At 35.6% G+C, this 230,686-nt stretch carries 218 protein-coding genes, 2 tRNA genes and 1 riboswitch (2 of these 221 only partly in view); of the genes, 155 read left to right on the plus strand and 65 right to left on the minus strand.

Going from position 1 to position 230,686, the window contains the following annotated elements:
• Window positions 1–3,430, minus strand: partial view of a hypothetical protein gene (locus M0214_RS07815; protein ID WP_248724912.1) — the 5' portion only. The gene continues 71 nt to the left of window position 1, outside the view; the window shows 3,430 of its 3,501 coding nt (coding positions 1–3,430); it begins with the start codon at window positions 3,428–3,430; its stop codon lies beyond the left edge, outside the window.
• Window positions 3,431–3,761: 331 nt separating this feature from the next.
• Between M0214_RS07815 and M0214_RS07820 the strand changes: the two genes are divergently transcribed.
• Complete coding sequence (locus M0214_RS07820) at window positions 3,762–4,118, plus strand: hypothetical protein (RefSeq protein WP_248724913.1); 357 nt, start codon at window positions 3,762–3,764, stop codon at window positions 4,116–4,118.
• 40 nt (window positions 4,119–4,158) lie between these two features.
• Window positions 4,159–4,389 carry a hypothetical protein gene (locus tag M0214_RS07825; RefSeq protein ID WP_248724914.1) on the plus strand — a complete coding sequence of 77 codons (231 nt, stop codon included), beginning with the start codon at window positions 4,159–4,161 and terminating at the stop codon, window positions 4,387–4,389.
• 5 nt (window positions 4,390–4,394) lie between these two features.
• On the opposite strand, the gene M0214_RS07830 is transcribed toward M0214_RS07825, so the two are convergent.
• Window positions 4,395–5,573, minus strand: coding sequence for an acyl-CoA dehydrogenase family protein (locus M0214_RS07830; protein WP_248724915.1), 1,179 nt, complete (start codon window positions 5,571–5,573; stop codon window positions 4,395–4,397).
• 200 nt (window positions 5,574–5,773) lie between these two features.
• Window positions 5,774–6,490, minus strand: coding sequence for a tRNA1(Val) (adenine(37)-N6)-methyltransferase (locus tag M0214_RS07835; protein ID WP_248722015.1), 717 nt, complete (start codon window positions 6,488–6,490; stop codon window positions 5,774–5,776).
• 131 nt (window positions 6,491–6,621) lie between these two features.
• On the opposite strand from M0214_RS07835, the gene M0214_RS07840 reads away from it, so the two are divergent.
• Window positions 6,622–7,071, plus strand: a complete 450-nt coding sequence (locus M0214_RS07840; protein WP_248722016.1) for a DUF2383 domain-containing protein — start codon at window positions 6,622–6,624, stop codon at window positions 7,069–7,071.
• 22 nt (window positions 7,072–7,093) lie between these two features.
• On the opposite strand, the gene rimM is transcribed toward M0214_RS07840, so the two are convergent.
• Window positions 7,094–7,618 carry a ribosome maturation factor RimM gene (gene rimM / locus M0214_RS07845; protein WP_248722017.1) on the minus strand — a complete coding sequence of 175 codons (525 nt, stop codon included), beginning with the start codon at window positions 7,616–7,618 and terminating at the stop codon, window positions 7,094–7,096.
• Between the two features lie 150 nt (window positions 7,619–7,768).
• On the minus strand, window positions 7,769–8,326 hold the full coding sequence (locus tag M0214_RS07850; protein ID WP_248722018.1) for a 30S ribosomal protein S16: 558 nt from the start codon (window positions 8,324–8,326) through the stop codon (window positions 7,769–7,771).
• 232 nt (window positions 8,327–8,558) lie between these two features.
• On the opposite strand from M0214_RS07850, the gene dnaE reads away from it, so the two are divergent.
• The 4 genes from dnaE to M0214_RS07870 all read left to right on the plus strand — a co-directional run bounded on the left by dnaE (window position 8,559) and on the right by M0214_RS07870 (window position 15,312).
• A complete protein-coding gene (gene dnaE / locus M0214_RS07855; RefSeq protein WP_248722019.1) occupies window positions 8,559–12,941 on the plus strand; it encodes a DNA polymerase III subunit alpha in 4,383 nt (1,460 codons plus the stop codon).
• Between the two features lies 1 nt (window position 12,942).
• On the plus strand, window positions 12,943–14,088 hold the full coding sequence (locus M0214_RS07860) for a serine hydrolase (RefSeq protein WP_248722020.1): 1,146 nt from the start codon (window positions 12,943–12,945) through the stop codon (window positions 14,086–14,088).
• A gap of 40 nt (window positions 14,089–14,128) precedes the next feature.
• Complete coding sequence (locus tag M0214_RS07865) at window positions 14,129–14,338, plus strand: hypothetical protein (RefSeq protein ID WP_248722021.1); 210 nt, start codon at window positions 14,129–14,131, stop codon at window positions 14,336–14,338.
• Between the two features lie 107 nt (window positions 14,339–14,445).
• Window positions 14,446–15,312 (plus strand): hypothetical protein, encoded by an 867-nt coding sequence (locus M0214_RS07870; protein WP_248722022.1) that lies wholly within the window; start codon window positions 14,446–14,448, stop codon window positions 15,310–15,312.
• 55 nt (window positions 15,313–15,367) lie between these two features.
• Here M0214_RS07870 and M0214_RS07875 read toward each other — a convergent pair whose 3' ends face one another.
• From M0214_RS07875 to M0214_RS07885, 3 genes are read right to left on the minus strand one after another with little or no spacing between them, the layout of a single operon-like run.
• A complete protein-coding gene (locus tag M0214_RS07875; protein ID WP_248722023.1) occupies window positions 15,368–15,781 on the minus strand; it encodes an SRPBCC domain-containing protein in 414 nt (137 codons plus the stop codon).
• Window positions 15,781–16,107: a helix-turn-helix transcriptional regulator gene (locus M0214_RS07880; protein ID WP_248722024.1), complete on the minus strand. Its 327-nt coding sequence runs from the start codon at window positions 16,105–16,107 to the stop codon at window positions 15,781–15,783. The genes M0214_RS07875 and M0214_RS07880 overlap by 1 nt, the downstream gene beginning before the upstream one ends.
• Window positions 16,097–16,522, minus strand: coding sequence for an SRPBCC domain-containing protein (locus M0214_RS07885; RefSeq protein ID WP_248722025.1), 426 nt, complete (start codon window positions 16,520–16,522; stop codon window positions 16,097–16,099). The genes M0214_RS07880 and M0214_RS07885 overlap by 11 nt, the downstream gene beginning before the upstream one ends.
• 278 nt (window positions 16,523–16,800) lie before the next feature.
• Between M0214_RS07885 and trxA (M0214_RS07890) the strand changes: the two genes are divergently transcribed.
• From trxA (M0214_RS07890) to M0214_RS07910, 5 genes are all read left to right on the plus strand, one after another.
• Window positions 16,801–17,118, plus strand: a complete 318-nt coding sequence (gene trxA / locus M0214_RS07890; RefSeq protein WP_248722026.1) for a thioredoxin — start codon at window positions 16,801–16,803, stop codon at window positions 17,116–17,118.
• Between the two features lie 92 nt (window positions 17,119–17,210).
• Window positions 17,211–17,759 carry a ClpP family protease gene (locus M0214_RS07895; protein ID WP_248722027.1) on the plus strand — a complete coding sequence of 183 codons (549 nt, stop codon included), beginning with the start codon at window positions 17,211–17,213 and terminating at the stop codon, window positions 17,757–17,759.
• Between the two features lie 141 nt (window positions 17,760–17,900).
• Entirely contained in the window at window positions 17,901–18,830 is a 930-nt protein-coding gene (locus M0214_RS07900; RefSeq protein ID WP_248722028.1) for a DUF58 domain-containing protein, read from the plus strand.
• A 120-nt stretch (window positions 18,831–18,950) separates the two neighbouring features.
• Window positions 18,951–19,024, plus strand: a tRNA-Asp gene (locus M0214_RS07905).
• 332 nt (window positions 19,025–19,356) lie between these two features.
• On the plus strand, window positions 19,357–19,812 hold the full coding sequence (locus M0214_RS07910; protein WP_248722029.1) for a hypothetical protein: 456 nt from the start codon (window positions 19,357–19,359) through the stop codon (window positions 19,810–19,812).
• A gap of 178 nt (window positions 19,813–19,990) precedes the next feature.
• Here the strand turns inward: M0214_RS07910 and M0214_RS07915 are convergent, their stop codons facing one another.
• On the minus strand, window positions 19,991–20,167 hold the full coding sequence (locus M0214_RS07915; RefSeq protein WP_256467963.1) for a PspC domain-containing protein: 177 nt from the start codon (window positions 20,165–20,167) through the stop codon (window positions 19,991–19,993).
• 116 nt (window positions 20,168–20,283) lie between these two features.
• Between M0214_RS07915 and M0214_RS07920 the strand changes: the two genes are divergently transcribed.
• Both M0214_RS07920 and M0214_RS07925 read left to right on the plus strand, forming a co-directional pair.
• Entirely contained in the window at window positions 20,284–22,533 is a 2,250-nt protein-coding gene (locus M0214_RS07920; protein ID WP_248722031.1) for an RND family transporter, read from the plus strand.
• A 115-nt stretch (window positions 22,534–22,648) separates the two neighbouring features.
• A complete protein-coding gene (locus M0214_RS07925) occupies window positions 22,649–23,371 on the plus strand; it encodes a DNA/RNA non-specific endonuclease (RefSeq protein WP_248722032.1) in 723 nt (240 codons plus the stop codon).
• A gap of 29 nt (window positions 23,372–23,400) precedes the next feature.
• Here the strand turns inward: M0214_RS07925 and M0214_RS07930 are convergent, their stop codons facing one another.
• Both M0214_RS07930 and M0214_RS07935 read right to left on the minus strand, forming a co-directional pair.
• The gene (locus tag M0214_RS07930) at window positions 23,401–24,204 is read right to left on the minus strand and encodes an HAD family hydrolase (RefSeq protein ID WP_248722033.1); all 804 of its coding nucleotides are present in this window, start codon (window positions 24,202–24,204) and stop codon (window positions 23,401–23,403) included.
• Window positions 24,205–24,220: 16 nt separating this feature from the next.
• Window positions 24,221–26,800 (minus strand): TonB-dependent receptor, encoded by a 2,580-nt coding sequence (locus M0214_RS07935; protein WP_248722034.1) that lies wholly within the window; start codon window positions 26,798–26,800, stop codon window positions 24,221–24,223.
• Between the two features lie 182 nt (window positions 26,801–26,982).
• Here M0214_RS07935 and M0214_RS07940 point away from each other — a divergent pair, with 182 nt between their 5' ends.
• The 4 genes from M0214_RS07940 to M0214_RS07955 all read left to right on the plus strand — a co-directional run bounded on the left by M0214_RS07940 (window position 26,983) and on the right by M0214_RS07955 (window position 31,180).
• Window positions 26,983–27,990: a LacI family DNA-binding transcriptional regulator gene (locus M0214_RS07940; protein WP_248722035.1), complete on the plus strand. Its 1,008-nt coding sequence runs from the start codon at window positions 26,983–26,985 to the stop codon at window positions 27,988–27,990.
• Between the two features lie 407 nt (window positions 27,991–28,397).
• Complete coding sequence (locus M0214_RS07945) at window positions 28,398–28,544, plus strand: hypothetical protein (RefSeq protein WP_248722036.1); 147 nt, start codon at window positions 28,398–28,400, stop codon at window positions 28,542–28,544.
• A gap of 115 nt (window positions 28,545–28,659) precedes the next feature.
• The gene (locus tag M0214_RS07950) at window positions 28,660–30,495 is read left to right on the plus strand and encodes a sensor histidine kinase (protein ID WP_248722037.1); all 1,836 of its coding nucleotides are present in this window, start codon (window positions 28,660–28,662) and stop codon (window positions 30,493–30,495) included.
• A 10-nt stretch (window positions 30,496–30,505) separates the two neighbouring features.
• The gene (locus M0214_RS07955) at window positions 30,506–31,180 is read left to right on the plus strand and encodes a response regulator (RefSeq protein ID WP_248722038.1); all 675 of its coding nucleotides are present in this window, start codon (window positions 30,506–30,508) and stop codon (window positions 31,178–31,180) included.
• A 260-nt stretch (window positions 31,181–31,440) separates the two neighbouring features.
• On the opposite strand, the gene M0214_RS07960 is transcribed toward M0214_RS07955, so the two are convergent.
• Window positions 31,441–31,944 carry a DUF456 domain-containing protein gene (locus tag M0214_RS07960; protein ID WP_248722039.1) on the minus strand — a complete coding sequence of 168 codons (504 nt, stop codon included), beginning with the start codon at window positions 31,942–31,944 and terminating at the stop codon, window positions 31,441–31,443.
• Window positions 31,945–32,122: 178 nt separating this feature from the next.
• On the opposite strand from M0214_RS07960, the gene M0214_RS07965 reads away from it, so the two are divergent.
• Window positions 32,123–32,539: a hypothetical protein gene (locus M0214_RS07965; RefSeq protein WP_248722040.1), complete on the plus strand. Its 417-nt coding sequence runs from the start codon at window positions 32,123–32,125 to the stop codon at window positions 32,537–32,539.
• Between the two features lie 9 nt (window positions 32,540–32,548).
• Here M0214_RS07965 and M0214_RS07970 read toward each other — a convergent pair whose 3' ends face one another.
• Both M0214_RS07970 and M0214_RS07975 read right to left on the minus strand, forming a co-directional pair.
• Window positions 32,549–33,706, minus strand: a complete 1,158-nt coding sequence (locus M0214_RS07970) for a glycosyltransferase (protein ID WP_248722041.1) — start codon at window positions 33,704–33,706, stop codon at window positions 32,549–32,551.
• A gap of 3 nt (window positions 33,707–33,709) precedes the next feature.
• Entirely contained in the window at window positions 33,710–34,675 is a 966-nt protein-coding gene (locus M0214_RS07975; protein ID WP_248722042.1) for a lysylphosphatidylglycerol synthase domain-containing protein, read from the minus strand.
• A gap of 27 nt (window positions 34,676–34,702) precedes the next feature.
• Here M0214_RS07975 and M0214_RS07980 point away from each other — a divergent pair, with 27 nt between their 5' ends.
• The 7 genes from M0214_RS07980 to M0214_RS08010 all read left to right on the plus strand — a co-directional run bounded on the left by M0214_RS07980 (window position 34,703) and on the right by M0214_RS08010 (window position 39,861).
• The gene (locus M0214_RS07980; RefSeq protein ID WP_248722043.1) at window positions 34,703–35,344 is read left to right on the plus strand and encodes a cell envelope biogenesis protein OmpA; all 642 of its coding nucleotides are present in this window, start codon (window positions 34,703–34,705) and stop codon (window positions 35,342–35,344) included.
• Between the two features lies 1 nt (window position 35,345).
• The gene (gene ruvC, locus M0214_RS07985) at window positions 35,346–35,948 is read left to right on the plus strand and encodes a crossover junction endodeoxyribonuclease RuvC (RefSeq protein WP_248722044.1); all 603 of its coding nucleotides are present in this window, start codon (window positions 35,346–35,348) and stop codon (window positions 35,946–35,948) included.
• A gap of 78 nt (window positions 35,949–36,026) precedes the next feature.
• Window positions 36,027–37,151, plus strand: a complete 1,125-nt coding sequence (hemW, locus tag M0214_RS07990; protein ID WP_248724943.1) for a radical SAM family heme chaperone HemW — start codon at window positions 36,027–36,029, stop codon at window positions 37,149–37,151.
• Window positions 37,152–37,163: 12 nt separating this feature from the next.
• Window positions 37,164–37,910 carry a cyclase family protein gene (locus M0214_RS07995; protein WP_248722045.1) on the plus strand — a complete coding sequence of 249 codons (747 nt, stop codon included), beginning with the start codon at window positions 37,164–37,166 and terminating at the stop codon, window positions 37,908–37,910.
• Between the two features lie 4 nt (window positions 37,911–37,914).
• The gene (locus M0214_RS08000) at window positions 37,915–38,526 is read left to right on the plus strand and encodes a DUF4230 domain-containing protein (RefSeq protein WP_248722046.1); all 612 of its coding nucleotides are present in this window, start codon (window positions 37,915–37,917) and stop codon (window positions 38,524–38,526) included.
• 370 nt (window positions 38,527–38,896) lie between these two features.
• Window positions 38,897–39,256: an MmcQ/YjbR family DNA-binding protein gene (locus M0214_RS08005; protein ID WP_248722047.1), complete on the plus strand. Its 360-nt coding sequence runs from the start codon at window positions 38,897–38,899 to the stop codon at window positions 39,254–39,256.
• A gap of 26 nt (window positions 39,257–39,282) precedes the next feature.
• A complete protein-coding gene (locus tag M0214_RS08010; protein WP_248722048.1) occupies window positions 39,283–39,861 on the plus strand; it encodes an alkylphosphonate utilization protein in 579 nt (192 codons plus the stop codon).
• A gap of 155 nt (window positions 39,862–40,016) precedes the next feature.
• On the opposite strand, the gene M0214_RS08015 is transcribed toward M0214_RS08010, so the two are convergent.
• On the minus strand, window positions 40,017–40,454 hold the full coding sequence (locus M0214_RS08015; protein WP_248722049.1) for a DUF4440 domain-containing protein: 438 nt from the start codon (window positions 40,452–40,454) through the stop codon (window positions 40,017–40,019).
• A gap of 219 nt (window positions 40,455–40,673) precedes the next feature.
• Between M0214_RS08015 and M0214_RS08020 the strand changes: the two genes are divergently transcribed.
• Window positions 40,674–40,952, plus strand: coding sequence for a hypothetical protein (locus tag M0214_RS08020; protein ID WP_248722050.1), 279 nt, complete (start codon window positions 40,674–40,676; stop codon window positions 40,950–40,952).
• Window positions 40,953–41,113: 161 nt separating this feature from the next.
• Window positions 41,114–41,395, plus strand: a complete 282-nt coding sequence (locus M0214_RS08025) for an STAS domain-containing protein (RefSeq protein WP_248722051.1) — start codon at window positions 41,114–41,116, stop codon at window positions 41,393–41,395.
• Between the two features lie 4 nt (window positions 41,396–41,399).
• Here M0214_RS08025 and M0214_RS08030 read toward each other — a convergent pair whose 3' ends face one another.
• The 3 genes from M0214_RS08030 to M0214_RS08040 form a co-directional block, all read right to left on the minus strand.
• On the minus strand, window positions 41,400–42,500 hold the full coding sequence (locus M0214_RS08030; RefSeq protein ID WP_248722052.1) for a DUF4407 domain-containing protein: 1,101 nt from the start codon (window positions 42,498–42,500) through the stop codon (window positions 41,400–41,402).
• Window positions 42,501–42,575: 75 nt separating this feature from the next.
• The gene (locus M0214_RS08035; protein ID WP_248722053.1) at window positions 42,576–43,436 is read right to left on the minus strand and encodes a DMT family transporter; all 861 of its coding nucleotides are present in this window, start codon (window positions 43,434–43,436) and stop codon (window positions 42,576–42,578) included.
• A 150-nt stretch (window positions 43,437–43,586) separates the two neighbouring features.
• Complete coding sequence (locus tag M0214_RS08040; RefSeq protein ID WP_248722054.1) at window positions 43,587–44,975, minus strand: dipeptidase; 1,389 nt, start codon at window positions 44,973–44,975, stop codon at window positions 43,587–43,589.
• Between the two features lie 96 nt (window positions 44,976–45,071).
• Between M0214_RS08040 and M0214_RS08045 the strand changes: the two genes are divergently transcribed.
• The 3 genes from M0214_RS08045 to fsa all read left to right on the plus strand — a co-directional run bounded on the left by M0214_RS08045 (window position 45,072) and on the right by fsa (window position 48,057).
• A tRNA-Leu gene (locus M0214_RS08045) sits at window positions 45,072–45,156 on the plus strand.
• Between the two features lie 189 nt (window positions 45,157–45,345).
• Window positions 45,346–47,391, plus strand: a complete 2,046-nt coding sequence (locus M0214_RS08050; RefSeq protein WP_248722055.1) for a transketolase — start codon at window positions 45,346–45,348, stop codon at window positions 47,389–47,391.
• 12 nt (window positions 47,392–47,403) lie between these two features.
• Window positions 47,404–48,057, plus strand: coding sequence for a fructose-6-phosphate aldolase (gene fsa / locus M0214_RS08055; RefSeq protein WP_248722056.1), 654 nt, complete (start codon window positions 47,404–47,406; stop codon window positions 48,055–48,057).
• A gap of 68 nt (window positions 48,058–48,125) precedes the next feature.
• On the opposite strand, the gene M0214_RS08060 is transcribed toward fsa, so the two are convergent.
• The gene (locus M0214_RS08060) at window positions 48,126–48,599 is read right to left on the minus strand and encodes an Hsp20/alpha crystallin family protein (protein WP_248722057.1); all 474 of its coding nucleotides are present in this window, start codon (window positions 48,597–48,599) and stop codon (window positions 48,126–48,128) included.
• Window positions 48,600–48,895: 296 nt separating this feature from the next.
• Between M0214_RS08060 and M0214_RS08065 the strand changes: the two genes are divergently transcribed.
• Entirely contained in the window at window positions 48,896–49,078 is a 183-nt protein-coding gene (locus tag M0214_RS08065) for a hypothetical protein (RefSeq protein ID WP_248722058.1), read from the plus strand.
• A 152-nt stretch (window positions 49,079–49,230) separates the two neighbouring features.
• On the opposite strand, the gene M0214_RS08070 is transcribed toward M0214_RS08065, so the two are convergent.
• The 6 genes from M0214_RS08070 to M0214_RS08095 are packed head-to-tail and all read right to left on the minus strand — an operon-like array spanning window position 49,231 to window position 60,713.
• The gene (locus M0214_RS08070; protein WP_248722059.1) at window positions 49,231–49,956 is read right to left on the minus strand and encodes a hypothetical protein; all 726 of its coding nucleotides are present in this window, start codon (window positions 49,954–49,956) and stop codon (window positions 49,231–49,233) included.
• Window positions 49,956–53,276 carry an alpha-amylase family glycosyl hydrolase gene (locus M0214_RS08075; protein ID WP_248722060.1) on the minus strand — a complete coding sequence of 1,107 codons (3,321 nt, stop codon included), beginning with the start codon at window positions 53,274–53,276 and terminating at the stop codon, window positions 49,956–49,958. Before M0214_RS08075 ends, M0214_RS08070 begins: the two co-directional genes overlap by 1 nt.
• A 58-nt stretch (window positions 53,277–53,334) precedes the next feature.
• Window positions 53,335–55,011: a SusE domain-containing protein gene (locus M0214_RS08080; RefSeq protein WP_248722061.1), complete on the minus strand. Its 1,677-nt coding sequence runs from the start codon at window positions 55,009–55,011 to the stop codon at window positions 53,335–53,337.
• Window positions 55,012–55,033: 22 nt separating this feature from the next.
• Window positions 55,034–56,137: a SusE domain-containing protein gene (locus M0214_RS08085; RefSeq protein ID WP_248722062.1), complete on the minus strand. Its 1,104-nt coding sequence runs from the start codon at window positions 56,135–56,137 to the stop codon at window positions 55,034–55,036.
• 18 nt (window positions 56,138–56,155) lie between these two features.
• Entirely contained in the window at window positions 56,156–57,757 is a 1,602-nt protein-coding gene (locus M0214_RS08090) for a RagB/SusD family nutrient uptake outer membrane protein (RefSeq protein ID WP_248722063.1), read from the minus strand.
• Window positions 57,758–57,767: 10 nt separating this feature from the next.
• Entirely contained in the window at window positions 57,768–60,713 is a 2,946-nt protein-coding gene (locus M0214_RS08095) for a SusC/RagA family TonB-linked outer membrane protein (protein ID WP_248722064.1), read from the minus strand.
• A 246-nt stretch (window positions 60,714–60,959) separates the two neighbouring features.
• Here M0214_RS08095 and M0214_RS08100 point away from each other — a divergent pair, with 246 nt between their 5' ends.
• The 10 genes from M0214_RS08100 (at window position 60,960) to M0214_RS08145 (ending at window position 78,106) form a co-directional block, all read left to right on the plus strand.
• Window positions 60,960–62,033: a LacI family DNA-binding transcriptional regulator gene (locus M0214_RS08100; RefSeq protein ID WP_248722065.1), complete on the plus strand. Its 1,074-nt coding sequence runs from the start codon at window positions 60,960–60,962 to the stop codon at window positions 62,031–62,033.
• A 382-nt stretch (window positions 62,034–62,415) separates the two neighbouring features.
• Window positions 62,416–63,756: an MFS transporter gene (locus M0214_RS08105; RefSeq protein WP_248722066.1), complete on the plus strand. Its 1,341-nt coding sequence runs from the start codon at window positions 62,416–62,418 to the stop codon at window positions 63,754–63,756.
• Window positions 63,757–63,759: 3 nt separating this feature from the next.
• Window positions 63,760–64,419, plus strand: a complete 660-nt coding sequence (gene pgmB / locus M0214_RS08110) for a beta-phosphoglucomutase (protein WP_248722067.1) — start codon at window positions 63,760–63,762, stop codon at window positions 64,417–64,419.
• A gap of 7 nt (window positions 64,420–64,426) precedes the next feature.
• Window positions 64,427–66,733 (plus strand): glycoside hydrolase family 65 protein, encoded by a 2,307-nt coding sequence (locus M0214_RS08115; protein ID WP_248722068.1) that lies wholly within the window; start codon window positions 64,427–64,429, stop codon window positions 66,731–66,733.
• Between the two features lie 18 nt (window positions 66,734–66,751).
• Window positions 66,752–68,695 carry a glycoside hydrolase family 13 protein gene (locus M0214_RS08120; protein WP_248722069.1) on the plus strand — a complete coding sequence of 648 codons (1,944 nt, stop codon included), beginning with the start codon at window positions 66,752–66,754 and terminating at the stop codon, window positions 68,693–68,695.
• 2 nt (window positions 68,696–68,697) lie between these two features.
• Entirely contained in the window at window positions 68,698–69,609 is a 912-nt protein-coding gene (locus M0214_RS08125; protein ID WP_248722070.1) for an alpha/beta hydrolase, read from the plus strand.
• A 48-nt stretch (window positions 69,610–69,657) separates the two neighbouring features.
• Window positions 69,658–72,090, plus strand: coding sequence for a TIM-barrel domain-containing protein (locus tag M0214_RS08130; RefSeq protein ID WP_248722071.1), 2,433 nt, complete (start codon window positions 69,658–69,660; stop codon window positions 72,088–72,090).
• A 4-nt stretch (window positions 72,091–72,094) separates the two neighbouring features.
• On the plus strand, window positions 72,095–73,969 hold the full coding sequence (locus tag M0214_RS08135) for an alpha-amylase family glycosyl hydrolase (RefSeq protein WP_248722072.1): 1,875 nt from the start codon (window positions 72,095–72,097) through the stop codon (window positions 73,967–73,969).
• A 1-nt stretch (window position 73,970) separates the two neighbouring features.
• Complete coding sequence (locus M0214_RS08140; protein ID WP_248722073.1) at window positions 73,971–75,614, plus strand: alpha-amylase family glycosyl hydrolase; 1,644 nt, start codon at window positions 73,971–73,973, stop codon at window positions 75,612–75,614.
• 116 nt (window positions 75,615–75,730) lie between these two features.
• Window positions 75,731–78,106 carry a GAF domain-containing protein gene (locus tag M0214_RS08145; RefSeq protein WP_248722074.1) on the plus strand — a complete coding sequence of 792 codons (2,376 nt, stop codon included), beginning with the start codon at window positions 75,731–75,733 and terminating at the stop codon, window positions 78,104–78,106.
• Between the two features lie 8 nt (window positions 78,107–78,114).
• Here M0214_RS08145 and M0214_RS08150 read toward each other — a convergent pair whose 3' ends face one another.
• On the minus strand, window positions 78,115–79,317 hold the full coding sequence (locus M0214_RS08150) for a Pycsar system effector family protein (protein WP_248722075.1): 1,203 nt from the start codon (window positions 79,315–79,317) through the stop codon (window positions 78,115–78,117).
• A 183-nt stretch (window positions 79,318–79,500) separates the two neighbouring features.
• Here M0214_RS08150 and msrB point away from each other — a divergent pair, with 183 nt between their 5' ends.
• From msrB to trxA (M0214_RS08195), 9 genes are all read left to right on the plus strand, one after another.
• Entirely contained in the window at window positions 79,501–79,953 is a 453-nt protein-coding gene (msrB, locus tag M0214_RS08155) for a peptide-methionine (R)-S-oxide reductase MsrB (protein ID WP_248722076.1), read from the plus strand.
• Window positions 79,953–80,492, plus strand: coding sequence for a peptide-methionine (S)-S-oxide reductase MsrA (gene msrA / locus M0214_RS08160; RefSeq protein ID WP_248722077.1), 540 nt, complete (start codon window positions 79,953–79,955; stop codon window positions 80,490–80,492). Before msrB ends, msrA begins: the two co-directional genes overlap by 1 nt.
• On the plus strand, window positions 80,492–80,734 hold the full coding sequence (locus tag M0214_RS08165; protein ID WP_248722078.1) for a glutaredoxin domain-containing protein: 243 nt from the start codon (window positions 80,492–80,494) through the stop codon (window positions 80,732–80,734). Before msrA ends, M0214_RS08165 begins: the two co-directional genes overlap by 1 nt.
• Window positions 80,731–82,287: a YdiU family protein gene (locus M0214_RS08170; RefSeq protein WP_248722079.1), complete on the plus strand. Its 1,557-nt coding sequence runs from the start codon at window positions 80,731–80,733 to the stop codon at window positions 82,285–82,287. The genes M0214_RS08165 and M0214_RS08170 overlap by 4 nt, the downstream gene beginning before the upstream one ends.
• Window positions 82,288–82,326: 39 nt before the next feature.
• Window positions 82,327–83,271 (plus strand): aldo/keto reductase, encoded by a 945-nt coding sequence (locus M0214_RS08175; RefSeq protein WP_248722080.1) that lies wholly within the window; start codon window positions 82,327–82,329, stop codon window positions 83,269–83,271.
• Window positions 83,268–83,810, plus strand: a complete 543-nt coding sequence (locus M0214_RS08180) for a peptide-methionine (S)-S-oxide reductase (RefSeq protein ID WP_248724944.1) — start codon at window positions 83,268–83,270, stop codon at window positions 83,808–83,810. The genes M0214_RS08175 and M0214_RS08180 overlap by 4 nt, the downstream gene beginning before the upstream one ends.
• Complete coding sequence (locus M0214_RS08185) at window positions 83,779–85,002, plus strand: bifunctional alpha/beta hydrolase/OsmC family protein (RefSeq protein WP_248722081.1); 1,224 nt, start codon at window positions 83,779–83,781, stop codon at window positions 85,000–85,002. The genes M0214_RS08180 and M0214_RS08185 overlap by 32 nt, the downstream gene beginning before the upstream one ends.
• Window positions 85,003–85,043: 41 nt before the next feature.
• Entirely contained in the window at window positions 85,044–88,751 is a 3,708-nt protein-coding gene (locus M0214_RS08190) for a metallophosphoesterase (protein WP_248722082.1), read from the plus strand.
• A gap of 97 nt (window positions 88,752–88,848) precedes the next feature.
• On the plus strand, window positions 88,849–89,160 hold the full coding sequence (gene trxA, locus M0214_RS08195) for a thioredoxin (protein WP_248722083.1): 312 nt from the start codon (window positions 88,849–88,851) through the stop codon (window positions 89,158–89,160).
• Here the strand turns inward: trxA (M0214_RS08195) and M0214_RS08200 are convergent.
• A complete protein-coding gene (locus tag M0214_RS08200; protein ID WP_248722084.1) occupies window positions 89,129–90,004 on the minus strand; it encodes a hypothetical protein in 876 nt (291 codons plus the stop codon). The two genes, trxA (M0214_RS08195) and M0214_RS08200, sit on opposite strands and share 32 nt — an antisense overlap.
• Before the next feature lie 42 nt (window positions 90,005–90,046).
• Here M0214_RS08200 and M0214_RS08205 point away from each other — a divergent pair, with 42 nt between their 5' ends.
• The 9 genes from M0214_RS08205 (at window position 90,047) to M0214_RS08245 (ending at window position 97,147) form a co-directional block, all read left to right on the plus strand.
• Window positions 90,047–91,261, plus strand: coding sequence for an NAD(P)/FAD-dependent oxidoreductase (locus M0214_RS08205; RefSeq protein ID WP_248722085.1), 1,215 nt, complete (start codon window positions 90,047–90,049; stop codon window positions 91,259–91,261).
• Window positions 91,262–91,266: 5 nt separating this feature from the next.
• Window positions 91,267–91,671 (plus strand): DUF4174 domain-containing protein, encoded by a 405-nt coding sequence (locus M0214_RS08210; RefSeq protein WP_248722086.1) that lies wholly within the window; start codon window positions 91,267–91,269, stop codon window positions 91,669–91,671.
• A 1-nt stretch (window position 91,672) separates the two neighbouring features.
• Window positions 91,673–92,206 carry a DUF1697 domain-containing protein gene (locus M0214_RS08215; protein ID WP_248722087.1) on the plus strand — a complete coding sequence of 178 codons (534 nt, stop codon included), beginning with the start codon at window positions 91,673–91,675 and terminating at the stop codon, window positions 92,204–92,206.
• Between the two features lie 5 nt (window positions 92,207–92,211).
• Window positions 92,212–93,321: a diphosphomevalonate/mevalonate 3,5-bisphosphate decarboxylase family protein gene (locus M0214_RS08220; protein WP_248722088.1), complete on the plus strand. Its 1,110-nt coding sequence runs from the start codon at window positions 92,212–92,214 to the stop codon at window positions 93,319–93,321.
• 77 nt (window positions 93,322–93,398) lie between these two features.
• Window positions 93,399–94,328: a mevalonate kinase gene (locus tag M0214_RS08225; protein ID WP_248722089.1), complete on the plus strand. Its 930-nt coding sequence runs from the start codon at window positions 93,399–93,401 to the stop codon at window positions 94,326–94,328.
• A 38-nt stretch (window positions 94,329–94,366) separates the two neighbouring features.
• Window positions 94,367–95,269: a geranylgeranylglycerol-phosphate geranylgeranyltransferase gene (locus tag M0214_RS08230; RefSeq protein ID WP_248722090.1), complete on the plus strand. Its 903-nt coding sequence runs from the start codon at window positions 94,367–94,369 to the stop codon at window positions 95,267–95,269.
• Between the two features lie 305 nt (window positions 95,270–95,574).
• Window positions 95,575–96,381 (plus strand): pseudouridine synthase, encoded by an 807-nt coding sequence (locus tag M0214_RS08235; RefSeq protein ID WP_248722091.1) that lies wholly within the window; start codon window positions 95,575–95,577, stop codon window positions 96,379–96,381.
• A gap of 221 nt (window positions 96,382–96,602) precedes the next feature.
• The gene (locus M0214_RS08240) at window positions 96,603–96,881 is read left to right on the plus strand and encodes a hypothetical protein (protein ID WP_248722092.1); all 279 of its coding nucleotides are present in this window, start codon (window positions 96,603–96,605) and stop codon (window positions 96,879–96,881) included.
• A gap of 23 nt (window positions 96,882–96,904) precedes the next feature.
• Window positions 96,905–97,147 (plus strand): hypothetical protein, encoded by a 243-nt coding sequence (locus tag M0214_RS08245; protein ID WP_248722093.1) that lies wholly within the window; start codon window positions 96,905–96,907, stop codon window positions 97,145–97,147.
• Here M0214_RS08245 and M0214_RS08250 read toward each other — a convergent pair.
• Window positions 97,119–98,576 (minus strand): mannosyltransferase, encoded by a 1,458-nt coding sequence (locus M0214_RS08250; protein ID WP_248722094.1) that lies wholly within the window; start codon window positions 98,574–98,576, stop codon window positions 97,119–97,121. The two genes, M0214_RS08245 and M0214_RS08250, sit on opposite strands and share 29 nt — an antisense overlap.
• A 174-nt stretch (window positions 98,577–98,750) precedes the next feature.
• Here M0214_RS08250 and M0214_RS08255 point away from each other — a divergent pair, with 174 nt between their 5' ends.
• Complete coding sequence (locus tag M0214_RS08255; RefSeq protein ID WP_248722095.1) at window positions 98,751–99,227, plus strand: hypothetical protein; 477 nt, start codon at window positions 98,751–98,753, stop codon at window positions 99,225–99,227.
• A gap of 186 nt (window positions 99,228–99,413) precedes the next feature.
• Here the strand turns inward: M0214_RS08255 and M0214_RS08260 are convergent, their stop codons facing one another.
• The 6 genes from M0214_RS08260 to M0214_RS08285 form a co-directional block, all read right to left on the minus strand.
• Complete coding sequence (locus M0214_RS08260) at window positions 99,414–100,244, minus strand: NAD(P)H-binding protein (protein WP_248722096.1); 831 nt, start codon at window positions 100,242–100,244, stop codon at window positions 99,414–99,416.
• A 17-nt stretch (window positions 100,245–100,261) separates the two neighbouring features.
• Window positions 100,262–100,768, minus strand: a complete 507-nt coding sequence (locus M0214_RS08265; RefSeq protein WP_248722097.1) for a DUF1772 domain-containing protein — start codon at window positions 100,766–100,768, stop codon at window positions 100,262–100,264.
• Between the two features lie 48 nt (window positions 100,769–100,816).
• Entirely contained in the window at window positions 100,817–101,146 is a 330-nt protein-coding gene (locus M0214_RS08270) for a hypothetical protein (RefSeq protein WP_248722098.1), read from the minus strand.
• A gap of 95 nt (window positions 101,147–101,241) precedes the next feature.
• Window positions 101,242–102,096, minus strand: coding sequence for an AraC family transcriptional regulator (locus tag M0214_RS08275; protein ID WP_248722099.1), 855 nt, complete (start codon window positions 102,094–102,096; stop codon window positions 101,242–101,244).
• A 136-nt stretch (window positions 102,097–102,232) separates the two neighbouring features.
• A complete protein-coding gene (gene leuB, locus M0214_RS08280; protein WP_248722100.1) occupies window positions 102,233–103,345 on the minus strand; it encodes a 3-isopropylmalate dehydrogenase in 1,113 nt (370 codons plus the stop codon).
• 17 nt (window positions 103,346–103,362) lie between these two features.
• Window positions 103,363–104,538, minus strand: coding sequence for a 2-isopropylmalate synthase (locus M0214_RS08285; protein WP_248722101.1), 1,176 nt, complete (start codon window positions 104,536–104,538; stop codon window positions 103,363–103,365).
• A 149-nt stretch (window positions 104,539–104,687) separates the two neighbouring features.
• On the opposite strand from M0214_RS08285, the gene M0214_RS08290 reads away from it, so the two are divergent.
• Window positions 104,688–106,238: a hypothetical protein gene (locus M0214_RS08290; RefSeq protein ID WP_248722102.1), complete on the plus strand. Its 1,551-nt coding sequence runs from the start codon at window positions 104,688–104,690 to the stop codon at window positions 106,236–106,238.
• 340 nt (window positions 106,239–106,578) lie between these two features.
• Here M0214_RS08290 and M0214_RS08295 read toward each other — a convergent pair whose 3' ends face one another.
• Entirely contained in the window at window positions 106,579–107,430 is an 852-nt protein-coding gene (locus M0214_RS08295; protein WP_248722103.1) for an AbiJ-NTD4 domain-containing protein, read from the minus strand.
• A gap of 244 nt (window positions 107,431–107,674) precedes the next feature.
• Window positions 107,675–107,801: riboswitch (SAM riboswitch) on the plus strand.
• Between the two features lie 226 nt (window positions 107,802–108,027).
• On the opposite strand from M0214_RS08295, the gene M0214_RS08300 reads away from it, so the two are divergent.
• From M0214_RS08300 to M0214_RS08400, 21 genes are all read left to right on the plus strand, one after another.
• The gene (locus M0214_RS08300; RefSeq protein ID WP_248722104.1) at window positions 108,028–109,302 is read left to right on the plus strand and encodes an O-acetylhomoserine aminocarboxypropyltransferase/cysteine synthase family protein; all 1,275 of its coding nucleotides are present in this window, start codon (window positions 108,028–108,030) and stop codon (window positions 109,300–109,302) included.
• A gap of 54 nt (window positions 109,303–109,356) precedes the next feature.
• On the plus strand, window positions 109,357–112,755 hold the full coding sequence (thrA, locus tag M0214_RS08305; RefSeq protein WP_248722105.1) for a bifunctional aspartate kinase/homoserine dehydrogenase I: 3,399 nt from the start codon (window positions 109,357–109,359) through the stop codon (window positions 112,753–112,755).
• A gap of 152 nt (window positions 112,756–112,907) precedes the next feature.
• Entirely contained in the window at window positions 112,908–114,080 is a 1,173-nt protein-coding gene (locus tag M0214_RS08310; RefSeq protein WP_248722106.1) for a PLP-dependent aspartate aminotransferase family protein, read from the plus strand.
• Between the two features lies 1 nt (window position 114,081).
• Window positions 114,082–114,870, plus strand: coding sequence for a PhzF family phenazine biosynthesis protein (locus tag M0214_RS08315; RefSeq protein WP_248722107.1), 789 nt, complete (start codon window positions 114,082–114,084; stop codon window positions 114,868–114,870).
• 75 nt (window positions 114,871–114,945) lie between these two features.
• Window positions 114,946–116,244, plus strand: coding sequence for an outer membrane protein assembly factor (locus M0214_RS08320; RefSeq protein WP_248722108.1), 1,299 nt, complete (start codon window positions 114,946–114,948; stop codon window positions 116,242–116,244).
• Window positions 116,245–116,301: 57 nt separating this feature from the next.
• Window positions 116,302–116,721 (plus strand): Rrf2 family transcriptional regulator, encoded by a 420-nt coding sequence (locus M0214_RS08325; RefSeq protein ID WP_248722109.1) that lies wholly within the window; start codon window positions 116,302–116,304, stop codon window positions 116,719–116,721.
• Between the two features lie 162 nt (window positions 116,722–116,883).
• The gene (locus M0214_RS08330) at window positions 116,884–117,129 is read left to right on the plus strand and encodes a DUF2061 domain-containing protein (protein ID WP_371873470.1); all 246 of its coding nucleotides are present in this window, start codon (window positions 116,884–116,886) and stop codon (window positions 117,127–117,129) included.
• A gap of 14 nt (window positions 117,130–117,143) precedes the next feature.
• Complete coding sequence (locus M0214_RS08335; protein WP_248722111.1) at window positions 117,144–117,764, plus strand: phosphoadenosine phosphosulfate reductase family protein; 621 nt, start codon at window positions 117,144–117,146, stop codon at window positions 117,762–117,764.
• Between the two features lie 120 nt (window positions 117,765–117,884).
• Window positions 117,885–118,790, plus strand: coding sequence for a sulfate adenylyltransferase subunit CysD (gene cysD / locus M0214_RS08340; RefSeq protein WP_248722112.1), 906 nt, complete (start codon window positions 117,885–117,887; stop codon window positions 118,788–118,790).
• Between the two features lie 115 nt (window positions 118,791–118,905).
• On the plus strand, window positions 118,906–120,153 hold the full coding sequence (locus M0214_RS08345) for a sulfate adenylyltransferase subunit 1 (protein ID WP_248722113.1): 1,248 nt from the start codon (window positions 118,906–118,908) through the stop codon (window positions 120,151–120,153).
• Window positions 120,154–120,213: 60 nt separating this feature from the next.
• Window positions 120,214–122,307, plus strand: a complete 2,094-nt coding sequence (locus M0214_RS08350; protein WP_248722114.1) for a HEPN domain-containing protein — start codon at window positions 120,214–120,216, stop codon at window positions 122,305–122,307.
• A 13-nt stretch (window positions 122,308–122,320) separates the two neighbouring features.
• Window positions 122,321–123,082: a uroporphyrinogen-III C-methyltransferase gene (cobA, locus tag M0214_RS08355; RefSeq protein ID WP_248722115.1), complete on the plus strand. Its 762-nt coding sequence runs from the start codon at window positions 122,321–122,323 to the stop codon at window positions 123,080–123,082.
• A 3-nt stretch (window positions 123,083–123,085) separates the two neighbouring features.
• A complete protein-coding gene (locus M0214_RS08360) occupies window positions 123,086–123,670 on the plus strand; it encodes a bifunctional precorrin-2 dehydrogenase/sirohydrochlorin ferrochelatase (protein WP_248722116.1) in 585 nt (194 codons plus the stop codon).
• A 2-nt stretch (window positions 123,671–123,672) separates the two neighbouring features.
• Window positions 123,673–124,728 (plus strand): NAD(P)/FAD-dependent oxidoreductase, encoded by a 1,056-nt coding sequence (locus M0214_RS08365; protein ID WP_248722117.1) that lies wholly within the window; start codon window positions 123,673–123,675, stop codon window positions 124,726–124,728.
• Window positions 124,729–124,856: 128 nt separating this feature from the next.
• Entirely contained in the window at window positions 124,857–125,597 is a 741-nt protein-coding gene (epsC, locus tag M0214_RS08370; RefSeq protein WP_248722118.1) for a serine O-acetyltransferase EpsC, read from the plus strand.
• Window positions 125,584–126,474 (plus strand): cysteine synthase CysM, encoded by an 891-nt coding sequence (cysM, locus tag M0214_RS08375; RefSeq protein WP_248722119.1) that lies wholly within the window; start codon window positions 125,584–125,586, stop codon window positions 126,472–126,474. Before epsC ends, cysM begins: the two co-directional genes overlap by 14 nt.
• Window positions 126,475–126,737: 263 nt before the next feature.
• The gene (locus M0214_RS08380) at window positions 126,738–127,745 is read left to right on the plus strand and encodes a homocysteine S-methyltransferase family protein (protein ID WP_248722120.1); all 1,008 of its coding nucleotides are present in this window, start codon (window positions 126,738–126,740) and stop codon (window positions 127,743–127,745) included.
• A 14-nt stretch (window positions 127,746–127,759) separates the two neighbouring features.
• A complete protein-coding gene (gene metH, locus M0214_RS08385; RefSeq protein ID WP_248722121.1) occupies window positions 127,760–130,432 on the plus strand; it encodes a methionine synthase in 2,673 nt (890 codons plus the stop codon).
• A gap of 226 nt (window positions 130,433–130,658) precedes the next feature.
• Complete coding sequence (locus tag M0214_RS08390; protein WP_248722122.1) at window positions 130,659–131,612, plus strand: methylenetetrahydrofolate reductase; 954 nt, start codon at window positions 130,659–130,661, stop codon at window positions 131,610–131,612.
• Between the two features lie 34 nt (window positions 131,613–131,646).
• On the plus strand, window positions 131,647–132,744 hold the full coding sequence (locus M0214_RS08395; protein WP_248722123.1) for an acyloxyacyl hydrolase: 1,098 nt from the start codon (window positions 131,647–131,649) through the stop codon (window positions 132,742–132,744).
• Entirely contained in the window at window positions 132,741–133,487 is a 747-nt protein-coding gene (locus M0214_RS08400) for a head GIN domain-containing protein (protein ID WP_248722124.1), read from the plus strand. Before M0214_RS08395 ends, M0214_RS08400 begins: the two co-directional genes overlap by 4 nt.
• Here M0214_RS08400 and M0214_RS08405 read toward each other — a convergent pair.
• The 3 genes from M0214_RS08405 to gldA all read right to left on the minus strand — a co-directional run bounded on the left by M0214_RS08405 (window position 133,458) and on the right by gldA (window position 137,861).
• Window positions 133,458–134,660, minus strand: a complete 1,203-nt coding sequence (locus M0214_RS08405) for an acetate/propionate family kinase (protein ID WP_248722125.1) — start codon at window positions 134,658–134,660, stop codon at window positions 133,458–133,460. The two genes, M0214_RS08400 and M0214_RS08405, sit on opposite strands and share 30 nt — an antisense overlap.
• Window positions 134,661–134,664: 4 nt before the next feature.
• Entirely contained in the window at window positions 134,665–136,755 is a 2,091-nt protein-coding gene (gene pta, locus M0214_RS08410; protein ID WP_248722126.1) for a phosphate acetyltransferase, read from the minus strand.
• Window positions 136,756–136,964: 209 nt separating this feature from the next.
• On the minus strand, window positions 136,965–137,861 hold the full coding sequence (gene gldA / locus M0214_RS08415; protein ID WP_248722127.1) for a gliding motility-associated ABC transporter ATP-binding subunit GldA: 897 nt from the start codon (window positions 137,859–137,861) through the stop codon (window positions 136,965–136,967).
• Between the two features lie 282 nt (window positions 137,862–138,143).
• On the opposite strand from gldA, the gene M0214_RS08420 reads away from it, so the two are divergent.
• From M0214_RS08420 to M0214_RS08435, 4 genes are all read left to right on the plus strand, one after another.
• The gene (locus M0214_RS08420) at window positions 138,144–138,971 is read left to right on the plus strand and encodes a prephenate dehydratase (RefSeq protein ID WP_248722128.1); all 828 of its coding nucleotides are present in this window, start codon (window positions 138,144–138,146) and stop codon (window positions 138,969–138,971) included.
• On the plus strand, window positions 138,968–140,113 hold the full coding sequence (locus M0214_RS08425) for a pyridoxal phosphate-dependent aminotransferase (RefSeq protein WP_248722129.1): 1,146 nt from the start codon (window positions 138,968–138,970) through the stop codon (window positions 140,111–140,113). Before M0214_RS08420 ends, M0214_RS08425 begins: the two co-directional genes overlap by 4 nt.
• Window positions 140,114–140,212: 99 nt before the next feature.
• Window positions 140,213–141,064: a prephenate dehydrogenase gene (locus M0214_RS08430; RefSeq protein WP_248722130.1), complete on the plus strand. Its 852-nt coding sequence runs from the start codon at window positions 140,213–140,215 to the stop codon at window positions 141,062–141,064.
• Window positions 141,065–141,128: 64 nt separating this feature from the next.
• Window positions 141,129–142,211 (plus strand): bifunctional 3-deoxy-7-phosphoheptulonate synthase/chorismate mutase type II, encoded by a 1,083-nt coding sequence (locus M0214_RS08435; RefSeq protein ID WP_248722131.1) that lies wholly within the window; start codon window positions 141,129–141,131, stop codon window positions 142,209–142,211.
• A gap of 40 nt (window positions 142,212–142,251) precedes the next feature.
• Here M0214_RS08435 and M0214_RS08440 read toward each other — a convergent pair whose 3' ends face one another.
• Window positions 142,252–142,698 (minus strand): hypothetical protein, encoded by a 447-nt coding sequence (locus tag M0214_RS08440; protein ID WP_248722132.1) that lies wholly within the window; start codon window positions 142,696–142,698, stop codon window positions 142,252–142,254.
• 90 nt (window positions 142,699–142,788) lie between these two features.
• Between M0214_RS08440 and rsgA the strand changes: the two genes are divergently transcribed.
• The 10 genes from rsgA (at window position 142,789) to M0214_RS08490 (ending at window position 155,608) form a co-directional block, all read left to right on the plus strand.
• Window positions 142,789–143,739, plus strand: coding sequence for a ribosome small subunit-dependent GTPase A (rsgA, locus tag M0214_RS08445; RefSeq protein ID WP_248722133.1), 951 nt, complete (start codon window positions 142,789–142,791; stop codon window positions 143,737–143,739).
• Window positions 143,736–144,188: a D-aminoacyl-tRNA deacylase gene (gene dtd / locus M0214_RS08450; RefSeq protein ID WP_248722134.1), complete on the plus strand. Its 453-nt coding sequence runs from the start codon at window positions 143,736–143,738 to the stop codon at window positions 144,186–144,188. The genes rsgA and dtd overlap by 4 nt, the downstream gene beginning before the upstream one ends.
• Before the next feature lie 197 nt (window positions 144,189–144,385).
• Complete coding sequence (locus M0214_RS08455) at window positions 144,386–146,293, plus strand: DUF3857 domain-containing protein (protein WP_248722135.1); 1,908 nt, start codon at window positions 144,386–144,388, stop codon at window positions 146,291–146,293.
• A 6-nt stretch (window positions 146,294–146,299) separates the two neighbouring features.
• Window positions 146,300–148,297: a DUF3857 domain-containing protein gene (locus M0214_RS08460; protein WP_248722136.1), complete on the plus strand. Its 1,998-nt coding sequence runs from the start codon at window positions 146,300–146,302 to the stop codon at window positions 148,295–148,297.
• Window positions 148,298–150,313, plus strand: a complete 2,016-nt coding sequence (locus tag M0214_RS08465; RefSeq protein ID WP_248722137.1) for a DUF3857 domain-containing protein — start codon at window positions 148,298–148,300, stop codon at window positions 150,311–150,313.
• Window positions 150,313–150,639, plus strand: coding sequence for a nucleotide pyrophosphohydrolase (locus M0214_RS08470; RefSeq protein ID WP_248722138.1), 327 nt, complete (start codon window positions 150,313–150,315; stop codon window positions 150,637–150,639). Before M0214_RS08465 ends, M0214_RS08470 begins: the two co-directional genes overlap by 1 nt.
• Window positions 150,640–150,763: 124 nt before the next feature.
• Window positions 150,764–151,987, plus strand: coding sequence for a 3-phosphoshikimate 1-carboxyvinyltransferase (locus M0214_RS08475; protein ID WP_248722139.1), 1,224 nt, complete (start codon window positions 150,764–150,766; stop codon window positions 151,985–151,987).
• A gap of 130 nt (window positions 151,988–152,117) precedes the next feature.
• Window positions 152,118–153,167, plus strand: a complete 1,050-nt coding sequence (gene queA, locus M0214_RS08480) for a tRNA preQ1(34) S-adenosylmethionine ribosyltransferase-isomerase QueA (protein ID WP_248722140.1) — start codon at window positions 152,118–152,120, stop codon at window positions 153,165–153,167.
• Window positions 153,168–153,502: 335 nt separating this feature from the next.
• Window positions 153,503–154,543 (plus strand): 23S rRNA (adenine(2503)-C(2))-methyltransferase RlmN, encoded by a 1,041-nt coding sequence (gene rlmN, locus M0214_RS08485; RefSeq protein WP_248722141.1) that lies wholly within the window; start codon window positions 153,503–153,505, stop codon window positions 154,541–154,543.
• Window positions 154,544–154,630: 87 nt separating this feature from the next.
• A complete protein-coding gene (locus tag M0214_RS08490; RefSeq protein ID WP_248722142.1) occupies window positions 154,631–155,608 on the plus strand; it encodes a polyprenyl synthetase family protein in 978 nt (325 codons plus the stop codon).
• Between the two features lie 179 nt (window positions 155,609–155,787).
• On the opposite strand, the gene M0214_RS08495 is transcribed toward M0214_RS08490, so the two are convergent.
• Window positions 155,788–156,696, minus strand: a complete 909-nt coding sequence (locus M0214_RS08495) for a hypothetical protein (protein ID WP_248722143.1) — start codon at window positions 156,694–156,696, stop codon at window positions 155,788–155,790.
• Window positions 156,697–156,767: 71 nt separating this feature from the next.
• Between M0214_RS08495 and M0214_RS08500 the strand changes: the two genes are divergently transcribed.
• Entirely contained in the window at window positions 156,768–157,031 is a 264-nt protein-coding gene (locus M0214_RS08500) for a hypothetical protein (RefSeq protein WP_248722144.1), read from the plus strand.
• Between the two features lie 133 nt (window positions 157,032–157,164).
• Here M0214_RS08500 and M0214_RS08505 read toward each other — a convergent pair whose 3' ends face one another.
• Together M0214_RS08505 and M0214_RS08510 are read right to left on the minus strand one after the other, a co-directional pair.
• Entirely contained in the window at window positions 157,165–157,464 is a 300-nt protein-coding gene (locus M0214_RS08505; protein WP_248722145.1) for a type II toxin-antitoxin system RelE/ParE family toxin, read from the minus strand.
• Window positions 157,457–157,708, minus strand: a complete 252-nt coding sequence (locus tag M0214_RS08510) for a type II toxin-antitoxin system ParD family antitoxin (RefSeq protein ID WP_248722146.1) — start codon at window positions 157,706–157,708, stop codon at window positions 157,457–157,459. The genes M0214_RS08505 and M0214_RS08510 overlap by 8 nt, the downstream gene beginning before the upstream one ends.
• 142 nt (window positions 157,709–157,850) lie before the next feature.
• Between M0214_RS08510 and M0214_RS08515 the strand changes: the two genes are divergently transcribed.
• The 3 genes from M0214_RS08515 to M0214_RS08525 all read left to right on the plus strand — a co-directional run bounded on the left by M0214_RS08515 (window position 157,851) and on the right by M0214_RS08525 (window position 161,184).
• A complete protein-coding gene (locus M0214_RS08515; protein ID WP_248722147.1) occupies window positions 157,851–158,462 on the plus strand; it encodes a SprT-like domain-containing protein in 612 nt (203 codons plus the stop codon).
• A complete protein-coding gene (locus tag M0214_RS08520) occupies window positions 158,452–159,525 on the plus strand; it encodes a mannose-1-phosphate guanylyltransferase (protein WP_248722148.1) in 1,074 nt (357 codons plus the stop codon). Before M0214_RS08515 ends, M0214_RS08520 begins: the two co-directional genes overlap by 11 nt.
• A gap of 195 nt (window positions 159,526–159,720) precedes the next feature.
• Window positions 159,721–161,184, plus strand: a complete 1,464-nt coding sequence (locus M0214_RS08525) for a DUF389 domain-containing protein (RefSeq protein WP_248722149.1) — start codon at window positions 159,721–159,723, stop codon at window positions 161,182–161,184.
• A 224-nt stretch (window positions 161,185–161,408) separates the two neighbouring features.
• Here the strand turns inward: M0214_RS08525 and M0214_RS08530 are convergent, their stop codons facing one another.
• Together M0214_RS08530 and M0214_RS08535 are read right to left on the minus strand one after the other, a co-directional pair.
• Window positions 161,409–162,176 (minus strand): ABC transporter ATP-binding protein, encoded by a 768-nt coding sequence (locus M0214_RS08530; protein ID WP_248722150.1) that lies wholly within the window; start codon window positions 162,174–162,176, stop codon window positions 161,409–161,411.
• Complete coding sequence (locus M0214_RS08535; RefSeq protein WP_248722151.1) at window positions 162,176–162,913, minus strand: ABC transporter permease; 738 nt, start codon at window positions 162,911–162,913, stop codon at window positions 162,176–162,178. Before M0214_RS08535 ends, M0214_RS08530 begins: the two co-directional genes overlap by 1 nt.
• 299 nt (window positions 162,914–163,212) lie before the next feature.
• Here M0214_RS08535 and M0214_RS08540 point away from each other — a divergent pair, with 299 nt between their 5' ends.
• Entirely contained in the window at window positions 163,213–166,617 is a 3,405-nt protein-coding gene (locus M0214_RS08540; RefSeq protein WP_248722152.1) for a T9SS type A sorting domain-containing protein, read from the plus strand.
• A gap of 103 nt (window positions 166,618–166,720) precedes the next feature.
• Here M0214_RS08540 and M0214_RS08545 read toward each other — a convergent pair whose 3' ends face one another.
• The 6 genes from M0214_RS08545 to gcvP all read right to left on the minus strand — a co-directional run bounded on the left by M0214_RS08545 (window position 166,721) and on the right by gcvP (window position 174,137).
• Entirely contained in the window at window positions 166,721–167,689 is a 969-nt protein-coding gene (locus tag M0214_RS08545; RefSeq protein WP_248722153.1) for a Gfo/Idh/MocA family oxidoreductase, read from the minus strand.
• A gap of 2 nt (window positions 167,690–167,691) precedes the next feature.
• On the minus strand, window positions 167,692–168,273 hold the full coding sequence (locus tag M0214_RS08550) for an acyltransferase (RefSeq protein ID WP_248722154.1): 582 nt from the start codon (window positions 168,271–168,273) through the stop codon (window positions 167,692–167,694).
• A gap of 82 nt (window positions 168,274–168,355) precedes the next feature.
• A complete protein-coding gene (locus tag M0214_RS08555; RefSeq protein WP_248722155.1) occupies window positions 168,356–169,543 on the minus strand; it encodes a glycosyltransferase in 1,188 nt (395 codons plus the stop codon).
• A gap of 52 nt (window positions 169,544–169,595) precedes the next feature.
• On the minus strand, window positions 169,596–170,120 hold the full coding sequence (locus tag M0214_RS08560) for a class I SAM-dependent methyltransferase (RefSeq protein ID WP_248722156.1): 525 nt from the start codon (window positions 170,118–170,120) through the stop codon (window positions 169,596–169,598).
• Between the two features lie 2 nt (window positions 170,121–170,122).
• Entirely contained in the window at window positions 170,123–171,181 is a 1,059-nt protein-coding gene (locus tag M0214_RS08565) for a 3-oxoacyl-ACP synthase III family protein (RefSeq protein ID WP_248722157.1), read from the minus strand.
• Window positions 171,182–171,287: 106 nt separating this feature from the next.
• A complete protein-coding gene (gene gcvP, locus M0214_RS08570) occupies window positions 171,288–174,137 on the minus strand; it encodes an aminomethyl-transferring glycine dehydrogenase (protein ID WP_248722158.1) in 2,850 nt (949 codons plus the stop codon).
• A gap of 118 nt (window positions 174,138–174,255) precedes the next feature.
• On the opposite strand from gcvP, the gene M0214_RS08575 reads away from it, so the two are divergent.
• Complete coding sequence (locus tag M0214_RS08575; RefSeq protein WP_248722159.1) at window positions 174,256–175,089, plus strand: hypothetical protein; 834 nt, start codon at window positions 174,256–174,258, stop codon at window positions 175,087–175,089.
• On the opposite strand, the gene M0214_RS08580 is transcribed toward M0214_RS08575, so the two are convergent.
• The 5 genes from M0214_RS08580 to M0214_RS08600 all read right to left on the minus strand — a co-directional run bounded on the left by M0214_RS08580 (window position 175,075) and on the right by M0214_RS08600 (window position 180,008).
• Complete coding sequence (locus M0214_RS08580; protein WP_248722160.1) at window positions 175,075–175,329, minus strand: hypothetical protein; 255 nt, start codon at window positions 175,327–175,329, stop codon at window positions 175,075–175,077. The two genes, M0214_RS08575 and M0214_RS08580, sit on opposite strands and share 15 nt — an antisense overlap.
• A gap of 2 nt (window positions 175,330–175,331) precedes the next feature.
• Window positions 175,332–175,883, minus strand: coding sequence for a sigma-70 family RNA polymerase sigma factor (locus M0214_RS08585; RefSeq protein ID WP_248722161.1), 552 nt, complete (start codon window positions 175,881–175,883; stop codon window positions 175,332–175,334).
• A 212-nt stretch (window positions 175,884–176,095) separates the two neighbouring features.
• The gene (locus M0214_RS08590; RefSeq protein WP_248722162.1) at window positions 176,096–178,135 is read right to left on the minus strand and encodes a M3 family metallopeptidase; all 2,040 of its coding nucleotides are present in this window, start codon (window positions 178,133–178,135) and stop codon (window positions 176,096–176,098) included.
• A gap of 147 nt (window positions 178,136–178,282) precedes the next feature.
• Window positions 178,283–178,765, minus strand: coding sequence for a 5-(carboxyamino)imidazole ribonucleotide mutase (gene purE / locus M0214_RS08595; RefSeq protein ID WP_248722163.1), 483 nt, complete (start codon window positions 178,763–178,765; stop codon window positions 178,283–178,285).
• A gap of 88 nt (window positions 178,766–178,853) precedes the next feature.
• The gene (locus M0214_RS08600) at window positions 178,854–180,008 is read right to left on the minus strand and encodes a 5-(carboxyamino)imidazole ribonucleotide synthase (protein ID WP_248722164.1); all 1,155 of its coding nucleotides are present in this window, start codon (window positions 180,006–180,008) and stop codon (window positions 178,854–178,856) included.
• A 130-nt stretch (window positions 180,009–180,138) separates the two neighbouring features.
• On the opposite strand from M0214_RS08600, the gene M0214_RS08605 reads away from it, so the two are divergent.
• The 5 genes from M0214_RS08605 (at window position 180,139) to murC (ending at window position 185,417) form a co-directional block, all read left to right on the plus strand.
• Window positions 180,139–181,248, plus strand: a complete 1,110-nt coding sequence (locus tag M0214_RS08605) for an adenylate kinase (protein WP_248722165.1) — start codon at window positions 180,139–180,141, stop codon at window positions 181,246–181,248.
• Window positions 181,249–181,308: 60 nt separating this feature from the next.
• Complete coding sequence (gene obgE, locus M0214_RS08610; protein WP_248722166.1) at window positions 181,309–182,307, plus strand: GTPase ObgE; 999 nt, start codon at window positions 181,309–181,311, stop codon at window positions 182,305–182,307.
• A 61-nt stretch (window positions 182,308–182,368) separates the two neighbouring features.
• Window positions 182,369–182,890: a DUF4136 domain-containing protein gene (locus M0214_RS08615; protein WP_248722167.1), complete on the plus strand. Its 522-nt coding sequence runs from the start codon at window positions 182,369–182,371 to the stop codon at window positions 182,888–182,890.
• A gap of 102 nt (window positions 182,891–182,992) precedes the next feature.
• Window positions 182,993–183,949, plus strand: coding sequence for a lipopolysaccharide assembly protein LapB (locus tag M0214_RS08620; protein WP_248722168.1), 957 nt, complete (start codon window positions 182,993–182,995; stop codon window positions 183,947–183,949).
• 115 nt (window positions 183,950–184,064) lie between these two features.
• Window positions 184,065–185,417, plus strand: coding sequence for a UDP-N-acetylmuramate--L-alanine ligase (gene murC / locus M0214_RS08625; RefSeq protein ID WP_248722169.1), 1,353 nt, complete (start codon window positions 184,065–184,067; stop codon window positions 185,415–185,417).
• A gap of 5 nt (window positions 185,418–185,422) precedes the next feature.
• Here murC and M0214_RS08630 read toward each other — a convergent pair whose 3' ends face one another.
• Window positions 185,423–185,875, minus strand: coding sequence for a DUF1569 domain-containing protein (locus M0214_RS08630; RefSeq protein WP_248722170.1), 453 nt, complete (start codon window positions 185,873–185,875; stop codon window positions 185,423–185,425).
• Window positions 185,876–186,099: 224 nt separating this feature from the next.
• On the opposite strand from M0214_RS08630, the gene M0214_RS08635 reads away from it, so the two are divergent.
• The 9 genes from M0214_RS08635 (at window position 186,100) to M0214_RS08675 (ending at window position 195,201) form a co-directional block, all read left to right on the plus strand.
• Window positions 186,100–187,227: an FIST signal transduction protein gene (locus M0214_RS08635; protein WP_248722171.1), complete on the plus strand. Its 1,128-nt coding sequence runs from the start codon at window positions 186,100–186,102 to the stop codon at window positions 187,225–187,227.
• On the plus strand, window positions 187,221–188,966 hold the full coding sequence (locus M0214_RS08640; RefSeq protein WP_248722172.1) for a response regulator: 1,746 nt from the start codon (window positions 187,221–187,223) through the stop codon (window positions 188,964–188,966). Before M0214_RS08635 ends, M0214_RS08640 begins: the two co-directional genes overlap by 7 nt.
• Window positions 188,967–189,045: 79 nt before the next feature.
• The gene (radC, locus tag M0214_RS08645; RefSeq protein WP_248722173.1) at window positions 189,046–189,744 is read left to right on the plus strand and encodes a DNA repair protein RadC; all 699 of its coding nucleotides are present in this window, start codon (window positions 189,046–189,048) and stop codon (window positions 189,742–189,744) included.
• The gene (locus M0214_RS08650; RefSeq protein WP_248722174.1) at window positions 189,745–191,046 is read left to right on the plus strand and encodes a polysaccharide deacetylase family protein; all 1,302 of its coding nucleotides are present in this window, start codon (window positions 189,745–189,747) and stop codon (window positions 191,044–191,046) included.
• Complete coding sequence (locus M0214_RS08655; RefSeq protein WP_248722175.1) at window positions 191,036–191,722, plus strand: YjjG family noncanonical pyrimidine nucleotidase; 687 nt, start codon at window positions 191,036–191,038, stop codon at window positions 191,720–191,722. The genes M0214_RS08650 and M0214_RS08655 overlap by 11 nt, the downstream gene beginning before the upstream one ends.
• Before the next feature lie 50 nt (window positions 191,723–191,772).
• Window positions 191,773–192,300, plus strand: coding sequence for a hypothetical protein (locus tag M0214_RS08660; RefSeq protein WP_248722176.1), 528 nt, complete (start codon window positions 191,773–191,775; stop codon window positions 192,298–192,300).
• Between the two features lies 1 nt (window position 192,301).
• Window positions 192,302–193,720 (plus strand): DUF5723 family protein, encoded by a 1,419-nt coding sequence (locus M0214_RS08665; protein WP_248722177.1) that lies wholly within the window; start codon window positions 192,302–192,304, stop codon window positions 193,718–193,720.
• On the plus strand, window positions 193,710–194,528 hold the full coding sequence (locus tag M0214_RS08670) for a hypothetical protein (protein WP_248722178.1): 819 nt from the start codon (window positions 193,710–193,712) through the stop codon (window positions 194,526–194,528). The genes M0214_RS08665 and M0214_RS08670 overlap by 11 nt, the downstream gene beginning before the upstream one ends.
• A gap of 43 nt (window positions 194,529–194,571) precedes the next feature.
• Complete coding sequence (locus M0214_RS08675; protein ID WP_248722179.1) at window positions 194,572–195,201, plus strand: hypothetical protein; 630 nt, start codon at window positions 194,572–194,574, stop codon at window positions 195,199–195,201.
• A gap of 124 nt (window positions 195,202–195,325) precedes the next feature.
• On the opposite strand, the gene M0214_RS08680 is transcribed toward M0214_RS08675, so the two are convergent.
• A complete protein-coding gene (locus M0214_RS08680; RefSeq protein ID WP_248722180.1) occupies window positions 195,326–196,603 on the minus strand; it encodes a replication-associated recombination protein A in 1,278 nt (425 codons plus the stop codon).
• A gap of 97 nt (window positions 196,604–196,700) precedes the next feature.
• On the opposite strand from M0214_RS08680, the gene M0214_RS08685 reads away from it, so the two are divergent.
• Complete coding sequence (locus M0214_RS08685) at window positions 196,701–197,423, plus strand: rhomboid family intramembrane serine protease (protein WP_248722181.1); 723 nt, start codon at window positions 196,701–196,703, stop codon at window positions 197,421–197,423.
• Window positions 197,424–197,435: 12 nt separating this feature from the next.
• Here the strand turns inward: M0214_RS08685 and rlmB are convergent, their stop codons facing one another.
• The 5 genes from rlmB to M0214_RS08710 all read right to left on the minus strand — a co-directional run bounded on the left by rlmB (window position 197,436) and on the right by M0214_RS08710 (window position 205,509).
• On the minus strand, window positions 197,436–198,182 hold the full coding sequence (gene rlmB / locus M0214_RS08690; RefSeq protein WP_248722182.1) for a 23S rRNA (guanosine(2251)-2'-O)-methyltransferase RlmB: 747 nt from the start codon (window positions 198,180–198,182) through the stop codon (window positions 197,436–197,438).
• Window positions 198,183–198,250: 68 nt separating this feature from the next.
• Window positions 198,251–198,985, minus strand: coding sequence for a hypothetical protein (locus M0214_RS08695; protein WP_248722183.1), 735 nt, complete (start codon window positions 198,983–198,985; stop codon window positions 198,251–198,253).
• 14 nt (window positions 198,986–198,999) lie between these two features.
• Window positions 199,000–200,478 carry a RagB/SusD family nutrient uptake outer membrane protein gene (locus M0214_RS08700; protein ID WP_248722184.1) on the minus strand — a complete coding sequence of 493 codons (1,479 nt, stop codon included), beginning with the start codon at window positions 200,476–200,478 and terminating at the stop codon, window positions 199,000–199,002.
• Between the two features lie 6 nt (window positions 200,479–200,484).
• The gene (locus M0214_RS08705; protein ID WP_248722185.1) at window positions 200,485–203,667 is read right to left on the minus strand and encodes a TonB-dependent receptor; all 3,183 of its coding nucleotides are present in this window, start codon (window positions 203,665–203,667) and stop codon (window positions 200,485–200,487) included.
• Window positions 203,668–203,814: 147 nt separating this feature from the next.
• Window positions 203,815–205,509, minus strand: coding sequence for a POTRA domain-containing protein (locus M0214_RS08710; protein WP_248722186.1), 1,695 nt, complete (start codon window positions 205,507–205,509; stop codon window positions 203,815–203,817).
• Between the two features lie 231 nt (window positions 205,510–205,740).
• Between M0214_RS08710 and rpsL the strand changes: the two genes are divergently transcribed.
• From rpsL to M0214_RS08890, 36 genes are all read left to right on the plus strand, one after another.
• Window positions 205,741–206,115 (plus strand): 30S ribosomal protein S12, encoded by a 375-nt coding sequence (gene rpsL, locus M0214_RS08715; protein ID WP_133357246.1) that lies wholly within the window; start codon window positions 205,741–205,743, stop codon window positions 206,113–206,115.
• Window positions 206,116–206,139: 24 nt separating this feature from the next.
• Entirely contained in the window at window positions 206,140–206,616 is a 477-nt protein-coding gene (rpsG, locus tag M0214_RS08720) for a 30S ribosomal protein S7 (RefSeq protein WP_248722187.1), read from the plus strand.
• 3 nt (window positions 206,617–206,619) lie between these two features.
• Window positions 206,620–208,746, plus strand: a complete 2,127-nt coding sequence (fusA, locus tag M0214_RS08725; RefSeq protein ID WP_248722188.1) for an elongation factor G — start codon at window positions 206,620–206,622, stop codon at window positions 208,744–208,746.
• Between the two features lie 11 nt (window positions 208,747–208,757).
• Window positions 208,758–209,063 carry a 30S ribosomal protein S10 gene (gene rpsJ / locus M0214_RS08730; RefSeq protein ID WP_007650482.1) on the plus strand — a complete coding sequence of 102 codons (306 nt, stop codon included), beginning with the start codon at window positions 208,758–208,760 and terminating at the stop codon, window positions 209,061–209,063.
• Between the two features lie 139 nt (window positions 209,064–209,202).
• Entirely contained in the window at window positions 209,203–209,820 is a 618-nt protein-coding gene (rplC, locus tag M0214_RS08735; protein WP_248722189.1) for a 50S ribosomal protein L3, read from the plus strand.
• Window positions 209,820–210,449 carry a 50S ribosomal protein L4 gene (rplD, locus tag M0214_RS08740; protein WP_248722190.1) on the plus strand — a complete coding sequence of 210 codons (630 nt, stop codon included), beginning with the start codon at window positions 209,820–209,822 and terminating at the stop codon, window positions 210,447–210,449. The genes rplC and rplD overlap by 1 nt, the downstream gene beginning before the upstream one ends.
• 8 nt (window positions 210,450–210,457) lie before the next feature.
• Window positions 210,458–210,748: a 50S ribosomal protein L23 gene (rplW, locus tag M0214_RS08745; RefSeq protein WP_248722191.1), complete on the plus strand. Its 291-nt coding sequence runs from the start codon at window positions 210,458–210,460 to the stop codon at window positions 210,746–210,748.
• A 10-nt stretch (window positions 210,749–210,758) separates the two neighbouring features.
• Window positions 210,759–211,586: a 50S ribosomal protein L2 gene (gene rplB / locus M0214_RS08750; protein ID WP_248722192.1), complete on the plus strand. Its 828-nt coding sequence runs from the start codon at window positions 210,759–210,761 to the stop codon at window positions 211,584–211,586.
• Window positions 211,587–211,589: 3 nt separating this feature from the next.
• A complete protein-coding gene (rpsS, locus tag M0214_RS08755) occupies window positions 211,590–211,868 on the plus strand; it encodes a 30S ribosomal protein S19 (RefSeq protein ID WP_013869040.1) in 279 nt (92 codons plus the stop codon).
• 5 nt (window positions 211,869–211,873) lie between these two features.
• Window positions 211,874–212,281, plus strand: coding sequence for a 50S ribosomal protein L22 (gene rplV / locus M0214_RS08760; RefSeq protein ID WP_248722193.1), 408 nt, complete (start codon window positions 211,874–211,876; stop codon window positions 212,279–212,281).
• A 7-nt stretch (window positions 212,282–212,288) separates the two neighbouring features.
• A complete protein-coding gene (rpsC, locus tag M0214_RS08765) occupies window positions 212,289–213,002 on the plus strand; it encodes a 30S ribosomal protein S3 (protein ID WP_248722194.1) in 714 nt (237 codons plus the stop codon).
• 19 nt (window positions 213,003–213,021) lie between these two features.
• Complete coding sequence (gene rplP / locus M0214_RS08770; protein WP_248722195.1) at window positions 213,022–213,441, plus strand: 50S ribosomal protein L16; 420 nt, start codon at window positions 213,022–213,024, stop codon at window positions 213,439–213,441.
• Between the two features lie 12 nt (window positions 213,442–213,453).
• The gene (gene rpmC, locus M0214_RS08775; RefSeq protein ID WP_248722196.1) at window positions 213,454–213,645 is read left to right on the plus strand and encodes a 50S ribosomal protein L29; all 192 of its coding nucleotides are present in this window, start codon (window positions 213,454–213,456) and stop codon (window positions 213,643–213,645) included.
• 12 nt (window positions 213,646–213,657) lie between these two features.
• Window positions 213,658–213,915, plus strand: a complete 258-nt coding sequence (gene rpsQ, locus M0214_RS08780; protein ID WP_139001948.1) for a 30S ribosomal protein S17 — start codon at window positions 213,658–213,660, stop codon at window positions 213,913–213,915.
• 2 nt (window positions 213,916–213,917) lie between these two features.
• Window positions 213,918–214,286, plus strand: coding sequence for a 50S ribosomal protein L14 (gene rplN / locus M0214_RS08785; protein ID WP_147135335.1), 369 nt, complete (start codon window positions 213,918–213,920; stop codon window positions 214,284–214,286).
• A gap of 13 nt (window positions 214,287–214,299) precedes the next feature.
• On the plus strand, window positions 214,300–214,611 hold the full coding sequence (rplX, locus tag M0214_RS08790) for a 50S ribosomal protein L24 (protein ID WP_248722197.1): 312 nt from the start codon (window positions 214,300–214,302) through the stop codon (window positions 214,609–214,611).
• 2 nt (window positions 214,612–214,613) lie between these two features.
• Window positions 214,614–215,165, plus strand: coding sequence for a 50S ribosomal protein L5 (rplE, locus tag M0214_RS08795; protein ID WP_248722198.1), 552 nt, complete (start codon window positions 214,614–214,616; stop codon window positions 215,163–215,165).
• 3 nt (window positions 215,166–215,168) lie between these two features.
• A complete protein-coding gene (gene rpsN / locus M0214_RS08800) occupies window positions 215,169–215,438 on the plus strand; it encodes a 30S ribosomal protein S14 (protein ID WP_248722199.1) in 270 nt (89 codons plus the stop codon).
• Window positions 215,439–215,510: 72 nt separating this feature from the next.
• A complete protein-coding gene (gene rpsH / locus M0214_RS08805) occupies window positions 215,511–215,909 on the plus strand; it encodes a 30S ribosomal protein S8 (RefSeq protein ID WP_248722200.1) in 399 nt (132 codons plus the stop codon).
• A 15-nt stretch (window positions 215,910–215,924) separates the two neighbouring features.
• Window positions 215,925–216,467, plus strand: coding sequence for a 50S ribosomal protein L6 (rplF, locus tag M0214_RS08810; protein WP_248722201.1), 543 nt, complete (start codon window positions 215,925–215,927; stop codon window positions 216,465–216,467).
• A gap of 10 nt (window positions 216,468–216,477) precedes the next feature.
• A complete protein-coding gene (gene rplR / locus M0214_RS08815) occupies window positions 216,478–216,834 on the plus strand; it encodes a 50S ribosomal protein L18 (RefSeq protein WP_248722202.1) in 357 nt (118 codons plus the stop codon).
• Between the two features lie 6 nt (window positions 216,835–216,840).
• Window positions 216,841–217,365, plus strand: coding sequence for a 30S ribosomal protein S5 (gene rpsE, locus M0214_RS08820; protein ID WP_248722203.1), 525 nt, complete (start codon window positions 216,841–216,843; stop codon window positions 217,363–217,365).
• A gap of 11 nt (window positions 217,366–217,376) precedes the next feature.
• Window positions 217,377–217,556 (plus strand): 50S ribosomal protein L30, encoded by a 180-nt coding sequence (gene rpmD, locus M0214_RS08825; protein ID WP_042245241.1) that lies wholly within the window; start codon window positions 217,377–217,379, stop codon window positions 217,554–217,556.
• Window positions 217,557–217,573: 17 nt separating this feature from the next.
• Window positions 217,574–218,026 carry a 50S ribosomal protein L15 gene (rplO, locus tag M0214_RS08830; protein ID WP_248722204.1) on the plus strand — a complete coding sequence of 151 codons (453 nt, stop codon included), beginning with the start codon at window positions 217,574–217,576 and terminating at the stop codon, window positions 218,024–218,026.
• Window positions 218,027–218,041: 15 nt separating this feature from the next.
• A complete protein-coding gene (gene secY / locus M0214_RS08835) occupies window positions 218,042–219,388 on the plus strand; it encodes a preprotein translocase subunit SecY (RefSeq protein ID WP_248722205.1) in 1,347 nt (448 codons plus the stop codon).
• Between the two features lie 10 nt (window positions 219,389–219,398).
• Complete coding sequence (gene infA, locus M0214_RS08840; RefSeq protein WP_007094967.1) at window positions 219,399–219,614, plus strand: translation initiation factor IF-1; 216 nt, start codon at window positions 219,399–219,401, stop codon at window positions 219,612–219,614.
• Between the two features lie 4 nt (window positions 219,615–219,618).
• Window positions 219,619–219,735, plus strand: a complete 117-nt coding sequence (gene ykgO, locus M0214_RS08845; protein ID WP_013305171.1) for a type B 50S ribosomal protein L36 — start codon at window positions 219,619–219,621, stop codon at window positions 219,733–219,735.
• 101 nt (window positions 219,736–219,836) lie between these two features.
• Window positions 219,837–220,205 carry a 30S ribosomal protein S13 gene (gene rpsM, locus M0214_RS08850; protein ID WP_248722206.1) on the plus strand — a complete coding sequence of 123 codons (369 nt, stop codon included), beginning with the start codon at window positions 219,837–219,839 and terminating at the stop codon, window positions 220,203–220,205.
• A gap of 6 nt (window positions 220,206–220,211) precedes the next feature.
• Window positions 220,212–220,595 carry a 30S ribosomal protein S11 gene (gene rpsK, locus M0214_RS08855; protein ID WP_248722207.1) on the plus strand — a complete coding sequence of 128 codons (384 nt, stop codon included), beginning with the start codon at window positions 220,212–220,214 and terminating at the stop codon, window positions 220,593–220,595.
• Between the two features lie 183 nt (window positions 220,596–220,778).
• Window positions 220,779–221,384, plus strand: coding sequence for a 30S ribosomal protein S4 (gene rpsD / locus M0214_RS08860; RefSeq protein WP_248722208.1), 606 nt, complete (start codon window positions 220,779–220,781; stop codon window positions 221,382–221,384).
• Between the two features lie 98 nt (window positions 221,385–221,482).
• Window positions 221,483–222,475 (plus strand): DNA-directed RNA polymerase subunit alpha, encoded by a 993-nt coding sequence (locus M0214_RS08865; RefSeq protein ID WP_248722209.1) that lies wholly within the window; start codon window positions 221,483–221,485, stop codon window positions 222,473–222,475.
• A 79-nt stretch (window positions 222,476–222,554) separates the two neighbouring features.
• Entirely contained in the window at window positions 222,555–223,028 is a 474-nt protein-coding gene (gene rplQ / locus M0214_RS08870) for a 50S ribosomal protein L17 (protein WP_248722210.1), read from the plus strand.
• Window positions 223,029–223,142: 114 nt separating this feature from the next.
• Window positions 223,143–224,246, plus strand: a complete 1,104-nt coding sequence (carA, locus tag M0214_RS08875; RefSeq protein WP_248722211.1) for a glutamine-hydrolyzing carbamoyl-phosphate synthase small subunit — start codon at window positions 223,143–223,145, stop codon at window positions 224,244–224,246.
• A 158-nt stretch (window positions 224,247–224,404) separates the two neighbouring features.
• Window positions 224,405–225,697, plus strand: coding sequence for a phosphopyruvate hydratase (eno, locus tag M0214_RS08880; protein ID WP_248722212.1), 1,293 nt, complete (start codon window positions 224,405–224,407; stop codon window positions 225,695–225,697).
• Between the two features lie 179 nt (window positions 225,698–225,876).
• Window positions 225,877–227,160, plus strand: a complete 1,284-nt coding sequence (locus tag M0214_RS08885; RefSeq protein WP_248722213.1) for a citrate synthase — start codon at window positions 225,877–225,879, stop codon at window positions 227,158–227,160.
• A 138-nt stretch (window positions 227,161–227,298) separates the two neighbouring features.
• Window positions 227,299–228,210, plus strand: coding sequence for a dimethylarginine dimethylaminohydrolase family protein (locus tag M0214_RS08890; protein ID WP_248722214.1), 912 nt, complete (start codon window positions 227,299–227,301; stop codon window positions 228,208–228,210).
• Here M0214_RS08890 and M0214_RS08895 read toward each other — a convergent pair.
• Both M0214_RS08895 and M0214_RS08900 read right to left on the minus strand, forming a co-directional pair.
• Window positions 228,200–228,589 carry a hypothetical protein gene (locus M0214_RS08895; protein ID WP_371873556.1) on the minus strand — a complete coding sequence of 130 codons (390 nt, stop codon included), beginning with the start codon at window positions 228,587–228,589 and terminating at the stop codon, window positions 228,200–228,202. The genes M0214_RS08890 and M0214_RS08895 overlap by 11 nt on opposite strands.
• Complete coding sequence (locus M0214_RS08900) at window positions 228,580–229,563, minus strand: carboxypeptidase-like regulatory domain-containing protein (RefSeq protein ID WP_248722215.1); 984 nt, start codon at window positions 229,561–229,563, stop codon at window positions 228,580–228,582. The genes M0214_RS08895 and M0214_RS08900 overlap by 10 nt, the downstream gene beginning before the upstream one ends.
• Window positions 229,564–229,702: 139 nt before the next feature.
• On the opposite strand from M0214_RS08900, the gene ctlX reads away from it, so the two are divergent.
• Complete coding sequence (gene ctlX / locus M0214_RS08905; protein WP_248722216.1) at window positions 229,703–230,641, plus strand: citrulline utilization hydrolase CtlX; 939 nt, start codon at window positions 229,703–229,705, stop codon at window positions 230,639–230,641.
• On the opposite strand, the gene M0214_RS08910 is transcribed toward ctlX, so the two are convergent.
• Window positions 230,638–230,686 carry the end of an ATP-binding protein gene (locus M0214_RS08910; protein ID WP_248722217.1) on the minus strand. 2,021 nt of this gene lie beyond the right edge of the window, so 49 of the gene's 2,070 nt are visible here — the last part of the coding sequence; its start codon lies beyond the right edge, outside the window; it ends in the stop codon at window positions 230,638–230,640. The genes ctlX and M0214_RS08910 overlap by 4 nt on opposite strands.

Consider the following 230,686-nt stretch of genomic DNA (forward strand, 5'->3'; position numbering starts at 1 on the left):
CACCAATAGTGCCTACCAAACTCGTAAGGTATGTTTCAGACTTAGCATCTTCATATAATACTTTTACATTATTAAGCCTATCTTGAATGTTTAATTCAGAAACTAAATTTATGTTATCTGGATTATTAATAAAGTCTTCTAAATAGTTTATTTGAGAACTATAGAAAAGTATGTCTTTTTGCTGCTTTAATCTCAATCGTTCTTTGTACCAATCGCTATTTAAGACGTAATCTCTATCAAAATACTTACGCAACTCTGGGTCGCTAATGTCTTTACCTTCGTATTCGCCATATGCCATGATATGTAATAGTATTTTTAATGGCGGAATTGCAGCTTCAACACTACCATCGGCAAAGTAGTTAAGGGCTACTTTTTGTTGGGCTTCCACAATATTATTAATACCATCAACATAATCTTCCATACCTTGTAATTCTGGTTTTAACATGCGTTTGTTGAAAACAGCTGTAGGCTCGTCGAACAATCGGTTTAAGCATAATAATGCAAACGTTTTGGTGATTCTGTACCCTAGTCTACTTGCTAAAACTTTTTGACCTTCGTATTCAAAATCCTCAAGTTTTTCCAAAGAACCATTGGCGATAAGGTTTTTGGGGTCGCGGTCTTCAGGAGCCATTCTTGCCCAAATTTCTGGAATTAATAAACTTACGTCGTGGTCGATTTTATTCTCGGCACCAACATAACCAGCTGCCGTGCTAAATCCATTAGATTCTGTTAAAATATGGGATAATAAAGCATTATTAAGATCTGTAGTTGGTGTAAGCATATTAAATGGTGCTTTTGTTAAAGCGCCCTCAGAACCAGCTCCTGTGGTAGATGGAGACTTACCTGTTAAACTACAAACAAAATCCATAAACAACTCTGGGGTTTCTTGATAATGAATTGGGTTGTAAACAGCTAATGGTCTAATCCCAGCCTTCTTGTCAACCGGATTATTTCTTCTTCCAGGTAACACCGCATTTACGGTATGAATTACAGGGTCTTGTAGCTTTATTTTTCTTTTTAAACGTACACCCATATCTGAAATGTAGGAGGCTTCGGTTTCATTATAAAATCTGTTTGGCTCCAAATAACGTGGGTTTTTAGTTGGCAAACCATCTTCTATAATTCTTGGGTGAGATGGTAAAACAAATTGAATATCGTCTTCGCCGCTATCTATAATTTCTTTTATAAAGTCTTGAACAGGTTGCGTGTACTTGTCGTAATTAATGGTGTCTTCATAAATTTCAATAGCATCCTTTTTGGTCAACATTTCATAGTTGGTTAAAAATCTGCCGTTTGAAATAATATCTAATTCAGCCCCTTTATCATAACCTCTTACAATCGCTTCATCTGGTCTTTGGAAAAGATGGGCCTCACAGTTTATCAACACTTTTACACTCTCATTGGTGTATTCTGGGTTTAGATCTTTGAACTGATTTCTGGGAAGCGTTACAGAAGCCGAAATATCATCTTCAGTTTGAATTTTTTCACTGGCAGCAAAATCAGAACGCAATTTATTAAGCATCCAATTGCCTTGTTGGTTAAACCCAATACGTACATAGCTACCTACTACAGGAGTATTGTTGTATAACAATGAAGTGCCTTTAACACCATTGATTATATCTACAGACATCATGTCTTTCCAATTAAGGTTCGCACCATGGGCTTGTCTAAATAAACGTTTTACAAAAAGCACTAACGAGCGAATATGTACTGGGATGTTTTCTAGCCAAGTGTTGAATTCATCTGAGTTTTCAGGTGAAGGCGTTAATAGTTTTACCACCGAACCTAAGGTTCTTTTTTCACTTAAGAACGACCTTGATTTTGGTCTGTTTGGGTCTTTAACTTTCCATCTTGTGGAATAATCAAATTCAATGATTTCATCTGCTTTTTTAAAGTCTTCTTCAATATTATGAATATTGAACCTGCCATAGGTAATGGCATTTTGCATAGACTTTGAAATTTCAGATTTACCACCACCGGATACGGTACAAGGTTTATGACAAAATACACCTTCTGGATAGGTTTCTACAATGCGCCATAAATCGATAGACTTGTGCTTTTCCAATCTTAATTTATTACCAGAAGGGTGTATGTAGGTTTTAAAAGGCGATAGTTTTAGTTTTTGCTCTTTTCCTTTGTAATTCCAAGTAATACTATTGGTGTTTGTATTGAAATATGACGATTCTGGGATGTATAAAATATTTGGGTATTTGTTGTCTACAGCATAATTCTCTGGTTTCACCGTTATGCGGTCTCCTAATAGGGTTTTTACATCTTCAAACGTATGGTCTAAACCATAGAATTGGTTATAGTCGTTACAGTTTACGGTATCTCCCATTACACGTCTTGCATAGGCGATAGCACCTCCAGCATGTTCTTCTTCTAGCATACCAAACAGGTTGGCAGAGTAGCTAATTTGGGTTTTAATTTCCTTTTTAGAGTACCCGTAATAGTTGTCTGCAATTAGCGTTACTACTACGCCGCTTTCATCTCTACACGTAATTTTAAAAGCACCGCCATCGTTATAGAGTTCGTTTTCCTCTATCCAGCACATGCCGTCTTTTTTCTGGCGGTCTGTAGCGTCATCAAAATGAGGTAAACCAACATCTTTCTTTTTTAGTTTTAATAATTGTGGTGCAAGAATGATACATCCGGTATGACCAGTCCAATGTTCTGGGTCTAAGGCGGCGTCGTTGTGCGCTAGATTAGGATTACCGGCATTACCAAATATGTTTTCCACAAAATCCAGGTTACTCACTAAAGAGCCTGGAGCAAAAAAGCGCACTTCCAGTCGTTTTTCTGAAATAACACCTTTTACCTCTGGGCATACCACAGGTCTTAAGAGCATAGAAACCATAGTTTTGGCTTGCTCTTCTTGATTTGAAGTGAATGGTAAAGTGTTTAATTCATCTGAAGGTTTAAAGGCCTCATTAATAAAATGGGCTAATACCACTTTAGGAACTTCTTTTTTATCTAACGGCACCGGCAGTGGGCCTTCAACAATATGAAACGTACCTTTGGTCGTTCTCTTGTCGTGTAACGGGTTGTTTAAAATTCCTTGTTTAAGGCGTTTAGAGTTTACCAAATCGCTTTCAAAAGAATTGCCATCGGGTGGTAAGCTGGCCTCTCTGGCCTGTCCCTTTTTAGAAAGGATTAATGTATTGTTAGGGAGCTTATAGGATTTATCGACCGATACGTCCTTTAAATACGCGTCTATGAAATTTTGGATTCTAGCGTCAGCAGGAGCTAAGTGGTCTGCTAAAAGCCTCGATTTTTCTCTAAGGCTCATTATTAGAGGACGTGTGGTTTTTTCAAATTCGGGATCACAAAATTTTTCCGTACTACCTTCTTTGTCTTTAAAGGTAGGTTGTCCAATAGATGCCAATTGCGTGTTTATAAACTGGACAATGTCTTTTCTTGATTCTTCCATGGTTGTTTTAACTTTAATTGTCTGTATATCATATAAATGATGAACAACAAAGTTAGCACCCGACTTTCGCCTAAAAACTGTCAAATGTCATGTTTAGGGTTTATTTTTTACGATAACGATGTAGTATGATAAAACAGAACTAAGCTAATTTGAATGAAAAAAATATGAGATGTAAATTATTGGACTTACCTTTAATTCCAGATGGATAGAAATAATTGTTTATTCTGGTCTGCTTTTTTTAAATCCATTAGATTTTCAGTATTGGCTTGCTTTCAGAATTAAGTTTTAGCCAATACCAATATAAACAGATGAGGCCTTTTCTGTAAAAAAAATGATAATAGGGTATTTTGATTACATCGTTATTGGATTTTTAATATTCTTGAATATTAGATTCTGGAAAAAGAAAACTGAGATGAAAACCGGATGTATTCTTGGTGGTGTTTTTTTTGGGTTCATTTTACCACTCATTTCTATGATCATTGAACTCCAAAGAGTAAAAATGACAATAGGAATTATTGATAATTTTGAAGTTCTTTATACTTATTTGAGATTTCCTAGTTATTGGGGAATTGGAATTATTCAAGCAATAGTTGTTAGTGTTAAACGAAACAATATAAAAGTTGGCCGAGAAGACGAAATTGATCAAATAGGGAATGATGAAGATAATAAACCAGCTGAAGTTGATTAAATCAGTTGAATTTAACTAAATCACTAAAATAACTGATGTTATGAAAGCAAAGTATTTTTTATACATATTAATTGCATTTTGGGTAATAAAAATATGTCTTAGGGTGTTTCAAGCCTTTATTGTGGAGTACTTTATTTTAGATTTAGGTATCGAACCTTTTGATTTAGGGCTTTTTGCTGGTGTTCTTGATTTTTTGTTCTATATATCGCTAATAGGTCTTTTGATTAAAATAGCTCTTTACAAGAACCGGTCAGATTTTTTAAACTCCTAGTAATTTTATTTAAAAGCATTTAACCCCGTAACATCTAGTCCTGTAATTAATAAATGGATATCATGAGTGCCTTCGTAAGTGATTACACTTTCTAGGTTCATCATGTGGCGCATAATGGAGTAGTCGCCGGTTATGCCCATGCCGCCCAGTATTTGTCTGGCCTCACGAGCAATATTAAGCGCCATGTCTACATTGTTGCGTTTGGCCATAGAGATTTGTGCAGAGGTAGCTTTACCTTCGTTTTTTAAAACACCTAAACGCCAAGCTAATAATTGGGCTTTGGTGATTTCAGTAATCATTTCAGCCAGCTTTTTTTGTTGCAGTTGAAATTGCCCAATGGGTTTGTCAAATTGTATACGTTCTTTACTATACCTTAAAGCGGTGTCGTAGCAGTCCATGGCTGCACCAATAGCACCCCATGCAATACCGTAGCGAGCAGAATCCAAACAGCCCAGGGGAGCACCTAATCCCGATTTGTTGGGTAATAAATTTTCTTTGGGGACTTTCACATTATCAAAAATAAGCTCGCCCGTGGCCGAGGCACGTAAAGACCATTTGTTGTGGGTTTCTGGAGTTGAAAATCCTTCCATGCCACGCTCTACAATGAGTCCATGAATACGACCTTCTTCATTTTTAGCCCATACCACAGCAATTTGTGCAAAAGGGGCATTACTGATCCACATTTTAGCACCATTTAAAAGATAGTGGTCGCCCATATCTTTAAAATTAGTAACCATACCGCTAGGGTTGCTGCCATGGTCGGGTTCGGTAAGGCCAAAACAGCCCATCCATTCGCCAGAGGCCAGTTTGGGTAAATTTTTTTGCCGTTGTGCTTCGGTACCGTATTTATAAATAGGATACATTACTAAAGATGATTGTACCGAAGCTGTAGAACGAATACCAGAATCACCTCGCTCTATTTCTTGCATTATTAAACCGTAGCTTATTTGGTCTAAGCCAGCGCCGCCATATTTTGCCGGTATATAAGGGCCAAAAGCACCAATATCTGCAAGCCCCTTTATAATTTGAGTGGGAAATTCGGCTTTTTGTGCATAATCTTCAATAATAGGAGATACGTCGCGTTTTACCCATTCTCTGCAGGCATTTCTAACTAATTTATGTTCTTGGGAAAGAAGGTCGTCTAAGTTGTAATAATCTGGTGCTTCGAATAAATCTGGCTTCATGAATTTAAGATTATTCAGGTTTACAGCTAATTTATTGAAAATTTACGATTGATTTGTTCTATGCTTAAGGATTTTTAATTTTTAAGGCCCAAGACTTTTAGAAGTGGGCAGTCTTCACTTAGTGTGTAGTACGGAATTGTGAATATGGTTTTTAGAATTTGATTATTCTTTGCGCCTTTGCGAGAGATTTTATTTAAAATTTACATTTTCAAATAAAAATCTTTGGTGAGGTTGATATAGTCCTCGGTATATTTATGCCTATCGATTTCAATAATCAATTCTTCTTTTTGAATTTCGCTTTTACGAAAAGAGAATTCTATAAGACTTCGTTTAATTTCTGAAGTAGGATTGCCTTTTATATGCAGTATATTATTTGGGTAGAGGTTTACTTGTGAAGCAAGTTCAATGAAATGAGGTTCTTCTTTAAAAGGAATAACCACGCAAAATGTTCCGTTTTTAGAAAGTAGTTTAGAAACACTTTCAACTAAATGGTCAAAAGGCATGGCATCTTGAAATCGGGCTAAATCCCTTGAATTGTTGTCGCTTTTGTAGTCTTCAGAATAAAAAGGAGGGTTTGACACAATTAAATCATATTTATCGTCAATTTCATCTACAAATTCTTCAAGTGAAGCATGGTAGCAAAAAAGACGGTCGCCCCAATCAGATTGTTCGAAATTATCTACACATTGCTCATAGGCACTGTCGTCTATTTCTATACCATCTATAAGTTGGGCGAAACTTCGCTGTGCCAACATTAAAGCAATTACCCCAGTACCAGCTCCAATGTCTAATATTGAAAACGGATTAAGATCTATGGGTGTCCATGCACCGAGTAAAACGGCATCTGTACCGATTTTCATGGCACATTTATCTTGATTTATTGTAAATTGCTTGAAAACAAAAGGTTTTTTAGACATGCGTGAGTTTTAATATGCCGCAATAGTAAAAAATTAAAGGCAATTGTTGAAAATATTGTTAAAACTTTATAATGACCAAGTCTTAAAAGTCTTCTAATTACGTATATTGGTAGAGTAAAAAGTTGATTATTGTGAAACAAATTGAACCCATTATTGAGAAGTTAAATGATTTACTTGTATTGAATGAAGAGGTAGAAAGTACCTATAAAAAAGCAAGTGAAAAGCTTAAATTTGCAGATAATATTGCTTATTCTAAACAAAGAAGTTTAGAAAGAGCTCAATTTGTAAAGTCCTTAAAAATAGAATTGGCTAAACTCGAAGATAAAGTAGAAAATGCCATTGTTTTTAAAAGAAGACTTCAACTGGTTCGTTCTAATTTAAAAACGCAACTAAAGATTGGAGACGATTTAGAATTTGTTAGCAAGGTTTATGAAATTGAAGTGTTGTCTTCCAATAAATATGACGAATTGTTATCTCAAATAAACTTACCGCTATCGCTGTGTAGAATGTTACTTAAACAACGTGATAGTATCGAAGCTAGGTTGCGTATCTTAGATAGAGGTGAAGGCGTTATTGTCTAGATTTCTCTTCCCCCTCCCTTTTTTATAAATACAAGTCGATTAAGCCTTCTGGGGTTTCTACTACAATTGTTTTATTGGCTCGGTTTACTTCAACAATGAATTCATCATTCATTGGGATTAATATTTCAACACCATTTCGGTCAATTTCAAAAAGCGCCTGGGCTGTTGAGTCGTTAATTGAGGTTATGGTTCCTACTTTCCCAAAGTTTTTGTCTGTGATGGTAAATCCAATAACCTCATGGAAATAAAATTTGTCACCTTCTAATTTAGGCAGTAATTCCAAAGGAAGATACAGTTCGGTTTTTATAAGCATATCTGCATCTGCTTCAGTATCGACATCTTCAAATTTTATTCTGAGAAGGTCCGATTTATGAAGTTGTGATTTTTCAATAAAAAAAGGTACTAAGTTGTTTTTCAATTCTATAAATATGGCATCAAGATTGTCATATAGGTCGGGTTGGTCTGTATCCAGTTTGGCCAGAACCTCTCCTTTAAAGCTATATTTCTTTACAATTTTGCCTAAGTAAAAATAGTCGTCTTTTTTCATGACAAATCAATTTATTATTTGTCACCCTGAACTTGTTTCAGGGTCTTGTTTTTAAATTTAACAGATGCTGAAACAAGTTCAGCATGACACGGGTTTGTTTAAATAAAAAATCCCGCCAATGGCGGGATTAAAAGTATAAAAATTTAATTTTTATGCTTCTTCTTCGTTTTGCTCTGGAGCAGCTTCCTCTGCAGGAGCTTCTTCAGTAGCCTCAGCTGTTACTTCTTCAGCAACTTCTTCCTCTGCAGCTTCTTCTTCAATAGGAGCAGCAGCAGCGATTCTAGCTTCGTTAACTGCTTTTTCAGCAGCTAATGCTTCAGCCTTAGCTTTAGCTTCAGCTTCAGATAAACCGTCAGCTTTAGCTTGTACTTTTGCAGCTTTTTCTTCTAACCAAGCATTAAATTTTTCTTCAGCTTGCTCTTCAGTTAAAGCACCTTTTTTTACACCACCTGCTAAATGATTCTTTAATAAAGCACCTTTATAAGATAATAATGCTTTAGCAGTATCAGTTGGTTGTGCACCATTTTGTAACCACTTTACAGAACCGTCAACATCTAATTCAACAGTTGCAGGGTTAGTGTTTGGATTGTAAACACCTAATTTTTCTAAGTATCTACCATCTCTTTTTGAGCGCGAATCCGCAGCTACAATCCAGTAAAAAGGTTTCCCTTTTTTACCATGTCTTTGTAATCTAATCTTTACTGGCATAATAATTAATTATTTGAGGTTCCCGACCTCTGTTATTAATGAGGGCGCAAATATACTGTAATATTTTTAATAATCAGTGCTTTAGTTGTTTAAAAATACTATTTATGTGATTGAGGATAGGCCTGTTTAAAACTCATGATAACTTCAGCTTAAAATATCAAGATTGATATGTATTTTTATATACTTCGTTTTTTTCAAAACGATTAAACAAATCAACGAATAAACTTTAAGCATGTACTTAATCTTTGATACCGAAACTACCGGATTGCCCAAGCGATGGGATGCGCCAATTACAGATGTAGATAATTGGCCAAGGTGTATTCAAATTGCTTGGCAGCTTCATGATGCTATGGGAAATTGTATAGAGCATCAAGATTATTTAGTACAACCTGAAGGGTTTAATATCCCCTATGATGCTGAGAAAATACATGGTATATCTACCGAGTTGGCAGAAGAGCAAGGTGTGCCATTGGCAGAGGTTTTAGAAAAATTCAATGTAGTATTAGAAAAATCTAAATTCATTGTCGGGCAGAACGTTAAGTTCGATTTGAATATTATGGGAGCTGAGTTTGTAAGAGGCGATGTAGCAAACCAATTACAAGAACTCCCGGTTTTAGATACCTGTACCGAGCATACGGCCAATTTATGTCAGATTCCTGGTGGTCGTGGTGGACGATTCAAGTTGCCAACCTTAACGGAATTACACGAATATTTATTCGATACACCTTTTGCGGAAGCGCATAACGCAACAGCCGATGTAGAGGCTACCACGCGCTGTTTTCTAGAATTGGTACGTTTAAAGCAATACTCTCAAGACCAACTTGATGTTGCAGATGATTACTTCGAAAAGTTTACTGAAGTCAATCCGCAGCCTTTCCAATTAATAGGGTTAAAACACATTAACCTTAAGAAGGAAAGTGCTAAAATTCGGCAGCGTCTTCAAAAATTAGAACAATCAAAAAATATTGGAGATGAGGTTGTTTCTGATATCGATTTAACCGATGTTGATTTTGTGCATTTACACAATCACTCACAGTTTTCGGTATTACAATCTACTATGAGTATCTCTGATGTTGTTGCGGCAGCGGCTTCTCATAACATGCCAGCTGTAGCATTGACCGACCACGGGAATATGATGGGCGCTTTCCATTTTATAAATGCGGTTAATAAACAAAATAGTGGGATAAAAGCTGCTATTGAAGAGGCCGAAGAAAAAGGAGAGACTACCAACAAAAAAATAATAAAGCCTATTATTGGTTGTGAGTTTTTTGTTTGTGAAGACCATAAAGATAAATCCAGAAAAGATAACGGTTACCAAATCGTATTGTTGGCCAAGAACAAAAACGGATACCATAATTTAGCAAAGTTATCGTCACATGCCTTTGTAGATGGGTTTTACTACGTGCCAAGGATTGATAAAAAATTAATTCAACAGTACAAAGAAGATGTTATTGTGCTTACTGGGAATCTTTACGGAGAGGTGCCGAGTAAGGTTTTAAATATTGGAGAGAATCAGGCCGAAGAAGCTTTGATTTGGTGGAAAAATGAATTTGGCGACGATTTGTATATGGAGCTTATGCGCCATAATCAAGAAGATGAAAATCGGGTGAATGATACATTGGTGAAATTGGCTAGAAAGCATGATGTAAAGCTGATTGCTACCAATAATACCTACTATCAAAAACAGGAAGATGCCAATGCGCATGATATTTTATTGTGTGTAAAAGATGGAGAAAAACAAGCAACGCCAATTGGAAGAGGTCGAGGATATCGATATGGTTTACCAAATCAGGAGTACTATTTTAAGTCTTCTGATGAAATGAAGGCACTTTTTAAGGACCTACCGGAAGCTATCTTAAACACACAAGAAGTTGTTGAAAAAATTGAAGGGTTTCAGTTGGCTCGAGACGTATTATTACCTGCTTTTGATATTCCAGAAGAGTTTAGGCATGAAGAAGATTTAGTTGATGGTGGTAAGCGAGGAGAAAACGCCTATTTAAAACATTTAGTTTATGAAGGCGCCAAAAAACGTTATGGAGAACCATTAACTGAAGAGGTTGAAGAACGCTTGGATTTTGAGCTTAATGTAATTGAAAACACAGGGTATCCAGGATATTTCTTGATTGTAGAAGATTTTATTCGCGAAGCAAGGAATATGGATGTGTCTGTTGGGCCGGGTCGTGGATCGGCCGCTGGTTCTGTAGCAGCCTATTGCCTTTGGATTACCAATATAGACCCTATGAAGTACGATTTGCTTTTTGAGCGTTTCTTAAATCCAGACCGTATTAGTATGCCCGATATAGATATTGACTTTGATGATGAAGGCCGAAGCCGGGTAATGGACTATGTTATTGAAAAGTATGGAGCCAATCAGGTGGCACAGATCATAACTTACGGTACTATGGCAGCTAAGTCGTCTATACGTGATACCGCTCGTGTATTGGATTTGCCGCTTTTTGATGCTGATAGAATTGCCAAGCTAATACCTAATATGTCTAAACTGAACAAGATTTTTGGTTTAGATGAAAAAGGCTTGGCTAGCAAGTTTAGAGCAGAGGAATTAGAAAAAGTAAATCAGCTTTTAAATATTTCCGAAGGAAGTGATTTAGAAGCCGAAACCGTAAATACCGCAAGAGCTTTAGAAGGTTCGGTAAGAAATACGGGAATCCATGCCTGTGGGGTGATTATCACACCAGATGATATAACCAAATTCGTTCCGGTTTCTGTGGCCAAAGATTCCGATTTATATGTCACTCAGTTTGATAACTCTGTGGTAGAATCGGCAGGTCTTTTAAAAATGGACTTCCTTGGGTTAAAGACATTAACTCTCATTAAGGATACTGTAAAAATTGTAAAAGCCAAGCACGGGATTCAGTTAGATCCTGAAAGTTTTCCGCTGGATGATGAAAAAACGTATGCGCTATTCCAAAGAGGTGAAACCGTAGGGGTGTTCCAATACGAATCTCCCGGAATGCAGAAACACCTCCGTGATTTAAAGCCTACGGTGTTTGAAGATCTTATTGCCATGAACGCCTTGTATCGTCCTGGACCAATGGAATATATTCCTAGCTTCGTTAGGCGTAAGCATGGCGATGAAGAGATTACCTATGATTTACCAGCCATGGAAGAGTATCTTAAGGAAACCTATGGAATTACGGTTTATCAAGAGCAGGTGATGTTACTGTCTCAGAGTTTGGCTGATTTTACCAAAGGTGAAGCCGATGTACTTAGAAAGGCGATGGGTAAAAAGCAGATTGCCGTACTGGATAAAATGAAACCTAAGTTTATCGAGCAAGCCAGCGCCAATGGTCATGATGCTAAGATTCTTGAAAAGGTTTGGAAAGACTGGGAAGCCTTTGCAAGTTACGCCTTTAATAAATCGCACTCAACGTGTTATGCTTGGATTGCTTATCAAACAGCCTACCTAAAAGCACACTATCCAGCCGAATATATGGCCGCGGTACTATCTAATAACATGAACGATATAAAGTCGGTTACGTTTTTTATGGAGGAATGTAAGCGTATGAAGTTAAACGTTCTTGGACCAGATATTAACGAGAGCTATTATAAATTTTCTGTAAATAAAGACAACGCTGTTCGCTTTGGAATGGGAGCTATTAAAGGTGTGGGGCATGGTGCTGTAATGACTATTGTAGATAACAGAAAAGAAGGAGGTCCATACAAGTCTATTTTCGATTTCGCCAAGCGTATCGACCTCAGAGCCGCCAATAAAAAAGCGTTTGAAAATTTAGCTTTAGCAGGTGGTTTCGATTGTTTTGATCAAACACACCGAGCGCAATATTTCCACAAAGAAGGGGATGCTACTTTCCTTGAAATGGTTATTAAGTATGCGCAAAAACACAAAGAAAACGAGAGCTCTGCTCAAGTAAGTTTGTTTGGGGAGTCTAGTGAGGTACAAATTGCAGAGCCTGCTGTTCCGCCATGTGAGGATTGGGGTACCATGGAAAAGCTTTCTAAGGAACGAGAAGTAGTAGGTATCTATATTTCAGGGCATCCGTTAGATGATTTTAAAACCGAAATGAAGACCTTCTGCAATGCCACCGTTGGTGTGTTTAATGATTTGCATCCGTATGTAAACAGGGAATTAGTTTTTGGTGGTGTAGTAACAGATGTACAGCATCGTGTAAGTAAACAAGGAAAAGGTTGGGCGTTATTCACTGTAGAAGATTATACAGATAGTTATGAGTTCAGAATTTTTGGCGAGGAGTACCTCAAGTTCAGGCACTTTTTAATGATCAATAATTTCGTGTTTGTTAAAGCCTTTGTAAGAGAAGGTTGGGTCAATAAAGACACTGGTAAGAAGAGTGATCCAAGACTTCAGTTTAACAACTTTCAATTGTTACAGGATGTGATGGAACAGTATACCAAGAAACTATCACTACAATTAAATATTAATGATTTAAAGGAAAATAAGATTCTTGAGATAAAAGATTTATTGAACATGCACCCAGGTAATCAAGCCTTGAATTTCGTGGTTTATGACACCAAAGAGAAAGTAAAACTCAATATGCCCAGTAGAAAACAAAAGGTAAAAGTATCCCAAGAGCTACTGAATGAATTGGAAGAACAACATATTCACTATAAGTTGAATTAACATGATTTCTAAGGTTAGAGTTTTATGGTTTTATGTTTTTGTTTTTTTGATAGCTGTAGGGTGCAAGAATCAAAAGGATGTCCCTAGGATAAAATCAAATGAAGAGCTTTTCCAATCTGTATTAGATTCTATATACAATCTCAATAAAGATGCTGTTGGATTAATGGCTCATGTAGAATTCCCGGATAAAAATATTTCTTGGAGTGGTGCGGCTGGATTTTCTAAAAGGGACACTGAGGCTATTTTAGAGAAAGACCATCCTGTTTTAATTGCAAGCAATACTAAAACCTACGTTGCTGTAACCATATTGCGATTAGTAGAACAAGGAAAAATCAAGTTAGATAGTAAGATTAATGGCTTTATATCTCCAAATTCTAAACGTTTGTTAGAAGAAAATGGATATATACTAAATACTATTTCAGTTAAGCATTTGCTTACTCATACCAGCGGCATATTTGATTATGCAGGTTGTGATAAGTTTTTTGAATTTATTATTTCAGAACCAAATAAAAGATGGACTCGAGATGAACAAATTCAATTAGCCATGTCTGAAGGGAGACCGCTGGGCAAAGCGGGAGAGGTGTTTTCTTATTCTGATACAAATTATCTTTTGGCAACCGAAATTATTGAAACTTTAACTGGTCAGGATTTTTATAAGGCCTTGCGGGAATTGTTAGGTTTTGATAGTTTAAATTTAGACGCCACTTGGTTTTCTAGTCTTGAAGACTATCCTAAACACCTTAAACCGCTGGCATATCAATATTCCACTCAAGAAGGTGTTAATAGCTATACTCTAGATCATTCTTTTGATTTATTTGGTGGAGGGGGATTAGCGGCTACTACTAAAGACTTAGCGCTGTTCATACAAAATGTTTTTAATAATAAAGTTTTTGAAAATCCAAATACTCAAGAGCTTCTACTCACTACAGTAGAAACCAAGCAACCCAAAGAATGGGAGTGTTTCTTGGGTGTTTCACCAATCGAAATTCACGGTATAAAGGGATATGGTCATAATGGATATTGGGGTACCATTGTTACTTATTTTCCAGAGCTTAATGCTACAATTTCAGTTTTTGTACTTGAAAGGGATAAAAAATATTTAAGAGTTGATACAAGTAATGCATTTTTGGGAATTTTAACCAAATAAAAAGACCTCAGTTCAGCAATTATATATTGTTTAAGGGTAGATGGCCCATTATGCCAAGAAGCTACTACTTCAATTAGATTTTAATGATTTAAAGGAAAATAGTATTCTTGACATTAAATATTTATTGAAGTTGAATCCAAGAATTTATGTCCTTAATTTCTCGGTTTATTATGATGCTGTGGAAAAAGTAAAATCTAGCATGCCTTTTAGAAAACTAAAAGTAAAAATATCTCAGGAATTAAAGGATTAACATATTCATTATAAGTTGAATTAAAATTTTTCAGGTTTTCAGGGTAGGAATATTTAAAAGTCAATTGTTTTATTACTGAATTGATTAAATTAAATAAAAACATTACCATGAAAAAAATCTTAAGCTTAACATTTGTTTTATCACTTTTTTTAGTTGCTTGTGATAAAGAAGACACCACCACACAAAATGATTTAAACCTAGAGGCTGCATCGTCTATTGAAACCGAAGTTGCTCTAGAGGAAACCGAAGAGGTTTTGGATAATATCGCTTTCTACTCTGAAAGTTCTTTTGGTATCTCAACATCTAAGGAGACCGATGATACAAAAGAAGAACGCCCTGATAAAAATGGTCGTTCAGGATTTTTTAAAGACTGTGCAGACATTACAAAAGAGGAAACCGATAGTACAATTACTACTACCATAGTGTTTACTGGGGAATGCGAAGATAAAGATGGGAATGTTATTACAGGAACCATTACGCGAGTAAGAGAGAAAACCGACGACAGCAGAACCAAAACGGTTACGTTTACCGATGTTACTATAAACGGACGTGTGGTTAACGGAACAAAACAATATGTGTTTGATCAAGAAAATGCAAACGGTAACCCACAAATGACAGGTTCGGTAGATATTACTGTAGAGACTGAAAAAGGAACAGTAACGAAAGTAGGTACAAGAACTGTTGAAATTACTGCTGGAGGCGATACTTATTTTTGGTATGACGATGAAAAAACGATTACAGGGTCTAGTACTTATACTAATGCCGAAGGAAACACATTAACAGTAACTATAACAACACCTTTAGTTAAGCCAGCAGATTGTAGGTTTATTGCCTCTGGAGTTAAGGAATACAACAGAAATGGAGAAGTTTCTACTCTAGATTATGGTGATGGAACATGTGATAGAAAAGCTGTGAAAACATTACCAGATGGGACCGTTAAAGAAATTACAATTGGAAAAAGAAAAAAGAGCTAATGTTAATTAAGTCCCCATTTAGAAGAGCCATCAATACTTTTTGATGGCTCTTTTTTTATTGGCTTAAGTATGTTTTTAGGTTTTCCTCAAGAAACCTTTTCCAGGTCGAAGAGCAAACCTCATAGCAATGTAAATGAGGTGCTAAACCTATTTGTTGAAATTTAATTAAGATTTTAGAATCTTGTTTTGTAATCTTCCAATGAAGAGTATGATTAATCCATTCTTTGTTAAATTCGGGTTCTCCAGCTATACATTTCCATACAAGTTCACGGTAAGGTTGGTATTTCTCAATTTTAAAGGTCCACCAGTAACCATTCTCAAAAGTGATTGTGAATTGTCCGTTGGTTGAAAAGTCAGCTTCACTAATTTCACCCCACCAAGAACTCAAACCTTCATTTAGAGCTTTAAATGTTTTTTCTATGCTAGTCTCTACTTCAATTTGAGTTGAAAAATCAGATAAAGGTTTCATTACGAGTTTTTTGTGTTTAAGAAATCTTCTAAAGCGTTTAATTTGTCATCCCAGAATTGAGAATAGAATTTAAGCCATTTTTCAACTTCTTTTAAAGGTTTGGTGTTGGCGTTACAAAACCGTTCACGGCCTAGGGTATTAATATGAACCAAACCGGCATCTTCCAGAGTCTTAATGTGTTTGGTTACACCTTGGCGGGTCATATCAAACTGATTAGAGATTTGTGTAATAGATAAAGCAGAAGTAGCGATGACCAGAGCGTGAAAAATATCACGTCTTGTTGGATCTGCAATAGCTTTAAAAAGTTTAGTGATTTTATCCTGCATTTACTAACTCTTTTAGGTAGTTTGTTAATAGATTGATGCAATTAGACCATCCACCACTAAAGTTTTCAAACATTACTATGGCAGTTTCGCCTTCATAATTCGAAATGCCAGAATGTTCAAGGTATAGCTTTGTGCCGTTTTCGATACTTTCCAATTGCCAAGTTACTGTAGTTACGGTCTTAGTACCGGTAACGATCCAGGTGTAGACTAATTTATACGGATTGGCTTCTTTAACTTCGCCAAAAATAGGTTCGCAGTGTTCGGATTCCGATGTAAAGGTGTATTGGTAGCCTACTTCCGGTTTAAAATCGGCAGAAAGAAACCAAGTAGAGATTTCCTCTGCATTTGTGATGGCCTTCCATACCTTATCTATGGAGTGATTGAATGTGTGCTCTTTTTGGATTACGTCTTTCATAATTATTCGGTTTTTGATTAAAATGCAACTATATGGTTGCTAAATTAAAATAAATAGTTGAGTTACGCAACTTTTTGGTTGCTTATAGAGAATTGGATCCAGAGCGGAGTATAGGGTTGTAGATTCAAATTATAATAAGCCGAGAGGGTGCATTAAAAATTAAATAAGGCGAAATGATAACGTTATAAGTAAAACAAATTGTTAGTTTGTAAGCTTTGGTCTTTTTTTTGACTAATTTTGTGTTAGTAAAATAAGTTAAGAACAATAAACAAAATATTATGGCATTAGAAATAACAGATGCAACGTTTGAAGAAACGGTTTTAAACAGCGATAAACCGGTATTGGTAGATTTTTGGGCAGCTTGGTGTGGGCCATGTAGAATGGTAGGGCCTATCATTGAAGAGATAAGTGGAGAATACGAAGGAAAAGCTGTTGTTGGTAAGGTAGATGTAGATAACAATCAAGAGTTTGCCGCTAAGTATGGCGTTAGAAATATTCCTACTGTTTTAGTATTTAAAAATGGTGAAATAGTAGATAGAAAAGTAGGTGTTGCTCCTAAGAACTCTTACACAGAAGCTATAGACGCTCTATTATAAAATATTTAGAAAAAGAAAATGGATAAGGTTTGCTGTAATGGCAAACCTTTTTTTATTTTAGAGGTTACTTAAACAAGACAAATTACAATTAAATGAGTAAAAAAGGAAAAGTACAAGATGCTATAGAAGCTAAGCAACTAGAAGAACGAAAAGTGTTTTTATGGGGACAGGTTGATGATCATTCTGCCAAGCATGTTATAGATCGTTTAATGTACCTAGACGCTATAGAACAGTCTGATATTCAATTATATATTAATAGTCCAGGAGGATACGTAACCTCTGGTTTTGCGATTTACGATTGTATTAAATCCCTAAAGAGCGATGTGTCTACCATTTGTACAGGTTTTGCCGCTTCTATGGGGTCTATTATTCTGTCTGTAGGAGCAAAAGGAAAGCGCTTTATTCAACCGCATGCTCGTGTAATGATTCACCAGCCAAGTGGCGGAGCAAGAGGGCAAGCAAGTGATATAGAAATCACGGCTAAAGAAATTCTTTTAACCAAAGAGTTAAGTGCTCAAATTTTAGCTGATAATTGTGGCCAAACTTTCGAAAAGGTAATGAAAGATTTTAATAGAGATCATTGGATGGGTGCCGATGAGTCTGTTGAATATGGCATTGTTGACGGAGTATTAGCCCCTTAACCCCTAAAGTGGGAACCGTTACTCATACTTTATATTTGGTATGATAATAAAACTTAAAAAATATTATTCAATAACGTTTTCTTGTTTTAATGAGGCAAGAGTAGAATTCCTCCCCTATGGGGAGGTTAGGAGGGGCTTCTCATGGATTTAAGACAGGAACTCAATAAAACTGAAGGATTTAATAATTTAGGGCTACTAGCAAAGCAGGTGGTCGAAGGTTTCATTGCAGGAATGCATAAGAGTCCGTTTCATGGGTTTTCATCAGAATTTGCAGAGCATAAAATATACAATCGAGGAGAAAGCACACGACATATAGATTGGAAGTTGTTTGCCAAAACCGATAAGCTATATACAAAACGGTATGATGATGAAACCAACTTACGTTGTCATATTATTATTGATAATAGTAGCTCAATGCATTATCCGGTAATTAAGGATTTCTCGATAAATCATCTTAACAAAATTGCATTTTCAGCTCTGGCAACTGCCGCACTTATGCAAATGCTAAAAAGGCAACGTGATGCCGTAGGCTTGAGTATTTACAGTGACTCTTACGACTTTTATGCGATGGAAAAGGGTAGTGAGCGGCATCATCAAATGTTGTTGAAAGCGTTGAGTGAAACAGTCATTTCTAAACCTAAAAACAAGAAAACAGAAACGTATACCTATTTGCATGAAATTGCCGAAAAGATTCATAAGCGTTCCATGATTTTCCTGTTTACCGATATGTTTCAAACCAATGAAGACGATTCAAAGCTTTTTGAAGCGCTTCGCCATTTAAAATACAATAAACATGAGGTTATTCTTTTTCATGTTATTGACAAGGAAAAGGAATATCATTTTGATTTTGATAACACGCCAAAACGGTTTGTTGATGTAGAAACAGGAGCGTATATTAATTTGTATGCCGATACCATAAAAGAAAATTACAGTAAACAGGTTGATACCTATTTCACAGCACTAAAATTAAAATGTGCCCAGTATAAAATTAAATATGTAGAAGCAGATATAAACAATAGCTTTAATGACATATTAACGACGTATATGGTAGAGCGCCAGAAGTTTGCGTAAAGTAACAATCTCGTGTTTTAAGTTAAGCTGAATTAAAAGATAATTCTAATTCTAAAAAACTTAAAAAAAGATTTGACATATTAAAAAAGGCGTGTATATTTGCATCCGCAATCATGCAACGGTCTGGTAGTTCAGTTGGTTAGAATATCTGCCTGTCACGCAGGGGGTCGCGGGTTCGAGTCCCGTCCAGACCGCAAGAATTGCTAAAAGCCTTAACAACCTTAAGGCTTTTTTTGGCACTTTAAAGAAGTTGTGTTGTTTTTATCTCAATGTAAATTGAGGTAAAAAAGGTTGAAAAGCTGAACGTGTTCAGCATTAAACCAATGGAAAGCTTTCCTTTTTTCTGTAAAGAAAATTGGGATGCTTTTTTGTTTTAGGATGGTTTCTTATTACAAAGAATCCGGCTGTAATTTTATTCTTATCTTGAAGTATGTTAATATTGCATTTCAACGAAAAGCCTAAGGAGTTACGTGTTTAGTCGTTTAAATCATGTATTTTAGCGATGAAATACTGAAAACCTGCAATTATGTTACGTATAAAATTTATTCAAAACTTATTTCTTGTAGCTACTGTGTTTACTCTTCTAACCTTAACTGGGTGTAGTAGCGATGATGATAATTTAACTGTACAGGTAACGGTTAATGGAACTGTATTATTTGATGATGGTGATGACTTTAATGGCGATGTTGATGGAGACTTTACTGGAACAGGAGGAAATGCTACTAGAGTTTTTGAATGGCAAAACAATTTAAGTAGAGCAGATTATAATGCTGATATTACCGCTACTGCTGAAGGCTCATTTAGAATTGTTGTAAAAGATGCTGATGGAAGTGTCGTATTGGACAAGTCAATAAGTGGAGCTGTTGAACCCGATTCTATCGATGGAGTAACTTCTATTGGTACTCCTGGCATTTGGACAGTCACCATAACTTTAACATCTTTTAAAGGTGATGGTAGTTTCTCTTTGAGTGCAGGAACCTAATAAAGGTTGAAAAATTTATATTTTCATGGAAGTCCGGCAGCAATGTTGGACTTTATTAATTTAAGAATAAACCAAGGCAAGTATATTAATGATATTGGTTTAGGTTAAAGAGGGAAATTGGGATGCTTTTTTGTTTTAATGACCAATCGTTTAAAATTATATAAGTTGTAACACCAAATTACTTAGACAACAACTTCACTATCCATAGGATTAGGTATAGTCCAACACCAAAACCAAAAAGTAGCACAGAAACTACAAAGGCTATACGAATGTGGGATGCTTTCCACCCTAATTTAGTACTTACCCATTCCGAAACTCCTAAAATCATATTTGTTTTATTTTTCTTAAAATTAATAAATCTAACCCGAAACCCCTATAAACTATGCAGTTTTTATGAAATTAAAATCATGAAGCATTTTTGTGTTTCAATGTATTGGTTTCATCTTATTGCGTAAATTTAAAGGGTAGAATATGATCAATTATTTGATAAAATATAGGTTAGTGACTCTGGCCATCGTCCTTGGGCTTTTGTTTTTATCACTAAAGCAGATTAGCTCAATACAAATAAACGCCGATATTTCTCATTTTTTTCCTACCGAAGACCCAGATTATGCGTTTTATGAAAATGTAAACTCAAAGTTGCAAAACGATGAGTACCTGTTGTTGTTAGGTATTAACAATAAAGATTCTGTTTTAAGTACCAATTTTCTAAAAAATGTTCGAGACTTATCCGATAGTATAGCACAATTAAGCCATGTGAAAAAAGTAACAGGATTACACAATATATCCTATCCTGAAAAAACCTTATTTGGTATTATGCGCCTGCCTTACGTAGATTTTAGTGATCCTAATGATATAAGATTCAATAAGATTAGAGCCCTGAAAAACTATGAAATCACCCAAAATTTCATGACTCGAAATTTGGGAGCCTTATTTCTTTGGGTGGAGATTAACGATGAGATAAATGAAGCCGATTTAGAGGAACTGATTGCCAAAATCAATACAACAAAAGAAGCGTATCATGATTTAGAAATATATAGCTGGGGTAGAAAATTTATTGATTTAACATTTAAAGAGTTCCTTGAAAAGGAAATTGAAGTGCTTGGTGTTTGGATGCTGGTTTTTTTGGTGATTTCTTTATTGCTTATTTTTAGAAAACCATTGGCCCTTGTATTTCCTGTTTTTTTAATCCTCTCGGTGTTACTGCTTTTTGTTGGAGGTATGGCTTTTATGGAGAGACCACTGGGAACCCTATCAAATGTCTTTCCTACCATAATTCTAATAGTTGGTATTTCAGATGTAATACACATGTGTATACGGTATAATTTAGAAACAGGTGTTAAACAAGAGCCATCTAAAAAAGCGATAAAGATTACACTTAAAGAAATTGGATGGACAACTTTTGTAACCTCGTTGACCACGGCTTTAGGGTTCTTCATTTTAGGGATTTCTCCCATGCGAGCTTTAAAGAGCTTTGGTATAGAATCGGGGTTTGTTGTTTTGCTCACTTACATCCTAACAATTGTTTTGTTGCCCAGTTTCTTTTTAATGTTCAAGAATAGAGAGCTCTTCGAAATAAGACCTGTCTACAATAAGTTATGGTCTTATACCTATGATGGTGTAATGACATTAATACGTCGACCAAAAGCTGTAATTATTACGTATGCTATTTTATTAGTATTTGCTATTGTGGGTATTCTTAATATTAATACTAACAGTAGCCAATATGCCATTCCTCAAAATAGCAGTCTTTACGAAGATTATGCTTTTTTTGATAAACATTTTGGAGGATCTAGAACCTTTGAGCTTATTCTTACTTCGACCGGAGAAGAGCGCTTAGGAGAAATCAACAACTTGGTACTGTTAAATAGAGTTCATGACTATTTTAGTAACAATGAGTACCTTAATTCTGTAAAATCCCCTATCACTTATTACAGGGCAGCCCTGAAAGCCATGGGGACAAGGGAATATTCAAATTTTGAAACTGCACTTACCGATAAAAAGCTCAGAAAAATAGAAAAGCAATTCAAGGCTACGGGGGTTAATACCTTTTTATTCGATACCGAAAGGACAATTTTTAAATTTAATACACAGATCAAAGATGTAGGAAGGAATGAAATTAATGAGATTAATAATACCGTATTGCAAGATGTAAATGAGATTATTGGTGACGCGCCAATAGCGGCAAGAATATCTGGATTGGACCATTTGCTTGATAGGTCTCAAGAACTAAGTATAGCAAATATGATTATTGGCCTACTAATCGCAATTTTGATGGTTGGATTTATTATGGGTGTGATTTTTAAAAGTTTAAGGTTAACTTTTTTAGCTTTAATATTGAATGTTATCCCATTAGTTTTATCTGCAGGAATTTTAGGTTTTACCAATTTGGAATTACGGGGAGAAATCACTTTAATGTTTACCGTTGGATTTGTTATTGCAGTAGATGACACCATACACTTTTTAAGTAAGTTTCAAGTTGAGAGAAAAAAGGGAAATGGTTTGAGAAGTTCAATAGAGAACGCGCTCTCAGAGTCGGGTAAGGCTATCTTAGCAACGAGCATTGTATTGATAGGAGGCTTTTTTATTTTGCTCAATTCAAATTCAATCGAAATTTTTACTTTAGGTCTCATCGTTGGGTTAATGTGCTTAATAACCTTAACGGTGGATCTTGTGCTTGCCCCTGTGTTAATACTTAGTTGGTTTAAAAAACATCTTTAATATTATCGTCCTACTAATGGCGAAAAATAAAAATACGTGACGGTACGTATTTTATGTTCTATAAAAAGTCACTAAATTTTGAGTTTCTAAGAACCATTGAATAAGATACTTTAAAATGAACCACCCAAATTTAAAACGGGAAACCAGATATGGTTTGCCAGAAGCAGACCAAATTCTTTATAATAGGCATTATGTTTTAGGCTACTCTTACTATTTTAGACAGGCTAAGTGGGCACTCGAAATTGTAGATCCAGACTTTACTAATGTCGCAAGGAAAGACCATTTTCGCTCAGATTATAGGATACCAGAGAAGTTTAGGGCCGATAAGGAAGTCTATGTTAATTCTGGTTTTGATAGAGGGCATTTAGTGGCTAGTGCCAATCAAATTGAAACTAAAATTCAGAATAGTGAAACTTTTTTACTCTCTAATATGTGTCCGCAAGTTCCTGAGTTTAATAGCGGTGTTTGGAAGCGCCTCGAGGAAGCTGTAAGGCATTTAGATAGTGATGAAAAGGTGTTTGAAACGTATGTGATTTCTGGACCATTGTTCTACTTCGACCAAGAGGTTATTATGATGGGTGATGACGATCCCAATATTAAAGTATCGCTTCCCATTCCACATGCTTTTTTTAAGTCGGTGCTTACAGAGCGAAATACAGGAACTATTTATATGTGGTCGTTTATTATTCCCAACGAAAAGACTAATGCACCGCTTGAAGACTTTTTAGTAGAGACCTCTAAAGTCGAAAAAGTCTCAGGTTTATTTTTATGGGAAACCCTAAAGGGAACTAAAATTATGGGTAAAAAGAATAAAATTAAAAAGATGTGGAAGCTATAATTTCCAAACTACTAAAATCTAGGAAACAATTATTTCTGGTAGATTAACTCATCTAAAATAACTTCCACACCATCTTCATTATTACTTTTAGTTACAAAGCGGGCCGTTTGTTTAACGTTAGGGTGTGCATTTTCCATGGCATAGCTAAAGTCTGCCAATTGTAACATTTCAATATCGTTATTGTAATCGCCAAAGACTAAAGTTTCTTCTTTTGTAACACCCATCTTCTTTTGAAGTTTTTTTAAGGCATAGCCTTTATTTGCTTCAGGATGAGAGATGTCCAGCCAATTTTGTGAAGATACCGTGAGTTCTAGTTCATTTGCTAGATGTTTAGTGTGTGGAAAAATAAATTTTTCTGAAGACTCTGCATGATAAACAGCAATTTTTAAAATATCATCATCTTCAATTGTTGTTAAGTCATCCACAATTTTATAGGCATTGTAATATTCCTTGAACTTATCAATAAAAAAAGCATCTTTCGTTTCAATGTAAGCAGACTTGGCACCGCATAAAACAGTATAACAGTTCTCGACTGTTCTTAAGGTTTCAACAGACTTTAAAACGTTTTGTCTAGAGAGTTTAAGTAAAACATCAATTTGATTATTACACTGCATAATACCGCCATTTTCGGCAATTATGGAGATTTGGTCTTTTATGGGGTTTAGTTTATTGGCAATACTTTGAAATTGTCTGCCACTAGCAGCAACAAAGTGAACGTTTAATGCTTTCAGTTTTGGAAATTGATTAAAAAATTTAGAGCTCACTATGCCTTGGTCATTTAGCAAGGTGCCGTCCATATCTGTAACTACTAATTTTACTTTTGAAAAATCCATGTTATGAAATGTGCTATTATTTGAAGTGTTTGTTGCCTTGAAAATCTTTAGTTTTTCTCTTTTTTTGGTTTGTGTTTAAAGCGTAGGTAACCCCAAGTTCAAATACTGGTCCGTTTCTTTCGTATAAGGTTTCTTGATAGAAAATCTGTTGGTTGGCGGCATTAAAAGCATTGGTGTCTAAACCTTGATTGTTTTGCGCAAAAATATCTAATCCTCTAATGGCGATATCCCAAGCAGTATTTGGTTGATAACTCAATGCAATATTAGAAACCGAAAAAGCATCGTTCTGTCCTTGTGAGGTAACCGTATTAGAAATTCTACTGAAATCATAATTGAACCTTAGCTTATCTGAAATCGTAAAATTCGCATTGCCTTTTAACGACCAGTTGGTGCTGTTTTGGTCTACATTAAAGCCGAAAACTTCCCCCTTTATTTGGTAGTTGTACAAAGAACCACCAATAAATAATTTAGCCCAAGAGCTAGGAATTATGTTAATGTTTAACTCTCCTCCTAATGACGTTGAATTCCCAGCATTGGTGTAGGAACGGATAAGAACGTCTTCCTGTAAGATAGCATTTAACTCTGGGTTTTCAATAGCTGTGGTAACAGTATTTACCCTAAACACGGTATTATCGGTACCTCTATAAAAACCCGTTAAGCTTATGGTGTTTTTGCCTAGAGAGGTGTCGTATGTTACTTCTACATTATTTAAATATTCAGACTCTAATTCTGGGTCGCCTACCACATAGACCTCGAAATGCCTGCGATATAAAAAAGGCGCAAGTTTAGTCACAGAGGCTCTGTTTATTCTTCTACTTCCAGCCATAGTCAACTTATTGGAATCGTTAAATGCGTAGCTAAAATGAGCTGAAGGGAATAGGTCTAATTGCTTTTGTGTATAGTTCTTTTGCAAATCAGTTCCAAAAATGGGCACATAATCTGTTGTGCCATTTTCTAAGGTTTGGTCACCGTATTCTGCTCTCAAGCCCAGTATATAGCTTAATTTACCTATTTGGGCAGAATAATCTATGTAGCCAGCGTAAACCGTTCTTGTTAAATCGATAGTATTGTCTAAATTCTTTGTAACTAGCGTATTGTTAAAATCAAAAGCACCTTCAATATTTGTATACTGAATTTGTGTTCCGGCACCAAAAGCGCTAAAGTCATCAATTTCTTTTTCGTAATCGGCGTTAAAGCGTAAGCCTTTTAAAGGTGTATTATCAGAAAGCGAATAGTCATCGGCCTGGAACGCATTCGTGTAATTGTTGGCAATGTCGTTATCAACCGCCTCTCTGGAATTGTAAAAGAAGTTTTTATTATTCAATGCCCTGCTTAGTTTAGAGCTCTCATAGGCACCAGCAATTTTAAAATTGGCATTATTTTCTAGCTGTACCGAATAGTCCAGGTTTAGTGTGTTATACTCCCCATATCTATTATCTATATTAGGGTTATACATGAAAAGTTCTGAACTTAAATCTTTATTATCTTGGTTTGCATCTGCAAAGAAGGTGTTGTAAATGTAATAAGCAGCTCTTCCTTCGTTTCTTTTACCATAGAAATAGGAGAGCGATAGCTTTTTGTTTTTCGATAAATCAATATCTAGTCCAGCGTTAGAGGTATAGTTTTCGTACCACTCGGGGCGTTGCCCGTTTTTAGCATTCATATGAAAAAAGTCACCCTCTGGGGCATCAACAAAAACACGAGCTTCTCCAGAGCGTTTACCATTTACATTTCTCATGTTATAATTAAAACCCCCATAAACAGTTAGGTTTTTTTTACCGTAGGATATATTAAAACCTCCACCGTATCTATCATCTTTTAATTTATGGCCGCTGTAGGTATCTGTAAGGTTAGCCCAAGGTGCACCTCCAAATAATCCGTTAACTGATACTGAAAAACCTTGGTTTATATTTTTTTTCGTGGTTAAGTTTATGATTCCTCCTTTACCTTGTGCATCATATCTAGCCGTGGGAACCGTAATGACATCTACTTTGCTTATATCGTTCGATTGAATTTGAGCTAACAAAACCGATGGGTTGATATTTGTAGGTTTTCCATTGAGGTATACCATGAAATCTTGAGTGCCTCTTACCGATATATTTCCGCTAGGATCTACTGTAATAGAAGGTAGTTTATTGAGTAAATCGGCTGCATTTCCACCTTTGGCAGTTTCAAAGTCACTAGCATTGTAAATCTTTCTATCGATTTTTGTTACAGATGTTTTGGTTTGTGCCTTAACAGTAACAGCATCTAAGGCTTCGCTTTGAGCTTTAATAGAAACCTTCCCAACATTTACATTAAGATTTTCTTTTGAAATAATGATGTCTTTTATTTTGGTAGTTTGAAAGCCAATAAAGGAAACCTCAAGCCTATAACTTCCGTTCGGTAAGCCTTTTACCAAAAAGTCTCCGCTTTCAGAGGAGATTGAACCATATATGCCGCTCGCGCCTTTTAAGCTGCTCTTTACTATTACAGTTGCATAAGGTATAGGTTCACCAGTCTCATAATCTGTTATATTCCCACCAATGCTTCCCTTTTGAGCATAGGCAATTAGGTTTAGTAATAAAACTGTAAGAAGTGAAAGCTTGATTTTCATTTAATCTGTCTTGTGATTTTAACTTTAAAGCCAACAAATGTAAGGTATAGTTTAAGATTAAAGTGTCTTATCTAAACAATTTATAAAGACGTCATTGAAAATTAACAATAAGTGGCAATAGATTATTATTTACAGACCAACTAATTTTGTAAATTGCGTTTCAGGATAAACAGGTATAAAATATGGTTACACTTAAACAGTTGGCTAAAGAATTAAATGTCTCGATTTCTACGGTTTCTAAAGCTTTGAACAATAGTGAGGAAATTGGTGAAGAAACAGTAAGGCGTGTTAAGGAATTGGCTCAACTTTATAACTATAAACCTAATAAAGTAGCACTTAGTTTAAAACAGAATAAAACTAAAACTATAGGGGTTATTATACCTAATATTCTAAATCACTTTTTAGCAAAAGTTCTTTTTGGAATAGAACGTGAAGCCGCTAAGTTGGGCTATAACATAATAACATGTATTTCTAATGAATCTCTAGAGAAGGAAAAAGAAAGTCTACAAATTTTGGACAATGGTAGTGTAGATGGCTTTATTCTCTCTGTAGCCGAAGAAACCCAAGAAAAAAATGAAGTTGATCATTTTCGTCAAACTATTAATAAAGGTTTGCCAATTGTAATGTTCGATAGAGTTGCTCATGATGTAATGTGCGATAAAGTAATTGTGGATGATTTCGATGCAACCTATAACGCCACACAAAGACTTATGGCAGAAAACCGTAAAAAAATTGCTTTCGTAAGTAGTATTCACGGATTGAGTGTAGGTAAACTTAGAGAACGTGGGTATACAAAGGCCATTTTAGAAGCAAAAAAACAGGAACCATTGGTTCTTGAAATTAAAAAAAAAGACGATCACCAAAAGAAAATCAAGTCTTTTCTAAAAAAGAATAAAGATATCGATGGGTTGATTTCGGCAGATAGTTCTGCCATAATAGCCATAAATGTTGCTGTAAATTTAGGTAAAAAAGTGCCAAGAGATTTATCTGTTGTGGGTTTTGCCAGTAGAGGGGATGCTGGTCATGCGGTTCCAAGACTAACTACTATAAGGCAACATGCAAAAGTTATTGGGGCTAATGCTGCCGCTATGCTTATTCGTAGATTAGAAAATATGCACTTAAACGAAGATGTAAAGACTAAGATTATAAAAACAAGTTTAATAAAATCTAAGTCAACTTTAGAGAAGTAAGCTGTTAAAATCTTACATACTAATAAGTAAGAATAAACTTTCTAAAATTACTCTATATTCTACATATTTTCATGTTATGCAGTTTAACGATGTGTTTTATCGTTAAAAAATGTATTTCATCGATTTTTTTGTTTTTCAATTGGATGTTCAAACTACTTTGGTCAGGAGCTTAATGAGCACATTTAATTTTCCCCTCAGCACGTTAAGCCAATTAATCCATTTTTAGACCATTTAAACTGGTCATTCCCTCAAAATTTATAAAAATCTGTTTGCTTTCGCGCATTCGATTTTGAAGTTAATTATTCCATTTTCCCTCAACAAGGATTTTGTCTTGACAGAATCTTAGTTAAGAATTTTATTGAAAAAATTAAATAGAGAAAATAGTATAACCTTAAATCGAAAATGATATGAAAGCCTTAAAAATTACTTTACTTGTAGCCGTATTTTTTGCAGCATTAACATCTTGTACAAAACAAGACTTAAACGAAGATGATGTACTAACTGATGTTCCTACAACAGTAACCCGTTTTACCGGAGGTGGTATTCAAGATTAATTCTTAATTCCATAACATTTATATACAAAGGCTCCTTGCTAATAGCAAGGAGCTTTTTGTTTTTAATTATTTAAAAAATTATAAATATTTTTGATAAATCGTAATTTTTTATTTTTTGAAATTTATACTCTCATCCATTTTCATTTTCCTATTCATTAATTTATCCCAAGCTCAGAGGATAAATGATTTAGAAAAAGTAGATTCTATTCAAAGAATAATTGCTGATACTTCTATAAAAGATTCTACTTTGTTGGCAGATGCCCATTATAAAGTTGGTGAAATTTACAGGTATAATTTTTTAGGCGATAGTGCATACTACCATTACCAAAAAGCTGAAAAACTATACAAAGGCACAAGAGATAAATTTAAGACAGCAATTACACTTTATGGAATAGCCGTAATTCAATGTAATGAAAAAGATTTTACAGGTTGTGAGGTTACTTCTATTGAAGCTATATCATTACTCGAATCACTAAAGGAAACTAATGAGGTGCAAAAGTATAAATCGTTTATATACAATAACCTTGGATTAGCTTTCGGTCAGCTGGAACAATATGAAGAATCAGTTGAATATTACGAGAAGGCTATAGAGTTAAAGAAAAAGCTAAGAGGAAATAATAAAGCTACGCTCGTTAACTCAAAAAATAATTTGGCATTATCCTATAAGAAATCTGGTAGATATGATTTAGCTCTTGAGGAATATAGTGAAATATTAGGAGATAAGAACTTACTTGTAGATAGACCAGAAGTATATGCACTAGTTTTAGATAATTATGCACATACTTTGTATCTCTCTAACCAAAGGGAACAGTTGCCCGATTTATATTTAAACGCCCTTAGAATTACAGATAGCATAAGTCCAAAGGGATACAATTCTATTATTATAAATCAACATTTAGCAGAGTATTATAATGATGTTGGTATGAAAGATTCGGCTAAGTTTTATGCTTATTCTGCAAAAGATATAGCTCAAAACTATCATAATGATGATTACCTGATTTCACTTTTTTTACTGTCTAAAATAGAAGAAGGAGATATTGCCGCAAAGCATTTGAAGGATTATGTAAAACTGAGCGATAGTTTACTCAAAGTTGAACGAAGGGTAAGAAATAAGTTTGCTAGAATTAGATATGAAACGGATCAAATTGAACAAGAAAATATAAGGATTTCCAAAGAGCGAATGTGGTTGCTTATAATTTCTGTTGTTGTGATTATGACATCATTTTTGTTGTATTTGGTAATTATGCAGAGAAATAAAAACAAAGAGTTGAAATTTATTCAAAAGCAACAAGAGGCCAATGAGGAAATTTATAACCTTATGTTATCTCAAAATGAAAGTATAGAAGAAGCAAGAACACTAGAAAAGAAAAGAATATCAGAAGAATTGCATGATGGTGTATTGGGACGATTATTTGGTACCCGATTAAGTTTAGATAGTTTAAATTTCAACAATTCTGAAGAAGCCATTAAAACCCGCGGACAGTACATTGAACAGCTCAAGGATATAGAGCAGGATATTAGAAAGGTTTCCCACGAATTAAATACCGATTTTGTTTCTGGTGCAGGGTTTATTGACATTATAAAAACTTTACTCGATACACAAACACAGGTTTATGGACTTAAAAGTTTATTGCAATACGATGAATCTATAATATGGGAGGATTTATCCAATAAAAAGAAAATTCACATCTACAGAATTATACAGGAAACACTCCATAACATACACAAGCATGCTAATGCTTCTAACGTAGACATTAGTTTTAAATTAAAAAATAACGTAATTTGGTTAATTATCATCGATGATGGTTCTGGCTTTAATGTTAATAAGACAAGATCTGGCATAGGTTTAAAAAATATTAACTCAAGAATCAATGAAATAAACGGAACTCTCGCTATATCATCTCAGATAAATGTTGGTACAACGGTTACAATTGAAGTGCCAATACCCTAACGATAAATAAATGACTGAAAAGATTAGAATTTTAATGATTGATGACCATCCAATGATAATTGAAGGTTATCAAAATACGCTTTTATTTACCAAAAAAGAGCATCAAGAGTTGTTGATTAACATAGCTAATAACTGCGATGAGGCCGTAAAGTTTATGGAAAAATCCATCAACGAAGAGCGACCGTACGATATGCTTTTTGTTGATATTAGTTTGCCCCCTTCTAAAGATGGAAGAATGAATTCTGGTGAAGATTTAGCAGAATATGCCAGGAAAATATTGCCTAATTCTAAAATAGTGGTTCTAACCATGTTTAACGAGCCCTTTAGAATACATAATATTATTAAAAGTATAAATCCTGAAGGCTTTCTAATAAAAAGTGATTTAACGTCCAGTGAGCTTGCCAGTGCATTTCAGGCTGTTTTGAATAATCCGCCTTTTTACAGCGGTACTGTCAATAGTTTTATTAGAAAAACGATAACTAGTGATATTGTTATCGATGAGAAAAACCGAAAGATTCTACATCTACTATCACAAGGCGTAAAAACTAAGAATTTAGCCACACATTTAGGGATTTCACTTAGTGCTGTAGAAAAAAGAAAAAAGCAACTCAAAGAGATTTTTTCAGTTGAAGATGGTCAAGACGAAACTTTACTTAGCGAAGCCCGTAAAAGAGGCTTTGTATAGGGATTACTACTTTTTTTGAGATTTGAATTTTTTTTTGAAAAAAAACTAACTTTTTAGGAGTCTGAAAAGGGGCATGTTTGCTTAAAAGTATAGTAAAACCGTAAAAATTTTACGGTTTTTCCGCAGTAAAAATAGAAATGATTTGATTATATTTGAGTGTCAACACTTCAAAAAAATTAATTAATCCCTCAATTTTTTTTTGTTGATAATAGCAATTTATAGCCCTGTGGAGGTGAGAGACCCACAGGGCTCTTCTTTTTTTAAAAAGTAAAGATTGTGTCTTTATAGGTCCATAATATATCTAGGAACAGTCCAAAATAAATTAAAGCCACTATAAATTTTAAAAGGGTAGAGGTAACAAAACCAATAAAAGATCCAAAGGCTGCTTTCATGGCAGTTTTAGAATCATTCTTATTTATAAGCTCACCCAAATAGGCGCCTATAAACGGACCTATAATTATCCCAAAAGGGATAGGTGCAATAAGTCCTACTATTAGACCTATAGATGTTCCTATCATACCGTATTTAGATCCCCCAAAGCGTTTGGTGCCAATAGCAGGGATGATATAGTCTAAGAGCCAAATTAAAATAGCAACAACCAGAGTAATTGCTAAAAAGGTTTTATCCATGGGAACCGATTTCGATAAATGTAAAGTTAATAGGCCTATCCAACTGGTTAAAGGGCCTGGAAGTACTGGTAAAAAACTACCAATAATTCCTAAAACCATTAGTAGCACTGAAATAATAATTAAAAATATATCCATAGTAAGTCATTTCTTTTTTCTACTCATTAGACCCCAAAACGATGGAAATGTTACTTAAAGAATATAAAGGCAAATTAAACCCGCAAAAAATCGTACTTTTCGGGTACAGATTTAGTCCATGAAATACCCTCTCATTTTGTTAATGCTTTTTTTGTGCACCTCATGTCAATTTTTTGAGGTGAAAAAAACCACTTCAGAGGCTATTTTAAACGAGGAACTAAAAACTTTCGATTGGAACGATGTCGATACTTATCCGTCATTTTCGGCATGCGATTCCCTGATTTCCAAGAGTGAAAAGAAGCAGTGTTTTGAACACTATTTGTCTTCGCACATACTTAAGTCTTTGGAAAGTGAATTGATTGTTGTAACTCAAGATATTCACGACACCTTAGAGTTGTATTTTAATGTTTCGGAAAAAGGAGACCTAACTTTATTGAACACCAAGATTGGTAGCCTAACGATTTCAGAGATACCGAATATAAACGCATTGATAAGTGAAAGTTTAGATTCCCTTCCTGAGGTTTTTCCAGCTAATAAGTGGTCTATTCCGGTAAAAACAGCGTTTAAATTGCCTTTAGTGATTAACGTGGAATAGATTCTTAGATTATTTTCTAAAGTTCCTGTTTTTCCACTTGTAGGTCTTGAACATGGATAATAAAGCAACATAGACACTAAAAAAAGGATATACTAAAAAAGCGCTTAAGTAACTTAACAGAGCTTCTTTTTTGTTGAAGAATATAGCCGATTTATAAATTAGTATAGCATCTATCACGAATTTCATCATCAAAAAATAAAATAGGATTTTAAACTCGAATAAGTCTAACCCACAGAGCAGTCCTAATACTAAAATTAAAGCGTTAGCCATTAAAACAATCAATCCTGTTAATTTGCCAAATGTGTTTTTATAGCCACTTGCTTTAGAAGCCCATCTTATTCGCTGTTGTATTAATGAACTCCAAGTAGGTTGAGGTTTTGTGACTACTACAGCTTGTTCGCATTTTAGGTAATTTAAATCTTTTGGGTACGTAGTTGCTACTTTTTCTAAAAAGAAAACGTCATCACCACTCGCTATATTCGAGTTGCCGTCAAAGCCATTGAGTGCTTTAAAAAGCGATTTTTGGTATGCAAAATTAGCACCATTACACATAAAAGGTTTTTTGAGTCCGAATCCACCAATAGTAGCCCCTTGAAGACTAAGAAAATCCAATAGCTGAAATTTTTCAAAAAAAGTACGGGCTGATTGATAAGTAACTGGGCCAGCAATACATTTAGGGTGTTTTTTTTGAATGAATGCATCGAAACTATTCAACCAGAATTCAGGTAATATACAATCGGCATCGGTGGTCATTATCCATTCATTCTTGGCTTGTTTCACGGCCGTGGTAATAGCATCCTTTTTTGGGGAATTAGATGTTCTTTCATTTTTAATCACCCTGACGTCAGGTTGAGTGCAGTCGAAATCTTTTGTGTTATCATCCCGAAATTTTAAAAAGAATCTTTCAATGATTTCAGTAGAACCATCATTAGAATCGTCATCAACAAAAATAATTTCGAATTTATGTTTGGGATATTTTAATTTTGAAATCGACTCGAGCAAGCCTGGTAAATTTTCGGCTTCATTTCTAAAAGGAATAACTACAGAAAAGCTAGTTTTAGGAGGAGATTCCGCTAGTTTAAAAACGTTGACTTTGTCAAATCCCCATACAAAGCTTCCTATTAAAAGGGAGTAAGCCAAGACTACTATAGCGCTCAATAACAGCATGTTTTAGACGGCTTTTGGTAGTTTGAAATTAAGAACGTAGTAACTGCCAAACAAACTGGGGATCACAAAATTGAAAATCCACATAAGCGTAGTAATGCTTAAAATTGTCAGCCCCTCTACATTAGCAAATGAAAAGAGAAATAGGGCCACACTTCCTTTTATAACCACATCAAAAATGGTAATAGACGGGATTACCGAAGCTAGTAAGTACATTGAGGAAATTATGGTCATGGCATTTAAATAACCCATTTCTACATTGAAAATATGTAGAAAAAAATAGAATTGAAATGAGAAGATTACATAACGTAAAATAGACAATAAAAGCGTTTTAAGGAGTACCTTTTTAGATAAGTTTATTAGTGAGTGTCTAATCTTTTCCATTGAAAACCCTTTAACGGTAAACTTACTTTTTTTAATACCAAAACCAATAATAGCAATAATTAGAAGTGTAATGACTAAAACTTTATAAAATGTAGTGTAGTCAAGATTAATGTTATAGTTGGAAATGAACAGAGATAAACCAATAACACCAAAAATAATAGTAGCCAACATTTGCGATAGGTTACCTACTAGGTTGAGGAGCATAATTCGTTTTCTTGAACCTTTTGGGTAAAAAATAGCTTTTGCACCGTATTCGCCAATTCTGTTGGGTGTTATTATCGATGCAGTTAAAGCCCCTAAACTTTGCGCCATAGCATTTTTGAATCTTATTTTTTCCACAACCGAAGCTAATATTTGCCATTTTAAAATCTCTAAAAACCAATTTGCAATACTTAAGAGGAGTAATAAGCAGCCGTTTTTTAAGAAAAAAATATTCTTTTTAGATAAATAATTAATGAAATCCGAAAAACGTAATTCAGAGTTGTTGGCTAGTTTATTTATTATAAAGTAAAATGCCCATACAACAATACTTAACTTAATAAGCACAAAAAAGAATTGCTTAGATTTGTAAGAGTTCGAGCGGTTCATTGTGCAAATTAAACCATTATTTAACTTATGGTATTAGGTTTTAGAATTTATAAAGCATTATTTGGTTTATTATGTTCTTTAATGTTTGTAAATAATGTTCTGTCTCAAGAAGGGACTAGTATGATTAAAGCCCAATTCGCTTTGGGTATTAATAACCCGTCCAGTAATGGGTTTGTGGGGAGTTTTGAGGGAAAACCTGTAAATTTTCCAACTGTAGATTTAGGTGTGCAGTATATGTTCAAGCCAAAGTTAGGAGCTAAATTAAGTTATAGTTTCAGCCGGATAAAAAATGCAACGAATACAGAGCGTTTTAAATTAAATTACTCAAGGGTTAATGCCTTATTTGTTGTTGATGCCAATAATGTTTTAAGTTTTTTACCACCCAGAATGGGCGTTTTTTTGCATTTAGGACCTGGATACACTATGGTAAAGCCTCTTGACAACTATACCCAAAATAAAGTGTCTTTTATTAACTTGTTGTTAGGAGCACAGTTGCATTACGGGCTTTCGGATACCTTATCGGTTTTCACGGATATATCTTATACAAGTGGTTTTGGAAAAGACTTTAGTCCTGTAGAAAGCGGGTTTGGGTCATTCAATGGGAACGTTTTATCTATTACCTTTGGTGCTTCCGTTTCACTAAGTGGATGTTATTTTTGCAATCAATAATATGGCAGAGGAAAAAATTATATTAGGGATAGATCCAGGAACTACCATTATGGGCTTTGGCCTTATAAAAGTGGTTGGTAAGCGTATGGAGTTCCTTCAATTAAATGAATTGGACTTAAAGAAATATAACGACCACTATTTAAAACTGAAATACATTTTTGAGCGTACCATTCAACTTATAGATACCTACAATCCAGATGAAATTGCTATTGAGGCGCCATTTTACGGTAAGAATGTTCAAAGTATGCTCAAATTGGGTAGGGCTCAAGGCGTTGCCATGGCTGCTGGTTTAAGCCGGGAGATACCCATTACGGAATATTTACCCAAAAAAATTAAAATGGCAATTACAGGAAACGGTAATGCCAGTAAAGAACAGGTGGCCAAGATGCTTCAAGGGCTTTTAGGATTAAAAACTTTACCGAAAAATTTAGATGCTACCGATGGTTTGGCTGCGGCAGTCTGCCACTTTTACAACTCTGGAAAAGTTACCATAGGAAAGAGCTATTCTGGTTGGGATGCTTTTGTGAAACAGAATAGCCCCCAAACCCCCAAAGGGGGCTCTAAGGGGACACAAGTCATAGACCTTCGAAAGAATAAAAAGTAACTTTTCGTGAAAGGAGTTAGTCAAGAAAGTGAGTTTTCCTCTCCTTCGGGGAGGCTAGGAGGGGCAACTTCGGCAGGCATCTACATACATATCCCATTTTGTAAGCAGGCGTGCCATTATTGCGATTTTCATTTTTCAACATCATTAAAAAAGAAAGATGAACTTATTCGTGCTTTGGTCACCGAAATAGAACTTCGAAAAGATGAGTTGTTGGGAAAAACCATTGAGACCATTTACTTTGGTGGAGGAACCCCTTCATTATTAAAGACTGATGAACTACAGTTGTTGATTGATACAGTTTGCCACAATATTGAAGTCATTGATAATCCTGAAATTACTCTTGAAGCCAACCCAGATGATTTAACTTCAGAAAAAATACTTCAATTATCGACATCTCCAATTAATCGATTAAGTATTGGAGTTCAATCATTTTTTGAAGACGATTTAAAAATGATGAATAGGGCACATAACGCCTACGAAGCCAAGAGATGCTTGCAAGAAGCATCGCAATATTTTGAAAATATAACAATCGATTTGATCTACGGTATTCCAGAGATGTCCCTTAAAAAATGGGATGAAAATTTGGATATGACTTTTAATTTTGGAGTAAATCATATTTCTAGTTATGCTTTAACCGTTGAGCCTAAAACAGCTTTAGATAACTTTATTAAAAAAGGTAAGTATCCTGTTTTAGATGAGGCTTTAGCGTTACAGCATTTTAATCACCTGGTCGAAAGAACAGAAGCGGAAGGGTTTGTGCAATATGAAATATCAAACTTCGGCAAACCAAATTACTTCTCAAAACACAATACCAGCTATTGGCAAGGGAAGTGGTATTTGGGTATTGGGCCATCTGCACATTCATTTATGGGTGACCAACGTAGCTGGAATGTGTCTAATAATATGAAGTATATTAAAGCTATTCGAAACAAAGAATTGCCTATTGTCATTGAAAAACTTTCTGATCAGGATAGATTTAATGAGTATGTTATGACAGGTTTAAGAACCATTTGGGGGGTGTCTTTTAGTAAAGTTGAAACAGATTTTGGAGCGTTTTTTCTTGAGCATCTTACAACGGTATCCAAAAAGTTTATTGATGAAGGTTTACTCGCCTTGAATACAAATAATGAAAAAGTGTTGGTTGCAACCCCAAAAGGTAAGTTTTTAGTAGACGGAATAGCTTCAGAACTATTCATGATTTAGTTATATTTGAATATGATTGCTACTATACAATACAACTCAAGAAAAATACAGATAGACGTCTCAAAACCTTTAGATATTTCGATAGCCATAGATATGTCTAAAAAAAACATAAACGCTTGGTATGTAGGTGACCCAAAGATTTTTCCAGAGCGAATTGATGGTGAGCCTGTCAAAGTTTCCGAAGGTGCAGTGGTTAATTTTAATAACATTCAGTTTAATCCGCATGCACATATTACGCATACCGAATGTGTGGGGCATATAACCGAGGAAGCGTATTCGGTAAACAAAAACTTAAAACATCATTTTTTTGTTGCCGAAGTAGTCACCGTTGCACCTGAAAAGGAAGGCGATGATTTTTTTATTTCGGCGAAACAATTAAAAACTGCACTAAGAAATAAAAAAAGAGATGCGATAGTTATTAGAACATCGCCTAATCTAATAGAGAAAAAGAGTAAGCACTATTCAAATACCAATCCGCCTTTTTTGTTAGAAGAGGCTGCACAATATTTAAAAGAAAAAGGGATTAAGCATTTGTTGATAGATTTGCCATCGGTCGATAAAGAAAAAGACGAAGGGAAACTATTGGCCCACAATGCGTTTTGGAATACCAACGGGAAGCTGCGCTTAGATGCCACTATAACAGAGTTTATTTATGTGCCTAACTCTATAAAAGACGGTGAATATTTACTTAATCTCATGATTGCGCCTTTCGAAAACGATGCCACTCCTAGTAAGCCTATTTTGTATCAAATAATGTAGTAGCATGGAAACTTTTTTTATCATAATAATTAGTGTTCTAGTCACCTTGGGTCTAGTAACTGTTTTTAAGGCTTTTAAGAAAAAGCAGTTGGTTAATGCGCAATCTGTTATTCTTTTAGATAAGATAAAAAAGGTGTGTAAATTTATTACGGTTGAAGGCGATTTTGCCGAAATATACCATTACGAGGATGTAAAGGAGAAGTTTTTAAAACTAATAACGAGTAAAAAAAAGGCCTTAGTTGTAATTAATGCCAAGGCTCATGTGGGGTACGATTTATCCAAAATTCATCTAAGATCTGATACGGGTTCTAAAACCATTGTATTAGAACACTTTCCTGAACCAGAGGTTTTATCGATAGAAACTAATTTAAATTATTATGATAAATCTGATGGGTTGTTCAATAAATTCGAAGCTGCAGATTTAACAGATTTACATAAAGAAGCAAAACAGCACATAGAAGACAAAATCCCTGATAGCGGACTCATACAGATTGCGCAAACCGAAGTGAGAGAGACCATTCATTTAATTGAAACTATTGTAGGAACTATAGGTTGGAAATTAGATTATTCTACATTGAAGGTGTTCGGGAATGATTCGAAAAGACTCAAGAAATGATTGAAGTATTAAAGGAAAAATAAGTCTAAGGTTAGACTAACTCAATTGTTTTTAAAATCTTTATGAACCAAAGAAAAATTACAAAAAGTTTGAAGGGGATTTCCAAATATGATTTAGTCAAAATAGTAATATACTTACTGGGCTTTATTTTTTCTGTTTATTCAATATTAAAACATGGATTAATAGATAGTCATACTCCTCCAGTTGGTTTCGTTGTTCCATTTTTATTAATGTTGATTGCGATTATATGGTATATTGTGGATTTGATACTAATTAAATTTTTAGAATACCTTAAAATTAGTAAAGCAGTCAATTTGTGTGGACTCATGATTAATTTTTTAATTGTTTTTTTAATCTTAATAGGGAAATTGTGAACATAGAGGAGATAAGAGCCTGTTGCCTGAGTAAGAAAGCAACAACTGAAGATTTTCCGTTCGATGAAGACACGCTTGTGTTTAAAGTCTTAGGTAAAATGTTTGCTTTGGTTTCTCTAAAATGGTGGGAGCGTGGTGAGGCTGCTATAAATTTAAAGTGTAATCCAGATTATGCCGAGGAGTTAAGATCCGAATACAATAGCATTCGTCCTGGATATCATATGAACAAAAAACATTGGAATACTGTTTATCTTCATGAAGGTGAATTGGATTTTCAGTTTTTAAAACAACTCATAAATCATTCTTATGAAATGGTTGTAAAAGGGATGCCAAAAAAGCTAAGAGATAGCTTGTGAATTCCCGAATTATTTAAAAAATAAAAATGAGCATACTACAAACTTTAATAGAGAGAAGTGGAAATACATGTGAATTATGTGGAGCAACACATCATTTAAAACAATATACAATACCACCAGCCTTAAACGAAAATGTAGATAATGATGTATTGATTTGTGATACTTGTACATCTCAAATAGAAGGCGATGCAGAAATGAATCCCAACCATTGGCGGTGTTTGAATGATAGTATGTGGAGTGAGCATATCGCTGTTCAAATTATGGCTTGGAGAATGCTTCAAAGATTAAGAGAAGAAGGTTGGCCTAAAGATTTGCTTGATATGATGTATTTAAGCGATGAAGCATTGGCTTTTGCAAGAGCAACAGGTGAAGATAAGGATTCGAGTGAGAAAATAATTCATCGCGATGTAAATGGTGCCGAGCTTAAAGTTGGCGACTCTGTGGTTTTAATAAAAGATTTAAAAGTAAAAGGCACTAGTATGGTTGCTAAACAAGGAACTACCGTTAGAAATATTAGGTTAGATCATGAAAATGCTAAACACATAGAGGGTAAAGTTGGAAGCCAACTCATAGTTATCGTAACAGATTATATTAAAAGGTGTTAGGGTTTCTTGTTTTTGTTTTTTGTAAACCAGTTAAAACTGAAGGGAATTAATAGAAACAGGAAAAAATATTTGCCAGTGATTATGCCAAAGGCTGTGATGATAAGTGATATTATTAAAATAAGGTTGAGCTGGCTATTCTTCAAATGAAAACTGTTTTAAGTAGACATGTCTGCTATTATTTTCCACTCACCCTTTATCTTTTTAAAGACAAGCATGAAATTACCATCGGCATTACCAACTTCTCTTTTAATGTGGTACTCACCTAAAACATAATAAGCGTCTTCGGCTATTTTTGTAACAGCGTTAATTCTAAAGTTTAGTTTGCCTGTATGTTCTTTTGTTGGATAGGCCTTTTTGTACCGCTCTAAAGTGTTATCCCAGCCTTGAACAATACCATTGCTGCCATAAAAAACCAAGGAATCACTTTTCCAATAGCCTTCCATGTATTTTTCAATGTTGTCTTTAGACCAGGCTATTCTTTGGGATTTTAGTACAGCTTGGATGTCTTTTATGTTTTTTTCATCATCGTTTTGAGCTATGGCAATGTTAAATGACACTGTGCATAATAAAAAAAGGAGTAGAATTTTTTTCATAAGTAAATAAGTCTTGAGTTCGGTAAAAATAGCGAAAACTAATTTTAAAGAAACCGCTTGTCGATAAAATTGACATGTATTTATTTTTTATCTAAAGTTGTGCCAAATTCATCGAATAAATAGTGGTCTGCCTTAAAGTATATTTATTTTTACATCGCAGTGATAACGCTACACTGCTCTCCCTCAAATTTATTGTTAATTATAAAAAATAAACTAGCTATGAACTTACGAATTACCAACTGTAACAATTTTTTCAAAATTAAAGGAATTTTAAACAAAGAGAGTATTGCCCTTTTTGAAGAAAAATTCGATAATATTTTCGATAAGACGGATATATTAAAAGTAAGTATTGAGGGTATTGAAAGTATGGATCGTTACGGTATTAGTGCAATTACTAACCTACATAATGAAGCCAAGAATAGAAATAAAAATCTGTCGATTATAGGTTACGGCTGTAATGATTTATACAGTTATTTTAAGACAACCGCTGCTGCTTAATAGTTTTTATATTTAGGAAATTTCAATCAAAAAAATGTATTTCATCGATAAAATTTGTTTTTTAAAGAAATAAATGTATATATTTGATACTGTTGTGTAAGAAATTATTTTATAATCTTCCAACTTCCCTAAATCTATTATTTAACTTAATACCAACTATTATGGGTTTAATAATTAACAGTTCAAGTAATTTTTTTGAATTAGCCGGTGTGTTAAATCAAGAAAACGTAGTAGACTTACAAAGAGTTATCCGAAAAGGTCTAAAGAAGTACGATCAACTTACCATCAGTATCGAAGCTGTAGAGAGTATAGACCGTTACGGCGTTAAAGCTATAGCAGAACTTCATGACGAAGCGCTGAATAATGACAAAAGATTGTCTATAGTAGGTTACGGCTGTAAAGATTTATACAATCATTTTAAGTCTACCGACGCCGCTGCCTAAAATACTAAAGGAATTTTTTTTGGTTTTTAAAAAACGCATCTGCTTGTAATTGCATGAGTTCTCTTGCTTTTTTCCGCTTATATGTGTAGAGCTCTTCTTCTTGCTCTATGTCTGAATAAATGCGGTCGTTAATCAAGTTGTCTGTTTTTAGTAGGTGCCCCCTTTGATTTTTATTTTGAAGTACATCTGTTTTTATAGCAGTTTCTTGGTCTTCAAGTTTAAAATCGTAGGCTCCTCTTGGTGATAATAGTTTGGCAAAAATTGGAGAAGTTTCTATGGCTAAGAATAGCAGAAAAATAAAGAACGACGGAAGCCAAGGTAACTCACCTAGGGCATTGACTCTTGCCATTAGTCCGTCAAAATTGTTTATGATAGGTTGTGAGTAAGCTACCTGTGTTTCGTAGTCAGTCTTGAGTTTTGCAATTTGAGCTTCGGCATCTTTGATTTTTATTTTGTTATCGGTTTTTAGCGCTTGCAACTCGGTTAAAAGAGCATCATGTTTCTCTCTTTTTTCTTTGTATACAGGTCCTTTTCCAACTCGTTTAGTACCTGATGTTCCTTCGGCCTCGGCAATATATTTGTCGTATAACTGGTTCACTTCAGCCTCTTTGGTGTCTATTTCTAGGCGTAAAGACTCTATGGTATTATTTAAATCTGTTATTGATGGGGCATACTGTTCGGCAATTTGGGTTTTATTATCAAGTGTTAGTTTGTTTTTCTGTTCTAGCAAGACTTGGTCGATTTCCTTTTGGAAAATTTTCAGCTCAAGAGGTTTAGATATAACAATTGCAATAATTACAGCCAATATAAGTCTTGGAGTGGCCTGAATAAGTTCATCGGTAATATTGCCGGTTTTTTTAATTGTTGAAACGATATAGCGGTCCAGATTGAAGATTAGAAGCCCCCAAACCAATCCGAAGACAATAGCAGCAAATAAGTTATCGAATACCGTGTAAAGTGCATAGCTTGCAGCGATTGATGCCATTAAGGCCGTAAAGAAAACTGTAGCGCCTATACCAACATATTTGTTTTGTTCGCCCTTAGAACATTGGTTTAAAATATCTGTATCGGCACCCGAGCAGATGATAAAAAATTGCTTTAACATAATAGATTCGTTTTTCTGATTGATTGACTATTAGAACGTTAAAGCAGTGTTTTTGTTACACGTTTTTAAGAAAAGTTAAGATTTTTTAGACCGAATACTTTCTATAATGACTGTGCCCAAAATGAGGGCACCACCTATAAAAGTATTTATGGTTGGGATTTCATTTAGGAAGATGAAGGCTATTATGATTCCGCAAATGGGTTGTGCACTACCAATAATACTTGCTGTGCTTACAGAGAAATACTTTAAGCTAGTAATGAATAAAGAGTGACCTATGGCAGTGGTGACTAAACCTAAAATAAGTAAATAGGGAATTTGTGTTTGTAAATTACTAATGTCCATTTTAAACAAAACAGGAATTAAAATAATACTTACTATTAGAGACTGCATCATCATAATTACCGTGCCGTTATAATTGTCTACATGGCGTTTTAGAATAAGGTTTCTAATGGCGTAACAAAATGCTGAAAACACCCCAAAGAGAATACCTTTTAAATGATCGCTCTCAAAGTTAAATTCTGGTGCAAGTATGTAAATGCCCAATAGTACTACTAAAGCAAGTATAATATGTGTTGGGTTGAATTTGGACTTTGTAAAAAAGGGCTCAAGTAAGGCAGTGATTACAGGAAATGTAAACATAGAAAGCATACCAATGGCTACATTCGATAGTTTTAGAGCATAAAAATAAGTTACCCAATGCCCACCCAATAACAGGGAACTTATTAGCAAGGTTGGAATGTCTTTTTTTGAATGTATTTTAATGCTTAGTTTTCTAATGCGGCAAAAAACAAACAAGAATATAGCTGCTAAAGCACTTCTAAACCAAATGGTTACAGGGGTAGGGAGGTCTATAAATTTACCTAAAGTGCCAGAGGTGCTTATTAAAATGGTTGCAAGCCCTAATAAAAGTAAATGATTGTTATGTTGGTTTTTCATGGTATTTAAGTGTCTGCTTTGCGTTAGGGATTGCAGTGGAAATCCTTTTTGAGAGGTGCGAACAAAAAGATTGCAACGTAAAGCCCGACCCTAGTGCTAATCTGCATGCCGGCAGGCAGGCGCACAAATTATATTTTGCAAAAGTAGCTTTTATCTTGAAAGCTCGGTAAAATGTTTGTAAAAATAAGGGATGGTTTCTATGCCTTTTAAATAATTCCACATACCAAAATGTTCGTTTGGAGAATGGATGGCGTCGCTATCTAATCCAAAGCCCATCAAGATGGTTTTGCTTTTAAGTTCTTCTTCAAATAAAGCTACGATTGGAATACTACCACCGCTTCGTTGCGGAATTGGTGTTTTGCCAAAAGTTTCGGCATACGCTTTTGAGGCGGCTTGGTAACCAATACTGTTAAGTGGTGTTACATAGCCATTACCGCCATGATGAGGTCTTACCACCACTTTTACACCTTTTGGGGCAATACTTTCGAAATGAGATTCGAATAATTCAGTGATTTCTGACCAGTCTTGATTCGGCACTAAACGCATGGAGATTTTAGCAAAAGCTTTACTTGGGATTACGGTTTTGGCACCTTCGCCAATATAACCGCCCCAGATACCATTAACATCTAGAGTGGGTCTAACGGAATTTCTTTCGTTAGTAGAATAGCCTTGCTCGCCATAAACAGACTCAATGTTTAATGCGTCTTGGTAATCTTGTAAAGAGAAAGGCGCTTTAGCCATTTCGGCTCGTTCTTCACTGGAGAGTTCTTCTACCTTATCATAGAACCCGGGAATAGTAATGCGGTTATTGTTGTCGTGAAGCGAGGCAATCATCTTGGTTAGAATATTTATTGGGTTAGCAACAGCGCCACCATATAGTCCAGAATGTAAATCGCGGTTAGGTCCCGTAACTTCAACTTCTACATAGCTAAGTCCTCTTATGCCAGTGGTTATGGATGGTGTATCGTTAGCAATCATGCCAGTGTCAGATATCAAGATAACATCGTTTTTTAGCCGTTCTCGATTCTCTTTTACAAAGGTTCCTAAACTTTTACTGCCTACTTCCTCTTCACCCTCTATCATAAACTTTACGTTACAGGGTAATTGATTGGTAGAAATCATATACTCTACGGCTTTTACGTGCATAAATAGTTGCCCTTTGTCGTCGCAAGCACCTCGGGCAAAAATAGCGCCGTCGGGATGTTTTTTAGTGTTTTTTATAACAGGCTCAAAAGGTGGTGAATCCCAAAGCTCTATGGGGTCTGGTGGCTGTACATCATAATGTCCGTAAACCAAAACTGTAGGTAAATCTTTGTTTATTATTTTTTCGCCATAAACTATGGGGTAACCTTTGGTTTCGCAAACTTCCACAAAATCGCATCCTGCTTTTTCCAAATTCGTTTTAATGACTTCGGCGGTTTTTAGGACGTCGTTTTTATAAGCCGAATCGGCACTTATAGAAGGTATTTTAATAAGTTCAAAAAGTTCGTCTAAAAAACGTTGTTTATTGGCTTTTATATAAGATGTAATGGTATCCATAGAAATTGTGTTAGTCTACCAAAAGTATAAAAAAGAATGTTTTTTATAGGTAGAAGTTTGCAATTTAAAAGTATTGATTATATTTGCAGTCCTTTAGCGGATGTGGTGGAATTGGTAGACACGCTAGACTTAGGATCTAGTGCCGCGAGGCGTGGGGGTTCGACTCCCTTCATCCGCACCAATTTTTTGAAGAGCTTCTCAATTTTGAGAGGCTTTTTTATTTCCTGAAATTCAACTTAAACGGTTTCGTACATTTTCATTAAAATGTTGGGTTTTTGCCCCTTCAACTCATTAAAGATTATATATTTGCAAAAAATATTTTCCCACCAATATTTCGGGATTGGAACAACAAAAATAACTTTACATTAAAATGAACAAACAAATAGATCAGCAGGCAGCAGATAATATCAGAGCTTTGGCTGTAGCCATGGTAGAGAAGGCGAATTCTGGGCACCCAGGAGGACCTATGGGAGGTGCAGATTTTATGCATATTCTTTATTCGGAATTCTTTAATTACGATCCTGCCGATATGACCTGGCCATTTAGAGACAGGTTTTTTATGGATGCTGGTCACTTGTCTACTTTAATGTATGCTCAGTATTACCTTTTGGGCAACTATAAGAAAGAAGATGTTGCTAACTTCCGCCAGTGGGGTTCTATAACTCCTGGTCATCCAGAAGTTGATTTTGAAAGAGGTATAGAAAATACATCTGGTCCATTAGGTCAAGGGCACACTATGGGTGTTGGAGCAGCTATTGCTGCGAAATTTCTTGAAGCTAGATTTGGGGATTGGGTAAACCACAAAATTTATGGATTTATTTCAGATGGTGGTGTGCAAGAAGAGATTTCGCAAGGAGCAGGTAGAATTGCCGGTCACTTGGGGTTAAGTAACTTCATCATGTTCTTCGATTCTAACGATATTCAGTTGTCAACTTCAACTGATGAGGTGACTACTGAAGATACAGCAATGAAATACGAAGCTTGGGGTTGGAAAGTTGTCACTATCGATGGCCACGACCATGACCAAATTAGAAAGGCTTTAACCGATGCTAATAACGAAACCGAAAAACCAACACTTATTATTGGTAAAACCATTATGGGTAAAGGTTGTGTTGCTGCCGATGGAAGCATGTACGAAGGCCATTGTGAGCTTCATGGTAAACCAATAGGTGCAACTGGTGCAGATTACGAAAAGACTTTATTGAATTTGGGTGCAGACGTAAATAACCCATTCGATATTTACAGTGATGTAGAAGCTTTCTACAAAAATATAGTTGAAGAGAAAAAAGTCGCCGCTGCTAAAAAGAAAGCAGAGATTGAAGCTTGGAGGCAAAACAACGAAGCTTTAGCAAATAAGTTAGATCATTTCTTCTCTGGAGAACTTCCAGAATTAGATTTTGAATCTATAGAGCATAAGGGTGGATTGGCAACAAGAGCAGCTTCTGCAAATGTATTGGCTTATTTAGCCGATAACGTGGAGAATATGATTGTGTCTTCTGCAGATTTATCAAACTCTGATAAAACCGACGGCTTCTTAAATAAAACTACCGCACTTCAAAAAGGAGATTTTAGTGGTTCGTTCTTACAAGCTGGTGTAGCAGAATTAACAATGGCATGTATTGCCAATGGTATAGCATTACACGGCGGTATTATTCCAGTAGTGGCCACGTTCTTCGTATTTTCAGATTATATGAAACCTGCAATTAGGTTAAGTGCTATACAAGAATTACCTGTTAAATATGTATGGACACACGATGCCTTTAGAGTTGGAGAAGATGGTCCTACACATCAACCTATAGAGCAAGAAGCTCAAATTCGATTATTGGAGAAACTTAAAAATCATAGTGGTGATCAAAGTTTCTTAGCATTGCGTCCTGCAGATTCAGCTGAGACTTCAGTGGCTTGGAAAATGGCACTAGAAAATGATAAAACGCCTTCTGGTTTAATTTTATCAAGACAAGGCATTAAGGATGTGCCGGCTATTAATACCTCAAGATATGATGAAGCCTTAGGAGCTGAAAAAGGTGGTTACCTTGTTAAATCCGTTGAGAATCCAGATGTTGTTTTAGTAGCAAATGGATCGGAAGTTTCAACATTGGTTGCTGCAGCTGAGATTTTAGAATCTGAAAAAGGACTTAAGGTAAGTATAGCTTCTGTGATTTCAGAAGGTTTGTTTAGACAGCAATCCAAAGCATACCAAGAAAGTGTAATACCAACAGATAAGCCATTGTTTGGATTGACAGCCGGATTACCAGTTAACTTAGAGACCTTAGTTGGACCAAATGGAAAAGTATTTGGATTAGATCACTTTGGGTACTCTGCGCCTGCAGGTGTACTTGACGAGAAATTCGGTTTTACAGGTGAACAAGCCAGTAAAAATATATTAGAGTATTTAGAAACTGTTTTAGTAAAATAATAAATAAACGACATGAAATTTTTTATCGATACAGCCAACCTAGAAGATATAGCTGAAGCACAAGCGTTAGGGGTTTTAGATGGTGTAACAACAAACCCTTCGTTAATGGCGAAAGAAGGCATTACAGGAGAGGAAAATATCTTAAACCATTACAAAAAGATTTGTGAAATTGTTGAAGGTGATGTTAGTGCAGAGGTAATTTCTACCGATTTTGAAGGTATGGTTAAAGAAGGTGAAGCCCTAGCAGCTTTGCACCCTCAAATTGTAGTTAAGCTACCTTTAATTGCTGATGGTATCAAAGCATGTAAATATTTTTCTGATAAAGGCATAAGAACAAACGTAACTCTAGTGTTCTCAGCGGGACAAGCCTTGTTAGCCGCAAAAGCAGGAGCAACTTATGTATCGCCATTTCTAGGAAGGTTAGATGATATTTCTACAGACGGACTAAATCTTATTGCTGAAATTCGTCAGATTTATGATAATTACGGTTTCGGAACTGAAATTTTAGCAGCTTCAATCCGTCACACCATGCACGTTATTGATTGTGCTAAATTAGGGTCTGATGTTATGACAGGTCCGTTATCATCTATCACTGGATTATTGAAACATCCGTTAACAGATATTGGTTTAGCTAAGTTCTTAGCAGATTATAAAAAAGGAAACTAATTCATCTAGTTAGTTATAAAGAACAAAAAGCTCCTCTTTATCGAGGAGCTTTTTGTTTTTTAAAGCCTTTAGGATATTTTTATTGTTCTAGGTGGCTTTTGCTTAGCTTCTTCACGTTTAGGAATTTCTATACCTAAAATACCTTCTTTGTATGTAGCCTTGATTTTGTCGCTTTCAACCGTATCCGGTAATGTAAAAGTACGTTTGAAAGAAGAGTAGCCAAACTCTTTTCTTGTATAAGTTTCTTCCACATGTTCGTTTTCTTGTTTTGTTTCGGCAGAAATAGATAAAACGTCATTATCCAAATCGATTGTAAAATCAGATTTTTGCATTCCAGGAATTGCCATATCCAAAAAATAAGCATCTGGTGTTTCACGGATATTTACTTGTGGTAATAATGCTCCTTTACTAAAATTTGAAGGTGAAAATGATGGAAAATCTTTGAAAAACCAATCGTCTAAAGACGAAAATATTGGGGAATTTGACATTTTATTCTTGTTTGTCAAACTTCCATTTCTAGATGTTGTTACTAAATTACTCATAACATTAAATTTTTAGTTTCGACAATTATTTTAATTACTTCACTCACTTATGGACAATTTTAATACCAATCGAAAATTTGTCATTCATATGTTAATTTTTTAAGAATCACTGACTTTTTATTCAGTAGAAAGTGTTTTGTTATTGACAAAATATCAGTTAGGCAGTGTTTTTGTTGTCATTTTGTCATTAATTATGCGTGATAGTGATAATTATACTACTTAAAGTAATTGGAATGAAATTTGAAATATCGACATCGGTAATTTTTTTATGGTTTAACATTTAAAATTTTTAGATTATGAAGAGAAAACCTGTTAAAGTGAAACTCATAGGTAGAAAGGGTAAGGCCTATCAAATTAAGTTTCCAAATTTAAAGATTCCTGTTACAGTTGATGAATATCTTTACAATAAGATGCTACACAGTGCTGAGTATCAATTTTGCAATTCTGGGTCGGCTGTAAAGAAAACTTATTCGGCGTGAGTTAAAAGGGCTTAAACATCTGGGCATCTCTAAATTAGTTGTCTCTTGAAATGCGCGCCAATAAAAAAAGCTCCTTGATTATTAGGAGCTTTTTTTGTTTAAACTAAACAAACTACAAAAAAACTAAACTATTTTTTTAATACTTATTAAACCTATGGTTCTACAGAGAATTTAAATATTTGTGATTCTGAATTATTATTGTTCTCGTCGTGAGTTATAATTTGCCAAAAGTATGTGTTCCCAGAGTTTACATTCACCATATAACTATTAGCTGTGGTGGTTGATACTTTTGTTGTGGGTGGATTGGACATACCAAAAAATACATCATATTCTTTAATATCGTTATCAACGTCAGAGCCTTTCCATTGAAGCATAGTACTTGTGGTGTTCTTTAATGTTTCCGATAAAGCTGGAGCAACCAACTCTGCAGGAAATGGAGCGTAAGAGGTTGTGGCTTCTCCGGCATTATAAAATTTCCAAGTAGAACTTTGAGCAGTCGTTGTTCCTGAGTTCTTTGATACAACGTACCAAGAATATGGGGTGCCTCTTAAAATCGTAACCTGTTTTTCAGAAATATTACTAGTGTAATTTAGTGTGCTCAGCGTATTAAGGTTTTTTACAAACAATTGATATGATGTTGCATTACTGGCATCATTCCAGTTAAAAGTTATAGTACTTTCGGTACTTGTTAGATTAGATCCTGTTGTACATTCAGAGTTTTGCTCTGGAAATACCAAACTAGCAGCACCAGGTGGGTCTATTGTAATTGGATCTGGGTCTGGATCTGGCATTTCATTTCCTCCTCCGCCACTACTACAATTAAAAAGTAAAATCGAGAAAATGAAACTTCCTAAAAGATATGTATTTAACTTTTTCATTATTTCTTGACTATTTTAAAGCTTTTGTGATTTCCGTTTCTGTTAACTCTTAAAATATAGATTCCTCTGGAAAGTTCCGAAGTATCCAAGCTAACCATATTCTTATTTGAATTACTTTGAATAAGTACTTTATTACCTAAAACCGAATAGAGTTCTACTTTAACATTGGCTGCAGTAGTGTTAACAGTGCCCAAATATATGTTAAGTCTATTGGTTATGGGATTAGGGAAAGCCTTGATTTCGTCTCCAAAGAAAATGGTTTCTTTATAGATACCTTGACAGTCCTTGTCTGTTTTAATGATAATTTTGTTTTGGCCCTTCTCGAGTGGTAATTCTACAAAAGAGGCACTGGTATTTGTTACAACGCCATTAATATTTATGGTGTAGGCAAGACCGCCCTCAAGGTTTAGGGAAACAGAGCCTTTATCATCTAAAACTTTTGAAAGTACCGATAAGTCTTGTGGTTCTGTGATGGTAACGTTAAAACATTGCTCGTAATCTGCTTGCCCTTCAACGGTTATGCATATACGATACTCTCCTGCTGATAGGTCAGATTTAATATATGAAGTAGTGAATGTTTCTGAGTTATTTAGACCATTACCAGTTATCGTTGCAGTGTAATTTAGATTTTTTATGGCCAAAATATCAATAATGCCATTGTTGCTATTTCTACAGGTTTCATTGGCAGCCTGTAGTCTGAAATTATCTGCTGGTAGCGTAAATACTTCACAACCTGTAGCATCTACGGTAGCACCTAATGGTGTGTTTGCACATGAGTCTTGGTTGTTAGGAATACCGTCGCTATCTAAATCATCAGGATCTATAACAGGTTGGGTTCCATAAACACGATACTCTCCTGGCGCTAGAGATATAGACGAAGTTGTGTTCGATACCTCTAGAGGGGTATTATTGTTCATTATACTGTACCAAGTTCCTGTCTTAGGGAAATTGGGGTTTATGGATTTATTTACCAAATCAAAATTGGCGATGACAACCACATCGAAATTACCAGAATTATCGTTAAGGTTTATGCGTTTTACTAAGCCATCTAAACTATATGAAAAATTGGTAGTATTAAATGTGGAGGGATAATCTGTTTTTAGTTGTATCATTTTAGCAGTGGCGTCATACAATTTTAAGCGACTTTCATCTTTATCGTAATTTAACGACCAGGCCACAGGTTTTCTGTCTAGTCTACAACTTCCATTTTCAATATTGTTTTCACAATTAATGCTTTTATCGTAACCAAGCTCTCCAAATTGCCATAACATTTTTGGCCCCGGAATACTGTAGAATATTGCCGTGGCTGCTTCGATTCTATCTAATGCAGTTTGAAAGTCTTTAGTGTCGTGCTCCTCGTTGGCATTTCCATTGTTTATGTTTCTTACCATAAGTCGCTCTTCGTCATGACTTTCCATATATCCCACCACACCTGGTTTTGTCCAATTACGCTCGGTATAAGACAGCCATGATACATTAGCATCAGATGAAAAACCCATAGTGTTTTGATTAAAACTGTGGTTAAGATTGCCCCAGAGCATAAAACCATAATCTGCAAGTTCCTTTTCTTCGCTATTATCGGCAAAATGTTCTAGAATAAGGTAGGCGTCAGAAGACACGTTGTTCCAAATATAGCTACCGTAATCTTGGAGAATAGCTATTCTTGAAGCATCACGATTTCCCCAAGCTCCAACGTTATCTGGATTGTTTGTTTGTGTAAAACCTTTAGATAGGTCGAATCTAAATCCATCAACTTTAAATTCTTCAACCCAATATTTAAGCGTTTGTTTTACATAGGTTTTTGTATAACTGCTTTCATGGTTGAAGTCATAACCTACATTAAAAGGATGTTTAGCATCTGGGTTTAGCCACGGATTTTCAGCAGTGGGTTTAAAGTTTGCACTGTCCCAATAGAGTTGTGCTAACGGGCTCTGGCTAAATGCATGATTATATACAACATCAATAATAACTGCTATACCTCTTTGATGACATGAGTCTACAAATTCTTTAAAATGGTTTTGAGTGCCGTAATATTTGTCTAAAGCTCCATGAAAAGAAGGGTTGTATCCCCAACTATCATTGCCTTCAAATTCACTAATCGGCATTAATTCAATGGCATTAATACCTAGATTTTCTAAATAATCTAGATGGGTCATTGCGGCTAAAAAGGAATCCTCCTCGGTAAAGTCTCGAATTAACATTTCATAGACAATAAGGTTTTCTTTGTTAGGTTTAGAGAAATTATCAATTTGCCAATTATATGCTGTTTCATTTATTTGAAAAGTAGAAGCTATACCTGTAGCGCCACTTGGGTAATCCATTAGGTTGGGATAGGTGGTCTCTGATATAAAATTGTCATTGCTAGGGTCTAAAACTTTTTTGGAATAGGGGTCAGCAACGGTTAAGCTGTAATCTACATGGTATTGATAGGCATATTCAATGTCTGGGTCTAATCCGTTAACTGTTAACCAAAACGTATCATTATCCTTTTTCATTTGGTATGCAGGATTAAGTTCCCAATTATTAAAACTACCTATTAGGAAAACATCATTTTTTAAAGGTGCTTGAAGCACAAAGGTCACAGAGCCATCATTGTTTTTATTGAGGCCATTTTCAAGTCCAGTTGGTAGCGTCTCGTTTGTAGTGGGTGTCTTAACATAAACGGATATGCTTTCGTTTTTAGACTCCGAGTTTTGACTTGCTGAAGCATTAATAGTAAAAAGTCCGGTACTGGTAAAAGTGTAGGGTGCGGTAATAGTTGTTGTGCTAGTACTTGTACCAATAGAATTGTTATTAACCTTTAATTCTAGATCTGCTAGTGTACTAGATTCTGCTGTAATTGTGATATTGTCGTTTAAGTCGAAAACATCATTATCTGAAGGATTTGTAATAGTAACATTTAAACCGGCTTCAAAAATTTTAATAAAAATGTCTGGACTGGTTTGAGACGTACCCGAACTATTTCTAAAAACTACAGCTATATCTGTGATAATATCATTTCCCGAGCCATAAAAAGTAGCAATATCAGGAGTAATTATAAGCTGATAAGTGTTGGCTCCCAAACGAGTAAGCTTTGGCTGTGTGGCATTGTTTCCCCATGAGCCAATAACATGTTTCCAGTCTGATTGTCCAGAAGAATTAGTTGTTAGTACGCCAGTATGAGCATAAACATCTCCTGTTTCGCCTTCAAGACCTGTGCCAGTAGCGTTAAATGTTATTGTTATAACATCTGAAGCTGTTGGAATAGCCGGCGATGTAGACACCTGGCCATAACTAACATATATACACAGGAAAGCTATTAAACTTAGAAGCTTTTTCATTAGTTCTTAGTTTTGGTAAAAAAGGCTATTCATAGAGAATAGCCTTTAATCACTATAATTAATTCTTAGTATAAGTCGGGTTTGCTGGATCTGAGAAATCTAAAACAAAAGAGAATGTTCCAGCTGTAGTTACTAAATTAGCACCACCAGCATCGAGAACACCATCTGCGCCATCATCACCATAATTAACTCCCCAATCGTTATTAGCTCTAAACTTATATTCTCCATCGATTAAAGTAACATCGTTTAAAACCCAAATATCGTCGAATGGACGAGACCAATCTCTCGTAAATTGAGCATCAGGAGTAGCGCCCCAGTCATTGTAAGCTCCACCAACTAAGCCCCAAACGTAATCGATTGGCTCTAGCGTGTATGTATTGTCGTTTAGGTTAACGGTTGCTATATAAATTCCTGCGGTTACAACTATATTAGCACCACCAGCATCAAGTGTTCCATCGTTACCATCATCTCCCCAATTGGTTCCCCAATCGTTATTCATTCTAAATTTCATTTCACCATCAATTAAAGTAACAATACCTCTAAATACATCTGAGTATTGATCGTACTGAAGCATGAAATCTGGAGTGGCTCCCCAATCATTGTAAGCACCTCCTACTATACCTAAAGAAAATGCTTCAATAGTATAGGTAAGGTCGTTCAAGTTCATAGTGATTTTGTAATCACCCTCGGTAACTGCAATATTTGCACCTCCAGCCTCTAGGCTTCCGTCAGCACCATTATCACCGTAATTGTTTGCCCAATCGTTGTTTTCTCTAAACTTTATCTCGCCATCAATTAAATGTGCGTAAGCTACAAGAACACCGTCTGTATCTGTAGACCAGAATGGTAAATCTGGAGTAGCTCCCCAATCATTGGCTCCAGAGCCAACAATACCCCAAGTTGTAGATAAGTCTAAGGCTGTAGCATAAGTTGTTACAGTTACAGTAACAGGGTCTGTTATTCTTTCAAGAACGCTACCCGTAGCAGTATCGGTAATTGTTGCAACGATTCGTAGCTCAATATCTCCAGAAGTATCTGCTTCTATGCCACTTTGAATAGCTGCAGCATTTAGTTGTGCATTTGTTAAGCTAATACTACTGGAATTGGTTGAACTTGCTACCTCTACCGGATTTGCAAAGTTTGTTCCTGCTAGTGCAGCCTCAAGAACATATTCTACCTGAAGCCCTAAAGATGATTCTAAAATAGGGTCATCCCATTCAAAGACCATAGCAATGGCGTCGTTATTGTCAATAGATAATTCGAAAGTATCTCCGTCTTGTACGCTGGTTACCTCAGGTTCATTTACTGGGTAGGTAGTGGCAAGCATTAATATACTGTTGCTTATCTGACCTCCTCCTAGTACTCTCATGTAAACTGGAATATCTCTAAATTGATTTGTTACAGCAGAAGTTAAAACTTCATTAAATTCCATAACGCTCATAGAGAAATTACTGTTATCTGTTGTTCCTAGTACAATAGGAGCAGTAAATTCTGCATCTTGAGACATTTCTACTGTATAAGATGAACTTCCAGTAATCTCATCTTCCCAAGAAATTGTAAACGCTGGGTTGTCTGGCAATGAGAAATTCAGAAATACCGTGCTAATACCCGGCGTGTTTAAAACAAACGCCGCATCGGGAGTTGTGATTTCAAGTGTTTCTTCTGTTTCACATGAAGTAAAAATCAAAGTGAAGGCGAGAAGACACACGCTTAGTTTATTTATAATTGATTTCATTGTCTTATTGTTTTTGTAGTTCTTATAAGTTTAATGGAATAAGTATATAACGACCAGTTAAATCGTTAAACCAGATATCGTAGTCATCTTCCACTAAAACGGGAATGGAACCGCCATTTTCTGTGGCAACACCAGAAAAACTTGTAGGGCCTCCCCAAGAAGCGCCAGCTCCTGTTTTAAAGTTTACCTCTCCTGGTGTTAATCTTACATTGTTAACATGCCATATATGACCATCGAAGGTTAATGGTGTCAGACTTTGTGAAGATGCTACACTGGAGCCTTCTACAGATAAAGATGCCGGACTTGAAACGCCTGAGGCATTAAATGGTTCGAAAGTAAAAGTGTTACTGGAAAAGTTTATCGTAAAGGTGTAGAATCCTTCAGGTATACCATCTCCGCCACCATATGGGAATCTTTCAGGGTCTGAACCTCCACCTGGATTATTTCCTACTGTAGCACCATCATCTGTTCCCCACTGTGGTTGCCACAGTCCTTTTGTTTGTAATACCTTAAAGTGACCGTTCTCTGCAAATTTTCCGGTGTAATAAAATACACTTGGATTATTTTCGTCTCTAAATAAAGGTGGATTATTGTTATTGTTGTTCCACCCTGGTGCTGTGGCATCTCCAACTAAGTAATAGTCGTTAAACACATAATTGAAGAAAGGGTATACTTCAAATTGGATAGTGTTTGAAGTAATCGATTCACTTTGTTGAGTACCTAAAGACGCAACTACGCGTGTGTATAATGGTGCCCATTCAAAAGGATTCAATCCTGCATTACCAGCTGCAGAATTTATTTCTCCTATAGAAAGTGAAATTGAAGTTCGTCCTGTTACGCTTGTTGCTGTAACGGGAGCAGAGAAAGCTTCATCCATAGAAAACTGAACGGCATAATTTACTGCTGTTTGCTGACCGTAATCAGACTCGGTCCAGTTTAAGGATACCGCAGGGTTATTAGTATTTACGGCATCTAATTCAATCTTTTTGATTGCTACGTCTGCTAATGCCGGAGCATTAGGTGCGGTTATTGCAAATAATTCAGAATCGTCATCGCATGAACCTAGGCATAGAACAAGTAATCCAATCATGCAAAGCGCTGAAATTTGTTTTATTGTTTTCATCATTTTGTTCTTATTTAGTTATTAATACCCTGGGTTTTGAGTTAAATTAGGGTTGGCTGCCATACTTCCAACGGGTATTGGAAATAGGTTAAAGTGTTCTGGTAAAGCAATACCGTTACTACCGTTGCCCTTCCAAGCCCAATTGTAACTACCGCCAGTGTATCTTCCGTAGCGTACTAAGTCTTGTCTACGGTGTGCTTCCCAATGTAACTCTCTAGATCTTTCATCGAGAATAAAATCTAATGTTAAATCTCCAGAGGAAATTAAATTAGGGTTGTTAGCTCGCGTTCTAAGGTCGTTTACATAACCAACAGCAGTAGATAAACTACCACCACCACCTCTAAGATGTGCTTCACCATACATTAAGTATACATCAGCAAGTCTGTACAATGGAAAATCTGTATCAACAAATGTCTTGTCCATACCAAAGCCACCAGTTGAGGTTGCATTAGAATATTTTTGTATGATGAAACCAGAGTCTTTATCTGATATATCTGATATATCAATAGGTCTATCAGCAGAGATGATCGTGTTTCTGTCGTCATCAGCAAAGGCCGGCCCGAATAATTCGGCAAATTGTTTTCTTACGCGTAGTGCGCCTCCCCAGCCTTCTTTACCAACACCAACTTCTTCACCATTCTTTTCTAAGCTACCAACTGATCCGTTGATCATTACGGTAGTTGGACCATAGTTTTGCGTTGTTACACCGTCTGAAACAATAGGGAAGATAATTTCGTTGGTTGCCGAATTTGTATTATTGTCGGCCATGAAATTATGCAGATAACTATCAGCTAAACTGTAACCGCTAGCTATAATTTGTTCACAATAGTTTATACATTCAGTATACTTTGCCTCACCTATATAAACCTCGGCATTCAAGTAGATTTTAGCTAGAATCATTTGAGCTACACCTCTGTCTGCACGTCCATAATCGTTCTGTCTCGCAGGTACTAAAAGCGGTTCGATTTCTTTAAGCTCCTCTTCAATGAAAGCGAATAAAAGGCCTCTGTCGTAAACCTCAGGTTGCGCGTTTATTGGAGTGGTTTCATCTGCAAAATTAGCCTTTCCAAATAAATCCATTAAATAGTAATAAGCCATTGCTCTCATTAATCTTGCCTCGGCTCGATAAGTAGCGATTTCATTTTTAGTGGCTTCAGATACGTTTCTGGCATTTAATTTTTCATCTGTAGTTTCGCGTAAAAAGTTGTTAGCGAGTGCCACAGTTAAATGAGCTCTACTAAACATACCTAAAAGTAGCGGGTTTTGGGAGGTCCAGATATTTCTTTGTAATTCTCTGGTTCCAGGGTCGTTCTCGTAAGACCAAATCATCTCATCGGCCGCTAATGTTTGGGTGTATAGTAAAACACGCCCAAATTGACTTGTTCCAGCATCTATATTTTTTAAGTTGGAACTCTCAGGGCCGTCTGTGCCTGTTAGGGCAAGATTTGCGTAAATACCAGCTAAAACTTGTACATACGCTTGCTCGTTCGCGAAAAGGTTCTCGCTTAGAACAGTTTGGTCATCGTTCGGAGTAATATTCAAATCATCGGTACATGATGTAAGTGAAACGATAAAAAGACATATTATTCCAATTGTTTTGTGCATTTTTAATCTTGTCTTCATAGTTGTTTTTTTAAAATTTAATGTTAGCTCCGGCCAAGATGGTTCTTGGTCTTGGGTATACTACATTATCAATACCTAAGGTTAAAGTAAGGTCTGAGTCGTTGTCTGTTACTTCTGGATCTAAGCCGCTGTAGTTTGTAATGGTAAATACATTTTGTACGCCACCCCAAACTCTTATGCTTTTCAATACTTTGGAAACATCATTAAAAGTATATCCTAAAGTAATATTATCCATTCTTAAGAAAGACGCGTTTTCAACAAAAATATCAGAAGTTATAACGTCTGCAGTTCTCTGGAAATTCGTCTCTAATACGCTAGTTGGGATATTTCCTAGTACAGCATTATCCAATAATAGTTCATATTGTGATCTTGAAGATCTTACGTTGTTGTAAACATAGTTTCCAAGATTTGCTCTTAAGTTAAAAGCAAAGTCGAAATTCTTGTAAAGTATGTTAGACTGAAAACCAAAGATAGCATTTGCTCCAGGGTTTTCTTTAACGTAGCGATCGTTATCATTGATAACATTGTCGCCATTAAGGTCTGCGTAAGCACCTTCTATTGGATTTCCGTTATTGTCGTATAATTGTTTAAATACATAAAATGAATTAGGTGCTTCTCCTTCTCTGTGGATTTGGATATTACTTCCAGTACCACCGCTAATACCACCTGTTCTTACATCTTGGCCAAGTGCTAATTCTTTTACCTCTCTGTCTAAAAATGTTGCATTGAAGTTAAAATCAATACTTAAATCATCATTTTTCACAACGTCTGTGTTCACAGAAAATTCTAACCCTTGAATTTGAAGCTCTCCAATATTTTGAATGATACTGTTAGAGAAGTTCGCTCCATCTGGAACAGCAGCAGTAAAAAGAAGATCGGTTGAGTTCTTTTGGAAAAAGTTTAAAGATCCAGAAACTTTATTGTTAAATAAACCGTAGTCTACACCAACTTCTAGTGTAGTTGTTTCTTCCCATTTTAAATTTGGGTTAATCTCTGAAGCTATCAAAGATTGAATCACTTGATTGTTGAATTGAAATTGAGAATCGGTTCTTCCGCCTCTATATCTGTTCAAGAAAATATCTTTTTCGCTAATAGATTGTTGACCCGTAATACCATATCCCAAACGTAGTTTTAAGTTAGAGAATACTTCCGATTCTTTCATAAAATCTTCATTGCTTATTGTCCAAGCAAAGGCAGCCGCTGGGAAATTACCCCATTGATTTTCTTTGCTAAAGCGCGATGTTCCATCTCTTCTAAAGGTAAATGTTAGTGCGTATTTATCGTCTAGTGCAACATTTGCTCTACCAAAGAAACCTATTAAAACCACATCAGGATCTAGATAGATGTCGTCTACACTTAATGGGTCTGTTATGTTTCTACCATTTTTTCCTTGATTTGTAAATTTTTGATAAGAATAACCCGCTGTTAAATCCAATCCAACATTATTAAAGTCCTTTTTATAGTTTAAGTAACCGTCAAAAAGTTCGTTTGTTCGTTCTTGGGTGTTTCTTCTTAGTTCTCCTTTGAATAAGATATCCTGGTCTGTAGTCGCCTGTAATACATCTCTACTATCAGAACCTCTAGCTTCAGTTTTATCATATCCTAAGTTTATTACAGCTCTTAATTCTGGAAGGAAGTGAAATTTATAGTCGAAATTTAAATTCCCGTAAAATCTATTGGCATCTCCCAAATCTGTTCTTTGTAATAACTTTGCTACTGGATTTGTTGTTCCGTTAGCAACTTGGTCACCAGTTCTGTGTTGGTAAAAACCACCAAAAGGAGAGCTTGGGTCGAAAACAGGTTTTGTAGGGTCATAGCGCATAGCTGCACCAATTTGTCCAGCATCGGCAAATCTGTTGTCCTCATAAGCTAAATTCGCATTCAAGCTAATTTTTAAATGGTCATCGAAAAGTTTTGGGTTTAAAGCCAAACTTAAGTTTCGTCTTTCAAACTTTGAAGTTTGAAGCGCACCCTCTTGATCAACTACACTGAAAGAGAACCTAGCAGGCAAGGCTTTAAATAGAGACCCCTGCATGGAAATATTGTGTTGTGACGATACCGTGTTTCTAAAAATCTCATCTTGCCAGTTTGTGCTCGCGGTGCCTAGAAGACTTTCGTCTAATGTAGTACCATTAATTGGTTGCGATGTTACAAGATTTCTATATTCATCTCCCGAAAAAACATCTATGGTGTTTGTAACTTCTCCAAAACTATACTGTGTGTCATAGGTAGCGCTAAATGTAGACTTACCCTTTTTTGTTACAATAATAATTACACCATTAGAAGCTCGAGAACCGTAAATTGCTGTTGCTGAAGCATCCTTTAAAACAGAAAACGAATCAATGTCGTTAGGGTTAATAGAGGCTAAAACACCTCTAGATCCCGTAACACCGTCGTTAGAAATAGGAAGACCATCTATTATAATGAGCGGATCGTTCGAACCATTAATGGATGCTCCGCCACGAATTCTAATTTGTGAACCCGAACCTGGTGCCCCACTGGTATTAATACTAACCCCAGCTATTCTACCATTAAGTAAATTTTCGGGAGTAACGATATTTCCTTTTGTAAAATCCTCAGAAGTTATGGCTTCTACAGAACCTGTAGCATCTTTTTTAGTGGTGGTACCATAACCTATAATAACGATTTCATCTAATTTTGATGCGTCTTCAGAAAGTTGCACATCTAATGTTGGTTGCCCCGAATAAGTGATTTCAAGAGCTTGATAACCTACATATGTAAATACAATAACGTCTCCGTTGTTAACTTCGATTTGGAAATTTCCATCAAAGTCTGTAGCTGTACCTGTTGTTGTTCCTTTTACAACTACATTTACCCCTGGAAGAGGAATTGAAGTTGATTTCTCTGTTACCGTCCCTTTAATTGTTGTTTGGGCAAATAATCCTATAGGTACAAAGAATAAAAGAAAAAGTAACTTATTCTTAATTGTTTTCATACAATAACTTTTAAAATTAATGTCTTAGTTAGTCAATATATTTTCACTTCTCGTTGGTAAAGCTATGTAAAGAAATTGTTAAGAGATAATTTTAAATTACGAAATTCTTAGCGAAAACGTTTTCGTGTTAACAAGTTCTTATTTTTTTGGTCTAAAAATGAATATACCGTATCTTTGAAGAATATGTTGATAATGGTTATCTTTATTGTTGTTAATGTATTTTCTTACTGAAACTGTAACTCGCTCATGAAGAGAAAGATAACTTTAAAACAAATTGCAAAAGAACTAGATGTTTCTGTATCTACAGTTTCCAAAGCCTTAAGTGGAAGCAAGGAGATAAGTGAAGATACCACCCAAAAAATACAGGCTTTTGCAAAACTCTATAACTACCGCCCTAATAATATTGCACTTAGTTTAAAGAACAGGAAGACTAAAACCATTGGCATTTTAATACCTGAGATTGTTCATCACTTTTTTTCTACTGTAATCCGTGGTATAGAAAGGGTTGCCAATCGGCGTGGCTATAATGTTATAGTTGGTTTGTCTAATGAGTCTTTTACAAAAGAAGTGATCAATATGGAACTTCTAGCGGGAGGAAGTATAGACGGTTTTATTCTTTCCATTTCTAAAGAAACCTTACTTAAACAAGACTACCATCATTTTAATGCTACAATGGATCAGGGTATGCCTATTGTTATGTTCGATCGCGTTGTTCCAGACGTAAAATGCGATAAGGTTATTGTAGACGATACGAAAGGAGCAATAAAAGCTGTAGATATGCTTGTTGAAAAGGGTTGTAAAAATATAGGCCTGATTACCACAATGGATTATGTAAGCGTAGGTAGATTAAGAACTCAAGGATATTTAGAGGCTTTGAGCAATCATAAAATTGAAGCAGATCCAGATTATATTTTAAAAATAGACGATAGTTTAGATGTTGAAAATCATTTAGAAGTTTTAGAAAATGAAATAGAAACGTTCTTTAGAATGAACAAAACTATTGATGGTCTTTTTGCTGTTAACGAACTTTATGCCGTAACAGCAATGAAAGTTGCAAGAAAGTTAGGCTTAAGTATTCCTGATGATATTCAAGTTATAGGATTCACAGATGGGGTGCTTTCTAAGCATGCCACGCCTAGGCTAACTACGGTGAGTCAGCATGGACAGAAAATCGGCGAACAGTCTGCAAACTTGTTAATTGACAGGCTAGAGGCAGAGGATGCCAAACAGGATTCTTATTTAGTTAGTGGTGATGTGAAAAGGGACTTTATTAAGATGGTTATTGAGACCGATATTATTGAAAGAGAATCTACCAAATAGCGGCTTCCCTTATTCTCTCTAAAAAAAGAGATACACTCAAAATGAATAGAGCGAAAATATGATTGCTTAATCATTTTCAACCTCCAAGGATTTGCTTGTGCTGAGTGAAGATTTAGTCACCGCCTTGTAGATTTTCAGTTATTTAATAGCTTATAAGTTGAGTGTAGAGTATTTGTATAAGCTATTGGTTTTTAAGGTGTTTTTGGTGTTTTCTGCTTTTACAATTTGTTGCGCCAAAATTGTGTTTAATAATTTTTTTAGGATAATATAAAATCTTTTATATATCTTTGATGCGAAATCAAAACTTATATTTTCACTTCTCACGTAAGTTTTGATAAGTAAATATCGCTTATCAAATAGTATTAATTAAACATACTATTTAATGGAAAAGCGTAGATTAAGTTTCTTGGAAATCTGGAACATGAGTTTCGGTTTTTTGGGAATCCAAATGGGTTTCGCCCTTCAAAATGCAAACGCAAGTAGAATTCTTCAAATCTTTGGTGCAGATGTTCATCATTTGTCATGGTTTTGGATTATAGCGCCTTTAATGGGCTTGATTGTTCAGCCAATTATTGGGCATTATTCTGATAAAACTTGGAATAGATTTGGAAGACGTAAGCCTTACTTTTTGGTAGGAGCTATTTTAGCTTCTGTAGGTCTAATCTTGATGCCTCAAGCAGACATTTTTATTGCATTCCTTCCAGCACTTTGGGTTGGAGCGGGAATGTTAATGATTATGGATGCTTCGTTTAATATAGCAATGGAGCCATTCCGAGCCTTGGTTGGAGATAACCTAAGGACAGATCAGAGAACAGCTGGGTTTAGTGTTCAGACTGCTTTGATTGGTTTTGGAGCTGTAATAGGATCTTGGTTGCCTTACGCGCTAACTAATTGGTTTGGTGTTTCTAACGAAGCGACTGAAGGTACTGTGCCTTTCAATTTGATACTTTCATTCATCATTGGAGCTGTAATTTTAATTGGTTCAATTTTAGTTACAGTAACCACTACTAAGGAATACACTCCAGAGGAACTAGCTAGTTTTGACAATGAAAATACTGATGAAACTCTAGAAGGAGAATCTAGCTTGATGGATATTTTTGAAGACTTCAAAAAGATGCCTGAAACGATGAGGCAGTTAAGTTGGGTGCAATTCTTTTCTTGGTTTGGGCTATTTGGTATGTGGGTTTTTGCAACTCCTGCAATAGCTCAACATGTTTACGGATTATCCCATACAGACAGTAGTAGTACGGCTTTTCAAGATGCCGGAGATTGGGTAGGGATTCTATTTGGAGTTTACAATTTAGTATCTGCGTTTTATGCTTTTGCATTACCTCGTATTGCCAAAAAAGTAGGTAGAAAGAAAACACATGCTATTTCACTAATCATAGGTGGAATAGGGATGTTGTCAATTTATATCATGCCAGATAAAAATTGGTTAATTCTTTCTATGATTGGTGTTGGTATTGCTTGGGCAAGTATTTTGGCTATGCCCTATGCAATTCTTGCAGGATCTATTTCTCCAAGAAAAATGGGTGTATACATGGGGATTTTTAATTTCTTCATTGTGATACCTCAGATAATCAATGCTTTAATTGGAGGTCCATTAGTAAAGTATGTTTACGGTAATCAAGCAATTTTCGCTTTAGTTATGAGTGGTGTCAGCTTTTTAATTGCTGCTGCATTAGTTTCTAAAGTGAAAGATGTAGATGATGTAATTCAATAAGACATGAACAAAATAGGAGTCATATTCGATTTAGATGGTGTTATAGTAGACACGGCCAAATATCACTTTTTGGCATGGAAAAAATTAGCTGATGACCTCGGTTTTGAGTTCACAGAAGAACATAACGAACTCTTAAAAGGTGTTAGCAGGGTAAGGTCTTTGGAGATATTACTGGATATTGGTAAGGTGACGGTTTCCGAAGAAAGGAAGCAAGAGTTTTTGGTGAGTAAAAACGAAGATTACTTGAGCTATATTACCAAAATGGAAGCCGATGAAATTCTTCCAGGCGCTTCAGAATTATTAGATGCTTTAGATGAGGCAGGTATTAAATACGTACTTGGTTCTGCTAGTAAAAATGCACCATTGATTTTAAAACAAATTGGTTTGTATGATAGGTTTGCTGGTATTGTTGATGGCAACAGTGTGTCTAAGGCAAAGCCAGACCCTGAAGTGTTTTTAATAGGCGCCAATAAACTTGGGCTTGAGCCTAGCCAATGTGTCGTTTTTGAGGATGCTATTGCAGGTATAGAAGCGGCAAAAAATGCGAATATGGTTGCGGTAGGTATAGGGGACGAAAAAACCCTAAGCGAAGCAGATTACAATTTCAACAACTTGACAGAGGTTCCAGGGAACTTTTTTACCGAGTTAACGACATTAAATTGAGAGAACAATGAATCAAGATTATATAAAACCAGACAACTGGTCTATCATAGAAGAAGGGTTTGACCCGGCCAGAGTAGAGTCTTCAGAAAGTTTGTTCAGTATTGGGAACGGAGCCATGGGGCAACGTGCCAATTTTGAAGAAGCTTATTCAGGAGAAACCTTTCAAGGAAGTTATATTGCAGGGGTTTACTATCCTGATAAAACCCGTGTGGGCTGGTGGAAAAATGGTTATCCCGAGTATTTCGCAAAGGTGTTAAATGCACCAAATTGGATTGGGATAGATGTTTCTGTGAATGGAGAGCAGTTAGACTTAGACACTTGTAAAAAAATAGCAGATTTTAGACGCGAATTGAATATGCAGGAAGGTTGGCTCTCTAGGTCATTTAAAGCGACACTTTCAAATGGAGTAGAAGTTCAAGTGGAGTCGAAACGTTTCTTGAGCTTAGATATAGATGAGCTTGGGGTTATTCAATATAGCGTAACGCCAATGAACGGTGATGCAGAAATAGTGCTTCGTCCATACATTGACAACGCTATAACAAACAAGGATACTAACTGGGATGATAAATTCTGGGATGTCCTTAATGTGAGCAATCAAGGGCAAAAAGCATTTATTGAAGCAAGAACGATGAAAACCGATTTTCATGTGTGTACATACATGGAGTCTAAGGTTTCAGTAAATGGAAAAGCGGTTAATGTTGAACCGACCATGCAGTCTAATGACCATTATATTTCGTTTGAATATAAACAAAATGTGAAGGCAGGAGATACCTATGCCATTACAAAAATGGGTGGTTATACGGTAGACCGAAACCATCATAAAATTCAATTGGTTAATGCTGCTACAAAAGTTTTAGAGACAGCTTTTGAGCTAGGCTTTGACCAGTTATTAGAAAAACAAAAAGAGGCTTGGGCCAGTATTTGGGAACGTGCCGATATTACCATTGAAGGTGATGTAAAAGCACAGCAAGGTATTCGTTTCAATATTTTCCAATTGAATCAAACTTATTTGGGTAAAGATTCAAGATTGAATATAGGTCCGAAAGGATTTACAGGAGAGAAATATGGCGGAAGTACCTATTGGGATACTGAAGCGTATTGTATTCCATTTTATATGGCTACCAAAGATCAAAGCGTAGCTAAAACACTTCTGGAATACCGATACAACCATTTAGATAGGGCCATTGAAAATGCTGGAAAATTAGGGTTTACCAATGGTGCAGCTTTATACCCAATGGTTACTATGAATGGCGAAGAATGCCATAATGAATGGGAGATTACCTTTGAAGAAATTCATAGAAACGGCGCCATTGCATTTGCTATATATAACTACTATCGTTACACGGGAGATTATAGTTATATTCCAGAAAAAGGACTAGAGGTATTAATTGGTATTGCCAGATTTTGGCAGCAAAGAGCCAATTTTTCAAAAGATAAAAACAAATATGTTATTCTTGGGGTTACCGGGCCTAATGAATATGAGAATAACGTAGATAACAACTGGTATACAAACTACTTAGCGCAATGGTGTATTAATTATGCCTTAGAAAATATCGAGAAAGTAGACAATGAATACCAAGATGATTTTATACGAATTGCTGAAAAGCTGAAATTAACTAAATCTGAAATTGCGCTTTGGAAAGCCGTTGCAGATAATATGTATTTCCCTTATTCACAGAAGCATCACGTTTACTTACAGCAAGACGGATTCTTGGACAAAGAACTGATTACAGTTGATGAACTGGACCAGACACAACGTCCAATTAATCAGCATTGGTCTTGGGATAGAATACTGCGTTCACCATACATAAAACAAGCGGACATACTTCAGGGCTTCTACTTCTTTGAAGATCAGTTTACTACTGAAGAGTTAGCACGTCACTTTGATTTTTACGAGCCATTTACAGTTCATGAAAGTTCATTGTCACCTTGTGTTCACAGTATCCAGGCTGCTAAATTAGGTAGAATGGAACAAGCCTATACGTTCTATTTACGTACGTCAAGGTTAGATTTAGACGATTATAACCATGAGGTTCATGAAGGTTTACATATTACATCAATGGCAGGAACCTGGATGAGTATTGTAGAAGGATTCGGCGGTATGCGTGTTAAGGATAATATATTGTCTTTTACGCCTCAAATTCCAAAACAATGGGAGGGGTATTCGTTTAAAGTGAATTTTAGAGATGCAATAATTAAAGTAAATGTTACGCAAAGCGAAACAAACTTTGAATTAGAAGCTGATCACGAATTGCAAATTCTGGTTAATGATAATCCAGTAATTATTACACCAAATAATTTGGTAACTGTATAATTATTAAACTCAAAAGAGATGAAATCGGTAGTTAAACTTTTAGCATTATCGCTCTTGATTATAGGGTTTTCTTGTAAAAAAGTTAACGAACAGGGTAGTGATAATTCTTCAGCTGAACCTGCTATTGAAACCTATGATATTGAGCGTATAGAGCCATTAAATTGGTGGGTTGGTTTTAAAAGTCAAGAGTTACAATTATTGGTTAAACACCCCAATATTTCAAAGGCCACTCCAAAGATTAATTATACCGGAGTTACTATTGATAAGGTGCATAAAGCCGATAGCCCTAACTATTTATTCATCGATTTAATTATTTCTGAAACTGCAAAAGCAGGAAAGTTTAATATCACATTCACTTTTGAAAACGGAGATAAAAAACAACACACATATGAGCTGAAAGGCAGAGTAAAGTCTTCCGATGATTTCATAGGTTTTGATAGCTCTGATGCTATTTTCTTAATCACTCCAGACCGATTTGCTAATGGAAACCCTGATAATGATATTGTTGATTCTATGAACGAAACAACAATAGATAGGACAGATGGTTATAGCCGTCACGGTGGAGACATTCAAGGAATTATAAATCATTTAGATTATATATACGACCTTGGTTATACGTCAATTTGGCCGTGTCCGTTATTGACTAATGATATGCCTAGAGGCTCTTATCATGGTTATGCTATGACCAACTATTATGAAATTGACCCACGTTTTGGAACCATGGAAGAGTATTTAGAATTATCTTCTAAAATGTCTGAAAAGGGTATGAAACTAGTTATGGATCAAGTAGCTAATCATTGTGGGTTAGAACATTGGTGGATGAAAGATTTACCATTCAAGGACTGGGTAAATTACCAGCCGCACTATGAGGAAAACAAAGAAGATTGGTCTCGTAAAACAGTAAAAAGGTCTAACCATAAAAGAACTTCAAATCAAGATATTTATGCTTCTCAGTCTGATAAAGAAGGTATGGCTGATGGTTGGTTTGTTTCTGGAATGCCAGATTTGAATCAACGTAATCCGTTTATTGCCAAATACATTATTCAAAATAGTATTTGGTGGATAGAAATAGCAAATCTAGGTGGTATTCGTCAAGATACCTATCCGTATCCAGATAAAAATTTTATGAGTGATTGGGCAGGTGCAATCATGAGAGAATACCCTAATTTCAGTATCGTTGGTGAAGAGTGGAGTTACAATCCGTTGCTTATTGGGTACTGGCAAGATGGAGCAAAAAATAATGATGGTTACGATTCTAATTTAAAGTCTCCAATGGATTTTGCGATGCAGCAAAATATTGTAAATGCTTTAAATGAAGAAGAAGCCTGGGACAAGGGATTAGTAAAAATGTATGAAGGTTTGGCCAATGATTTTCATTATGTAAAACCAAAAGATATCATGGTTTTTCCAGATAACCACGATATGAGTCGCATCTTTACACAATTAGGAGGTGATAAAACGAATACAAAAATGGCCTTAAGTTATTTGCTCACATTACCTCGAATTCCGCAGGTGTATTATGGTACTGAAATCTTTATGGACGATTTTGCTAAGCCTGGTGATCACGGACTTATTAGAACAGATTTTCCGGGAGGTTGGGAAGGTGACACTGTTAATGCATTTACAGGTGAAGGCTTAACAGCCGATCAAAAAGATATGCAAACTTTCATGGCTAAAGTCCTTAATTACAGAAAAGGTAGTAAGGCTATTCATGATGGTAAAACCATCCATTTTGCACCACAAAATGGTATTTATGTACTTTTTAGGATTCATGAAGAAGAAACTGTTGTACATATTATAAATAAGAATGAAGGTGAAACGAGTATAGATTTGTCAAGGTTTGGTGAAATAGGCCTTAACGGAAAAACCTTAAGGAATATAGTCACTAATGAAAGTTTAGTTTGGAATAATGTATTGGAATTAACTGGAAAAGGAAGCATGATTTTAACAACCAAGTTATAATTATGAATAGATTAATAGCGGTCTGCTTCCTTTTACTTTTTTTGTCTTGTAAATCAGAAATAGCTCCAGTTCGTATTACCGAGAATATAGTTGGGCTTTTAGATCGATATGAGCAGTTCCCTTCTGTAAACATCGAACCTAGAATGGTTGATGTTTGGTTTCCGCAGGATTATTCTGAAGATAAAAAATATGCGGTGCTCTATATGCACGACGGACAAATGCTTTTTGATGCCAAAACAACTTGGAATAAACAAGAATGGCAGGTTGATGAGTGGGCTACAAAATTGATGAGGCAAGGTAAAACCAAAGACTTTATTGTTGTTGGTGTTCATAACATTAGGGAGCTGAGGAATTCAAATTACTTCCCGCAAAAGGTTTATGAAGCATTAATGCAAAAAGACAAGGATTCCTTGAAGGCAATGACCGATAAACAAAATGCCAAATCATTAATAAATTCAGATAGCTATCTTAAATTTTTGGTGAATGAGCTAAAACCATTTGTAGATGCCAATTACGCCGTAAAAACAGATAAAGACAACACATTTGTAATGGGTTCCAGTAGAGGGGGATTGATTTCAATGTATGCCATTAGTGAATATCCAGAAGTTTTTGGAGGGGCAGCCTGTCTTTCCACGCATTGGACAGGTACTTATGATAATATTGATAACGATATTCCCGATGCTTTTTTCGATTATATGAAGATGTATCTTCCTAATAGTGAAAATCACAAGTTGTATTTTGATTATGGAGACAAAACCTTGGATGAAAAATATTTACCTTATCAGAACAAAGCCGATAGGGTTATTGTCAGTAAAGGTCATGCAAAGAGTATTAAGTTTACGGGAGCAGATCATTCTGAGGTTTCTTGGGGCGCTAGATTAGATATTCCATTAACCTTTTTATTAGGTAATTAAATTAAACAGTCAGATTTTTAAAATCAGATTGGCCTGAAACATATAATAATGTATAGTTTGAAACAACTTATTCTATTTCTTTTCATTTCAGCAATAACCTTTGCTCAGAATGGCAACAGACTTTTTAAATCGGTAATTGAGAAGGAAAATCAAATTATTGTAGAAGTAAGCGATGGAGAATATCATGTTCAATTCTATTCATCAGAAATTGTTGAGACTTCCTTCATTCCAAAAGGAGAAAATTTGAATAACGCATCACATGCTGTTATTCTTGATGTACCAAATCTAAACGCTGAAATTCAAGAAAGTGATTCATTGATTACCATAGCTACTGCAGGTATCAAGGTTGAAATAGCTAAAAAACCATTTCAGATTTCTTATGCTTATAAAGGGGAATCTATAATTTCAGAAAAGCGAGGCTTTTACCATTCTGCTCATGAACCAATGGATTTGGTAAGTGGTAATATCAAAACTAAGAGCACCGATAAAATTGAATTCAATGTAACGCCCAATGAAGTGCTGTATGGCGGTGGAGCAAGAGCGCTCGGGATGAACAGAAGAGGCTATAGGTTGCCACTTTATAATAGGGCCCATTACGGTTATGAAACTAAGAGTGAATTGATGAACTATACCATGCCAATTGTGGTGAGTTCAAAACAATATATGATTCATTTTGATAATGCGCCAATTGGCTATTTAGACCTTGATAGCAAAGGTGATAATAGCTTAACCTATGAAACTATTTCGGGAAGAAAAACCTATCAAATCATTGTAGGTGACTCGTGGTATGATTTACTAGATAATTATACCGATTTAACTGGAAAACAACCCATGTTGCCTCGTTGGGCTTTGGGAAATTTTTCCAGTAGGTTCGGTTACCATTCCCAAGTCGAAACAGAAGCCACTATTACAAAATTTCAAGAAGAAGAAATTCCAGTAGATGCCGTTATTTTAGATTTATATTGGTTTGGGAAAGCGGTTAAAGGAACCATGGGGAATCTGGAGTTTTTAAAAGATTCATTCCCAAACCCTAAACAGATGATTAAGAATCTTCAAGATAAAAATGTAGAGACGATATTAATTACAGAGCCTTTTGTGCTGACCACTTCAAAAAGATGGGATGAAGCCGTAAGCAAAGCTATTTTAGCTAAAGATTCATTAGGTAATCCTTTTACATTCGATTTCTATTTCGGGAATACAGGATTGATCGATATTTATAATTCGAAAGGAAAAAGTTGGTTCAAAAATATTTATAAAGACTTGTCGAAAATGGGCGTGACCGGATTTTGGGGGGATTTAGGAGAGCCAGAAGTGCATCCAAACGGCTTGTTACATGCCATGGGTACAGCCAATGAAATGCATAATATTTACGGGCATCATTGGGCAGAATTAGTTTTTGATGCGAATAAGGAAATGAATCCTAGTCAAAGACCATTTATTTTGATGCGAGCTGGTTATTCTGGCTCACAACGTTTTGGTATGGTGCCTTGGTCTGGAGATGTTAATAGAACTTGGGGTGGACTAAACAGACAACCAGAAATTGCTTTACAAATGGGACTGCAAGGATTGGCGTTTATGCATTCAGATTTAGGAGGCTTTGCAGGGGCTAATTTAGATGACGAACTATATGTGCGTTGGTTGCAATATGGAGTTTTTCAACCAATTTACAGACCCCATGCACAAGAAGAGGTGCCCAGTGAACCCGTTTTTAGAAGTGAAAAAGCTAAAAAATTAGCAAAAGAAGCTATAGAATTACGTTATCAATTATTGCCATATAACTATAATTTGGTATTTGAAAATAACCAATTTGGAAAGCCTTTAATGCGTCCGTTGTTTTTTGAAGAAGACGATAATCCAGAACTCTTAAATTATTCGGCAACCTATTTATGGGGAAATGACTTTTTAGTATCTCCGGTATTATATCAAGGGCAAAAAGAACAGGAGGTTTACTTCCCGGCAACTTCCAACTGGTTCAATTTTTATACAGATGAATATGTGGAGGGCGGACAGGTCAAAACCGTTACTTTAAATGAAAATAGTATTCCAACCTATGTTCGCGCAGGAGCGTTTATTCCCATGGCAAAATCAATGCAATCCACAAAGGAATACGATTCCAACAATTTAGATGTTCATTATTATTTCGAAGAGTCTAACGAAGAAAACGAGCAAGAATTTTATAATGACGACGGGAAAACAGCCGAAGCTTTTGAAAAAGGCGCCTATGAGATTTTGGAGTTTGAAGCCGAATTTAAAAAGTCTTGTTTAGAAATTGAATTAGATGCAGAAATAGGAAGCAACTTTAAACCGCAATCCAAAAATATCCATTTGGTTATTCATAACATAGAAAAGCAACCAAAACGTATTAATATTAATGGGAAAAAGGTAGCGGTTAATTGGAATGAAAAAACAAAAACATTAAGTGTTCCAGTAAATTGGAATACTGAAGATGAAACTGAAGTAAAAATAAAACTAAATAAATAACATTATGAACAGAACCTTTATTCTAAGCTGTTTTATGGTATTTGCTATAATGTTAAGTTGTAAAGAGGACGTGGAAAAACCACAGCGAGAAGTGAAGACATCCTTAAAGAAAAAGCAAGTAGTTTATCAGGTTTTTACACGCCTTTTTGGGAATACAAATACAAATAACAAACCTTGGGGAACTATAGAAGAAAATGGAGTAGGTAAGTTTAACGACTTTACTGATAAGGCTCTAAGAGAGATTAAGGATTTAGGTGTTACTCACATTTGGTATACTGGAGTACCACACCACGATGTTATTACAGATTACACAGTTTATGGTGTCTCTAATGATGACCCAGATGTGGTGAAAGGTAGGGCAGGTTCACCATATGCAGTTAAAGATTATTATAACGTAAACCCAGATTTAGCAGTTAATGTTGAGAATCGTTTAGAGGAATTTAAGGCATTAATCAATCGTTCTCACAAGGCAGGGTTAAAGGTGATTATTGATATTGTGCCTAACCATGTTGCTAGGAATTATCAAAGTTTAACCAATCCTGAGGGGGTTGAAGATTTTGGCACTTCAGATGATACATCCAAAACGTATGACGTGAATAATAACTTTTATTATAATCCAGAAGAGACTTTTAAAGTGCCTAAATGGGAAAATGGATATTCACCGTTGGGAGATGAAACACACCCTTTAGAAGATGGGTTTTTTGATGAGAATCCTGCAAAATGGACGGGTAATGGGTCTCGATTATCACAACCTCATATGGGGGATTGGTACGAAACCGTAAAAGTAAATTATGGTATAGCTCCAGATGGTACTAAACACTTTGATGAGCTTCCAGAGGGATATGATAATGAAGATTACAAAAAACACTTTGAGTTTTGGCAGGGTAAAACTGTTCCTAACTCTTGGGATAAGTTTAAGGATATTGCCCTGTATTGGTTAGAAATAGGTGTAGATGGTTTCCGTTTTGATATGGCAGAAATGGTACCGGTAGAGTTCTGGAGTTACATGAATTCAAATATAAAAACTAAAAACCCAGAGGCCTTTTTACTAGCGGAAGTTTATAATCCAAGTCTTTACAGGGATTATATTAAAAAAGGGAAAATGGATTATCTGTACGACAAGGTAGAGCTTTACGATACCCTAAAACATGTCATGCAAGGCCATGGTAAAACAGATAATATTCCACCAATCCAGGAAGGGTTAAAAGACATAGAACACCATATGCTTCACTTTTTAGAAAATCATGATGAGCAGCGTATTGCAAGCCCTGAGTTTGCCGGAAGTGCAGAAAAAGGAAAGCCCGCCATGGTGGTTTCGGCTACCATTAGTACATCACCAACCATGATTTATTTTGGGCAAGAACTTGGTGAGCCTGGAGCAGAAGATGGTGGGTTTGGAGACCCTTCAAGAACCTCAATTTTTGATTATGTGGGAGTACCACATTTACAGCGTTGGGTAAATGATAAACAGTTTGATGGTGGTCAATCTTCAGAAGATGAAAAAGCCTTACGCGATTTTTATAAGCGTTTGTTAAACTTTACAATAAATAGTTCTGCATTGGCGGGGAATTATCAAGATATCCACTTGTACAATAGGGCGCATACAGAAAATTATACGGATAAAGTATTATCATTTGTTAGATGGAGTGATGATGAAAAACTAATTGTAGTTTCTAATTTTGACGATAGTAAGATGTATGGATTCGATTTAAAGATTCCGAAAGATATCATTGAAATATGGGCTTTGGAATCTAGTAATTATGATGTGGGCGATGTGCTTTACAATGAATTTGTAACGAGCTTAGAGGTTGAAAATGGTATCGGCACTATGAATATTGAAATTGCGCCTTTGGAATCCCTAATATTAAAACTTAAGTAAGATGAAAAAACTAATCATCATATTATTGATATCAGCCTTGCTATCAAATTGTCAAGGAAAAAAGGAGGTTGTAGAAGTTAAACCGGAAACCCCATTTGTTTGGGAAGGTGCCAATATTTATTTTTTACTTACCGATAGGTTTAACAATGCAGATTCATCCAACGATGTTAATTTCAATAGAACAAAAGAGAGCGCTATACTTCGTGGTTTTAAAGGTGGTGACTTAAAAGGAGTTACTCAAAAAATAAATGAGGGGTATTTTACAGATTTGGGAATAAACGCTATATGGATGACGCCTATTGTAGAGCAAATCCACGGGAGTACGGATGAAGGTACTGGAGTGACCTACGGTTTTCATGGTTATTGGACAAAAGATTGGACCGCAATTGATCCAAATTATGGGACAAAAGAAGATTTGCATCAATTGGTAGAAGCTGCCCACAGCAAGGGAATCCGGATTTTATTAGATGCCGTGATTAACCACACAGGGCCTGTTACCGAAAAGGATCCTGTGTGGCCAGAGGAATGGGTGAGGACAAGTCCAACCTGTAAGCATAATTCATATGAATCTACCATTTCGTGTACCTTGGTAGATAACTTGCCAGATGTAAAAACCGAATCTGATGAAGCTGTTGAGTTGCCACCACAATTAGTAGCTAAATGGAAGGAGGAAGGGAGTTATGAACAAGAACTAGCTGAGTTGGATGCGTTTTTTGAAAGAACAGGATATCCAAGAGCGCCAAGATTTTATATCATTAAATGGTTAACGGATTACATTACTGAATTTGGAATAGACGGTTACCGTTGTGATACCGTAAAGCACACCGAAGAATATGTTTGGGAAGCGTTTAAAACCGAGTGTGATTTTGCATTTACTGAGTACAAAAAAATAAACCCTGATAAGGTTTTAGATAATAACGATTTCTATTTGGTAGGTGAGGTTTACAACTATGGCATCAGCGGAGGAAAGTATTTCGATTTTGGTGATAAAAAAGTAAATTATTATGATAATAGGTTTACGAGTCAAATCAATTTTGAATTCAAATGGAATGCAAAACAAATGTCTATACAAGATATGTTTGCCAAGTATAATAGTGCTTTACAAAATGAGTTGAAAGGTTTTGGGGTATTAAATTATTTAAGTTCCCATGATGACCACGACCCTTTTGATAACATGCGAGATAAACCATTTGAAACCGCAAATAAATTATTGTTGTCCCCAGGGACATCGCAGGTGTATTATGGAGATGAGCTAGCCAGAGTTTTACATGTTGAAGGCGCCAGCGGAGATGCTCACCTAAGGTCGCTCATGAATTGGGATGATTTAGAGAGCAACAAAGCTATTTTAGAGCATTGGCAAAAATTAGGAAAATTTAGAATAAATCATCCAGCGGTTGGTGCTGGAATTCACAAGGAGATTTCAAAAACACCATTCATTTTTAGTAGAAACTATACGCGAGATAATTATGAAGATATTGTAGTTATTGGTCTTGATTTGCCTATCGGTATTAAAGCAATTGACGTGTCTACGGTTTTCGAAAACGGGCAAAATCTTAGTGATGCCTACTCCGGACAAAAAGTAGAGGTGAGTAATGGGAAAGTAGTTATAGAATCAAATTATAATATCGTTTTACTTCAGAAATAGACAAGTAGTTTGGTTCAATATTTTTTGTGAATTCTTGTAACATTTTAAGTGTTATGGAGTCTTGTTTTTAACGACTAACTCAATAATTTGTAAATTTGTATTACAAGACTACACAGATGACCGACATAAATGAAAATATAGAATCCCCGCTTATTCTAAAAGTGAGTTTCAACAAGCTTCTTGAACATTATGAGCATTTGGCTAATGATGAAGATGAGTTTATAGCGGCAAGAGCTAAACGTGTGTTGAAAACTGCAGAGGCGTACCCTGAACTAAAACAAGGGTTTACAAGTACTCAGGTTTTAGAGGATAGGAGTCATGAAATTGGAATTATCCTAAGGGATTCATTTAGTCCAATTCTAACAAAAAATGAAATTAAAACCGCCTCGGTTCCTTTTCACAACCTTATTTTTAATAAGTCTGAACGCTTTGAAAGTATCATAAAAACCGCTGGAGAAGGTTTTGAACTTCAAATAAAAAACATGCCAGAGGAGTACAGGTATATTATAGCCTGTACAATTATTTTAAACTTCTGCTACGGATACAATCTGAATTTTAAACGTCCGTTTTATTACGAAATTCCAGACGCTAACGGTGTAATGCATTATTATAAGATTATGTATAATGCCGATTTTTGCGAAATATTACCAACAGCACATGCGCCCAAAATTACGCAAGAAGATTACGATGAGCTTCTGGATAATTTTGAGAATTTAAGTCTTTGGAAAGAGAAGTTTCCTCCCAATAGTTACGAGTTTAAAGGTTTTGTAATCTCAAATATTTTTGATGTAACCGACGACCAATCCATATCCAATATAAAGTCAACGCTAATAGGCGAGGATAAAAGAAAAGATGAAACCTTTATGGAAGGATTTCATGATATTTTCAGGTCGCTTCTAGGTATAAATGACATAAAAGTAGGTTTTTCCATTTTTAACGAAGAGGACCACATGTTCGAACGTGTTTACGGAGTGGGAATGAATAGTTACCTGTTGGGAGAATCTGAAAAAGAATCATGCAATAATGTATTATGCAATTGGTCATATAACAGGATGCTCAATGAGCATGAATATTTTTCTATTTCAGATGTAAAAGGGATTTACAAGAAAACAAAAGGTAAGGTGCCGCATATAAAAGTGTTGTATCAACAAGGCATTGGAAGTGCTATTTTCGCGCCAATAGCCAATGATGATGGTGTTATGGGTATATTGGAAATAGTATCCAATAGAGCAAAAGTGCTTAACAGTATCAACGCCAATAAATTGGTGGATATTATGCCTTATATAGTTTCTGCAGTAGAGCGTTCTAAAACAGAAGAAGAAAACCTTATTGAAGCCATAATACAAAAAGAATGTACCTCGATTCATCCAAGTGTGCATTGGCGATTTGCCAAAGAAGCCAAGGAGTTTATTAAAAACGAAATGAGCGGTGAAAAAGCGAGGTTTAAAAAGGTGGTTTTTGATGAAGTTTATCCTCTTTTTGGTCAGATAGATATAAAGGGGTCTTCCGAAGCTAGGAATACAGCAACCCGACAAGATTTAACATTGCAGCTAAATGCGGTGAAACATATTTTTACTAAGGCAAAAGACCAGGAGCCGCTCCCAATTTATGATCAGTATGTTTATCAAGTAGATAACTATCTCAAGGGATTAAGTGAGCATTTTCAGGTAGATAGTGAGCAGCAGATTTCAGATTTCTTTAAAAGCGAAGTTGAGCCTGTTTTAAAACATTTATCCGGAGTTGATATTTTAAAAGATGACATTGAAGCTTACTATGGAAGCATAGACGATAAAGTTGAGGTACTATATAAACATAGAAAAGACTATGATGAAACGATTGCGAGAATCAATCAAGATATGGCATCGTTACTAGATGAAAAACAGGCCGAAGCTCAAGCCATGTATCCGCACTTTTTTGAGAGATTTAAGACCGATGGCGTTGAGCACAATATGTATATTGGTGAGTCTATTACTAAAGAAGATAATTTCAATCTGATTTATTTGTATAATTTAAGGTTGTGGCAGCTTCAGGTTATGTGCGAAATGGAAAATGCATATTATCAAATGCAATCTGAGTTCCCAATTTCCCTAGATGTGGCCTCTATGATTTTAGTTTTCAATCAGCCTTTATCGATAAGTTTCAGAATGGATGAAAAGCAGTTTGATGTAGATGGTACCTACAATGCACGTTATGAAATCGTGAAAAAACGCGTAGATAAAGCTTTTATTAAGGGTACCAACGAACGCGTTACTCAAAAAGGTAAAATCAGCATCGTGTATTCACAAAAACAAGATGAGGTTGAGTATATGCGTTATATTAAGTTTTTACAAGATAAAAACTATTTAGATGATGATGTAGAAATCGTGGAGCTTCAAGATTTACAGGCTGTAACTGGTCTCAAGGCTATTCGTGTTAGCGTGCTGTATCACAAGGATGAAAATGATAAATCTTTCTACACGTACGATGATTTAATGAAAGAGATTAAAGCTTAAGGGTAATCTTATCCCGCCGCCCCAGACTTCTGGAAGGCCACAGCAAACGCAATAACACTTATAATAATACCTATCATAAATACACTATAAGTAAGGCGTAAGATTTTATACTTTCTGTCTAATACCAGTCCTAAGAAGTATAAGTCTTTTTTCATAGATGAGTAGAGATACTCACGGTCTTGCATCATCTCGCCCATAGCCCATTCAAAGTCTTTCAAGCTCATTTTATGAAAGTTTCCAAAGAATAATAGGTTTACTTTTTTGTTTGCAACGTCCTCTTTGGTGAATTTTCCACTTGTAACGTTGGGCCTTGTGGCAAGCACAGATAGAATAATGGAAGCTACAGTTACCAAAACAAAAATAATAGTGGGTATAATGAGGTGACTGTTGGAAGGGTTGTCCAGTTTAGGTATTAAATTCGCCAGTACCAAAGAAACAATTATAGCATTAACAGAAAGCAAAATATTCGCTTTGGTGTCGGCAATATTACTTAAGGTAATATGGTTTTTAAGGGTAACCCGAAACATGGTTTCTATACCGCGTTCAGGTAATTCAATTTTATTCTTTTTGAATTTTAGTTCTTCTTTCTTTTGATTCAGTTTTTTGTTGTCTGCGTCTAATTTCTTTTTGGTTCTAAGTAGTTCAGCAAGGTTTTTGCCCTTTCGCTTCTCCCACAGAGAAGCAGCTTCGGGCGAATGAAAGCTGTGTTTAGTAGTGAGGAAGCCAACATTTTCCTCGAGCCATTCACTTTCAGAAAACTGCTTGTTGCAAAGTAGCTCCCATTCCTTTCGTAGTAACTCCGAAATTTCAAAATAATTTTTACTTCCAATATGGGAGCAGTCGGCGTCTTTAATGATTTTTTCTAGTTGTGTTATCGGGCTATACCCCACATGAGTAGCCATAATTAATGCGCAAACAGCATCAATGTTGTCAGTGCTATAACTTTGGGAACTCAAAAAATCCTTTGCTATAACAGTGCTGGATTCCTCATGGTTCTCGATTGCTTTAGTATAGCCTGTGTCATGCAGCCAACAGCTTATAATTAGAATTTCTTTTTCAGAATCTGTAAGTTCAGCCAGTTCGCCTAATTCTTTAGCTTTTTCTACTACCCTTTGGGTGTGCGCTAAATTATGGTACAAAAAAGCATTGTCTAATTTTTCGCTTAAAAGCTTAGTGGCGAATTTCTCGGTAGCAGTAACTATGTCGTTCATAAATTAAACGGTTTATCGTAAAAATACTAAACTTTAGTAAAACTAAAGTATTGTATAGAGTCGCAATAATTTGTCGTAAATTTATCAATAACTTATCAGGGCATCTTTGTTTTGATAAAGTGTAAGAATAAAGGTCTAAAAACGACCAAATTCTATTAAAAATAATGCTAAAAGGAAAAGACTATGCTTACATGGAAAGATGTTATCCGTTTTTCTGTAAACGGAAATTTAGAGCCAGATTCTCGTGTTGAAAAAACAGAGCAAGAATGGCGAAATCAACTAACTAGCGACCAGTACAGAATTACAAGGCAAAAAGGAACAGAAAGGCCCCATAGCGGAGCACTATGTTCCAGTTACGAATCTGGAAAATATAATTGTATTTGTTGTGGCACTCCCTTATTCGATTCTGGAATAAAATTCAATTCAGGGACAGGTTGGCCTAGTTTTACACAGCCAATAAAAGATAATGCCATTAAATACGAAAGAGATGATTCCTTTGGTATGGTACGCGTAGAGGTGATGTGCAATACTTGCGATGCTCATTTAGGACATGTATTTCCCGATGGGCCGGAACCTAGTGGTTTACGTTACTGTATAAATTCTGAATCGTTACAATTAGAAAAAGAAAACAATTGATGGAAAATAAAAATTTGCAATTGGCCACTTTTGGAGGTGGCTGTTTTTGGTGTACAGAGGCTATTTTTAGAGAATTGAAAGGTGTTGAAAAAGTGGTGTCTGGATATTCGGGTGGGAATGCGCCCGGAAAGCCAACATACAGAGAAGTCTGTTCGGGTTTAACGGGACATGCAGAAGTGGTACAGGTTACTTTTGATGCTAGTGTTATTTCTTTGGAGGAGGTTTTAATTATTTTCATGACCACCCACGACCCAACAACATTAAATAGACAAGGTGCCGATGTTGGGACACAATATCGTTCGGTGATTTACTATCACAACGACCATCAAAAAGAAGTTGCCGAAACTATAACCAAGGAAGTAGCCAAGTATTTCGATAACCCTATTGTGACTGAAATTACACCTTTAGAGATTTTCTATGATGCTGAAGATTACCATCAAGATTATTACAGAAACAATACCGAACAAGGCTATTGCAATGCTGTTATATCACCAAAGTTAGCTAAGTTTAGGAAGCTATATACCGAAAAATTAAGGTAATGGAAATTAAATTATATGGTACCGAAAGATGTCATAAAAGTCAATATTACAAGAGGTTTTTGGAAGATTTAAATTTGGATTTTAAATTTTTGGATGTTGAATTGCATACTGAACATGCAGAGTCTCTCAAAGAGCTATACGAAAACAGAAAACTCAATTTTCCAACACTTACAATTGGAGATAAAAAACTAAGAAATCCATCGGATAAGGATTTAAGAAAGTGGATTGAAAAATTATTATGAAGCTACACATAAAAGATAAGTTTAATGTTGAGTTGCCCGCAGATACCATTCTTGAAAATTCAAGACGACAAGTGTCTAAGGCCTGTTTCTCTTTTGTTATTCCTAAAAAAACAGCCAATCCCGAATTACTTCATGTATCACCAGAGATACTCGATAATTTAGGCTTGTCTCAAGATGATGCCAAAAGCGAAATGTTCTTAAACGTTTTTACGGGGAATGACATACTACCTAATACGAAACCTTATGCGATGTGTTATGGCGGTCATCAATTTGGGCATTGGGCAGGGCAGTTAGGCGACGGACGTGCCATTAATTTGTGCGAAGTTGAGCATAATGGCAAAAATTGGGCATTACAGCTAAAAGGTGCTGGAGAGACACCATACTCTAGATCTGCAGATGGATTAGCTGTTTTACGCTCATCAGTTCGAGAATATTTGTGTAGCGAAGCCATGTTTCATCTGGGTTTGCCAACCACCAGAGCTTTATCTTTAGCTTTATCTGGAGACCAAGTATTACGCGATGTTATGTACGATGGTAATCCGGCCTATGAAAAAGGGGCGATTGTATGTAGAACTGCAGCATCTTTTTTGCGTTTCGGAAACTATCAGATTTTTGCTGCCCGCCAGGATTACGATAACTTGAAGGTGTTAGTTGATTATACCATAAAACATCATTTTGCATATTTAGGTCAACCAAGTAAAGACGTATATATTGAGTTTTTTAGGGAGGTAACCAACCGTACCCTAGATATGATTATCCATTGGCAGCGTGTTGGTTTTGTGCATGGTGTTATGAATACCGATAATATGTCCATTCTTGGTTTAACAATAGATTATGGTCCTTATGGATGGCTAGAAGGCTACGATTATGGGTGGACACCAAATACCACAGATAGAGAAAATAAACGCTACAGATATGGTAATCAACCAAACATCGGGCTTTGGAATTTACTGCAACTGGCCAATGCTTTGTATCCTTTAATTGAAGAGGCTAAGCCGTTGGAGGATATATTGAATCAGTACAAAACAGATTTCGATAAAAAGTCTTTGGAAATGATGCGTTCTAAACTCGGTTTGGAAATTCATGATGAAAATGATCAACAGTTGATTCAAGAACTTGAAGATAACTTACACCTTTCAGAAACTGATATGACGATTTTCTTTAGAAATTTAAGTGATTTTAAAAATGCATCAGAAGGATTGGGGATTGTGAAAGATGCCTTCTATAAACCCGACGAAATTGTTGCAAAAATTAAAACGCGTTGGGAGGATTGGTTCAATAAATATGAACAAAGACTTGGTTTGGAAACGATTTCTTTTGAAGTGCGTCAATCTAAAATGAAGGCTGTAAATCCAAAATATGTATTGCGAAATTATATGGCGCAATTAGCTATAGACAATGCAGATAAAGGCGATTATGTGCTTATTGATGAATTGTTTAAAATGCTTAAAAAACCATATAATGAGCAGCCTGAATATGAAAAATGGTTTGCTAAAAGACCCGAGTGGGCTCGACATAAAGTTGGTTGCTCTATGTTGTCTTGTAGTTCTTAAAGTAACTTTTATAAAAGTAAATAATACGTAAATAACGAAATGGTAATAGGATTAGGAACTGCTGCTCTAGGGAGACCGCAGTATATTAACATTAAGCAAGATGTCGCTGAAGAATTAGATTTACAGGCGTTTAAAAAAAATGGTTTTAAAGTTTTGGAAGAAGCTTATGAGCAAGGTATCCGCTATTTCGATACGGCGCCAGGCTATGGGTTGGCAGAACAACTCTTGATAGAATGGTTGCAGACTAAAAGCGACCCAACTATTACAGTAGCTACCAAGTGGGGATATACCTATATGGCTAATTTCGACCCCAATGCAAAGGTGCATGAAATTAAGGAACATAGTGTGTCTAAATTGATTGAGCAGTGGGAGGTGTCCCAGACCTTATTGCCTTATTTGTCAGTGTATCAAATTCATTCGGCAAGTTTTGAAACGGGTGTGCTAGATAATCAAGAGGTTTTAAATAAACTAGCGAGTTTAAAAAACGATAACAATTTAAAAATAGGGCTTACCACTACTGGTGATAATCAGAGCGAGGTGATTGAAAAGGCAGCAAACATTCAAGTAAGCGGTGTGCCACTATTTGAAGTATTTCAAAGTACATATAATATTTTGGATCAAAGTATATTGAATGTTGCTTTGGAACTTATAAAAGAAGGTAGGCAGTTTGTTTTAAAAGAAACCTTAGCTAATGGACGCCTGTTTCCTAATAAAAACTACCCAAATTATAAAGAGCTGTATGACTACATGGAAAAACTGTCCACGAAATATAATATTGGAGTAGATGCCATAGCTTTAAAGTTTTGTATACAGACATTTCCCGAAAGTTTGGTGTTAAGTGGCGCCAACAAAACAAGTCAATTACTAGAAAATTTAAACGCAAACACATTTTCGTTATCAAATGAAGAAGTATCGCAACTAGCCACTTTTAAAGTATTGCCTTCCAACTATTGGCAAGAGCGTAAACAATTAACTTGGCATTGATTCTAACTGAGAAAATAGCATTTGGAGGTGGTTGCCATTGGTGTACAGAGGCTGTGTTTCAATCTTTAGTTGGTGTTGATAAAGTAGAGCAAGGTTTTGTAGCTTCTACTGCTGAGAACTGTACTTTTTCTGAAGCCGTTATTGTACATTTTGATAAATTTCAAATTCCATTAAAAGCGTTATTAGAGATTCATTTGCATACACATAAAAGCACAAGTAACCACTCGTTTAGGGAGAAATATCGCTCTGCTGTTTACACTTTTTCAGAAACACAGCATAATGAGGTGAAGGCCTTATTGGAAGACTTACAAATTCAATTTCAAAATAAGTTGATAACAAAGGTTTTACCTTTTCGGGAGTTTAAAGCATCAAGAGTACAAATTCAGAACTATTATTTTAAAAATCCTAATAAGCCATTCTGTAAAACCTTTATAAATCCTAAGTTAAGGGTCTTAATGGATAAATTTTCAGAGTACACGAATAAACAGCAATTAAAGCATGTAAATAATGAAACGAGAGAGATTACGTATTCAAAATAAAAAAGGACAACATTTACATGCGTATTTGGAATTGCCCGCAAATCAAAAACCCAATCAATATGCTGTATTTGCACATTGCTTTACTTGTTCGAGTTCTTTAGGAGCGGTAAAGCATATAAGTAGGGCGCTTACAAGTCATGGATTTGGAGTGTTGCGGTTTGATTTTACAGGGCTTGGATTAAGCGATGGAGCGTTTAGGGAGAGTCATTTTTCTGCAAATGTTAATGATTTAATTTCGGTAAGTGTATTTATGGAAGCGCATTATCAAGCGCCATCTTTGTTAGTTGGTCACTCTCTTGGTGGAGCAGCTGTTCTTGTTGCGGCGTCTCAACTTGAGCATGTCAAGGCTGTAGCAACTATTGGGGCACCAGCCTCTGTTGATCATGTGAAACATTTATTTTCACATGGTATCGAAGAAGTTGTTGAGAAAGGGCATGTAGAAATTAATATTGGAGGTAGGCCATTTTCTATCGATAAGGAATTTGTGAACGATTTTGATAAAACAGATTTACCCGCCATTGTAAAACAACTAAGAAAACCTTTGCTTATTATGCATGCACCTTTTGATGGTGTTGTAGGTATTGAAAATGCCCAGAAATTGTATCAATATGCACGTCATCCTAAAAGTTTTATAAGTTTGGATGGTGCAGACCATTTGTTGTCAGATGCAAGGGATAGTCATTATGTAGGTAATGTAATTGGCGCATGGGTACAACGGTATTTTGAAACGGATGAAAATAAGATGTTAGAACCAAATGGGGAACAAGTAGTTGGACATCTCGATATTGTAGAGCATAACTTCACTACGCAAATACAAACCAAAAAGCACCATCTTATTGCAGATGAACCAGTTTCTATTGGTGGAGATGATTTTGGGCCATCACCTTACGAATTGCTCAATGCCAGTTTGATAGCTTGTACAGCAATGACTCTAAAAATGTATGCACAGCGTAAAAAATGGGACTTGCAAGAGGTGTATGTTTATACCAGTCATTCTAAAACGCATAGTGATGATTTAGAAGTTGAAACAGAGGAACCAAAGTATCTGGATTTTATCCATAAAAAGTTGAAGTTGGTGGGGAATTTAGACGATAAACAAAGAGAACGGTTAAAAGAAATAGCATCCAGATGCCCGGTTCACAAAACCTTGCAAAGTGAGGTTATATTTAAAACTACACTTATTCAAGATTAAAATTGCGTATTTTTATATTTCCTAATTAATCCAAATTTGAAATGAAAATCAACGTTAAGTGCGTTTTCGCTCTTATTAGTATAGTGCTTTTAAATGCCTGTGCCACTTACGAACCCCAATATAAAGGTGATAAAATTTCTGTAAGTTTTTTAGATGAAGATATTGCCCATTCCTTCTATTTAATTGGTGATGCTGGTAACTCTCCGATAGGTACAAAATCAAACGCGCTACTGGCTTTCGAAAAAGAAATTAAAAAGGCATCCAAACAGAGTACTGCCATATTTTTAGGTGATAATATTTATCCAAAAGGCATGCCTAAAAAAGACTCTGAGGCTAGAGCATTTGCAGAGCATCAACTTAATGTTCAAACCGATGCTGTAAAATATTTTACAGGAGAAGCAATCTTTATTCCAGGTAATCACGACTGGTACAGTGAAGGGCTTAAAGGGTTGAAGCGTCAGGAAAAATATATAGAAGATAGACTGGGTAAGAATACTTTTTTACCAGAAGATGGATGTCCTTTGGAAAAAGTTAAGATTTCCGAAGATATTGTTCTATTGGTTATTGATTCTGAATGGTATGTGACCAATTGGGATAAACATCCAACAATGAATGACGATTGTGATTTAAAGATAAGGACCAAGTTTTTTGATGAATTAGAAGGTGAAATAAAAAAAGCAAGAGGAAAGACTACAATTATAGCTTTACATCATCCCATGTTTACAAACGGGTCGCACGGTGGTCAATATTCATTTAAAAGTAATATGAGTCCTTTGCCCGTTTTAGGAACTCTTAAAAATTTACTTAGAGAAACCAGTGGTGTAGCTAATGTTGATATCCAAAACAGTAGATACAATCATTTTAGAAAGCGAATAATAACCTTAGCTCAAGAAAACGATAAAACCATTTTTGTCTCAGGACACGATCATAATCTTCAATATATCGTTCAAGATAATTTACCTCAAATTGTGAGTGGTTCTGGTTCTAAAATTACACCGACCAGAAATGTGGGAGGAGGTCTGTTTTCTTATGGAGCTCAAGGTTACGCGAGATTAGATGTTTTAAAAAATGGTGCTTCTATTGTTAGGTTCTTCTCGGCAGAAGATAATGAAGTCGTTTATCAAACCGAAGTACTTCCAAAAAACAAGAAATATCAGGGGACTAATTATCCAAATCAGTTTCCAAAGGAAAAAGTGGCGTCTATTTATAACAAAGAAGAAACCTCAAAAGGCGGTTTATATAAAATGTTTTGGGGAGATCGTTACCGAGAAGATTTCAGTACAGATGTAAAAGCGCCAACAGTGAATTTAGACACCTTGTTTGGGGGCTTAACACCTATAAGGAAAGGAGGAGGGCATCAATCTAAATCGTTAAGGTTGGTAGATGGTAAGGGGCGAGAATATGTTATGCGAGCGCTTAGAAAAAATGCGTTACAGTATTTACAGGCCGTTGCGTTTAAAGACCAATACATAGAGGGGCAATTTAATGACACCTATACCCAAGATTTATTACTCGATGTTTTTACGGGGTCTCATCCGTATGCACCTTTTACAATAGCAACTTTGTCAGATGCTGTGGGTGTTTTTCATACCAATCCGGTACTTTATTATGTGCCCAAACAAAATGCGTTAAAACAATTTAATGACGATTTTGGTAACGAATTATACATGATTGAAGAGCGAGCAGCCGATGATCACGGTGATAAAAAGAGTTTTGGGTACTCCGATAAATTAATCAGTACAGACGATTTACTCAAACAGCTTCATAAAGACGAAGATATCGTTCTAGATGAAAAGGCGTATATAAGAGCACGTTTGTTCGATATGCTCATTGGAGATTGGGATAGACATGAAGACCAGTGGCGTTGGGCAAGATTTAAGGAAAAAGGGAAACGAGTTTATCGCCCTATGCCGAGAGATCGGGATCAAGCGTTTTCAATTATGGCTGATGGTGCTTTGCTAGGTTTGGCCACTAAAGTAGTTCCTGCACTTCGATTGATGCAATCGTACAACGAAGAATTAAAAAGCCCCAAGTGGTTTAATCTCGAACCTTATCCTTTAGATATGGCGTTAATAAATGTGTCTAACAAATCTGTTTGGGATGCAGAGGTTAAACATATTGTTAGTAATCTTACCGATGAAATTATAGACAATGCCTTTGCTTTTTTTCCTTCCGAGGTCAACCAGAATACTATCCAAATCATTAAGCAAAAACTTAGAGGAAGAAGAGCCAACTTACAAAAGATTTCAGATAGTTATTATTATCATATCAATAAGTTTGCGGTTATTAAGGGAACCAATAAAGATGATTGGTTTGACATAGAACGGTTACCAAATGGAAATACCAAAGTGAGCGCGTACAGAATTAAAAATGATGAAAAGGCAGATGTGTTTCATGAACGTACTTATAATGTAGATTATACCAGAGAAATATGGGTTTATGGACTAGACGATGATGACGTGTTTAAGGTTTTTGGAGATGGAAGTGATTTGATTAAAGTTAGAATTATAGGAGGTCAAAATAACGATATTTATAAAATTGAAAATAAAGCCAAACTAAAGATTTACGACCATAAATCTAAACCAAACACTTTTGAAACTAAGGGTGTTAATAAAAAACTGACTGATGATTACGAAACCAATGTTTACGACCATAAAAAACTTAAGAACAGCGCTAACCAATTCATCCCTTCATTAGGAGCTAATCCTGATGATGGCTTAAAGATTGGTTTTGTTAATACATTAACCAATTATGGCTTTGAACGCAATCCGTTTAGTTCGCAGCATACTTTTTCTGGAGCTTACTATTTTGCAACAGACGGCTTTGAATTGGGGTACAGTGGTGAGTTTGCCAATGTGTTTGGAAATTGGAATTTAGCACTAGATGTACAGTTTAATAGTCCAAATTACGCCGTAAATTTCTTTGGTTTCGGGAATAGCACACCAAACCCGGAAGCTGATGAAAACGATGGTTTAGATGTGGATTTAGATTATAACCGGGTAAAAATAAGAACCTTTAAAACGATACCTGCTTTAAGGTGGCGAGGAGATTCAGGAGCAAGTTTTCAACTAGGGGTGTCTTATGAAAGTAATGAGGTTGATAAAACCCCAGACCGATTTGTTAATGAGCCAAATACTTTGCCAGATTCTGTATTCGATAAGCAAGACTTTTATGGGGTTAATGCAAAATACGAATTTGCTAATTCTGACAATGTTGCGTTCCCAACAATGGGTATGCGAGTGGCTGTCGAAGCAGGGTATAAAAACAATGTAAGTACATCAAAAGGGTTTGGTTATTTAATTCCTGAATTAAGTTTTGATTATAAACTCGACAGTAGCGGACAATTGGTATTCGCAACAAAATCTAGGGGGCATATTAATTTTGGCGATGATTTTGAATTCTATCAAGCAGCAACTGTTGGAGCTAGAAATGGACTTAGAGGGTATCGTCATGAAAGATTTACAGGTAAGACCGCTTACATCCAAAGTTCCGATTTAAGATTAAATCTCAGAAAAGTAAAAACAGGTTTACTACCATTACATATTGGTGTTTATGGTGGTTTTGATTTTGCTAAAGTCTGGATTGATAATGATATGGTTCTAAATCCAACTCATAATAGCAATGATTGGAATACGTCTATTGGTGGTGGGGTTTTTGCCAATCTGGCCCAAATGATGACACTTAATGTGTCGGCCTTTAATAGTGATGATGGTCTGCGTTTAGCCTTTAGAATGGGCTTTGGGTTTTAACGCGAAGCGTCACCCTGAATTCATTTCTGGATCTCATCATAACAGTTGTAATTTTCGATGTTTTTCTTCGTCTATATAAGTGTCAAATAATTAGAACATGAAAAGTAGCTTTAAAGACATAATAAACTCAGAAAAAACTGTACTTGTTGACTTTTTTGGAACATGGTGTGGTCCTTGTCAGGCCTTAATGCCCATTCTAAAAGATGTAAAAGACGAAGTCGGTGATGCTGTAAAAATTGTGAAAATAGACATAGATAAAAATAATGAGTTGGCAGTAAAATATCAGGTAAGAAGTGTGCCAACTATGATTTTATTTGTCGATGGCGAACCCAAATGGAGACAATCTGGAGTATTACAAAAGAAGGATATTCTAAATGTTATTGAAGTCCATGGTGGTCTTCCGGTTTAGTAATTTTAAATTTGTATAAATTACCCCCTCGGCCGTGGTCGTTTTCATCAGTGACCAAAAGTGTATTGTTGCCTTTGTAGCAAATGCCCTCTTTTTGTGTGGCGTGCTCAAAGGTTACTTTAGATAAAGTGCCATTAAAAAAATCATCGCCCTTAAAGTCACTAAATAACCAAATTTCTTTTTGGGTAAGTATAGTGATTTGTTTGCCGTCATCCCTTATGTCTGCACCAGTAACCCAAGAATAGGGGTCTTCTCCAAAACTAAAGGAGTCTATTTTTTTAGCTTTGTGTTTTCCTTTTTTTGCTGGTAATTTATAAAGATTAGTTTTGCCATAATCGCCTTTTACCCGGCTTTTAGTAAATAAATATAGGTTGTCTTTAAAGTAGAAAAAGGCCTCGCAGTCAAAGTGCATTTTGTGTTTTTTTGGAGGGAATTTCTTTTGGTCTTCAAAACTGAATTTTATTCTTTTTACCTTGACTACATCTTCAGAACTCAGAGATTTATGGGATACTTTTAAAATTTCTAAATCTTTTCTTTTGTTGTTGTTATTTCCAAAGTCACCTATATATAAATTGCCTTTTGGGTCTGAGGTGATATCTTCCCAATCTTTATTTTTTGCATCTAAATAAATCTTTCTGAGTAATTCGCCCTTTTCGTTTACACAGAAAATTCTTGGACTATCACCACTATCATTATGCATCCAAATTTCATTGGAATTTGGTATCATCTCATTACCCGAAACTTCATCTAATTTACTTGGTAAATCTACTCCGGTTTTTACGTCCTGTTTATGTTGGCAACCAACAGTAAAAACAATTAGAAATAAAAAGATGTATTTCGCCATGCAACCATTTTAAGTGCTAAATTTACATCGATTTTTTTATTTATGCATCAATATAACGTTATCATAATTGGAGGGGGAGCGGCCGGTTTTTTTGCAGCCATAAACACCGCAGAAATGAATCCTAATCTAAAAGTGGCCATTTTGGAAAAAGCTAAAGAGGGATTGCAAAAGGTCAAGGTTTCGGGTGGTGGACGTTGTAATGTTACACATGCCGAATTCATTCCTCAAGAACTCGTGCTAAATTATCCTAGAGGTAAGAAAGAACTGTTGGGACCTTTTCATCAGTTTATGACCGGAGATACTATTGAATGGTTTGAAACGCGTGGAGTTGAGTTAAAAATAGAAGACGACGGACGTATGTTTCCCGTATCGAATTCGTCACAAACTATAATCGATTGTTTTTTAAATGAAGTCAAAAAGCATGATGTTGAAGTCATATATAGCTCTGGTGTAAAATCCATTGCTAAGAACGACGATATTTGGGAGCTTCAAACATCTGACGTTACTTATTACACTGAAAAAGTTGTTTTGGCTACGGGTAGTAGTTCTAAAATGTGGGATATAGTAGAAGGGTTGGGGCATAAAATAATAAAACCCGTTCCGTCTCTATTTACATTTAATGTAAGGGATAAGCGTATAAAGAATATTCCTGGTGTCGTGGCACAGGATGTTGAGGTGAAAGTACTTGGGACACATTTAGAGTCTCAAGGGCCGTTGTTGGTTACCCATGTAGGATTTAGTGCGCCAGCTATTTTAAAGTTATCGGCTTTTGGAGCATTAGAATTAGCTAAAAGAGATTATAGGTTTCAAATTGAAATCAATTTTATTAAGTTGGATTTTGAAAACTGTCTGGAGCAATTAAAAACCCTTAAACAGGATTTAGCTAAGAAAACAATTTTTAAGTTTTCACAGTTTGGTCTTCCAAAACGTTTATGGCAGCAGCTGGTTTTGGCATCTGATGTAAAAGAGACTTTAACGTGGGCTGATATGAATAAAAACCAACTAGAGGCGCTGTCTACACAGCTCACTAAGGCTGTTTTTGATGTTGACGGAAAAAGCACTTTTAAGGAAGAGTTTGTTACAGCTGGTGGTGTGGATTTAAAGGAAGTAAACTTTAAGACCTTTGAAAGTAGACTTTATAGAAACCTATATTTTGCCGGCGAGATTTTAAATATAGACGCCGTTACAGGAGGTTTCAATTTTCAAAATGCGTGGACTGGGGCTTTCTTAGTATCAAAATCCATTGGGAATTCTTAGATAATATGAAATATTTAATTGTTGCATTTCTGGTTTCTAATATGATGTGGTCTCAGGACCTTAGTTCCCATCTATGGAACGAACGTGTTATAGTAATTTATGCAGACGAAGGACATTCTAAACAAGCCGATTTACAGTTTAATAAGTTAATAGCGGAACAAGAGAAACTTGTTGAGAGGAAACTTGTAATATACAAATGTGTTTCTGGACAATGTGAATTTTACAACGGACTTAGTTCAAAAAAACTTTTGCAACTAAACCAATCCATCGAAGGTTTTTCAGCAGTACTCATCGGGTTAGACGGTGGAAAAAAGTACAAAACCAAAGCGGTTGTGGAACCCAGTGCGTTTTTTAGTTTAATTGATCAGATGCCCATGCGAAGGCAAGAACTCAGGGATAAAGACAAATAAGATGACTAAATTCATAGCGCTGCTCAGAGGCATTAACGTAAGTGGGCAAAAGAAAATCCCAATGGCCGAATTGAGCCAGTTGTTAACCGATTCAGGATTAGAAAACGTACAAACATACATTCAAAGTGGTAACGTAATATTTGAATCTTTAGAAGCAGATAAGAAGGCTTTAGAGGCGAAAATTCATAACGCTATCTATAGTCATTACGGTTTTGAGGTTCCAACTTTGGTTTTAAGTCCTACAGAGCTAAAACAAATTTTCGAAAACAGTCCTTTCCCACAAGAGAAAAAAGAAAATAGTTATTTTACGATGTTATTCTCAATTCCAGAAAAGGAGTTGGTTGACGAACTATCAAAGGTGATCTATCCCAATGAAGAATTTGTTATAATGGATAACTGCATTTACTTTTATTGTTCGGTAGGATACGGGAAGGCTAGGTGCAATAATAACTTTTTTGAACGGAAATTAAGGGTGGCCGCAACTGCAAGAAACTATAAAACCATGCTAAAGTTGTTATCTTTGTCAACTCAATAAGAATTATGACAGAACAAGATTTTATTCCCAAATATTCCCCAGAGATTTTATCCAACGGAAGTGTAACATGGGAATCGCCAAGTAATATAGCCCTTGTTAAATATTGGGGTAAAAAAGAAAACCAAATTCCTGCTAATCCTTCCATCAGCTTTACTTTGAGTGGTTGCAAAACAACAACAACGTTGAGTTATACCAAAAAAATGAGTGAAGGTTATTCTTTTGAAGTTTGGCTAGAAGGGGTAGAAAAGGAAAGTTTTAAACCTAAGATTGAAACGTTTTTCAAACGCATTGAAGCTTATGTGCCTTTTATTAAGGAGTATCATTTTAAAATTGAAACCTCTAATACTTTCCCTCATAGTTCAGGAATTGCTTCCTCAGCCTCTGGGATGAGTGCCTTGGCTCTTTGTTTAATGAGTGTTGAAAAAGAGTTGTCTGATGTTAATGTCATTCAGAGCGTAAGCGAAGAATCTTTTGATGATGATTATTTCAATAAAAAAGCGTCTTTTTTGGCGCGTCTTGGTTCCGGAAGTGCTTGTAGAAGTATTGAAGGCGATTTAGTTGGATGGGGATGGCATAAAGACATAGAGGAGAGTTCAGATTTATACGGTGTAAAATATCCTTTCGAAGTTCACGATAATTTTAAGAATTATCAAGATACCATCTTGTTGGTGGATAAAGGGGAAAAACAGGTTAGCAGTACGGTTGGTCATGGGTTAATGCATAACCATCCGTTTGCGGAACATCGTTTTGAGCAAGCCCATGAAAACCTTTCGTCATTAATCAACGTATTTAAGGAAGGTGACTTAAATGCTTTTATAGAAATTGTTGAAAGTGAGGCTTTAACACTTCATGCCATGATGATGACTAGTATGCCATATTTCATTTTAATGAAACCAAATACTTTGGAAATCATTAATAAAACTTGGAGGTATAGAAATGACACTGGGTCTAAACTTTGTTTCACTTTAGATGCTGGGGCCAATGTACATTTGTTATATCCCGAATCTGAAAGTAAAGAAGTAGTTGAATTCATTAAAAATGAATTAGTTGCACATTGTCAAAATGGTCAGTATATTTGTGACCAAATTGGCTTTGGCGCAAAAAAAATTGCTTAAAAGCTTTTATTTTGTTTAAAATATGTTTATTTTTATTAAACAAAATTAATTTAGAATCCCAAATCTGAATTATAATTATGAAAGGACCACTCTTTTATTCTAAAATATTACTCTTTGGAGAGTACGGTATTATTAAAGATTCCAAAGGGCTATCTATTCCTTACAGCTTTTATAACGGTGCATTAAAAACTGATGAAAATCCTTCTGAAACGGCTATCAAATCGAATGAAAGCTTAAAAAGATACACGGATTATCTAGCGACACTAGATTCTGAATTAGTGAATTTTGATTTAAACACCCTCAAGAGTCATGTAGACGAAGGAATGTATTTTGATTCTTCCATACCTCAAGGTTATGGTGTAGGTAGTAGTGGTGCTTTAGTTGCTGCTATCTATGATAAATATGCACAAGATAAAATTACGGTTCTTGAAAACTTAACAAGAGACAAATTATTAACACTGAAAACGATTTTTGCAGCAATGGAATCTTTCTTCCATGGTAAATCTTCCGGACTAGATCCGTTAAATAGCTATCTCAGTATCCCAATCCTTATCAATTCAAAAGATAATATTGAAGCCACAGGTATACCATCTCAAAAAACTGATGGCAAAGGGGCGGTTTTCTTGATAGACAGTGGTGTAACAGGAGAAACAGCACCAATGGTGAGCATTTTTATGGAAAACATGAAGCAAGAAGGTTTTCGTAAAATGCTTAAGAATCAGTTTATAAAACATACCGATGCCTGCGTAGAAGATTTCTTGAATGGTGATGTTAAATCCTTGTTTAGAAATACCAAGCAATTATCTAAAGTAGTACTCAATCACTTTAAGCCAATGATTCCGTCTCAGTTTCACGAACTCTGGAAAAAGGGTCTGGAAACCAATGATTATTATCTTAAGTTATGTGGTTCTGGCGGCGGTGGCTATATTCTTGGTTTTACCGAAGATATCAAAAAAGCAAAAGAATCCCTTTCTGGTCATAAACTAGAAGTGGTTTATAACTTCTAATTCCTTATTTTTATTCTGAATTTTTCAGAATATATCCCATGCTTTCAAGAAGACAGAAATATGTGCTACTAAAATTTTTTAGTATGTTTTCTGTGGTTAGAGGCTATAATATCCTAGTGATAGTTCTAGCTCAATATCTGGCATCCATCTATATTCTAGCGCCAGATTGGCCCTTGGCAGAAGTAGTCTTTGATCTTAATTTATTTATGCTAGTACTAGCATCTGCAGTTGCTATCGCTGGAGGTTACATTATCAATAATTTTTACGATTCAGAAAAAGACTTAATTAATCGCCCAATTAAATCTAAATTAGATCGTTTGGTGAGTCAAAACACAAAGCTTTCCTTTTATTTCGTGCTTAATTTCTTGGCAGTAATAATGGCAAGTTATGTGTCCTTTAAAGCAGTTATGTTCTTTTCGGTTTATATTTTCGGTATTTGGTTTTACTCCCACAAATTAAAAAAGTTACCATTTATAGGAAATGTAACCTCTGCTGTTTTAACAGTGTTGCCGTTTTTCGCAATATTTATGTATTACAAGAATTTTGAAACGGTAATTTTTGTACATGCGACCTATCTGTTTTTAATCATATCGATGAGAGAGCTGACTAAAGATTTGGAGAATATTAAAGGCGACTTAATGCAAGATTATAAGACAATACCCGTAGCTTATGGAGAACGCGCCTCTAAAATCATGTTAACCTTATTGGTGATTTTAACCTTAGTGCCTACTTATTTATTGTTGTTTCGTTTTCAAGTAGGCCATATGCGTTTATTCTTTTATCTCAGTTCGGTACTTCTAATAATATTCCTAATCATACTCTGGAAATCAAAACGAAAAATTCATTATTTAATACTTCACAATACACTTAAGTTTATCTTACTTGCAGGTGTTTTGAGTATATTGCTTATCGATGTAGGTGTTATTTTAAACCGTATATAATTATTTTGGCGTTCCCTACGGTCGGGCTTTATTCGTAGTTTATTATTTTGTTTTTTGAACTCATGAATATAAATATTTCAGTAGTCGCTCTCTACGAGGAAATCCAACAAATGCCTCAATCCCTAACGCGAGTTTTCTTAGTATGATTGTTGGACTTGCCACGCGATATGCTTTCGGTTAAAACAGTGTTTTAATCTCAGTAGTGTATCATTACAAAATGAACATACAGTATATAGGCTCGTTATTGTTACCCAAAAAGCATCATTCCTAAATTAAATCATGTACTTTTGCCAAAAATTACAACCATGAACAGGCAACGCGGCGGGAAACCACAAGGAAAACGTTTTAACAAGAGTCAATCTAAGCCTAATGCAAAACTAAAAGCATCAGGAAACAAAGCCAACTCAAACGAAATCCGTCTAAACAAATACATAGCCAATTCTGGTATTTGCTCCCGTAGAGAAGCCGATGTTCATATTGCTACTGGTTTGGTTTCTGTAAACGGAAAAGTCATAACAGAAATGGGTTATAAAGTAAAGCCAGGAGACGAAGTACGTTACGATGGTTCCAGAATTAATCCAGAGCAGAAGGCTTATGTGCTTTTAAACAAGCCTAAAGGATTTGCCACTACTACAAGCGAGGGTAAAGGACGTACCGTTATGGATTTGGTTGCTAATGCGACCTCTTCTCGTATAAAACCTATTGGTCGCTTAGGAAGAAATTCTAAAGGCTTGCTGTTGTTTACCAATGACAAAGAAATTGAAGACAAGTTTAAAAACTCTAAAAACGGCGTATCAAGGTTATTTCATATTGAATTAGATAAAAACCTGAAGTTAGAGGATTTAAAAAAGATTCAAAACGGATTTAAAGTTCAGGATAGACTTATTAATGTTGAGGAAATAAGTTATATAGACGGCTCTTCTAAAAAGGAAATCGGACTTAAAATCAAAAATACGGGCAACACGATCATTAGAACCATTTTCGAACATTTTAATTACGATATTTTAAGTATAGATTGTGTAGCCATTGCTCATCTTACCAAAAAGGATATTCCACGTGGTCATTGGAAACACCTTTCTAAAGAAGAACTTAGCTTACTTAGGATGCTTTAGGAATTTATACTTTCAATTAAGTTATCGGTATGTTAATAGATGATTTTTAAAGTTAACCATTCCATAATCTTACCGTTTTATTTTTTGTATTTCATTTGTATTGGTGTTTCAAGAGGCGCTGTAACCAGCTTTCTGTTACAGATAATATTTAATTTTTAAAAAATTATTTTTAACTTAACACTAAGTTTTAGTATTTGTTTTAACCCCAAACCAAAAATAAAATGATACGAAAAATTGTAGATTATCAAAAGTTGAATCAAGATATCTTGAATTTACTTGTTGAAAAATTTCCCGATGGATACGACGACGATCATATAATTTCTTTTAGAAATGCTAAAAATGAAGTTATTGAGGCCGTTGAAGTTAAAACTACCGATACTATTTATCTGGTAAAAGTAGGAAAGCGTTTAGTACAGGCTATGCTAGATTTTGGAGAAGATAATGAATCTACAGCAGATACCGTACCCGCTCCTGAAACGAATTTCAACAACCTAGATTAATATACTTGATTCTTTAAAATTTAATGAAAACAGCAGTGTTTAAGTCCTATCAAAATGGGTTTTTTACATTTTGGTTTGACAATGGAGATGAATTGGCCTTTGAGGAGGTGCATCCTAAAGCCTTGTATAAATATAACCTAAAGGAAGATGCTTCTTTAGTAGACCAAACCTTTAAGTTAACCTATTCTGAAATTTTTGATGATTTAGATAACTCGGTAATCTACAGAATAGACTCGCTTATGCGTTTAGATGCGACTTCTTTTTAAATAGGTCGTAGAAGAATACACCATACACTACAGTGTATTCTAGAGCAATGATAATGAGATTTTCAGATTTGTTGGCGTTCCCAATTTGCATGTAGGCCAAGTAGCTTAAGATGATAACGAAGCTCCAGACTAAAGGGAACTTGTAATTGGTAAAGATTGACAAGATTAACAATGTTGCTACGTACCAAGGGTGTACTGTGGTAGCTGTAAAATAATAGAAACTCAAAGCCAATAACATGGCAGTAATAAGTTGTGGAAGGGTTTTGTTATCCCTAAAGAAAGTTAAAATAAGCACAAAAAGAACCACCAACAGCGGAATAACTTTACCTATAACCGCTATTTCATTATAGCCTCTAAAGGTGTAGCCTACTGCTCTGGCTATATAGTATAAGCTAGCGTTAAACTCAAAATTCTTAAACCAAAGCCCAACCGTTTCGGCATAGTTAGATATAAACTGCATAGAAAAGAAAGGCGCAAACAATAAAAGTGTAACGCCACCAACAATGCCATAAAAACCAATCAACCTTGTCATTCCTGCGAAGGCAGGAATCCATTTTTCGTCAATGCGAGAAGCTTGCGACGTGGCAATCTCCTCCTCAGATATAGGTTGCTTCACCACGTCCGTAATGACGTTATTTTTTATAAACAATTGAAACACCAAAGGCAAAAATATCAACGGAATTAATTTAGTAGAAATTGATAGTGCCAAAACTACAGCACTCCATTGCCATTTGCCTTTTTGTAATAAGTACAAACTCCAAATTAAAAAGAAAATCATTACGCCTTCGAAATGAAGATTGCCTGTAAGTTCAATAATGATAAACGGATTTAAAATGTACCAAAAGATACTGTAAACAGGTAGCTTAAGACTCTGTAATAGCTTTTTCCCAAAGTAAAAGGTGCCGAAATCGGCAGCGATAATAATAAGACGCAAACCAATAACCGAACTTAAAATACTTTGTCCTGGCATAAGATTTGCCAACACAAAACAAAGCTGATTAACAGGTGGGTAGTTGGTGTAATGGCCCGCATTGAGTTTACCCATACCCGCATAAAGTTCTTGAGCATAAGTAACGGGGAGTTCTCCTTTTACTATAAAACTTTCTACAGTATATAAATAAGGGTTTAGGCCCTCTAAAATCATACGGCCATCCCAAATAAAACGGTAAAAGTCTTGGGAAAGGTTTGGTATGGCTAAAATCAATAATACTCGGAATATAAACGATATATAAGTTAATAGCTTGAAATTTTCGGCATAACGTTTAATCAGCCAGTAGAAAATACCAAATAAGCCAGTGTAGAGAGAAACTAGCTTTAGGTAGTCTGTGCGTTCTAAATTATATGCAAAAGCAATATAAAGTAAGCAACTTAGCAATGCTAATAAAATTGGTGTTTTATAAAGTTTTAATAAGGCTGGGTTGAGTTGCATAGACCAAATATAGTGTTATTGTATTTTATTTCAGCAGAAGCTGGAATCTCTACTTTTGTTTGTTGTTGTAGCTATAAACATTAAAAACTTACTTTGTTGTTGTAGAAATTTTCAGCTACTTTCGTTTAACCCATTTAAATAATAATACTTGATATAGTTATATTAAATTAAGAAATGAATATTTTTCCAACCAAAGAACAAAAATTTAAGCTATTAGGTAACCAGAAGGAGACAATAAGCCGATTGAATCGCAGAACAGAAAAATCTGAAAATTTAACCTCACAATTTACTGAGAAATCATTTCGTGGAATCGTGAATGGGACCGATTTTAAAATAATCTCATCAATAATTGGAAAAGGAGCTTTTTGTGTAATGACTGGGAAAATTAATTCTGATAGTGGTGTTGTAAAAGTAGAAATTCACAAAGTTTTTAAAATTTTATTGGGTGTTTTTATGTTTCTTCCAATATTCGGATTGGTAGCAATGGTTTGGAGTAAAGCTCAGGAATTTTCACCTATCTTGATTGTGGTTATGGTTGGGCAGATTTTAATAATTAGATTTGTTTTCATCAGTCTTGCTTTTAAACTTATATCTAAAGATAGTTTGAATAGGTTGCAAGATGTCTTAGATTTTGAATGGATAGAAAACTAAGCGCAATTGTGTTGAATTTCATTTAAGGTGGATTCGGCTCAATTTGAACTAATCTCTGCAAAAATAGTAACATAGAGGTTTGTGTCTTAATACATAAGATTGGTTAATTAAAAAAGCATTTCTGTAAAATCATAAAAAAAGCACCTTGTTGGTGCTCTTTTTAGCATACGTATCAAAATCCAAGGTTTAATTAACATCCCAAACCCCAGTTTTTGCAGTTTCGGTTACGTATTCCGAAAAATCTTTGGCTTTTCTTTTTAATACTTGCTCTACATCATGCTTAACAGTGCTATTGTTAGGATTGACAAGAACATTAGAAAATAAATATTCAATAAGCCATACATAATCATCGGGTACGTTTTCCTGTTTTAAAAAGCCAATATAGTCTTCTAAAGAAACCGGCGTGAATTGTATATCTCTTTTTGTAGCTTTTGCAATCTCTTGAATGACCTCTTCAAAAGTTAGTAGCCTAGGACCGGTAATCTCATAGATTTGTCCATTATGCTCGTCGTGTAAAAGCGCTTCTGTAACCACATCGGCAATATCAGAAGTGTCCACATAAGGCACTTTGGCTTCTGGGCTAGGTAAATACACATGGCCACTTAAGATAGGATCTAAAAAGAAACTCTCGCTAAAGTTTTGATTAAACCAACTGGCTCTGATAATAGTGTAATCTATACCAGAGTTTATAACCACCTGTTCACAAGCTTCGGCCTCGGTTTCACCTTTACCTGAAAGCAATGCCAATTTACTAACGCCTTTAGCCTTAGCTAGTTTTGTTAGGTGTTCTATGGCCTGTAAAGCGCCAGGAACAGCCAAATCGGGTTGAAAAGTAATATAAACACGATCTATATCTTCGAGGGCTTCTGCCCAAGTACTGGTGTCTTGCCAATCGAATTTTGGCGTGGAGTTTCTGGAACCAATGGATACGTTTAGTCCAAGTTCTTTAAGGTTGTTAACGACTTTACGTCCTGTTTTACCGGTACCACCGATAACTAAATAATTGTGTGAATTCATAACTGTTGTTTTTATAATTAATTAAGATTTTTACTGTATAATATTATGCTGAATAGCAGCAAAGCAAAAGAGATACAAGAACTCAAGGTTCTTATGAAATGGAAGCTGTTCCATTTATTTTCAAATTTTAACCTCAGAATGGTCAAGTCTTCTTTAGAGATAGATTCTAAATGGGTTTTGTCTAACATCTCGTTTAAAGGAACATTTCCGAATATGGTAACTAGTGTAAGACCAATAATGTAGAGTACGGCTGCAACTGAGACTATCCAAAAAATGGAATTAGAGCCACTTTTTAGAAAAAATGCGTTGTAAACATGCAATACGGAAGGTCCCATAAACACCAATAAAAAAGTGGGGTTAATAATGACTCTGTTCATTTGTTGAAAGGCTTTTAGGTATTCAAGGTCATTTAAGTTGCCAATACCCGGGGTGATAGCGTTTGCCCAAGTAAAACAAAGGCCAGCAGTAAGGCCTGTCAAAAAAGTACAAACCACAAGGATTATTAGATTAACTGATGAATACATGTCTTTTTTGTTCTAAGTGACCTGAAATAGTAGCTACAACGAGAAATTCTAGGGCAATAAGCCAAAAAGAATAATCGAGGAAAAAGTCTGAATAGCCCAAGCCAATGGTTTCATAAGAAATGGAACGGTAAATAAAGCATCTAAGCAACCGAGGGTTAGAAACATAATTACGGCAACCATAAAGGGTTTTACATTGGTAGGTTTCTTGTAATACAATTTAGTTCCTACAATAGCCAGAGGAATAAGTACAATGGCCAGTACGAGATTAGATTGCAAATCGAGATTGTTTAGTGCCGGGATATAATAGGAAAGTGAAAATGCAGTAACACCCAAAATCCAAATACCAGCGGCGATAAAAATGGCTCTTATTGTTTTCATTGGTCATAGTTTTAATGATTAATATGACGCAAATCTAGAGCCTAATTACCGGTGTGATTAGTTCGAAATGGAGTATGATTTGTTCAAAAAGGAGCTTACTTTATTTGACTGGGTCTGTAGCCAAACTTTTTGACAAAAGCATTTGAAAAAGAGCTTAGGCTGTCGTAGCCCACATGCCATGCCGCTTCTTGTACGGTTGCCTTTTCGTTTCGTATTAAATTATTTGCAACTTCTAACCTTTGGTTCTGTAGATATTTAAATACGGGTACACCAAATAGGTTTTTAAAGTCTTTTTTTAAGGCGTAGGTATTGAGCCCTATTTGTCTAGAGAGTTCGGATAGTGAAGGTGGGTTGTCGATATTTTCCAAAAGGATTTTCTTTACCAATTGGAGTTTGTCTTGTTCTTTGGCTTTTAGTTTTTCGTTTTCTGAAGATGCGATATGACCAAAAAAATGAGAAAGTAATACGGTCATTTGGCTTCTAAAAAACATCATTTTGGTTTTGCCATGGTATTTGTTTTTAAAAACCTGTTGGACAATATTGCTCATTTCTGGCGGCATGAAAAACCTAGGACCTTCAACATAGGCATCGCTAGGGTTAACTAATTCATTTAAAAAGTTAGCAAATATTTCGCCTTCACCATTTGGGAGTTTTTCCAAGTTTTTAAGCGCGGTAACTACCACAATACATTGTAAAGGTCGGTTTGCGGTAACTTTATGTGTGAATTTTACGTTTTCGTCTGCATAGAATGATAGTACGAGCCCTTTTGTATGGCTGTAGGGTGCTTGTTTGTCTGCATAGTCCACAGATACTTCAACATTTCCTGATCCATAAAAAGCCACACCTATAGAGGGTTCCTCGAAGGAACATGAGTCCACCATGGGTTCGGTTGAAGTACAGGTTTCTACCAAGATGGTAAAATCGTTTATATCGATGTGGTCTCTGGTCAAGATAACAGATTTATGAATCTATAAAGTTACGAATTCCTTTTCTTAGTTTTATCCACAAAAAAAGAGCACTGTTAGAGTGCTCTTCTTAATTCGGACGTCTGTAGTTTAATTGTATTTTGGCGACTAACTCAAATAATTAAATGATGGTAGACTGTCCTAAATGTATATTTGTAAAATTTAAATTCGTCTCGTCTGGGTTATTTATAAAATCCTCGATAAAATCACCAACCTTACTAGTGCTAATATTATCATATTTTGTGTTCAAGTCTGGCGTGGTAATGTGTAGCTTTAACGATTTGTCTACACCTTCTCTTATCAAAGCAGCCTCGTCATATAAACCAAAATGGTCTAATAACATTGCAGCACTTAAAATAGAGGCAATGGGATTGGCAATACCTTTATTCTTAGCTTTTGTATAAGCGCCATGTATTGGCTCGAACATAGCATGTTTGTCGCCAATAGATGCCGAAGCTAACAAACCAATTGATCCAACTATAACACTGGCCTCTTCAGATAGGATGTCACCAAACATATTTTCGGTTAAAATCACATCGAATTGACGCGGATTAATAATAAGTTCCATGGCAGCATTATCGATGTACATACAATCGTAAGTAATATCGGGATAGTCTTTGGCTATTTCATTAACAACAGTGCGCCAAAGTTTGGAACTAGCCAAAACATTAGCTTTATCTACAAGTGTTAACTTACGCTTTCTGCCTTGTGCGGCTTTAAAAGCTAAATGGGTAATACGTTCTATTTCAGAACGGCGATAGGTGCAAATATCTGAAGCTTCATCATTATCAAAATGCTTTTCACCAAAATAAATACCGCTGGCCAGTTCTCTATAAATTAAAATATTAGTACCCTTAATCTGCTTGATTTTAAGTGAGGACTTATTTAGTAAATCTTCATAAGCAATTACGGGTCTAATATTGGTATAAAGGTCAAAGGTTTTTCTAAGTCCTAAAAGTCCTTGTTCTGGACGAACAGTTGCCGAGGGGTCGTTATCGTATTTGGTATCACCTATAGCGCCAAACAAAATAGCATCTGCGTTTTCGCAAATGCTAATGGTTTCTTTTGGTAAGGGCTCACCAGTTTTATCCATAGCACTGGCGCCTACTAAAGCTGTTTCGAAAGTAAAGACATGGTTAAACTCCATAGCAATGGCCTTCAAAACCTTGACGGCCTGCGCGGTAACCTCTGGTCCTATACCGTCACCCGGTAAAACAGCTATATTTAGTTTCATCCCTCAAATATATTTAATTAAGATGAAGAGATTTCATTATACACGGAGCTTGACTCAATTATTCGATGAATGTCATTATCGTCAATCTCTTTTTTCTTATCTGCAAATTCTAAAAACTTAGAATATACTTCGTCTAACTGAAGTTTTGTTAACTCGTAACCCACATTTTTTGCTCTATAAGCTAATGCAGCTCTACCACTTCTTGCTGTTAAAACAATGGCAGATTCCGTTACACCAACATCCTTAGGGTCTATGATCTCATAGGTCTCACGATTCTTGATAACACCATCTTGATGAATTCCAGAACTGTGAGCAAATGCGTTAGCACCAACTATAGCCTTGTTGGGTTGCGTGTAAATCCCCATACTGTCTGATACCAACTGACTGATACCGTAAAGCATTTCAGAATTAATACCAGTATCTAGGTTTAAGTAAGGGTGTTGTCTTAATACCATAACCACTTCTTCTAGAGCGGTATTTCCAGCACGTTCGCCTATACCGTTTATGGTACATTCTATTTGGCGAGCACCATTTATAACCCCTTCAATTGAGTTGGCTGTGGCTAACCCTAAATCGTTATGGCAATGACAAGATAAAATAGCCTTGTCTATACCTTTCACGTTTTCTTTTAAGTATTTAATTTTTGCACCATATTCGCTTGGTAAGCAATAACCGGTAGTGTCTGGAATGTTTAGTACAGTTGCTCCGGCTTTAATAACAGCTTCACAAACTCTAGCTAAATATTCATTGTCGGTTCTACCAGCATCTTCGGCATAAAATTCAACATCTTCAACAAAAGATTTCGCGTAGCTTACGGCTCTAACGGCACGTTCTATAATATCTTCTTGTGTGGATTTAAATTTGAATTTTATATGGGAATCAGATGTTCCAATACCTGTATGTATTCTTGGGGTTTTGGCGTATTTTAATGCCTCGGCAGCAACTTTTATGTCATTTTCAACCGAGCGTGTTAAACCACAAACGGTTGCGTTTTTTACTATTTTGGCAATTTCTTCAACAGATTTAAAGTCTCCCGGGCTGGAGACGGGAAAGCCTGCTTCAATAATATCTACACCCAATAGGTCCAGCTGTTCAGCTATAACTAATTTCTGTTCGGTATTTAGTTTACAGCCAGGAACTTGCTCTCCATCACGTAGGGTTGTATCGAAAATTTGTACCTTGTTATCAGACATTTATTCAAATATATTTTCTTATTCTTATACGAATGTATATTTTGGTTTCATAAAAGTAACTACTTTAATTACTTTTTTTACGATGTTTAACTACTGCTAAGTTAAGTTAAAAAATTGAATTTCAGTTTTTTAAAAAGGTTTTTGTAACTATGACAAGAGAGCAAAAAGATAACTTGTTTGTTTTAATAAAGTCCCTGTCTAAATCTGAAAAAAGGCAATTTAAACTTTATGTAGGTAGATTGGGCGTTAATGAAGACTCTAAGTTCTTAACCCTCTTCAATATTTTAGACAAGCTTCCTAGGTACGATGAGGCCGCTATTCTTAAAAAAGGCATCGTAAAAAAACAGCAATTATCTAATGTAAAGGCTCATTTGTACAAACAAATTTTAATTAGCCTAAGGTTAAATCCTTCCCATCAAGATATTCGTATTCAAATACGGGAGCAGCTGGATTTTGCGACCATTCTTTATCACAAAGGGCTCTATAAGCAGAGTTTGAAAATTCTCGATAAAGCCAAGAATCTAGCCATAGTAAATGAAGAAAAGAATATTGCTTACGAAATTGTAGAGTTAGAGAAAATTATTGAGTCTCAATATATTACCCGAAGTCTAAGTAATAGGGCCGATGAACTTACAATTCAGGCCAAAGAGCTTAGTCAGCAAAACGTGGTAGCCAGTAAGCTATCTAATTTATCGTTACAGCTTTACGGTCTTTTTTTAAAAACAGGGTATGTTAAAAACGACCAAGAGCATCAAATCATTACAAAATACTACAACGACAGATTGCCGGTTTACGACATCAATAAACTTGGTTTTAGGGAAAAATTGTGGCTGTACAAGGCTAAGCTTTGGTATAGTTTTTTAACGGTAGATTTTTTAGCGTGCTATAAATATGCATCCAAGTGGGTAGATTTGTTCTACGATAACAGGGACATGATTGTTTTAAATCCGGTCTTCTTTTTAAGGGGTAACCACTATCTACTCGAAGCGCTTTTTTACTTAAGGCAATACGATAAATTCAAAGAGACGCTTTCAAAATTAGAGGAGATAACTAAAGAGAAAAAGTTTCCTTTGGATGATAATATTGAAGGCTTAGCGTTTTTGTATATCTACGCCAACAAATTTAATCTTCATTTTATCGAGGGGAGTTTTGAGGCTGGTTTGCCTTTAATAGATGAGGTTTTGGAGCAGCTAAATAATTATCAAAACAGAATTGATGAGCACCATGTTATGGTGTTTTATTACAAAATAGCTAGTATGTATTTTGGGGCTGGCAATACAAAGGGTTGCATTCAGTTTTTAGATAAAATTATTAGTAACAAGTCTCTACAGATGAGGGAAGACTTACTTTGTTTCTCTAGGATTCTAAACTTGGTAGCGCATTATGAGGCTGGTCTAGATTATAATCTTGATGTACTTATAAAAAGCACCTATAAATTCTTGATTAAAATGGAAGATTTATACGAGGTACAGAAAGAGTTTATTAAGTTTTTACGAGGTCTAGGCGACATTTACCCGCATGAAGTAAAGAAGGAATTTGTTAAACTGCACAAGAAGCTGAAGGAGTTTGAAGATGACCCTTACCAAAGCAGGGCTTTTTTATATTTAGATATCATTTCGTGGTTGGAATCTAAGATTGAAAACAGACCCATTGGGGATGTTATTAGGGATAAGTTCGAGGCCAGACTTAAACTAGCCTAAATATGGTGTTTACCTGATGTAACGTAGGCAGGTAGTTAACCTTTCTGACCAACTGGGTTTATGATATAAGATTTAGCTTTTTATGGCTAGTTTTTGGAGCGATACTCAACTCTTAAAAAGCAAATAGTTATAATTCCTTGAGCGGTATCTTGTGTAAGTTTCCTTATTTGTAATTCTAATTGCTTTTAAGGGAGGTTCGTTTAACAGTTTTGGCCATGGTTTTGTTACGGAAAGGTACGCGAGTGTCATAATTCCGCCGTAACCATAAATTTAGCAAAAAGGCTCGAAATTCCGATTAGGAATTTCAGCCGTAATGAACTATGGCCGTTGTTGTGCACAGTTATTTATTTAATTTGTTCCATTTTACCATCAAGTAACTTGCAAATGAGCTACAAGACACTAACATATATAGAGCATCTTCCTGGTCTAAATTATCCTCTTCCATCATAGCGTGACGAATTCCATCACCATCACTTGTATATCCATAAAGTTTGATGAACCCTTGTTCAAGTGCACCGTGAATTGGTAGTGTTTTTTTTATTTTTTTTATTGCCTTTCCTAATTCAGCTTTGTTGTCTCCTGTTATTTGTTGACATATAGATTCAACCGCTGAAATACTTTCCTTAATCGAGTTTCTATAATCAGGATTTTGTCTATCTGATAGCTTATTTAGTGCGTTAGTTAAATGAAGATTAACGCCCACAAAGCCATTATTAGTGGACTGGTTAATTGCATCTTCTATACCTGCAATTTGGACTTCATCCGTAATCGGTGCAAGTTCCAAATTAACAAATCTGTAACCCGATAATTCACGTTTTAAAACATAGTTACAGTCATTGGCAAATCGTTCTATTTTAAATGGCAAATTATTTGCTCTTACAATAAAGTCTATAAAATCATATAATTCTAAATAATTCCAACTGAAAAATCTACTCCTAATTTCTTTTCTGATAAGTGTAGTAACTGACGGTATTTTATCCAATGTTTCTTTAAAATGATTAAACCAAAGCGATTGTATGAATCTTTTGTATTTAGAGTTGCTTAAGTAACCTGTATCTCTTAAAGGTTCATTTATATATTGAATTACAACATTCCATAAGCTATTTCTTAAATCATCATCTATATAGTCTAATTGTATTTCAGTTTTAATTTCTGATTTTCCAATTCTTTCTGAGAATTTCCTTCCTTTCATTTAATTTTGTTAAGTGAGGTTAATTGTGCACAACTTTGGAGATATGCGTCGTCTTAACAACCTACATCCAAAGTCAAACTAATTTAGTTGAAAATTTTTACAAAATCAAGTGGTTTTATTTTTTGTTTTAAGGGAATGTTCTTTCTGTAAATACCGCAAAAACGAAAATTTCTTGCCAAAAATTTGGAAAATTAATTTTTCTGAACGAATATTTGCAAAGCAAAAGTTCAATAAACATATTGAAATGTTATCAAGAAAGGTGGAGGGATTGGACCCGTTGAAGCCTTAGCAACCCTTTAAACTTATTAAAGAAGGTGCTAAATTCTACTTGAATGACCGATTCATTTATCGGAAGTTTGGATAGATAACACAAGATAATTACGTCCGGTAATTACTATTTCTTTTTAACATTTTTCTGTAAATAATGCGTTGATAATAACGTATTTTGGCTTTTGATTTAAATCAAATTTCTGAAATGCTTGCATTGAAGAAACGTAAAACTGTCATTCTCGCGAAATCGAAGATTCATGAATACGTTATTGTAAAACTGAATCAATGAATAAAGCGGGAATATTAACTAAAATAAGATATAGAAAAATGAGCAATCAAAAATTAGCAACCAACGCTTTACATGCTGGACACGACGTAAGTGCAACCGGAGGAACCAGAGCTGTACCAATTTATCAAACAACATCGTATGTGTTTAATGATTCTGAACATGCAGCAAACCTATTTTCATTACAAGAATTAGGGTTTATTTACACAAGATTAAATAACCCTACAAACCAAATACTACAAGAGCGTTTGGCAGCAGTAGAAGGAGGAATAGGGGCTGTTGTGTTTGCTTCTGGTACCGCTGCAATTTCTACAGGTCTGTTAACGCTTTTAAAAGCGGGAGACCATATTGTAGCTTCGAGTAGTCTGTATGGCGGAACCTATAATTTATTAAATGTAACCCTGCCCAGATTAGGAATTACAACAACATTTGTAGATGCTTCTAATCCAGATAATTTTGCAGAAGCGGTTCAAGACAATACTAGAGCCTTTTTTGTGGAATCTTTGGGGAATCCAAAATTAGATGTTCTAGATTTAGAAGCTATCTCAGAGCATTCCAAAGCGGCCGGTGTTCCTTTTATAGTAGATAATACGGTGGCTACGCCAGCCTTATTGAACCCGATTAAACATGGTGCCAATATTGTAATTCATTCTTTGACTAAGTATATTGGTGGACAAGGGACTTCTCTTGGAGGTGCGATAATCGATGCCGGAACTTTTGATTGGGCCAATGGAAAATTCCCGGAGTTTACAGAGCCTTCCGCAGGATACCATGGATTAAAATATCACGAAACCCTTGGGGCAGCTTCATACACTTTCAAACTTATACTCGAAGGATTGCGCGATTTTGGTGGGGCTATCAGTCCAACCAATGCATTCAATATAATTCAAGGTTTAGAGACTTTGCCAGTTAGAATTAAGCAACATAGCGAAAATGCGTTAGAGTTGGCCAAATGGTTAGAAGCTCAAGATGAAGTGGCTTGGGTAAATTACCCAGGATTAGAGAGTAGTAAGTACAATGCGCTTGCTAAAAAATATTTACCAAGCGGACAAAGTGGTATCGTTACTTTTGGTGCAAAAGGTGGTTTTGAAGCGGCTAAAACTATCGCCGATAAGACCAAGATTTTCTCACTTCTAGCAAACATTGGAGATACAAAATCACTAATTATTCATCCTTCTAGTACAACACACCAACAGTTAAGTGAAGCGGAGCAAGCTTCTGCAGGAGTTACTCCAGATTTAATTAGATTGTCTGTAGGTATTGAGGATTTAGAAGATTTAAAAGCCGATTTAGAAGCTGCTTTTTCAGAAATATAATTTAGAAGGCCTGTCAGGTTTTAAAGACCTGACAGGTCTGTAAACAGTTTTGGTTTGAAAAATTCGTTACAACATATAATTATTAAAGATTATACCACCATAAGTGGTGTGATTAACCCAGAAATTAAATTGAGTTATCAGGTGTTTGGACAACCTTTAGGTACAGCACCCATTGTTTTGGTTAATCATGCTTTAACTGGAAACAGCGATGTTGCTGGGGAAACAGGTTGGTGGAAAGATTTAATTGGTAAGGATAAAGTTATCGATACTAAGCTTTATACGGTGCTAGCCTTTAATATTCCTGGTAACGGATTTGATGGATTTGTAATCGATAATTATAAAGATTTTATAGCTCGTGATGTTGCTAAAATCTTTTTAAAAGGATTAGAGCATTTAAACTCTGGAAAGTTGTATGCGACCATTGGAGGGTCTTTAGGTGGAGGAATCGCTTGGGAAATGGCTGTAGAAAAACCAGATTTCACAGAGCATTTGGTAGTTGTTGCAACCGACTGGAAATCTACCGATTGGTTGATTGCCAATTGCCAAATACAAGAGCAGTTTCTTTTAAATTCTAAAAATCCGGTGCACGATGCAAGAATGCATGCTATGTTGTGTTACAGAACACCAGAATCTTTTAAGGAGCGTTTTCAACGCAGTAAAAACGAAGACTTAGAAATTTTTAATGTAGAGAGTTGGCTGTTACACCATGGTAAGAAGTTACAGGAGCGTTTTCAGTTATCTGCTTATAAACTAATGAATCAATTGCTAAAAACAATTGATGTTACCAAAGACAGGGCGGCCAATTTTAATGTATTAGAGAATATTGAAGCTAAAATACATATCGTTGGGGTAGATTCCGATTTGTTTTTTACAGCTGAAGAGAATAGGGAAACGCATAAACAATTGGCTTTAACGCATCCCAACGTAACCTACAGTGAAATCAATTCGGTGCATGGTCATGATGCATTTTTAATGGAGTATAGCCAGCTGGAAGAAATTGTTGAAGGTATTTTTGTGCCCAATTCAAAACGAAGAAGAATGAAAATCTTAAAGTTTGGTGGCAAATCTTTAGCCAATGGCAAAGGATTGGAAACGGTACTCTCCATTATAGAAAATAAGGTTGAAGAAGGCGAACGCATAAGTGTTGTGGTGTCTGCAAGAGGGACTTCTACAGACGATTTAGAGGCTATTTTAAATAAAGCCATAGCTGGTGAGGAGTATGTGTCTGATTTAGAAAATTTAAAGGCTTATCAGTCGCAACCTTCCCAAAATATAGATTTTTCAGAGGAGTTTTCAGCTTTAGATAAACTCTTTGAAGGTGTTAGTTTGTTAAGAGATTATAGCAAGAAAACTAAAGATAATATCCTTGCACAGGGGGAGTTGTTGTCTGTTAAATTAATCACAAGTCTACTCGTTGAAAGAGGAATTAAAGCAAATGCTACAGACGCAAGGCGCTTGATAAAAACCAATGAATCTTTCGGTAATGCACAACCAATTTCAAAGTTGTCTAAGGAAAATGTCAAGGATTATTTCAAGAAGAATAACAATGTTGTTAATGTCGTAACGGGCTTTATTGCTTCAAACCTAAAAAATGAAACTACGACTTTAGGTCGCAATGGCAGCAATTATACAGCAGCACTTTTGGCCAATTATTTAGATGCAGAAGAATTACAGAATTACACCCACGTTAGTGGTATTTATACTGCAGACCCAAGTTTGGTTCCCGATGCCGAGCAGATTAGGGAATTATCCTTTAGTGAGGCCAATGAGTTGGCTAACTTCGGAACTTCGGTATTACACGCCAAAACGATTATTCCTCTTGTTGAGAAGAATATAAACTTACGTATTTTAAATACGTTTAACCCAGATGACAAAGGGACTTTAATTACCGCAAAGCCAAGTGCCAAAGAGGTGACTTCTTTGTCTGTTTTGGATAATGTAGCTCTATTGAATTTAGAAGGTAGAGGTCTACTAGGTAAAATTGGTGTAGATGCTAGGATTTTTGGAGCTTTAAGCAGTTACGGTATTAGTGTGAGTATTGTATCGCAAGGCTCCTCAGAACGAGGCGTTGGTCTAATCATAGATGCCGATCAAGCTACCCAGGCTGTTATTGCTCTGGAACGTGAGTTTGAAAGTGATTTCTATTCTCAAGATGTCAATAAAATTGATGTCGTAGACGATGTTGCCGTAATATCGATTGTGGGAATAGAGTTGAGTTCGTTTCATAAGCCGTTCAATGCACTTATAAAAAACCAAATCACGCCTTTGCTTTTCAATAATACCGTCACAGGTAAGAATGTGAGTTTGGTTGTTAAAAAGAAAGAACTCCATAAAGCTTTGAATGTTATTCACGGTGAAGTTTTTGGTGTTTCTAAAAAGATAAATATTGCCATTTTTGGACATGGTGGCGTTGGAGGTGCTTTAATTAATCAGATTTTAAAATCCAAAGACGATATTGAAAAGCGAAAAGGCATTAACTTAAACGTCTTTGCTATCGCGAATTCCAAGAAATTAATTTTAGATAAGAACGGCGTGAGCAGTGAATGGCAAAATACTATTGCTTCAAGTTCTCACAAAAGTTCTATTGATGATGTGATTACTTATGCCAAAAACCATCATTTAGAAAATTTAATTGCAGTAGATAATACGGCTAGCAATGTGTTTTATAATAATTATGTGCCTTTAATAGAAGCTGGTTTCGACTTGGTGTCTTCTAATAAAATAGCGAATACTATTTCGCATACATTTTATACTGAATTAAGGGCGCATCTCGAAGAGCATAATAAGCAATATCTTTATGAAACAACAGTTGGTGCTGGTTTGCCTTTAATAGATACTATTAAATTACTTCATGAGTCTGGAGAGAATATCACCCGAATAAGAGGAGTGTTCTCGGGGACATTGAGTTACCTGTTTAATAATTTTTCAGTTCAAGATAAACCGTTTAGCGCCATTGTTCGAGAGACCATAGATAAGGGGTTTACAGAACCGGATCCAAGAGAAGATTTTTCAGGGAATGATGTGGCTAGAAAACTATTGATTTTGGCTCGTGAACTAGATTTGCAAAATGAATTTGAGGATGTAGATGTTTTAAATTTAATTCCCGAGGCGTATCAAAATATTTCGGTTAGTGAGTTCTTAAATCAATTAGAGGTTTTAGACGAACAGTACCAAAAAATAAAAGAAGACCAAGAACCTGGCCATGTGTTACGTTATGTAGGGGATTTATCGGGAGATTTATCTCAGGACAAGGGGAATTTAGAAGTTAAGCTAGTATCCATACCAGAAGATAGCACTTTAGGTCATGTAAAAGGCAGTGATGCTATTTTCGAAATATTTACCGAGAGTTATGGAGAGCAACCTATAGTGATTCAAGGCGCTGGTGCAGGAGCAGAGGTGACAGCGCGTGGCGTTTTTGGAGATATATTAAGGTTATCTAAGCATATCAATTGACAAAAGTATTTTTGTCACCCTGAACTTATTTAAGGGTCTAAACAGATATTGTGAATAATTCCTTCCGCAAGGTCCTAAAGACCTTTAGGAATAATTAAAAATAAAAGAGACCTGTCAGGTTTTTAAAACCTGACAGGTCTAACAAAATAAAAATGAGCAAGAAAAGACAATTTGAAACCGAAGCGATTCGTACACAATCTGAAACCACTCAGTTTTCAGAACACTCTGTACCATTATACTTAACGTCTGGATTTGTATTCGAAGACGCTGAAGAAATGAGAGCTTCGTTTGCAGAGGAGAAACAACGGGATTTATACAGTAGATATAGTAATCCTAATGTAAACGAGTTTGTAGAAAAAGTTTGTAAAATGGAAGGCGCCGAAGATGGCTTTGCTTTTGCAAGTGGTATGGCAGCTGTCTTTTCAACGTTTGCCACGTTATTAAATGCAGGAGACCACGTGGTGTCTTGTAGCTCGGTTTTTGGTGCCACACATGGCTTATTTACTAAGTATTTTCCAAAATGGAATATTGAGTGTTCTTACTTCAATATAGATGAAGTGGATAATTTAGAAAGCCTTATACAGCCAAACACTAAATTTGTTTATGCTGAAACACCAACCAATCCGGGTGTAGATATTTTAGACCTAGAATTTTTAAGTGCCGTTTGTAAAAAGCATAATCTATTGTTGGTAATAGACAATTGTTTTGCAACACCATATCTGCAAAATCCTATAAAGTTTGGAGCAGACTTGGTAATACATTCAGCTACAAAATTAATGGATGGTCAAGGTAGAGTTTTAGGAGGTGTAACTGTTGGAAAGAGAGAACTAATTCGAGAAATTTATTTATTCTCCAGATTAACAGGGCCAGCTATGAGTCCGTTTAATGCTTGGGTGCTCTCTAAATCTCTTGAAACTTTAGCGATTAGAGCAGACAGACATTGCGATAATGCCCTAAAACTTGCCGAGTTTCTGGAAAAACATCCTAAGGTTAAATGGGTGAAATACCCTTTCTTAAAATCACACCCTAAACATGAAGTTGCCAAAAAGCAAATGCGTTTAGGTGGTAATATTGTGGCTTTCGAGGTCGAGGGTGGTTTAGAAGGCGGACGAGCTTTTTTCGATAATATTAAACTATGTTCTCTGTCGGCAAACTTGGGAGATTCTAGAACCATTGTAACGCATCCTGCAAGTACAACACATGCTAAAGTTGAAGCACAAGTTAAAGCAGCTGCAGGTATAACCGATGGTATGGTGCGTTGTTCGTTAGGTTTAGAACACATAGATGATATTATCGTAGATATTGAACAGGCTCTAAATAATTAAGATGAGACTTTTTACTGTAGACGCTTTTACCGACACACCTTTTAAAGGAAATCCGGCAGCAGTGTGCGTATTGGAAAACCCACTTACCGAGGCTCAGTATTTGGATATTGCAAAGGAGATGAATCTTTCTGAAACTGCCTTTGTGTATTTAAAAGATGGTGTTTATCAATTAAGATGGTTTACACCAGAAGTTGAAATAGAATTGTGCGGACATGCAACTTTGGCAACTGCGAAAATATTATTCGATAAGTACAAGGTTGAAACAGAAGTTTTAAAGTTCAATACACTAAGTGGCGTTTTGACTGTTAAGCAAAATGATGATTTACTGGAGATGAATTTTCCAATTGGGACATTAACCCAAGTCGAAGAAAAAGATGCACTGTTAGAATCTGCCCTGATGGAAAAAATTACTACGATATCAGAAGATGATAAATGGTACTTAGCAGAATTGGAAAGTGAGGAAACGTTAATAAATCTTAAGCCTAACTTTAGTAAATTATTGGAGCATTCAAAAAGTAAATTTATAGTGACGGCCAAATCAGATGGTGATTCGTACGATTTCGTCTCAAGGTTTTTTGCTCCCGATTATGGTATTAACGAAGACCCCGTAACTGGTTCGGCACATTGTTATTTGTCTAGTTATTGGAGCCATAAGCTCAATAAAAATACTGTAGTAGGTTATCAGGCCTCTAAGCGGGGCGGTACAGTAGAATGTGAAGTTATCGAAAACGACCGTGTTTTACTTCGCGGCAATTGTGTGATAATGGCCGAAATCTTACCAGAATGGTAAAACAACTTACTTAATCAAAAAAATAAGGTAATTTCTCTTCAATAATCTCGACTCTTAGGTAAAAAAAAAGAGATTATGGGAAGAAGTTTTCTAGCTACTCTGTGGCTGCTATTAGGTGTTTTTGTAAATATTCAAGTCACAGCTCAAACCAAGTTCGAGGTTGAAAGTTTAAATTTTGAAGGTTTGAAGAAAACCAAGGCCAGCTTTTTAACACGCATAGCTAAAGTAAAAGCAGGAAAAGCAACCGATAGTACTATTGTTATCACAGATATTGAACGCTTTAAACGTTTAGATGGTATAGCTTATGCCGATTATAAAGTGGAGCCCGTAGGCAATTCGCGATATAAAGTCACTTATATTATCAAGGAAAATTTTAGTGTAATTCCAGGATTTAGAATTGGGCAAGCCGCCGATGATAGCTTTTCCTATAGGTTGTCTGCTTTCGAGTTTAACGGTCTTGGAAGAAATATAGTATTTGGAGGTTTCTTTAAAAAAGAGGTTTTTAATGGTTATGGTGTGTTCATAGAGCATCCGTACTTATTTACCAATAAACTTGGTTTAGGTTTAAATTATGTAGATGATAGTAGTCAACAGCCCATTTTTTTTGATAATGATAATTTAGAAAATTCAACCGATTATATTTTTACCAATAAAAGTTTTGAAACAACACTTTTTTATGAGCATGATTTTAAGAGCAGATTTGAGTTTTCTGTAAGAACGGCTAATGAACAATATGGCTTGTTAAATAGTGATAATGAGATAGAGCTTCAAAATTCTGAAGAACCAAGAATAAAAAGAACAGCATTTAGAGGTGTTTACGAACATGTTGATATCGATATTGTGTATCAAAATGTATCGGGTTTTCGAAATATATTCGATATCACACTATTCGACAAAAGTAATGCCTTTATTCAGACCAATTATATAATCAATAATACAACACAGTACTTTAAAAGAATTGGGTCTAAAGGAAATTTTGCATCACAACTTCAGCTTCAAATTAGTAACAGAATAGTGGATAGTGCCTTTGCACCCTTGGTGGTTGATAATCAAATAAACACGAGAGGTGTTGGTAATATTGTGGATAGAGGCAGCTCTATTGTTGCTTTAAATTCAGAATACAGACATACTCTCTTAGAAAAAGGGTGGTTCGTGTTTCAGGGTAATGGCTTTTTAGATGCAAGTGGCGTGCAACGACCTGATACCAATTTTGATAGTATTCTTTCTAATGATGCTATAAGAGTTCAAGCTGGTATTGGTGTTCGTTTTATTCATAAATATATTTTCAATGCGGTTTTACGATTTGATTATGGTGTAAATCTAACGGGTAATGGAGGCAATGGCTTTGTGTTTGGTATAGGACAGTATTTTTAATAAAATATAGAATATTGAAGTTGTAGCATTACATCTTAAAATACCTATATTAGCGACATGCTATCCAAAAAAACAAAATACGGATTAAAAGCACTAACCTTTATTGCTCGTGCTGATAGCGATATGCCTGTAAGGGTTGGAGAAATTGCTGCTAGTGAAAATATCCCACAAAAATTCTTAGAAAGTATCTTGCTTACCCTAAGAAAGGCAGGCCTGCTTGGGTCAAAAAAGGGGAAGCATGGCGGGTATTATTTACGTAATAAACCTTCAGAAATTAAAATGACCGATGTTATGCGGGTTCTTGAGGGACCTATAGCTATGGTGCCTTGTGTGAGCCTTAATTATTATGAAAAGTGTGATGACTGCCCAGATGAACATAAATGCAGCGTACACAGACTTATGATTGAGGTAAGGGATAGCACCTTAAAAGTTTTTAGAAACACTACCTTAGAAGATTTAGCCTTGAAAGATTCCTAAAAATAACAAGAATCACTACATTTATTGGTCAAATCTTCTCAAAATAATCCTTTTAACATAAAAAGTTGCTAATACTATTTGTAGTGTAATAAAAAGTATTACTTTTGTAATCCCTATTAAATTGATAGGATTAATATAACAAAACGACAAATGATAGCGCAAATGTTATTAAAAAGTAAAGAAAAATCTACGTACAAAGAGGATGCTACAGGTGAAAAACCAATTAGAAGTGTAGCAAAAGCATTGAGTTGGAGGGTCGTAGGTACTTTAGATACGCTATTGGTTTCTTATATTTTAACAGGAAGAATATCTTTAGCAGCTTCCATCGCCTCGGTAGATTTTGTAACGAAATTAATTCTTTACTTTTTTCACGAGCGTGCATGGAATATCATTAAATGGGGTAAATAATATACAAGAAGAACATGTTTACAGAAGAACAAATACAAGAATTGAATAAGGCGTTTGCAAGCGCTACTCCTGCCGAGATTGTAAAAAAGGCTTTCGAATTAAGTAATGAAGCTGTAGTAACTACAAATTTTAGACCTTATGAAGCAGCTATTTTACATGTAGTAAATGCTGAAGTAAGTGAAGTTCCTGTGGTATGGTGTGATACGGGGTATAATACACCTCAAACGTATAGACATGCTGAACAGGTGATTAAAGATTTAGAACTTAATGTGTTTTTGTACGTGCCTAAGCAAACATCTTCACACAGAGATGTGGTGTTAGGAATACCTGCTGTAGACGACCCAAACCACGCTTTATTTACAGAGCAAGTTAAGCTGGAGCCTTTTAGACGTGCCATGGAAGAACATAAGCCAAAAGTATGGTTTACAAACTTACGTCAAGGGCAAACGGCATTCAGAAATAGCATTGATATTTTCAGTTTAAGTGCCGATGGTGTGCTTAAGGTTAGTCCGTTTTATTACTGGTCTGATGAAAAATTAGACGGTTATTTAGAAGAAAATAATTTACCAAACGAATTTAAATATTTTGATCCAACAAAAGCATTGGCCAATAGAGAATGTGGGCTACACGCTTAATGGTTTTCAGTTGGCAGTAACAGTAAACAGTGCAAATAACTAAAAAAGATTACTAATAAAAGTCTTACCCGCCCGAGTAAGAATTCCTCCCCTAGGGGAGGTTAGGAGGGGCTTTAAATTATGAAGAAAGATACGTCATACATTAACGCGTTAGAGAACGAAGCTATCTACATTATGAGAGAGGTAGCTGCGCAGTTTGAAAAGCCAGTATTATTGTTTTCTGGTGGAAAGGATTCTATAACGCTTGTAAGATTAGCACAGAAAGCGTTTTACCCAGCTAAAATTCCATTTCCTTTAATGCATATTGATACAGGTCATAACTTTCCTGAAACCATAGAGTTTAGAGATAGATTGGTTGAAGAACTTGGGCTAGAGCTAATTGTTCGTAATGTACAGGATTCTATCGATCAAGGAAAGGTAAAAGAAGAGTCTGGTCGTTACGCAAGTAGAAATATGTTGCAAACAACTACACTTTTAGATGCTATTGAAGAATTTAAATTCGATGCTTGTATTGGTGGTGCTCGTAGAGATGAGGAGAAAGCTAGAGCTAAAGAGCGTATTTTCTCTGTTCGTGATGATTTCGGTCAGTGGGACGAGAAAAACCAAAGACCAGAGTTGTTTGATATGTTGAATGGTGAAATTGAATTAGGGCAAAACGTTCGTGTATTTCCTATTTCAAACTGGACAGAGTTAGATGTTTGGTCTTATATAGAGAAGGAAAACATTGAGATACCTTCTATCTATTTTGCACACAAACGTAAAGTGTTCTTAAGAGACGGTATGATTTGGTCTGCTGAAGATGGTGTAGTTTACAGAGATGAAGACGAAGAAGTGATAGAAAAAATGGTTCGTTTTAGAACTGTGGGAGATATGAGCTGTACGGCAGCGGTATTATCTGATGCGGTTTCAATTTCAAAAGTTGTTGAGGAAATTAGAGATTCTTCAATTTCAGAACGTGGTGCCAGAATTGATGATAAACGTTCTGAAGCAGCCATGGAGAAACGTAAACAACAAGGGTATTTTTAAAATTTTCTATAGAAAATTTTGCCTTTAGCTTTTGGTAGTTGGCCATTAGCAAATCTTAAAATAAAAATTTAATAAGCTAGAAGCCAAGAGCCAATAGCTAACAGCTAAATAAAACATGGAAGTATTAAAGATTGCAACAGCAGGAAGTGTAGATGACGGAAAGAGTACGTTAATCGGTAGAATCCTTTACGATACAAAATCATTAACTACAGATAAACTTGAAGCGATTGAAAAAACTAGTAAGTCACGTGGATATGACTATTTAGATTTTTCATTAGCTACAGATGGATTAGTTGCTGAAAGAGAACAAGGTATCACTATTGATGTGGCTCATATTTATTTCTCAACAAAAAATAAAAGTTACATCATTGCCGATACACCTGGTCATGTAGAATATACAAGAAACATGGTGACTGGGGCTTCAACTTCGCAAGCATCAATCATTTTAATAGATGCTAGAAAGGGTGTGATTGAGCAGACTAACCGTCACTTCTTTATCAATAACTTATTGCGTATTAAAGACGTAGTGGTTGCTATCAATAAAATGGACTTAGTGGATTATTCAGAAGAAGTTTATAATAAGATTAAGGCTGATTTTGAAGAGTTGATGAGCAAAAGAGACTATCAAGGACAAACTATTTCGTTTATTCCTGTAAGTGCTTTAAAAGGTGATAACGTAGTTAATAAATCTGATAAGATGCCTTGGTATGAAGGGGAGTCTTTATTAGAGCACTTAGAGAAATTAGATAAGTCTGATATCTTTAATGTAGGTACACCACGTTTTCCAGTTCAGTATGTGATTCGTCCTAAAACTGAGGAGTATCACGATTACAGAGGATATGCAGGTAAAGTGTATGGTGGTAACTTAAGCGTAGGAGACGATGTGGTTGTGTTACCATCTCAAACAAAATCCAAAATCAAAGAGATTTATTTCTATGATGAAAAGTATGAAACTGCTTCAAGACGTTCGTCAGTAACCATCACATTAGAAGATGATGTAAATGTGAGCAGGGGTGATATGATTGTAAAAGATGGTGATTTGCCAACTATAGAAAAGCAATTTACAGCTAACGTATGTTGGATGGACTCTAAGCAATTAACTCCTGGAGCAAAATATGTTATTCAGCATGGTATCAATAAAGTATTGGCTAAAGTAGATACCATTCACCATAAAATCAATCCTGATTACTCTGGAATTGAAGAAAACGTTTCAGGATTAGGAATGAATGATATCGCTCAGGTAAGTTTTAGATTAAACAAGCCTATTTTTTACGATCAATTCAAAAATCATCGTACTAATGGGTCGTTTATTATAATCGATTCACAATCTAACAGTACTGTTGGAGCTGGATTTATACAATAACAAACAGTATTGCTTCCTCACTAAGCATTAATAGTGGGACTAAAAAGAAAAAAAGGGAATATGCAAAGTTTTGAAACAGAAATAGAAAATCCGGTAGTTCAAAAAGATATTATTGAATTAGCCAATAAAATCGAATTATTTCATAACGGTAAAATTGATGAAGAGAAGTTTAGAAGCCTTCGTTTAGCTCGTGGTGTATACGGACAAAGACAAGAAGGTGTTCAAATGATTCGTATTAAAATACCTTACGGAAAATTAAAGAGCAATCAATTACGAAGAATTTCTGAAGTGTCTGATGAATATTCAAGAGGTCGTTTACACATTACAACACGTCAGGATATTCAAATTCATTATGTAGATTTAAACAGAACACCAGAGCTTTGGTCGGAGTTAGAAAAAGATGAAGTAACACTTCGTGAAGCATGTGGTAACGTAGTAAGAAATGTTACTGCTTCTGAAACTGCTGGAATTGATGTCAACGAACCGTTCGATGTGTCTCCATATGCCGATGCTTTATATAAGTTCTTTTTGAGAAACCCTATCTGTCAGGAAATGGGACGTAAATTCAAGGTGTCTTTTTCTTCTTCTGATGAAGATACTGGTTTGTCGTATTTACATGATATAGGATACATTGCTAAGGTTAAAGATGGTGTGCGTGGTTTCAAAGTAATGGTAGCTGGTGGATTAGGTTCTCAGCCACGTCATGCAGATGTGTTATATGATTTTGTTGAAACTGATAAAATCATCCCAATCATGGAAGGCGTTCTAAGAATTTTTGACCGTCATGGAGAGCGTAAAAGTCGTGCGAAGGCGAGAATGAAATTCTTAGTAAAAGACATAGGTTTAGAAGCTTTTAAAGAGTTAATTGAGCAAGAGCAACAAGCTATCGAATTTAAAAGTGTACCAATTGATGCTGATTCTTACGAAGCTTCAAAACCAGTTGAAGTTGAAACTCCTCAAGTAGAGATTAAAGACCAAGAGGCTTTTGATTTATGGAAATCAACAAACTTGATTCCTCAAAAGCAAGAAGGATATGTAGCTATCGGAATAAAAGTATTGCTTGGTGATTTCTATACAGATAAAGCACGTTTGTTAGCAAACTTAGTAGATAATTATGCGGCTGGTGAAGTGCGTTTAACGTTACGTCAAAATATTGTTATTCCTTTTGTTAAGGAAGAATTAGTACCATTTTTCTATCAAGAACTTGAAAAATTAGGTTTTGTAGAAGCTGGTTATAATAAAGCGGTTGACATTACAGCTTGTCCAGGTACAGATACGTGTAACTTAGGTATTGCAAGTAGTACAGGTATTTCTGAAGAATTAGAAAGAATCATCAAAACTGAATACCCTCAATATTTAAAGAAAGACGATTTAGTTATAAAAATTAGTGGTTGTATGAATGCCTGTGGGCAACACAATATGGCAAATATTGGTTTCCAAGGAATGACAGTTCGTACGCCAGATAAATTAGTTGCGCCAGCTCTACAAGTATTACTTGGAGGTGGAAATCAAGGCGATGGTAATGCGACTTTTGCTGATAAAGTTGTAAAAGTTCCTAGTAGAAGAGGCCCAGAAGCTTTACGTAGAATTTTAGATGACTATGAAGCTAATGCTGGAGGAAAACAATTTGTGGAATACTACCAAGAGAAAGGTGAAAAGTATTTTTACGACTTCTTACAGGATTTACAAGATGCAACCAATTTAACAGAGTTAGACTTTATTGATTGGGGAGAAGAAGAGAAATATGTTAAAGCAATTGGTGTTGGTGAGTGTGCTGGTGTTGTAATTGATTTAATAGCCACCTTGTTCTTTGAGAGTGAAGAAAAAATTGAAAACGCTAAAGAATCTTTTGGAAACGAAGTATATTCGGGCGCAATTTATTTAGCATACCAATCTTTGGTAAATTCAGCTAAAGCATTATTATTAGCTGAGAACAAAAAGACCAACACACATGCTGGAATTATTTCTCAGTTTGATGAGCTTTTTGTTGAAGGAGGAAAAATTGAATTAGGAACTTCTTTTTCAGAGTTTATTTATCAAATAAACAAGAATGCTCCAACTAAAGAGTTTGCACAAAACTATATTGCAAATGCTGAGAAGTTCTTAGCGTCAGTTAGAGAGTTTAGAGAATTAGAGCAAGCTAAAACAGCTTAATCAGAATATAAAAATGAGTTTACAAACCCCAAGGTTAACCGTTGTAGGTGCTGGTCCAGGTGATGAGGATTTAATTACCCTTAAAGCGATTAAGGCGATTGAATCAGCAAACGTGATTTTGTACGATGCACTAATCAACGAATCTTTACTCAAGTACGCTTCAGAAGATACAGAGCTTATTTTCGTAGGTAAGCGTAAAGGGTGTTATGCGTTTCAGCAAGAACAAATTAACGAGCTCATTGTTTCTAAAGCCAAAGAGAAAGGTCATGTAGTAAGATTGAAGGGTGGAGATCCATTTATTTTTGGTCGTGGTGCAGAAGAGATAGACTATGTAAGACAGTTTGGTTTAGAGACTTTTGTAGTGCCAGGTATTTCTTCATCGGTTGCAGTACCCGCCTATCAGGGGATTCCTTTAACTAAAAGGGGGGCTTCAGAGAGTTTTTGGGTAATTACAGGAACTACTAAAAAACATCAGCTATCAAATGATGTTGCTTTGGCAGCGAAATCAACAGCTACCGTTGTTGTTTTAATGGGGATGAGTAAGTTGGGTGAGATTGTTAAAATATTTTCAAATGAAAATAAACAAGATACTCACATTGCTATTATCCAAAATGGTACACGAGATAATGAAAATGTTGGTATAGGCACAATAAGCACCATAGAAAAGATTGTAGCGGAAAAGCAGTTGGCAAACCCTGCTATTATCATTATCGGAGACGTTGTAAAGGAAAGAGCAGTGCTTAGTGCTGTTTATAATGAGGTTGTGAGTAGGTAAAATATGGAGCGTAATAACTTATATCCCGTTTTCTTAAAAGCTAAGGTCTTAAACGTGCTTATAGTAGGTGGTGGAAATGTAGCTGAAGAAAAGTTAACGTTCTTATTAAAGTCTAGTCCTGATGCTTGTGTAACAATGGTGTCACCAATGTTCAGGGAAGGTACCCTAACTTTAGCTAAAAAAGGGAATGTTGATTTGATTACAGATACTTATAAGAAAAAGTATCTTAAAGGGAAGCATATTGTAGTTGCAACTACCGATGTGCCAGAGGTTAATGTTAAAGTACATAAACATTGTAGAAAAAGAAGCATTTTGGTTAATGTCGCCGACAATCCACCCTACTGTGATTTTTACATGGGAGGTATTGTAACCAAAGGAAACGTAAAAGTGGCGATTTCAACAAATGGGAAGTCACCTACTACAGCTAAACGTCTAAGGCAGTTTTTTGAGGAAGTAATTCCAGAAAATATAGACGATTTAGTAAAAAATTTGAATGAATATAGAAAAACAATAAAAGGTGATTTCGAAGAAAAAGTGGAGACTTTAAACGAATTCACAAAAGGATTAATACAAAAAAAAGAATCATAAAAATGATTAAGACAGATATAATAATTATCGGAGCGGGACCTACTGGGTTATTTACTGTATTTGAGGCAGGTTTACTTAAATTAAAGTGTCATTTAATTGACGCTTTGCCACAACCTGGTGGACAATGTTCTGAGTTATATCCTAAAAAGCCTATTTACGATATACCTGGTTTTCCAGAGATTTTGGCAGGAGATTTAACTAAAAATTTATTAGAACAAGGTAAGCAGTTTGAACCTGGTTTTACATTGGGAGAACGTGCTGAAACTGTAGAAAAGCAAGAAGATGGCACCTTTATAGTAACTACTAACAAAGGAACACAGCATCAGGCGCCAGTAGTGGCTATTGCAAGTGGTCTTGGAAGTTTTGAGCCTAGAAAACCTCAACTTGAAAATCTCGTTAATTTTGAAGACAAAGGCGTTGAGTACATGATCAAGGAGCCAGAAATGTACCGTGATAAAAACGTGGTAATTGCTGGTGGTGGAGATTCTGCATTAGACTGGTCTATATTTTTAGCCGATGTTGCTAAAAGCGTTACGCTTGTACACAGGCGTAATGAGTTTAGAGGTCATTTAGATTCTGTAGAGAAAGTAGGTGAACTGAAAAGAGAAGGTAAAATAAACCTAATTACACCAGCTGAGGTTACTAAAATTATTGGCGATGGTAAGGTAGAAGCTATAGAAGTTACTAAGAAAGATGAAGAACCTGTTTTTATAGAAACAGATCATTTTATTCCATTATTCGGATTGTCGCCTAAATTAGGGCCAATTGCAAATTGGGGCTTAGAGATTGAAAAGAATGCCATTAAGGTTAATAACGCATTAGATTATCAAACCAATATTCCTGGCATATTTGCTATTGGAGACGGTAACTACTATCCAGGAAAATTAAAGTTAATTCTTTGTGGTTTCCATGAAGCTACTTTAATGTGTCAAGCAGCTTATAAAATCATTAATCCAGGAAAGAAGTTTGTGTTGAAGTATACAACAGTAAGCGGTATTGACGGATTTGATGGTTCACGTAAAGAAGCGCCAAAAGCGGTAGTACAGGCTATAGATTAAATTTTAGCTTTACAACATAAATAATCCCGCGAGTTTCTTTTTAACCCGCGGGATTTATTATTTAATAACCTGCGATAATTCAGGTATTAATTTTATTTTTATCCATCGAAAACCAAAAAGCATTGATAATGAAAAGTTATAATGTGTGCTTAAAAGATACAGTTAAGACATTTACCAAACGTCTATTCTATTCGTTATTCGATTGCGAACAAGAAGAGGAACATGAAGGGTATTTAGAAAAGACGTTTTTAAAAATTCTTAAAACCTTAGAGGTAGATAATGCAAAACAAATTTGGAGTACTTTTAAGTCTAATCTCCCAGAGATAAGACGAAGACTGGATTTAGATGCTATTGCTTTTGAAAATAATGATCCGGCATCGTATAATTTACAGGAAATATATTTGGCCTATCCGGGGTTTCATGCAATTTCAATTCATCGTTTAAGTCACGCGCTTCATAAGCTAAAAGTACCAATATTACCTAGAATGATGGGCGAATACATACATGGTATCACAGGTATAGATATTCATCCTGGTGCCACTATTGGCGACTCTTTTTATATAGATCATGGTACGGGAATAGTAATTGGTGAAACATCAATAATTGGTAAAGATGTAAAGATTTATCAAGGGGTTACCTTAGGAGGTATATCGGTTGCTAAAAGTCTCGCCAAGGTGAAACGGCATCCAACAATCGAGGATAATGTTTGTATATACGCTAACGCTACCGTACTAGGGGGAGATATTACCATTGGTGCAAACAGTGTTATTGGAGCCAATGTTTGGATAACACAATCGGTTCCAGAAAATTCTCTTGTAACCTATCAAACAGAAATAAAAATTAGACCTAAAAAGAATGGCATTAAATAAAACTATCATAGATTTTGTTGGTAATACACCGCTTGTAGATGCGAGTCATTTGGTTGCTAAAGAAGGTGTAACACTTTTACTTAAATTAGAAGGGAATAATCCTGGCGGAAGCGTTAAAGACAGGCCGGCCTTTAATATGATAAACGAAGCGCTTAAGCGCGGAGATATCAAAAAAGGAGATACTTTGGTAGAGGCAACAAGTGGAAATACCGGAATAGCTTTAGCGTTATTTGCTAAAGTCTTAGGAGTAAATATGGTTTTGATAATGCCTGAAAACTCTACAGAAGAACGCGTTAAAACAATGAAGGCTTATGGTGCTGAGGTTATTTTAACATCTTCTGATGTTGGTATAGAAGGGTCGCGCGATTTGGCATTTAAATTAAGAGACGAAAAGGGATACACATTGTTAAACCAATTTGGTAATGATGACAATTGGAAAGCTCATTATAAAACTACGGGACCTGAAATATGGAGAGATACCGAAGGTAAAATAACACACTTTGTATCGGCTATGGGAACCACGGGAACTATTATGGGAGTGTCTACTTATTTAAAAGAGCAAGATAAGAGTGTCACTATTGTTGGCGCACAGCCAGATGATAATTCTAGAATTCCAGGGATCAGAAAATGGCCAGAAGAATACGTGCCTGAATTTTTCGATAGAAGCAAAGTAGATCAGGTTATTGAAGTTACACAACAAGATGCTAAAGAAGTTACGCAGCGTTTAGCGAAAGAAGCCGCTGTGTTTTCAGGTATGAGTAGTGGAGGCTCGGTGTATTGTGCGTTGCAGGTCGCTAATTCCATTGAAGAAGGTGTCGTTGTTGCAATTATTTGTGATAGGGGTGATCGGTATTTATCATCAGATCTATTCGAATAACAGAGTTTTAAATAAAGTAGGATAAGAAAAATATAGTTGTTATTTTTGAGTCAAGGTATGTGTTTGTTAATGACTTATTTTCGAGAAGTTTAAAATTTTTTTCAAAAAAGTCTAAATTCCACTTTCAAAAGAATTAATAACAAAATTAGTATCAATTTTTGTTTATACATTAAGTAAAATACAGTCCAATTAGATTGTTTCAGTCTCTCTCAATGCTTCATGTATTTCTGAAATAAAATCAGGATAGTAATCAAAAAAAAGAAATGTCAAGTATAAGAAAAACTTTGCAGGAACGTATTTTGGTTTTAGATGGTGCCATGGGTACTATGTTACAGGCCTATAAATTTACAGAAGAGGACTTTAGAGGTGAACGATTTAAAGATTACCCTATTCCGTTACAGGGTAATAACGATTTACTATCTATTACCCAACCAGAGGCAATAAAAGAGGTACATGCTAAGTATTTTGAAGCAGGTGCAGATATTATTGAGACCAATACGTTTTCTGGGACTACCATAGCAATGGCTGATTACCAAATGGAAGATTTGGTATACGAACTTAATTACGAGTCTGCTAAAATAGCCAAAGAAGTAGCAGTAGAATTTACAAAAAAAGAACCTCACAAACCGCGTTTTGTAGCAGGTTCGATAGGGCCAACCAACAGAACGGCTAGTATGTCGCCAGATGTTAATGATCCTGGGTATAGAGCAGTGACTTTTGATGAATTAAGAATAGCTTACAAACAACAAGTAGAGGCCTTAATGGATGGTGGAGCAGATATTTTATTAGTCGAAACTGTTTTTGATACACTAAATGCAAAGGCTGCATTATTTGCTATAGAAGAGGTTAAAGAAGAAAGAAATATAGATATTCCGGTTATGCTTAGTGGAACTATTACAGATGCTTCTGGAAGAACCCTGTCTGGACAAACGGCCGAGGCTTTTTTAATTTCAGTATCGCATATTCCATTGTTGTCTGTTGGTTTTAATTGTGCCTTGGGTGCTAATTTGTTACAACCGCATTTAGAGGCTATTGCTGGGAAAACCGATTTTGCGGTTTCTGCCCACCCTAATGCAGGTCTACCAAACGCTTTTGGAGAGTACGATGAAACCCCTGAAGAAATGGGGGCTCAAATTGAAGAATATTTGAAAAGGAATTTAATAAATATTATAGGTGGCTGTTGTGGAACAAGTCCTGGACATATTAGGGTGATAGCAGATTTAGCTGCTAAGTACGAACCGCGTCGACATGCTGAAGTTGTTTCAGTATAAAATAAAACGATTTTATGAAAGTTAAGCAATCGAAATACATGCGTTTATCAGGATTAGAACCTCTAATCCTAAACGAAAACAGTAACTTTATAAATGTTGGAGAACGTACCAATGTTGCAGGTTCTAGAAAATTTTTGCGCTTAATAAAAGAAGAAAAATATGATGAAGCTCTCGATATAGCACGTCATCAGGTTGATGGAGGAGCACAGATTATCGACATCAATATGGATGATGGTCTGCTCGACGGAGTACATGCCATGGTGCGTTTTCTAAACCTCATTGCTGCAGAGCCAGATATTTGTCGTGTTCCTATTATGATAGATTCATCTAAATGGGAGATTATAGAGGCAGGACTTCAGGTTGTACAAGGGAAATGTGTGGTAAATTCCATTTCTCTTAAGGAAGGAGAAGAGAAATTTATTTGGGAAGCTAAACGGATAAAGCGTTATGGTGCTGCTGCTATAGTCATGGCATTTGATGAGGTAGGTCAAGCCGATAATTATGAACGTCGTATCGAAATTGCAGAGCGTTCTTATAATATACTTGTCAATAAAGTTGGGTTTCCTTCGGAAGATATCATATTCGATTTAAATATTTTTCCTGTAGCAACAGGAATGGAGGAACACCGTAAGAATGCTTTAGACTTTATTGAGGCTACTAAATGGGTTAGAGAAAATTTAGAGAATGCCAGTGTAAGTGGCGGTGTTAGTAATGTGTCATTTTCCTTTAGAGGAAATAACATTGTTCGTGAAGCCATGCACTCTGTGTTTTTGTATTATGCCATTCAAAATGGTATGAATATGGGTATTGTAAATCCTGCCATGTTAGAGGTTTATGATGATATCCCCAAGGATTTATTAGAACATGTAGAAGACGTTATTTTAGATAGACGTGACGATGCCACCGAACGCCTTTTAGAGTTTGCAGAAACCGTAAAAGGAACTAAAGTTGAAAAGGCAGCAGATTTATCGTGGCGTGAAAATCCACTACAAGATAGAATCACGCACGCCTTGGTGAAAGGAATCGATGCTTTTATTGTTGAAGATGTTGAGGAAGCTAGACAACAATCAGATAGGCCTTTAGATGTAATCGAAGGAAATTTAATGGCTGGAATGAACGTTGTAGGGGATTTATTTGGCGAAGGAAAAATGTTCTTACCGCAGGTGGTGAAATCGGCTCGTGTAATGAAAAAAGCGGTGGCTTACTTAAATCCGTTTATTGAAGCAGAAAAAGGTGAAGAGCAAGAAGCCTTAGGTAAAATTTTAATGGCAACAGTAAAAGGCGATGTACATGATATTGGTAAAAATATCGTGAGCGTTGTTTTGGGTTGTAATAATTATGAAATAGTCGATTTAGGGGTTATGGTTCCCCCTGAAAAAATCATTGAAGCGGCAAAGGCGGAGAATGTAGATGCTATTGGGTTGTCAGGACTTATTACACCTTCACTTGATGAAATGGTGTATTTAGCGAAAGAAATGGAGCGTGAAAACATGAACATTCCATTGTTAATTGGTGGAGCAACAACCTCTAAAGCGCACACAGCAGTAAAAATAGATACGCAGTATAAAAATGCCGTAGTGCATGTAAACGATGCCTCCAGAGCTGTAACGGTTGTGGGCGATTTGTTAAATAAACAAACTGCTCATGAGTATGTGGCTCAAAAGAAAAAGGAGTATGACGAATTTAGAACCAAGTTTTTAAAGCGAGGTAAAGAGAAGTCGTATATAACTATTGAAGAAGCAAGAGCGCGCAAGTATAAAATAGATTGGGATAACACAGAAATTGTGAAGCCTAAAGAAATGGGTGTACAAATGTTAAAGCAATTAAGTTTAAAAGCATTGTTGCCGTATATAGATTGGAGTCCGTTTTTTAGAAGTTGGGATTTGCATGGAAAATATCCCGATATTTTAAAAGATGAAGTAGTTGGAGAACAAGCGACGCAATTATTTAACGAGGCCCAAGAAATGATTAGTGATATAGTAGCGAAGCAATTGTTAAAACCTAAAGCGGTTTTTGGATTGTTTGAAGCCAATACCATTAATGAAGATGATGTTTCTGTAAAGAAAAAAGGTGAAGAAATAGCGGTATTCAGAACCTTGCGACAACAATTAAAAAAGCGAGAAGGGGTCCCTAATCATGCTTTATCGGACTTTATTGCTCCTGAAAGTACAGGAAAGACAGATTATATTGGTGCTTTTTGTGTTGGGATTTTTGGAGCTCAAGAATTGGCAGAAGGATACAAGGCAAAAGATGATGACTATAGCGCCATTATGGCTCAAGCTATTGCAGATAGATTTGCAGAAGCCTTTGCAGAATATTTGCATGAACAAGTAAGAACGAAGCATTGGGGCTATGCTGAAGGCGAGGACTTGAGTAATGACGAATTAATAAAAGAAACCTATAAAGGTATACGTCCAGCCCCAGGATATCCCGCATGTCCAGACCATTTAGAAAAGGAAACTATTTGGGAATTATTGGATGTTGAAAAGATTATAGGTGTGACGCTTACAGAAAGTTTGGCAATGTGGCCTGCTGCTGCCGTTTCTGGGTATTATTTTGCCAATCCCGAAGCTAAATATTTTGGGTTAGGTAAAATTACCGAAGACCAAGTTGTGGATTATGCAGAAAGAAAAGGCATCACCAAGGATAAAGCTAAAAAATGGCTGCATCCTAATTTGGCAGATTAGGTACGCGTTAGCGATTAAAGCTACATCCTTTTTGAAAAAAAATAGGCGTCATTACGAGGAGGTAAGACGAAGTAATCTTTTAGATTATTAGATTGCCACAGATAATTAAAATTATCTTCGCAATGACAGTCAAAAAAGATATAGCGTAAAGCGCGACCCGATAGGGTAACGCCCAAAATAAAATTAACACTAAATATTAAAAGTCTCTTTTCAGGGATTTAGCAGAATGAAAGTAACAGACCACATAAAAAACGCCAACGGAAAAACGTTGTTTTCTTTTGAAATCGTAACACCGGTAAAAGGAAAGAATATTCAGGATTTGTATAATAACATAGATCCTTTAATGGAGTTTAATCCCCCGTTTATTGATGTAACAACCTCTAGGGAAGAGTACGTTTATGTTGAAAGAGATGGGCTTTTAGATCGTAAAACCATTAGAAAAAGACCAGGAACCTTAGGTATATCGGTATCCTTAAAACATAAATATAATATAGATCCTGTACCCCATGTATTGTGTGGTGGGTTTACTAAAGAGGAAACAGAATATTTATTAGTGGACTGTCATTATCTGGAAGTTGATAACCTTGTAGCCTTACGTGGGGATGCGATGAAACACCAACAGTATTTTGAGCCTACCAAAGGCGGTCACCGTTATGCTTGCGAATTGGTACATCAAATTTCAGATTTAAATAAAGGGAAGTTCTTACATGAAGAAAACATAACCGGCTTCAAGACCGATTTCTGTATTGGTGTTGCAGGTTACCCCGAAAAGCATATGGAAGCCCCTTCTTTGCAGACCGATTTAAAACGGTTAAAAGCTAAGGTTGATGCCGGGGCAGATTATGTAGTTACCCAAATGTTTTTTGATAATTCGAAGTATTTTGAATTTGTAAAGATGGCCAAAGAGGCAGGAATTGATATCCCGATTATTCCAGGTATAAAGCCTTTGGCTGTGCAGCGTCATCTTCAACTTTTACCACATGTGTTTAGTATAGATTTACCAGAGGATTTAATAGATGCTGTAGAGAAATGCAAGGACAATAAAGCCATTAGGCAAGTTGGAATAGAATGGGCCATTCAGCAATCTAAAGAGCTTAGGGATTTTGGAGTGCCAGTACTACATTATTATTCTATGGGTAAAAGTGATAATGTTAAGGCAATAGCATCGGCATTGTTTTAAATTCGTTTACATTTGCGGCACAAGTAAAACCTATATGAGGCTTTTTTTAATCGGTGCTTTAATTCTTTTTTTTAATAGTTCTTTTGCTCAAGATGAGCAGTACTCCTCCTATTTAGATGTTAACTATTTTAAAGGGAATATAGCGCTGCACAACAGTGATATTTTACACCTTATTCAAGGACGTCCCGAAGGTGTTATTATTAGCTGGAACAAGAAAACTTTCGGGTTTAAGGAATGGGAGCAACGCTATAATTTTCCAGATTACGGTGTGTCTTTTGCTTATCAAAATTTAAAAAACGAGGTGCTTGGAACTAACTATTCCTTGTACGCACATTATAATTTTTACTTCTTTAAGCGACATGTAATGATGCGTATTGGTCAAGGTGTTGCTCTAACCAGCAAACCCTATGATCGAGAGACTAATTTTAGGAATATTGCTTTCGGAACTAAGCTGCTAAGTAGTACTTATGTTATGCTTAATTACAAAAGGGAGCGGATTTTTGGGCGCTTTGGACTGCAAGGAGGGGTGTCGCTTATTCATTATTCTAACGCTAATGTAAAAGCACCAAATACCAGTTTAAATTCTATGGCCTTTAATTTGGGAATGACCTATAGTCTATCCGATTCTGATCCCGAATATCAGCATACACTTAAGGAAGCAGATAATAAATTTACAGAACCTTTAAAGTATAATTTTGTTTTTAGAACCGGCATTAATGAAAGTGATATTATTGGAAGTGGGCAGTTCCCTTTTTATATTTTATCAGCTTACGTAGATAAAAGGGTAAATATAAAAAGTGCAGTACAGTTTGGTGTTGATGCCTTTTTTTCAAATTTCTTGAAGGAGCTAATCTATTTTAAGAGTGTGTCATTTCCAGAAGAAAATGTTGCTGGAGATGAAGATCATAAACGTGTGGCGTTATTCGCTGGTCATGAATTATTTATTAATAAAACGAGCGTAGTTACACAGTTGGGGTATTATGTGTATTATCCGTTCGATTTTGAAGGAAGGACTTATGTGCGTGTTGGTATGAAACGTTACTTAGGAAAAAAATGGTTTGCTGCTTTAACTTTAAAATCTCATGGTTTTAAAGCAGAAGCAGTTGAAATTGGAGTAGGTGTTAGATTATGAAAAAGTTAAGTTTAGTATTAATTGTCTTCTTGGTTTTTGCTTGCAACAGTGAAAACGCTAATGATTGCTTTCAGACTGCAGGAAATATTATTCAAAAAGAATTTTCAGTTGATGTCTTCGACAAAATTTTAGTAAACAGAGACATTACCTTGATACTTAAAGAAGGTCCAGTAAATAAGGTTGTGGTTGCGACAGGTGAAAATTTACTCAACGATATTTCTGCCCTAGTAACTAATGGTCAGTTGATTCTAACAGATGCTAATACCTGTAATTTTGTTCGTGATTACGGTATTACAAAAGTTTATATTACCGCGCCTAATATAAGTCAAATTAGGTCTTCTACCCAATACGATATTATTTCTGATGGTATACTAACATACCCTAATTTAACCTTATTATCTGAAGACTTTGGAGTCGATACCGATTTTACAACCGGCAATTTCAGATTAGAGATAGATAATGAATCTTTAAGTGTAATATTCAATAACCTTTCTAACTGTTTTGTGGAAGGTCAAACCAATAATTTAAGTGTTTCGTTCTTTGCTGGAAATAGTAGGTTTGAAGGAGAAAATTTAACAGCTCAGCATGTTGTTGTTTCGCACAGGGGTAGTAATGATATGATAATACACCCTGTACAGTCTCTAAAAGGTATAATACGAGGAACGGGTAATGTTATTTCTAAAAGCACACCACCCGTTATTGATATCGATGAACTATACCAGGGACGCCTGGTTTTTGAATAGTTTTACGGATTGCTTAGCGATTTCTAGCTCCTCATTGGTTGGAATAATCAAGATCTTAACTTTTGTGTTTTCTTTATTGATTTCTCTATTTTCACTAGAGCGAGAGGCGTTTTTATCTAGGTCTAAATCGATTCCGAAGTAATCCATGTCTTGGCAAACGAGTTCTCGTATTTTCGCCGAATTCTCTCCAATACCAGCCGTAAACACAATAGCATCAAGGCCATTCATGATAGCTGCGTAGCTGCCAATATATTTTTTTATACGGTAGGCATTCATTTCTAAGGCTAGAAGACATTTTTTGTTGCCTTTTTCTGCTTCAGTTTGAATTTCGCGTAAGTCACTATATCCCGTAAGGCCGAGCATACCACTTTGCTTTTGGAGTAAATTGCTAATCTCCTTAATGTTTAGTCCATGACGTTCAGCTAAATGGAAAATAATTGATGGGTCAACATCACCAGAGCGTGTTCCCATAATTAATCCACCAACAGGAGAAAAACCTAGTGAATGGTCAATGCTCTTTCCTTCCTGTATTGCGGTCATGCTACAACCGTTACCTAAATGTATGGTGATAATTTTAGAGCTTTTAGATCCCAAATACTCGATAGCCTTTTCTGAAACATATTTATGACTTGTTCCATGGAAACCGTATAAGCGTATATGGTGCTTTTCTGAATATTCATTAGGTATCGCATATTTATACGCATGTTCTGGAATAGATTGATGGAAAGCGGTATCAAAAACGGCTACTTGTACAGCATTATTGAAAATTTCTTCTGCAATTTCTATACCTTCTAAGTTTGGCGGGTTATGTAAAGGTGCAAGCGAAGATAATTTTTTGATTTTCTCCTTCACATCTTTATTAATGATGGTGGTGTCGCTAAAATACTTACCACCATGAACCACACGATGACCAACAACTTCAATATCGTCTGGAGATTTTATAACCCCTTCGCTTTTATCCAGTAGTTGTTCTGCAACCAACTTTAATCCTGCTTTATGATTTTCTACAGGAGTTATTTTTTCAATGGTTTTTTTGTCTGTTTTGAATTTAAAAATAGCATCTTCAAAACCAATGCGTTCAACTTGTCCAGAGCATATTATGCGTTCTTCCGGCATTGAAAATAACTGGAATTTTAATGATGAACTTCCTGAGTTTAATACTAATACTTGCATGGGTTTATAGTTCTTGGGCTTGAATAGCGGTTATTATTACGGTGCTGTAAATATCATCAGAAGTACAGCCTCTACTTAAATCATTAACGGGTTTGTTTAGACCTTGAAGCATTGGTCCAATAGCTAAAGCGCCAGTTTCACGTTGTACGGCCTTGTAAGTGTTATTTCCTGTATTAAGGTCAGGGAAAATTAAAACACTTGCTTGTCCGGCAACTTCAGAATCAGGGAGCTTACTTTTTCCAATACGCATATCTACGGCTGCATCATACTGGATAGGCCCTTCAATTTTAAGGTCTGGTGCTATGGTCTTTGCGATTTCCGTTGCTTTTCTAACCTTATCTACATCTTCACCTTTACCAGAAGCACCCGAAGAGTAAGATAGCATGGCTACTTTGGGTTCAACACCAAAATTTTTGGCGGTTGCAGCAGAAGATATAGCAATTTCTGCCAGTTGTTCAGCATTGGGGTTTGGATTGATGGCGCAATCTCCAAAAATGGAAACGCGGTCTTCTAAGCACATAAAGAACACAGACGAAACAATATTGCAACCAGGTTTGGTTTTTATAAATTGAAGCGCAGGGCGTAATGTGTGTTGCGTGGTATGCACTGCTCCTGATACCATACCATCGGCATGACCCTTATAAATCATCATGGTTCCAAAATAAGAAACATCAGACATGGTATCTCTTGCAACATCTAAGTTGATTCCTTTATGTTTTCTTAACTCATAAAATGTGTTAACATAGTCGTCAAAATGAGGAGACTGTGTTGGGAAAACAACGTTTACATCATCTAAATTTAAAGGGATATCGTAACGTTCAACACGTTCTTGTATTTTTTCCGGTTCCCCAATTAAAGTAACGTCTACTACATGAGCATTGACCAACCTTGCAGTTGCTCTAAGCACACGTTCGTCGTAACCTTCGGGCAAAACAATGTGTTTCTTATCTTTTAACGCAGATTGTAACAAGTTGTATTGGAACATTCTGGGAGTAAAAATATCTGACTGGAAGGTAATTAACCTGTTGGCTAGTTTATCGGTGTCTACATGCTTTTCGAATGTAGCAATAGATACGGCAATCTTTTCGGAGTTTTCGGCGTAGATTCTAGATTTTACTTTACCAATAGCATTGGTGACATTAAACGTGCCATCATTTACACTTATAATAGGCACAACACCAGAGAGTCCTTCGATAAGTTTTAAAATTGAATCCTCAGGAAGCAGGCCGCCTGTTAAAACTATACCCGATATTTTGGGATAGTTTTTAGATACATGTGCCTGTAAGGCGCCTAAGATAATATCTGCACGGTCTCCTGATGTAATCACTAAAGAACCGTCTTTTAGTTTTGTGATATAGTTTCTTAGCTGCATCACTCCCACACCAGAGTTTAAAACTTGATTGTTTAGCATGTCTTTGCCAAATAATACTTTGGCATCAAGAGCTTTCACGATTTCTTTTAGAGTTGGGCTCGCAAGACTTTTAATCTTTGGGATAACGGTGATGTCGGTTCCGTTATTAATACGTTTTTCTAATTTGTCTTTGAGTTCTTCTAAGTCGTCTTCATCTACTTTGTTGGCCATTATGGATAGTACATCGACTTCTTCTTTAAAGGTATCGTGAGCCAGTTGTGCACTATCTACAATATCTTTTTTCTTTTTGCGGTCTCCATGAAGAACGATAATTACGGGAAGGCCTAAGTTTTTAGATATTAACATGTTAATATCTAGTTCAAGACTAGAGTTTTCGTGAGAGAAATCGGTGCCTTCGACTAAAACCAAATCAAAACGTTCTTCAAGATATTTGTATTTCTTTATAATCTCGTCGATAACATCTCCAGATTTACCTTGGTTGTATAAATCTAAAACCTGGCTACGCGTATATGCGAAAGTTTTTTTGTAGTTAATGTCTATATCGAAATGCGATATAACCGTATTGATATGGTTGTCCATTTCTCCGGCTTCAACATCTTCAATTATGGGTCTAAAATAACCCACCTTAGCGGTCTTACCTAAAAGCATGCGCATAAGACCTAGAACCACAACAGACTTGCCGCTATTTGGTTCTATAGTAGCAACGTAAATTCCTTTGCTCATTATACCTGTTTGTTTTGTAAAGATACTTTTTTGTGTTTAACCAACACTGGTACCTTCTCCCTTTATTTATAAAATATACGGGCAAAATTAACACCACTTTAGTGTTGTAAAGATGATATTTGTCATGGTTTTGAGGTAAAAACGAAACCGTGACCTATTTTAAGAGATGACTGTAACGTATAATTCAGACAATCAAGAATTTTAATCGATTAATTAGAGGTGAGTTCCCTAAATAGATTTTCCAAACTAATATTCTTTTGGTTTAACTGAAGGATTTTAAGTTCATTGTCATGTGCAAAATCAAACACATGTGATCGCATATCCTTAGATGTGGAAAACGTTATTTCATAAACAAAACCATAGGTGTTTTTAACTTCTGTGACTTTGGGCAAACGCTTAAGAAAAGCATCTTCTACACGAAAGTCAAACTCAACTATTACAGTTTGTTTTTGGTCCTCTCGTAGATCGGAAAGTTTTTTATCGGCGACTATTTCTCCCTTATTGATGATAATAACCCGATCGCACATAGCCTCTACCTCTTGCATAATATGAGTAGATAGGAAAACTGTTTTACTTTTTCCAATGGTCTTAATAAGATTTCTTATGTCAATTAATTGGTTAGGGTCTAGCCCAGTGGTTGGTTCGTCTAGAATTAAAACTTCTGGGTCATGTAACAGTGCATTGGCTAAACCTACTCGCTGGCGATATCCCTTAGATAGCTGTCCAATCCTTTTATGCTTTTCGGGAGTTAGCCCCGTAAGTTCAATAACGTCCTCTATTCTTTGTTTTGGTACTTTATAGATATTGGCGTTAAAAGCTAAATATTCTTTAATGTACATGTCTAAATATAAAGGATTATGCTCCGGTAAGTAGCCAATACTTTGTTGTACGTTTTTAGGTTGGTCAAAAATATTATGTCCGTTGACCAATGCACTACCATTTTCAGGTTTTATATAAGTGGTTAAAATCTTCATCATTGTAGATTTACCAGCGCCGTTTGGACCTAGAAAACCTACAATCTCTGGGTTGTTTACTTTAAATGAAATATCATTCAAAGCCCTTTGATTTCCGTATAGTTTAGAAATGTTTTTAACCTCTATAGACATATTTTAATTATTTGAACAAAAATAAATGATTATCTAAAGTAAACGGAATTTTGCTGTAAATTCTTTAAATCTTAAAAAAAAACCTCAAAAAATCAATTCGACAATTTTGATTTTTTAAAATATTAATTACTTTAGCCGCGTAATTATGAGAACAACAGTAATTTATACATATTTTAGCAGCTTTTATTACTTCTTTTTTAGTTAAAGGAACGAGGCGTTATATGTATAAATTAAAACAATAAATTTAAATATAAGTCTCGGTGAAAATCGAGACTTTTTTTTATGATTAAATCGGTAGCCATACAAGGAATAAAAGGATCTTTCCATCACATTGTTTCAGAGCAATTTTTTAATAAGTCTATTGACTTAATAGAGTGCTTGACTTTTGATGGCGTGGTTGATGCTTTGACTACAGAATCTTGCGATGCAGCAATAATGGCATTAGAGAATTCTATTGCAGGTTCTATTATTCCAAATTACGCTTTAATCGATAAACACAATTTGCATGTTGTAGGAGAGCACTATTTAGATATTCAGCATAACTTAATGGCTTTGTCTGGTCAGCGTATTGAGGATATTAAAGAAGTATATTCACATCCTATGGCGTTGTTGCAATGTAAAGCGTTTTTTAAAAACTATCCACATATAAAGTTGGTGGAGGATAAAGATACCGCTGAAGTTGCAGAGAGAATTCATAAGAATCAACTTAAAAGTGTGGGCGCTATAGCTAGTGTTTTAGCCGCTGAGATTTTCGAACTGGACATTCTTGCTAAAAGTATTCAAACAATAAAGCACAATGAAACACGCTTTGCAATTGTAAAGCGAACCAATTCTGAAGTTCCTGAAAGTGAGATAAACAAAGCTTCGCTTAAGTTCGAAGCCAATCATAAACGCGGAAGTTTAGCTACCATACTAAACGTAATGAGCGATTGTAAATTGAATCTAACAAAAATTCAATCGTTGCCAATTATTGAAACACCTTGGAAATATGCATTTTTTGTTGACGTTACTTTTAATGATTACAGCGATTTTAAAAAAGCAAAGTCTCTAATAGAGATTATGGCAGAAGGATTTAAGGTTTTAGGTGAATACAAAAATGCTAAGTTATGATTGAGGTAGCTAAAAGATTGCATAGTGTACAGGAGTACTATTTCTCAAGAAAATTGAGAGAGGTAGGCGCTATGATTGCCGAGGGGAAACCAGTTATCAATTTAGGTATTGGTAGCCCAGATATGCAGCCACCTCAAAAGGTTATAGATGCTATCTCTGGAAGTCTACAAGATGCCACTGCTCATAAATATCAGAGTTATCAGGGCTTGCCAGAGTTGCGTGATGCCATAGCATCGTTTTATAAAGAGCACTTTGCCGTAAATGTAAATCCAACTTCCGAAATACTACCCTTAATGGGAAGTAAGGAAGGTATCATGCATATTTCGATGGCTTACCTAAATCCTGGTGATGAGGTGTTGATTCCTAATCCGGGTTACCCAACCTACCAATCGGTAACAAGGTTGGTAGAAGCTAAGCCTGTATTTTACAATTTAGATGCCAGCAATAACTGGTTGCCAGATATAGATGCTTTACAAAAGTTAGACCTAAGTAAAGTAAAGCTAATGTGGGTAAATTATCCGCATATGCCAACGGGGGCTCAGCCTTCAGAAATAGCTTTTAGAAGTTTAGTGGCTTTTGCTAAGCGAAACAATATTTTAATAGTTAATGATAACCCTTATAGTTTTGTGCTTAACGATAATCCAACAAGTATTTTAAATGTTGAAGGCGCAAAAGAGGTTTGTTTGGAACTCAATTCGTTGAGTAAAACCTTTAATATGGCTGGTTGGCGCGTAGGTATGGTTCTGGGAAAAGAAGAGCATATCAAGAATGTGCTAAAGGTGAAGAGTAATATGGATTCTGGTATGTTTTATGGAATTCAAAAAGGAGCTATTGAAGCTTTGAAATGCTCAAAGATGTGGTATGTCACTTTAAACAGTGTTTATAAAAGGCGAAGAGATTTGATTTGGAAGTTGGCTGAAGCTCTTGGTTGTACATACGATGAAAATGCTACGGGAATGTTTGTATGGGCCAAGTTGCCAGCAGGTATAAAATCTGAAGCGTTTATTGATAAGATATTACAAGAAAATCATGTTTTTATTACACCAGGAACCATATTTGGAAGTCAAGGTGAAGGTTATATAAGATTTTCGTTATGTGCTTCGGCAGATGATATTGAAGCCTGTATAGCAAGAGTAAAATAAGTAAGCAGTTTGCAGTTGTAGAGAGCAGTATAGATAAATTAAGGAATAATAATAACTAATTCTTCCCTTGGGGAAGATGTCTCTTGGAGACAGATGGGAATGAAGAATATATACTTTATAGGTATTGGTTTAATAGGTGGTAGTCTTGCTAAAGATATCAAGAAGCTGAATTCAGATTTAGTAATTCATGGTATTAGTAGAAAGGATGTTACACTAGAGGAAGCATTGTCTTTAGGCTTAATTGATAAAAAGGCCACTTTAGATGATATTCAGCATGCCGATATGGTTATTGTATCCATTCCGGTTGATGCTACGGTTAAGCTATTGCCAACAATATTAGATAAGGTTTCAGATACTGGATTGGTAATAGATGCGGGCTCTACCAAAGAGGCCATATGCAAGGTTGTAGAAAACCACCCTAAGCGTAGAAACTTTTTGGCTGCACACCCTATTGCGGGAACTGAACATTCAGGACCAAGTGCCGCTATTAGTGGATTGTTCGATGGAAAAACAAACATTATCTGTGAAGTAGAAAAAACAGCTTTTAAGTTACAAGAAAAAGCGCTCGATATGTTTAAGGCTATAGGTATGCGAATTCGTTATATGAACCCTGCGGCCCACGACAAGCATATTGCTTATGTTTCGCATTTGTCACATATCAGTTCGTTTATGTTGGGAAAAACGGTAATAGAAAAAGAGAAGAACGAACGCGATATTTTTGATATGGCCGGTAGTGGATTTGCATCTACAGTTAGATTGGCTAAAAGTTCTCCAGAAATGTGGACACCCATTTTCAAGCAGAACAAAGAAAACGTGTTAGAAACTCTTGAAGAGTACATCAATAACTTGAGTCACTTTAAAACGTTGATGGAGAATGATGACCTTGAGGCGATATTCAACGAAATGAAAAATGTGAATCACATAAAAGATATTTTAAACGGAATTAAATAAACTAAAAATAGCAAAGACAAATCCCAGCCTTCAAAAATGAAATGGGTACTGAAATTTTATAATTATGGAAAATAAAAAAGAATTGAGAAGTTGGTTAGATGATTTAAAATTAGATCATCCGTTAGTGATTGCCGGACCATGTAGCGCCGAGACCGAAGAGCAAGTATTAAAAATTGCTCATGAGTTAAAGGACACCGATGTTACTTATTTTAGAGCCGGTATCTGGAAACCAAGAACAAGACCAGGGAATTTTGAAGGCGTTGGTGCTTTAGGATTAAAATGGTTACAGAAAGTTAAAGAAGAAACCGGAATGAAGGTGTGTACCGAGGTTGCCAATGCTGCTCATGTAAAACTAGCTTTAGAGCATGATATTGATATGCTTTGGATTGGGGCGCGTTCTACAGTATCTCCATTTATCATGCAGGAAATAGCCGATGCTTTAGAGGGAACAGACAAACCTGTATTAATCAAAAATCCAGTGAATCCAGATTTGGCACTTTGGTTAGGTGGTATTGAAAGAATTTATAGTTCTGGAGTTAAAAATATTGGAGCTATTCACAGAGGGTTTTCTACTTACGAAAAAACAAAGTACAGAAACAATCCTAACTGGCAAATGGCAATCGAATTCCAAAATAAATTCCCAGATATTCCATTAATCAACGACCCATCCCATATTACAGGAAAAAGGGATATGGTTTTTGACGTGTCTCAAGTTGCATTAGACTTAAATTTTGATGGATTGATGATTGAAACACATTACGATCCAGACAATGCTTGGAGTGATGCATCACAGCAAGTTACGCCTTCTACATTAGTGCAAATCATGAAGGATTTAAAAGTAAGAAAAGAAGCTGATCCAGAAGCTGAGTACAATAGCCAATTAAATAATTTGAGAGCACAAATTGATGTGATTGATAATCAAATTATTGATATGTTAGGGAAGCGTATGCAGGCTTCAGATGGTATTGGTAAACTTAAAAAGGATAAGAATGTAGCTGTATTACAAAGTAAACGATGGAACGAAATTCTTGGAAGAATGGTGCTAGAAGGACAAGAGCACGGTTTAAGCGAAGAATTTATTCTTAAAATGTTTAAAGCAGTTCATCAAGAATCCATAAATCACCAAGAGAAGATTATCAATGGATAATTATAAAAATAAGGCCTCACATTTGTGAGGCCTTATTTAATTACTTATTTCGTTTAAAAATATAACGGGTAATGAATATGCCGTTAGGGTCTTTGTCTCCAGCACTTTCAACTGCACTGGTAACAAAAGCTAATTCCCAGCCATTAGATATCATAGTGGTGATTTTAGAAGAAATTATTGCGTCATTCGAAGCTATATTTTGAAAACGAATACCTCCTAGGTTGTAAAAGTTCAAAAGTTTTGTTTCTTCAAAATCCTTAACACGAATTTCTTTTCGTTTAGATTTATTCCTGGTTTGGTCCTCTTCAGATTGTTCCGATGTGAATTCTTCAAAATCTCTGTCGGCTGTGGCTGATATTAACCTTGAACGCCCTAATCCACTTGGAACTATAGATTCCACACTTGTAATAACTTTATACTCCACTTGGGCGTTTATTTCATTAAGCCCAATTACCGAAATAGCCAATGCAATTAATAATTTTTTCATGTTGTTGATTTTTGTTTAAAAATTTACTCCTCGAATATAGATATATTCTTACCTGTTAAACAATTAATTTAGATTATTTTTGAATTAAATATGACAGGACTCGTTTATAAATCTACCGGTAGTTGGTACACTGTTAAAACACAGCTGGGTGAATCTTACCAATGCCGAATTAAAGGAAAGTTTAGAATAAAGGGCATAAAAAGTACCAATCCTATTGCAGTTGGCGATGTGGTAGATTTTGAGTTGGAGAAAGTAAACGATTTAGAGTCTGGCGTTATTTATAATATCCACGACCGTACAAATTTTATTGTTAGGAAGTCTGTAAACCTTTCTAAACAAACCCATATCATTGCCGCTAATCTAGATCAGGTATTTTTAATGATTACCATAAATAACCCACCTACTCTTACAAGTTTCATAGATAGGTTTCTAGTAACTGCAGAAGCGTATTCCATAAAAACAGTTTTGCTATTCAATAAAATAGATACTTATGATGAGGAAACACTTTTAGAGGTTAAGTACTTGGCTCATGTTTATAGAAAAATTGGTTACGAATGTATTGGGATTTCAGCTAAAGCTGGAAAAAATATAGACAAGGTCAAGGCGTTAATGCAAGATAAAGTAAGCATGTTTTCTGGTCATTCTGGAGTTGGAAAATCAACCCTGGTCAATGCAATTCAGCCAAATTTAGATTTAAAAACCAAAGAAATATCAAACCTCCATATGCAAGGACAACACACTACCACATTTGCAGAAATGTTCGATACCGATTTTGGAGGAAAAATTATTGATACCCCAGGAATAAAGGGTTTTGGTGTGGTAGACATGGACAAAGAAGAAGTGGGCGATTACTTTCCTGAAATATTTGCGTTAAAGCAACATTGTAAATTCAATAACTGCTTGCATTTAAAAGAACCTAAATGCGCTGTAAAAGCTGCTTTAGAAAATGATGAAATCGCTTATACGAGATACCGAAGTTATGTTCAGATTTTAGAAGGTGAAGACGAACATTATAGAACCGATAATTGGGATAACGAATGAAAGTAGTAATTCAACGTGTGTCTCAGGCTAGTGTTACTATAAGTGAAGAAGTCGTAGCGAAGATTGATAACGGACTTTTAGTGCTTTTAGGTATTGTTGACGAAGATGCTCTAGAAGATATTACGTGGTTGACTAACAAGATTGCTAATCTTCGGATTTTTACAGATGAAAATGGTTTAATGAATACATCTTTAAGAGATATTGGTGGAGATGTAATTGTTGTGAGCCAGTTTACACTTCATGCCTTAACCAAAAAAGGAAACAGGCCCAGTTATGTTAAGGCGGCTAAACCAAATATAGCAATTCCGCTCTATGAGTCATTTATAAAACATCTAGAACAGGATTTAGGACAAAAAGTTCAAACGGGAAAGTTTGGAGCCATGATGCAAGTTGCCCTAATCAACGATGGTCCTGTAACAATAATTATAGACTCCAAGAATAGAGTTTAGATTTCTTCTACTAATCTTGCTTGCTACCTGAATAGAGTATTCCTTTTGTCTAGTTTTATTTATCGATGACCTATTAAAAAAGTGTAGGATTTTTATTTTTAAAAATAAAATATAATATTTACATCAAAACCTGATTTTTCTCATAAGTTTTAGATGCGAGAAACTATACATTTAACCCAGCTAAACCACAATAATTCATGACTATTAAATCTTTCGCAAGCATTTTAATGCTTATGTTATGCGCTGTTGTTTCTTCACAAACCAAGTATAGCAGTCTTACTATACCAGATGGTCTTAGAGAAAATGTTAATGCGGTAGTTAGGGAATCTAATTTAAATGTAACATTAAGGTCTTCTAATGAAATGCATGTTGTAAAAAAACGGACGATAACTGTTCTCAATAAAGAAGGTGATGACAATATAGACGCCGTAGAATATTATGATGACAACAAGAAGATTATCACTTTTCAGGCGACTGTTTTTGATGCTTATGGTAAGCAAATCAAAAAATTTAAAAAGAAAGATTTCAAAGATGTAAGTGCTGTAGCCGGAGGGACCCTGTATTCAGATTCAAGAGCTAAATATTTAGAGTATACCCCTATTGGTTACCCCTATACAATTGAGGTGATATGCGAATCTGTTGATAAAAACACCGCTTTTATAGATTCGTTTTACCCTGTTAACGACTATTATTTAAGTGTAGAAAATAGTACATATAGCATTAAGTTTCCAACAGATATTTCGGTTCGTACCAAGGAAAACAACTTTGAAGATGTAACATTGGAAAAAGTGGTATTAGATGGGTTTTTATCGTTTAAGGTAAAAAATATCAAAGCCTTTAAACCTGAAGATTATAGTCCGTCTTTTTCAGCAATGGCACCAAGAGTTTTGGTGGCTTCAAATCAATTTACCCTTGAAGGTGTTCCCGGGCATGTTGAAAGTTGGGAAGATTTTGGTAAGTGGATGTATCACGATTTAATAAAAGACACACAAGATTTACCTGCTAGTACTTTAGCAGAAATTAAAAGTTTAGTTAAACAGGATGCCAGTGATATCGAAAAAGCTAAAGTTGTTTATCAATATGTACAGGATAAAGTAAGATATATTAGTGTACAAGTAGGTATTGGTGGTTGGAAACCTTTTAATGTGTCTAAAGTCGATGAATTAGGCTATGGTGATTGTAAAGCCTTAACCAATTATACCATGGCACTTTTAAAAGCGGTTGGGGTAGAATCTCATTTTACAATATTATATGCAAGAAGTTCTCAGAGAAGTTTGGAAAATGACTTTGCTTCTATGCAAGGAAACCATGCCATACTTAATATCCCACAAGAGGATGGCGAGGATATATGGTTGGAATGTACCAGCCAAAAATTACCATTTGGGTTTATCGGGGATTTTACAGATGATAGGGATGTTCTTGTTATTACACCAGAAGGAGGCAAAATAGCGCACACAAAAAAATATAAGGTCGAGGAAAGCCTACAGACTATTGAAGGTTCTTGTAAAATTTCTAACCAAGGCGATATCCAGGTTGAGGCAAAAGTAGTTTCACAAGGCATTCAATACGATGATAAATATGTTCTAGAGACTGAAACAGAAAGGGATTTAGACACACATTACAAAGAGCATTGGGGCTATATAAACGGACTGAGTTTAGATGATATGAAAATTGAAAATGACCGGGATAACATCAAGTTTATTGAAAGTGTACGTTTTAATGCACCCAACTATGCCAAAATTGTTGGAGAGCGTATGTTGGTTACCGTAAATGCTCTAAATAGAAATAAAAATATACCAGATAGGTATAGAAACAGAAGACTTCCTCTTCAGGTTAAGAGAGGTTTTAGAGATGTAGATTCGGTAAAAATCACATTGCCCGAGAATTTTAAAATTGAGTCGCAACCCGAGAACGTACTTATTGAAAATAAGTATGGTGTTTATAAAATGGAACTCGAAGTGGTTGATGATAGCACTATAATTTACAATAGAGAATTCACAATTAATGACGGGAACTTTCAAAAAGAAGACTATAGTGGCTTTAGAAGTTTTTTCAAGGAGGTTTCAAAAAAGGATAACGCAAAAATAGCTTTAATTAAAAAATAGATTTTCATGAGATTTATACTAACAGTTCTGGTATTGTTTACGGTAAAATGTGTATTGGCGCAAGACTACAAATTTGGAAAAGTAACAAAAGAAGAGGTTTCAGAAACCGTTTATCCTGAAGATACCATTGCCGATGCGGCGTATCTTTATAAGTACAGAAAAAGTCATTATGTGTTTGTTAAAGATGAGGGATTTGTATTAAAAACAGATATACATGAACGCATTAAAATCTATAACCAAGAGGGGTTTAATTACGCAACTAAACAGATTAGGCTTTATAATGGAAGTAGTGGAGGAGAAAAGATTTCTAGTATCAAAGCCTACACCTATAATTTTGAAAATGGTAAAGTGGTCTCAGAAAAAATAAGTAAAAACGACATCTTCAAATCCGAGGTTAGTAAATATACCAATCAAGTTAAGTTTACTATGCCAAATATAAAACCGGGTTCTGTAATTGAATATAAGTACGAAATAACATCACCATATTGGTCTAATGTAGATGAGTTCGTTTTTCAACATGATATCCCGATAAAGCGTTTGGAGGCCAGTTTCGAAGTGCCAGAGTATTTTAATTTCAAAGTAAACACTAAAGGGTTTTTACCGCTGGTACCTGAGATTGAAAATCAAACAGGCGTTATTCGCTCTTTTGGAGGGGCGGTTGGGGGTAACCAATCCAGTTCTTATAATGTTTCAGAGACAACTTATTTTAAACAAATAAGTAAATATAAATTAGACAATGTGCCAGCTTTAAGAGACGAGCCTTTTGTAAACAGTATAAACAATTATAGAGCCTCCGCAAAGTATGAGCTTTCATATACTAATTTTCCAAATTCTACAATTAAGTATTATTCTACCACCTGGGAAGACGTGGTGAATACAGTCTATAAAAGTTCATATTTTGGAGAAGAACTTGAAAGAACAGGATATTTTAAAAACGATATTGATGCATTACTTGGCTCTAGAACAGATCCAAAAGAGAAAATAAGTCTAATATATAACTATGTGAAGTCGCAAGTTAAGTGGAATGGTTATTACGGTTTTTATTCTGATGATGTTAAAAAGGCTTACAAAGATCATGTAGGAGGTTGTGGTGAAATTAATTTAATGCTAACTGCCATGATGCGCTATGCTGGTTTGGATGCAAATCCAGTTCTAGTAAGTACAAGGTCACACGGAGTGCCTTTATTTCCAACGCGAGAGGGCTATAACTATGTGGTAACCTTGGTTAAGGTTTCTGGAGATTCTATGGTTTTATTAGATGCTACAGATCCTTATGCGGTTCCTAATGTATTGCCAATGAGGGCGCTAAATTGGAAAGGTAGAATTGTTGGTGATAATGGAACATCTAGTTTAATAGACTTATATCCTAGAAACAAGTCTAAAAATGCCATTACCATGATGGTTAAAATTGATGAAGAGGGTACGTTAGAAGGAAGTTGTAGAAGCATAAGAACGAACCACAGAGCTTTATCTTTCAGAAATAGGTACAACGATACAGATAAGGAAGAGTTTTTAGAAAAATTGGAAAACAGATATGGCGGTTTGGAAGTGTCTGATTATGAGGTTAAAAACGATAAAGATTTGTCTAAGCCCGTAATGGAGTCCTATAAATTTGTAAAAGAAAACCAGGCCGATGTTATTGGTGATAAAATGTACTTTTCTCCTCTGTTTTATATGAGAACAGATGAAAATCCTTTTAAACTTGAAAATAGAGAGTTTCCAGTAGATTTTGGGTATCCTTCAATAACATCACAACGTATAATTATAAATATACCTGAGGGCTATAAGATAGACAGCGTACCAGAGGATGTTGCCATAGGTTTACCAGACAACTTGGGCTCTTTTAATTTTAAAATAGTTGGAAGAGGTAACACAATTCAAGTGTCTGTTGTCTCACAAATAAACGAATCCATCATCTTGCCTGCGCATTACGAGGCTTTGAAAGAGTATTTTAATAAGTATGTACAGAAGGAGGCCGAACAAGTAGTTTTAACCAGAATATAAATGAAGTATTTAAGTGTATTATTTTTAATATGCATTACGCTTTTTGGTTCGGCTCAGAATTACAAATTCGGAAAAGTTTCTAAAGAGGAATTAGAAGAGAAAGTTTGTGCTTTAGATTCTACTGCTGGTGCGGAATATTTGTTTAAAAAAAGACATACATTCTATGAATATCACAGGTCAGATGGGTTTAAACTACACACCGAAATTCACGTGCGTATCAAAATCTATGACCAAAATGGGTTTGATTATGCAACCAAAGAAATAGATTTATACAAAGACGGAGGAGGCATGGAGGAGCGGTTAACCGAATTAAAGGCTTACACATTTAATTTGGAAGATGGAAAAGTTGTTCAAACAAAAATAGATAAGAGCGAAGTGTTTAGAACAGATGCAAGCAAGTACTCAAATGAAGTAAAATTTACAATGCCCGATATAAAACCAGGATGTGTTATAGAATATAAGTATACTTTGGTGTCTCCATTTATATCTCATGTAGATGAATTCGTTTTTCAACATGATATTCCAATACAAAAGCTAGAAGCTGTTTTTGAAGTACCTGAATACTTTAGTTTTAAGCCTAGAACAAAAGGGTATTTGATGTTTCAACCTATTGCTGAATCCAAAAAAGATGTTTTAACTTATAAAACTGAGGTACCAATAACTGAAAACACCAAACTAGATTCAAAAAGCCTTTACAGAACAGGAGAGATTGAATATAATAAGGATATTTATACTTATAATCTTGAGAATATTTCAGCGCTAAAAGAAGAGCCCTATGTTAATAGTATTAATAACTATAGATCTTCAGTTAAGTACGAACTATCATACACAAAGTTTCCTCATTCAGCAATAGAATATTATTCTACCACTTGGAAAGATGTTGTACAAAGAATTTACAAGAGTTCTAGTTTTGGAGACGAACTTGATAAATCTAGTTATTTTAAAGATGATATAGATGCCTTAATAGGTTCGGTTTCAGAGCCTGTTCAAAAAATGGCATTAATTTTTAACTATGTTAAGGCGCAAGTAAAATGGAATGGGTACTATGGTTTTTATTCTGAGGATATCAAAAAAGCATACAAAGACCATGTAGGGAATACGGGCGATATCAATCTTATGTTAACGGCTATGCTACGCTATGCAGGTTTAAATGCCAATCCGGTTTTGGTGAGTACCAGAACACATGGCGTTCCTCTATTTCCAACCAGAGAAGGTTATAATTATGTGGTGTCTTGTGTTAAATTTGAAGACGACACTGTAGCTTTATTGGATGCAACAGACGAATTTTCAATTCCAAACATATTACCATTACGAACATTAAACTGGCAAGGTAGGATTGTTGCCGAAAACGGAGGCTCTAGTCCCATAAATCTGTATCCTAGAACGAAGTCTAAAGATATGGTCTTTATGATGCTAAAATTAGATGATGAAGGCACAGTACAAGGTAATTACAGAAGTACCAAAACCAACCACAAAGCACTTGCATTTAGGAATAATTATATAAGAGCTGACAAGGACGATTATTTAGAAAAGCTAGAAAATAAATATAACGGTATTAAAATAGAGAATTATGAGGTTAAAAATGCCAAAGATTTATCCAAGCCCATTGTGGAGTCTTACAAGTTCATCAAGGAAAGTCAAGCCGATATTATAGATGACAAAATATACTTTACACCATTATTCTATTTAAGTATTAATGAAAATCCGTTTAAACTTGAGAAAAGAGAATTCCCTGTTGATTTTGCATATCCATCAATAACTTCCTATAAAGTGTTAATTCATATACCAGAGGGCTATAAAATAGAATACATACCAGAATCTGCGTCTTTTGCTCTGCCAGATAATTTGGGAGCTTTTAGTTATAAGGTTATGGGTAACGGCAATTCTATCCAAGTGTCTGTGGACTCACAAATCAATCAATCCATTATATCGCCAATTTATTATGAGGCGTTAAGGGAATATTTTAATACTTTTATCCAAAAGGAAGCAGAACAAATTGTTTTAACAAAAGTATAATGGATATAGCAAACGCTCAAAAAGAGGTAGATAACTGGATAAAAGAACATGGCGTACGTTACTTTAACGAGCTTACCAATATGGCACAACTTACCGAAGAGGTTGGTGAAGTAGCAAGGATTATTGCCAGAAGGTATGGTGAGCAAAGTGAAAAAGAGAGCGACAAGGATAAAGATTTGGGCGAGGAACTGGCTGATGTTTTGTTCGTACTATTATGCTTAGCAAATCAAACAGGAACAGACTTACAAGAGGCGTTCGATAAGCGCATGAACAAGAAAGCTAAACGCGACCATGATAGGCATCATAATAATGAAAAGTTAAAATAATTCCAGTCTTCATAAGCTTTTACACTTAGGTTAATCCTCAGATTAAAAAAAGACACAAGTTTCGTAGCATTAATCTCTATGATCCAGTAAATTTGCTGCTCGTTTAAAAACAGGTATTGGTAGTATGCAATTAACACTTCATAAATCTGAAGTACTCAAAACATCTTCAGTAAAAATTACAGGGTCAAAGAGTGAATCGAATAGGTTGTTGCTTTTAAAAGCATTGTACCCTGTTTTTAATCTTGAAAATGTATCGAATTCAGACGATAGTAACTTAATGACTAAGGCATTGGTTTCTGATGAAAGTATTGTCGATATTCATCATGCGGGAACAGCCATGCGTTTTTTAACCGCATTCTTTTCAATACAAGAAGGTAGAACGGTTACGCTTACTGGTTCTAAGCGAATGAAAGAGCGCCCAATTAAAATTTTGGTAGAAGCATTAAAGGAACTGGGAGCAGATATAGCGTATGTTGAAAATGAGGGTTTTCCACCCTTAAAAATTAAAGGAAAAAAGCTAACTAATAATAAAGTATCTCTAGCGGCTAATGTAAGCAGCCAGTATATTTCGGCGTTATTGCTCATAGCCTCTAGATTGGAAAAAGGTTTAGAACTTACCCTCGATGGAGAAATAACATCGGTGCCTTACATAAAAATGACGCTAAGTCTTCTTGAAGAAATTGGAATAGAAACCTCTTTTGAAGGTAATGTTATTAGCGTAAAACCATCCACTAACAATCAAGAGGCTCAAACTTTGGTGGTAGAATCAGATTGGTCTTCGGCATCGTATTATTTTAGTATTGTGGCCTTGAGCCATATTGGTACAGAAGTCACCTTATCTTCTTACAAAAACGAATCATTACAAGGCGATTCTGTTTTAGTGGAGATTTATAAACATTTTGGTGTAGAAACTGTTTTTGGTGAACATACCATGACGCTTAAAAAAGTAAGGTTAAATGTGGCGCCATTAGAATTGGATCTAAAGAATGCTCCAGACATAGCCCAAACCATTGCAGTAACCTGTTTTGTCATGGGCATTTCTTGCGATTTAACGGGACTTCATACTCTAAAAATTAAGGAAACAGACCGTTTGGTCGCTTTAAAAACAGAAATAGAAAAGCTAGGTGGTGTAGTTGAAATTACAGATAAGTCATTACACTTAAAACCTTCAGACTCTATTAATGAAATGGTGCCTATTGCAACCTATAACGACCATAGAATGGCTATGGCATTTGCACCGGTAGCACTTAAAGCACCTGTGGTCATCGAAGATGCTATGGTGGTTTCCAAGTCGTACCCTACGTTCTGGGAAGACCTGAAAACTATAGGTTTTAAAATATCTGAATAATAATTCCGGAATTACTTGACAACCCCTATTTGCAGATTGTATATTTGCAACTTTGTAAAAATATTTGCAGAAGGCAGTTTGCCCTTCTGTAGTTTTTAAAATAGACTACTAAAAACTAAAACAGAACTACATGAAATTATCTAACTTCGGCTTTGATCTACCAAGCGAACTTTTAGCAGAATATCCATCAGAAAACAGAGATGAATCGCGCTTAATGGTATTGAATAGAAAGGAACAAACCATAGAGCATAAACTGTTTAAAGATATAATAGATTATTTTGATGAAGATGATGTACTTATCTTAAACAACACAAAAGTTTTTCCTGCAAGACTGTATGGTAATAAAGAAAAAACTGGAGCTAGAATCGAGGTGTTTTTATTAAGAGAACTTAACGAAGAACAACGCCTTTGGGATGTTTTGGTAGACCCTGCAAGAAAGATAAGAATTGGTAATAAACTTTACTTTGGTGAAGATGAAACGTTGGTTGCTGAAGTTATCGATAATACAACGTCAAGAGGAAGAACATTACGTTTCTTATATGATGGGTCTTATATAGACTTTAGAAGAAAATTACAAGAATTAGGAGAAACACCTTTGCCAAAATATATTAAGCGAGATGTAGAGCCAGAAGATGAAGATAGATACCAAACCATATACGCAAAAAATGAAGGTGCAGTAGCGGCGCCAACAGCGGGGCTTCACTTTTCTAAACACCTATTAAAGCGTTTGGAAATTAAAGGTGTAAATTTTGCCGAGGTAACGTTACATGTAGGTTTGGGAACTTTTAATCCGGTAGAAGTTGAAGACCTTTCAAAACACAAAATGGATAGTGAAGAAATAAGTATCGATTCGTTGGCTGTAGATACTGTAAATACTGCTATTAAAAAGAGAAAGCGCATATGTGCTGTGGGAACAACGGCGATGAGAACCATTGAAAGTTCTGTGTCCTCTGGAGGTCTTCTTAACGAAATGGACGGATGGACCAACAAGTTTATATTCCCACCTTACGATTTTAGTATTGCAAACTGTATGATTACTAATTTCCACACACCAAAATCTACATTGCTAATGATGGTTTCTGCATTTGCTGGGCACGATTTTATTATGAAAGCCTATGAAGAAGCAGTAAAAGAAAAGTATAGATTTTACAGTTACGGAGATGCTATGTTAATTATTTAGTTAAAAAGAATTTCCCCTATGCTTGCATCGGGGTTTCCGTTGAAATTGTCATTCCCGTGAAAACGGGAACCTAAAATCAAGAATTTCGATTTTTGACATAAATCCAAAATGAAACCATGAAATACTACCTTAGCTTACCTTGAGGATAGTTGGTTTAAAGAAATTCTTTATTTATACATTGAAACTAAATATAAAAGCCTCGTTTTCGAGGCTTTTTTTATGAGTTTGGATTTAAGATGAGTTCTGTAGGTAACCTACAACGAAATGATGTCATTCTGTAATTCCCAAGTCAAAAATCGTATATAGCATTTGCTTTCGTTATTTTTGCATAATCTATGACAGACAAGAAAAGAGACATTAGAGCCTTAACAAAAGAAGAGTTACGAGATTTCTTTATCCAAGAAGATGATAAGGCGTTTCGTGGCAATCAAGTTTATGAGTGGTTATGGCAAAAATCGGCACATAACTTTGATGATATGACAAACATATCTAAAAGTACGCGACAAATGCTCGAGGATAATTTTGTTATAAACCATGTTGAGGTCGATACCATGCAGCGAAGTAGCGATGGTACCGTAAAAAATGCGGTAAGGCTTCACGACGGATTAATTGTTGAGTCTGTTTTAATTCCAACAGAAACAAGAACTACTGCCTGTGTGTCTAGCCAAGTGGGGTGTAGCTTAGATTGTAAGTTTTGCGCAACAGCTCGCTTAAAGCGTATGCGTAATCTAAACCCAGACGAGATTTACGACCAAGTTGTGGTCATAGACAAAGAAAGTAGGTTATATCACAACAGGCCTTTGAGCAATATTGTATTTATGGGTATGGGAGAACCGCTCATGAATTATAAAAATGTGCTTCAGGCCATAGATAAAATTACCTCGCCTGAAGGTTTGGCTATGTCTCCAAAGCGTATTGTTGTGTCTACCTCTGGAGTGCCAAAAATGATAAATAAAATGGCAGACGATGGTGTTAAGTTTAAACTGGCAGTGTCTTTACACTCGGCCATCGATGAGGTTCGAAACACTATGATGCCCTTTAATAAAACCTTTCCGCTTAAAGATTTAAGGGAAGCTCTGGAATATTGGTACGAAAAGACCAGAAATAGAATCACCTACGAATATGTGGTGTGGAAAGGAATAAACGACAAAAGAAAGGATGTTGACGCTTTGGTGAAGTTTTGCAAATTTGCACCAAGTAAAGTAAATTTAATAGAATACAACCCCATAGATGATGGCGAGTTTCAACAAGCCAGTTCAGAAGCCATAGATATGTATCAAAATGTTCTTGAGGCCAATAACATAACCGTTACCATTAGAAGAAGTCGAGGTAAGGATATCGATGCTGCTTGTGGCCAACTGGCTAATAAAACCTAAGCCGAAAATATTTTTTGTCATTACCGCGAAGGCGGCAATCTATTCCCCTAAATAAGTTTTATATTTGATGTTTCTTAAAATAGCACCTTGAAAGTAGTAGAACAAATAAAACAGCCCATTGCTTTTGAAATGGACCTTTTCGAACAAAAGTTTCAGCTTTCCATGTCGAGTAAGGTGGCTCTGTTAAATCGTATCACACACTATATAGTAAACCGAAAAGGGAAACAAATGCGCCCAATGTTCGTGTTCTTGGTTGCCAAAATGGTTTCTAATGGCGAGGTGCGTGAGCGTACTTACAGAGGTGCTTCGGTAATAGAGTTAATACATACAGCATCTTTAGTTCATGATGATGTGGTCGATGATAGTAACCGCCGTCGTGGGTTTTTCTCTGTAAATGCGCTTTGGAAAAACAAAATAGCAGTCTTAATAGGTGATTTTTTACTATCTAAAGGGATGTTGCTCTGTATCGATAATGACGATTTCGATTTACTTAAAATCATATCTGTAGCCGTTCGTGAAATTGTAGAGGGCGAATTACTTCAAATCGATAAAGCCAGAAAGTTAGATATCACCGAGGCGGTTTATTACGAGATTATCCGTCAGAAAACAGCGACCCTTATTGCGGCATGCTGTAGTTTAGGAGCGGCTTCTGTAAAACCGAACTCTGATCATGTTGAAAAGATGCGTAAATTCGGGGAACTCATTGGTATGGCATTTCAAATAAAGGACGATTTATTCGATTATGGAGACACGGCTATCGGCAAACCTACCGGAATAGACATTAAGGAACAAAAAATGACCCTGCCTTTAATATATGTTTTGAATAACGCCAATAAAAAAGATAAGAGTTGGCTAATAAATTCGGTAAAAAACCATAACAAAGACAAAAAACGCGTAAAAGAAGTTATTGCTTTTGTAAAAGACAATGGTGGTTTGGAATATGCCGTAACCAAAATGAAGGCATTTCGTGAAGAAGCCTTGACTTTGCTTAACGATTACCCGGACTCGGAGTTTAAAAGTGCTTTAGAGCTTATGGTTAATTATGTTATTGACAGGAAGAAGTAGAGAAGTAGTAAAGAGGTGTTTTTCGTTTAGCGTGTTTGTGTAGGATAGTTGCGTGATTAAGCAACTAACTTGACAAAAATGGAACTAACCAGAAGGAAATTCATATGATTTTCCGAGTAGGCAAGAAACGGGCAATTATTTTTATATGTTGTTTGCTAACGTTTTATTTTTTATTACTGTTACTTAAGTCGTACTTTATAGTATCGCGAGTTGCCATTGATTTTTTCAATATATCCCTCATTTTTTTTGTTTAATCTTAATCTATAGTATTTAATAAAAGACTCAGAAGAAGTTGTTATCATACAATATTTATTGATGCTGTTTTCTATGCAAATTTCCGACTGACTTTTACTCGGGATTATTATATCTAATTTTGAGTTCTTTTCTAGTTTATATACTTTGCCGTTTATAGTAACCAAAATGGCATTCTTTGTTTCATTTTTGGATTCTCTAAATAAAACAATTTTAGAAGAATCTTTGTTACTATTATTTGGTTCTAGTGAATTATTTTTAAATTTTCTTGAATTATAATTGTTTATTAATTTTAAAATTTCTGGTAATTCATCTTTTCTTTTAGTACTTTCTAACTTTTTAAGGGCTATATTATCATCAGATAATACTTTTTTAAGAATATTTCGGTTTGAGATATAATAATGTACTGGACGTAGACCAAAATGACTATTAGAAACACCAGAACTAAAAACTTTTTCAAATAAAGTGTCTTTTTCGATATACCATTCGGCAAAAAGGTGATCAACTGAATACATCCCACTCCCTGAGCTAATTAAGGAAGTACTATTATTAATTAACCCTCTGTATAATTTAATATCTCCATCTATGATAAGTTCAACAAATACATTTTTATTTTCATAAAACGCATTATTATTATATCTGTAAAAGCCCTTGATTTTATCAAGTTCGATTTCTATATTTATTTTTGAATCAGCGGGTTTATATTTAAATTTGTCTTTAGAAATAGAAAAGTTTTCTGTAAATGTGGTGTCATTTTCTTTAGTGACAAAAAAGGACTGACCGTAAATATTTAAGGACATACAGATGAATGCCCAAATTGAAAATTTTAATCTCATTTTTTTAATGTTTACTAACTTAAGGATATGCAATGTTTCAATGTCTCATACCCAACGCTTAACAAATCTAGTTGAATTTTCTGATAAAACCAAGTGCGTTTACTACGGAGAATTCCTTTATTTTTGCGGTAATGCAAACCCAAATTCAAGAGTACATTCCTAAATCTGCGGTATTTCAAGTTCTAAAACTTTTAGAGCACGATAACTTGGTGGTAAAAATCAAAAAGGAACGTAAAACAAGGCATGGCGATTATATGCGCTTACCCAATGGAAAACACCAAATAACGGTAAATGCTAATTTGAATACCTACCGTTTTTTTAGTAACTTTAATTAACATCAACTCTCGTGTTTCTCTTTTATTTTTAGAAAATTTAAAGCTGTTAAGACAAGCTTTCACAATAATAAAAAGAGGATTGCCTTATGATGAAAACTTTGTTTTTTAACTCAGTTCTTATTGGAGGTAGTTTTTATTCGGTTAGTCTTCTTTTTAAATCCATTCTACCGTGTAAAATTCTAGTAATTTCTATTGGTTCACTATCCAAATTCCTGTAAAATATGATATGCCTGTTCGCCTTAAGTCCAAATAAATCTTTTTGAATTCCATCGTAATTTTTTCCGATTTCAGGATTTTTAGCAATTTCTTTACAAAGTTCCATTATTTGAAAGTAATACTTCTCAGCTTGCTTTTCAGACCATTTGTCAAAGGTGTAGTTCCAAATCTCATTTAAATCCTCAACAGCTTTGTTGGTCAGTTGAAATTTAGCCATTTACTCGTTTTTCCGCTTTTAACGCTTTTAAGTTTTGTTCCCAGTCAAAGTCGTGAGCAATTCCACTGTCAATTCCGTCTTGAATAGCATTTTTTAGAGCAATTACTTTACTTTCTTCATTTTCCAAAAGTCGAAGACCAGCTCTTATTACTTCGCTTACGTTTTTATATCTTCCAGCTGAAACTTGATTGCTGACAAATTGGTCAAAATAATTTCCGAGTGATATAGATGTATTTTTACTCATTTTAAAATTCTTTTCGTAAAAATACCAATTTTTGGTAATTATTGCAAATTACACCCAACTTAAGAATGTTAAACGATTTTAGCTGAACTTTAAGATAAAGCCAAGTGTTTTTACCTCAAAGAATTCTTTTATTTTTGCGGTAATGCAAACCCAAATTCAAGAGTACATTCCTAATTCTGCGGTATCTCAAGTTCTAAAACTTTTAGAGCACGATAACTTGGTGGTAAAAATCAAAAAGGAACGTAAAACAAGGCATGGCGATTATATGCGCTTACCCAATGGAAAACACCAAATAACGGTAAATGCTAATTTGAATACTTACCGTTTTTTGATAACCTTAATCCATGAAATTGCGCATTTCGAGGCTTATAAAACTTATGGGCGGTTTATTAAACCTCACGGTATAGAGTGGAAACGCACTTTTCAACATTTAATGTTGCCGTTTATAAACCCAAATATTTTCCCTAACGATTTATTACCACTTTTAGCAAAGCATTTTAAAAACCCAAAAGCAAGTAGCGATACCGATACAGATTTAACTTTAGCTTTAAAACAATTTGATGAGCCCAATGGTAAAACCTATATATTTGATGTACCTTTAGGTCATAGTTTTAAACTCTATAACGGAAAGGTGTTTTTAAAAGGGAAAAAGCGTGTTAAACGTTTTGAATGTTTAGAAGTTAAAACAGGAAAACTATATTTATTTAACCCCAACGCAGAAGTTGAATTACTAGAAAACAACCATGAACAGTAACTATTACGCTATTTTAATGGCAGGAGGAGTAGGTTCAAGATTTTGGCCGGTAAGTACCCAAGATTTCCCTAAGCAATTTCATGATATGTTAGGTACGGGCGATACCTTAATCCAAAAAACATTTCAAAGATTATCGCGTTTAATCCCAAAAGAAAATATTTTCATTCTTACCAACGCACGCTATAACGATTTGGTCTTAGAGCAGTTGCCAGAAGTGGAACAACGACAAGTCCTCTTGGAGCCAGCCATGCGTAATACGGCACCTTGTATTTTATACGCCTCTTTAAAAATCCAAAAAGAAAATCCTAATGCTGTAATGATTGTTGCGCCCAGTGACCATTGGATTGAAGACGAAACGACCTTTGCTAAAAATGTACAAACAGCATTCGATTATTGCTCTAATAACAAGGCTTTAATGACTCTTGGTATAAAACCTACGTTCCCCAATACAGGCTACGGATATATAGAGTACGATAAAAATACTTCTGAAACGGTAAAGTCGGTAGACCAATTCAGGGAAAAACCAGACTATGAAACAGCAAAAGCATTTATTAGCGCAGGTAATTTTCTTTGGAATGCCGGGATTTTTATGTGGAGTGCAGCAACCGTTATAGAGGCTTTCAAGAGGAATCAACCCGAATTATATGAGCTTTTTGAATCTGGTATATCGGCTTACAATACACCAGATGAAAATGAGTTTATATTAGAAAATTATCCAAAAGCAGAGAACATTTCGGTAGACTATGCCATAATGGAAAAATCTTCGAATGTACATGTAATTGGTGCCGAATTCGATTGGAACGATTTAGGAACCTGGGGAAGTTTATACGACAAGCTAGATAAAGATAAGCATAGTAATGCTATTTTAAACGCTAAAAGTTTAGTCGAAAATGCCGAACGTAACATCGTAAGGGCACCTAAAGGAAAACTAGTGGTCATCGATGGATTAAACGATTATATTATTGTAGATCACGATAACACCTTGTTAATTTATCCTAAAAGCAAAGAACAGGATATAAAACAAATCCAACAACGTTTAAAAAACAAGTACGGAAAGAATTAAAGAGTTTTTTAGTAGCTATTCTGTAAAGTATTTGAGCTGAATTCCTTTCTAAAAAAGAGCAAGGACGTAAAGTATTTAAGGCATAATATGTAAAATACGATTGTGACTGGACACTGCGACTGAAAACTAAATAATGTAACTTTTTCCAAAAAATATTGTCTATATTGGTGTGCATAAGTTAATCCAAACCCATTTATGGAAGAAAGTAAATTTAACTTCACCGAAGACGACCCTGCAAATAAAGAACAAGTTGCCCAAAGTAAGGAAGCTGTAAAAAAAGATGCTCAAGGACTTTTTCAAAGTATAAGAACTTTTTTGAGTGAGTTATTGGCATTTCGTGAAGATACCGACCGAGAAGCCACAATCAAAGCTATTAAGGGCGATATTGCGTTTAAAGGTGCCACAGCGTGGATTCTTATTTGTTCCATATTTGTGGCGTCTGTTGGACTAAATGCCGATTCTACAGCTGTGGTTATCGGAGCCATGTTAATTTCGCCGTTAATGGGGCCTATTTTAGGAGTTGGGCTATCTATAGCTATTAACGATATAGATACTTTAAGGCGCTCTTTAATAAACTTAGCGACTATGATTGTGCTGAGTTTAATTACTGCATTTTTATTCTTTTGGTCGTTTCCGTTGAGTGATGAAACCTCAGAGCTTTTCGCAAGAACAAAACCAGATATTCGCGATGTGCTTATTGCCTTTTTTGGAGGTTTAGCACTTATAATAGCGCGAACAAAAAAAGGGACGATAGCTTCTGTAATTTTTGGTGTAGCCATTGCAACTGCCTTAATGCCACCGCTTTGTACGGCGGGTTATGGTTTAGCAAAAGGTAATTGGGAATTTTTTCTGGGTGCCATGTACTTATTCACCATCAATACAATTTTCATTGCTTTGGCAACTTTTATTGTACTGAAGGTGTTACGCTTCCCAATGCTTAAGTATGTGAATTCCAAAAAGCGAAGTAGAATCTCCAAAATAGCTACGCTATTAGCTATAGTGGTCATGATTCCTGCGGTATGGACATTTATAAGTGTGTTAAAAGAAAGTAGGTTTGAAAGTGATGCTGAACGTTTCATTAAAACAGAGTTGAGTACTTTGCCTAATGCAAATTATATTCAAAAGAATGCTTCACATACCTATAATCCAGATGGGGAATCCATCATAGAGTTAATTCCATTTGGAACCGATGAAATTCCTGATTCTACAAAAGATATTTTAGAGCAACGCCTTCTAAATTATACTGCTTTAAGCAATACAAAACTGTACATCAATCAAGTTAAGAATAGGCATATCAATAACTTGGAGTACATGGAGGAGCTGCGTACCCGAGATTCTTTGGATTTATTATCTCAAAGCCAAAAAATAGCATTTTTGGAAGATAAAGTTTTACAGCTTTCCAAACTAGAAAAAAATAATATCGCTTTCGAGGCACTTACTAAAGAAGTGAAAATAAATTATCCGAACATAGAAAGGATGTCTTTCTCTAATGTTGTAGCATCTAATTTTACAAAAATTGATACCGTTTCGGTTTTTGAGGTGAAATGGATAGATTCCTTAACCAATGATGATGCAAGAACATTAGAAATCCAAAAGCTAGAAGCGTGGTTTAAGTCAAAATTTAAACTCGATTCTTTAGTTGTGAAGAGGATGAATTAGTTTTTTATTTTCAAGCTGAAGGTTAAAGACCTGTAATTCTGCTATAGTTACTTTAGTTTCTGTGAGTTGTTATCAATCGATTTGTCATTCCGCACTTGTTGCGGAATCTAGTTTTTCTCTTGGATTCCTGCCTTCGCAGGAATGACAATTTAGCGTTGAAAAAGAATTTTATGCTGTTGGTTAAAACTATGAATTTCAAATTCATAGTGCTTTATTTAAAAGAATTATTCGTTTTCTTCTAGATACATTTGCCTAACTTTTTTAAACAGATTTGAAGAGTAAACAAAGTCGGTTACAGAGTCGTTGTCGGTTTTGAAAATAGTTTTATTGGAGCCTTCCCAAGCTTTCAAGCCTTTTTTTAAGAACACTATTTTTTCACCAATTTCCATTACAGAGTTCATATCGTGAGAATTAATAACTGTTGTTATTTGGTACTCATCAGTAATTTCCTGAATAAGGTTGTCGATAACAATTGCTGTTTTAGGGTCTAAACCCGAGTTAGGCTCGTCACAAAATAAATATTTGGGATTGTTAACAATGGCACGAGCAATAGCTACTCGTTTTTGCATACCCCCGGAGGCTTCACTAGGCATTTTATGATGCGCTTCAGGAAGATTAACACGCTTAAGTACAAAATCAGCCCTGTCTTCCATTTCACTCTTGCTCATTTTTGTAAACATTTGTAAAGGGAACATCACATTTTCGGCAATGGTCATAGAATCGAATAAAGCACTACCTTGAAATACCATACCTATTTCTGCCCGAAGGTCTCGTTTTTGGTCTTCACTTAATTCTGTGAAAATTTTTCCATCGTAAGATATGGTACCTTGTTCGTAATCAAACAAACCTAAAAGGCACTTGAGGAAAACTGTTTTCCCCGAGCCACTCTGTCCAATAATCAAGTTGGTCTTTCCTTTATCAAAAGTGGTGCTAATGCCCTTTAGAATATCGGCATCGCCAAACGATTTATGTAAATTTTTAACTTCAATCATTAGCCAAGCATTATTCCTGTTAGTACATAGTTTAATAGAATGATAACCACCGAAGTCCATACAAAGGCCGTTGTACTCGCTTTACCAACTTCAAGAGCGCCACCTTTCATGTAATAACCGTAAAACGATGGTATAGTAGCCAACACAAAGGCAAAAACAAAGGTCTTTATAAACGAATAGGTAACATGAAATCCGTCAAAGTCAGTTTGTAAACCAAGAATATAATCCTCTAAGCTCGTGTAGCCTCCAAAGACGCAGGCTGCCATACCGCCTAGAATACCTAAAAACATGCCAATCGCTATCGCAAATGGATAAAGCGTTAGCGCAATGGTTTTCGGGAAAACCAGATAGTTTAAAGAATTGATACCCATAACTTCTAGGGCATCGATTTGTTCTGTAACACGCATGGTTCCTATACTGGAGGTTATAAAAGACCCAACTTTACCAGCCATAATAACCGAGGTGAACGTAGGTGCAAATTCTAAAATAACCGACTGTCTTGTAGCAAACCCGACCAAATATCTGGGTATTAATGGGTTTTCGATATTTAATGCAGTTTGTATGGTAACAACACCTCCAACAAAGAACGATATAAAGGCAATGATTCCTAAAGACCCAATAATCAAATCGTCTATATCCTTTAGTATTAATGAACGCATTACAGACCACTTCGTGGGCTTTTTAAACATTTCAGCAATCATTAAAAAATACCGACCAATATTGTGAAGATATCTCATAGAAAAATTTCTTAATGCTAAAGTAAAAAAACTTAGTGGTATTTAGCTCTTATTTCGAATATTGATACGTTAAAGAAGTCAACTCATAGAATGGCAATAGTTCTAAAACCTTTAATAAAAAGGTAATCAGTATTAAGTTATACAATAGCAAAACCCTGATAGCCTAAGTTGTCTAGATTGTTGTAAATCATATTTTTTGAATACAATATTTAAAAAAAATTCCAAATGTTAGCTGTCTAACATTTTATGTTTTCTCTTGAACATAATTTTACCAAACTTAATTAATTAATCGTTTTATTATGAAAAAAGAAAGACTATTACAGTTCACTTTGTCAAAATTTTGGCATGGAGTGAATGCGTTTTTGTTTGTTATCTTTTTGCTGATTTCTCAAAGCACTTTGGCCCAAACGGAAAAGGGTATTATTAAAGGAGGCGAGATTAGTACAAAAGACGATACAACAATTTGCCTTGATGGAAATTCAAAACCTATTGAAGTTTATTTAATAGGAGCAGAAGGAAAACTCCAGCAATGGATTATCACAGATTACAATAATAATATTTTAGGTTTACCGGAGAATCCCCCTTTTAGTTTTGAAGGTGCTGGTGCTGGTATTTGCAAAATATGGAGTGTCTCCTATAAAGATATATTTAATCTTGAAGTAGGTGTGAATTTGTCCGATTTAGAAGGATGGTATGAATTATCTAATGCTATTGAAGTTGTCAGAAACCAGCCTGACGCCGGAACGTTAGTTGGCGGCCCATTCGAGTTCTATGTTGGAGACGGCGAGGCCGACCACATTGACGAAGGTGCCATAACGATAGACGGCGGAGGCGTGGGCGCCAATGCACAATGGGTAGTGACGGATGACCAAGGGAACATCCTAGGTCTACCACCAAGCCCATATGCGGTTAACTTCAACGGTGCAGGCGAGGGAACCTGTTTGGTATGGTACCTACGTTATGATGGCGAACTTAGCGGAGCCGCAGTAGGTAACAATGCTTCTGATTTAGAAGGCTGTTTCGACCTATCCAATCCAATAGAAGTAGTTAGGAAGTATCCACCGGTATCCGGAGGAACGATTACAGGAGGTCCATTTGAGTTCTGTGTAGGCGACGAGGTTGCAGACAATATACCAGAGGGCGCCATAACGATAGAAGGCAGTTCGGGACTTAACTCACAGTGGGTAGTAACGGACGACCAAGGGAACATCCTAGGTCTACCACCAAGCCCATACGTAGTAAACTTCGACGGCGCAGGCGCAGGAACCTGCTTGGTGTGGTACTTAAGATATAACGGTGAACTTAGCGGAGCCGAGGTAGGCAATAACGCATCGGGTTTATCTGGAGATTTTTCATTGTCCAATCCTATTGAAGTTGTTAGAAACCAGCCTGACGCCGGAACTTTGGTTGGCGGACCATTCGAGTTCTATGTAGGAGACGGAGAGGCCGACCACATTGACGAAGGGGCAATCACGATAGACGGCGGAGGTGTAGGCGCCAATGCACAGTGGGTGGTAACAGACGACCAAGGTAACATCCTAGGCCTTCCACCAAGCCCATATGCGGTTAACTTCGACGGTGCAGGCGAGGGAACCTGTTTGGTATGGTACCTGCGTTATGATGGCGAACTTAGCGGAGCCGCAGTAGGTAACAATGCTTCTGATTTAGAAGGCTGTTTCAATCTATCCAACCCAATAGAAGTAGTTAGGAAGTATCCACCGGTATCCGGAGGAACGATTACGGGCGGTCCATTTGAGTTCTGTGTAGGCGACGAGGTTGCAGACAATATACCAGAGGGCGCCATAACGATAGAAGGCAGTTCGGGACTTAACTCACAGTGGGTAGTAACGGACGACCAAGGGAACATCCTAGGTCTACCACCAAGCCCATACGTAGTAAACTTCGACGGCGCAGGCGCAGGAACCTGCTTGGTGTGGTACTTAAGATATAACGGTGAACTTAGCGGAGCCGAAGTAGGCAACAACGCATCGGATTTATCCGGAGATTTTTCATTGTCGAATCCTATTGAAGTTGTTAGAAACCAGCCTGACGCCGGAACGTTGGTTGGCGGTCCATTCGAGTTCTATGTAGGAGACGGCGAGGCCGACCACATTGACGAAGGGGCAATCACGATAGACGGCGGAGGTGTAGGCGCCAATGCACAGTGGGTGGTAACAGACGACCAAGGTAACATCCTAGGCCTTCCACCAAGCCCATATGCGGTTAACTTCGACGGTGCAGGCGAGGGAACCTGTTTGGTATGGTACCTGCGTTATGATGGCGAACTTAGCGGAGCCGCAGTAGGTAACAATGCTTCTGATTTAGAAGGCTGTTTCAATCTATCCAACCCAATAGAAGTAGTTAGGAAGTATCCACCGGTATCCGGAGGAACGATTACGGGCGGTCCATTTGAGTTTTGTGTAGGCGACGAGGTTGCAGACAATATACCAGAAGGCGCTATAACGATAGAAGGCAGTTCGGGACTTAACTCGCAGTGGGTGGTAACCGACGACCAAGGTAACATCCTAGGTCTACCACCAAGCCCATATGTAGTGAACTTCGACGGCGCAGGCGCAGGAACCTGTTTGGTATGGTACCTAAGATATAACGGTGAGCTTAGCGGAGCCGAAGTAGGCAATAACGCATCGGGTTTATCTGGAGATTTTTCATTGTCCAATCCTATTGAAGTTGTTAGAAACCAGCCTGACGCCGGAACTTTGGTTGGCGGACCATTCGAGTTCTATGTAGGAGACGGAGAGGCCGACCACATTGACGAAGGGGCAATCACGATAGACGGCGGAGGTGTAGGCGCCAATGCACAGTGGGTGGTAACAGACGACCAAGGTAACATCCTAGGCCTTCCACCAAGCCCATATGCGGTTAACTTCGACGGTGCAGGCGAGGGAACCTGTTTGGTATGGTACCTGCGTTATGATGGCGAACTTAGCGGAGCCGCAGTAGGTAACAATGCTTCTGATTTAGAAGGCTGTTTCAATCTATCCAACCCAATAGAAGTAGTTAGGAAGATGCGCCCTGTAGATGTATGTGAAGTTGATGGTGGCTGGTTAAAGCCAGGTGGAATCTACCTTTTCTGTGAGGGAGATGGTATTGAAGATTATGCTACAGGTATAAAACTTAGTAAAAACAAGGGCAGTTACTCACAATGGGTTGTAACTGACGTTGAGGGTAATATTTTAGGATTACCTTCTGATCCAGCAGAGGTGAATTTTGATGGTGCTGGACCGGGAGTATGTTTAATATGGCACTTAAGTTTTGATGGTGAGATTTCTGGAGCAACACCTGGAAGTAATGCCTTTACAGGACTTAGCGGATGTTATGATTTATCAAATCCTATCCCCGTGTTTAGACTTCCTTCCGATAGTGGATTATGTGAAATCCTTAAATATAGTAAAGGACACCTTTTAAGTGATAACAATGTGCCTAATCAAGCGAATATTTCAATGTTCCCTAATCCAGCGAAGCATCATGTTAAAATAGATTTATCTAATTCTTCTTTGGAAAATGTAACAATTAGGATACACAGTTTTTCTGGAAGTGAAGTTTATAACAAATCTGTTAAGCTAAGCGGAAATAGGTTGTTTGATGTAAAAGTTGAAGACTTTGCTCAAGGGCTTTATTTAATAAGTATTACAGACAATGAAACACGTTCTGTTCGAACCATAAAGAAATTATTGGTTGAATAAACTAGTTTAGATTTTTAATTTAGAAAGGGGTGTTTTGAAATTTTCAAAATACCCCTTTTTTTTCTCGTAGATAAAGACTTGTAAATATCGTTTTAAAATTAATTTAATTAAACGGATGAGAAGACAATGGTAACTTGGCAAACGGATGATAATCCTCAGATAAACTCGAAACCTTGGCGTGTCTTAATTGGTGTGCCAATTGTATTGATTTTAGGGATTCATTAACGGTAAAGCCTTTTCCATCAATTATCTTTTGGTAGGATTCTGTATGCAAATCTGTAAAACCAGAACTGAACTCTAATTCTTCATCGTTGATGGTAATGGTTCTAAATGTACGTTGCCCAGATTGCTTTATTTTTTCTGGTAATGTCTCACTATTAATAGAAAGGAACCACCTAATGTTAGCATGTTGTAACTGTAAGACTCCTGAGGCTCTATCGTGCTCCATAACATGTACTGTACTATTTTTAACGTCCCCAAAAATCCAAATAAGCATATCAAAAAAATGAATACCAATGTTGGAACAGATACCACCAGATTTTTCGATAAAACTCTTCCAAGAGGCATAGTACCAATTACCGCGCGAGGTAATATAGGTTAGGTCAATATCGTAAACTTTGTCTTTGGGTGCTTGGTCTATTTTATGCTTTAGTGCAATGATACTGGGATGTAACCTAAGCTGCAGTATGGTATTAATTTTATTGGAATACTGTTCTTCTAACTTAATGAGCTTCTCTGCATTCCAAGGATTAAGCACCAACGGTTTTTCACAAATAGCATCTGCTTCATTTCTTAATGCAAATCTTATATGCGCATCGTGAAGATAGTTGGGAGTGCATATAGAAACATAATCAATGGAATTAGTGTTTTCTTCAATTCTTAATTTCTCTAAATGCCGGTCAAAGCGCTCAAATTCAGTAAAGAAATGCGCTTCAGGAAAATAGGAATCTATAATGCCCACGCTATCATTTGGGTCGAAAGCTGCGACTAATCTGTTGTTCGTTTCTTTTATAGCTTTTAAATGTCTTGGAGCTATGTAGCCAGCAGCTCCCATAAGGGCAAAATTTTTCAATTCTAAAGCGGTATTATTGTATTGTTCTCAAGTTTATATTTATCGCCACTTTCTATACAAATAGCTGTGTTATTGCTATCAAAATTTAGTTTATGGCCATGTTTGCTTACCCATCCCACCTGTTTTCCGGGATTTCCAATTACTAAGGCATAAGGTAAAACAGGCTTCGTAATAACTGTTCCTGCTCCAATCATTGCGTAAGCTCCAATTCTATTGCCACAGACTATAGTGGCATTGGCTCCTATTGTGGCGCCTTTTTCGACATAAGTTTCCTTAAATTCCTCTTTTCGCACAATAAAACTTCTTGGATTGATAACATTAGTAAAAACCATGGAAGGTCCAAGAAAAACGTCATCTTCGCAAATTACACCAGTGTATACAGAAACGTTATTTTGAATTTTAACACCATTGCCTATTCTTACTTTTGGAGATATCACTACGTTCTGTCCTACATTACATCGTTCACCTATTTCAGAGTCCTCCATAACATGGCTAAAATGCCAGATTTTGGAATGGGCACCTATTTTTGCGTTCTTATTAATCACGGCACTTGGGTGTGCAAAAAAATCGAATTCTTCTTTCAAAATATAATCAATAAGTCATTATCGAAACAATGCGTTGCGCACTGTGCCCATAAAAGTACGGAACTTTAATAAAACTTATTACCTAAAGATCTTGGTATATTTTTATAAACTGTTTGTCGGCTTTTTTACTGTAAAGTTCTAGCAAAGATTTTCTTCCATTTTTGCCTAATGTCGCTCTTAGTTTCGGGTTTTCTAATAACTGTACTAGTTGTTTTTTGAAATCGTCTTGATCTTCATATAACAAACCGCAGTCAGATGTTTCAATTAAATCTTGTTGCGCTTTACACTTGGTTGCCAAAATAGGTATTTGTCCATACATATATTGGAACAGCTTATTCGCAACACCAGAATCATGCTGTTTATTAACTTGAAATGGTGCCAATCCTATGGCGATTTTTTTTAAGTATGCAGGAAGATATTTTACGTCTGACCAAGGGATATAGGTAACACATTGTTTTAGTACAGGGGAATTGAGGTATCCATTGAAACTATTTTTATCTGCCTTATCTACTGGACCAATTATAAGCAAATGAAGTTTATTGCCTTCTTCCACAAGTTCTTTTATCCATGGTAGAATGTCTATAATACCTCTACGCTTGGCAACAACACCAAAATAGAACAAAGTGGTGACGTTAGATTGAAAATTTACAGTAAACTCATTTTGTTCGAAAGCCTTGAAACTTTCAAAGTCAGGCATATTAGGATGTGTGTATATGGGCTTCGTTTTAAGCTCTGGAAATCTAGAAATTAAATCTGTTTTGAAGTATTCGCTAAGAACAATAATAGCGTTGGCATAATTTAAATAAGTACTTTCTTTTGAGTACCATTTTCTAGGTTGTACAACAAATTTCCGCCACCCTTTTATTGCCCATTGATAGGAATTTATCGCTGCTGGATAGTTTTCATGTAAATCAAGAATTAGAGGGATATTGTGCCTGGATGTATCAATACCTTTTCGTCCTGCTTTAGACATGTATAAGTCGTGCACATGAAGGGCTTCTAAATTGTTCTGGTCAATAAATTTTGCGATGTTTTTTTGCCATAAATACCTGTAAAATATAAAGTTAGTGCTAAGTAATACAAATAAATCTCTGACCTTTTTGGGGATTTTAACTCTTGTAACATCGAAATCTTCATAGGATTTATAAGATTTTCCAAAATTGAAACAGAGCACAGATATATTGTGACCTTCAGCAAGGAGAAGACGGATTTCTTTCTGGACCCTATGGTCGTTATCAAATTCGTTATCTACTACTATTCCAATATTCATTTGGCTTCTACTATTTATCTAAAGCTGTTTTAAAGATAAGACCAGCCTTAATTTATATCCTTTCAGCATAAATAATGTAATATCTTGGTGTGAACCATCGAAGAATAGGTCTGAAGCCTATTTTTTTTGTTGGGTTGGTCCATTTTTTTTTGTCAATTATTTTCCAGCCTGCTTTTTCCAAAAGCCAATCGAATTGCCAATCCTCAAATTCGTGAAAATGCCTATCGCGAATATCTGTTTTGCTTCTGTAAGCTGAAGAAAACCATAATCGTAGAGGGATGCTGGCAACTAGTTTATTTGCTTTTATGGATTGTAAAACAGTAAATGGAGACAGTAAATGTTCAAAAATTTCGAAAGCCGTAACGACATCTGTATCCGTGTTTTCTATTGTCGTTTTATCAATGTCTAAATCTTCACCTAGGGTGTTTTTAACTTGGTACCCTTGTTTAATCATTATTTCAGAAAGCGGGTTTTCAACACCTAGGTCGAGAATCGATTCGGAATTAGAAATGTGTTTTTTCAAGAATTCAACAGTAAGTCTATAACGTTTCTTGGGGTAGATATTTTTATTTGACATTCTTAGTATTTATAAACAATGGCATTTATATGCATGCCAGCACCAACACTTGCAAAAATAACCACATCGCCTTTAGATAGACTGTGATTTTTCATTTTATTGTTTTTTACCAAATCGAAAAGTGTTGGGACCGTTGCCACTGAGCTATTTCCTAAAGTTTGAATGCTCATTGGCATAATGTGCTCAGGAATTTTTGTTTTATAAAGTCTATAAAAACGTTTAAGAATGGCTTCATCCATTTTTTCATTAGCTTGATGAATGAATATTTTTTTCACATCTTTTATATCGACTCCACTATTGTCCAAACAGGTTTTCATTGCTTTTGGGACGTTAACTAGAGCAAATTCGTAAATTTTACGCCCTTCCATTTTTATGTAACGCGTATCCCTGCATAAATCTTGGTTGTTGGAGTTTCCAAAAAACAAAAAATAGGCTTCGTCGTAGGTGAAACTGGCTGTTTCATGAGATAAAATACCGCCTTCTTCATCAGATGCTTCTACTATTGTTGCGCCGGCACCATCAGAAAAAATCATAGCATCTCTATCATGCTTGTCAACTACTCTAGAAAGTGTCTCTGTTCCAATAACCAAACAACGTTTTGCCATTCCAGATTTAATGAAAGCCTTTGCCTGAATAACGCCTTCGACCCAGCCCGGGCATCCAAACAGTAAATCGTAAGCAATACATTTTGGGTTTTTAATTCTAAGACTATGTTTAATTCGAGAAGCTAAAGAAGGTAGCATATCACTTTGAATGGTGTTGTGCTTAACATCTCCAAAATTATGAGCAACGATAATGTAATCAATAGTTTCAGGGTCTATTTTGGCATCTTCGATTGCTTTCTCGGCAGCAAAAAAACCAAGATCTGATGAATCGTGATGATGTTTGGCATAACGACGTTCAGCGATACCCGTAATGGCTTTAAACTTTTCTACGATAACTTCGTTTGGCGAGTTAATTGAAGACCCGTCGGTATTTAAAAACTCATGGTTATGAAAGTTTTCGTTTTTCTCGATGGTATCAGGTATATAACTTCCTGTGCCAGTTATTTTAATATTCATAGAATTAGTTTTATGCTTAATTGCTTATGTTGAATGACTAATATAGTAGCTTTAGTTACATGTTAATGTAAATTCAAACTTGTATTACGATGTTCAACAGCTTAAATTAAGCTTCTGCATAGGCTTCAATTGGAGCACAAGAACAAACTAAATTTCTGTCACCAAAGGCATCATCTACACGCCTAACCGAAGGCCAGAACTTATTGTTTTTGATATACTCAAGAGGAAATGAGGCTTGTTTTCTAGAATAAGGGAAGTCCCAAGTTTCTGCAGTAATCATCTCTAAGGTATGCGGTGCATTTTTCAAAACATTATTAGTGTCTTCCTTAGACACATTGTCAATTTCATGTTTAATGGAAATCATGGCATCGCAAAACCTATCAAGCTCTTCCTTGCTCTCACTTTCAGTAGGTTCAATCATAAGAGTTCCAGCGACTGGAAAAGATACCGTAGGCGCATGAAAACCATAATCCATCAATCGTTTTGCAATATCGGTGACTTCAATACCATGAACTTTAAATGGTCTACAATCTATAATCATTTCGTGGGCAGCTCTTCCGTTTTCACCAGAGTATAAAGTACTGTAGTAACCATCCAGCCTATGCTTAATGTAATTGGCATTTAAAATAGCAACTCGGGTTGATTCTGTTAATCCTTCAGCACCTAACATTTTAATATAACCATAGGATATTAAGCATGCCAAAGCCGAACCGTATGGTGCCGCAGAAATAGCAGAAATGGCCTTATCCCCACCTGTTTTAAGTATCGGGTTTCCGGGTAAGAATGGCACAAGTTGTTCTGCAACGCAAATGGGGCCAACTCCTGGGCCTCCACCACCGTGTGGTATTGCAAATGTTTTGTGAAGGTTTAAGTGACAGACATCGGCGCCAATATTCCCTGGGTTGGTGAGTCCAACCTGAGCATTCATGTTAGCACCATCCATATAAACCTGTCCGCCATTGTCATGTATGATTTTGGTGATTTCTTTGATTGCCGATTCATAAACCCCGTGAGTGGAAGGGTATGTAACCATTAGAGCTGATAGATGGTCTTTGTGTTCTATGGCTTTGGCTCTTAGGTCATCTATGTCTATGTTGCCTTCTTCTGTTGCTTTTGTTACTACGACTTTCATGCCGGCCATAACTGCACTTGCAGGGTTTGTGCCATGGGCAGAGGAAGGTATCAAACAAATATTTCTGTGGTCATCACCTCTAGATTCATGGTATGCTTTTATAACCATTAGTCCGGCAAACTCACCTTGCGCCCCAGAATTGGGTTGTAATGACGTAGCTGCAAAACCTGTAATTTCGGTTAATTGGTCTTCGAGTTCTTTAAGAACTGTTCTGTACCCTCTAGCTTGCTTCTTAGGAGCGTATGGGTGAATATTCCCCCATTTAAACCAACTTAACGGTAACATTTCTGAAGCAGCATTTAATTTCATGGTACACGAGCCCAAGGAAATCATGGAATGGTTTAAAGATAGGTCTTTGCGTTCTAAAGACTTTATGTAACGCATTAACTGGGTTTCAGAATGGTATTGGTTAAAAACATCTAGTTCTAAAAACGATGATGTTCTTTTAACAGAAGCCTCTATGTTGTCGGCAGTAGGGACTTCAGTTATTGTCACTTTTGGAACATCTGCTGCTTCTGCAAAAACTGAAATCAAATAATTGATATCTCTAATCGAAGTCGTTTCGTTAATAGAAATGGTAACCGTATTCTTATCTGGATAGCAAAAGTTCACCTTTTTCTTGGTAGCTATCTTTTTAATTTTCTTTGCATTCGTTTTTATTTGTAGGGTATCAAAAAACGAAGTATTAACTTGCTTGTATCCAAAATTCTCCAGGATTTCAGCGAGTTTTGAAGCTTTATTATGTACTTTATTAGCTATAAATTTTAGACCCTTTGGACCATGAAATACAGCATACATACCAGCCATGACTGCCAAGAGCACCTGAGCAGTACAAATATTGGAAGTGGCTCTATCTCTTTTAATATGCTGTTCTCTAGTCTGTAGAGCCATTCGTAACGCTCTATTGCCATTAGCGTCTTTTGTAACACCGATAATTCGTCCGGGAATATCTCTTTTATAGGCCTCTTTTGTAGCGAAATATGCGGCATGAGGACCACCATAACCCATAGGAATCCCAAAACGTTGTGTGGTACCAATTACGACATCGGCTCCAAATTTACCAGGAGCTTCAAGTTTTACTAAACTTAGAATATCTGCAGCAATGGCAACTTTTATACTAGCGTCATTTGCTTGTTCTATAAATCCTTTAATGTCTGTTATTTGGCCATCTCTTCCAGGATATTGCAATATAGCCCCAAAAAACTCTGAAGAGAAATCAAAATTTTCTTCATTATCAACAACCAATTCAATCCCTATTGGTGTTGCTCGAGTTTCTAGTAAGGATAATGTTTGTGGTAGAATATTTTCTGAAACGAAAAACTTATTAACCCCAGCTTTCTTTTGGGCGCGGTCCCTAACCGAATAAAGTAAACTCATGGCCTCTGCCGCTGCTGTTCCTTCATCAAGTAAAGAGGCATTAGCTAATTCCATTCCAGTCAGTTCTATAATCATGGTTTGGAAATTTAAAAGTGCTTCTAGTCTTCCTTGGGCAATTTCAGCTTGGTAAGGAGTATAAGCCGTATACCATCCCGGGTTTTCTAAAATGTTGCGCTGTATAACTGCTGGCATTACAGTGGGGTGGTATCCTAATCCGATGTATGTTTTGTAAGCTTTATTGGTTTTTGAAAGATCATGAATATGAAGTAAATACTCATGTTCGGTCATTGGTTCTGCTAAGTTAAGCGCTTTCTTTAAACGGATATCTGATGGAATGGTTTCATCTATTAAAGTGTCGAGGGAATCCAAACCGATAGCGTTTAACATCAGTTTTTTATCTTTTTCGTTAGGTCCGATATGACGCAATGCAAAAGCGTTAGTATTCATGTCGTTACAATTTTTTTGAAACATCAAAAATACGCATTATTTAAAGTTGATTAATTCCTAAAAGAGAAAGTTTTTAACCATTTAAACACGTTATTAACAGTTTATTTATTTTTGTTTGGTGGATAGTATAAAACGCTTACTTAATTTTTATATAAATAGTAGTGTACATGTTGCTTTGGCGGTAGTTTCCTTAGTCTCTGTAAGCTTTTTGGAATTTGCATTGGAGTTGGAAGAAGAACTTTTACTTTTTGTTTTTTTTGCATCGGTTACAGGGTATAATTTTGTTAAGTACTTTGGCATTGCAAAGTTTCATCATAGAAGCCTTACCAATTGGTTAAAAACTATTCAGGTCTTTTCATTTTTCGCTTTTCTGCTCATGTTATTTTACGCTGTAAAGCTTCCTGTGAGAACATTACTTTTCTTTGCCGGTTTTGGTTTAGTTACATTCTTCTATGCTATTCCATTTTTGCCTAAGCACTTCTTTGTAGATAAAAAACAAAATTTAAGAAGTATAGGAGGGTTAAAAATTTATTTAATTGCTTTGGTTTGGAGTGGGGTAACAGTATTAGTTCCCGTTTTAAATGCGAATATGCAAATAGAACAAGATGTGATCATTACACTTTTGCAACGTTATATTTTCGTAATCGTTTTAATGTTTCCTTTTGAAATTAGGGATTTGCGCTTCGACAATCTTAAACTTTCAACCATACCTCAACGCATAGGCGTTAAAAAAACTAAGATTATAGGCACCGTGTTGGTAGTGCTTATTGTTCTATTAGAGTTTATGAAAGACGATATGCAAATTGCCATGGTGATACCACTAATTTTAATAAGTATTATAACCACCATTTTTATATGGTTGGCTAATACAAATCAAAGTAAATATTATAGTGCTTTATGGGTTGAAGGGATACCCATTTATTGGCTGGCGTTAATCTTAATGTTTAGATAGCTCTTCCTTGAATTTAGACTCCATGGCTTCGCGTTCCTTTGGGTCTAGGCAGTTCGCCTTAGAAGACTCCATAACATCGGTAAGTTTGTTGTTACGTTTATAGTATGCTTTTGTTACTTTACACCATGAAAGTCTTATGTTTAGCTCAATTCTTTCCCAAAATCCTGCTTCGTCATATTGTGCTTTATCGCAAATATGTTGAGCTTCTTCACAGCTTATAAATAAAAAACCTTTTTTCATTACTAAAACCAATTTGTTTCAAGGCAATCGGCCATTGCAGTTCTTGCTCTATGAATGATTACCCAAAGGTTAGACGGTGTAATATTTAGTTCATTACAAATAGCTTCAGTTTCATAGTTTAAAATAGTTTTCATTTTAAAAACATCGGCTTGTTTTTCAGGTAATTTGCCTAAACAATTATGTATGGCGTCACCCAACTCACGGTTTTGCATATTGTCTTCGGCTGTTTTATCGAACGGATCGGCAACACGTTCTTCTAGCCAGTCACCTTCAGATTCGTCGTCCCTATAGTTAATTCTAACTTCGGCTTTTCCCTTGTTAGAATTTATTTTCCTGTAGTAATCAATAATCTTCCTTTTAAGAATAGAGATGAGCCATGTACGCTCGCTCGCTTCACCCTTAAAGTTGTTCATTGATTTTAGGCCAGCCAAGAAAGTGTCTTGCACCAAATCTTGTGCAATATCCCTGTCGCTAACTCTACTAATGGTATAGTTGAAAAGATAATCGGAATAAAGAGCTATCCAATTATTGGGATCGATTTGATGATTGGGCATTGACCTGCTATTGTTTATTCGCTCAAAAATAGAACAAAAAAATGAATAATTAAATAGCTTTAGAGTATGATCTTGTTATAAGGTGCCTTTTTCTACGCTTACAGAAGAACCATCTACTAAATATGTGGAAATATGTTTCATGTTTTTAAAGTTATTAGGTAAAAGTTTAAGTAATCTATTATCAATAAATAATTCATGGGTTTTTAAGGTTTTTATTTCAACAACCCAGCACGTTTTAACAAAGCCTCAGGTTTTGGCCCCTGACCTCTGAAGCGCTTGTACAAAGTCATTGGGTTTTCGGTACCACCAACAGATAAAATGTTGTCTTTAAACTTAGTTGCTACAGTTTTGTTGAAAATGCCTTTTTCTTTAAAAAATTCAAACGCATCGGCATCTAGCACTTCTGCCCATTTGTAACTATAGTACCCAGAGGAATAACCGCCCTGAAAAATATGTGCAAAAGCGGTACTCATACAGTTTTCAGAAACATCAGGATAGAGTGTGGTTGAGGCAAATGCTTTAGATTCATGCGTTTTCACACTATCAATAGTCTCTAGTGATTCACCAGCATGCCAGCTCATATCCAATAAACCAAAACTTAATTGACGAAGCGTTTGCATGCCTTCATGAAATGTAGATGACTTTTTTATTTTTTCTACTAAGTCCATCGGAATGACTTCTCCCGTCTCATAATGTGTTGCAAAAAGCTCTAAGGCTTCTTTCTCATAACACCAATTTTCCATTATCTGACTTGGCAACTCCACAAAATCCCAAAACACACTAGTTCCTGACAAACTAGGGTAGGTGGTGTTGGCCAACATGCCATGTAGTGCATGTCCAAACTCATGGAAAAGTGTAGTGACCTCATTAAATGTTAATAATGATGGTTTTGTTTTTGTAGGCTTTGTAAAGTTGCAGACTACAGAAATATGAGGTCTGCTATTTTCTCCGTTTTTAACGTATTGAGGTTTGTAAACGGTCATCCATGCACCGTTGCGTTTTCCTGGTCTTGGAAAATAGTCTGCATATAGGATAGATACAAAATTTCCTTTAGAATCGGTTACTTTATAAGTTAACACATCTTGGTGGTATTTATCGATAGTGTTAATTTCTTCAAACTGTAAATCGAATAATTTCTCGGCTATTTTGAAAGAGCCATCAATTACGTTTTCAAGTTTGAAATATGGTTTTAATTTTTCATCATCTAAACTAAATAACTTCTGTTTTAGCTTTTCAGAATAATAAGCACCATCCCATTTTTGTAGTTGGCTAATACCGTCTAAATCTTTTGCGAAGTTTTGCAGATTCGTAAATTCTCTCTCAGCTGCAGGTTTGGCTTTCTCTAAAAGTTCGTTTAAGAAACTCTCAACTTTAGCGGGAGTTTCTGCCATGCGTTCCTCTAACACAAAGTGCGCATGTGTCTTGTAACCTAGTAGGTTGGCGCGCTCATGCCTTAGTTTTACTATGTCTAGAACGATATCTTGATTGTCTAATTCGTCATTTTTAAAACCTTTGCTTCCAAATGCTAAAGACATTTTCTGTCTCAGTTCTCGGTTATCGGCGTAAGTTACAAAAGGTATATAACTTGGGTAGTCTAGAGTAAATAACCACCCCTCTTTATCTTTTGCCTCAGCTAGTTGTTTAGCAGCTTCTTTAGTGCCTTCAGGTAATCCGGCTAAATCATTTTCATTGGTTACGAGCATTTCAAACTTATTGGTTTCGGCCAAAATATTTTCTCCGAATTTAAGTTTCAGCTTACTTAGTTTTTTATCAATTTCCCTAAGTTGTTCTTTTTTGCTGGCTTCTAGATTTGCGCCATTTCTTGAGAAGCTTTTGTATTTTTTTTCTAATAGAGTCAGCTGCTCTGTATTAAGCTGTAAAGCATCTCTTTTGTCAAAAACAGATTTTACTCTTTTAAATAAATCTTCGTTTAGTGTGATATCGTTACTAAATTCAGATAATAAAGGAGATACTTCTTGTGCAGTTTTTTGAATGGTATCGTTGGTCTCGGCGGAATTTAAATTAAAGAATATGCTCGATAACCTATCTAAATGTTCACCAGAGAAATCAAGAGCCTCAATGGTATTTTCAAAAGTTGGAGTCTCTACGTTATTTATGATCTGGTCAATCTCTAATTTTGCTTTAGTAATGGCATCTTTAAAAGCAGGAAGGAAATAGCTGTCTTTTATTTTTGAAAAAGGAGCAGTTGTATATGGTGTATCGAAGGTTTTGAGTAATATTTTGTACGACATTCTTAGAAAATATTTGGTTTTTTACATTTATTATGTGTGCATAATAAATTTTTTGTAAATTTGCTTTACAAAATTTTAGAGTGACTAACTCATTATAGTATTACTATGTTAATAGAGAAAGCCTTGAGAACTACTCAGGGCTTTTTTTTATTTTAAATCTTTAGCTGATTCATGGACTTTGATTTTTAGTCCCTCTTTATAGGCTATAACTTTATCTAGAACACATGTGTCGCTAGCTCCTATAATCTGTGCAGCTAAAATTCCGGCATTTTTAGCACCATCAAGAGCAACTGTAGCAACAGGTACCCCACCAGGCATTTGTAAAATAGAAAGTACAGAATCCCAACCATCAATAGAATTACGGCTTTTAACAGGAACGCCTATTACAGGTAAAGGCGATAATGAAGCTACCATGCCAGGAAGATGGGCAGCACCACCAGCTCCTGCAATGATTACAGTTAACCCACGTGTATGGGCATGTTTTCCATAATCGAATAATTTTTCTGGTGTTCGGTGAGCCGAAACAATATCAACTTCAACCTCAATATCAAATCCTCTTAAGATGTCTATAGCATCTTGCATTACAGGAAGGTCACTTTTACTTCCCATGATAACACCTACTTTGCTCATAACTTTATTTTAAATTTCAAATTCTAATAATTCAAATTCCAAATTTTAGGGGCTTCTTTTTGGAAGTTGCTATCTGTTTAATTATGCTTTAAGCACTTATAACCTCAATAACTTTTTTTACCTCTTCAGCAATACGTCTGGCTTCATTAAGATCTTCATTCACTATAGTTACATGTCCCATTTTCCTGAAAGGCCTTGTTTGTTTTTTTCCATAAATATGTGGTGTTACACCGTCCATATTCATAATGGTTTCAATGTTTTTATAAACCACATTTCCTGTGTGGCCTTCTGCACCGACAAGATTAACCATTACGCCTCCAACTTTGCTGTCGGTTCTTCCCAAGGGTAAATCTAAAATAGCTCTAATGTGTTGTTCGAACTGCGATGTGTAACTGGCCTCGATAGTTTGATGACCAGAATTATGAGGTCTAGGCGCCACTTCGTTAACTAATATCTCGTCATTTTCTGTTTGGAACATCTCTACGGCCAGTAACCCTACATGATTAAACGCTTTAGAGACCTGAAGAGCAATTTCTTCGGCTTTCTTAGCGACTTCATCATCAATACGCGCAGGGCAAATTACATACTCCACTTGATTGGCCTCTGGGTGAAATTCCATTTCAACAACAGGATAGCTTTTTATTTCTCCTGAAGCACTTCTGGCTACTATTACCGCAAGCTCGTTTTTAAAGGGTATTAAATTTTCTGCAATGCATTCTACATTTGGCAACCCCTCTAAATCGTTTATGGTACGTACAATTTTAACGCCTTGTCCGTCATAACCAAATTGGGTGCTTTTCCAAACAAATGGTAGAGACAGGCCACCGTTATTTATAGCCTCTTTAATTTCAGAAGTGTACGCAAAGCGAGAGAATGGTGCCGTTGGAATATTGTTGTCTACGTAAAATAGTTTTTGTTTTCCTTTGTTTTGAATCGTTCTTAATGTGTTGGCCGAAGGATAAACATTAATACCTTCTTTCTCTAAAGCTTCTAAGGCATCAACATTAACATTTTCAATTTCTATGGTTAAAACATCTACCTGTTTTCCAAAGTTGTAAACGGCATCGTAGTCCATTAAATCACCTAAAGTAAATGTATTGCAAGCAATTTTGCTGGGCGCTTCGTTACTGGCATCAAGAACGCTTGTGTGTATATCGAATTTTCTGGTGTTGTAGAGTAGCATTTTACCCAGTTGTCCACCACCTAAAATCCCTAGTTTAAAGTCGGAAGAAAAATAATTCATCTAAGTATTTTCAACAGTTTTAAGATGAAGCAAAAATACACTTAAATATGAAAAATACTTTCTAAATCGTAATTCAAAATCGTAAAAGTAAATCATTTGGTTATCTTTGCACTTCAAAAATAGGTTTAGGGTGATAAAACTACACGATAAATATTTTAAGCCGTTTATCTCTGCAGAAAAAATTGACGAGGCTATCGATGTCTTGGTGGATGAAATAGCTAACGATTTAGGAGATGAAATTCCTGTATTCGTAGGGATTTTAAATGGTTCTTTCATGTTTGCTAGTGACTTTGTTAAGAAATATCCCAAGCCATGTGAAATCACTTTTATAAAGCTAGCATCATACGAAGGACTGAAATCTTCCGAAGATATCCAACGCCTTATAGGTATAACTCAAGATTTAACAGGTAGAACGGTAATTATTCTTGAGGATATTATCGATACTGGCAAAACCTTGGCCGAGGTTCACCGTATTTTTAAGAATGAAAAAGTAAAGACACTTAAAATTGCTACCCTGTTTTACAAACCAGAGGCTTATAAGAAAGACTTTAAATTACATTATGTAGGTATTGAAATTCCAAACAAATTTATTGTTGGTTATGGTCTAGACTATGACAACTTAGGAAGGGATTTACCAGAAATATATCAACTAAAAGAAACACAACACATGACAAACTTAGTGCTATTTGGACCTCCAGGAGCCGGGAAAGGAACACAGGCAGAATTTTTAAAAGAAAAATATAACCTTGTACACATTTCAACAGGAGATGTTTTTAGGTACAATATAAAAAATGAAACTGCTTTGGGAATGTTGGCTAAATCTTATATGGATAAAGGAGAACTTGTTCCAGATCAAGTTACTATAGATATGTTGAACGCTGAAGTAGAGAAAAATGCCGATGCCAATGGTTTTATTTTTGATGGTTTTCCTCGTACCAACGCACAAGCTAAGGCGTTGGGAGAGCTAATGGACTCTAAAGACTCAGCTATTAGCGCCATGATTGCACTAGAGGTAGATGATGAGGTTTTAGTACATCGTTTATTGGAAAGAGGAAAAACAAGTGGTAGGTCTGATGATGCAGATGAATCTATCATTAGAAACCGAATTAAGGAATACTACAATAAAACAGCTATTCTAAAAGACTTTTACTCTGCACAAGATAAATATTATGGTGTTGATGGAGTTGGTAGTATAGAAGATATTACAGAACGATTAAGTACGGTAATAGATAGCCTGTAATTTTTTTAAAGTTAAAAGTGACAACCTTCACTTTTAACTTATCACTTTTAACTTTAAAACATGACCGAAGGTAATTTTGTAGACTATGTTAAGGTATATGTGGCCTCCGGAAACGGTGGTAAAGGCTCTGTACACTTACATAGAGAAAAGTACATCACAAAAGGTGGTCCTGATGGTGGTGATGGTGGACGCGGAGGACACGTCATTATTCGTGGAAACGCCAATATGTGGACGCTTTATCATTTAAAATTCAAAAAGCATTTTAGGGCAGGCCATGGAGGTCATGGCAGTAGCAGTAGAAGTACTGGTGCAGATGGTGAGGATATCTATATCGATGTGCCCTTAGGAACGGTTATTCGCGATACCGAGACTAATGATATTGTTTTTGAAATTACAGAAGACAAAGAAGAACGCATTATAGTAAAAGGAGGCAAGGGCGGACTGGGAAACTGGCACTTTAAATCTTCAACAAACCAGACGCCAAGATATGCACAACCCGGATTACCTCTAGAGGAAAGGCACGTTACCATAGAGCTAAAACTTCTGGCTGATGTTGGACTAGTTGGGTTCCCAAATGCCGGAAAATCTACATTATTATCTGTAATAACATCTGCCAAGCCCAAAATAGCAGATTATGAGTTTACGACGCTAAAACCTAATTTAGGAATTGTTGAGTACAGGGATTACCAATCTTTTGTTATGGCCGATATTCCTGGAATTATTGAGGGGGCTGCAGAAGGAAAAGGGTTGGGTCATTATTTTCTAAGGCATATTGAACGCAATTCGGTGTTGTTGTTTTTAATCCCCGCCGATGCCGATGATATTAAGAAACAATACGATATTCTTCTTGACGAGCTAAGACGTTATAACCCCGAAATGTTAGATAAAGAAAGGCTTATAGCTATTTCTAAAAGCGACATGTTAGATGATGAACTAAAAGAAGAATTAAAGACCGAGTTGGATAACGAATTACCAATACCTTACCTTTTTATTTCATCGGTAGCACAGCAGGGTATCACGCCTCTTAAAGATGCCCTATGGAAAATGCTCAACGATTAATATAATGCCCACTTTATTCATGGAATAATTTTTGATTAACTTTAATCAAAAATTGCAAAACATGAAATCTACTAAATTCCTATTGCTCGTTTTCCTTTTTGTGAGTTGCGCTTCTATTCGCGTGAATTACGATTACGATAGAACTACAAATTTTTCAAATTATAAGACCTACCAGTATTACAGCAATATGAATACGAGTTTAAGCACTTTAGATACTAAGCGCTTGCTGGATGCCATAGATGCTAAAATGACCTTACTAGGGTTAAGCATTTCAGAAACACCCGATTTTTTAATTGACATACGTAGTGTAGAATTTCAAGGAAATTCGAATAACACCATAGGGGTTGGCCTTGGTGGAGGAGGACGAAATGTTGGAGGGGGAGTGTCTGTTGGGATTCCTATTGGAGCACCCAATGTAAATAGACAAATCACCATAGATTTTGTAGATGAAAAAGGAAGCGGTTTGTTTTGGCAAGCAATAAGCGAGTCCGGTTTTAATCCCAATGCCGCTCCCGAGAACCGTGAAGCACGGATTAAAGCTATTGTTGACAAGGTTTTATCGGGCTATCCGCCAAAGCCATAATATGGTTCGAGAGTTTTTGTTTATAGAGGCCTAAATCTTATGTCATCACAAATCTTATTAAAAAAGAGTAATGTTTAACTTAGCGTTTTCGACAGATATGCTATGAATAAATTAATATACCTAGTACTATTCCCAGTTTTAGCTTTTGGTCAATTAAATGTTGGTAAAGCAAAAGCACTTCTAGCTGAAAAAAAGTTTTACGAAGCCGAAAAGATTTTATCTCCCTATGTAAAAAATAATTCTAACGATATCGCAGCACTAGAAATGCTAGGTGATGCCTATGCGCACCAAAAAAAGTGGGATGAGGCAATTGCGATTTTTAAAAGGTTGGTGGCTCATGATTCTAATAACGCGAATTATCAATATAAGTATGGTGGTGTTTTAGGGATGAAATCGCTAGCCGTTAGTAAGCTAAAGGCACTAGGTATGATTGGAGATGTGAAAGAAGCCTTTTTAAATGCCGCACGATTAGATCCAGAGCATATAGATGCCAGGTGGGCCTTAGTAGAGTTATATATGCAACTTCCAGGTATTATTGGAGGCAGTAAGTCTAAATCCTTACAATATGCCGGCGAACTGGAAAAACTTTCTTTAGTAGATGGTTACCTTGCTAAAGGATATATTCATGAGTACGACGAAGAACCAGAACTTGCCGAAAAATATTATAAGCTCGCTTTGAGTTTGGGTGGTTCTGTAACCTGTTTTGATAAGCTCTCACATTTTTATGAAAATCAGAATCAACCCGATAAAGCTATTGAAACCATAGAGCATGCTTACGATAAGCACAATAAAAACTCGTTGCATTACCAAATAGGTAAAGTTTGTGCAGATTACAATGTTCAACTAGAAAAAGGAGAGCGCTGTTTAAAGATGTTTATTAGCAATCATTCTGTAAAGGATGGTGTGCCTATAGAATGGGGTTATTTTAGGTTAGCTCAAATAAACAAGAATAGACAAGATAAAATAGAGGCCTTAAAGTGGATAAATAAAGCGTTGTCTACAAGGGCTGATTTTTATCAGGCAAAGGAAGAAAAAGAAAAAATACTCAAATTAAGGTAGATTCTTGTTTTATGATTTGCTTTCAAAGTGAATTAATTTCTTTAGTTCTGAAATCTTCATTGTAATAATTTGGAATTTGATTTTTGGAATTTGATATTTGTTACAAAGCACTGTAATGAACGTACATTTTATAGCTATTGGTGGGGCTGCAATGCATAATTTGGCATTGGCACTACATAACAAGGGATACCGAGTAACGGGAAGTGATGATACCATTTTCGAGCCTTCTAAGTCAAGATTAGAAACCAAAGGTTTATTGCCAAACGAGTTTGGATGGTTTCCCGAAAAAATCACTCAAGATTTAGATGCGGTAGTGCTAGGTATGCATGCTAAAGAAGATAACCCAGAGTTACTTAGAGCTCAGGAATTGGGGGTCAAAATTTATAGCTATCCAGAGTTTTTGTATGAACAATCTAAAGAAAAAACCAGAGTAGTTATTGGTGGTAGCCATGGTAAAACAACAATAACATCAATGATTTTACATGTTATGCATTATCATGATAGAGATGTAGATTACATGGTAGGAGCACAGTTGGAGGGGTTTGATGTTATGGTTAAACTAACAAAAGAGAACGATTTTATTGTTTTAGAAGGGGACGAGTACTTGAGTTCTCCAATAGACAGGCGACCAAAGTTTCATTTATACAAACCTAATATAGCCTTATTAAGCGGTATTGCTTGGGATCATATTAATGTTTTTCCAACTTATGAAAACTATGTAGAACAATTCAGCATATTTGTAGATTCTATTGTAAGCGGGGGTAGCATAAATTATAATGAAGAAGACCCTGAAGTAAAACGTGTGGTTGAGAATAGTGAGAACACTATTAGAAAGTTACCCTATAAAACTCCAGAATACAGTGTTTTTGATGGAGAGACACTTCTTGAAACACCCGAGGGCGAGTTGCCTATTGAAATTTTCGGAAAGCATAATCTTAATAATTTAGCAGGTGCCAAATGGATTTGCCAACATATGGGTGTTCAAGAAGATGAGTTTTACGAAGCTATTGCTACTTTCAAAGGCGCAAGTAAACGCTTGGAAAAAATAGCTGAGCGTTCTAATGCTATTATTTATAAAGATTTTGCGCATTCTCCAAGTAAAGTAGAGGCTACCACAAAAGCGGTAAAAGAGCAATACCAAGATAGGGTATTGTTGGCTTGCTTAGAATTGCATACTTATAGTAGTTTAAATTCAGAATTCTTAAAAGAGTATAAAGGTGCCTTAGATGCTGCCGATGTAGCTGTTGTTTTCTACTCTCCCCATGCAGTTGAAATTAAGAAGTTAGATGCCATCTCTCAAGAGCAGATAGCCAAGGCTTTCGAACGAGAAGATTTAATCATATACACTAACCCTGATGATTTTAAATCCTTCTTGTTTTCTCAAAGTTTTGAGAATAAATCGGTCTTACTTATGAGCTCAGGTAATTACGGTGGTTTAGATTTAGATGAGGTAATCGGCTTGTTATAAGGTGGTTATAGCCCAAATTGTCTCAAATGGTGATCCAGGTGTTTATATTGTGCTTTTCCCCATTGATCTGCTGTAAAATTCCCAAAAAGAGGGTGTGCTACCCAATCGGTTTTGTCTTTAAGTTTATTGAACTCATTGACCAAATCAATTAAAGCTACTTTTTCAGTTTTAAATTCCGGTTGGTCTCTTACAACATATTCTGGAGCAGTAGGTATGCTTTGTTTCCATGGGCGATCATTGTAAAGACTGGATTTAAAGAGCTTAAACACCATTTTTTTCATAAATCCAATATTTGCGTTTAATTGTTCTTTACCCATGGCTACTTTTATGGGGCCTTGGCAGTGTTTAACCATTTGGTTGGCGTTCATGGTGCCCCATTTGGCTTTTGAAGTGCTTTTTAATGCATTAATTCTTTGTAGAATATCTTGATGAGCCTCTGTCTCAAATAATGATTTCATAGTGGTGCGACATTTAAAATACCCAATGAAAGTACAATTTTTAAGCATAAAATGACCTTAACGGCCTAATGTTTTTTTAATACAAAAAGTAAGAAAAAAGCACTCTATTGTGTAAGTTTGAAGTTTTTTTGGAAGAAAAAACACCTTATTTAGTATGTTTTTATCGTCGAAATGTATTTTTTTACGATAAAATACGTATATTGCCTATCCCTAAATTTACAACCATGAAAATATTCCAACATTCACTTAGTGAAAATGAGTGGAAGAATACCATCATATCAATCGATTCTAAAATCGATTTGTTCATTCTTTTCATTTCACCAGATTTTCCTCAAAAATCAGAAGTTTTAAAGCTTATTAAACAAGAGTATCCAACTGCAATTGTTATTGGGTGTTCAACAGCCGGAGAGATATCTGGAACTACAGTTAAAGATAATTCTATTTCTTTAACAGCGGTCCATTTCGAGAAAACGACACTAAAGAAGTTTGCCAAACCAATAAACGATATGAACTGTAGTTATAAGGCGGGGCAGGAAATCGCTAATACATTAAGAAGTGATGACTTAAAACACATTCTTGTACTAAGCGATGGTTTGAATGTTAATGGAGCAGAATTGGTTTCTGGATTAAAATCTGAGATTCCCAATGTTAGTATTACTGGAGGCTTAGCGGCCGATGGGGCAGATTTTAACGATACCTTCATAATTAATGGAGATGAGGTTACTAATAAACTAATTATTGGTCTCGGTTTTTACGGGAATCACCTAAAGATAGGCTGTAGTTCAAAAGGCGGATGGGACAGCTTTGGTATAGAAAGATTAGTTACCAAGTCTGAAAAGAATGTACTTTATGAGTTAGACGGTAAACCAGCCTTAAAGATTTATAAATCGTTTCTTGGAGAAGAGGCAAAGAATTTGCCAGGTTCTGGGTTGTTGTTCCCTCTTAGTATGAGAAATAGTGACACTAGTGATCCTGTTGTGAGGACTATACTGAGCGTTTCTGAAGAAGACCAAAGTTTAACGTTTGCAGGTAATATTCCCGAAGGGTCTTATGTTCGATTAATGAAGGCCAATATAGATAGGTTGATAAACGGGGCAAAAGACTCTGCAGATTCTGCAGCAGAATTTTTAAACGAAGAATCTCAACTGGCCATATTGATTAGTTGTGTAGGTAGACGCTTGGTTTTGAAACAGCTGGTTGAAGAAGAAGTTGAGGCAGTACGTGAGGGTATTGGCGACAAATCATATATCACAGGGTTCTATTCTTATGGCGAGATAGCACCTTTTGGAGAGTTTTCGCCATGCGAATTACATAATCAAACCATGACAATAACAACACTTGCAGAATGTTAGAAATTAACTCACATAGATTGTTAAAGCGGCAACTTCAAAAGGCTAATTTAGAATATTTAAGTAGTGACCCAAATTTCACTAAATTTTTGGAATTTGTAAATACCGCATATTTTAGTTTTGATAAGGATATTCAGCTCATAGAGAATACTTTAGAGGAAAGTTCTAAAGAGCTTTTTGTTGCCAATCAAAAGCTCACCATAGAAAGAGATAAAACTAAAACCAAATTAACAAATTTAGTCGATAATATTGGTGGTGTTATTTTTGAAACCGACCCTGTTGGGAACTTTACGTTTTTGAATAGTGCCTGGGAAGAGTATTCTGGACATTCCATAGAAACCTCATTGGGAAAAAACTTCTTAGATTTTCTAAAGGAAGAGGATATCGATGGTGAAAAAGGTCTCAAAGATATTTTTGGAAAAAGACAAAATAGGATAAAGTTTATTTTCAAGCATAAAAACAAAGGCAAAACATTGTGGTTTGAAGTAAAATCTAAACCTATAAACAACAAGGACGGAAAGTTTGTTGGCTATATTGGTACGATTTCAGAAGTAACTAACTTGAAGGAGACCGAAATAGAACTTCAAAAAGCTAGTAAGTCTAAGGATGTTTTTCTATCTACAATGTCTCACGAGATTAGAACACCATTGAATGCAGTTACAGGTTTAACGAACATTCTATTAATGGAAAATCACCTGCCGGATCAGCTAGAAAACTTAAAAGCACTTAAGTATTCTGGAGAGCATTTGTTGGGTCTGATAAACGATTTATTGGATTTCGATAAGATCAAGTCTGGAGAATTAAAGGTTAATGAAAAGGATTTTGATTTAAATTATTTCCTCGAAAACATAAAGTCTCATTTTATTTTGAGAGCAGAAAAGAAAGGTATCATCTTTAATGTTATCAAAGAAAATGATATTCCTAATAATATAATCGGTGACAAACTTAAGTTAACTCAAGTTGTAAAAAACCTTTTAAGTAACTCGTTAAAGTTTACAGAACACGGTAGTATCATACTTAGCGTTAAAAAAGTTGGTGTTCAGAACAATAAGGTAGAACTAAGATTTAAAGTTATAGATACCGGAATAGGAATTTCAAAAGAAAAGCAGAATTCTATTTTCGAAAGTTTTGTTCAGGCAGATTCTGATATTTCTGTTAAATATGGAGGTACTGGTCTGGGACTTGCCATTAGTAAAAAATTACTGGGACTTCAAAATAGTGAGTTGAAAGTTAAGAGCACGTTAGGTAAAGGTGCTACATTTTCTTTCAATATTAAGTATAAGTTGAGCAACAGGTTAAGTCAGTATGAACCTGAGATGATTAAAATGCATCCTCAGTACAGTCCTTTAGATATTAAAGTTTTAGTTGCTGAAGACAATAAGATGAACATCTTAATCATAAAAAAAATTCTTTCTAAGTGGAATGTAGATTTTAAAATTGCTGAAAACGGACATGAAGTTCTTGATTTGGTTCAAGAAGAAGATTTTGATTTGGTTTTAATGGATTTACAAATGCCCTTGCTAGATGGGTATGAGACCACACAGAAGATAAGAGCTTTTTCTAATCCCCAGAAAGCTTCTGTTCCTATCATAGCACTTACTGCATTTGCGCAAACTGATATCAAGGAAAAAGCAAAACTTTATAAAATGAATGGTTTTATGGGTAAACCTTTTGATCCTTCTAAACTTTATACCCTGTTGCAATTCTATTCGCTAAAGTCTGCTTCAGCTAAGTGTATTTAATTGGGAGATTGTAAGGCTTTTTTTAATTAGTATTCATTAGGCTATTGATTTCTATTTGAGTTATAGTTACCTTTATCCAATGCAGGAAAAAAACGGCTCGTTTTCAATTAAAAATTGGTCACAAGATGACCAGCCTCGAGAGAAACTTCTAAATAAAGGAAAAACTACGCTAAGTGATGCCGAATTGGTAGCTATTCTTATTGGTTCGGGTAATAAAGATGAGAGTGCTGTAGCTTTATGTAAGCGTATATTGAATACGGTCGGGAATAATTTAAATGAATTAGGAAAGTTGTCTATCAAGCAACTAATGAGCTTTAAGGGAATAGGTGAGGCAAAAGCCATTTCCATAACTGCAGCTTTAGAGCTAGGACGACGACGAAGGTCTGAAGAAGCTTTGGATAAAAAGAAAATCACCTCCAGCACCTCGGTATTTGAACTTATGCAACCCATAATAGGTGAGCTCAACCATGAAGAATTTTGGATTATTTATTTAAATAATTCTAACAAAGTAATTACTAAAAGCCAGTTGAGTAAAGGTGGCATTACTGGCACTCTAGTAGATGTTAGGCTAGTTCTTAAAACTGCTCTCGAAGTAGGGGCTACTAGCCTAGTTTTAGCACATAATCATCCCTCTGGAGCATTAACTCCAAGTGAGGCCGATAAACAAATTACCCAAAAACTAAAAAATGCAGCCAATACTTTAGATGTACGTGTCTTAGATCATTTGATCGTTACAGAGAAATCTTATTTTAGTTTTGCAGACCAATCCATTTTATAGATGCTCTTAGTTTATACACATAAAATATCTCCACGTATTAAATATGCTTTCAAGCACATCTGTACGAGAATTTTAAGAGTAGATGTTGGTTTTACTACAAAAATAGAGGAGTTCATAGCGCATGAAAGTTTAAAAATGTCTTACACTAAGCAACAGCTCGGTAATGAGTTTTTTATTAAAAGTCATGATATCATGTTTGAGCAAGGTGTTTCAGATATTGATATTAATGTTCAAGATTGGGACGATACAAAGGCATTCTTTTATGTAGGTGATAAGTGTGGTGTGCCATTCGATATATTTGCGGCATCTTTTTATTTGTTATCTCGATATGAAGAATATTTACCACATGTAAAAGATGAGTATGGTAGGTTTATGGCTTCAGAAAGTTTAGCGTACAAAAATGATTTTTTGAAAATCCCTGTTATAGATATTTGGGCTTACAAATTCAAAGAGGCAATACAAAATCAATTTCCGGATTTTGATTTCCCAGAAAGGACCTATAGAATTAAACCTATTATTGATGTACCGACAGCCTACCGTTATAAATCTAAAGGATTGGTTCGAACTGTAGGAGGGCTGTTCAAGGAATTCTTTCAATTTAGATTTAAAAGTATATATCTAAGAATTGTAGTGCTTTTAGGTCTTAAACATGATCCATACGATACATTCAAGTATCTTATAAATAGACAAAAATCTAGTAAGGGTAAGTTTTTGTTTTTCTTTCTTATAGGGGATTATTCCACATACGACAAGGGCATCAATATTAATAAGAAGAGTTTTGTTTCGCTCATAAAACATGTTGCAGACTATTGTAAGGTTGGATTGAAAGTTTCTTTTTTTGCTGCAGATAATATAACTGTTACAAAAAAGGAGAAGATTAAAATGGAGGAGGTAATCAACAGGCCGCTAATTGCATCCAGGCAGTCTTACTCTAGGCTTAATTTGCCAGAGACCTACAGGAATCTTGTTGATTTGGAAGTAAAAGAGGATTACACCATGGGTTATGTAAAGCATGTTGGGTTCCGTGCAGGGACATGTACACCATTTTACTTTTACGATTTGGATTATGAGATACAGACGCCACTTAAAGTCTACTCCTATCAGCTAATGGATTTTGCTCTTCTCAAAAATAAATCGCTTTTAGATAAAAAGAAGGTTTTGAATGAATTGATAAGAGAAGTGAAAAAGGTTAAGGGAGAATTAATTCCTGTATTTCATAATTATACTTTTTCAGGTTCTCCCCGTTGGGTGGGATTTAAGGAATTGTTCAATGTCATAATAGAATCTGCAAATGAACAATAATATAAAAGATGTTTTTTTCGATTTAGATCACACACTTTGGGATTTCGATAGAAACTCGGGCCTTACATTTAAAAAGATTTTTGAAATCAATAATTTAGAAGTAGATATCGAAAGATTTTTATTTCACTACGAACCAATAAATTTAGAGTATTGGAAATTATACAGAGAAGAACAGATAGATAAGCCATCCTTACGGTTTGGAAGACTCAATGATGCTTTTTTAGAGTTAGGTAAAGCGCTGGAAAAGGACTTTATTCTTAAACTTTCTAACGACTATATAGAACATCTAGCAACATATAATTACTTGTTTGATAATACAATAAGTATATTAAATTATCTTAACAAGCGTTATAACTTACACATAATCACTAATGGGTTTGAAGAAATTCAGCATAAGAAAATGTATAAGTCTAACATTGTGCACTTTTTTAAAACAGTAACCAATTCGGAAATGGTAGGTGTTAAAAAGCCTAACCCGAAAATTTTTAAGTTTGCTTTAAGTCTTGCTCAAGCCAATGTTAATACCAGTATTATGATTGGAGATAGTTATGAAGCTGATATATTAGGTGCAAAAAATGTTGGAATGGATACCATTCTTTTTGATCCCAAAAATCATTTTTCAGAAAATAACCAGAAAAAGATTCAGAATTTAAATCAATTACGTGATATTTTGTAATATCTAAATTTACTATGTTTACAAAACCAAATATTAACCTACTTAGACAAATGAAAAAACAGTTTTTAATAGGATTGTCGTTTTTGCTTTTTTTGTGCATTGCTTGTACAAAGGATATTGATTTTGAACAGGCAAAAAACATCGAAATTTCTCCAACTATTGAATCCAGTATTATCTTCTTTGAAGCTCAAGCACCCGGTTTTATTGAAAATGGGGTGGAGGTTCCTGTAACGGGAGATTTTATAGAAGTAGATGTTTTTAACAGTTCTTTTATTAATGATAACTTGACTAAAGTTGATTTGGTGTTTGAAACTGAAAATTCGTTACCTCGAGATTTTCATTTCGATTTAAACTTTGTAAGCGAATCAGGAGACATACTAGATAATTTTTCTTTTTTAACCTCAGAGTCATCAACACATACAAAAACTTTTGAAGGAGATGCATTAGATGTTCTGAAAAATACTTCAATATTAGCGTTTACACTTACCATGCTTCCGGGAGATGCAATAAATATTTCTACTACAGGTAGTATTGGTTTAAAGTCTAGAGGTGTGTTTTACTTTAATATTGAGAGTTAGTATGAAGCGTGGTATAATTTCATTTTTATTTATAGTGTTTGTTAATTTTGGTTTTACACAAAATAAACAACTACTTTATGGTTTTTCAGAACTACCGCAATCCTTATTACAAAACCCAGGAGGGAAGATAGACAATTATTGGTATTTTGGAGTTCCTCTCTTATCCCATATCCATTTTAATGCAGGTTCGTCGGGGATTACTGTTTACGATTTATTTGCGGAAAATGATATAGATTTTACTGAAAAGCTTAGACGGGCAATTTATAGTATGACTTCTCGAGATTTTTCAACATTTACTCAGCAGTTGGAAATTTTTTCAGGTGGTTTTGCTTATGGTAATTCTTTTGAAAAGGATAAGTATATAAGCTTTGGACTTTATCAAGAAACAGATTTTATTGGATACTTTCCTCAAGATTTTGCTATCCTAGCTTATGAAGGTAACTTCAATAATAGAAATAGATTATTTCAAGCCGATCATTTTAATATTAGTGCAGAATTAATCTCCGTACTTCATGTAGGTTTTAATAAAAAGGTAAATGAGAAATTTACTTTTGGAATAAGAGGGAAGATTTATTCGAGTGTTGTTAATATAAATTCAACACGTAATAAAGGTGGATTTGTCACTCAGGCAGGTGAAAACAATTTACTTCAACACGTGTTTAATCTCGATTTGGGTGTCAGGACTTCAGGTATTGCAACAATGCTTAATGATGACAACTCAGATGTCTCAGAGGATGTTAAAACATTAAGAAAACAGTTTCTGTTTGGAGGTAATTTAGGCTTGGGTGTGGATTTGGGTGTCACACATCAAATCAACGACCAGTGGCACATAGATGCCTCTCTCTTAGATATTGGTTTTATTCGTCATAAAAAAGAAGTAGAAAATTATCAGGTGCAGGGTGATTATGTTTATGAGGGTATTGATCCTCTTTTTGCTAGTGCTCAAGGTCAGACTGCAGATGGCTATTGGAGTGACATTGAAGACGATTTTGAGGAATTATTTGAAGTCGACACCATACGCACTGCCTACACTACAATGAGGCCTATAAAGTTTAACGCATCTTTAAATTATTCTTTTGGAAAGAAAAAGCTAAAAGAATGCAATTGTACAAATGAAGATGAAGGGTATTTAAATGCTGTAGGTTGGCAATTATATGCTATCAATAGACCCAAAGCACCGCAGCTTGCTTTAACCGCCTATTATTACAGAAGATTGCTTAACGGCCTGGATATTAAAGCTGCTTATACAATCGATTCTTATTCCTTCAGTAATTTAGGTTTAGGGATTTCTGCAAGTTTGCTAGGGCTCAATATATATGCTATGGCAGATAATTTACTTAGCTTAAATAACGTATACGACGCTCAAAGTGTATCTTTACAATTAGGTATTAATTATGTATTTAAAAAAGATGAAAATTAGGTTTCTAGTATTGGCAGTTGTTCTGTTCTATGTCTCTTCATTTTATGCGCAGTCAAGTTTAGATGGTTACAAATATATTATTGTGCCTAATAAATTTGATTTTTTAAGTGAAAAGAATAAATATCAATTAAATGGTTTAACGCACTTTTTATTTAATAAGAATGGATTTAAAGCAATAATTGAAGGAGAAGATTATCCCAAAGATTTAATTAATAACCGTTGTTTAGCATTAAGATCTAATGTTTTGAGGGAGCCTGGAATGTTTAAAACAAAACTGAAATTAGAGTTTAAAGATTGTAATGATAAAGTTGTTTATGTTTCCCCAGTAGGAGAGAGTAGGGAAAAGGAATATAAGAAAGCCTATCATGCAGCAATTAGAACCGTTTTCGAACATTTAAAAAAGTTGAATTATTCCTTTAAGCCTAGTAATAGTTTAACGCTTACTACAGAAGCATATTCTGAACCTATTGATGCTATTAAAAGTGATGAGTCTGTTAAGCCTGAGCAACAGATTCAAGAAGTAAAAAGTAAAGTTGAAAATAGGAGTAAGGTTTCAAAGCCAAAACATGATGAGTCTGATAAATTAAAAAAATCCACTTCACGGCTCTACGCTCAACCAATAGAAAACGGTTTTCAGCTAGTTGATACATCACCTAAGGTTTTGTACAGAATAAAGAATACTGGGTTGACTGATGTGTTTCTAGTGGAGCATTTAAATGGTGTTATCTACAAAAAAGCAGGTGATTGGATTTTGGAATATTACGATGGAGAGACCTTAGTAAAACAGGTTTTAGACTTGAAGTTTTAAGTTGTCTATTTTTGTTTTCAAACTGAAAAAAAAACATCATTTAGTGAGATTTAAGATATTACTTTTTTGTGTATTATCGTTTTTGATGATGAGTTGTGGTCACTCAAAACGGAAATCTGACCTAATAGCGAATTATGAAAAACATTCAGCCGAAATTCAAGAATTAACTAGTTATTTTACTAAAATCGTTCCAAAAAATTATATAGTACAAATTCGTTATGAATCCTCGGACGAAATTAACTTAGAAGTATATGAAAAGCTTCATGATTCTCTGGATAATGAGTTGCTGTTTCGGAAATGGGATATCGATATTGATAATTATATTGAGGAGCCACAAACTAACTACGAAGAGAAATATCACGGAAAGACCAATTCGTTTAAATTGGCTAAAAACAAATTAAACTGGACGAATGAAACTATCGAAAAACTTTATAATAAACTGGAATCTGTAAATTGTATTGGAATATCTAATTGGAAACCAATGGAAATTGAATATGGTAACAATGCTCTCGGTGTATATTCCTATAAGATTTTCGAAAAAGGGTTAAGTGAAGAGCAAATCAAAAAGTACAACGATGGTTGTAACAATATATATCTTGAAGATAATGTTGTACTATCGTATTCTGGAGGAGCAATAGGAATGCAATGCTTTGAAGATTATTACAAAAAATAAAGTCATTCTAAATAACTATAGCTTATTGAGGTGAAGTTTCTAATCGATATTCACTACAGTTTACTGTTTTTGGCAATATCAGAAAATATTAGCTGTTCTTCCATAGTGAGCCATTATTAAACCGCTAATAGTCATATTTATTCTTCCAACGTTGTTTTAAAAATTCACGCTGGCCATTTTCTCGAGTATTATTTCCAGGTTCGTAGAATTTGGTGCCTTTAATTTCTTCAGGAAGAAATTCTTGATTGGCAAAATTGTTCTCGTATTTATGGGCGTATTTGTAATTTTCTCCATAACCTAATTCTTTCATTAGTTTTGTAGGTGCGTTTCTTATTTCTAGAGGAACACTAAGGTCACCAGTTTCTCTTACTTTTTGTTGTGCCAGCTTTATAGCAGCATAGGCTGCATTACTCTTAGGGGAACAAGCTAAGTAAGTAGCACACTGACTCAAAATGATTCTGGATTCAGGGTAGCCAATAGTAGATACAGCTTGAAACGTATTGTTGGCGATAACCAGTGCTGTGGGATTTGCATTTCCGATATCCTCACTTGCTGAAATTAATAGCCTCCTCGCAATAAATTTTAAATCCTCACCACCTTCAATCATTCGAGCTAGCCAATACACGGCACCGTTGGGATCGCTTCCACGAATAGATTTTATAAATGCCGAAATGATATCGTAGTGCTGCTCACCCGTTTTATCATAGCGTGCTGGATTGTTTTGTATTCTTTCCAAAACAATTTTATCTGTTATTATAATTTTGTTTTCATTAAAAGAATTTATAATGAGTTCGAAAGCATTTAATAATTTTCTGGCATCTCCACCAGAGAGTCTTAAAAGCGCATCGGTTTCTTTTAATTCTATGTTTTTTTTAGAAAGAATGTTGTCTTTTTCAATGGCTCGATTTATAAGTGTTTCTAAATCATTTTTATCGAATGCATTTAATATGTAAACCTGGCACCTTGATAACAATGCAGAAATAACTTCGAAGCTAGGGTTTTCTGTAGTAGCTCCAATTAGTGTAATCCAGCCTTTTTCAACCGCTTGGAGTAACGAATCTTGTTGAGATTTACTGAAGCGATGAATCTCATCAATAAACAAAATAGGGTTTTTAGTGGTAAATAAACCGCCACTTTGTTTGGCCTTTTCTATAACATCACGTACATCCTTTACACCAGAGCTTATAGCGCTAAGAGTATAGAAAGGTCGACCAGATTCTGTAGCAATAATATTGGCTAAGGTTGTTTTTCCCGTTCCGGGAGGTCCCCAAAAAATCATAGAGGGAATTAAGCCTTGTTTTATGCTTTGGGTTAGAGCTCCTTTTGGTCCAACAAGGTGTGCCTGACTGATATAGTCCTCTAAAGTTTTTGGACGTAAACGTTCTGCTAAAGGTTCGTTCATAAACGTAAAAATACCTTTTTTTAATATTCAACTAAGGGATAAACTGTCAATTTAACATTTAGTAGCAGATTGGACTGCTGTTTGCTATCTTTATAATATGGATGAAAATGGTCATTTTAAATTTTCTACAGGAGTTATAGCCTATCCTGTCTTTTTTGTTTTAATAATATGGTCGGTGCTGTCTTTTGAGGTAAGGTTTAGTGTTAATTTCAATGAGTTTGGTATTTATCCTAGAACTTTTGACGGTCTTAGAGGAGTGCTTTTGAGTCCTTTCATACATAATGGGATTAAACATTTGTACCATAATACCGTACCGGTTTTAGTGCTTACTATGGCTATGTTTTATTTTTATCGTAAAATTGCCTGGAAAGTCATTCTTCTTGGTATAGTTATATCAGGTTTCTTAACTTGGTGTATTGGTCGACCTTCATATCATATTGGAGCTAGCGGACTCATTTATGTGCTAGTAAGTTTTACCTTTTTTAAAGGCGTTTTTGCAAAGCATTATCGCCTAATCGCTTTATCATTATTGGTGGTTTTTCTTTATGGAAGTATGGTTTGGTATATCGTTCCTATTAAAGAAGGGGTTTCCTGGGAAGGTCATTTGTCAGGTTTAGTCACGGGTTTGATTTTTGCACTGTTCTTTAAGAAACAAATTGCAAAACCTAAAACATTTGTTTGGGAGCAGGAAGATTATAATGAGGATGATGACCCCTTTTTAAAACATTTTGATAAAGACGGTAACTTTATTGAAACCCTCGATGATGATCAAGAAGACTTACCATCGATAAACTATACCTATAAAGAAAATAAGAAGTAGTTTTTAAAAATCTCAATTGTTAATAGTCAATCTTTGTCTTACTGATTCATATAAAAAAGCACCACAGGCCACAGATACATTTAGAGATTCGATATCTCCTAACAAAGGGAGTTTAGCTTTTTCATCTACAATTTTAAGAATGGAAGGATTTATACCTTTTCCTTCAGATCCCATGATGATAGCACAAGGTTCCTTAAAAGAAATATCGTAAATATTATTGTTTGTTTTTTCGGTAGCAGCAATAACCTTAATACCAGAAGCCTGCATATAAAAAACAGCATCTTTTATATGGTCTACTTTGCAAATGGGAACTTTAAAAACCGCACCTGCACTGGTTTTTATAGTGTCTCCATTTACAGGGGCGCCACCTTTCTTTTGAATAATTATTCCGGAAACTCCTGTGCATTCTGCAGTTCTTATAATAGCTCCAAAATTTCTAACATCACTTAATTGATCTAAAAGTAAGAACATGGGTGTTTTACCAGATTCTAGAACACTCAAAACTAAATTTTCTAAATCATAGAATGCTATTGGTGAAATTTGACCTACTGCACCTTGATGATTTTTTTTTGTTAATCGGTTCAGCTTTTCAATAGGCACATACGAGGTACTGATATCTTGTTTTCTTAAAAGCGTCTCTAATTCCGTGAAAAGTTCTCCTTTAAGCCCTTTTTGAAGAAATACTTTATCTATGGTTTTATCAGAATTAATGGCTTCTATTATGGCTCGTATCCCGAATATTTGGGTTTGTTTTTTCATGGGGTAAAGGTATAAAAAAAGAGACTGAAAAGTTTCAGTCTCTTTTTTGTGGAATTAAGTATTGAATTTTATTTAGTGTCAAATTCAGAAGAGTCAGAATTTCCAAAATTACCTCCTCCTTGAGCTTTAACTACTCCATTCAGAGTTAGTGTATAAGTACCATTAGTAGGGAAGCTCAGACCATCTCCAAAGCTGTCATTAATTATTAATGTATAATCTCTTCCAGCACAAAGAACAATATCTTCAGAGGCAGTAGCTTGTCCGTCAGAATACGTCCCTCCACCAGATACGACAACGTTATCCAAAGCATCTTTTACTTCCCAAGTTGTTTCACTAGCAAAGCCATCAAAAACAAAATCTAGTACAGCTGTAACTTCATTACATTGTTGGGTATAGGCAACAGTTGTTGTACCTCCAACAAAAGCCCCTTCTTCATCCGTAAAACTCAAAACAAGATTGTTAACACCTATACCTAAGTTTGAGTCAGAAAGTGTAACAGTAAGAGTACCTTCTTGAGAACCGGCTGGGATAATAACAGTCTCAGGAACACTATACGAACCAGCTCCTGCTGATGTTGAACCATCTACTGATACTCCAATTGATCTATCAGAACTACTTTTTTTCGATGTTAGCACAGATACATCTACGGTGATGTCACCACCTAAATCGACAACCGCACTGTAACTAGTTTGAGCAAATGTGATATAATCAAATACGTTGTCTTCTAATATGTTTTCCTCACTACAACTATTACCTAGGATTAGTGAAAAAACCATTGCTAATAAAATATGTGTTTTTTTCATAATAGTTTTTTTAATTAAGGGTTTTGGTCATTAGGCCCTATATTAGGGTTTGAGTTCAACTCCCCTTGAGGGATTTGCATTTTAAAGAAGTCGCCACCCACAGGTATGTCAACTAAACCAAAGCTTCTATGGTTAGAACCAGGTCCAGATCTGTCTAAAGGTTTCTTAAGTCTTTTCAAGTCAAACCATGAAACACCTTCACCCCAAAGTTCTATTCTTCTTTGTAAATAGATTTCTTCTACTAAATCCATTCCAGTATTTGTAGATTTTACATAGCCAGGGTCTCTGTTACTTACCAATTCGAATAGTACATCCGCGGCAGTAGGATCTCCCAATCTAGCTTTGGCCTCAGCTTCAACCAACCACATCTCTGCAGCTCTCATATAAGAGTAATCGCCTTCAAAAAACGTTTGGTCTATAAACTTAACGTTGGCATAACCTATGTAACCTTCTTCAGCTGGGAAATCTGGATTACCATCTACAGGGTCTATCCATGCCGCTTTTCTTAAGTCTGTATCTGGTATTTGGTCGTAAAGTCTGGCGTCAATCATTTTGAAACCAAAACCGAATCCAACACCACCGTAACCACCAGCAGTGCTATCAAAATGCGAAAAGAATGATATAAATGTGGTTGAGGTTAGGTTGTCTATATCGGCACCCCACATCCATTCTACGTTATTAATGTCATCCCAACCATCGATAGCATATTGTTCACCTGGCATTAAGGAATATCCTGCCCTAGCACCCGCAGCATTATCGGCAGCGCCTTGCCAGTTACCTGTTTCAAGATATACATTCGCTAAAAAGGCCATGGCTACATTCTTATCGATTTCCTGTTTGGTGTCTCTAGAATAACCATCTAATAGCGTTACAGCAAGTTCTAAATCGGGTATGATAACATCATAGACATCTTGAACTGTACCTCTACCTTTACCACTTACAATGTCTACTCTATCAGGAATTGGTACACCTGGAGAAGTTTCGTTTCCAATGTATGTGTCTGAATAAACTCTTACTAAATTAAATAGAGAAAATGCTTTTATAGCTAAAGCTTGTCCAAGAAGCGCGTCTTCTTCAGAAGTTCTGTCGTTTCTATCACGTAAACCGTTTATAACGCTATTGGCGTCAGCTATAGCTGTGTAATAAGTGTTCCAAACAATGTTGGTCCTACTACTGGTTTGTTGTCTTCCGTTATAATTATACAGGAAGATATACCAGTTGAAGTTATTTAGAACAATGTCCTGTCCCATCATATCTGTAATGGCCATAATTCCCTTTTGTCCATAATCTACATCTACTCTTGCAGGGTTACCAATACCAAATGAACGTAAATTTGCATAAATCGCTCTGAGTGTTGCTTCATTTGCAGCAGGGGTAGACTCAAGCTGTTCTCTCGTTATAGAGTTAGCTGCTTCAGTGTCAAGAAAGTTATCCTCACAACCATAAATGGAGGTGAAAAGGATAGCTAATAAAATATATTTAAACTTTTTCATGATTTTTTAGAAATTAATTGTTATTCCAAGAGATGTAGTTCTGGCAAGTCCAAACTCGTTAATGGCGTTACCAGTAATACTCAACCTTGGGTCGTAACCTTGTCTAGCTTTAGACCACAAGTGTAGGTTGTTTCCGGTCGCATAGATTTTAAGGCTTGTAACACCCAGTTTATCCATAAGCTTGTTGTCAAAATTGTACGATAAGGTCACATTTTGAAGGTTCAAATACGATGCATCCACTAGAAAGAACGAAGATGTTCCGGCTTGATTCACGTCGTTAATATCTAATCTTGGAATTAGTGCAAACCTGTTTTCTGGAGTCCAAGAGTTGAATACATCATTATGGAAGTTGTCTCCGGCAGAGGTTGTACTTATAAGATTTTGATAAACCCCGTCATAACCATATCCACCAATTTGATAAGCAAATGCTACGCCTAATGAGAAATTTTTATAGGTAAGGCTCGTATTGAAACCACCATAAACATCAGGGATTGCCGATTTTCCAACAAAGTTTTCAGAAGCACCATTACGGTTATTTGTTATTTCCCTGCTGGTTACATTACCTTCTGTGTCTAGAACATCAGTGAACCATAAGCCGTCACCATTACTTGGATCAACACCAGCCCATTCTCTCATAAAATAATCGTATCGTGAACGGCCTTCTTGAAGTCTAAACAAGCCATCGTCAATAAATTCATCTGGAAGTTTAGTGATTTCGTTTTTATAATGTGTACCGTTAATAGATAGGGACCACTGAAAATCTTCGCTTCTTACAATATCTCCAGAAAGTTCAATTTCAATACCCTTGTTCTCCATATCTCCAACATTAGCAGGTTTAGTACCAACCCCATCACTTTGTGCCAGTGGTTCGAAGAATAATAAGTCTTCAACCGCTCTTACAAAGTATTCTGCATTTACAGATAATCTATTGTCTAGTATTGTAAATTCTAATCCGGCATTAATATTTGTGGAAGTTTCCCAAACTAAATCGGCATTACCCAATTGGAAGAATGCTGTTCCTGGAAGGTTGCCTCCTGCGTTAATGATGTCAAATTGATCAGTGTAGGCAAAATAGTTTCTATTATCGGCATCACCAACAATAGTCCTGTTATCTTCGTAGAGAATGGCATCATTACCTTGTTGACCGTAACTGGCCTTAAGTCTAAGACTATTTACCCAAGGCACATTAAAGAAATTTTCCTTGTGTACAGACCATGCACCACCAAGACCATAGAAATTACCCCATCTGTTATCTGGACTAAACACCGATGACCCATCTCGTCTGAAACTTGCATTTAAGAAATACTTATCTGAGAAATCATAAGTCAGTCTAGAAAAGTAACCTTCTACATTGTAATCTTTTTGGTATCCAGTCAAAAACTGAATATTAGCACCATTATTTACTACTGCAAGTCCATCAATAACAGTTTCAGTAACCTGTCCAGCTAATAATCTAAAGTTGTAATCGTTACTTTCATGCCCTAGTAACACGGAGAAACTATGGTTGCCAAAGTCTTTATTCCAGTTTAAAAGCTGTTGATGTGCTACTGTTAAACCTCTATTAGAACGTGTTGTAATTCTACCGTTCGCGTTAAAAGCGTCACCTCCTTGAGGAGTAGCATATCTCGAGATGTTAGCTAAAGTTAAATCGGCAGACATATTATATGTAAATTCAAAGTCCTTAAGGAATTTAGCCGATATACTAAATCTAGCCGAAAGGTTATCAGAGACATTGTCATTAACATCTAATTGTGCAGTACCAACTGGGTTAGAAAGAGATTTAAAACTTGGTCTGGTTCCTACAGAACCACCAGTTCCTAAACCAAAATCAAAAATTCTATTACCGTTGCTATCAAGTACTAAATTACCGTTTGCATCCCGTCCATAAACAGGGTAAATAGGAGCAGTACCACGCGCCCATCCTGCAATATTACTTACGTTACCTGAGGTAAAACCACCCAGCGGGTTATCTGCAATTGTGTTCGAGTAATTTAAACCAGCGTTTATCTTTAGCCATTCTGTAGGTGTGAAGTCTGAATTCATTCTTGCGGTAATTCTTTCGAACCCGGAATTAACTATGATACCTTCATCATCTAAGTGACCTAAAGAAAGGAACGTACTTAATTTTTCGTTTCTGAAACGTAGGCTTAAATAATTCTCTTGCCTTATTCCTGAGATATAAGATTCGTCTATCCAACTATCTTGGTACAATAAGTTTGCGCTTGGATTGATTCTCCCTGTAGCTGGGTCTATGATTTGCCCTTCAGGAACATCATAACTATTGTAACCAAGAGGGAAAGCTGGATTTGTAACAATATTTGCTGCTGCTGCTTGAGCGGCAGCTGCTGGTGACTGACCATTGTTGATTAAATTAAGTCTGGTTCTGTCAAAAACAGCCTCGTAATATCTTCCTGAGGATGAAATGATATCATATTCAGGAACTGCTCTGTCATTGAAACCAACTTTTGTATCAAAAGTAACCTCAAGTTTTTCAGAAGCTCCTTTTTTAGTAGTAATGATAACTACACCATTTGCACCTCTACTACCGTAAAGTGCATTAGCAGAAGCATCTTTCAAGAATGTCATGGACTCAATATCCTGAGGGTTGATAGCGTTTAAGTTTCCATTAAACACCACACCGTCTACAACATATAGCGGAGCACTAGAGGAGTTAATAGAACCAATACCTCTAAACCTTACGGTTGGGTCGGCTCCTGGAGCTCCAGATTGATTGATAATTTGAACACCAGATACCTGACCAACAAGACCCTGAACTACTGAGGGTGTTGGGATGTCGGCTAATTTCTCTGTTTTTAGAGTAGTAACCGAACCGGTGATTTCTTCTTTTTTCTGAGTACCATAGGCAACTACCACCACTTCTTCTAAGGTTGCAGCATCTTCAACCATGGTTACATTAATTGTGTTTGAAGAGCCTACCGTTACTTCTTGAGATGTGTAACCAACAAAACTAAACACAAGAATTCCTCCTTGATTTACTTTTATTGAATAATTACCGTCAAAATCTGAAGATGTACCGGTTGAGGTGCCTTTCACTACGACTGTTGTTCCTGGTAACGGAAGACCTGATTCGTCTAGAACAGTACCTGAAACCGTCTTTTCTTGTGCAAAAGATAGTTGCACAACAAACGCTAGTATTAGCGTTAAAATTCCACTAAACTTTGTTTTCATTTTATAATTATTTGAATTAGTCAACGTCAAAAATCATAATAAAAAGTTAATAAAACAATAAATAACGGTTAAAATTTGAAATTTAACTCGAAAATTTAACTAAAACGGGTTTAAAGCATTAAAATTTGTGAGTTTAAGGCTTTTTCTTTAAAAAATTGTAGTTAAGCTAATATGGACTTTAGAGTTCGATAATTTGAACTGTTCGTTTTCTCGTTTTCCATTGGCATAGTTCAGTTTGAATAGGCCAGATTTGGTAAGGATGCCAAAACCGAACCCATAACTAAATAGCTTTTGGTTTAGGTTTTGGGTTTTGTTTTCAAAATAAGCAGCGTCAATTACAGAGTGTAAGTAAATGGAGTTGTTTAGTTGAAATCTGTATTCTGTATTTATCAGTCCGTAAAGTGAGGCAAATAGGCTGTTTTCTTCGAAACCTCTTATAGAGTTTATCCCGCCAAAGCGTAGCAACTCATTTTCAAAGTGTAAATCTGAATCAATAATAGCTCCATTACCTCTAATGTATAAGCTGTTTTTGTGGTTTAGGTTGAATATTTTAAAAAGATCTGCGCGTAGAACGGTTTGTTTTGAGGTATTAGATGATTCTTTCCTGTTGCCGAAATTTGTTTCCAAATAAACGTTAGAATGTATGGGGAATAGGAGGTTTGCTTTTTTCACGTTTGTATACTCATAGCTAAACGATACAAAGTTCTTTCTGTAATCTTGTATAGAAATCAATGCGTTTGTGCTCAATAGGTTGTTCGATTCTTCAAAAAGAATCCCAGAACTGATTTTATGACGAGCGTTGATTTGATAATTGAGCTTGGCCGATTGGTTTATTGTAGTAAATGTCGAGTCTTTCCTAAACAGATTCATAGACAGGTCTAATCCAATAGGGGATTTGAACATGTAGGGCATGCTTAGGTCAACCAGAAATGTTTCTTGGTCGTTTTCATCGCTCTTATAAAGTATCTTGAAAGATTCGCCAAAATTTAAGTTGTTGGTCAGTTTTAGGTTTATGTATCCATCAAATTGAATTCTGCTGGTCTCTTCGTTAGTGCCAAACCCTAAAAAACCATCGAAAGAATTATTTTGTTCTTTTTTAAGGTATAGATATAATGTGGTGGAATCTTTAGAGAATAAAACTTCTGGAGGTTTAACTTCGGAAGTAAATCTTAAATTTTGTAGCTGTTGAGTTTTGTTTTTAATGTCGGCTAAGTCAAAAGTCTGAGAGCGCTTTATTTTCAAGTAGTGCTTTAGAAAAGCTTCTGGGAATTTGTTGTAGCCTTTAATTTTAATGTCATTGATAATTCTTTTTTCTTGACTTGTTTCAATTTTCAATTGGGCTGTCAAAATACCCGTATCATCAATCTCTATTTCAGAGAGTTTTAGTTTTGAGAAAGGGAAGCCTTTTGCAGAGGTACTCTCATTCAGAAAACCGAGGACGTTTTCAGTTTCTGATAGTTTTATTTCAAAGTAGTCGTCGTAAACTTTATTTGAAACGAGTTCAAGAGTTGTTTTTTGGATTACAGATTCATCGTAATAAATCAACAGATTATTGAACCTAGTCTTTAAGTTGAAATTTGCATGGAAAAGCGAATCGCTAATCTTGTTGATGCCTGATAGCTCATTTTCTATAAACCCTAGTTTGTAAAGTTGTTTTTGGGTTGAGTCGATTTCAGATTCTAAAGAAATGTAGTCTTTGTGGTATTTTGAATAATTGAGAGAATCAATTATGAGGGTTTCAGAAGGTGTGCTGCCGTCGATTTTTAGCTTTAAATTTTGACAAAAAACCTCCGGGAAAAAAAATACAAACATCATGAGGATGAAAGCTTGAGGAGTGTTCATGCTGAAAAAAAGTTTACAGAATTTTGATGTTGTCGTTTTTCTTCGGTTTTCCGTCTTCAAACTTCGGTCTTTTTTAGTGTAAAGCTAACGGAAAAACCACAGTAATAATATGGCTTTTGGGTATAAATTTAAATTCCTCTGAAAATTAATGAATTAGGGTTTGAATTATTCATTTTAATTTCTACCTTTGCAGCCCTCTAAGAAGAGGATTTTAAATTTATATTATTATATATGCCAACAATTTCGCAATTAGTAAGAACAGGAAGAGCCAAAATAACCAAGAAGAGTAAATCGGCTGCTTTAGATTCTTGTCCACAAAGACGTGGTGTATGTACTCGTGTTTATACAACGACACCTAAGAAGCCTAACTCGGCAATGAGAAAGGTGGCAAGGGTTCGTTTAACAAACGGAAACGAGGTTAATGCATACATCGGTGGTGAAGGACATAATCTTCAAGAGCACTCGATAGTATTGGTTAGAGGTGGAAGGGTAAAAGATTTGCCAGGTGTTAGATATCACGTTGTTCGTGGGGCTTTAGATACAGCAGGTGTTGCTGGAAGAACCCAACGTAGGTCTAAGTACGGTGCTAAACGCCCTAAAAAGTAATTAATCTTTATTTAAGAAGAAGACATGAGAAAAAGAGCAGCGAAAAAAAGACCGCTTTTACCAGACCCAAGGTTTAACGACCAATTGGTAACACGTTTTGTGAACAACCTAATGTGGGACGGTAAAAAGTCAGTAGCGTTCAAAGTATTCTACGATGCAATTGATATTGTAGATGCGAAAAAAACAGATGAAGAGAAAACAGCTTTGGAGTTGTGGAAAGATGCCTTAGGAAATGTGATGCCTCACGTAGAAGTACGTAGTCGTCGTGTAGGTGGTGCTACATTCCAAATTCCAATGCAAATCCGTCCAGACCGTAAAATTTCAACAGCTATGAAGTGGTTGATTGGTTATGCTAGAAAGCGTAATGAGAAATCAATGGCTCAAAAATTAGCTTCAGAAATTTTAGCAGCAGCTAAAGAAGAAGGTGCGGCTGTTAAGAAAAGAGTTGATACTCACAAAATGGCAGAAGCAAACAAAGCATTCTCTCACTTTAGATTCTAAGACATGGCAAGAGATTTAAAATTTACTAGAAATATAGGTATTGCTGCGCATATTGATGCGGGTAAAACTACCACCACAGAGCGTATTCTTTATTATACAGGTGTGTCGCATAAAATAGGTGAAGTGCATGATGGTGCTGCAACTATGGACTGGATGGAGCAAGAGCAAGAAAGAGGTATTACAATTACTTCTGCTGCTACAACTTGTACATGGAACTTTCCAACTGAAAATGGAAACCCAACGCCAGATACTAAAGGATATCACTTTAATATAATTGATACTCCGGGTCACGTAGATTTTACGGTTGAGGTTAACCGTTCTTTACGTGTGTTAGATGGATTAGTGTTCTTATTCTCTGCAGTAGATGGAGTTGAGCCACAATCTGAAACCAACTGGAGATTAGCTGATAACTACAAAGTGCCTAGAATTGGTTTCGTTAACAAAATGGACCGTCAAGGGTCAAACTTTTTAGCGGTTTGTCAGCAGGTAAAAGATATGTTAAAATCTAACGCAGTGCCAATCGTATTAAACATTGGTGATGAGGCAGATTTTAAAGGAATTATAGACCTTGTAAAGAACAGAGCTATTGTATGGCACGATGAAACGCAAGGCGCTACTTTCGATATTATCGATATTCCTGAAGATATGAAAGAAGAGGCTCGTAAGTACCGTGCACTTTTAATTGAAGAAGTTGCTACTTACGATGAGAACCTTTTAGAAAAATTCATGGAAGATGAAGATTCTATTACAGAAGAAGAAGTGCATGCTGCACTAAGAGCTGCTGTAATGGATATGGCTATCATTCCAATGATTTGTGGTTCTGCTTTTAAAAATAAAGGTGTACAGTTCTTATTAGACGCTGTATGTCGTTACTTACCTTCTCCAACCGATAAAGAAGGTATCGTAGGTACTAATCCAGATACTGGTGAGGATATCTTACGTAAACCAGATGTAAAAGAGCCGTTTGCTGCTTTAGCATTTAAGATTGCAACTGACCCTTTCGTTGGTCGTTTAGCATTCTTTAGAGCTTATTCTGGTCGTTTAGATGCAGGTTCTTACGTATTGAATAACCGATCTGGTAAAAAAGAGCGTATCTCTCGTATTTACCAAATGCATGCTAACAAACAAAATGCAATTGAATTTATTGAAGCTGGTGATATTGGAGCTGCTGTAGGATTTAAATCTATTAAAACAGGAGATACCTTATCTGATGAAAAAGCACCAATTGTATTAGAATCAATGGATTTCCCAGATCCAGTAATTGGTATTGCCGTTGAGCCTAAAACAAAAGCTGACGTTGATAAGTTAGGTGTAGGTTTAGCTAAGTTAGCTGAAGAGGATCCAACGTTTACTGTACGTTCAGATGAGGCTTCTGGTCAAACTATTATTTCTGGTATGGGTGAGCTTCACTTAGATGTAATTGTTGATCGTCTTAAGCGTGAGTTTAAGGTAGAGGTTAACCAGGGTCAACCACAAGTAGAGTACAAAGAGGCTATTACTATGCGTGCTGAGCACAGAGAGGTTTACAAGAAACAGTCTGGTGGTCGTGGTAAATTCGCAGATATCGTATTTACTTTAGAGCCAGCTGAAGAAGGTAAGCAAGGACTTGAATTCATTTCTGAGATTAAAGGTGGTAACGTTCCTAAGGAATTTGTTCCTTCTGTTGAGAAAGGATTCAAAATGGCTATGGTTAATGGTCCATTAGCAGGATACGAAGTAGATGCTATGAAAGTTACTTTAACTGATGGTTCTTACCACGATGTAGATTCTGATCAGTTATCGTTCGAGTTAGCTGCTAAGTTAGGATTTAAGGCTGCTGCCAAAGCTGCTAAAGCTGTAATCATGGAGCCAATCATGAAGTTGGAAGTACTTACTCCAGAAGAAAACATGGGTGATATAGTAGGTGACTTAAACCGTCGTCGTGGTCAAGTTAATGACATGAGCGATAGAGCGGGGTCTAAAGTTGTTAAGGCAAACGTACCATTATCAGAAATGTTTGGTTATGTAACTGCGTTACGTACGTTATCATCTGGTAGAGCAACATCTACAATGGAATTTTCACATTATGCTGAAACGCCTTCAAATATATCTGAAGAAGTGATTAAGGCAGCTAAAGGAGTTGAAGCTTAAAATCTAAGAAAATGAGTCAAAAAATCAGAATAAAATTAAAATCTTACGATCACAATTTAGTAGACAAGTCTGCTGATAAGATTGTAAAAACAGTAAAAAGTACTGGAGCTGTTGTAACTGGACCAATTCCATTACCAACTCACAAAAAGATTTTTACTGTATTACGTTCTCCACACGTAAACAAGAAATCAAGAGAGCAATTCCAATTATCATCTTACAAGAGATTATTGGATATCTACTCTTCGTCATCAAAAACTATTGATGCGTTAATGAAGCTTGAGTTACCAAGTGGCGTTGAAGTAGAGATTAAAGTATAGTTTGATACTCCTGTTTCGGCAGGAGTTAAACATGTCCCACCGATGCGGTCGCGGGAAAAACGGATAAATACATTTCAGGGACGAAACGTATTTTGTCCCTGAATTTTTTTAAACAAGTAAATAAATTAAATAAATAATTATGTCTGGGTTAATTGGAAAGAAAATCGGTATGACCAGCATCTTTGATGAAAACGGGAAGAACATTCCTTGTACAGTAATCGAAGCTGGGCCATGTATCGTTACCCAAGTCAGAACTGAAGAGGTTGACGGCTATGAAGCTGTTCAATTAGGTTTCGATGACGCGACAGAAAAAAGTGCTACAAAAGCAGACCTAGGTCATGCTAAAAAAGCAGGTACTTCTGTAAAACGCAAAGTCGCGGAATTCAAAGGTTTTGATGAGGAGTACAAGTTAGGAGATGCTATCACTGTTGAGCATTTCAATGAAGGAGAATTTGTTGATATCTCTGGAACATCTAAAGGAAAAGGATTTCAAGGTGTTGTAAAACGTCACGGTTTTGGTGGTGTAGGTCAAGCTACTCACGGTCAACATAACCGTTTAAGAGCACCTGGTTCTATTGGAGCTGCTTCATATCCTGCAAGAGTTTTCAAAGGAATGAAAATGGCCGGAAGAATGGGTGGTGAAAAAGTGAAAGTTCAAAATTTAAGAGTTTTAAAAGTAGTTGCTGAAAAGAACTTGCTTGTTGTTAAAGGTTGTGTACCTGGACACAAAAATTCTTATGTAATTATTCAGAAGTAATGAAAGTAGCAGTTTTAGATATAAACGGAAAAGACACTGGTAGACAAGCGGAGCTTTCTAAAGAGGTGTTTGCTATTGAGCCAAACAATCATGCGGTATACTTAGACGTTAAGCAGTATTTAGCTAACCAACGTCAAGGAACTCACAAATCTAAAGAAAGAGGTGAGATTACTGGAAGTACGCGTAAGATTAAAAAGCAAAAAGGAACTGGTACAGCAAGAGCTGGTAGTATTAAGTCTGGTGTATTTAAAGGTGGTGGACGTATGTTCGGACCTAGACCTAGAAACTATGGGTTCAAGCTTAATAAAAATTTAAAGCGTTTAGCGCGTAAATCTGCGTTAAGTATTAAAGCAGGAGAGAAGGCGATTACTGTTTTAGAAGACTTCAATTTTGATGCTCCTAAAACTAAAAACTTTACCGATGTTTTAAAGGCTTTAGACTTAGAAAACAAAAAGTCTTTGTTTGTGTTGGGTGGGGCAAATAATAATGTATATTTGTCATCGCGCAATTTAAAAGGTTCTGAGGTTATAACTAGCTCAGAATTAAGCACTTATAAGATTTTAAATGCAGGTCAAGTAGTGCTTTTAGAAGGCGCTTTAGAAGGAATAGAATCTAACTTAAGTAAATAAGACACAGTATGAGTATCTTAATTAAACCTATAATCACGGAAAAAGCGACTGCAGATAGCGAGTTAAACAATTGCTATACTTTCGCGGTGAATACAAAGGCGAACAAGGTGGAAATCAAAAAGGCTGTAGAGGCCACTTATGGTGTTTCTGTTGAAAAAGTTCGTACTATAAATGTCCGTCCAGATCGTAGTACCAAGTACACAAAAACTGGTATTCAACATGGTAAAACAAATGCCGTTAAAAAGGCAATTGTACAACTGGCGGAAGGTGAAATGATTGATTTATACAGTAACATGTAATTAGACAACAATGTCAGTAAGAAAATTAAAACCAATCACACCAGGACAGCGTTTTAGAGTAGTAAACGGGTATGACGCCATTACTACTGATAAGCCGGAGAAAAGTTTATTAGCTCCGAAAAAAAGGTCTGGTGGTAGAAACAGTCAAGGGAAAATGACCATGCGCTACAAAGGTGGTGGTCATAAGAGAAAGTATCGTATCATTGATTTTAAACGTAACAAAACTGGAATTCCAGCAGAGGTTAAAACCATAGAATACGATCCAAACAGATCAGCTTTTATTGCTTTATTGAACTATCAAGACGGTGAGAAAAGATATATTATTGCTCAAAATGGTTTACAGGTTGGGCAAAATGTTGTGTCTGGTGACAAAGGAATTGCTCCTGAAATTGGAAACGCAATGCCTTTAAGTGAAATTCCATTAGGAACTATTATCTCTTGTGTCGAGTTACGTCCTGGTCAAGGTGCTGTTATGGCACGTAGTGCTGGTGCATTTGCTCAGTTAATGGCAAGAGACGGTAAGTTTGCTACCATTAAATTACCTTCTGGTGAAACACGTTTAGTATTAGTAACATGTATGGCTACAGTTGGCGTTGTGTCTAACTCTGATCATCAGTTATTAGTATCTGGTAAAGCGGGTAGAACAAGATGGTTAGGTAGAAGACCGAGAACTAACCCAGTAAGAATGAACCCTGTCGATCACCCAATGGGTGGTGGTGAAGGACGTGCTTCTGGTGGTCACCCACGTTCTAGAAACGGTATACCTGCTAAAGGTTTCAGAACCCGTTCTAAAACAAAAGCGAGTAACAAATATATTGTAGAACGTAGAAAGAAATAAGACATGGCAAGATCATTAAAAAAAGGACCTTACGTTCATTATAAATTAGAAAGAAAAGTAGCTGCAAACGTTGAAGCTAACAAGAAAACTGTAATCAAAACTTGGTCTAGAGCTAGTATGATTACTCCAGATTTTGTTGGACAAACTATAGCAGTACACAATGGCCGTCAATTTGTACCTGTTTATGTAACAGAGAACATGGTAGGTCATAAGTTAGGAGAATTTTCACCAACACGTTCATTCCGTGGACATGCAGGTGCTAAAAATAAAGGTAAAAAATAAGAGCTATGGGAAGTCGTAAAAAACAAATGGCAGACGCTATTAAGGAAGGTAAAAAGCAAGTTGCTTTTGCTAAGCTTAATAACTGTCCTACGTCACCAAGAAAAATGCGTTTAGTAGCCGATTTAGTAAGAGGTGAAAAGGTAGAAAGAGCACTTAATATCTTAAAGTTTAGCCAAAAGGAAGCATCTAACCGTTTAGAGAAGTTATTACTTTCAGCTATTGCTAACTGGCAAGCTAAAAACGAAGATGCAGACATCGAGTCAGCTGAATTATTTGTAAAGGAGATAAGAGTAGATGGAGGTTCTATGTTAAAGAGATTACGTCCAGCTCCTCAAGGTCGTGCACACAGAATTAGAAAAAGATCCAACCACGTAACATTGGTGCTTGGAGCAAACAATAACACACAAGCTTAATAACAGTATGGGACAAAAAACAAATCCAATCGGGAATCGCTTAGGAATTATCAGAGGATGGGAGTCTAACTGGTACGGAGGAAACGATTATGGTGATAAACTTGCCGAAGACGATAAGATTAGAAAATACGTTCACGCGCGTTTATCTAAAGCTAGTGTAAGTAGAGTAATTATTGAAAGAACTCTTAAACTTGTAACCGTTACTATCACTACTGCTAGACCTGGTATCATTATCGGTAAAGGTGGACAAGAGGTAGACAAGTTAAAAGAGGAGCTTAAAAAGATTACTGGAAAAGAAGTTCAGATCAACATCTTTGAGATTAAAAGACCTGAGCTTGATGCATATTTAGTAGCATCTAGTATTGCAAGACAAATTGAAAACAGAATTTCTTACCGTCGTGCAATCAAAATGGCTATTGCTGCTACTATGCGTATGAATGCTGAAGGAATCAAAATTCAAATTAGTGGTCGTTTAAACGGAGCTGAGATGGCACGTTCAGAGCACTACAAAGAAGGACGTATTCCTTTATCAACATTTAGAGCCGATATTGACTATGCTTTAGTTGAAGCACACACTACTTATGGTAGATTAGGTGTTAAAGTATGGATAATGAAAGGTGAAGTATATGGTAAAAGAGAGCTTTCTCCGCTTGTTGGTTTATCTAAGAAGCAAGGAAAAGGTGGAGGACGTGGAAACAAAGGACCTCGTCGTAGAAAGTAATTTTTTAAAGTAAAGAAACATGTTACAGCCTAAAAGAACAAAATTTCGTAAGCAACAGAAAGGACGCATGAAAGGTCTCTCTAACAGAGGGCACCAACTTTCTAACGGAACTTTCGGTATAAAAGCGATGGACTCTGTGTTTATCACAGCACGTCAAATAGAAGCTGCTCGTATTGCCGCTACGCGTTATATGAAAAGAGAAGGTCAGTTATGGATTAAAATATTTCCAGACAAGCCTATTACAAAGAAACCTCTTGAAGTACGTATGGGTAAAGGTAAAGGTGGTGTAGAATTATACGTAGCCGTTGTAAAACCAGGACGCGTTTTATTTGAAGTTGGTGGTGTGCCTTTAGAAATAGCTAAAGAAGCATTACGTTTAGCAGCTCAAAAATTACCGGTAAAAACTAAGTTTTTAATTGCTCGCGATTACGAAGCATAATAATTTAAGATTATGAAACAATCAGAAATTAAAGAATTATCTACAGCTGAGTTACAAGAAAAACTTGGTGAGACTAAAAAAAGTTATTCAGACCTAAAATTAGCTCATGCAATATCTCCTTTAGAGAATCCAATTCAGTTACGTGCAGTAAGACGTACAGTTGCTAGAATTGCTACAGAGTTAACTAAAAGAGATTTACAATAATTCTGCTGAAAGATGGAAACAAGAAATTTAAGAAAAGAACGTATAGGAGTTGTTACAAGTAACAAAATGCAGAAATCTATTGTGGTTTCTGAGGTGAAAAAAGTAAAGCACCCTATGTATGGAAAATTCGTTTTAAAAACGAAGAAGTACGTTGCACACGATGAACAAAACGACTGCAACGAAGGAGATACTGTTAGGATCATGGAAACTCGTCCTTTAAGTAAATCTAAGTGTTGGAGATTAGTTGAAATAATTGAAAGAGCTAAGTAATTATGGTACAGCAAGAATCTAGATTAAAAGTAGCAGATAACACCGGGGCTAAAGAAGTTTTAGTAATCCGTGTTTTAGGTGGTACAAAAAGAAGATATGCTTCTGTTGGGGACAAAATAGTTGTATCTGTAAAAGATGCTACTCCTAACGGAAACGTAAAAAAGAAAGCAGTTTCTACTGCGGTTGTTGTACGTACTGTAAAGGAAGTAAGAAGACCAGATGGATCTTATATTAGATTTGACGATAATGCATGTGTTTTATTAAACCCACAAGGTGAAATGAGAGGTACGCGTGTATTTGGTCCTGTCGCAAGAGAACTTCGTGATAAACAATTCATGAAGATTGTATCATTAGCACCAGAAGTGCTTTAATACATTATTTAAGATGACAAAGCTTAAAATTAAATCAGGAGATACCGTAAAAGTAATAGCTGGAGACCACAAAGGTTCTGAAGGTAAAGTACAAAAGGTATTAATAGATAAGAACAAAGCCATCGTAGAAGGTGTGAACATGGTTAAGAAACACACGAAGCCAAGTGCACAAAATCCTCAAGGTGGTATTGTTGAGAAAGAAGCGCCTATCCACATTTCAAACTTATCATTGTTAACCGCCAATGGTGAAACAACAAGAGTAGGTTATAAAATGGAAGGCGATAAGAAAGTAAGGTTTTCAGTAAAATCTAATGAAGTAATATAGTTATGGCATATTCACCAAGACTTAAAGAAGAGTATAAAAGCAGAGTAATTGCAGCTCTTACAGACGAATTTGGATATAATAATGTAATGCAAGTTCCTAAGCTACAAAAGATAGTAATATCTAAAGGTGTTGGAGCTGCAGTAGCAGACAAAAAGTTAATTGACCATGCGGTTGAAGAGTTAACTACTATATCTGGACAAAAAGCTATAGCAACAATGTCTAAGAAAGACGTTGCCTCTTTTAAATTACGTAAAGGTATGCCAATTGGGGCAAAAGTGACTTTACGTGGAGAAAGAATGTATGAGTTCTTAGATAGATTAGTAACTTCTGCCTTACCACGTGTAAGAGACTTTAACGGAATTAAAGCTACAGGATTTGACGGAAGAGGTAATTACAACTTAGGTATTACTGAGCAAATTATCTTCCCAGAAATTAACATTGATAAAGTGAACAAGATTTCTGGTATGGATATTACATTTGTGACTTCTGCAGATACAGATAAAGAAGCAAAATCATTATTAACTGAACTAGGGTTACCTTTTAAAAAGAATTAAGACATGGCTAAAGAATCAATGAAAGCCCGCGAGGTAAAAAGAGCTAAAACAGTAGCTAAATATGCCGCTAAACGTAAAGCTTTAAAAGAAGCTGGAGATTATGAGGCATTACAAAAGTTACCTAAAAATGCTTCCCCTATTCGTATGCATAATAGATGTAAGTTAACAGGAAGACCTAAAGGATATATGAGAGATTTTGGTATTTCTCGTGTTACTTTTAGAAAAATGGCCAATCAAGGTCTTATTCCTGGAGTTAAAAAAGCTAGTTGGTAATATTATTATAAAGTAATCAGATTTAAGGTTCGGTTACCAACACCGAAAACCAAAATCGCAAATCAATTAATTATGTACACAGATCCAGTTTCGGATTATTTGACAAGAATTAGAAATGCAGTACGTGCTAACCACAGAGTGGTTGAGATTCCTGCTTCTAATTTAAAGAAGGACATAACTAAAATATTATTCGAACAAGGATATATTTTAAGTTACAAGTTTGATGATTCTACTACGCAGGGTACCATTAAGATTGCACTTAAGTATAACAGTGTAACTAAAGAGCCTGTAATCAAGAAGATTCAAAGAATTAGTAAACCAGGTTTACGTAAGTATGCTGGTGCTAAAGAATTACCTAGAATCCTTAACGGCCTTGGTATTGCTATCGTTTCTACGTCTCACGGCGTAATGACTGGTAAACAAGCCAAAAGAGATAACGTAGGTGGTGAAGTTTTATGTTACGTTTACTAAAATAGGAAGAAGGCAATGAGTAGAATAGGAAATAATCCAGTTGCAATTCCGGAAGGAGTTACTGTAGAAGTAAAAGATAACGTAATTACTGTAAAAGGTAAATTAGGAGAGTTAACTCAAAAGTTCGATACTGTTGATATTAAAGTTGAAGAAGGAAACGTTGTGGTTTCTCGTTCAGCTGATTCTAAAGCTTTTAAAGCTAAGCATGGTCTTTACAGATCATTAATCAACAATATGGTTGAAGGTGTTTCTAAAGGATTCACTAAAGAATTAGAACTAGTAGGTGTAGGTTATAGAGCAAGTAATCAAGGTCAAAAACTTGATTTAGCTCTAGGTTTTTCTCATAACATTGTTTTAGACTTAGCTCCAGAAGTTAAGGTTGAAACTGTTAGTGAAAAAGGTAAGAACCCTATCGTAAAGTTAACGTCTCACGATAAACAACTTGTTGGTCAAGTAGCTGCAAAGATTCGTGGTTTCAGAAAGCCAGAGCCATATAAAGGTAAAGGTATCAAGTTTGTTGGTGAAGAAATTAGAAGAAAAGCAGGTAAATCAGCTTAATAATTAGGTTATGGCATTGACAAAAGAACAAAGAAGATTAAGAATAAAAAACAGAATCCGTAAGGTTGTTTCTGGTACAGAAGCTAGACCTAGATTAGCTGTTTTTAGAAGTAATAAAGAAATTTATGCTCAAGTTGTGGATGATGTAACAGGTAATACACTTGCTGCTGCATCTTCAAGAGATAAAGATATTAGTTCTGCAAAAGGTACTAAAATTGAAAAAGCTGCTCTAGTAGGTAAAGCTCTTGCTGAAAAAGCTTTAAAAGCTGGTGTAGAAACTATCGCTTTTGATAGAGGTGGTTATTTATATCATGGTAGAGTAAAATCATTAGCTGACGGAGCTAGAGAAGCAGGACTTAAATTCTAAGAAATTATGTATCAAAAATATAAAAGTGCAGAATTAGTAAAACCAGGTGGATTAGATCTTAAAGATCGTTTAGTTGGTGTACAAAGGGTTACTAAAGTAACTAAAGGTGGTAGAGCATTTGGTTTTTCAGCTATTGTTGTAGTAGGTGATGAAGCTGGTGTTGTAGGACAAGGTTTAGGTAAATCTAAAGACGTTGCTTCAGCTATTGCTAAAGCCGTAGAGGATGCTAAGAAAAACTTAGTTCGTATTCCTATCAGAAAAGGAACATTGCCACATGAGCAAAAAGGTAAATACGGTGGAGCTAGAGTAAACATTATTCCAGCTGCTCCTGGTACCGGGGTTATTGCAGGTGGTGCAGTAAGAACAGTACTTGAGGCAGTAGGAGTTCATGATGTATTATCTAAATCTCAAGGGTCTTCTAACCCTCACAATGTTGTAAAAGCAACTTTCGATGCTTTATTACAATTAAGAGATGCTAATACTATTGCTAAAGACAGAGGTATTTCACTTGAAAAAGTTTTTAACGCTTAATAAGATCAATCATGGGAAAGATTAAAGTAACAAAGGTTAAAAGCGCTATCAATCGTACGCAAAGACAAAAAAGAACTTTAGAAGCTCTAGGTCTTAAAAAGATTGGACAAGTAAAAGAACATGAAGCTACTCCAAATATCCTTGGAATGGTTGCTAAAGTTTCACATTTAGTTTCTGTTGAAGAAGCTTAAATAACACAAAACTGAAAATGGATTTAAGTAATTTAAAACCTGCAGAAGGTTCAGTAAAAAGTCAAGGAAAAAGAGTAGGTAGAGGACAAGGTTCTGGTAAAGGTGGCACTGCTACGCGTGGTCACAAAGGAGCAAAGTCACGTTCTGGTTATTCTAAGAAATTAGGATTTGAAGGTGGTCAAATGCCACTTCAAAGACGTGTTCCTAAGTTTGGCTTTAAGAATATAAACCGTGTTGAGTATCAAGGTATCAACTTAGATACGTTACAACAATTGGTTGATGACAAGAAAATTAAGGATGCTGTAGATTTAGAAGTTATCTTATCTAACAGATTAGCTGGGAAAAATGACCTAGTTAAGATTTTAGGTAGAGGTGAATTAAAAGCTAAATTAAAAGTATCTGCTCATAAGTTTACTGCTTCAGCAAAAGCTGCTATAGAGGCTGCAGGAGGAGAAGCTGTAACATTATAAGACCTTATTAAACGTATGAAATTTATAGAATCAATAAAAAATGTTTGGAAAATAGAGGAACTGAGAAACAGAATCATAGTTACATTGGGTCTGTTATTAGTTTATCGTTTTGGTACTCAAGTGGCTTTACCTGGTATTGACAGTGCTCAATTACAAGGTTTAGCAGATAGCACTGACCAGGGAATCTTAGGAATTCTTTCTGCCTTTACAGGTGGAGCTTTATCTAGGGCTTCTGTATTTGCTTTGGGTATTATGCCATACATTTCTGCTTCTATTGTTGTACAGTTAATGGGTATAGCCATTCCTTATTTGCAGAAGTTGCAAAAAGAAGGTGCTAGTGGTCAAAAGAAAATCACTCAGATTACACGTTGGTTAACAATTGCAATATGTTTGTTTCAATCACCTGCATATTTAGCAAGTTTACCAAGTTTAGGAGTGCCACCAAGCGCCTTTTTATTAGGAACTGGTCCGTTATTCTATTTTTCATCTGTAAGTATATTGGTTACAGGATGTATTTTCGCAATGTGGTTAGGTGAAAAGATAACCGACAAAGGCATTGGTAATGGTATTTCATTATTAATAATGGTTGGTATTATTGCAACTTTACCGCAATCATTTGTTCAGAATGCAGCTACTAGAATGGAAGGTAACAACGTGATGTTAATTCTTTTTGAATTAGTAATCTGGTTTGTTATTATCCTTGCTTCTATCATGTTGGTTATGGCAGTTAGAAAAATTGCTGTTCAATATGCAAGAAGAACTGCTTCTGGAGGTTATGAAAAGGCTGCTGCTGGTGGGTCAAGACAATACATTCCGTTAAAGCTTAATGCTTCTGGTGTAATGCCAATTATCTTTGCTCAAGCAATCATGTTTGTGCCGGGTCTTATTGGTGGTTCTGGATTTATGAAAGACACTACTGCTGGAGCTTGGTTGCAAACTAATTTTTCAGATATTTTTGGATTCTGGTACAATCTTGTATTCGCTTTATTAATTATAATATTTACGTATTTCTATACTGCGATTACAGTACCAACCAACAAAATGGCTGATGATTTAAAACGTAGTGGTGGTTTTATTCCTGGTATTCGTCCGGGCTCTGAAACTGCGGAGTACTTAGACAAAATAATGTCACAGATAACCCTACCAGGTTCTGTTTTCTTAGCACTTATTGCTGTGTTCCCAGCGTTTATTGTTAAGCTTATGGATGTTGGTCAAGGTTGGGCTTTATTCTTTGGTGGTACATCACTACTAATTATGGTTGGAGTTGCAATCGATACTATGCAGCAAATAAATGCTTATTTGTTGAATAGACATTATGACGGCTTGATGAAAACGGGTAAAAATAGAAAGGCAATAGCTTAATTATTATACTATGGCAAAACAAGCAGCAATAGAACAAGATGGAACAATTATAGAAGCATTATCTAATGCTATGTTCCGTGTTGAATTAGAAAACGGTCACATTGTGACAGCGCATATTTCTGGTAAAATGCGTATGCATTATATTAAGTTATTACCAGGAGATAAAGTAAAATTAGAAATGAGTCCTTATGATTTAACTAAGGCTCGTATAACTTATAGATACTAATACGATGAAAGTAAGAGCATCAGTTAAAAAGAGAAGCGCAGATTGTAAAATAGTGCGTAGAAAAGGGAGACTTTACGTTATAAACAAAAAGAATCCTAGGTTTAAACAAAGACAAGGTTAAAAAAGAGTCATTAGTTTTTTAGACGTTAGATGAATCTGCTCGAAATAGAAATGTTTAGGATTCTAACAACTAAAGGCTAACTACTAGAAACTAAAAACAATATGGCAAGAATTGCAGGTGTAGACATACCAAAACACAAAAGAGGAGTAATTGCTTTAACTTATATCTATGGTGTAGGTAAAAGTAGAGCTCAAGAAATTTTAGCTACTGCTAAGGTTGATGAGAATATTAAAGTTCAAGATTGGAACGATGACCAAATCAGTGGTATTCGTGAAGCTGTTTCATCTTATACTATTGAAGGTGAATTACGTTCTGAAACTCAGTTAAACATTAAGCGTTTAATGGATATCGGATGTTTTAGAGGAATTCGTCACAGAGCTGGTTTACCATTAAGAGGTCAACGTACTAAGAACAATTCTAGAACTAGAAAAGGTAGAAGAAAAACAGTAGCAAACAAGAAAAAAGCATAATAAATCATGGCAAAGACAAGTACTAAAAAACGTAAAGTTATTGTTGACTCTGTTGGAGAAGCACATGTTACTGCTTCTTTCAATAACATTATTATATCTCTTACTAACAAGAAAGGTGACGTTATTTCATGGTCTTCTGCTGGTAAGATGGGATTTAGAGGTTCTAAGAAAAACACACCTTACGCTGCTCAATTAGCTGCTGAAGATGCTGCATCTGTAGCACAAGAGGCTGGATTGAAAAAAGTAAAGGTTTATGTTAAAGGTCCTGGTAACGGTAGAGAATCTGCTATCCGTTCTATCCACAATGCTGGTATAGAAGTAACTGAAATTATCGACGTTACGCCATTACCACATAATGGGTGTAGACCTCCAAAACGTAGAAGAGTTTAATCACTTTATTTAGTGATTCTTACAAAATAAAATTAATATCATCTGTTTTTCAGATGGTATTAATTTTTTGCATAAATTTGCAAACTTTTAAAAAGTAATAACAAGTATCAACAAGAGATAAAATAGTTATCGAAGGATAAGATTAAGACCTTAATTCATAACTACTCTTAAAAACAATTAAAAATGGCAAGATATACTGGTCCTAAAACTAAAATAGCTAGAAAATTTGGTGAAGCTATTTTTGGAGAAGATAAATCTTTTGAGAAAAGAAATTATCCTCCAGGTCAACACGGAAACAACAGACGCCGTGGAAAAAAATCTGAGTACGCAATTCAATTAGCGGAAAAGCAAAAAGCAAAATACACTTACGGTATTTTAGAACGTCAATTTAGAGGTTTATTTAAGAAAGCAAGAGCTGCACAAGGAATTACCGGTGAGGTTCTTTTGCAATTATGTGAATCTAGATTAGATAACGTTGTATACCGAATGGGTATTTCTCCATCAAGAAGTGGCGCAAGACAATTAGTTTCTCATAGACATATCACTGTAAACGGTAATTTAGTTAACATTCCTTCTTATCAATTAAAAGCTGGTGATGTTATAGCTGTAAGAGAAAAGTCTAAATCTTTAGAAGTTATAGATGCTTCACTTTCAAATTCATCTCAAGTTTATGAGTGGATTACTTGGAATAACGATACAAAAGAAGGAACTTATGTTTCTGTTCCTGCTAGAATCCAAATTCCTGAAAACATTAACGAGCAATTCATCGTCGAATTATACTCTAAATAATAAATTATTAACATTGGTATTTAGCCAAAGGGTCTATTTGTCTTTCTTCAAACTTATAGACCGCGCAACTAAATAACAATTAAAACGAAGAAAAAATTATGGCAGTATTTAATTTTCAAAAGCCCGACAAAGTAATCATGATTGATTCAACAGATTTTGAAGGGAAATTCGAATTTCGTCCTTTAGAACCTGGTTACGGATTAACAGTTGGTAACGCCTTAAGAAGAGTTTTGTTATCTTCTCTAGAAGGTTTCGCTATCACTTCAGTCAGAATTGAAGGTGTTGATCATGAATTCTCTGCGATTGCGGGTGTTGTTGAAGATGTTACAGAAATCATTCTTAATTTAAAACAAGTACGTTTTAAAAGACAGATAGATGATATAGATAACGAGTCAGTTTCTATTTCAATATCTGGTCAAGACAGAATTACAGCGGGAGATTTCCAAAAGTTTATTTCTGGATTTCAAGTATTAAACACAGAATTGGTAATCTGCAACTTAGATCCTAAAGTGAATCTAAATTTAGAAATCACTATAGAAAAAGGTAGAGGTTACGTGCCAGCAGAAGAGAACAAGAAGTCTGCTGCACCAGTTGGTACTATCTTTACAGATTCTGTTTACACGCCAATAAAAAATGTTAAGTATAGCATAGAGAACTATCGTGTTGAGCAAAAAACCGATTATGAAAAATTAGTTTTTGAAATCATTACAGATGGCTCAATTACACCTCAAGATGCTTTAACAGAAGCTGCTAAAACACTAATTCACCACTTCATGTTATTCTCAGACGAGCGTATTACACTTGAAGCTGATGAAATTGCACAAACTGAAACATACGATGAAGAATCGTTACACATGCGTCAGTTACTTAAGACTAAGTTAATCGATATGGACTTGTCGGTTCGTGCACTTAACTGTTTAAAAGCTGCAGAAGTAGATACTTTAGGAGACTTAGTATCTTTCAATAAAAATGACTTAATGAAATTTAGAAACTTCGGTAAGAAGTCTTTAACAGAGCTTGAAGAGCTTGTTAACGTTAAAGGTTTAAACTTCGGAATGGATTTAAGCAAATATAAATTAGATAAAGACTAAGTTTTAGTCGTAATTATTAATCATATTTTGCTCCCACAATAAATATGTGGTTTGGTAGCAAGATGATAAAACAAATGTCATGAGACACGGAAAAAAATTCAACCACTTAGGTAGAAAAACTGCTCACAGAAAAGCAATGTTAGCTAATATGGCTTGTTCTTTAATTGAGCACAAACGTATTAACACAACAGTTGCTAAAGCAAAAGCTTTGAAACAATTTGTTGAGCCTTTAGTTACTAAATCTAAAGAAGACACAACTCACAACAGACGTCAAGTTTTCGCTAAATTAAGACAAAAAGATGCTGTTACCGAGTTGTTTAGAGATGTAGCCGTAAAGGTAGGTGATAGACCAGGTGGATACACCAGAATTATTAAGTTAGGAAACCGTCTAGGTGATAACGCCGATATGGCTATGATTGAGCTTGTAGATTACAACGAAATTTACAATGCAGATAAGCCTAAGAAGAAAACTACTAGAAGAAGTAGAAGAGGTGGTAGTAAACCTGTTGCTGCTCCTGTAGAAACTTCAGCAACTAACGAAGAGGAAGAATAAATGTTAATAAGCATTTAATATATAAAGGATGAACTATTTTTAGTTTATCCTTTTTTTTTGAATTTTTGCAAAACCTTTGTTCCCTCCATAGGGGAATCCATTAAAAAGTTTAAGATGAAGTATCAAAAAAAGCAAGATGCCGTAGTTCTTTTAGCAGACGGCACGATTTTTTACGGAAAAGCAGTAGGAAACAAACAAGGCACAGCTTTTGGTGAAGTGTGTTTTAATACGGGTATGACTGGTTACCAAGAAATTTTTACAGATCCGTCTTATTTTGGGCAGATTATGGTAGCTACAAATGCACACATTGGTAATTACGGTACAAATGAAGACGAAGTAGAATCAGATTCAGTTAAGATAGCAGGTCTAATAGTTAAGAATTTCAGTTACGAGTTTTCTAGAGATGCAGCAGATAGTTCTTTGGAAGATTTTCTAAATAAGAATAATCTTTTCGCAGTTTCAGATGTTGATACAAGAGCACTTGTAAGTTATATTAGAGAGCATGGTGCCATGAATGCTGTAATTAGTACAGAAGTTGACGATATTGAAGGGTTGAAGAAGCAACTAGCTGAAGTTCCAAGTATGGAAGGTTTAGAGTTGGCTTCTAAAGTTTCAACTAAAGAACCATATTATTTTGGTGATGAGAATGCAACTTACAAAGTAGCAGCACTAGATATAGGAATAAAGAAAAATATCCTTAGAAATATTTCCAAAAGGGATGTTTATATTAAAGTGTTCCCATATAACTCAAAGTTTGAAGATTTAGAAGCATTTAATCCAGATGGGTATTTCTTGTCGAACGGGCCTGGAGATCCAGAACCTCTAGTAGAAGCCCAAGAGGTAGCAAAAGAAATCATTAAAAGAGATTTGCCATTATTCGGGATTTGTTTAGGACATCAAGTCATTGCAATTGCTAATGGCGCTACAACCTACAAGATGTATAATGGGCACCGTGGTATTAACCATCCGGTAAAAAACTTAAAAACAGGTAAAGGAGAAATTACTTCTCAAAACCATGGATTTGCAGTAAAGCGAGAAGATGCAGAATCTAATCCGAATTTAGAAATTACTCATGTTCATTTAAATGATAATACAGTGGCCGGTTTAGCAGTTAAGGATAAAAACTGTTTCTCCGTTCAATATCACCCTGAGGCGAGTCCTGGGCCACATGATTCAGAGTATTTATTTGATCAGTTTATCGAAAATATCAAGAAATAGTTTTTTAACAGAAGTCTTGTGATACAATGTTTTACAAGACTTTATTGTTACTAAAACGTTATAGATGTTATTTGATTAAATTCTAAATAAACATCTTAATAAAAAGAAGATTAAACCGTACATTTGAAAAGTAAAAATAAAGTAAAAACAAACTAATTATGAGTTCAATTATAAACATTCATGCTAGGCAGATTTTAGACTCTAGGGGTAATCCAACTGTAGAGGTAGATGTGATTACAGAGAATAATGTTCTTGGTAGAGCGGCTGTACCTTCAGGAGCATCAACCGGTGAGCATGAGGCAGTAGAACTGCGTGACGGCGGTGACACTTATATGGGTAAAGGCGTTTTAAAAGCTGTTGGAAATGTGAACACTACAATCGCAGAAGCGCTTTTGGGAGTTTCAGTTTTTGAACAAAACCTTATCGATCAAATTATGATTGATTTAGATGGAACACCAAACAAATCCAAACTAGGAGCAAATGCTATTTTAGGCGTTTCTCTGGCTGTTGCCAAAGCAGCAGCTGCTGAGTTAGGTTTACCATTGTATCGTTATGTTGGAGGGGTTTCTGCAAATACACTTCCTGTTCCAATGATGAATATCATTAATGGAGGTTCACATAGTGATGCACCTATTGCATTTCAAGAGTTTATGATTATGCCTGTAAAAGCTGAAACTTTTACACACGCCATGCAGATGGGTACAGAGATTTTCCATCATTTAAAGAAAGTGTTACATGATAGAGATTTAAGCACAGCTGTAGGTGATGAAGGTGGTTTTGCGCCTAACTTACCTGGTGGAACTGAAGATGCTCTAGACACTATTGCTAAAGCTGTAGGAAATGCAGGATATAAGTTTGGTGATGAAATAATGATTGCTTTAGATTGTGCTTCTGCCGAGTTCTACGTAGATGGAAAATACGATTACACAAAGTTTGAAGGTGATAAAGGAGAGGTGAGAACTTCTGAAGAACAAGCGGCTTACTTAGCTGAATTATGTGAAAAATACCCAATCATCTCTATAGAGGATGGTATGGATGAAAACGACTGGGACGGATGGAAATCTCTAACCGAAAAAGTTGGAGATAAAGTGCAGTTAGTTGGTGACGATTTATTTGTGACTAATGTAGAGCGTTTATCAAGAGGTATAGAAAACGGTATTGCAAATTCTATATTAATTAAAGTAAATCAAATAGGTTCTTTAACAGAGACTATTGCCGCTGTGAACATGGCAAAAAATGCTGGGTACACTTCAGTCATGTCACACAGATCTGGTGAGACTGAAGATAACACTATTGCAGATTTAGCTGTAGCGTTAAACTGTGGTCAAATTAAAACAGGTTCTGCCTCACGTTCAGATCGTATGGCTAAGTACAATCAATTGTTAAGAATTGAAGAAGAGCTTGCAGATGTAGCATATTTTCCTCAACAGAACGCATTTAAAATTAAGTAACAATACTTAGTTTTTATAATTAATACTTAAAAGCGATTATTTTTTAATAATCGCTTTTTTTTGGAATCAATTTTATCAAATTGCTAATTTAACCAAGCAAAATTGGTTAGGCTTTAATAATCATGAGATATTTCGTAAATTAGCGCTCCTTTAAACAAAATAAATCACAAAAAATACACATGTCAGATACTGCTACATTAGAGATTAATGGTGAGAAATACGAACTACCATTAGTTACAGGTACCGAGAATGAAGTTGCAATAGATATTAAGGCTTTAAGAGGAGCCAGCGGATTGATAACCCTAGATCCAGGATACAAGAATTCTGGCTCATGTGAAAGTGGTGTTACGTTTCTAGATGGTGAAAAAGGAATTTTAAGATATAGAGGGTATTCTATTGAGGAGTTAGCCGAAAAAGCTGATTTTTTAGAAGTTACTTACCTTTTGATTTTTGGTGAATTACCAACCGCTGAGGAATTGCAAAAATTCCATGCAGATATCATGGATAATTCTATGGTAGATGAAGATGTACACAAGATTCTTGATGCATTCCCTAAGAATGCGCACCCTATGGGAGTTTTATCTTCTCTTACAAGTGGTTTAATTGCCTTTCATCCATCTTCTGTAAATATTGACTCTTCAGAAGATATGTATCAGGCTATTGTGAGAATACTAGGAAAGTTTCCTGTACTTGTAGCATGGGTAATGCGTAAAAAGATGGGATTGCCGCTTAACTATGGTTCAAAGAAACTAGGTTATGTTGAGAACATTATGAAAATGATGTTTGAACAACCTAATGAGGATTATGAAATGAACGAAATCGTTAAAAATGCATTAGACAAATTATTGATTTTACATGCCGATCATGAGCAAAACTGTTCTACTTCTACTGTTAGAATTGTAGGGTCTTCTCATGCTGGATTGTTTGTTTCATTGTCTGCTGGTATTTCTGCACTTTGGGGGCCGTTGCACGGTGGTGCTAACCAAGCGGTATTGGAAATGTTAGAAGCTATAAAAGAAGACGGTGGTGATACAAAAAAATATATGGCCAAAGCCAAGGATAAGTCAGATCCTTTCCGTTTAATGGGGTTTGGGCATAGAGTATATAAAAACTTTGACCCAAGAGCTAGAATCATTAAAAAGGCAGCTGATGAAGTGTTAGGAGACTTAGGTGTTGTAGACCCAATTTTAGATATCGCTAAAGGATTGGAACAAGAAGCTCTAAGTGATCCGTATTTTGTAGATAGAAAATTATACCCTAACGTAGATTTTTACTCAGGGATTATTTATAGAGCTATGGGTATACCAGTAGAGATGTTTACTGTTATGTTTGCTCTAGGACGTCTTCCTGGTTGGATTGCACAATGGAGAGAAATGCGATTAAGAAAAGAGCCTATTGGTAGACCAAGACAACTTTACATTGGTGAAACAGAAAGAAGTTTTAAGCAAATCTCAGAACGATAGTATTTTTCGAATACTAAAATATATTAAGCCTCATGATTTATTCATGGGGCTTTTTCTTTTTGTTGGGGCAATTGTTTGTAATTAATCGATTATTGTTTTTTTATCCTTAGTTTTGGTTTCTCGAAACCCCAAGGTTTAATGGAACTACATATTCAAAATGAAACTTCAAGACTTCGCGCTGTAATTTTAGGAACAGCAGAAAGTTGCGGCCCTACTCCAAAAGTTGAAGATTGCTACGATCCTAAAAGTATTGAGCATGTATTAGCAGGAACCTATCCAAAAGAAGAGGATATGATTTTGGAAATGGAAACGGTAGCTAAAGTTTTAAAGAAACATGGTGTTACCGTTTACAGGCCAGACGTGTTAAGGGACTGTAATCAAATATTTTCGAGGGATATTGCTTTTGTAATTGCAAATAAAATGATCAAAGCCAATATTTTGCCTGATAGAGATAAAGAAATAGAAGCGATAAGATATGTTTGGAATAAAGTTGAAAAAAAGAATAGAATCATTTTACCAGATGAATGCCATGTTGAAGGCGGAGATGTGATGCCTTGGAACGATTATATTTTTATAGGAACTTATACTGCTGAAGATTATCCAGATATTATTACTGCTAGAACCAATATTCATGCAGTAAATGCCATCCAAGAGTTATTTCCCAAAAAAAAAGTAAAGGCCTTCGAGCTTCGAAAATCAAATACAGATCCTCGAGAAAACGCCCTTCATTTAGATTGTTGTTTTCAGCCCATTGGCAAAGACAAAGCCATAATTCATAAAAATGGGTTTTTAATTGAAAGTGAATATGAATGGTTGGTTAATTTCTTCGGAAAGGAAAATATCTTTGAAATTGATAAAAATGAAATGTATAATATGTACTGTAATGTTTTTTCAATTTCTGAAGATGTCATTATCTCAGAACAAAATTTCACCCGATTGAACAACTGGTTAAGAGACCAAGGCTTTTTCGTAGAAGAAGTACCTTATGCTGAAATTGGTAAACAAGAAGGACTACTGCGTTGTACAACTATGCCTTTGATTAGGGATTAGTTGACACTAGAGTCTTTGAACGATAAATTTTAGTATTTTCAAATTCATCTAAATCAATACTAATGATTTTATTTGCTGAAGACCGAGAATATTCATTTTCTACATAACCACCTATGAGATAAATTTTATCATTGTAATAATGCATGGCACAACCGTCAAATTGTATCGAAATTTTATACTCATTTAGGGTTTTTGTGTTTGTGTTATATGTGAGTAGTGAGCCCTTGTCGTAAATATAAATAATACTGTTATTGAAAGTTAAAGCGGGTGAAGCAATACCATAGAATAATTTTCCATCAGTATTCCAGTTTCCTGTTTTTATGTTGTAAGACTCAATAGTATTCAAAGCCGTTTTATTGTATCCTCCAATCAGATAAATCGTATTGTCAACAACAACACATTTACTTCTTTTGGACTTAACATTTCAGGAAGCTCATACCAGTATCCAGTTTCGGTATTGTACATATGTACTTTCTTGGAGTATTTTTTTGTGCCTTTTTTATTCTGGCTTACCGACCCTCCCATTACTATAATATTTTTGTTAAAACTAAATGAAGCAAAATTTACGGCTTGGTGAGGGTTTGTGTAATCGATTTGAACACTATCGGTAACAATATTATAAACTTCAATAGTGTTGTCTAGGTATTCTTTTTTTCTATCAAATGACAAGTGTTTACCTCCTATGTTATATAAATTTCCATCGATATAATTGGTGTTGTGATAAGCTCTTTTTTCAAACATCTTTTCTTTTAATTTCCATGAATTATTTGTAATGTCATATATCTGTAAGCTGTTATCATAACTTTCAAAAGTTGGATTTATTCGCATTCTTCTCAGTAAATCCCCAAAAGTAGCATTGGGCATGTTTTGAATTTCAATGAGAGCCCTTTTCCCATTATCTTCTATGTAACTTCGGTCTCCACAGGAAATATAAATTTTTGAGTCTATTAATAGTGATCCAAAAGCATATACTTGTTCTTTAAGTCGACCAAGCATTTTAAATTTAAGTTTTGGTTTTAGTTCTCTTTCAGAAGTAATATAGACTGGGGCAATGCTTTCAGATTTAGGGGCAAGAAGTATAATGTAATTTTTAGATTTTAATTGATTGTATGTTAAGGTTTTAGAAGAGTATCCAATACAAGAAACAAGAATAGTGTCTTTAGCTTTTAATTTTTGGTTTAGTTTTAAAATAAATTCACCTTTCTCATTGGTGATTGAACCTTCTTTTCTGTTTTCTAGATAAATGGAAACACTATGTATTGGTGTTTTTGTTTCCAGATCTAAAACAGTGCCTTTAATATTTTGTCCTAAAACCGTAAAACTAGTCAATAAAAACAGTAAGATTATTTTCATTTGGTTGGTTTTAATTTATTACAACAAAAAATATACCAAAATCGTGTAATTTGTACAAGGATTTAAGATGTTAACACGATGCTGTTCAGCCATCACATCGTTTAATAATTAATCCTATTTTTGTTATTTAAAATTAAAAATGCAACAAACAACAAATACTATATTGATGATTCGTCCTATAAATTTCAGGATGAATGAGCAAACTGCTGTGAATAACTATTATCAAAAAGTGATTGATGGTTTATTGCCAGCTTCGGTGAATAGGAAGGCACAGGAAGAATTCGATTTATTTGTTGATACGTTAAAGTCTTTTGGCATAAATGTGATTGTGGTATCTGATACGGATGAATTTGATACGCCCGATTCTATTTTTCCAAATAATTGGATTTCATTTCATGAAGACGGAACGGTTGGGATTTATCCCATGTTTGCAGAAAACAGAAGGCATGAAAGAAGGGAAGACGTCCTAACTATTTTAGAGGAACAAGGTTTTCAAATTGAAAATATTGTTGATTACGCTTCAGCTGAGGAAGAAGATATTTTTTTAGAAGGTACAGGGAGTTTATTATTGGATAGAGTGAACAGGAACGCCTACTGTGCTTTATCAGAAAGAGCAGATGAAGGTTTATTTATAGAGTTTTGTGAAGATTTTGATTATAACCCTATAGTTTTTACGGCGAATCAAACTGTAAATACCCAAAGGAAAGCTATTTATCATACCAATGTGATGATGTGTTTGGCCGAAACATTTTCCGTCATTTGTTTAGAGGCCATAGATGACAAAAAAGAACGAAAAAATGTAATAAAACATTTAAAGGAAACAGGTAAAGAAATCATTTCTATTTCTGAAGAACAAGTCAATTGTTTTGCGGGTAACATGTTGCAGGTTAAAGGACGGGATAATCAATTGTATTTGGTGATGAGTAAAGCTGCTTATGAAAGTCTTACAACGAAGCAGATAAAACAAATAGAAAAACATTGCCCTATAATTTCAAATTCTCTAGATACCATTGAGGCTTGTGGCGGTGGAAGTGCCAGATGTATGATGGCAGAGGTATTTTTACCTAAAACTAATTAAGCGTCTGATGGTCTCGATTTTGGTAACTGCACGTAAAACGTACTA

It is taken from the genome of Seonamhaeicola sp. ML3, from assembly GCF_023273855.1.
Taxonomy (GTDB): Bacteria; Bacteroidota; Bacteroidia; order Flavobacteriales; family Flavobacteriaceae; genus Seonamhaeicola.

What these genes read in the sequence shown, in the direction of transcription:
- rpsN (WP_248722199.1), top strand. Translation starts at nt 215,169, where the DNA reads ATGGCTAAAGAATCAATGAAAGCCCGCGAGGTAAAAAGAGCTAAAACA.
- M0214_RS07850 (WP_248722018.1), bottom strand. Translation starts at nt 8,326, where the DNA reads ATGCCAGTAAAGATTAGATTACAAAGACATGGTAAAAAAGGGAAACCT.
- M0214_RS08125 (WP_248722070.1), top strand. Translation starts at nt 68,698, where the DNA reads ATGAATAGATTAATAGCGGTCTGCTTCCTTTTACTTTTTTTGTCTTGT.
- M0214_RS08165 (WP_248722078.1), top strand. Translation starts at nt 80,492, where the DNA reads ATGGAAATTAAATTATATGGTACCGAAAGATGTCATAAAAGTCAATAT.
- M0214_RS08405 (WP_248722125.1), bottom strand. Translation starts at nt 134,660, where the DNA reads ATGCAAGTATTAGTATTAAACTCAGGAAGTTCATCATTAAAATTCCAG.
- epsC (WP_248722118.1), top strand. Translation starts at nt 124,857, where the DNA reads ATGAAAAGTTATAATGTGTGCTTAAAAGATACAGTTAAGACATTTACC.
- rpsS (WP_013869040.1), top strand. Translation starts at nt 211,590, where the DNA reads ATGGCAAGATCATTAAAAAAAGGACCTTACGTTCATTATAAATTAGAA.
- msrA (WP_248722077.1), top strand. Translation starts at nt 79,953, where the DNA reads ATGGAAAATAAAAATTTGCAATTGGCCACTTTTGGAGGTGGCTGTTTT.
- M0214_RS08510 (WP_248722146.1), bottom strand. Translation starts at nt 157,708, where the DNA reads ATGAGTAAAAATACATCTATATCACTCGGAAATTATTTTGACCAATTT.
- M0214_RS08365 (WP_248722117.1), top strand. Translation starts at nt 123,673, where the DNA reads ATGATTAAGACAGATATAATAATTATCGGAGCGGGACCTACTGGGTTA.
- M0214_RS08285 (WP_248722101.1), bottom strand. Translation starts at nt 104,538, where the DNA reads ATGTCTGATAACAAGGTACAAATTTTCGATACAACCCTACGTGATGGA.
- M0214_RS07875 (WP_248722023.1), bottom strand. Translation starts at nt 15,781, where the DNA reads ATGAAACCTTTATCTGATTTTTCAACTCAAATTGAAGTAGAGACTAGC.
- M0214_RS07835 (WP_248722015.1), bottom strand. Translation starts at nt 6,490, where the DNA reads ATGTCTAAAAAACCTTTTGTTTTCAAGCAATTTACAATAAATCAAGAT.
- rpsJ (WP_007650482.1), top strand. Translation starts at nt 208,758, where the DNA reads ATGAGTCAAAAAATCAGAATAAAATTAAAATCTTACGATCACAATTTA.
- rimM (WP_248722017.1), bottom strand. Translation starts at nt 7,618, where the DNA reads ATGAAAAAAGACGACTATTTTTACTTAGGCAAAATTGTAAAGAAATAT.
- eno (WP_248722212.1), top strand. Translation starts at nt 224,405, where the DNA reads ATGAGTTCAATTATAAACATTCATGCTAGGCAGATTTTAGACTCTAGG.
- rplW (WP_248722191.1), top strand. Translation starts at nt 210,458, where the DNA reads ATGAGTATCTTAATTAAACCTATAATCACGGAAAAAGCGACTGCAGAT.
- ctlX (WP_248722216.1), top strand. Translation starts at nt 229,703, where the DNA reads ATGCAACAAACAACAAATACTATATTGATGATTCGTCCTATAAATTTC.
- M0214_RS08460 (WP_248722136.1), top strand. Translation starts at nt 146,300, where the DNA reads ATGAGATTTATACTAACAGTTCTGGTATTGTTTACGGTAAAATGTGTA.
- rplQ (WP_248722210.1), top strand. Translation starts at nt 222,555, where the DNA reads ATGAGACACGGAAAAAAATTCAACCACTTAGGTAGAAAAACTGCTCAC.
- M0214_RS07920 (WP_248722031.1), top strand. Translation starts at nt 20,284, where the DNA reads ATGATCAATTATTTGATAAAATATAGGTTAGTGACTCTGGCCATCGTC.
- M0214_RS08145 (WP_248722074.1), top strand. Translation starts at nt 75,731, where the DNA reads ATGACCGACATAAATGAAAATATAGAATCCCCGCTTATTCTAAAAGTG.
- M0214_RS07955 (WP_248722038.1), top strand. Translation starts at nt 30,506, where the DNA reads ATGACTGAAAAGATTAGAATTTTAATGATTGATGACCATCCAATGATA.
- M0214_RS08025 (WP_248722051.1), top strand. Translation starts at nt 41,114, where the DNA reads ATGGGTTTAATAATTAACAGTTCAAGTAATTTTTTTGAATTAGCCGGT.
- M0214_RS08210 (WP_248722086.1), top strand. Translation starts at nt 91,267, where the DNA reads ATGAAATATTTAATTGTTGCATTTCTGGTTTCTAATATGATGTGGTCT.
- M0214_RS08270 (WP_248722098.1), bottom strand. Translation starts at nt 101,146, where the DNA reads ATGAAAACAATAAGAGCCATTTTTATCGCCGCTGGTATTTGGATTTTG.
- M0214_RS07895 (WP_248722027.1), top strand. Translation starts at nt 17,211, where the DNA reads ATGAGTAAAAAAGGAAAAGTACAAGATGCTATAGAAGCTAAGCAACTA.
- metH (WP_248722121.1), top strand. Translation starts at nt 127,760, where the DNA reads ATGAAAGTTAAGCAATCGAAATACATGCGTTTATCAGGATTAGAACCT.
- M0214_RS07865 (WP_248722021.1), top strand. Translation starts at nt 14,129, where the DNA reads ATGGCCCATTATGCCAAGAAGCTACTACTTCAATTAGATTTTAATGAT.
- M0214_RS08175 (WP_248722080.1), top strand. Translation starts at nt 82,327, where the DNA reads ATGGTAATAGGATTAGGAACTGCTGCTCTAGGGAGACCGCAGTATATT.
- M0214_RS08030 (WP_248722052.1), bottom strand. Translation starts at nt 42,500, where the DNA reads ATGTTAAAGCAATTTTTTATCATCTGCTCGGGTGCCGATACAGATATT.
- rlmB (WP_248722182.1), bottom strand. Translation starts at nt 198,182, where the DNA reads ATGAAAAAACAAACCCAAATATTCGGGATACGAGCCATAATAGAAGCC.
- M0214_RS07820 (WP_248724913.1), top strand. Translation starts at nt 3,762, where the DNA reads ATGATAATAGGGTATTTTGATTACATCGTTATTGGATTTTTAATATTC.
- M0214_RS08540 (WP_248722152.1), top strand. Translation starts at nt 163,213, where the DNA reads ATGAAAAAAGAAAGACTATTACAGTTCACTTTGTCAAAATTTTGGCAT.
- M0214_RS07880 (WP_248722024.1), bottom strand. Translation starts at nt 16,107, where the DNA reads ATGCAGGATAAAATCACTAAACTTTTTAAAGCTATTGCAGATCCAACA.
- msrB (WP_248722076.1), top strand. Translation starts at nt 79,501, where the DNA reads ATGCTTACATGGAAAGATGTTATCCGTTTTTCTGTAAACGGAAATTTA.
- M0214_RS08620 (WP_248722168.1), top strand. Translation starts at nt 182,993, where the DNA reads ATGAATAAATTAATATACCTAGTACTATTCCCAGTTTTAGCTTTTGGT.
- M0214_RS07825 (WP_248724914.1), top strand. Translation starts at nt 4,159, where the DNA reads ATGAAAGCAAAGTATTTTTTATACATATTAATTGCATTTTGGGTAATA.
- M0214_RS08350 (WP_248722114.1), top strand. Translation starts at nt 120,214, where the DNA reads ATGCAAAGTTTTGAAACAGAAATAGAAAATCCGGTAGTTCAAAAAGAT.
- M0214_RS08190 (WP_248722082.1), top strand. Translation starts at nt 85,044, where the DNA reads ATGAAAATCAACGTTAAGTGCGTTTTCGCTCTTATTAGTATAGTGCTT.
- M0214_RS08050 (WP_248722055.1), top strand. Translation starts at nt 45,346, where the DNA reads ATGAACAAACAAATAGATCAGCAGGCAGCAGATAATATCAGAGCTTTG.
- M0214_RS08260 (WP_248722096.1), bottom strand. Translation starts at nt 100,244, where the DNA reads ATGAATTCACACAATTATTTAGTTATCGGTGGTACCGGTAAAACAGGA.
- cobA (WP_248722115.1), top strand. Translation starts at nt 122,321, where the DNA reads ATGAGTTTACAAACCCCAAGGTTAACCGTTGTAGGTGCTGGTCCAGGT.
- M0214_RS08505 (WP_248722145.1), bottom strand. Translation starts at nt 157,464, where the DNA reads ATGGCTAAATTTCAACTGACCAACAAAGCTGTTGAGGATTTAAATGAG.
- M0214_RS08535 (WP_248722151.1), bottom strand. Translation starts at nt 162,913, where the DNA reads ATGAGATATCTTCACAATATTGGTCGGTATTTTTTAATGATTGCTGAA.
- rpsQ (WP_139001948.1), top strand. Translation starts at nt 213,658, where the DNA reads ATGGAAACAAGAAATTTAAGAAAAGAACGTATAGGAGTTGTTACAAGT.
- pgmB (WP_248722067.1), top strand. Translation starts at nt 63,760, where the DNA reads ATGAACAAAATAGGAGTCATATTCGATTTAGATGGTGTTATAGTAGAC.
- M0214_RS07885 (WP_248722025.1), bottom strand. Translation starts at nt 16,522, where the DNA reads ATGAAAGACGTAATCCAAAAAGAGCACACATTCAATCACTCCATAGAT.
- M0214_RS08250 (WP_248722094.1), bottom strand. Translation starts at nt 98,576, where the DNA reads ATGCAACTCAACCCAGCCTTATTAAAACTTTATAAAACACCAATTTTA.
- rpsL (WP_133357246.1), top strand. Translation starts at nt 205,741, where the DNA reads ATGCCAACAATTTCGCAATTAGTAAGAACAGGAAGAGCCAAAATAACC.
- M0214_RS08000 (WP_248722046.1), top strand. Translation starts at nt 37,915, where the DNA reads ATGGAAACTTTTTTTATCATAATAATTAGTGTTCTAGTCACCTTGGGT.
- rplB (WP_248722192.1), top strand. Translation starts at nt 210,759, where the DNA reads ATGTCAGTAAGAAAATTAAAACCAATCACACCAGGACAGCGTTTTAGA.
- M0214_RS08520 (WP_248722148.1), top strand. Translation starts at nt 158,452, where the DNA reads ATGAACAGTAACTATTACGCTATTTTAATGGCAGGAGGAGTAGGTTCA.
- M0214_RS08325 (WP_248722109.1), top strand. Translation starts at nt 116,302, where the DNA reads ATGCTATCCAAAAAAACAAAATACGGATTAAAAGCACTAACCTTTATT.
- M0214_RS08515 (WP_248722147.1), top strand. Translation starts at nt 157,851, where the DNA reads ATGCAAACCCAAATTCAAGAGTACATTCCTAATTCTGCGGTATCTCAA.
- rpsK (WP_248722207.1), top strand. Translation starts at nt 220,212, where the DNA reads ATGGCAAAGACAAGTACTAAAAAACGTAAAGTTATTGTTGACTCTGTT.
- M0214_RS08330 (WP_371873470.1), top strand. Translation starts at nt 116,884, where the DNA reads ATGTTATTAAAAAGTAAAGAAAAATCTACGTACAAAGAGGATGCTACA.
- M0214_RS08310 (WP_248722106.1), top strand. Translation starts at nt 112,908, where the DNA reads ATGAGCAAGAAAAGACAATTTGAAACCGAAGCGATTCGTACACAATCT.
- M0214_RS08015 (WP_248722049.1), bottom strand. Translation starts at nt 40,454, where the DNA reads ATGAAAAAAATTCTACTCCTTTTTTTATTATGCACAGTGTCATTTAAC.
- M0214_RS08560 (WP_248722156.1), bottom strand. Translation starts at nt 170,120, where the DNA reads ATGTCAAATAAAAATATCTACCCCAAGAAACGTTATAGACTTACTGTT.
- M0214_RS08075 (WP_248722060.1), bottom strand. Translation starts at nt 53,276, where the DNA reads ATGAAAAAGCTTCTAAGTTTAATAGCTTTCCTGTGTATATATGTTAGT.
- rplC (WP_248722189.1), top strand. Translation starts at nt 209,203, where the DNA reads ATGTCTGGGTTAATTGGAAAGAAAATCGGTATGACCAGCATCTTTGAT.
- M0214_RS08100 (WP_248722065.1), top strand. Translation starts at nt 60,960, where the DNA reads ATGAAGAGAAAGATAACTTTAAAACAAATTGCAAAAGAACTAGATGTT.
- rpsM (WP_248722206.1), top strand. Translation starts at nt 219,837, where the DNA reads ATGGCAAGAATTGCAGGTGTAGACATACCAAAACACAAAAGAGGAGTA.
- M0214_RS08590 (WP_248722162.1), bottom strand. Translation starts at nt 178,135, where the DNA reads ATGTCGTACAAAATATTACTCAAAACCTTCGATACACCATATACAACT.
- rplE (WP_248722198.1), top strand. Translation starts at nt 214,614, where the DNA reads ATGGCATATTCACCAAGACTTAAAGAAGAGTATAAAAGCAGAGTAATT.
- M0214_RS08035 (WP_248722053.1), bottom strand. Translation starts at nt 43,436, where the DNA reads ATGAAAAACCAACATAACAATCATTTACTTTTATTAGGGCTTGCAACC.
- M0214_RS08710 (WP_248722186.1), bottom strand. Translation starts at nt 205,509, where the DNA reads ATGAACACTCCTCAAGCTTTCATCCTCATGATGTTTGTATTTTTTTTC.
- M0214_RS08585 (WP_248722161.1), bottom strand. Translation starts at nt 175,883, where the DNA reads ATGCCCAATCATCAAATCGATCCCAATAATTGGATAGCTCTTTATTCC.
- M0214_RS08205 (WP_248722085.1), top strand. Translation starts at nt 90,047, where the DNA reads ATGCATCAATATAACGTTATCATAATTGGAGGGGGAGCGGCCGGTTTT.
- gldA (WP_248722127.1), bottom strand. Translation starts at nt 137,861, where the DNA reads ATGTCTATAGAGGTTAAAAACATTTCTAAACTATACGGAAATCAAAGG.
- M0214_RS08525 (WP_248722149.1), top strand. Translation starts at nt 159,721, where the DNA reads ATGGAAGAAAGTAAATTTAACTTCACCGAAGACGACCCTGCAAATAAA.
- M0214_RS08420 (WP_248722128.1), top strand. Translation starts at nt 138,144, where the DNA reads ATGATTAAATCGGTAGCCATACAAGGAATAAAAGGATCTTTCCATCAC.
- M0214_RS08135 (WP_248722072.1), top strand. Translation starts at nt 72,095, where the DNA reads ATGAACAGAACCTTTATTCTAAGCTGTTTTATGGTATTTGCTATAATG.
- dtd (WP_248722134.1), top strand. Translation starts at nt 143,736, where the DNA reads ATGAAAGTAGTAATTCAACGTGTGTCTCAGGCTAGTGTTACTATAAGT.
- trxA (WP_248722083.1), top strand. Translation starts at nt 88,849, where the DNA reads ATGAAAAGTAGCTTTAAAGACATAATAAACTCAGAAAAAACTGTACTT.
- M0214_RS08040 (WP_248722054.1), bottom strand. Translation starts at nt 44,975, where the DNA reads ATGGATACCATTACATCTTATATAAAAGCCAATAAACAACGTTTTTTA.
- M0214_RS08380 (WP_248722120.1), top strand. Translation starts at nt 126,738, where the DNA reads ATGTCAAGTATAAGAAAAACTTTGCAGGAACGTATTTTGGTTTTAGAT.
- M0214_RS08300 (WP_248722104.1), top strand. Translation starts at nt 108,028, where the DNA reads ATGAGCAATCAAAAATTAGCAACCAACGCTTTACATGCTGGACACGAC.
- M0214_RS08425 (WP_248722129.1), top strand. Translation starts at nt 138,968, where the DNA reads ATGATTGAGGTAGCTAAAAGATTGCATAGTGTACAGGAGTACTATTTC.
- M0214_RS08095 (WP_248722064.1), bottom strand. Translation starts at nt 60,713, where the DNA reads ATGAAAACAATTAAGAATAAGTTACTTTTTCTTTTATTCTTTGTACCT.
- M0214_RS08360 (WP_248722116.1), top strand. Translation starts at nt 123,086, where the DNA reads ATGGAGCGTAATAACTTATATCCCGTTTTCTTAAAAGCTAAGGTCTTA.
- rlmN (WP_248722141.1), top strand. Translation starts at nt 153,503, where the DNA reads ATGACAGACAAGAAAAGAGACATTAGAGCCTTAACAAAAGAAGAGTTA.
- M0214_RS07975 (WP_248722042.1), bottom strand. Translation starts at nt 34,675, where the DNA reads ATGAACCGCTCGAACTCTTACAAATCTAAGCAATTCTTTTTTGTGCTT.
- M0214_RS08010 (WP_248722048.1), top strand. Translation starts at nt 39,283, where the DNA reads ATGAGCATACTACAAACTTTAATAGAGAGAAGTGGAAATACATGTGAA.
- M0214_RS08650 (WP_248722174.1), top strand. Translation starts at nt 189,745, where the DNA reads ATGCTCTTAGTTTATACACATAAAATATCTCCACGTATTAAATATGCT.
- M0214_RS07860 (WP_248722020.1), top strand. Translation starts at nt 12,943, where the DNA reads ATGATTTCTAAGGTTAGAGTTTTATGGTTTTATGTTTTTGTTTTTTTG.
- M0214_RS08900 (WP_248722215.1), bottom strand. Translation starts at nt 229,563, where the DNA reads ATGAAAATAATCTTACTGTTTTTATTGACTAGTTTTACGGTTTTAGGA.
- M0214_RS08290 (WP_248722102.1), top strand. Translation starts at nt 104,688, where the DNA reads ATGACAAGAGAGCAAAAAGATAACTTGTTTGTTTTAATAAAGTCCCTG.
- M0214_RS08395 (WP_248722123.1), top strand. Translation starts at nt 131,647, where the DNA reads ATGAGGCTTTTTTTAATCGGTGCTTTAATTCTTTTTTTTAATAGTTCT.
- M0214_RS08475 (WP_248722139.1), top strand. Translation starts at nt 150,764, where the DNA reads ATGCAATTAACACTTCATAAATCTGAAGTACTCAAAACATCTTCAGTA.
- M0214_RS08105 (WP_248722066.1), top strand. Translation starts at nt 62,416, where the DNA reads ATGGAAAAGCGTAGATTAAGTTTCTTGGAAATCTGGAACATGAGTTTC.
- rplR (WP_248722202.1), top strand. Translation starts at nt 216,478, where the DNA reads ATGGCATTGACAAAAGAACAAAGAAGATTAAGAATAAAAAACAGAATC.
- carA (WP_248722211.1), top strand. Translation starts at nt 223,143, where the DNA reads ATGAAGTATCAAAAAAAGCAAGATGCCGTAGTTCTTTTAGCAGACGGC.
- M0214_RS08580 (WP_248722160.1), bottom strand. Translation starts at nt 175,329, where the DNA reads ATGAAAAAAGGTTTTTTATTTATAAGCTGTGAAGAAGCTCAACATATT.
- purE (WP_248722163.1), bottom strand. Translation starts at nt 178,765, where the DNA reads ATGAGCAAAGTAGGTGTTATCATGGGAAGTAAAAGTGACCTTCCTGTA.
- M0214_RS08150 (WP_248722075.1), bottom strand. Translation starts at nt 79,317, where the DNA reads ATGAACGACATAGTTACTGCTACCGAGAAATTCGCCACTAAGCTTTTA.
- M0214_RS08130 (WP_248722071.1), top strand. Translation starts at nt 69,658, where the DNA reads ATGTATAGTTTGAAACAACTTATTCTATTTCTTTTCATTTCAGCAATA.
- M0214_RS08230 (WP_248722090.1), top strand. Translation starts at nt 94,367, where the DNA reads ATGCTTTCAAGAAGACAGAAATATGTGCTACTAAAATTTTTTAGTATG.
- M0214_RS08200 (WP_248722084.1), bottom strand. Translation starts at nt 90,004, where the DNA reads ATGGCGAAATACATCTTTTTATTTCTAATTGTTTTTACTGTTGGTTGC.
- ruvC (WP_248722044.1), top strand. Translation starts at nt 35,346, where the DNA reads ATGGCAGAGGAAAAAATTATATTAGGGATAGATCCAGGAACTACCATT.
- M0214_RS08080 (WP_248722061.1), bottom strand. Translation starts at nt 55,011, where the DNA reads ATGAAATCAATTATAAATAAACTAAGCGTGTGTCTTCTCGCCTTCACT.
- rplV (WP_248722193.1), top strand. Translation starts at nt 211,874, where the DNA reads ATGGGAAGTCGTAAAAAACAAATGGCAGACGCTATTAAGGAAGGTAAA.
- cysD (WP_248722112.1), top strand. Translation starts at nt 117,885, where the DNA reads ATGAAGAAAGATACGTCATACATTAACGCGTTAGAGAACGAAGCTATC.
- M0214_RS08600 (WP_248722164.1), bottom strand. Translation starts at nt 180,008, where the DNA reads ATGAATTATTTTTCTTCCGACTTTAAACTAGGGATTTTAGGTGGTGGA.
- M0214_RS08555 (WP_248722155.1), bottom strand. Translation starts at nt 169,543, where the DNA reads ATGAATATTGGAATAGTAGTAGATAACGAATTTGATAACGACCATAGG.
- gcvP (WP_248722158.1), bottom strand. Translation starts at nt 174,137, where the DNA reads ATGAATACTAACGCTTTTGCATTGCGTCATATCGGACCTAACGAAAAA.
- M0214_RS08685 (WP_248722181.1), top strand. Translation starts at nt 196,701, where the DNA reads ATGGATGAAAATGGTCATTTTAAATTTTCTACAGGAGTTATAGCCTAT.
- obgE (WP_248722166.1), top strand. Translation starts at nt 181,309, where the DNA reads ATGACCGAAGGTAATTTTGTAGACTATGTTAAGGTATATGTGGCCTCC.
- M0214_RS08495 (WP_248722143.1), bottom strand. Translation starts at nt 156,696, where the DNA reads ATGAGATTAAAATTTTCAATTTGGGCATTCATCTGTATGTCCTTAAAT.
- M0214_RS07930 (WP_248722033.1), bottom strand. Translation starts at nt 24,204, where the DNA reads ATGGATTTTTCAAAAGTAAAATTAGTAGTTACAGATATGGACGGCACC.
- rplD (WP_248722190.1), top strand. Translation starts at nt 209,820, where the DNA reads ATGAAAGTAGCAGTTTTAGATATAAACGGAAAAGACACTGGTAGACAA.
- M0214_RS08240 (WP_248722092.1), top strand. Translation starts at nt 96,603, where the DNA reads ATGATACGAAAAATTGTAGATTATCAAAAGTTGAATCAAGATATCTTG.
- M0214_RS08185 (WP_248722081.1), top strand. Translation starts at nt 83,779, where the DNA reads ATGAAACGAGAGAGATTACGTATTCAAAATAAAAAAGGACAACATTTA.
- rplX (WP_248722197.1), top strand. Translation starts at nt 214,300, where the DNA reads ATGACAAAGCTTAAAATTAAATCAGGAGATACCGTAAAAGTAATAGCT.
- trxA (WP_248722026.1), top strand. Translation starts at nt 16,801, where the DNA reads ATGGCATTAGAAATAACAGATGCAACGTTTGAAGAAACGGTTTTAAAC.
- M0214_RS08890 (WP_248722214.1), top strand. Translation starts at nt 227,299, where the DNA reads ATGGAACTACATATTCAAAATGAAACTTCAAGACTTCGCGCTGTAATT.
- dnaE (WP_248722019.1), top strand. Translation starts at nt 8,559, where the DNA reads ATGTACTTAATCTTTGATACCGAAACTACCGGATTGCCCAAGCGATGG.
- M0214_RS07935 (WP_248722034.1), bottom strand. Translation starts at nt 26,800, where the DNA reads ATGAAAATCAAGCTTTCACTTCTTACAGTTTTATTACTAAACCTAATT.
- rpsC (WP_248722194.1), top strand. Translation starts at nt 212,289, where the DNA reads ATGGGACAAAAAACAAATCCAATCGGGAATCGCTTAGGAATTATCAGA.
- M0214_RS08245 (WP_248722093.1), top strand. Translation starts at nt 96,905, where the DNA reads ATGAAAACAGCAGTGTTTAAGTCCTATCAAAATGGGTTTTTTACATTT.
- M0214_RS08020 (WP_248722050.1), top strand. Translation starts at nt 40,674, where the DNA reads ATGAACTTACGAATTACCAACTGTAACAATTTTTTCAAAATTAAAGGA.
- M0214_RS08255 (WP_248722095.1), top strand. Translation starts at nt 98,751, where the DNA reads ATGAATATTTTTCCAACCAAAGAACAAAAATTTAAGCTATTAGGTAAC.
- M0214_RS08115 (WP_248722068.1), top strand. Translation starts at nt 64,427, where the DNA reads ATGAATCAAGATTATATAAAACCAGACAACTGGTCTATCATAGAAGAA.
- M0214_RS08060 (WP_248722057.1), bottom strand. Translation starts at nt 48,599, where the DNA reads ATGAGTAATTTAGTAACAACATCTAGAAATGGAAGTTTGACAAACAAG.
- M0214_RS08335 (WP_248722111.1), top strand. Translation starts at nt 117,144, where the DNA reads ATGTTTACAGAAGAACAAATACAAGAATTGAATAAGGCGTTTGCAAGC.
- M0214_RS08295 (WP_248722103.1), bottom strand. Translation starts at nt 107,430, where the DNA reads ATGAAAGGAAGGAAATTCTCAGAAAGAATTGGAAAATCAGAAATTAAA.
- M0214_RS08470 (WP_248722138.1), top strand. Translation starts at nt 150,313, where the DNA reads ATGGATATAGCAAACGCTCAAAAAGAGGTAGATAACTGGATAAAAGAA.
- M0214_RS08865 (WP_248722209.1), top strand. Translation starts at nt 221,483, where the DNA reads ATGGCAGTATTTAATTTTCAAAAGCCCGACAAAGTAATCATGATTGAT.
- pta (WP_248722126.1), bottom strand. Translation starts at nt 136,755, where the DNA reads ATGAGCAAAGGAATTTACGTTGCTACTATAGAACCAAATAGCGGCAAG.
- M0214_RS08665 (WP_248722177.1), top strand. Translation starts at nt 192,302, where the DNA reads ATGAAGCGTGGTATAATTTCATTTTTATTTATAGTGTTTGTTAATTTT.
- M0214_RS08885 (WP_248722213.1), top strand. Translation starts at nt 225,877, where the DNA reads ATGTCAGATACTGCTACATTAGAGATTAATGGTGAGAAATACGAACTA.
- M0214_RS08085 (WP_248722062.1), bottom strand. Translation starts at nt 56,137, where the DNA reads ATGATGAAAACAATAAAACAAATTTCAGCGCTTTGCATGATTGGATTA.
- rpsG (WP_248722187.1), top strand. Translation starts at nt 206,140, where the DNA reads ATGAGAAAAAGAGCAGCGAAAAAAAGACCGCTTTTACCAGACCCAAGG.
- M0214_RS08265 (WP_248722097.1), bottom strand. Translation starts at nt 100,768, where the DNA reads ATGTATTCATCAGTTAATCTAATAATCCTTGTGGTTTGTACTTTTTTG.
- M0214_RS08530 (WP_248722150.1), bottom strand. Translation starts at nt 162,176, where the DNA reads ATGATTGAAGTTAAAAATTTACATAAATCGTTTGGCGATGCCGATATT.
- M0214_RS08705 (WP_248722185.1), bottom strand. Translation starts at nt 203,667, where the DNA reads ATGAAAACAAAGTTTAGTGGAATTTTAACGCTAATACTAGCGTTTGTT.
- M0214_RS08635 (WP_248722171.1), top strand. Translation starts at nt 186,100, where the DNA reads ATGAAAATATTCCAACATTCACTTAGTGAAAATGAGTGGAAGAATACC.
- M0214_RS07980 (WP_248722043.1), top strand. Translation starts at nt 34,703, where the DNA reads ATGGTATTAGGTTTTAGAATTTATAAAGCATTATTTGGTTTATTATGT.
- M0214_RS08090 (WP_248722063.1), bottom strand. Translation starts at nt 57,757, where the DNA reads ATGAAGACAAGATTAAAAATGCACAAAACAATTGGAATAATATGTCTT.
- M0214_RS07870 (WP_248722022.1), top strand. Translation starts at nt 14,446, where the DNA reads ATGAAAAAAATCTTAAGCTTAACATTTGTTTTATCACTTTTTTTAGTT.
- M0214_RS08225 (WP_248722089.1), top strand. Translation starts at nt 93,399, where the DNA reads ATGAAAGGACCACTCTTTTATTCTAAAATATTACTCTTTGGAGAGTAC.
- M0214_RS08390 (WP_248722122.1), top strand. Translation starts at nt 130,659, where the DNA reads ATGAAAGTAACAGACCACATAAAAAACGCCAACGGAAAAACGTTGTTT.
- rpmD (WP_042245241.1), top strand. Translation starts at nt 217,377, where the DNA reads ATGGGAAAGATTAAAGTAACAAAGGTTAAAAGCGCTATCAATCGTACG.
- fsa (WP_248722056.1), top strand. Translation starts at nt 47,404, where the DNA reads ATGAAATTTTTTATCGATACAGCCAACCTAGAAGATATAGCTGAAGCA.
- M0214_RS07910 (WP_248722029.1), top strand. Translation starts at nt 19,357, where the DNA reads ATGTTACGTATAAAATTTATTCAAAACTTATTTCTTGTAGCTACTGTG.
- M0214_RS08615 (WP_248722167.1), top strand. Translation starts at nt 182,369, where the DNA reads ATGAAATCTACTAAATTCCTATTGCTCGTTTTCCTTTTTGTGAGTTGC.
- rpsE (WP_248722203.1), top strand. Translation starts at nt 216,841, where the DNA reads ATGTATCAAAAATATAAAAGTGCAGAATTAGTAAAACCAGGTGGATTA.
- M0214_RS08220 (WP_248722088.1), top strand. Translation starts at nt 92,212, where the DNA reads ATGACAGAACAAGATTTTATTCCCAAATATTCCCCAGAGATTTTATCC.
- M0214_RS08070 (WP_248722059.1), bottom strand. Translation starts at nt 49,956, where the DNA reads ATGAAAAAGTTAAATACATATCTTTTAGGAAGTTTCATTTTCTCGATT.
- secY (WP_248722205.1), top strand. Translation starts at nt 218,042, where the DNA reads ATGAAATTTATAGAATCAATAAAAAATGTTTGGAAAATAGAGGAACTG.
- M0214_RS08215 (WP_248722087.1), top strand. Translation starts at nt 91,673, where the DNA reads ATGACTAAATTCATAGCGCTGCTCAGAGGCATTAACGTAAGTGGGCAA.
- M0214_RS08400 (WP_248722124.1), top strand. Translation starts at nt 132,741, where the DNA reads ATGAAAAAGTTAAGTTTAGTATTAATTGTCTTCTTGGTTTTTGCTTGC.
- M0214_RS08315 (WP_248722107.1), top strand. Translation starts at nt 114,082, where the DNA reads ATGAGACTTTTTACTGTAGACGCTTTTACCGACACACCTTTTAAAGGA.
- rplO (WP_248722204.1), top strand. Translation starts at nt 217,574, where the DNA reads ATGGATTTAAGTAATTTAAAACCTGCAGAAGGTTCAGTAAAAAGTCAA.
- M0214_RS08700 (WP_248722184.1), bottom strand. Translation starts at nt 200,478, where the DNA reads ATGAAAAAGTTTAAATATATTTTATTAGCTATCCTTTTCACCTCCATT.
- rplP (WP_248722195.1), top strand. Translation starts at nt 213,022, where the DNA reads ATGTTACAGCCTAAAAGAACAAAATTTCGTAAGCAACAGAAAGGACGC.
- ykgO (WP_013305171.1), top strand. Translation starts at nt 219,619, where the DNA reads ATGAAAGTAAGAGCATCAGTTAAAAAGAGAAGCGCAGATTGTAAAATA.
- M0214_RS08565 (WP_248722157.1), bottom strand. Translation starts at nt 171,181, where the DNA reads ATGAATATTAAAATAACTGGCACAGGAAGTTATATACCTGATACCATC.
- M0214_RS07925 (WP_248722032.1), top strand. Translation starts at nt 22,649, where the DNA reads ATGAACCACCCAAATTTAAAACGGGAAACCAGATATGGTTTGCCAGAA.
- M0214_RS07830 (WP_248724915.1), bottom strand. Translation starts at nt 5,573, where the DNA reads ATGAAGCCAGATTTATTCGAAGCACCAGATTATTACAACTTAGACGAC.
- M0214_RS08065 (WP_248722058.1), top strand. Translation starts at nt 48,896, where the DNA reads ATGAAGAGAAAACCTGTTAAAGTGAAACTCATAGGTAGAAAGGGTAAG.
- fusA (WP_248722188.1), top strand. Translation starts at nt 206,620, where the DNA reads ATGGCAAGAGATTTAAAATTTACTAGAAATATAGGTATTGCTGCGCAT.
- M0214_RS07900 (WP_248722028.1), top strand. Translation starts at nt 17,901, where the DNA reads ATGGATTTAAGACAGGAACTCAATAAAACTGAAGGATTTAATAATTTA.
- M0214_RS08320 (WP_248722108.1), top strand. Translation starts at nt 114,946, where the DNA reads ATGGGAAGAAGTTTTCTAGCTACTCTGTGGCTGCTATTAGGTGTTTTT.
- infA (WP_007094967.1), top strand. Translation starts at nt 219,399, where the DNA reads ATGGCAAAACAAGCAGCAATAGAACAAGATGGAACAATTATAGAAGCA.
- M0214_RS08430 (WP_248722130.1), top strand. Translation starts at nt 140,213, where the DNA reads ATGAAGAATATATACTTTATAGGTATTGGTTTAATAGGTGGTAGTCTT.
- M0214_RS08655 (WP_248722175.1), top strand. Translation starts at nt 191,036, where the DNA reads ATGAACAATAATATAAAAGATGTTTTTTTCGATTTAGATCACACACTT.
- leuB (WP_248722100.1), bottom strand. Translation starts at nt 103,345, where the DNA reads ATGAAACTAAATATAGCTGTTTTACCGGGTGACGGTATAGGACCAGAG.
- cysM (WP_248722119.1), top strand. Translation starts at nt 125,584, where the DNA reads ATGGCATTAAATAAAACTATCATAGATTTTGTTGGTAATACACCGCTT.
- M0214_RS07960 (WP_248722039.1), bottom strand. Translation starts at nt 31,944, where the DNA reads ATGGATATATTTTTAATTATTATTTCAGTGCTACTAATGGTTTTAGGA.
- M0214_RS08235 (WP_248722091.1), top strand. Translation starts at nt 95,575, where the DNA reads ATGAACAGGCAACGCGGCGGGAAACCACAAGGAAAACGTTTTAACAAG.
- M0214_RS07970 (WP_248722041.1), bottom strand. Translation starts at nt 33,706, where the DNA reads ATGCTGTTATTGAGCGCTATAGTAGTCTTGGCTTACTCCCTTTTAATA.
- M0214_RS08680 (WP_248722180.1), bottom strand. Translation starts at nt 196,603, where the DNA reads ATGAACGAACCTTTAGCAGAACGTTTACGTCCAAAAACTTTAGAGGAC.
- M0214_RS08660 (WP_248722176.1), top strand. Translation starts at nt 191,773, where the DNA reads ATGAAAAAACAGTTTTTAATAGGATTGTCGTTTTTGCTTTTTTTGTGC.
- M0214_RS08435 (WP_248722131.1), top strand. Translation starts at nt 141,129, where the DNA reads ATGGAAAATAAAAAAGAATTGAGAAGTTGGTTAGATGATTTAAAATTA.
- murC (WP_248722169.1), top strand. Translation starts at nt 184,065, where the DNA reads ATGAACGTACATTTTATAGCTATTGGTGGGGCTGCAATGCATAATTTG.
- M0214_RS08455 (WP_248722135.1), top strand. Translation starts at nt 144,386, where the DNA reads ATGACTATTAAATCTTTCGCAAGCATTTTAATGCTTATGTTATGCGCT.
- rpsH (WP_248722200.1), top strand. Translation starts at nt 215,511, where the DNA reads ATGTACACAGATCCAGTTTCGGATTATTTGACAAGAATTAGAAATGCA.
- M0214_RS08630 (WP_248722170.1), bottom strand. Translation starts at nt 185,875, where the DNA reads ATGAAATCATTATTTGAGACAGAGGCTCATCAAGATATTCTACAAAGA.
- rpmC (WP_248722196.1), top strand. Translation starts at nt 213,454, where the DNA reads ATGAAACAATCAGAAATTAAAGAATTATCTACAGCTGAGTTACAAGAA.
- M0214_RS08640 (WP_248722172.1), top strand. Translation starts at nt 187,221, where the DNA reads ATGTTAGAAATTAACTCACATAGATTGTTAAAGCGGCAACTTCAAAAG.
- M0214_RS07945 (WP_248722036.1), top strand. Translation starts at nt 28,398, where the DNA reads ATGAAAGCCTTAAAAATTACTTTACTTGTAGCCGTATTTTTTGCAGCA.
- rplN (WP_147135335.1), top strand. Translation starts at nt 213,918, where the DNA reads ATGGTACAGCAAGAATCTAGATTAAAAGTAGCAGATAACACCGGGGCT.
- M0214_RS08345 (WP_248722113.1), top strand. Translation starts at nt 118,906, where the DNA reads ATGGAAGTATTAAAGATTGCAACAGCAGGAAGTGTAGATGACGGAAAG.
- M0214_RS08140 (WP_248722073.1), top strand. Translation starts at nt 73,971, where the DNA reads ATGAAAAAACTAATCATCATATTATTGATATCAGCCTTGCTATCAAAT.
- M0214_RS08170 (WP_248722079.1), top strand. Translation starts at nt 80,731, where the DNA reads ATGAAGCTACACATAAAAGATAAGTTTAATGTTGAGTTGCCCGCAGAT.
- M0214_RS08695 (WP_248722183.1), bottom strand. Translation starts at nt 198,985, where the DNA reads ATGAAAAAAACACATATTTTATTAGCAATGGTTTTTTCACTAATCCTA.
- rplF (WP_248722201.1), top strand. Translation starts at nt 215,925, where the DNA reads ATGAGTAGAATAGGAAATAATCCAGTTGCAATTCCGGAAGGAGTTACT.
- M0214_RS07940 (WP_248722035.1), top strand. Translation starts at nt 26,983, where the DNA reads ATGGTTACACTTAAACAGTTGGCTAAAGAATTAAATGTCTCGATTTCT.
- rpsD (WP_248722208.1), top strand. Translation starts at nt 220,779, where the DNA reads ATGGCAAGATATACTGGTCCTAAAACTAAAATAGCTAGAAAATTTGGT.
- M0214_RS08465 (WP_248722137.1), top strand. Translation starts at nt 148,298, where the DNA reads ATGAAGTATTTAAGTGTATTATTTTTAATATGCATTACGCTTTTTGGT.
- rsgA (WP_248722133.1), top strand. Translation starts at nt 142,789, where the DNA reads ATGACAGGACTCGTTTATAAATCTACCGGTAGTTGGTACACTGTTAAA.
- radC (WP_248722173.1), top strand. Translation starts at nt 189,046, where the DNA reads ATGCAGGAAAAAAACGGCTCGTTTTCAATTAAAAATTGGTCACAAGAT.
- M0214_RS07995 (WP_248722045.1), top strand. Translation starts at nt 37,164, where the DNA reads ATGATTGCTACTATACAATACAACTCAAGAAAAATACAGATAGACGTC.
- M0214_RS08440 (WP_248722132.1), bottom strand. Translation starts at nt 142,698, where the DNA reads ATGAAAAAATTATTAATTGCATTGGCTATTTCGGTAATTGGGCTTAAT.
- M0214_RS08120 (WP_248722069.1), top strand. Translation starts at nt 66,752, where the DNA reads ATGAAATCGGTAGTTAAACTTTTAGCATTATCGCTCTTGATTATAGGG.
- M0214_RS08670 (WP_248722178.1), top strand. Translation starts at nt 193,710, where the DNA reads ATGAAAATTAGGTTTCTAGTATTGGCAGTTGTTCTGTTCTATGTCTCT.
- queA (WP_248722140.1), top strand. Translation starts at nt 152,118, where the DNA reads ATGAAATTATCTAACTTCGGCTTTGATCTACCAAGCGAACTTTTAGCA.